This is a genomic window from Aeromicrobium sp. P5_D10, assembly GCF_054049535.1.
The window spans coordinates 55,768-286,453 of the sequence record NZ_JBFUME010000006.1 but is presented as its reverse complement, the minus strand read 5'-3'; the positions used below and the strand labels follow the sequence as shown (position 1 = coordinate 286,453).

General features: G+C 65.0%; 220 protein-coding genes, 1 pseudogene and 1 riboswitch (2 of these 222 running past the window's edge). Of the genes and pseudogenes, 55 read left to right on the top strand and 166 right to left on the bottom strand.

What is annotated here, in order from left to right; genetic code table 11:
• Both ACXJKC_RS13945 and ACXJKC_RS13940 read left to right on the top strand, forming a co-directional pair.
• On the top strand, window positions 1–221 hold the end of the coding sequence (locus ACXJKC_RS13945; RefSeq protein ID WP_456697337.1) for an ATP-binding protein. 1,213 nt of this gene lie to the left of the window's left edge; 221 of the gene's 1,434 nt are visible here — the last part of the coding sequence; its start codon lies beyond the left edge, outside the window; the stop codon is at window positions 219–221.
• Between the two features lie 87 nt (window positions 222–308).
• A complete protein-coding gene (locus ACXJKC_RS13940) occupies window positions 309–968 on the top strand; it encodes a response regulator transcription factor (RefSeq protein ID WP_456697336.1) in 660 nt (219 codons plus the stop codon).
• 10 nt (window positions 969–978) lie between these two features.
• On the opposite strand, the gene ACXJKC_RS13935 is transcribed toward ACXJKC_RS13940, so the two are convergent.
• From ACXJKC_RS13935 to rimP, 9 genes and pseudogenes are all read right to left on the bottom strand, one after another.
• Window positions 979–1,830: a serine/threonine-protein kinase gene (locus tag ACXJKC_RS13935; RefSeq protein ID WP_456697335.1), complete on the bottom strand. Its 852-nt coding sequence runs from the start codon at window positions 1,828–1,830 to the stop codon at window positions 979–981.
• The gene (locus ACXJKC_RS13930; protein WP_456697334.1) at window positions 1,830–2,183 is read right to left on the bottom strand and encodes a hypothetical protein; all 354 of its coding nucleotides are present in this window, start codon (window positions 2,181–2,183) and stop codon (window positions 1,830–1,832) included. Before ACXJKC_RS13930 ends, ACXJKC_RS13935 begins: the two co-directional genes overlap by 1 nt.
• A 112-nt stretch (window positions 2,184–2,295) precedes the next feature.
• Entirely contained in the window at window positions 2,296–3,540 is a 1,245-nt protein-coding gene (locus tag ACXJKC_RS13925; RefSeq protein ID WP_456697333.1) for a phospholipase D-like domain-containing protein, read from the bottom strand.
• A 10-nt stretch (window positions 3,541–3,550) separates the two neighbouring features.
• Window positions 3,551–4,429, bottom strand: a complete 879-nt coding sequence (truB, locus tag ACXJKC_RS13920; RefSeq protein ID WP_456697332.1) for a tRNA pseudouridine(55) synthase TruB — start codon at window positions 4,427–4,429, stop codon at window positions 3,551–3,553.
• A pseudogene (rbfA, locus tag ACXJKC_RS13915) lies at window positions 4,426–4,791 on the bottom strand (30S ribosome-binding factor RbfA); the annotation flags it as partial. The pseudogene rbfA and the gene truB, both read right to left, overlap by 4 nt.
• Window positions 4,792–4,831: 40 nt before the next feature.
• Entirely contained in the window at window positions 4,832–7,642 is a 2,811-nt protein-coding gene (infB, locus tag ACXJKC_RS13910; protein WP_456697331.1) for a translation initiation factor IF-2, read from the bottom strand.
• Between the two features lie 174 nt (window positions 7,643–7,816).
• Entirely contained in the window at window positions 7,817–8,122 is a 306-nt protein-coding gene (locus tag ACXJKC_RS13905) for a YlxR family protein (RefSeq protein WP_456697330.1), read from the bottom strand.
• Window positions 8,123–8,125: 3 nt separating this feature from the next.
• Complete coding sequence (nusA, locus tag ACXJKC_RS13900; RefSeq protein WP_456697329.1) at window positions 8,126–9,178, bottom strand: transcription termination factor NusA; 1,053 nt, start codon at window positions 9,176–9,178, stop codon at window positions 8,126–8,128.
• Window positions 9,178–9,630, bottom strand: coding sequence for a ribosome maturation factor RimP (gene rimP / locus ACXJKC_RS13895; protein WP_456697328.1), 453 nt, complete (start codon window positions 9,628–9,630; stop codon window positions 9,178–9,180). Before rimP ends, nusA begins: the two co-directional genes overlap by 1 nt.
• Before the next feature lie 109 nt (window positions 9,631–9,739).
• Here rimP and ACXJKC_RS13890 point away from each other — a divergent pair, with 109 nt between their 5' ends.
• Entirely contained in the window at window positions 9,740–10,210 is a 471-nt protein-coding gene (locus ACXJKC_RS13890; protein WP_456697327.1) for a hypothetical protein, read from the top strand.
• Complete coding sequence (locus ACXJKC_RS13885; protein WP_456697326.1) at window positions 10,207–10,608, top strand: DUF4439 domain-containing protein; 402 nt, start codon at window positions 10,207–10,209, stop codon at window positions 10,606–10,608. Before ACXJKC_RS13890 ends, ACXJKC_RS13885 begins: the two co-directional genes overlap by 4 nt.
• Here ACXJKC_RS13885 and ACXJKC_RS13880 read toward each other — a convergent pair.
• The 9 genes from ACXJKC_RS13880 to ACXJKC_RS13840 all read right to left on the bottom strand — a co-directional run bounded on the left by ACXJKC_RS13880 (window position 10,605) and on the right by ACXJKC_RS13840 (window position 20,270).
• Complete coding sequence (locus ACXJKC_RS13880) at window positions 10,605–12,350, bottom strand: proline--tRNA ligase (protein ID WP_456697325.1); 1,746 nt, start codon at window positions 12,348–12,350, stop codon at window positions 10,605–10,607. The two genes, ACXJKC_RS13885 and ACXJKC_RS13880, sit on opposite strands and share 4 nt — an antisense overlap.
• Before the next feature lie 30 nt (window positions 12,351–12,380).
• Window positions 12,381–12,743, bottom strand: coding sequence for a DoxX family protein (locus ACXJKC_RS13875; RefSeq protein WP_456697324.1), 363 nt, complete (start codon window positions 12,741–12,743; stop codon window positions 12,381–12,383).
• On the bottom strand, window positions 12,740–13,837 hold the full coding sequence (locus ACXJKC_RS13870; protein ID WP_456697323.1) for a polysaccharide deacetylase family protein: 1,098 nt from the start codon (window positions 13,835–13,837) through the stop codon (window positions 12,740–12,742). The genes ACXJKC_RS13875 and ACXJKC_RS13870 overlap by 4 nt, the downstream gene beginning before the upstream one ends.
• 29 nt (window positions 13,838–13,866) lie before the next feature.
• Complete coding sequence (locus ACXJKC_RS13865; protein WP_456697322.1) at window positions 13,867–14,709, bottom strand: GNAT family N-acetyltransferase; 843 nt, start codon at window positions 14,707–14,709, stop codon at window positions 13,867–13,869.
• Between the two features lie 90 nt (window positions 14,710–14,799).
• The gene (ispG, locus tag ACXJKC_RS13860; protein WP_456697321.1) at window positions 14,800–15,945 is read right to left on the bottom strand and encodes a flavodoxin-dependent (E)-4-hydroxy-3-methylbut-2-enyl-diphosphate synthase; all 1,146 of its coding nucleotides are present in this window, start codon (window positions 15,943–15,945) and stop codon (window positions 14,800–14,802) included.
• The gene (locus ACXJKC_RS13855) at window positions 15,942–17,240 is read right to left on the bottom strand and encodes a M50 family metallopeptidase (protein WP_456697320.1); all 1,299 of its coding nucleotides are present in this window, start codon (window positions 17,238–17,240) and stop codon (window positions 15,942–15,944) included. The genes ispG and ACXJKC_RS13855 overlap by 4 nt, the downstream gene beginning before the upstream one ends.
• On the bottom strand, window positions 17,237–18,439 hold the full coding sequence (gene dxr / locus ACXJKC_RS13850) for a 1-deoxy-D-xylulose-5-phosphate reductoisomerase (protein ID WP_456697319.1): 1,203 nt from the start codon (window positions 18,437–18,439) through the stop codon (window positions 17,237–17,239). Before dxr ends, ACXJKC_RS13855 begins: the two co-directional genes overlap by 4 nt.
• 134 nt (window positions 18,440–18,573) lie before the next feature.
• On the bottom strand, window positions 18,574–19,359 hold the full coding sequence (locus ACXJKC_RS13845; protein ID WP_456697318.1) for an ABC transporter permease: 786 nt from the start codon (window positions 19,357–19,359) through the stop codon (window positions 18,574–18,576).
• Window positions 19,356–20,270, bottom strand: coding sequence for an ABC transporter ATP-binding protein (locus ACXJKC_RS13840; protein WP_456697317.1), 915 nt, complete (start codon window positions 20,268–20,270; stop codon window positions 19,356–19,358). Before ACXJKC_RS13840 ends, ACXJKC_RS13845 begins: the two co-directional genes overlap by 4 nt.
• A gap of 132 nt (window positions 20,271–20,402) precedes the next feature.
• Here ACXJKC_RS13840 and ACXJKC_RS13835 point away from each other — a divergent pair, with 132 nt between their 5' ends.
• Together ACXJKC_RS13835 and ACXJKC_RS13830 are read left to right on the top strand one after the other, a co-directional pair.
• Entirely contained in the window at window positions 20,403–21,560 is a 1,158-nt protein-coding gene (locus tag ACXJKC_RS13835; RefSeq protein WP_456697316.1) for a sensor histidine kinase, read from the top strand.
• Window positions 21,557–22,210, top strand: a complete 654-nt coding sequence (locus ACXJKC_RS13830) for a response regulator transcription factor (RefSeq protein WP_456697315.1) — start codon at window positions 21,557–21,559, stop codon at window positions 22,208–22,210. The genes ACXJKC_RS13835 and ACXJKC_RS13830 overlap by 4 nt, the downstream gene beginning before the upstream one ends.
• On the opposite strand, the gene ACXJKC_RS13825 is transcribed toward ACXJKC_RS13830, so the two are convergent.
• Window positions 22,207–22,512: a transcriptional regulator gene (locus tag ACXJKC_RS13825; protein WP_456697314.1), complete on the bottom strand. Its 306-nt coding sequence runs from the start codon at window positions 22,510–22,512 to the stop codon at window positions 22,207–22,209. The genes ACXJKC_RS13830 and ACXJKC_RS13825 overlap by 4 nt on opposite strands.
• Window positions 22,509–22,994 carry a hypothetical protein gene (locus ACXJKC_RS13820; protein WP_456697313.1) on the bottom strand — a complete coding sequence of 162 codons (486 nt, stop codon included), beginning with the start codon at window positions 22,992–22,994 and terminating at the stop codon, window positions 22,509–22,511. Before ACXJKC_RS13820 ends, ACXJKC_RS13825 begins: the two co-directional genes overlap by 4 nt.
• Window positions 22,995–23,074: 80 nt before the next feature.
• On the opposite strand from ACXJKC_RS13820, the gene ACXJKC_RS13815 reads away from it, so the two are divergent.
• Window positions 23,075–23,905 (top strand): class I SAM-dependent methyltransferase, encoded by an 831-nt coding sequence (locus ACXJKC_RS13815; RefSeq protein WP_456697312.1) that lies wholly within the window; start codon window positions 23,075–23,077, stop codon window positions 23,903–23,905.
• Here ACXJKC_RS13815 and ACXJKC_RS13810 read toward each other — a convergent pair.
• Window positions 23,892–25,124 (bottom strand): saccharopine dehydrogenase family protein, encoded by a 1,233-nt coding sequence (locus ACXJKC_RS13810; protein WP_456697311.1) that lies wholly within the window; start codon window positions 25,122–25,124, stop codon window positions 23,892–23,894. The two genes, ACXJKC_RS13815 and ACXJKC_RS13810, sit on opposite strands and share 14 nt — an antisense overlap.
• A 111-nt stretch (window positions 25,125–25,235) precedes the next feature.
• Here ACXJKC_RS13810 and ACXJKC_RS13805 point away from each other — a divergent pair, with 111 nt between their 5' ends.
• Complete coding sequence (locus ACXJKC_RS13805) at window positions 25,236–26,615, top strand: aspartate aminotransferase family protein (protein WP_456697310.1); 1,380 nt, start codon at window positions 25,236–25,238, stop codon at window positions 26,613–26,615.
• Window positions 26,616–26,679: 64 nt separating this feature from the next.
• On the opposite strand, the gene ACXJKC_RS13800 is transcribed toward ACXJKC_RS13805, so the two are convergent.
• From ACXJKC_RS13800 to ACXJKC_RS13785, 4 genes are read right to left on the bottom strand one after another with little or no spacing between them, the layout of a single operon-like run.
• Window positions 26,680–27,504 carry an ABC transporter permease gene (locus ACXJKC_RS13800; protein ID WP_456697309.1) on the bottom strand — a complete coding sequence of 275 codons (825 nt, stop codon included), beginning with the start codon at window positions 27,502–27,504 and terminating at the stop codon, window positions 26,680–26,682.
• The gene (locus ACXJKC_RS13795; RefSeq protein ID WP_456697308.1) at window positions 27,501–28,370 is read right to left on the bottom strand and encodes an ABC transporter permease; all 870 of its coding nucleotides are present in this window, start codon (window positions 28,368–28,370) and stop codon (window positions 27,501–27,503) included. The genes ACXJKC_RS13800 and ACXJKC_RS13795 overlap by 4 nt, the downstream gene beginning before the upstream one ends.
• Window positions 28,370–29,545: an ABC transporter ATP-binding protein gene (locus ACXJKC_RS13790; RefSeq protein WP_456697307.1), complete on the bottom strand. Its 1,176-nt coding sequence runs from the start codon at window positions 29,543–29,545 to the stop codon at window positions 28,370–28,372. Before ACXJKC_RS13790 ends, ACXJKC_RS13795 begins: the two co-directional genes overlap by 1 nt.
• Entirely contained in the window at window positions 29,529–30,689 is a 1,161-nt protein-coding gene (locus ACXJKC_RS13785; RefSeq protein WP_456697306.1) for an ABC transporter substrate-binding protein, read from the bottom strand. The genes ACXJKC_RS13790 and ACXJKC_RS13785 overlap by 17 nt, the downstream gene beginning before the upstream one ends.
• A 160-nt stretch (window positions 30,690–30,849) precedes the next feature.
• Here ACXJKC_RS13785 and ACXJKC_RS13780 point away from each other — a divergent pair, with 160 nt between their 5' ends.
• Window positions 30,850–31,329 carry an Lrp/AsnC family transcriptional regulator gene (locus tag ACXJKC_RS13780; protein ID WP_456697305.1) on the top strand — a complete coding sequence of 160 codons (480 nt, stop codon included), beginning with the start codon at window positions 30,850–30,852 and terminating at the stop codon, window positions 31,327–31,329.
• Here ACXJKC_RS13780 and ACXJKC_RS13775 read toward each other — a convergent pair.
• A complete protein-coding gene (locus ACXJKC_RS13775; RefSeq protein WP_456697304.1) occupies window positions 31,326–31,775 on the bottom strand; it encodes an AMP-binding protein in 450 nt (149 codons plus the stop codon). The two genes, ACXJKC_RS13780 and ACXJKC_RS13775, sit on opposite strands and share 4 nt — an antisense overlap.
• Window positions 31,775–32,488, bottom strand: coding sequence for an enoyl-CoA hydratase (locus ACXJKC_RS13770; RefSeq protein WP_456697303.1), 714 nt, complete (start codon window positions 32,486–32,488; stop codon window positions 31,775–31,777). The genes ACXJKC_RS13775 and ACXJKC_RS13770 overlap by 1 nt, the downstream gene beginning before the upstream one ends.
• Window positions 32,489–32,593: 105 nt before the next feature.
• Here ACXJKC_RS13770 and ACXJKC_RS13765 point away from each other — a divergent pair, with 105 nt between their 5' ends.
• The gene (locus tag ACXJKC_RS13765) at window positions 32,594–34,309 is read left to right on the top strand and encodes a TIGR03767 family metallophosphoesterase (RefSeq protein WP_456697302.1); all 1,716 of its coding nucleotides are present in this window, start codon (window positions 32,594–32,596) and stop codon (window positions 34,307–34,309) included.
• A 38-nt stretch (window positions 34,310–34,347) separates the two neighbouring features.
• Here ACXJKC_RS13765 and ACXJKC_RS13760 read toward each other — a convergent pair whose 3' ends face one another.
• The 9 genes from ACXJKC_RS13760 to rpsB form a co-directional block, all read right to left on the bottom strand.
• A complete protein-coding gene (locus ACXJKC_RS13760) occupies window positions 34,348–34,728 on the bottom strand; it encodes a hypothetical protein (protein WP_456697301.1) in 381 nt (126 codons plus the stop codon).
• Between the two features lie 184 nt (window positions 34,729–34,912).
• Window positions 34,913–36,040 carry a 23S rRNA (adenine(2503)-C(2))-methyltransferase RlmN gene (gene rlmN / locus ACXJKC_RS13755; RefSeq protein ID WP_456697300.1) on the bottom strand — a complete coding sequence of 376 codons (1,128 nt, stop codon included), beginning with the start codon at window positions 36,038–36,040 and terminating at the stop codon, window positions 34,913–34,915.
• A 12-nt stretch (window positions 36,041–36,052) separates the two neighbouring features.
• A complete protein-coding gene (locus tag ACXJKC_RS13750) occupies window positions 36,053–36,952 on the bottom strand; it encodes a transglutaminase family protein (protein WP_456697299.1) in 900 nt (299 codons plus the stop codon).
• Complete coding sequence (locus ACXJKC_RS13745; protein ID WP_456697298.1) at window positions 36,949–39,405, bottom strand: circularly permuted type 2 ATP-grasp protein; 2,457 nt, start codon at window positions 39,403–39,405, stop codon at window positions 36,949–36,951. Before ACXJKC_RS13745 ends, ACXJKC_RS13750 begins: the two co-directional genes overlap by 4 nt.
• Window positions 39,406–39,433: 28 nt before the next feature.
• Window positions 39,434–40,303, bottom strand: coding sequence for a phosphatidate cytidylyltransferase (locus ACXJKC_RS13740; RefSeq protein WP_456697297.1), 870 nt, complete (start codon window positions 40,301–40,303; stop codon window positions 39,434–39,436).
• Window positions 40,293–40,847 (bottom strand): ribosome recycling factor, encoded by a 555-nt coding sequence (gene frr / locus ACXJKC_RS13735; RefSeq protein WP_456697498.1) that lies wholly within the window; start codon window positions 40,845–40,847, stop codon window positions 40,293–40,295. Before frr ends, ACXJKC_RS13740 begins: the two co-directional genes overlap by 11 nt.
• Before the next feature lie 59 nt (window positions 40,848–40,906).
• Window positions 40,907–41,656, bottom strand: a complete 750-nt coding sequence (pyrH, locus tag ACXJKC_RS13730; RefSeq protein ID WP_456697296.1) for a UMP kinase — start codon at window positions 41,654–41,656, stop codon at window positions 40,907–40,909.
• Between the two features lie 45 nt (window positions 41,657–41,701).
• Complete coding sequence (gene tsf / locus ACXJKC_RS13725) at window positions 41,702–42,517, bottom strand: translation elongation factor Ts (protein WP_456697295.1); 816 nt, start codon at window positions 42,515–42,517, stop codon at window positions 41,702–41,704.
• Between the two features lie 49 nt (window positions 42,518–42,566).
• A complete protein-coding gene (gene rpsB / locus ACXJKC_RS13720) occupies window positions 42,567–43,697 on the bottom strand; it encodes a 30S ribosomal protein S2 (protein WP_456697294.1) in 1,131 nt (376 codons plus the stop codon).
• A 309-nt stretch (window positions 43,698–44,006) separates the two neighbouring features.
• On the opposite strand from rpsB, the gene ACXJKC_RS13715 reads away from it, so the two are divergent.
• A complete protein-coding gene (locus tag ACXJKC_RS13715; protein WP_456697293.1) occupies window positions 44,007–44,891 on the top strand; it encodes a peptidoglycan DD-metalloendopeptidase family protein in 885 nt (294 codons plus the stop codon).
• Window positions 44,892–44,895: 4 nt separating this feature from the next.
• Here the strand turns inward: ACXJKC_RS13715 and ACXJKC_RS13710 are convergent, their stop codons facing one another.
• The 14 genes from ACXJKC_RS13710 to ACXJKC_RS13645 all read right to left on the bottom strand — a co-directional run bounded on the left by ACXJKC_RS13710 (window position 44,896) and on the right by ACXJKC_RS13645 (window position 55,415).
• On the bottom strand, window positions 44,896–45,831 hold the full coding sequence (locus tag ACXJKC_RS13710) for a tyrosine recombinase XerC (RefSeq protein WP_456697292.1): 936 nt from the start codon (window positions 45,829–45,831) through the stop codon (window positions 44,896–44,898).
• Between the two features lie 27 nt (window positions 45,832–45,858).
• On the bottom strand, window positions 45,859–46,995 hold the full coding sequence (dprA, locus tag ACXJKC_RS13705) for a DNA-processing protein DprA (RefSeq protein ID WP_456697291.1): 1,137 nt from the start codon (window positions 46,993–46,995) through the stop codon (window positions 45,859–45,861).
• Window positions 46,992–48,572 carry a YifB family Mg chelatase-like AAA ATPase gene (locus tag ACXJKC_RS13700; RefSeq protein ID WP_456697290.1) on the bottom strand — a complete coding sequence of 527 codons (1,581 nt, stop codon included), beginning with the start codon at window positions 48,570–48,572 and terminating at the stop codon, window positions 46,992–46,994. The genes dprA and ACXJKC_RS13700 overlap by 4 nt, the downstream gene beginning before the upstream one ends.
• A complete protein-coding gene (locus ACXJKC_RS13695; RefSeq protein ID WP_456697289.1) occupies window positions 48,572–48,934 on the bottom strand; it encodes a YraN family protein in 363 nt (120 codons plus the stop codon). The genes ACXJKC_RS13700 and ACXJKC_RS13695 overlap by 1 nt, the downstream gene beginning before the upstream one ends.
• A gap of 97 nt (window positions 48,935–49,031) precedes the next feature.
• Window positions 49,032–49,343, bottom strand: coding sequence for a DUF2469 domain-containing protein (locus ACXJKC_RS13690; protein WP_456697288.1), 312 nt, complete (start codon window positions 49,341–49,343; stop codon window positions 49,032–49,034).
• Window positions 49,333–50,040: a ribonuclease HII gene (locus tag ACXJKC_RS13685; RefSeq protein ID WP_456697287.1), complete on the bottom strand. Its 708-nt coding sequence runs from the start codon at window positions 50,038–50,040 to the stop codon at window positions 49,333–49,335. The genes ACXJKC_RS13690 and ACXJKC_RS13685 overlap by 11 nt, the downstream gene beginning before the upstream one ends.
• A 46-nt stretch (window positions 50,041–50,086) precedes the next feature.
• Complete coding sequence (lepB, locus tag ACXJKC_RS13680; protein ID WP_456697286.1) at window positions 50,087–50,746, bottom strand: signal peptidase I; 660 nt, start codon at window positions 50,744–50,746, stop codon at window positions 50,087–50,089.
• A gap of 154 nt (window positions 50,747–50,900) precedes the next feature.
• Window positions 50,901–51,251: a 50S ribosomal protein L19 gene (gene rplS, locus ACXJKC_RS13675; protein ID WP_456697285.1), complete on the bottom strand. Its 351-nt coding sequence runs from the start codon at window positions 51,249–51,251 to the stop codon at window positions 50,901–50,903.
• A gap of 164 nt (window positions 51,252–51,415) precedes the next feature.
• The gene (locus ACXJKC_RS13670) at window positions 51,416–52,636 is read right to left on the bottom strand and encodes an ammonium transporter (RefSeq protein ID WP_456697284.1); all 1,221 of its coding nucleotides are present in this window, start codon (window positions 52,634–52,636) and stop codon (window positions 51,416–51,418) included.
• A 233-nt stretch (window positions 52,637–52,869) separates the two neighbouring features.
• A complete protein-coding gene (trmD, locus tag ACXJKC_RS13665; protein ID WP_456697283.1) occupies window positions 52,870–53,550 on the bottom strand; it encodes a tRNA (guanosine(37)-N1)-methyltransferase TrmD in 681 nt (226 codons plus the stop codon).
• A 1-nt stretch (window position 53,551) separates the two neighbouring features.
• Entirely contained in the window at window positions 53,552–54,085 is a 534-nt protein-coding gene (rimM, locus tag ACXJKC_RS13660) for a ribosome maturation factor RimM (RefSeq protein WP_456697282.1), read from the bottom strand.
• A gap of 2 nt (window positions 54,086–54,087) precedes the next feature.
• A complete protein-coding gene (locus ACXJKC_RS13655; RefSeq protein WP_456697281.1) occupies window positions 54,088–54,339 on the bottom strand; it encodes an RNA-binding protein in 252 nt (83 codons plus the stop codon).
• 2 nt (window positions 54,340–54,341) lie between these two features.
• Window positions 54,342–54,815 (bottom strand): 30S ribosomal protein S16, encoded by a 474-nt coding sequence (gene rpsP / locus ACXJKC_RS13650; RefSeq protein ID WP_456697280.1) that lies wholly within the window; start codon window positions 54,813–54,815, stop codon window positions 54,342–54,344.
• A 180-nt stretch (window positions 54,816–54,995) separates the two neighbouring features.
• Window positions 54,996–55,415, bottom strand: coding sequence for a VOC family protein (locus tag ACXJKC_RS13645; RefSeq protein WP_456697279.1), 420 nt, complete (start codon window positions 55,413–55,415; stop codon window positions 54,996–54,998).
• 74 nt (window positions 55,416–55,489) lie between these two features.
• Here ACXJKC_RS13645 and ACXJKC_RS13640 point away from each other — a divergent pair, with 74 nt between their 5' ends.
• Window positions 55,490–55,831 (top strand): zinc ribbon domain-containing protein YjdM, encoded by a 342-nt coding sequence (locus tag ACXJKC_RS13640; protein ID WP_456697278.1) that lies wholly within the window; start codon window positions 55,490–55,492, stop codon window positions 55,829–55,831.
• On the opposite strand, the gene ACXJKC_RS13635 is transcribed toward ACXJKC_RS13640, so the two are convergent.
• Window positions 55,818–56,711 carry a sterol desaturase family protein gene (locus ACXJKC_RS13635; RefSeq protein WP_456697277.1) on the bottom strand — a complete coding sequence of 298 codons (894 nt, stop codon included), beginning with the start codon at window positions 56,709–56,711 and terminating at the stop codon, window positions 55,818–55,820. The genes ACXJKC_RS13640 and ACXJKC_RS13635 overlap by 14 nt on opposite strands.
• Window positions 56,712–56,758: 47 nt before the next feature.
• Here ACXJKC_RS13635 and ACXJKC_RS13630 point away from each other — a divergent pair, with 47 nt between their 5' ends.
• Window positions 56,759–57,115: an arsenate reductase family protein gene (locus ACXJKC_RS13630; RefSeq protein ID WP_456697276.1), complete on the top strand. Its 357-nt coding sequence runs from the start codon at window positions 56,759–56,761 to the stop codon at window positions 57,113–57,115.
• A gap of 82 nt (window positions 57,116–57,197) precedes the next feature.
• Here ACXJKC_RS13630 and ACXJKC_RS13625 read toward each other — a convergent pair whose 3' ends face one another.
• From ACXJKC_RS13625 to ACXJKC_RS13545, 17 genes are all read right to left on the bottom strand, one after another.
• Window positions 57,198–57,716, bottom strand: a complete 519-nt coding sequence (locus tag ACXJKC_RS13625) for a hypothetical protein (protein ID WP_456697275.1) — start codon at window positions 57,714–57,716, stop codon at window positions 57,198–57,200.
• Between the two features lie 70 nt (window positions 57,717–57,786).
• On the bottom strand, window positions 57,787–59,721 hold the full coding sequence (locus ACXJKC_RS13620; protein ID WP_456697274.1) for an ABC transporter ATP-binding protein: 1,935 nt from the start codon (window positions 59,719–59,721) through the stop codon (window positions 57,787–57,789).
• Complete coding sequence (locus ACXJKC_RS13615; RefSeq protein WP_456697273.1) at window positions 59,718–61,454, bottom strand: ABC transporter ATP-binding protein; 1,737 nt, start codon at window positions 61,452–61,454, stop codon at window positions 59,718–59,720. Before ACXJKC_RS13615 ends, ACXJKC_RS13620 begins: the two co-directional genes overlap by 4 nt.
• Before the next feature lie 64 nt (window positions 61,455–61,518).
• Window positions 61,519–62,718 carry an ABC transporter permease gene (locus ACXJKC_RS13610; RefSeq protein WP_456697272.1) on the bottom strand — a complete coding sequence of 400 codons (1,200 nt, stop codon included), beginning with the start codon at window positions 62,716–62,718 and terminating at the stop codon, window positions 61,519–61,521.
• The gene (locus ACXJKC_RS13605; protein ID WP_456697271.1) at window positions 62,715–63,413 is read right to left on the bottom strand and encodes an ABC transporter ATP-binding protein; all 699 of its coding nucleotides are present in this window, start codon (window positions 63,411–63,413) and stop codon (window positions 62,715–62,717) included. The genes ACXJKC_RS13610 and ACXJKC_RS13605 overlap by 4 nt, the downstream gene beginning before the upstream one ends.
• Complete coding sequence (locus tag ACXJKC_RS13600; RefSeq protein WP_456697270.1) at window positions 63,410–64,438, bottom strand: hypothetical protein; 1,029 nt, start codon at window positions 64,436–64,438, stop codon at window positions 63,410–63,412. Before ACXJKC_RS13600 ends, ACXJKC_RS13605 begins: the two co-directional genes overlap by 4 nt.
• A 79-nt stretch (window positions 64,439–64,517) precedes the next feature.
• Window positions 64,518–65,897: a GntT/GntP/DsdX family permease gene (locus tag ACXJKC_RS13595; RefSeq protein ID WP_456697269.1), complete on the bottom strand. Its 1,380-nt coding sequence runs from the start codon at window positions 65,895–65,897 to the stop codon at window positions 64,518–64,520.
• Window positions 65,894–66,409, bottom strand: a complete 516-nt coding sequence (locus ACXJKC_RS13590) for a gluconokinase (protein WP_456697268.1) — start codon at window positions 66,407–66,409, stop codon at window positions 65,894–65,896. Before ACXJKC_RS13590 ends, ACXJKC_RS13595 begins: the two co-directional genes overlap by 4 nt.
• Before the next feature lie 58 nt (window positions 66,410–66,467).
• Window positions 66,468–68,006 (bottom strand): signal recognition particle protein, encoded by a 1,539-nt coding sequence (gene ffh / locus ACXJKC_RS13585; RefSeq protein WP_456697267.1) that lies wholly within the window; start codon window positions 68,004–68,006, stop codon window positions 66,468–66,470.
• Between the two features lie 86 nt (window positions 68,007–68,092).
• Window positions 68,093–70,366, bottom strand: coding sequence for a [protein-PII] uridylyltransferase (locus ACXJKC_RS13580; protein WP_456697266.1), 2,274 nt, complete (start codon window positions 70,364–70,366; stop codon window positions 68,093–68,095).
• Window positions 70,367–70,378: 12 nt separating this feature from the next.
• Window positions 70,379–70,717, bottom strand: a complete 339-nt coding sequence (locus ACXJKC_RS13575; RefSeq protein ID WP_456697265.1) for a P-II family nitrogen regulator — start codon at window positions 70,715–70,717, stop codon at window positions 70,379–70,381.
• Window positions 70,718–70,719: 2 nt separating this feature from the next.
• Window positions 70,720–71,970, bottom strand: a complete 1,251-nt coding sequence (locus tag ACXJKC_RS13570) for an ammonium transporter (protein WP_456697264.1) — start codon at window positions 71,968–71,970, stop codon at window positions 70,720–70,722.
• A gap of 240 nt (window positions 71,971–72,210) precedes the next feature.
• Complete coding sequence (ftsY, locus tag ACXJKC_RS13565; protein ID WP_456697263.1) at window positions 72,211–73,365, bottom strand: signal recognition particle-docking protein FtsY; 1,155 nt, start codon at window positions 73,363–73,365, stop codon at window positions 72,211–72,213.
• Complete coding sequence (cydC, locus tag ACXJKC_RS13560; protein WP_456697262.1) at window positions 73,362–74,975, bottom strand: thiol reductant ABC exporter subunit CydC; 1,614 nt, start codon at window positions 74,973–74,975, stop codon at window positions 73,362–73,364. Before cydC ends, ftsY begins: the two co-directional genes overlap by 4 nt.
• Window positions 74,972–76,588, bottom strand: a complete 1,617-nt coding sequence (gene cydD / locus ACXJKC_RS13555; RefSeq protein ID WP_456697261.1) for a thiol reductant ABC exporter subunit CydD — start codon at window positions 76,586–76,588, stop codon at window positions 74,972–74,974. The genes cydC and cydD overlap by 4 nt, the downstream gene beginning before the upstream one ends.
• A 5-nt stretch (window positions 76,589–76,593) precedes the next feature.
• The gene (gene cydB / locus ACXJKC_RS13550) at window positions 76,594–77,631 is read right to left on the bottom strand and encodes a cytochrome d ubiquinol oxidase subunit II (RefSeq protein ID WP_456697260.1); all 1,038 of its coding nucleotides are present in this window, start codon (window positions 77,629–77,631) and stop codon (window positions 76,594–76,596) included.
• A 26-nt stretch (window positions 77,632–77,657) separates the two neighbouring features.
• Window positions 77,658–79,055 (bottom strand): cytochrome ubiquinol oxidase subunit I, encoded by a 1,398-nt coding sequence (locus ACXJKC_RS13545; protein ID WP_456697259.1) that lies wholly within the window; start codon window positions 79,053–79,055, stop codon window positions 77,658–77,660.
• A 109-nt stretch (window positions 79,056–79,164) separates the two neighbouring features.
• On the opposite strand from ACXJKC_RS13545, the gene ACXJKC_RS13540 reads away from it, so the two are divergent.
• Both ACXJKC_RS13540 and ACXJKC_RS13535 read left to right on the top strand, forming a co-directional pair.
• Entirely contained in the window at window positions 79,165–79,533 is a 369-nt protein-coding gene (locus ACXJKC_RS13540) for a BlaI/MecI/CopY family transcriptional regulator (RefSeq protein ID WP_456697258.1), read from the top strand.
• Window positions 79,530–80,393, top strand: a complete 864-nt coding sequence (locus tag ACXJKC_RS13535; RefSeq protein ID WP_456697257.1) for a M56 family metallopeptidase — start codon at window positions 79,530–79,532, stop codon at window positions 80,391–80,393. Before ACXJKC_RS13540 ends, ACXJKC_RS13535 begins: the two co-directional genes overlap by 4 nt.
• On the opposite strand, the gene ACXJKC_RS13530 is transcribed toward ACXJKC_RS13535, so the two are convergent.
• The 3 genes from ACXJKC_RS13530 to ACXJKC_RS13520 are packed head-to-tail and all read right to left on the bottom strand — an operon-like array spanning window position 80,321 to window position 84,536.
• Window positions 80,321–80,734 carry an acyl-CoA thioesterase gene (locus ACXJKC_RS13530; RefSeq protein WP_456697256.1) on the bottom strand — a complete coding sequence of 138 codons (414 nt, stop codon included), beginning with the start codon at window positions 80,732–80,734 and terminating at the stop codon, window positions 80,321–80,323. The genes ACXJKC_RS13535 and ACXJKC_RS13530 overlap by 73 nt on opposite strands.
• A complete protein-coding gene (smc, locus tag ACXJKC_RS13525) occupies window positions 80,731–84,282 on the bottom strand; it encodes a chromosome segregation protein SMC (RefSeq protein WP_456697255.1) in 3,552 nt (1,183 codons plus the stop codon). The genes ACXJKC_RS13530 and smc overlap by 4 nt, the downstream gene beginning before the upstream one ends.
• A 53-nt stretch (window positions 84,283–84,335) precedes the next feature.
• Window positions 84,336–84,536, bottom strand: coding sequence for a hypothetical protein (locus tag ACXJKC_RS13520; RefSeq protein WP_456697254.1), 201 nt, complete (start codon window positions 84,534–84,536; stop codon window positions 84,336–84,338).
• Between the two features lie 130 nt (window positions 84,537–84,666).
• Here ACXJKC_RS13520 and ACXJKC_RS13515 point away from each other — a divergent pair, with 130 nt between their 5' ends.
• Complete coding sequence (locus ACXJKC_RS13515) at window positions 84,667–85,158, top strand: PH domain-containing protein (RefSeq protein ID WP_456697253.1); 492 nt, start codon at window positions 84,667–84,669, stop codon at window positions 85,156–85,158.
• Complete coding sequence (locus ACXJKC_RS13510) at window positions 85,145–86,470, top strand: PH domain-containing protein (protein WP_456697252.1); 1,326 nt, start codon at window positions 85,145–85,147, stop codon at window positions 86,468–86,470. The genes ACXJKC_RS13515 and ACXJKC_RS13510 overlap by 14 nt, the downstream gene beginning before the upstream one ends.
• 3 nt (window positions 86,471–86,473) lie before the next feature.
• Here ACXJKC_RS13510 and ACXJKC_RS13505 read toward each other — a convergent pair whose 3' ends face one another.
• The 4 genes from ACXJKC_RS13505 to dusB form a co-directional block, all read right to left on the bottom strand.
• Entirely contained in the window at window positions 86,474–87,733 is a 1,260-nt protein-coding gene (locus tag ACXJKC_RS13505; protein WP_456697251.1) for a uracil-xanthine permease family protein, read from the bottom strand.
• 99 nt (window positions 87,734–87,832) lie between these two features.
• Complete coding sequence (locus tag ACXJKC_RS13500; RefSeq protein WP_456697250.1) at window positions 87,833–88,396, bottom strand: TetR/AcrR family transcriptional regulator; 564 nt, start codon at window positions 88,394–88,396, stop codon at window positions 87,833–87,835.
• Between the two features lie 99 nt (window positions 88,397–88,495).
• Window positions 88,496–90,424 carry an ELWxxDGT repeat protein gene (locus tag ACXJKC_RS13495; RefSeq protein ID WP_456697249.1) on the bottom strand — a complete coding sequence of 643 codons (1,929 nt, stop codon included), beginning with the start codon at window positions 90,422–90,424 and terminating at the stop codon, window positions 88,496–88,498.
• 106 nt (window positions 90,425–90,530) lie between these two features.
• On the bottom strand, window positions 90,531–91,673 hold the full coding sequence (gene dusB, locus ACXJKC_RS13490) for a tRNA dihydrouridine synthase DusB (RefSeq protein WP_456697248.1): 1,143 nt from the start codon (window positions 91,671–91,673) through the stop codon (window positions 90,531–90,533).
• A 158-nt stretch (window positions 91,674–91,831) separates the two neighbouring features.
• Here dusB and ACXJKC_RS13485 point away from each other — a divergent pair, with 158 nt between their 5' ends.
• Window positions 91,832–92,032: a DUF6458 family protein gene (locus tag ACXJKC_RS13485; protein WP_456697247.1), complete on the top strand. Its 201-nt coding sequence runs from the start codon at window positions 91,832–91,834 to the stop codon at window positions 92,030–92,032.
• A 15-nt stretch (window positions 92,033–92,047) separates the two neighbouring features.
• Here the strand turns inward: ACXJKC_RS13485 and ACXJKC_RS13480 are convergent, their stop codons facing one another.
• Both ACXJKC_RS13480 and ACXJKC_RS13475 read right to left on the bottom strand, forming a co-directional pair.
• A complete protein-coding gene (locus tag ACXJKC_RS13480) occupies window positions 92,048–92,635 on the bottom strand; it encodes a hypothetical protein (protein WP_456697246.1) in 588 nt (195 codons plus the stop codon).
• Between the two features lie 25 nt (window positions 92,636–92,660).
• Window positions 92,661–94,046: a glycine--tRNA ligase gene (locus ACXJKC_RS13475; protein ID WP_456697245.1), complete on the bottom strand. Its 1,386-nt coding sequence runs from the start codon at window positions 94,044–94,046 to the stop codon at window positions 92,661–92,663.
• A gap of 160 nt (window positions 94,047–94,206) precedes the next feature.
• Here ACXJKC_RS13475 and ACXJKC_RS13470 point away from each other — a divergent pair, with 160 nt between their 5' ends.
• From ACXJKC_RS13470 to ACXJKC_RS13445, 6 genes are read left to right on the top strand one after another with little or no spacing between them, the layout of a single operon-like run.
• Complete coding sequence (locus ACXJKC_RS13470; RefSeq protein WP_456697244.1) at window positions 94,207–95,154, top strand: metal ABC transporter substrate-binding protein; 948 nt, start codon at window positions 94,207–94,209, stop codon at window positions 95,152–95,154.
• Complete coding sequence (locus tag ACXJKC_RS13465; RefSeq protein WP_456697243.1) at window positions 95,151–95,930, top strand: metal ABC transporter ATP-binding protein; 780 nt, start codon at window positions 95,151–95,153, stop codon at window positions 95,928–95,930. The genes ACXJKC_RS13470 and ACXJKC_RS13465 overlap by 4 nt, the downstream gene beginning before the upstream one ends.
• Window positions 95,927–96,766 carry a metal ABC transporter permease gene (locus ACXJKC_RS13460; RefSeq protein WP_456697242.1) on the top strand — a complete coding sequence of 280 codons (840 nt, stop codon included), beginning with the start codon at window positions 95,927–95,929 and terminating at the stop codon, window positions 96,764–96,766. Before ACXJKC_RS13465 ends, ACXJKC_RS13460 begins: the two co-directional genes overlap by 4 nt.
• A gap of 9 nt (window positions 96,767–96,775) precedes the next feature.
• Window positions 96,776–97,162 carry a Fur family transcriptional regulator gene (locus tag ACXJKC_RS13455; RefSeq protein WP_456697241.1) on the top strand — a complete coding sequence of 129 codons (387 nt, stop codon included), beginning with the start codon at window positions 96,776–96,778 and terminating at the stop codon, window positions 97,160–97,162.
• Window positions 97,159–97,485 carry a GNAT family N-acetyltransferase gene (locus tag ACXJKC_RS13450; protein ID WP_456697240.1) on the top strand — a complete coding sequence of 109 codons (327 nt, stop codon included), beginning with the start codon at window positions 97,159–97,161 and terminating at the stop codon, window positions 97,483–97,485. Before ACXJKC_RS13455 ends, ACXJKC_RS13450 begins: the two co-directional genes overlap by 4 nt.
• 6 nt (window positions 97,486–97,491) lie before the next feature.
• On the top strand, window positions 97,492–97,596 hold the full coding sequence (locus tag ACXJKC_RS13445; protein ID WP_456697239.1) for a GNAT family N-acetyltransferase: 105 nt from the start codon (window positions 97,492–97,494) through the stop codon (window positions 97,594–97,596).
• Here ACXJKC_RS13445 and ACXJKC_RS13440 read toward each other — a convergent pair.
• The 3 genes from ACXJKC_RS13440 to cimA all read right to left on the bottom strand — a co-directional run bounded on the left by ACXJKC_RS13440 (window position 97,593) and on the right by cimA (window position 100,987).
• Window positions 97,593–98,444, bottom strand: a complete 852-nt coding sequence (locus tag ACXJKC_RS13440; protein ID WP_456697238.1) for a hypothetical protein — start codon at window positions 98,442–98,444, stop codon at window positions 97,593–97,595. The genes ACXJKC_RS13445 and ACXJKC_RS13440 overlap by 4 nt on opposite strands.
• 117 nt (window positions 98,445–98,561) lie before the next feature.
• Complete coding sequence (locus ACXJKC_RS13435) at window positions 98,562–99,320, bottom strand: hypothetical protein (protein ID WP_456697237.1); 759 nt, start codon at window positions 99,318–99,320, stop codon at window positions 98,562–98,564.
• Window positions 99,321–99,364: 44 nt separating this feature from the next.
• Window positions 99,365–100,987 (bottom strand): citramalate synthase, encoded by a 1,623-nt coding sequence (cimA, locus tag ACXJKC_RS13430; protein ID WP_456697236.1) that lies wholly within the window; start codon window positions 100,985–100,987, stop codon window positions 99,365–99,367.
• Between the two features lie 158 nt (window positions 100,988–101,145).
• Between cimA and ACXJKC_RS13425 the strand changes: the two genes are divergently transcribed.
• The gene (locus ACXJKC_RS13425) at window positions 101,146–101,838 is read left to right on the top strand and encodes a hypothetical protein (RefSeq protein ID WP_456697235.1); all 693 of its coding nucleotides are present in this window, start codon (window positions 101,146–101,148) and stop codon (window positions 101,836–101,838) included.
• Window positions 101,839–101,855: 17 nt separating this feature from the next.
• On the opposite strand, the gene ACXJKC_RS13420 is transcribed toward ACXJKC_RS13425, so the two are convergent.
• From ACXJKC_RS13420 to ACXJKC_RS13410, 3 genes are all read right to left on the bottom strand, one after another.
• A complete protein-coding gene (locus tag ACXJKC_RS13420) occupies window positions 101,856–103,280 on the bottom strand; it encodes an aspartate ammonia-lyase (protein ID WP_456697234.1) in 1,425 nt (474 codons plus the stop codon).
• Window positions 103,281–103,411: 131 nt separating this feature from the next.
• Window positions 103,412–104,509: a branched-chain amino acid aminotransferase gene (locus tag ACXJKC_RS13415; RefSeq protein ID WP_456697233.1), complete on the bottom strand. Its 1,098-nt coding sequence runs from the start codon at window positions 104,507–104,509 to the stop codon at window positions 103,412–103,414.
• 44 nt (window positions 104,510–104,553) lie between these two features.
• Window positions 104,554–105,633 (bottom strand): 3-isopropylmalate dehydrogenase, encoded by a 1,080-nt coding sequence (locus tag ACXJKC_RS13410; protein ID WP_456697232.1) that lies wholly within the window; start codon window positions 105,631–105,633, stop codon window positions 104,554–104,556.
• 506 nt (window positions 105,634–106,139) lie between these two features.
• Here ACXJKC_RS13410 and ACXJKC_RS13405 point away from each other — a divergent pair.
• Window positions 106,140–106,703, top strand: a complete 564-nt coding sequence (locus ACXJKC_RS13405; RefSeq protein ID WP_456697231.1) for an O-methyltransferase — start codon at window positions 106,140–106,142, stop codon at window positions 106,701–106,703.
• On the opposite strand, the gene yczE is transcribed toward ACXJKC_RS13405, so the two are convergent.
• A complete protein-coding gene (gene yczE / locus ACXJKC_RS13400) occupies window positions 106,684–107,295 on the bottom strand; it encodes a membrane protein YczE (protein ID WP_456697230.1) in 612 nt (203 codons plus the stop codon). The genes ACXJKC_RS13405 and yczE overlap by 20 nt on opposite strands.
• Window positions 107,292–107,450: a hypothetical protein gene (locus ACXJKC_RS13395; RefSeq protein WP_456697229.1), complete on the bottom strand. Its 159-nt coding sequence runs from the start codon at window positions 107,448–107,450 to the stop codon at window positions 107,292–107,294. The genes yczE and ACXJKC_RS13395 overlap by 4 nt, the downstream gene beginning before the upstream one ends.
• A 60-nt stretch (window positions 107,451–107,510) precedes the next feature.
• On the opposite strand from ACXJKC_RS13395, the gene yczR reads away from it, so the two are divergent.
• Window positions 107,511–108,980 (top strand): MocR-like transcription factor YczR, encoded by a 1,470-nt coding sequence (gene yczR / locus ACXJKC_RS13390; protein ID WP_456697228.1) that lies wholly within the window; start codon window positions 107,511–107,513, stop codon window positions 108,978–108,980.
• Between the two features lie 75 nt (window positions 108,981–109,055).
• Here the strand turns inward: yczR and ACXJKC_RS13385 are convergent, their stop codons facing one another.
• The 7 genes from ACXJKC_RS13385 to ACXJKC_RS13355 all read right to left on the bottom strand — a co-directional run bounded on the left by ACXJKC_RS13385 (window position 109,056) and on the right by ACXJKC_RS13355 (window position 115,677).
• Window positions 109,056–109,733: a TenA family protein gene (locus ACXJKC_RS13385; RefSeq protein ID WP_456697227.1), complete on the bottom strand. Its 678-nt coding sequence runs from the start codon at window positions 109,731–109,733 to the stop codon at window positions 109,056–109,058.
• Window positions 109,730–110,527, bottom strand: a complete 798-nt coding sequence (gene thiD, locus ACXJKC_RS13380; RefSeq protein WP_456697226.1) for a bifunctional hydroxymethylpyrimidine kinase/phosphomethylpyrimidine kinase — start codon at window positions 110,525–110,527, stop codon at window positions 109,730–109,732. The genes ACXJKC_RS13385 and thiD overlap by 4 nt, the downstream gene beginning before the upstream one ends.
• Window positions 110,524–111,165, bottom strand: coding sequence for a thiamine phosphate synthase (gene thiE / locus ACXJKC_RS13375; protein ID WP_456697225.1), 642 nt, complete (start codon window positions 111,163–111,165; stop codon window positions 110,524–110,526). Before thiE ends, thiD begins: the two co-directional genes overlap by 4 nt.
• Complete coding sequence (gene thiM / locus ACXJKC_RS13370) at window positions 111,162–111,956, bottom strand: hydroxyethylthiazole kinase (protein ID WP_456697224.1); 795 nt, start codon at window positions 111,954–111,956, stop codon at window positions 111,162–111,164. Before thiM ends, thiE begins: the two co-directional genes overlap by 4 nt.
• Window positions 111,947–112,041: riboswitch (TPP riboswitch) on the bottom strand. It overlaps the preceding gene by 10 nt.
• Before the next feature lie 191 nt (window positions 112,042–112,232).
• Window positions 112,233–113,258: a ketol-acid reductoisomerase gene (gene ilvC / locus ACXJKC_RS13365; RefSeq protein ID WP_456697223.1), complete on the bottom strand. Its 1,026-nt coding sequence runs from the start codon at window positions 113,256–113,258 to the stop codon at window positions 112,233–112,235.
• A gap of 47 nt (window positions 113,259–113,305) precedes the next feature.
• Window positions 113,306–113,836 carry an acetolactate synthase small subunit gene (gene ilvN, locus ACXJKC_RS13360; protein ID WP_456697222.1) on the bottom strand — a complete coding sequence of 177 codons (531 nt, stop codon included), beginning with the start codon at window positions 113,834–113,836 and terminating at the stop codon, window positions 113,306–113,308.
• A gap of 62 nt (window positions 113,837–113,898) precedes the next feature.
• Window positions 113,899–115,677: an acetolactate synthase large subunit gene (locus ACXJKC_RS13355; RefSeq protein WP_456697221.1), complete on the bottom strand. Its 1,779-nt coding sequence runs from the start codon at window positions 115,675–115,677 to the stop codon at window positions 113,899–113,901.
• A gap of 341 nt (window positions 115,678–116,018) precedes the next feature.
• On the opposite strand from ACXJKC_RS13355, the gene ACXJKC_RS13350 reads away from it, so the two are divergent.
• Window positions 116,019–116,330 carry a hypothetical protein gene (locus tag ACXJKC_RS13350; RefSeq protein WP_456697220.1) on the top strand — a complete coding sequence of 104 codons (312 nt, stop codon included), beginning with the start codon at window positions 116,019–116,021 and terminating at the stop codon, window positions 116,328–116,330.
• A 149-nt stretch (window positions 116,331–116,479) separates the two neighbouring features.
• Complete coding sequence (locus tag ACXJKC_RS13345; RefSeq protein ID WP_456697219.1) at window positions 116,480–116,794, top strand: hypothetical protein; 315 nt, start codon at window positions 116,480–116,482, stop codon at window positions 116,792–116,794.
• Window positions 116,795–116,811: 17 nt separating this feature from the next.
• Here the strand turns inward: ACXJKC_RS13345 and ACXJKC_RS13340 are convergent, their stop codons facing one another.
• Genes ACXJKC_RS13340 through ACXJKC_RS13325 form a run of 4 tightly spaced genes read right to left on the bottom strand, consistent with a single transcriptional unit; the run spans window position 116,812 to window position 121,299 of the window.
• A complete protein-coding gene (locus ACXJKC_RS13340) occupies window positions 116,812–118,254 on the bottom strand; it encodes an SDR family NAD(P)-dependent oxidoreductase (RefSeq protein WP_456697218.1) in 1,443 nt (480 codons plus the stop codon).
• A gap of 20 nt (window positions 118,255–118,274) precedes the next feature.
• Complete coding sequence (locus ACXJKC_RS13335) at window positions 118,275–118,943, bottom strand: hypothetical protein (protein ID WP_456697217.1); 669 nt, start codon at window positions 118,941–118,943, stop codon at window positions 118,275–118,277.
• A 32-nt stretch (window positions 118,944–118,975) separates the two neighbouring features.
• Window positions 118,976–120,658: a dihydroxy-acid dehydratase gene (gene ilvD, locus ACXJKC_RS13330; RefSeq protein ID WP_456697216.1), complete on the bottom strand. Its 1,683-nt coding sequence runs from the start codon at window positions 120,656–120,658 to the stop codon at window positions 118,976–118,978.
• A gap of 47 nt (window positions 120,659–120,705) precedes the next feature.
• Window positions 120,706–121,299: a hypothetical protein gene (locus ACXJKC_RS13325; protein WP_456697215.1), complete on the bottom strand. Its 594-nt coding sequence runs from the start codon at window positions 121,297–121,299 to the stop codon at window positions 120,706–120,708.
• 152 nt (window positions 121,300–121,451) lie between these two features.
• Between ACXJKC_RS13325 and ACXJKC_RS13320 the strand changes: the two genes are divergently transcribed.
• Window positions 121,452–121,949, top strand: coding sequence for a Pycsar system effector family protein (locus ACXJKC_RS13320; protein ID WP_456697214.1), 498 nt, complete (start codon window positions 121,452–121,454; stop codon window positions 121,947–121,949).
• Here the strand turns inward: ACXJKC_RS13320 and ACXJKC_RS13315 are convergent.
• Complete coding sequence (locus ACXJKC_RS13315; protein ID WP_456697213.1) at window positions 121,899–122,591, bottom strand: SatD family protein; 693 nt, start codon at window positions 122,589–122,591, stop codon at window positions 121,899–121,901. The genes ACXJKC_RS13320 and ACXJKC_RS13315 overlap by 51 nt on opposite strands.
• 76 nt (window positions 122,592–122,667) lie before the next feature.
• Here ACXJKC_RS13315 and ACXJKC_RS13310 point away from each other — a divergent pair, with 76 nt between their 5' ends.
• Both ACXJKC_RS13310 and ACXJKC_RS13305 read left to right on the top strand, forming a co-directional pair.
• Window positions 122,668–123,504, top strand: a complete 837-nt coding sequence (locus tag ACXJKC_RS13310; RefSeq protein ID WP_456697212.1) for an ATP-grasp domain-containing protein — start codon at window positions 122,668–122,670, stop codon at window positions 123,502–123,504.
• Window positions 123,505–123,525: 21 nt separating this feature from the next.
• Complete coding sequence (locus tag ACXJKC_RS13305) at window positions 123,526–124,419, top strand: alpha/beta fold hydrolase (RefSeq protein ID WP_456697211.1); 894 nt, start codon at window positions 123,526–123,528, stop codon at window positions 124,417–124,419.
• Here ACXJKC_RS13305 and ACXJKC_RS13300 read toward each other — a convergent pair.
• The 4 genes from ACXJKC_RS13300 to gatC all read right to left on the bottom strand — a co-directional run bounded on the left by ACXJKC_RS13300 (window position 124,403) and on the right by gatC (window position 128,889).
• A complete protein-coding gene (locus ACXJKC_RS13300) occupies window positions 124,403–125,398 on the bottom strand; it encodes a GGDEF domain-containing protein (protein ID WP_456697210.1) in 996 nt (331 codons plus the stop codon). The two genes, ACXJKC_RS13305 and ACXJKC_RS13300, sit on opposite strands and share 17 nt — an antisense overlap.
• Before the next feature lie 95 nt (window positions 125,399–125,493).
• A complete protein-coding gene (gene gatB, locus ACXJKC_RS13295) occupies window positions 125,494–126,990 on the bottom strand; it encodes an Asp-tRNA(Asn)/Glu-tRNA(Gln) amidotransferase subunit GatB (protein ID WP_456697209.1) in 1,497 nt (498 codons plus the stop codon).
• Window positions 126,987–128,504, bottom strand: coding sequence for an Asp-tRNA(Asn)/Glu-tRNA(Gln) amidotransferase subunit GatA (gene gatA, locus ACXJKC_RS13290; RefSeq protein WP_456697208.1), 1,518 nt, complete (start codon window positions 128,502–128,504; stop codon window positions 126,987–126,989). The genes gatB and gatA overlap by 4 nt, the downstream gene beginning before the upstream one ends.
• A gap of 76 nt (window positions 128,505–128,580) precedes the next feature.
• Window positions 128,581–128,889 carry an Asp-tRNA(Asn)/Glu-tRNA(Gln) amidotransferase subunit GatC gene (gene gatC / locus ACXJKC_RS13285; protein ID WP_456697207.1) on the bottom strand — a complete coding sequence of 103 codons (309 nt, stop codon included), beginning with the start codon at window positions 128,887–128,889 and terminating at the stop codon, window positions 128,581–128,583.
• 145 nt (window positions 128,890–129,034) lie between these two features.
• Between gatC and ACXJKC_RS13280 the strand changes: the two genes are divergently transcribed.
• A complete protein-coding gene (locus tag ACXJKC_RS13280; protein WP_456697206.1) occupies window positions 129,035–129,874 on the top strand; it encodes an alpha/beta fold hydrolase in 840 nt (279 codons plus the stop codon).
• A gap of 85 nt (window positions 129,875–129,959) precedes the next feature.
• On the opposite strand, the gene ACXJKC_RS13275 is transcribed toward ACXJKC_RS13280, so the two are convergent.
• Window positions 129,960–131,621 (bottom strand): FAD-dependent oxidoreductase, encoded by a 1,662-nt coding sequence (locus ACXJKC_RS13275; protein WP_456697205.1) that lies wholly within the window; start codon window positions 131,619–131,621, stop codon window positions 129,960–129,962.
• Between the two features lie 32 nt (window positions 131,622–131,653).
• On the opposite strand from ACXJKC_RS13275, the gene ACXJKC_RS13270 reads away from it, so the two are divergent.
• Complete coding sequence (locus ACXJKC_RS13270; protein ID WP_456697204.1) at window positions 131,654–132,010, top strand: DUF2568 domain-containing protein; 357 nt, start codon at window positions 131,654–131,656, stop codon at window positions 132,008–132,010.
• 3 nt (window positions 132,011–132,013) lie between these two features.
• Here the strand turns inward: ACXJKC_RS13270 and ACXJKC_RS13265 are convergent, their stop codons facing one another.
• From ACXJKC_RS13265 to ACXJKC_RS13170, 20 genes are all read right to left on the bottom strand, one after another.
• Complete coding sequence (locus tag ACXJKC_RS13265) at window positions 132,014–132,835, bottom strand: pseudouridine synthase (RefSeq protein ID WP_456697497.1); 822 nt, start codon at window positions 132,833–132,835, stop codon at window positions 132,014–132,016.
• 108 nt (window positions 132,836–132,943) lie between these two features.
• The gene (ligA, locus tag ACXJKC_RS13260; protein WP_456697203.1) at window positions 132,944–135,034 is read right to left on the bottom strand and encodes an NAD-dependent DNA ligase LigA; all 2,091 of its coding nucleotides are present in this window, start codon (window positions 135,032–135,034) and stop codon (window positions 132,944–132,946) included.
• 46 nt (window positions 135,035–135,080) lie between these two features.
• Entirely contained in the window at window positions 135,081–135,503 is a 423-nt protein-coding gene (locus tag ACXJKC_RS13255; protein WP_456697202.1) for a type II toxin-antitoxin system VapC family toxin, read from the bottom strand.
• A complete protein-coding gene (locus tag ACXJKC_RS13250; protein WP_456697201.1) occupies window positions 135,503–135,757 on the bottom strand; it encodes a type II toxin-antitoxin system Phd/YefM family antitoxin in 255 nt (84 codons plus the stop codon). The genes ACXJKC_RS13255 and ACXJKC_RS13250 overlap by 1 nt, the downstream gene beginning before the upstream one ends.
• Before the next feature lie 64 nt (window positions 135,758–135,821).
• The gene (locus ACXJKC_RS13245; protein ID WP_456697200.1) at window positions 135,822–136,796 is read right to left on the bottom strand and encodes a methionine synthase; all 975 of its coding nucleotides are present in this window, start codon (window positions 136,794–136,796) and stop codon (window positions 135,822–135,824) included.
• 47 nt (window positions 136,797–136,843) lie between these two features.
• Window positions 136,844–137,473, bottom strand: a complete 630-nt coding sequence (locus ACXJKC_RS13240; RefSeq protein ID WP_456697199.1) for an enoyl-CoA hydratase/isomerase family protein — start codon at window positions 137,471–137,473, stop codon at window positions 136,844–136,846.
• Window positions 137,474–137,485: 12 nt separating this feature from the next.
• Complete coding sequence (locus ACXJKC_RS13235; protein ID WP_456697198.1) at window positions 137,486–138,685, bottom strand: MFS transporter; 1,200 nt, start codon at window positions 138,683–138,685, stop codon at window positions 137,486–137,488.
• Complete coding sequence (locus ACXJKC_RS13230; protein WP_456697197.1) at window positions 138,667–139,755, bottom strand: MBL fold metallo-hydrolase; 1,089 nt, start codon at window positions 139,753–139,755, stop codon at window positions 138,667–138,669. Before ACXJKC_RS13230 ends, ACXJKC_RS13235 begins: the two co-directional genes overlap by 19 nt.
• Before the next feature lie 9 nt (window positions 139,756–139,764).
• Window positions 139,765–140,571, bottom strand: coding sequence for an enoyl-CoA hydratase/isomerase family protein (locus ACXJKC_RS13225; protein ID WP_456697196.1), 807 nt, complete (start codon window positions 140,569–140,571; stop codon window positions 139,765–139,767).
• Between the two features lie 23 nt (window positions 140,572–140,594).
• Window positions 140,595–141,362, bottom strand: a complete 768-nt coding sequence (locus tag ACXJKC_RS13220) for an enoyl-CoA hydratase/isomerase family protein (RefSeq protein WP_456697195.1) — start codon at window positions 141,360–141,362, stop codon at window positions 140,595–140,597.
• Window positions 141,359–142,525, bottom strand: a complete 1,167-nt coding sequence (locus ACXJKC_RS13215; RefSeq protein ID WP_456697194.1) for an acetyl-CoA acetyltransferase — start codon at window positions 142,523–142,525, stop codon at window positions 141,359–141,361. Before ACXJKC_RS13215 ends, ACXJKC_RS13220 begins: the two co-directional genes overlap by 4 nt.
• A complete protein-coding gene (locus ACXJKC_RS13210) occupies window positions 142,525–142,920 on the bottom strand; it encodes a Zn-ribbon domain-containing OB-fold protein (protein ID WP_456697193.1) in 396 nt (131 codons plus the stop codon). Before ACXJKC_RS13210 ends, ACXJKC_RS13215 begins: the two co-directional genes overlap by 1 nt.
• Complete coding sequence (locus tag ACXJKC_RS13205) at window positions 142,917–143,369, bottom strand: MaoC/PaaZ C-terminal domain-containing protein (RefSeq protein WP_456697192.1); 453 nt, start codon at window positions 143,367–143,369, stop codon at window positions 142,917–142,919. Before ACXJKC_RS13205 ends, ACXJKC_RS13210 begins: the two co-directional genes overlap by 4 nt.
• Window positions 143,366–143,836 (bottom strand): FAS1-like dehydratase domain-containing protein, encoded by a 471-nt coding sequence (locus tag ACXJKC_RS13200; RefSeq protein ID WP_456697191.1) that lies wholly within the window; start codon window positions 143,834–143,836, stop codon window positions 143,366–143,368. Before ACXJKC_RS13200 ends, ACXJKC_RS13205 begins: the two co-directional genes overlap by 4 nt.
• Window positions 143,833–145,956: an acetate--CoA ligase family protein gene (locus ACXJKC_RS13195; RefSeq protein WP_456697190.1), complete on the bottom strand. Its 2,124-nt coding sequence runs from the start codon at window positions 145,954–145,956 to the stop codon at window positions 143,833–143,835. Before ACXJKC_RS13195 ends, ACXJKC_RS13200 begins: the two co-directional genes overlap by 4 nt.
• Before the next feature lie 44 nt (window positions 145,957–146,000).
• Window positions 146,001–146,747: an SDR family NAD(P)-dependent oxidoreductase gene (locus tag ACXJKC_RS13190; RefSeq protein WP_456697189.1), complete on the bottom strand. Its 747-nt coding sequence runs from the start codon at window positions 146,745–146,747 to the stop codon at window positions 146,001–146,003.
• 7 nt (window positions 146,748–146,754) lie between these two features.
• Window positions 146,755–147,525 (bottom strand): ABC transporter ATP-binding protein, encoded by a 771-nt coding sequence (locus tag ACXJKC_RS13185; protein WP_456697188.1) that lies wholly within the window; start codon window positions 147,523–147,525, stop codon window positions 146,755–146,757.
• A 2-nt stretch (window positions 147,526–147,527) separates the two neighbouring features.
• Entirely contained in the window at window positions 147,528–149,429 is a 1,902-nt protein-coding gene (locus ACXJKC_RS13180; protein WP_456697187.1) for a branched-chain amino acid ABC transporter ATP-binding protein/permease, read from the bottom strand.
• Window positions 149,426–150,295, bottom strand: coding sequence for a branched-chain amino acid ABC transporter permease (locus tag ACXJKC_RS13175; RefSeq protein WP_456697186.1), 870 nt, complete (start codon window positions 150,293–150,295; stop codon window positions 149,426–149,428). The genes ACXJKC_RS13180 and ACXJKC_RS13175 overlap by 4 nt, the downstream gene beginning before the upstream one ends.
• 30 nt (window positions 150,296–150,325) lie before the next feature.
• Window positions 150,326–151,561: an ABC transporter substrate-binding protein gene (locus ACXJKC_RS13170; protein ID WP_456697185.1), complete on the bottom strand. Its 1,236-nt coding sequence runs from the start codon at window positions 151,559–151,561 to the stop codon at window positions 150,326–150,328.
• 335 nt (window positions 151,562–151,896) lie between these two features.
• On the opposite strand from ACXJKC_RS13170, the gene ACXJKC_RS13165 reads away from it, so the two are divergent.
• From ACXJKC_RS13165 to ACXJKC_RS13155, 3 genes are all read left to right on the top strand, one after another.
• A complete protein-coding gene (locus ACXJKC_RS13165; RefSeq protein WP_456697184.1) occupies window positions 151,897–152,934 on the top strand; it encodes an acyl-CoA dehydrogenase family protein in 1,038 nt (345 codons plus the stop codon).
• A gap of 1 nt (window position 152,935) precedes the next feature.
• The gene (locus ACXJKC_RS13160; protein ID WP_456697183.1) at window positions 152,936–154,072 is read left to right on the top strand and encodes an acyl-CoA dehydrogenase family protein; all 1,137 of its coding nucleotides are present in this window, start codon (window positions 152,936–152,938) and stop codon (window positions 154,070–154,072) included.
• A 66-nt stretch (window positions 154,073–154,138) separates the two neighbouring features.
• Window positions 154,139–154,741, top strand: a complete 603-nt coding sequence (locus ACXJKC_RS13155) for a TetR/AcrR family transcriptional regulator (RefSeq protein ID WP_456697182.1) — start codon at window positions 154,139–154,141, stop codon at window positions 154,739–154,741.
• A 109-nt stretch (window positions 154,742–154,850) separates the two neighbouring features.
• On the opposite strand, the gene mnmA is transcribed toward ACXJKC_RS13155, so the two are convergent.
• Both mnmA and ACXJKC_RS13145 read right to left on the bottom strand, forming a co-directional pair.
• Complete coding sequence (mnmA, locus tag ACXJKC_RS13150) at window positions 154,851–155,939, bottom strand: tRNA 2-thiouridine(34) synthase MnmA (RefSeq protein ID WP_456697181.1); 1,089 nt, start codon at window positions 155,937–155,939, stop codon at window positions 154,851–154,853.
• On the bottom strand, window positions 155,936–157,141 hold the full coding sequence (locus tag ACXJKC_RS13145) for a cysteine desulfurase family protein (RefSeq protein ID WP_456697180.1): 1,206 nt from the start codon (window positions 157,139–157,141) through the stop codon (window positions 155,936–155,938). Before ACXJKC_RS13145 ends, mnmA begins: the two co-directional genes overlap by 4 nt.
• A gap of 95 nt (window positions 157,142–157,236) precedes the next feature.
• On the opposite strand from ACXJKC_RS13145, the gene ACXJKC_RS13140 reads away from it, so the two are divergent.
• A complete protein-coding gene (locus ACXJKC_RS13140) occupies window positions 157,237–157,671 on the top strand; it encodes a hypothetical protein (RefSeq protein WP_456697179.1) in 435 nt (144 codons plus the stop codon).
• Between the two features lie 19 nt (window positions 157,672–157,690).
• Here ACXJKC_RS13140 and ACXJKC_RS13135 read toward each other — a convergent pair whose 3' ends face one another.
• The 7 genes from ACXJKC_RS13135 to ACXJKC_RS13105 form a co-directional block, all read right to left on the bottom strand.
• The gene (locus ACXJKC_RS13135; protein ID WP_456697178.1) at window positions 157,691–158,707 is read right to left on the bottom strand and encodes a TIGR03842 family LLM class F420-dependent oxidoreductase; all 1,017 of its coding nucleotides are present in this window, start codon (window positions 158,705–158,707) and stop codon (window positions 157,691–157,693) included.
• Between the two features lie 12 nt (window positions 158,708–158,719).
• On the bottom strand, window positions 158,720–160,162 hold the full coding sequence (hydA, locus tag ACXJKC_RS13130) for a dihydropyrimidinase (RefSeq protein WP_456697177.1): 1,443 nt from the start codon (window positions 160,160–160,162) through the stop codon (window positions 158,720–158,722).
• A gap of 8 nt (window positions 160,163–160,170) precedes the next feature.
• Window positions 160,171–161,019 (bottom strand): nitrilase-related carbon-nitrogen hydrolase, encoded by an 849-nt coding sequence (locus ACXJKC_RS13125; protein WP_456697176.1) that lies wholly within the window; start codon window positions 161,017–161,019, stop codon window positions 160,171–160,173.
• Window positions 161,020–161,204: 185 nt separating this feature from the next.
• The gene (locus ACXJKC_RS13120) at window positions 161,205–163,682 is read right to left on the bottom strand and encodes an ATP-binding cassette domain-containing protein (RefSeq protein WP_456697175.1); all 2,478 of its coding nucleotides are present in this window, start codon (window positions 163,680–163,682) and stop codon (window positions 161,205–161,207) included.
• Window positions 163,683–163,745: 63 nt separating this feature from the next.
• A complete protein-coding gene (locus tag ACXJKC_RS13115) occupies window positions 163,746–164,900 on the bottom strand; it encodes a substrate-binding domain-containing protein (RefSeq protein WP_456697174.1) in 1,155 nt (384 codons plus the stop codon).
• Between the two features lie 32 nt (window positions 164,901–164,932).
• Window positions 164,933–165,940: an ABC transporter permease gene (locus tag ACXJKC_RS13110; RefSeq protein WP_456697173.1), complete on the bottom strand. Its 1,008-nt coding sequence runs from the start codon at window positions 165,938–165,940 to the stop codon at window positions 164,933–164,935.
• A 64-nt stretch (window positions 165,941–166,004) separates the two neighbouring features.
• Window positions 166,005–166,757, bottom strand: coding sequence for an SDR family NAD(P)-dependent oxidoreductase (locus ACXJKC_RS13105; protein ID WP_456697172.1), 753 nt, complete (start codon window positions 166,755–166,757; stop codon window positions 166,005–166,007).
• 143 nt (window positions 166,758–166,900) lie between these two features.
• Between ACXJKC_RS13105 and ACXJKC_RS13100 the strand changes: the two genes are divergently transcribed.
• The 4 genes from ACXJKC_RS13100 to ACXJKC_RS13085 all read left to right on the top strand — a co-directional run bounded on the left by ACXJKC_RS13100 (window position 166,901) and on the right by ACXJKC_RS13085 (window position 171,300).
• Entirely contained in the window at window positions 166,901–167,758 is an 858-nt protein-coding gene (locus ACXJKC_RS13100; protein WP_456697171.1) for a carbon-nitrogen hydrolase family protein, read from the top strand.
• Between the two features lie 29 nt (window positions 167,759–167,787).
• Entirely contained in the window at window positions 167,788–168,759 is a 972-nt protein-coding gene (locus ACXJKC_RS13095; RefSeq protein WP_456697170.1) for a cyclase family protein, read from the top strand.
• Window positions 168,760–168,805: 46 nt separating this feature from the next.
• Window positions 168,806–170,497, top strand: coding sequence for a dihydroxy-acid dehydratase (locus ACXJKC_RS13090; protein WP_456697169.1), 1,692 nt, complete (start codon window positions 168,806–168,808; stop codon window positions 170,495–170,497).
• A gap of 92 nt (window positions 170,498–170,589) precedes the next feature.
• Window positions 170,590–171,300, top strand: coding sequence for a GntR family transcriptional regulator (locus tag ACXJKC_RS13085; protein WP_456697168.1), 711 nt, complete (start codon window positions 170,590–170,592; stop codon window positions 171,298–171,300).
• Between the two features lie 3 nt (window positions 171,301–171,303).
• Here ACXJKC_RS13085 and ACXJKC_RS13080 read toward each other — a convergent pair whose 3' ends face one another.
• The 8 genes from ACXJKC_RS13080 to ACXJKC_RS13045 all read right to left on the bottom strand — a co-directional run bounded on the left by ACXJKC_RS13080 (window position 171,304) and on the right by ACXJKC_RS13045 (window position 179,724).
• Window positions 171,304–172,437 (bottom strand): cysteine desulfurase family protein, encoded by a 1,134-nt coding sequence (locus ACXJKC_RS13080; protein WP_456697167.1) that lies wholly within the window; start codon window positions 172,435–172,437, stop codon window positions 171,304–171,306.
• Window positions 172,434–173,276 (bottom strand): carboxylating nicotinate-nucleotide diphosphorylase, encoded by an 843-nt coding sequence (nadC, locus tag ACXJKC_RS13075; RefSeq protein ID WP_456697166.1) that lies wholly within the window; start codon window positions 173,274–173,276, stop codon window positions 172,434–172,436. The genes ACXJKC_RS13080 and nadC overlap by 4 nt, the downstream gene beginning before the upstream one ends.
• Before the next feature lie 123 nt (window positions 173,277–173,399).
• Window positions 173,400–174,929 carry an L-aspartate oxidase gene (gene nadB, locus ACXJKC_RS13070; protein WP_456697165.1) on the bottom strand — a complete coding sequence of 510 codons (1,530 nt, stop codon included), beginning with the start codon at window positions 174,927–174,929 and terminating at the stop codon, window positions 173,400–173,402.
• Window positions 174,930–174,956: 27 nt separating this feature from the next.
• Complete coding sequence (gene nadA, locus ACXJKC_RS13065; protein ID WP_456697164.1) at window positions 174,957–176,213, bottom strand: quinolinate synthase NadA; 1,257 nt, start codon at window positions 176,211–176,213, stop codon at window positions 174,957–174,959.
• Window positions 176,210–176,896 carry an NUDIX hydrolase gene (locus ACXJKC_RS13060; RefSeq protein WP_456697496.1) on the bottom strand — a complete coding sequence of 229 codons (687 nt, stop codon included), beginning with the start codon at window positions 176,894–176,896 and terminating at the stop codon, window positions 176,210–176,212. Before ACXJKC_RS13060 ends, nadA begins: the two co-directional genes overlap by 4 nt.
• A gap of 194 nt (window positions 176,897–177,090) precedes the next feature.
• The gene (locus tag ACXJKC_RS13055; protein WP_456697163.1) at window positions 177,091–177,609 is read right to left on the bottom strand and encodes a hypothetical protein; all 519 of its coding nucleotides are present in this window, start codon (window positions 177,607–177,609) and stop codon (window positions 177,091–177,093) included.
• Between the two features lie 73 nt (window positions 177,610–177,682).
• Complete coding sequence (locus ACXJKC_RS13050; RefSeq protein ID WP_456697162.1) at window positions 177,683–179,164, bottom strand: potassium/proton antiporter; 1,482 nt, start codon at window positions 179,162–179,164, stop codon at window positions 177,683–177,685.
• Entirely contained in the window at window positions 179,161–179,724 is a 564-nt protein-coding gene (locus tag ACXJKC_RS13045) for an SPFH domain-containing protein (protein ID WP_456697161.1), read from the bottom strand. The genes ACXJKC_RS13050 and ACXJKC_RS13045 overlap by 4 nt, the downstream gene beginning before the upstream one ends.
• Window positions 179,725–179,859: 135 nt before the next feature.
• On the opposite strand from ACXJKC_RS13045, the gene ACXJKC_RS13040 reads away from it, so the two are divergent.
• Window positions 179,860–180,831: a HAMP domain-containing sensor histidine kinase gene (locus ACXJKC_RS13040; RefSeq protein WP_456697160.1), complete on the top strand. Its 972-nt coding sequence runs from the start codon at window positions 179,860–179,862 to the stop codon at window positions 180,829–180,831.
• Entirely contained in the window at window positions 180,828–181,487 is a 660-nt protein-coding gene (locus tag ACXJKC_RS13035) for a response regulator (RefSeq protein ID WP_456697159.1), read from the top strand. Before ACXJKC_RS13040 ends, ACXJKC_RS13035 begins: the two co-directional genes overlap by 4 nt.
• Before the next feature lie 25 nt (window positions 181,488–181,512).
• Here the strand turns inward: ACXJKC_RS13035 and ACXJKC_RS13030 are convergent, their stop codons facing one another.
• The 13 genes from ACXJKC_RS13030 to ACXJKC_RS12970 form a co-directional block, all read right to left on the bottom strand.
• Complete coding sequence (locus tag ACXJKC_RS13030; protein ID WP_456697158.1) at window positions 181,513–182,799, bottom strand: SLC13 family permease; 1,287 nt, start codon at window positions 182,797–182,799, stop codon at window positions 181,513–181,515.
• Window positions 182,800–182,871: 72 nt separating this feature from the next.
• A complete protein-coding gene (locus ACXJKC_RS13025; protein WP_456697157.1) occupies window positions 182,872–186,300 on the bottom strand; it encodes an error-prone DNA polymerase in 3,429 nt (1,142 codons plus the stop codon).
• Between the two features lie 98 nt (window positions 186,301–186,398).
• Window positions 186,399–187,904: a DNA polymerase Y family protein gene (locus ACXJKC_RS13020; protein ID WP_456697156.1), complete on the bottom strand. Its 1,506-nt coding sequence runs from the start codon at window positions 187,902–187,904 to the stop codon at window positions 186,399–186,401.
• On the bottom strand, window positions 187,904–188,554 hold the full coding sequence (locus ACXJKC_RS13015; protein ID WP_456697155.1) for a hypothetical protein: 651 nt from the start codon (window positions 188,552–188,554) through the stop codon (window positions 187,904–187,906). Before ACXJKC_RS13015 ends, ACXJKC_RS13020 begins: the two co-directional genes overlap by 1 nt.
• Window positions 188,555–188,678: 124 nt before the next feature.
• Entirely contained in the window at window positions 188,679–190,418 is a 1,740-nt protein-coding gene (locus ACXJKC_RS13010) for a dipeptide ABC transporter ATP-binding protein (RefSeq protein WP_456697154.1), read from the bottom strand.
• Window positions 190,415–191,386: an ABC transporter permease gene (locus tag ACXJKC_RS13005; protein ID WP_456697153.1), complete on the bottom strand. Its 972-nt coding sequence runs from the start codon at window positions 191,384–191,386 to the stop codon at window positions 190,415–190,417. Before ACXJKC_RS13005 ends, ACXJKC_RS13010 begins: the two co-directional genes overlap by 4 nt.
• A complete protein-coding gene (locus ACXJKC_RS13000; protein WP_456697152.1) occupies window positions 191,379–192,308 on the bottom strand; it encodes an ABC transporter permease in 930 nt (309 codons plus the stop codon). The genes ACXJKC_RS13005 and ACXJKC_RS13000 overlap by 8 nt, the downstream gene beginning before the upstream one ends.
• A gap of 136 nt (window positions 192,309–192,444) precedes the next feature.
• Window positions 192,445–194,100 carry a peptide ABC transporter substrate-binding protein gene (locus ACXJKC_RS12995; RefSeq protein WP_456697151.1) on the bottom strand — a complete coding sequence of 552 codons (1,656 nt, stop codon included), beginning with the start codon at window positions 194,098–194,100 and terminating at the stop codon, window positions 192,445–192,447.
• A 253-nt stretch (window positions 194,101–194,353) separates the two neighbouring features.
• Window positions 194,354–195,301 carry an electron transfer flavoprotein subunit alpha/FixB family protein gene (locus ACXJKC_RS12990; protein ID WP_456697150.1) on the bottom strand — a complete coding sequence of 316 codons (948 nt, stop codon included), beginning with the start codon at window positions 195,299–195,301 and terminating at the stop codon, window positions 194,354–194,356.
• A gap of 13 nt (window positions 195,302–195,314) precedes the next feature.
• Window positions 195,315–196,094 carry an electron transfer flavoprotein subunit beta/FixA family protein gene (locus tag ACXJKC_RS12985; protein ID WP_456697149.1) on the bottom strand — a complete coding sequence of 260 codons (780 nt, stop codon included), beginning with the start codon at window positions 196,092–196,094 and terminating at the stop codon, window positions 195,315–195,317.
• Between the two features lie 208 nt (window positions 196,095–196,302).
• The gene (locus ACXJKC_RS12980) at window positions 196,303–196,437 is read right to left on the bottom strand and encodes a hypothetical protein (protein WP_456697148.1); all 135 of its coding nucleotides are present in this window, start codon (window positions 196,435–196,437) and stop codon (window positions 196,303–196,305) included.
• A gap of 103 nt (window positions 196,438–196,540) precedes the next feature.
• Window positions 196,541–197,239 carry a hypothetical protein gene (locus ACXJKC_RS12975; protein WP_456697147.1) on the bottom strand — a complete coding sequence of 233 codons (699 nt, stop codon included), beginning with the start codon at window positions 197,237–197,239 and terminating at the stop codon, window positions 196,541–196,543.
• Window positions 197,240–197,276: 37 nt separating this feature from the next.
• Window positions 197,277–200,087 (bottom strand): hypothetical protein, encoded by a 2,811-nt coding sequence (locus tag ACXJKC_RS12970; RefSeq protein WP_456697146.1) that lies wholly within the window; start codon window positions 200,085–200,087, stop codon window positions 197,277–197,279.
• A gap of 247 nt (window positions 200,088–200,334) precedes the next feature.
• On the opposite strand from ACXJKC_RS12970, the gene ACXJKC_RS12965 reads away from it, so the two are divergent.
• From ACXJKC_RS12965 to ACXJKC_RS12945, 5 genes are all read left to right on the top strand, one after another.
• Window positions 200,335–201,588 carry a glycosyltransferase family 4 protein gene (locus ACXJKC_RS12965; protein WP_456697145.1) on the top strand — a complete coding sequence of 418 codons (1,254 nt, stop codon included), beginning with the start codon at window positions 200,335–200,337 and terminating at the stop codon, window positions 201,586–201,588.
• The gene (locus tag ACXJKC_RS12960) at window positions 201,575–202,288 is read left to right on the top strand and encodes a class I SAM-dependent methyltransferase (RefSeq protein WP_456697144.1); all 714 of its coding nucleotides are present in this window, start codon (window positions 201,575–201,577) and stop codon (window positions 202,286–202,288) included. Before ACXJKC_RS12965 ends, ACXJKC_RS12960 begins: the two co-directional genes overlap by 14 nt.
• A gap of 17 nt (window positions 202,289–202,305) precedes the next feature.
• On the top strand, window positions 202,306–203,346 hold the full coding sequence (locus ACXJKC_RS12955; RefSeq protein WP_456697143.1) for a prenyltransferase: 1,041 nt from the start codon (window positions 202,306–202,308) through the stop codon (window positions 203,344–203,346).
• On the top strand, window positions 203,328–203,999 hold the full coding sequence (locus tag ACXJKC_RS12950; protein ID WP_456697142.1) for a class I SAM-dependent methyltransferase: 672 nt from the start codon (window positions 203,328–203,330) through the stop codon (window positions 203,997–203,999). Before ACXJKC_RS12955 ends, ACXJKC_RS12950 begins: the two co-directional genes overlap by 19 nt.
• A 193-nt stretch (window positions 204,000–204,192) precedes the next feature.
• Window positions 204,193–210,339 carry a family 78 glycoside hydrolase catalytic domain gene (locus tag ACXJKC_RS12945; protein ID WP_456697141.1) on the top strand — a complete coding sequence of 2,049 codons (6,147 nt, stop codon included), beginning with the start codon at window positions 204,193–204,195 and terminating at the stop codon, window positions 210,337–210,339.
• Window positions 210,340–210,354: 15 nt separating this feature from the next.
• Here ACXJKC_RS12945 and ACXJKC_RS12940 read toward each other — a convergent pair whose 3' ends face one another.
• The 7 genes from ACXJKC_RS12940 to ACXJKC_RS12910 form a co-directional block, all read right to left on the bottom strand.
• Complete coding sequence (locus ACXJKC_RS12940) at window positions 210,355–211,152, bottom strand: enoyl-CoA hydratase/isomerase family protein (protein WP_456697140.1); 798 nt, start codon at window positions 211,150–211,152, stop codon at window positions 210,355–210,357.
• A 62-nt stretch (window positions 211,153–211,214) separates the two neighbouring features.
• The gene (locus tag ACXJKC_RS12935) at window positions 211,215–212,459 is read right to left on the bottom strand and encodes an MFS transporter (RefSeq protein WP_456697139.1); all 1,245 of its coding nucleotides are present in this window, start codon (window positions 212,457–212,459) and stop codon (window positions 211,215–211,217) included.
• Window positions 212,459–212,986 (bottom strand): helix-turn-helix domain-containing protein, encoded by a 528-nt coding sequence (locus ACXJKC_RS12930; protein ID WP_456697138.1) that lies wholly within the window; start codon window positions 212,984–212,986, stop codon window positions 212,459–212,461. Before ACXJKC_RS12930 ends, ACXJKC_RS12935 begins: the two co-directional genes overlap by 1 nt.
• A gap of 82 nt (window positions 212,987–213,068) precedes the next feature.
• The gene (locus tag ACXJKC_RS12925) at window positions 213,069–214,760 is read right to left on the bottom strand and encodes a hypothetical protein (RefSeq protein WP_456697137.1); all 1,692 of its coding nucleotides are present in this window, start codon (window positions 214,758–214,760) and stop codon (window positions 213,069–213,071) included.
• Complete coding sequence (locus ACXJKC_RS12920; RefSeq protein ID WP_456697136.1) at window positions 214,757–215,461, bottom strand: hypothetical protein; 705 nt, start codon at window positions 215,459–215,461, stop codon at window positions 214,757–214,759. Before ACXJKC_RS12920 ends, ACXJKC_RS12925 begins: the two co-directional genes overlap by 4 nt.
• 107 nt (window positions 215,462–215,568) lie before the next feature.
• Complete coding sequence (locus ACXJKC_RS12915; RefSeq protein WP_456697135.1) at window positions 215,569–216,237, bottom strand: response regulator; 669 nt, start codon at window positions 216,235–216,237, stop codon at window positions 215,569–215,571.
• Window positions 216,234–218,339 (bottom strand): GAF domain-containing sensor histidine kinase, encoded by a 2,106-nt coding sequence (locus ACXJKC_RS12910; protein ID WP_456697134.1) that lies wholly within the window; start codon window positions 218,337–218,339, stop codon window positions 216,234–216,236. The genes ACXJKC_RS12915 and ACXJKC_RS12910 overlap by 4 nt, the downstream gene beginning before the upstream one ends.
• A gap of 59 nt (window positions 218,340–218,398) precedes the next feature.
• On the opposite strand from ACXJKC_RS12910, the gene ACXJKC_RS12905 reads away from it, so the two are divergent.
• Entirely contained in the window at window positions 218,399–219,259 is an 861-nt protein-coding gene (locus ACXJKC_RS12905; protein ID WP_456697133.1) for an NUDIX hydrolase, read from the top strand.
• 5 nt (window positions 219,260–219,264) lie between these two features.
• Here ACXJKC_RS12905 and cobU read toward each other — a convergent pair whose 3' ends face one another.
• Both cobU and ACXJKC_RS12895 read right to left on the bottom strand, forming a co-directional pair.
• On the bottom strand, window positions 219,265–219,792 hold the full coding sequence (gene cobU / locus ACXJKC_RS12900) for a bifunctional adenosylcobinamide kinase/adenosylcobinamide-phosphate guanylyltransferase (RefSeq protein WP_456697132.1): 528 nt from the start codon (window positions 219,790–219,792) through the stop codon (window positions 219,265–219,267).
• Entirely contained in the window at window positions 219,789–220,385 is a 597-nt protein-coding gene (locus ACXJKC_RS12895) for a 2'-5' RNA ligase family protein (protein WP_456697131.1), read from the bottom strand. The genes cobU and ACXJKC_RS12895 overlap by 4 nt, the downstream gene beginning before the upstream one ends.
• 95 nt (window positions 220,386–220,480) lie before the next feature.
• Here ACXJKC_RS12895 and ACXJKC_RS12890 point away from each other — a divergent pair, with 95 nt between their 5' ends.
• The 3 genes from ACXJKC_RS12890 to ACXJKC_RS12880 all read left to right on the top strand — a co-directional run bounded on the left by ACXJKC_RS12890 (window position 220,481) and on the right by ACXJKC_RS12880 (window position 223,841).
• Window positions 220,481–222,175 carry a GAF domain-containing protein gene (locus tag ACXJKC_RS12890; RefSeq protein ID WP_456697130.1) on the top strand — a complete coding sequence of 565 codons (1,695 nt, stop codon included), beginning with the start codon at window positions 220,481–220,483 and terminating at the stop codon, window positions 222,173–222,175.
• A 49-nt stretch (window positions 222,176–222,224) separates the two neighbouring features.
• Window positions 222,225–223,295: a carboxylate-amine ligase gene (locus tag ACXJKC_RS12885; RefSeq protein ID WP_456697129.1), complete on the top strand. Its 1,071-nt coding sequence runs from the start codon at window positions 222,225–222,227 to the stop codon at window positions 223,293–223,295.
• A 66-nt stretch (window positions 223,296–223,361) separates the two neighbouring features.
• Window positions 223,362–223,841: a hypothetical protein gene (locus ACXJKC_RS12880; RefSeq protein WP_456697128.1), complete on the top strand. Its 480-nt coding sequence runs from the start codon at window positions 223,362–223,364 to the stop codon at window positions 223,839–223,841.
• Here the strand turns inward: ACXJKC_RS12880 and ACXJKC_RS12875 are convergent.
• The 3 genes from ACXJKC_RS12875 to ACXJKC_RS12865 are packed head-to-tail and all read right to left on the bottom strand — an operon-like array spanning window position 223,828 to window position 227,750.
• A complete protein-coding gene (locus ACXJKC_RS12875; RefSeq protein ID WP_456697127.1) occupies window positions 223,828–226,182 on the bottom strand; it encodes an ATP-dependent DNA ligase in 2,355 nt (784 codons plus the stop codon). The two genes, ACXJKC_RS12880 and ACXJKC_RS12875, sit on opposite strands and share 14 nt — an antisense overlap.
• A 14-nt stretch (window positions 226,183–226,196) precedes the next feature.
• Complete coding sequence (ku, locus tag ACXJKC_RS12870) at window positions 226,197–227,024, bottom strand: non-homologous end joining protein Ku (protein WP_456697126.1); 828 nt, start codon at window positions 227,022–227,024, stop codon at window positions 226,197–226,199.
• A gap of 3 nt (window positions 227,025–227,027) precedes the next feature.
• On the bottom strand, window positions 227,028–227,750 hold the full coding sequence (locus tag ACXJKC_RS12865) for a winged helix-turn-helix transcriptional regulator (RefSeq protein ID WP_456697125.1): 723 nt from the start codon (window positions 227,748–227,750) through the stop codon (window positions 227,028–227,030).
• Window positions 227,751–227,893: 143 nt separating this feature from the next.
• Between ACXJKC_RS12865 and ACXJKC_RS12860 the strand changes: the two genes are divergently transcribed.
• Complete coding sequence (locus ACXJKC_RS12860) at window positions 227,894–228,718, top strand: class I SAM-dependent methyltransferase (protein WP_456697124.1); 825 nt, start codon at window positions 227,894–227,896, stop codon at window positions 228,716–228,718.
• Window positions 228,719–228,773: 55 nt separating this feature from the next.
• Window positions 228,774–229,409: a TetR/AcrR family transcriptional regulator gene (locus ACXJKC_RS12855; protein WP_456697123.1), complete on the top strand. Its 636-nt coding sequence runs from the start codon at window positions 228,774–228,776 to the stop codon at window positions 229,407–229,409.
• On the opposite strand, the gene ACXJKC_RS12850 is transcribed toward ACXJKC_RS12855, so the two are convergent.
• Window positions 229,410–229,910, bottom strand: a complete 501-nt coding sequence (locus ACXJKC_RS12850) for a hypothetical protein (protein ID WP_456697122.1) — start codon at window positions 229,908–229,910, stop codon at window positions 229,410–229,412.
• A gap of 182 nt (window positions 229,911–230,092) precedes the next feature.
• Window positions 230,093–230,686, bottom strand: partial view of a DUF222 domain-containing protein gene (locus ACXJKC_RS12845; RefSeq protein WP_456697121.1) — the 3' portion only. The gene runs 78 nt beyond the window's last position; only the last 594 of its 672 coding nucleotides appear in the window; its start codon lies beyond the right edge, outside the window; its stop codon occupies window positions 230,093–230,095.

The window sequence follows — 230,686 nt, the reverse complement described above, 5'->3', positions numbered from 1 at the left end:
AGTTCTGGGTTCGCGGCMCCSGCGCCGGTGTCGACCCGGAGATCGCCTCCGACATCTTCGACCGGTTCTCACAAGCCGATGGCGCCCAAGAAGGTTTCGGCCTGGGACTGTCGATCGTCAGTGCGATCGCCGACGCGCATGGTGGCACGATCGTCCTTGACACTCGATCGACAGACGAGCGCGGAGCGACGTTCCGCCTGCAACTTCCACTGGGGGCATAGACCGATGAACGAGCGCCAGCGAGTGAACGACAAGCGCACTTCATGCGGGCTCCGCCGTACCCTGACTCTCCCATCGAAGGTGACCGCATGAATAGGATCCTGATCGTCGAGGACGAGGACCGCATCTCCTCATTCGTCGCCAAGGGACTCAGGGCCGAGGGATTCACCCCGACGGTCGTGGCAGACGGGATCACCGGGCTCGACTACGCCCTGACCGGCGAGTTCGATCTCATGGTGCTCGATATCGGCCTGCCCGGCATGGACGGTTTCCGCGTGCTCGAGCGGGTGTCGCTCGAACGTCCGGCTTTGCCGGTCATCGTCTTGACGGCACGCGATTCGGTCACCGACACGATCGCCGCCCTCGAGGGTGGGGCCGCCGACTACATGTCGAAGCCGTTCCGGTTCGGCGAACTGCTGGCCAGAGTGCGGCTCAGGCTGAGGCCGCCCGGCGAAGCGGCACCAGATGACGAGGTCGAGGCCGGCGATGTGCGCCTCGACCTGCGGCACCGCCGCGCGTTCGTGGCCGACAAGGAAGTCGAACTGTCGGCGCGCGAGTTCGCTCTGGCCGAGGTGCTGATGCGCAACCGCGGTCTCGTCCTGTCGCGTGAGCAGCTCTTGTCGCAGGTCTGGGGCTACGATTTCGATCCCGGCTCGAACGTCGTCGACGTCTATGTCGGCTATCTGCGAAAGAAGCTGGGTGCCGACCTCGTCACGACAGCACGAGGTCTCGGCTACCGCGTCGACTGACCGCTGCCGGTCACAGGCTGATCTTGAAGCCCGACAGTCTGGCTTGAGGAAGACGGGCCATCATGGGCTCCAGCGCCTCGGCCACCTCGATGGGCGTCGGACGGGCGGTGGGATCTTTCACCAGACACGACGTGATCAGCTCCCCCAGCTCTGCGGGCACGAAGTGCGGCAGATCGTGTGGAGCGTCAGTCAATTGCGCCCAACGGGGTTCGCGGTCGAAAGCACGGTAGCCCGCTGCGGCGCGGAACATCGTCGCGCCGAAGGCCCACATATCGCTGGCGTGTCCGACCTGTCCCAGATCGCCCGGGCGGCACTGCTCCGGGGCCATGTACTCATCGCTGCCGAGCGGGTGATCCAGATCGGCGGCCTGTTTGACGTCCATCGCGATGCTCAGGTCGATGAGCTTGGCGGGCGCGCCCATGATGACGTTGCTCGGCTTGACGTCGAGGTGGCAGATGCCCGTGCCCCGCAGATAGTGCAGGGCCGAACACAGCTCCAGGCCAAGCGGCAGTAACTGGTGCAGCGGCAGGTAGCCGTGCTTGGAGATCAACGAAGACAGATTGGGCCCGTCGATGTTCTCGAGCACCAGATACGGCCGTGCGGCCTCGTCGTCGTACGCGAACAGCCGCACGACGCCAGGATGACTCAGCCGTGAGAGCATCTCCACCTCACGCAGCAGGCCGGTGCGGGAACTGCCGATGTCGACATGTCCGGGCCGCATGACCTTGACGATGACCGGAGCATAGAGCCTTTCATCGAAGGCGAGCCAAGCCTCGAAGACCTCGCCGCCGCCGACCGGTTTGACGGCCGTGAGGCCGGGGGCGATCTGGTCGCCCCCGGCCAGCCCCCAGGTGTCGGACATCAGTCCGTGTTCGTGGTGGGGGCGGTGTTCTTGGTCGGAACACTGTTGACGGTCTTGACCGTGTTCTTGGTCGGAACGCTGTTCTTGGTGTTGACCGTGTTCTTGGTCGGTGCAGTGTTCTTGGTCGGCGCCGTGTTGACCGTGTTGACGGTGTTGACCGTCGGCGAGTCGTCGTAACGATCGTTGTCGTCGTTCAGATCATCGTCGACATCGGTTGTCTGGGTCCACGACGTCGAGGTGTCTTCGCGTTTGGCGACCGGATCGGCATTCGCGCCGGTCACGACGAATCCGATGCCGCCGAGCGCAACGGCCCCTGCGACAGCCACGATGCCTGTGCGTGCGTACTTGTCCATGATTGCTCCTCAGTCGGTTATTGCTACTGAAGACAGCCTCGCGGCCGCAAGTAAGTCCTGGATGAGCCCAACATGAGACCCCTCTCATGCACCCCCAACGCTGAAGAGGGAGTTAGAGGAGGGGCGCCAGGGGACGCAGGATCGCCTCGTAGAGGCGGTTGATGAAGGGACGCGATTCCCACTCGTGAAGGTCGAGGCGGTCGGCCTTAGACAGATCCGCGGTGAAGATCTCGTACATGCCCTGCGCGAGGCCGGTGTCGAGAATCTCTAGGTTGATCTCATAATTGCCGGTCAGACTGAGCCGGTCGATATTGGCCGTGCCGATCGTGGTCCACTGACCGTCGATCGTGGCGGTCTTGGCGTGGACCATGTGATCGGTGTACCGGTGGATCTCGACGCCACCGCGCAACAGGCGTCCGTAGAAGCCGCGCGACAACCAGTCGGTCAGCACGTGATTGGAGACCTTGGGCACCAGGATGCGCACCCGTACCCCGCGACGACTCGCCTCCAGCAGCGCGCCCAAGATATCGCGGTCGGGAATGAAGTACGCCGCGGTGATGTCGATCGTGTGGTGGGCCCGATCGATCGCCTCGAGGTACATCCCGCGGATCGGGAACATCAACTGTCGCGGCACATTGCGGTGCGCTCGGATCTGCGGCGACCAATCGGCCACTGACAGTGGCGCGAGCTCTCGCTGGCCGGCTGTGCGCTGGATGTTCCAGAAGTCGACGAATGCATTGTCGAGATCCCACACCGCAGGACCTTCCAACCTCAGGTGTGTGTCGCGCCACTGCGTCGCATAGAGATCGCCGATGTTGTAGCCGCCGATGAAGCCCACCGTATCGTCGACGACGAGGATCTTGCGGTGATCCCGGCCATAACGCCGCGGATTGAAGACCTGCCAACCGGTACTCCAGACCGGATACTTGATCACCTGGATCGGGTCGGGGAAACGGAAGAACTTGCGGCCCACGACGATATTGGCGAATCCGTCGTAGATCACGTGGACGGCGACGCCGCGCGCCGCAGCATCGATCAACGCCTGTTTGAAGCGCAGTCCCATCGCGTCGCCCTTGATGATGTACGACTCCAGCAGGATGCGTTTGCGCGCGCCGGCGATCGCATCGAGCATGTCCTCGAACAGCACGGCGCCGTAGGTGTAGGTCGAGGCGGCGCTGCCGTCGCCGATCTCATGGCGCGAGGCATCGGCCGGCGGCAGCGGGGCGACATTTCGTCCGCGCAGCATCTTGCGCACCTTGGTGCCGCCCATCAACGACGCCACAGCGGCGATCTGCACCAGCAAAGCACCGATGAGCCCCCGCCGCAGGATCCGGCGGGTCGACGCACGAAGACTCATGGATCGAACCCTAGACGAATACAGCGACAGGTTTGGCGACCTGCCCGCGTTGTTCGTAAAGCGCCAAGAACTCGCCTGCCGGGTCGAATACCGCAACCGCGCGCGGAGCCCCCAGATCGATTCCGGTCAGCGCGCGACCGAAACGCACGTCGTTGGCCTCCCGCTCGGTCAGATCGTACGAGTCGAAGCTCGCCCGGGCGACGTCGTCGAGGCCGATGACCATCAGTTCCTTCTCCAACTCCTCCACGGTGCGCGCGAGGCGCAGGGGGAATCCACCGACCCGGGTGCGACGCAGCATCGTCAGGTGCCCCCCGACGCCCAGCTCGGCGCCGATGTCTCGGGCCAATGCACGGATATAGGTCCCGCTCGAGCACACGACGCGCACGTCGACGTCGACCACATCGCCCTCATGGCGAAGATCCCCCAAGACAAACTCCGAAACCGTCACGGGACGGGCCTTGAGCGTGACTTCTTCGCCGCTGCGCACCTTGGCGTACGACCGCACACCGTCGACCTTGATTGCCGACACCGACGACGGGATCTGCGAGATTTCGCCGGTGTAGGAGGGCAGGACCGCCGCGACGGCAGCCGCGTCGATGTGCGAGGCGGTGGTGGACGAGGTCATCTCCCCCTCGGCGTCGTCGGTCACCGTCGACTGACCCAGCCTGATCGTGGCCAGGTACTCCTTGTCGGACGCTGTGAGGTAGCCGAGCAACCGCGTGGCCCGGTTGATTCCGAGCACCAGGACGCCGGTCGCCATCGGATCGAGCGTTCCTGCGTGGCCGACCTTCTTGGTGCCCGCCAGGCGTCGCATCTTGCCCACAACGTCATGAGAGGTCCAGCCAGAGGGCTTGTCGACAATGACAAGCCCCGATTGAAGCTCAGTCACTCGTCGTCTTCCTCATCTGACACAGGCTTCTTGTACGGATCAGCGTCACCCGCGTACTCGGCACCTGCCGAGCGCGCCGCAACTTCGTCATCGGACGCTTTGACCTTGGCCAGCAGATCCTCGATCTCCTTGGCCGTCTCGGGCACCGCGTCGAGGTAGAACGTGATCGACGGGGTGATGCGGGTGCCGAGCTGTTTGCCGACCTCTGACCTGATGAGTCCCGTGGCACTCTTGAGCGCGGCGGCGGTGTCGGCGCGCTGCGCTTCATCGCCCATCACGGTGTAGAACACCGATGCCTGCTGACCGTCACCGGTCATGCGCACGTCGGTGATCGTCAGGAAGCCCAATCGCGGATCCTGTACGTGGTCGTGAGGCCACGTACGAGATGACGTCCCGGTGTGACTAGTCCCGCTTCTTTTCGCGGAGTTCGAACGTCTCAACGACGTCGCCGAGCTTGATGTCGTTGAAGCCCTTGAGCACGAGACCGCACTCGAAGCCTTCGCGGACCTCGGACACATCGTCCTTCTCACGTCGCAAGCTCGAGAAGTCGAGGTTGTCGGCGATGACAGAACCATCGCGCAACAGACGTGCCTTGGCATTGCGCTTGATCGTGCCGCTGGTGACCATGCAACCGGCGATGTTGCCGATCTTGCTGGAGCGGAAGATATCGCGGATCTCGGCGGTACCGAGTTGCGCCTCTTCGAACTCCGGCTTGAGCAGACCCTTGAGCGATGCCTCGATCTCTTCGATCGCGTTGTAGATGATCGAGTAGTACTTGATCTCGACACCTTCGCGGTCGGCCAGCTCCGTCGCCTTGCCCTGCGGGCGGACGTTGAAGCCGATGATCACGGCGTTGGACGCCGCAGCCAGCATGACGTTGGTCTCGGTGATCGCACCGACACCGCGGTCGATGACGCGCAGAGCAACCTCGTCGCCGACATCGATCTGGGCCAGTGCGTCTTCGAGCGCCTCGACCGAACCGGAACCATCACCCTTGAGGATGAGGAGCAGCTCGTCGGTCTCGCCCTTCTCCATCGAGGACATGAAGTCTTCGAGGGTGCGGCGGCCGCTGCGCTGAGCCAGCAGAGCGTTGCGCTCACGGGCCTCACGCTTCTCGGCGATCTGGCGAGCCAGACGGTCGTCTGCGACAACCATGAAGTTGTCACCGGCGCCGGGCACCGCCGTCAGACCCAGCACCAAGGCCGGACGTGACGGAGTCGCCTCTTCGATGTTGTTGCCGTGCTCGTCGAGCATCGCGCGAACGCGACCGAACGCCGGACCGGCGACAAGAGAGTCGCCGACCTTGAGCGTTCCACGGTGCACGAGGACAGTGGCGACCGGACCGCGACCACGGTCGAGGTGCGCCTCGATGACGAGACCCTCGGCGTTCTGGTCGGGGTTGGCGCGCAGGTCGAGCGAAGCATCAGCCGTGAGGATGATGGCCTCGAGCAGCGCGTCGAGCCCGGTGCCGGCCTTGGCCGACACGTCGACGAACATCGTGTCTCCGCCGTACTCCTCGGGCACGAGACCGTACTCGGTGAGCTGGCCACGGGCCTTGGTCGGATCGGCGTCGGGCTTGTCGATCTTGTTGACCGCGACGACGATCGGGACGCCGGCGGCCTTGGCGTGGTTGAGCGCCTCGACCGTCTGCGGCATGACACCGTCGTCAGCTGCGACCACGAGGATCGCGATGTCGGTCGCCTGCGCACCACGGGCACGCATGGCGGTGAACGCCTCGTGACCCGGAGTATCGATCAAGGTGATGCGACGCTCGTTGCCGTCGACCTCCGTCGCGACCTGGTAAGCACCGATGGTCTGCGTGATGCCGCCGGCTTCCTTGTCGACGACGTTGCTGCTGCGCAGTGCGTCGAGGAGCTTGGTCTTGCCGTGGTCGACGTGACCCATGACCGTGACGACCGGCGGGCGGGGGGCGAGATCTTCCTCGTTGCCCTCGTCCTCACCGAACTCGATGTCGAACGACTCGAGCAGCTCTCGGTCCTCGTCCTCGGGCGAGATGACCTCGACGTTGTAGTTGAGCTCTTCGCCCAGCAGCAACAGGGTCTCGTCATTGGCCGACTGGGTGGCCGTGACGATCTCACCGAGGTGAAAGAGCACCTCCACGAGTGACGCAGAGTCTGCGCCGATCTTGTCGGCGAAGTCAGCCAGCGAGGATCCGCGGGTCAGACGAACCAGCTCGCCATTGCCCTTGCGGACGCGGACGCCGCCGATGGCGGGCGCCTGCATCTGGTCGAATTCCTGACGCTTCGCGCGCTTGCTCTTGCGTCCACGACGCACGGGTCCACCGGCGCGACCGAACGCACCCTGGGTTCCGCCACGCGTGTTGCGACCTGCGGGGCCACCAGTACGCGGGGGTCCGCTGAAGCCGCCGCCACCGGGACGACCGGGAGCGCCACCGCCACCGGGTGCGCCACCGCCGCCGGGGCGACCGGCGAAGCCACCGCCACCGCCGCCACCGGGACGACCGCCGCCACCGGCACCGCCGGGACGACCGGGTGCGCCACCGGGGCGACCGTTACGAGCGGTCGGACCGGCGAGACCGGACTGACGCGGCATCATGGCCGGGTTCGGACGGGGCATTCCACTCGGCGCGGCCGGGGCGGCGCCGCCTTCACGTGCTGCGGGGGGACGCGGAGCGCTGCTCTGCATGCCCTGCTTCGACGAGAACGGGTTGTTGCCGGGACGTGCACCGGGAGCCTTGGGGGCCGGAGCCTTGGGGCCGGGGCGAGGTCCCGGAGTCGGGCCACCGGGCTTGGGGGCTGCTGCAGCCGGAGCGGCAGGAGCTGCCGGTGCTGGTGCAGCGGGTGCCGGAGCGGCCGCAGCTGCGGGAGCCTCTGGCGCCGGTGCCGGGGTGGGCTCAGGTGCCTTACGAGGACCCGGAACCGGGCCGGGGGTACGGGCCGGCTTGGCCTGAGCGGCAGCGTCCGTTGCGGGAGCAGCCGGCGCCGGGGCAGCAGGTGCTGCCGACGCGGGTGCGGACGGGGTAGGTGCTGGCGCGGCGGCCTTGTTGCCGGACTTCTTGGCGCCCTGGGCGCGCAGCGCTTCGCCGTGCACCTCGTTGAGGCGACGGACGACGGGGGCTTCTACGGTCGAAGAAGCCGACTTCACGTACTCACCCATGTCTTTCAGGGTGTTGAGGACGACTTTGCTTTCGACACCGAACTCTTTGGCGAGCTCGTGGACTCTTACAGCCACTTTTCTCCTTCAGGGGGGTCCGACCCCGAAGGAGGATCAGACCACTAGTTGACGAACGTACTCATTGCGCAGTACTCATCGCGCAGTACTCATCGCGCAGAACTCACATGCATAGTCATGAGTGTTGCTCCGATTTCTTGGGTCTTGGAGCACAGGGTTTGCGCTCCATCGTGATCAATCTTGCGGGTCTTGCTGGGCGATGCTGTCGACCAGCGCGCTCAGGTCAAGCGGCCCCTCGGTTCGAAGTGCCCGGCCGAACGCCTTACGGCGTGTCGCCAGTTCAAGGCACCGGTTCGTGGGGTGCAGGTGCGCCCCTCGCCCCGGTAACGTTCCGTCCAGATCGGGTGTGACGACAGTTGCCGCCTGTTCCCGCACTGCCACGATTCTCACCAGAGTGGCCTTGTCCGCACGCTGCCTACAACCGATGCAGGTACGAACAACCTTGGACAGTCTACCCGTTTGCCGAACCGATTGCGCCATTGGTCATTGGCCTTCGGTACGGGGCGCCTCGGTGTCGGAGCGGATGTCGATACGCCAGCCGGTCAGTTTTGCTGCGAGACGGGCATTCTGGCCCTCCTTGCCGATCGCCAGCGAGAGCTGGAAATCAGGCACCACGACCCGAGCCGAGCGAGTCGCCTCGTCGACGATCGTGACGCTCTTAACCTGTGAGGGCGACAGCGCATGCGCGATGAACCTGGCCGGATCGTCCGAGTAGTCGACGATATCGATTTTCTCGCCGTGTAGTTCGTGCATCACATTGCGCACGCGCGATCCCATCGGCCCGATGCAGGCGCCCTTGGCGTTGATCCCCGACTGGTTGGCCCGCACAGCGATCTTGGTGCGGTGGCCGGCTTCGCGGGCGATCGCCACGATCTCGACCGATCCGTCGGCGATCTCGGGTGCCTCGAGCGCGAACAGCAGCTTGACCAGGTTGGGGTGGGTACGCGAGACCTTGACCCGTGGGCCGCGCATGCCTTTCTCGACCTCGTAGACATATGCCTTGAGACGCTCACCGTGGGCGTACTTCTCTTCTGGGACGCGCTCGGTGCCCGTCAACACGGCTTCGAGGCGACCGATGTCGAGCATGACGTCGGAAGGATTGCGACCCTGCTGGATGACGCCGGAGACGATATCGCCGACTTTCCCTGAGAATTCGCCGTACTTGGATTCGTCTTCGGCGTCGCGGATCCGCTGCATGATGAGCTGACGCGCGATCGTCGCGGCGAACCGTCCGAAGTCATCGGGGGTGTCGTCGAATTCCTCGCTGAACGACGGAGCGACCCGAACGGGCTCCTCGCCCTCCTCTGATGCCGCATCCGGCTCGGGTTCGGGCGCAGGCGGGGTCTCCAGGCGTTCCTTGGCCCACACCGTGATGTGGCCGGTCTTGCGGTCGAGCTCGACCCGCGCGTGCGGGTGGGAGCTTCCGGTCTTGTGATAGGCCGAGAGCAGGGCAGTCTCGATGGCCTCGCAGACCACCTCGAACGGGATGTCCTTCTCGTGCTCGAGGGCGCGCAGTGCGGCCATGTCGATGTCCATCAGGCGTCCTTCCTGTTGAGCTCGATTTGCACGAGCGCTGAGTTGATCTGGTCGTACGTGTATCGCGTCGTCGTCCGTCCGACGATGTCGACGCCGCTGTCGTCGCTGGCACCGATGCGGCCGTCGACGGATGCGTCGTCGTCGGTCAGTCGCAGGCGCACGAGGCGTCCTTCGTTCCGGCGCCAGTGACGCGGCAAGGTCAGCGGTCGGTCCACGCCGCGCGACGTGACCTCGAGCGTGTAGGGCTGCTCACCCATGACGTCGGACGAGTCGAGCACCTCCGAGAGGGCGCGGGTCGCATCGGTCATGTGGTCGATGCCCACACCGCCATCTCGATCCAGAGCGATGAGCAGGACTCGTTTGTTTCCGGCCGGCGTGAGCTCAAGTGCTTCAAGATCGAAGCCGAGCGCCGTCACGGTGGCCTCGACGAGGGCCTCCAGACTTTCTGTCATGGCTCGTCCTCCGTCTTCTGTTGTGGGCGCATCTCATGGGGATCGGTGCTCAGCACCGAGTGAAGTATCCGGACCACCCTACCGAACTTCGAGAGGCTAACCTGCCACCATGATGACCCGTCGCGTCCTGCTCGGAACAGGTGCCGTTGTTGCAGGGGGCGCAGCCGTACTCGGTGCGGCACAGATCACTCACCGCCTCGACGACGCAGCGCGTCTGGTCGGCCTCGAACCCAAGCCCGAACCGGACCCGCGCGATGACGAGATCGTGCGAGCAGCCTCGAAAGACCAGGCTGTCGTGACAGCCACGGTTGCCATCATGCACGAGGAAGATCCATCGCTCGGCCTCGCGCCGATCGCCGCGATTTGTCAGGAACAGCTCACTGCGGTCGGCGGCAACACCGCAACCACCGATCTCGCGAGTGTGCCGAGGTCAACATCGGCCCTGGTGGCGATGCTGGACGGGGCGTCCAAGGACCGAGCTCGCGCGGCCGGTGAGGCCTTCTCCCCCGAACTCGTGCGGGTGCTCGCATCGATGTCGGCCGGTCTCGCCCAGTGCGCCAGGAAGGCGGCTTCGCTATGAGTGCAGCAGATGCCCTGAACGGCTGGCTCGCTGTGGAGCACGAGGCGGTGTGGCTCTACCCCGTGATCGGCGCCCGGTTCGCAGATTTGCGTCCGCGGGCCACCCGCTCGTTCGAAATGCACCGCGATACCCGCGACGCGCTGCTGGGACGACTACAGCTGCTGGGAGTCGATCCCGTCTCGACTGAGTTGTCGTACGAGACCGGTCCGCTCACGAACGAAAACCAAGCCAGGAAGGCCGCTCAGGCCGTCGAGGCCCGAATCTGCGCAGCCTGCCTGCAGTTGGCCGGCGAAGCCACCTCAGACCTGCGAACGTCCGCCGTCAAGAACCTGAAAAAGGCTGCCCTGGCAGAGCAGACCTGGGGTGCGTCCCCGAAAGCCTTCCCTGGCCTCCCCTAGCTGCGGAGGTACGACATCAAATCAGCCAGCGCGACGTCTTCTCTTTCGCCTGTTGCACGGTCCTTCACTTCGACATTGCCGTCGACGAGACCCTTACCGACCACGACGATAGTCGGGACGCCGATCAGCTCAGCATCCTTGAACTTCACGCCGGGTGAGACCTTGCCAAGGCGGTCGTCGAACAGGACGTCGAAGCCCTCACCCGTCAGATCCGCGTAGACCTGCTCCGCACCGGCAACAATGGTCTCGTCCTTGCCCGCGACGATCAGGTGGATGTCGAACGGCGCCAATTCCTTAGGCCATACGAGTCCTGCCTCGTCATGCGCATACTCGGCCACCGCCGCCACAGCGCGCGAGACGCCCACACCGTATGAGCCCATCGTGACCGTGACGAGTTTGCCGTTCTCGTCGAGCACCTTGAGGTCGAGCGCTTCAGCGTACTTGCGACCGAGCTGGAAGATATGTCCCATCTCGATACCGCGAGCCAATTCGAGCGGACCAGAACCATCAGGCGCAGGATCACCCGCCCGCACCTCAGCAGCTTCGATCGTGCCGTCGGCGGTGAAGTCACGACCCGCGACGAGATCGATGACGTGTGAGCCCTTGATGTTGGCACCAGTCACCCAGCTCGTACCGTCCACCACGCGGGGGTCGACGAGATAACGGATTCCGGTCTCGCTCTCGGCGCCCAGCGCTGCGGGTCCGATGTAGCCCTTGACCAGGCCGGGATGTGCAGCGAAGTCCTTCTCCTCGAAGGCTTCGATCTCGGCCGGCGAGACCTGCGCCTCGAGGCGTTTCGCGTCGACCTCCCGATCGCCGGGCAGACCGATCGCCAGGGGCTCGCGGGTACCGTCGGGATGGCGAAGGATCACCAGGACGTTCTTCAGCGTGTCAGACGCCTGCCACGGGCGGTCGTCGCGGGCGAAGGCCTCGTTGAGGTGATCGACGAGGGTTTCGATCGTCGGAGTGTCGGGCGTCTGCTCAGCGTGGGCTGCGGGCAGCCCGTCGAACGGAATCGAATCAGGCACGACAGTCGTCACGGCTTCGACATTGGCGGCATACCCGGCAGGCGACCGCACGAACGTGTCCTCACCCGTCTCGGAGACGGCCAGGAACTCCTCGCTGGCCGAACCGCCCATCGCACCTGAGGTTGCGCGCACGACGACGTACTCAAAACCGAGCCGATCGAAGATTCGCACGTACGCCTCGCGGTGCGCCTGGTAAGACGCCTCCAGCCCGGCGTCGTCGATGTCGAACGAGTACGAGTCCTTCATGATGAACTCGCGGCCTCGCAGGATGCCGGCGCGCGGGCGTGCTTCGTCGCGATACTTCGTCTGGATCTGGAACAGGCTCAGCGGCAGGTCCTTGTAGGACGAGTAGAGGTCCTTGACCACGAGGGTGAAGAGCTCCTCGTGCGTCGGGCCGAGCAGCATGTCATTGCCCTTGCGATCCTTGAGCCGGAACAAAAGAGGTCCGTACTCCTCCCACCGGCCGGAGGCCTCATAGGGGTCACGCGGCAGCAGCGCAGGAAAACGTACCTCCTGCGAACCGATCTCTTCCATCTCTTCGCGAACGATCCGCTCCACCTTGGCCAGCACCTTCAGCCCCAACGGGAGCCAGGAGTAGATGCCAGGAGCAACCCGTCGGACATAGCCGGCACGTACCAGGAGCTTGTGGCTCGGCACCTCGGCATCGGCAGGATCGTCACGGAGGGTGCGGAGGAAGAGCCGGGACATACGCATGGGCCCGAGCCTATCGGGCTGAGATGCGGCCTATGACTTGGCGGCCTTCAGGGCAATGCGGATCATCGGTGCTTGCAAGGGAAGTCGCGCGACGACACCGGCCTTGTACCAAGACGGCGCCCGCTTGCTGCGCACTCCGTCCGCGGCCATCTGCACATTCGCCGGGAACACCGCTGCCAGCAGTCCCGCCGCGGTCAGGCCCCCCAGGCGCCGAGTCCGCGGGTTGAGCAGCATGGCCCCTGCCGCGATCTCGACGAGGCCTGAGGCGTACACGAGCTCCTTCTTGTACGGCAGCGGCTTCGGCACGATCTTCTCGAACGGTTCGGGACGGGCGAAATGCAGCACCCCCGCCCCGACGAACAGGCCGGCCAGGAACTTGATGTCACGGTTCATGACTGGACCCTAGACGGTCCGCCGAGTATCGGCGCGATCAATTCGCCGACGGCCTGACGCCACGCGCCGTCGTCCTGGATCGTGACCGTCACCTCGGCGGTCGCTATCTGCAGGCTTCGAGCTCGATCCAGACGGAGTCTCAGACGCTTGTCGACGTCGGGCATCGAGTCGCCGAAGACGCGCAGGCCGATACTCAACGACCGATCGCCCCGCCGCACCCTGACGATTCGATCTATCCGCTGGTAGTCGACCCCCGCGTGGGCAGATGCGTCGGCCGACCGGACCCGGAACGAGCCATTGCGTTGCGCGGGACCGTCAAGCCGGAACTTGACCCGCACCACCTTGGAGGCTTCCGGTCCCTCGACGAACGTCTGAGACTTGCCGCTCACGGACCCGAGCGGCATCATCGCCTCGAGCGGGACGAGGCAATAGCCCTTCTTGCGCAGACCCTTGACGATGCCCGGGACGGCTTTGATCGTCTGCGGCGAGTTGCCGACAGCATCGTGCATCAAGATGACGTTCTCGCGATGCTTGCGCAATCCCCGCAACGCGCTCTTCCTGATCTGCTTGCTCGATCCACCACGCCAGTCGTTCGTGTCGATCGTCCACATCACTTCCCGAAGGTTGTACCGCTTGGCGATCTTCCGTACTCGGCGGTCCGTGGCGCCGTACGGCGGCCGGTAGAACCGCGGATTGATGCCGATCGCCCGGCGGATGGCGCGCTTGGTGAGGTAGAGCTGCCGTTTGACGCTGCGATTCGGCCTCGACGTGAGCTTGGGGTGGTCCCACGAATGCACCTCGACGGCATGGCCGTCACGCACCATCTCACGCAACAGCCGAGGGTGACGTGTGGCGTTGATTCCCGTGACGAAGAACGTCGACTGGGCGCGGTGTTTGCGCAGTAGCTTGAGCAGCCGCGGCGTGTTGACCTTGTGCGGGCCGTCGTCGAATGTCATCGCGACTTTGCCACTGCGGCACTTGGTGTCAGGCGCGATCAGTTCTGCCGCGCCGGCCGGCGCAGTAGTCAATCCGATCGTCACACCGGTCGCCAGCAACATCGCCGACATGAGCGCAGACAGGCAACGGCGGAGCACGCAAGAAGTGTAGGGGGTCCAGATCCTGATCAGAGCAGGATTGAGGCAAACGTCGTCGTATGGCGAAATCCCACCCGCTCGTACGCACGGCGAGCCGCGGTGTTGTGGTCATTGACGTACAACGTGACGATCGGCGCGATGCTCTGACGCACCAGGCGTACGACTGCCGCGATGGCCGGAACCGCGATCCCCCGGCCGCGCAGGTCCGGATGCACGTAGACCCCCTGGAGCTGACAGCCGTACTGCGTGGCCGAGCCGACCTCGGTCTTGAAGATGACCTGGTCGTTCTCGATGATCGCGAACGACCAGCCCTGGGTGATGAGCTGAGCGACCCGGGCCCGGTAGCCGCTGCGATTTCCAGCTTCGGGGTCGACGCCGACTTCCTCGGTGAACATCGCGACACATGCGGGATACAACGTGTCGAATTCGTCCATCAGTACGGGCCGGACCCTCGGGTCAGGGGTCACCCGGCTATCGGTTTCCATGACCATGAACGGCTGGTCGAGACGTGGAGAGCGCGCCGGTCCCCACTGCGGCTCCAGCAGGTTCCACATCGGCAGCACCGAGTCCCGAGGGCCCACGATCGAGGATGGACGCACCCGATCGGCGATCAACTGTTCGACGAAGGCCGGGATCGATCGACGGTTCGCCTGCACCGGGACGATGTTGTTGCCCGCATGGCAGGCCGAAACAAGTGCGCCGTCTTCGAAGTAGCCCAGGATCTGGCCACCCAGCCACCTGGTCTGCAATTTGGTCGCGTCGACCCGATTGCGCACGAATAGGTTCACAAGAGGATCCCGATCGAGCAGAGCGTGCAGCTCGGGCAGGTCATCGGGTGACAGCGGACGGAGCTGATTCGTCGTCTTGAGCACTGGGCCTCCCCCACTGAAGTTGGCTACACACTACGTGGGTGTCCGGTCGAGGTCGCCGAGAGACCCGGCTCGCACCTGAAGCCGGGCCGATCAGCTGACGCTGACTTCTGCCGCCCCACCCTCGACCGGCTCCATGTCTTCGGCGAGGCGCATGGCCTCCTCGATCAGGGTCTCGACGATCTTGGACTCGGGCACGGTCTTGATGACCTCGCCCTTGACGAAGATCTGTCCCTTGCCATTGCCCGACGCGACGCCGAGATCGGCCTCGCGCGCCTCACCGGGTCCGTTGACGACACAGCCCATTACCGCGACGCGGAGCGGGACCTCGAGCCCGTCGAGACCTGCGGTGACCTGCTCGGCCAAGGTGTAGACGTCGACCTGCGCGCGACCGCACGACGGGCAGGAGACGATCTCGAGCTTGCGTTCGCGCAGGTTCAACGACTGCAGGATCTGCAGACCCACTTTGACCTCTTCGACAGGCGGCGCCGACAGTGAGACGCGGATCGTGTCGCCGATACCCCTGCTGAGCAGCGAGCCGAAGGCGACAGCGCTCTTGATGGTCCCCTGGAACGCCGGACCGGCCTCGGTCACGCCGAGGTGCAAGGGCCAATCGCCCCTCTCGGAGAGCATCTCGTAGGCCTGCACCATGACAACCGGGTCGTTGTGCTTGACCGAGATCTTGAAGTCGTGGAAATCATGTTCCTCGAACAACGACGCTTCCCAGACGGCCGACTCCACAAGCGCCTCGGGCGTCGCCTTGCCGTACTTGTCGTAGATCCGCTTGTCGAGCGAACCGGCGTTGACGCCGATCCGGATCGACACACCGGCGTCCTTGGCCGCACGGGCGATCGCGCCGACCTGATCGTCGAATTTGCGGATATTGCCGGGATTGACCCGTACCGCCGCACAACCGGCGTCGATCGCCGCGAACACGTACTTGGGCTGGAAGTGAATGTCGGCGATGACCGGGATCTGCGAGTGCTGAGCGATCTCGGGAAGCGCGTCGGCATCGTCCTGGCTCGGGCAGGCGACCCGGACAATATCGCAGCCGGCAGCCGTGAGTTCGGCGATCTGCTGCAAGGTCGTGTTGACGTCCGACGTCAACGTCGTTGTCATCGACTGCACCGAGATAGGGGCGTCACCGCCGACGTCGACGCTGCCAACCTTGATCTTGCGGGTTTTGCGCCGCGGGGTGAGCACCGGCGGCGGCATGGCCGGGAGGCCGAGATCAGTCATGAGAGGCTCACAGGGTTGACGATGTCGGCGTAAATCAAGATCACACTCATCAGCATAAGGAGGGCACCCACGCCGTAGGCGACTGGCAGCATCTTGGCCACGTCGACGTAGCCAGGGTCGGGCTTTCCGCGCAGCTTGGCGATTCCGCGGCGAACCGCCTCCCACAGCGCACCGGCGATATGGCCGCCGTCCAGCGGGAGCAATGGAATGAAGTTGAACATCGCGAGGAATAGGTTGAGGCCGGCCAGCAAGATGATGACGCGCTGCGCCCGCTCCGACCAGCTCGGATCGTCGATCGTGAACGACTCCCCCGCGACCCGGCTCGCGCCCACCACGCTGATCGGCCCATCCGCCTGACGTTCGGCACCGAATGCAGCCTTCGTGACGTCGACCATGCGAGCCGGCAGATGCCAGATCGCCTTGGCCGTGCCGACGACGTAGTCGCCCATGACGTCGGCGACGTAGCCCGGCCCCTGACGCTCCATCTGCTGTGTCGGTGACACACCGAGGAATCCGACGTCGACGGTCTTGTCGGGATCGTCCAGGTCTGTCCGGGCGAGCACCGAGGTCGCGACCGTGGCGCGTTTTGTCTGACCGTCGCGGACGAACTCGATCGTCGCCTCTTGTGAACCGTTCGCGCGGATCTTGCGGGTGAGGGAATCCCACGACGCGATCTCGACACCGTTGAACGACGTGATTCGGTCTCCGGGCTTGAGCCCGGCCTTGCTGGCCGGCGTCTCCGGATCATCTGGCGTGCAGGTGCGTCCTGCCTCCGCATCGGTGATCGCGCAGTCCGAGACCTGCTGGACTGTCGTCGTGGGGGTCATCGCGCCGAAGCCCATGAACACCACCGCGAACAAGAAGATCGCGATGACCACGTTGACCATCGGACCACCCGCCATGACGATGAGCTTTTGCCACCACGGCTTGCGATAGAACAGCCGGTCCAGGTCCTTGTCCTCGACATGCTCGTACTCCGCGTCACGGGCATCCGAGATCAGTTGGGTGAACATGCCGGTGTTGCTCTTGCGCACGGCGTGCGGATCGGCACCTTTGGCCGGCGGCAGCATCCCAACAAGCTTGACGTACCCGCCGAGCGGGATCGACTTGAAGCCGTATTCGGTCTCGCCGCGTTTGGTCGACCAGATCGTATTGCCGAATCCGACGAAGTACTGCGTGACCTTGATGCCGAACTTCTTGGCGGGATACATATGCCCCACCTCGTGCAGCGCAATCGACACCACCACGCCGATCACGAAGATCACGACGCCCAACGTGTAGATCAAGGCGTTCATCTTTTGTCCACCAGCTCCGCCGCTCGGTCTCGGGCCCAGGTGTCAGCGCCGAGCACGCCGTCGAGGGTCATCTCCTGGCGGGCGACGTCCGGATCAGACAGATGCTGGTCGAGAACGACGCCCACGGTGTCAACGATGCCCAGGAAGTCCAAGTTCCCGTTGACGAACGCGTCGACGCAGACCTCATTGGCCGCGTTGAACACCGCCGGGCCGGTACGTCCGAAGGCGCCTGCCTTCCGAGCCAACGAAACCGCCGGGAACGCAACGTCGTCAAGCGGGAAGAAGTCCCAGCTCGCCGGCTGCGTCCAGTCACAGCCGGCGGCTGCATCGGGCACCCGCTCGGGCCAGGCGAGCCCCAGCGCGATCGGCAGCTTCATATCGGGCGGCGAGGCCTGCACCATCGTGGCCCCGTCGACGAACTCGATCATCGAATGCACGACCGATGTCGGGTGCACCACGACGTCGATCCGATCGAATCCGATGTCGAACAGCAGATTGGCCTCGATGACCTCCAGCCCTTTATTGACCAAGGTCGCGGAGTTGATCGTGATGACCGGACCCATGTCCCAGGTGGGATGGGCGGCGGCCTGCTCGGGCGTGACGTCGGCCAATTCAGCCCGGGTACGCCCGCGGAACGGGCCGCCGCTGGCCGTCACGATGAGCCGGCGCACATCGCTTGGACGTTCACCGCGCATCGCCTGCGCGAGAGCCGAATGCTCGGAATCGACCGGCACCAGCTGGCCGGGCTTGGCGGCACCCGTGACGAGCTCACCGCCGATGATGAGCGACTCCTTGTTGGCCAGCGCCAAAGTCGTGCCGGTTTCGAGCGCTGCGAGGGTCGGTAGCAATCCGACGGCCCCGGTCATCCCGTTGAGCACGACATCGCACGGCGTGCGAGCAACCTCGACCGCCGCGTCCGGGCCGGCTAAGAGCCGTGGCACCCGGTGATCTCCTTGGGCGTAGCCGTGCCGTTGTGCCTCGGCGTAGAGCGCCAATTGCACGTCCTCTGCAGCGCTCCCCCGTGCCACGGCGACCAGCGGGACGTTGAACGCAATCGCCTGTTCTGCCAGCAGCCGCGGACTGCCCCCACCAGCGGCAAGGGCGACGACCTCGAACCGTTCGGGGTTGGCGGCGATGACCTCGAGGGCCTGGGTTCCGATGGAGCCGGTCGAGCCGAGAATGGCGACACGCTTACGCATGCCGCCATTCTCGCACCCGCCCATCAGGGCGGTGAACGACAACGGCGACTCGCCCCTGGTACGAGTCGCCGCCGTCTGTCTCCGGGCCACGGATTCCGCGATGTCCTGTCGCCGTCTCCGTGACCCGGAAGTCTTTACTTGACCTCGGACTTCATGACCGCGAGGACTCCGAGCGTCAACGGGATGACCATCCAGATGATCCCCGAGACGCCGATCTGGGCCCATTCCTCGCCGGTGACCGGCGAATCGAACAACCGCGACTGAGCGAAGTTGAAGTCGACCCAGGCCTGGATCTTCTCGAACCAGTCCTGCGTCGCAGCCAAGACGCCGAAGATCGACGGGACCACGAACGAGTAGACGAAGTACGCGACGATCGCGCCGGCGGAATTGCGAATCAGCACGCCCAACATGAAACCGATCATCAGACCCAGCACATTGGCCAGGATGATCAAAAGCATGTCGGTGATCTTGAAGTCCCACACGATGTCGGCACCGACAATCGATGACCCGACAATATTGCCGATGGCTCCGATCGCGAAGGCCAGAATCATGCTGACGACGCCGATGAAGATCGCCGCGATGGCTTTGGCGCCGATGACGCTGCCACGATGCGGTGCCAGGGTGAACGTGATCAGACCAGTGCGCTGACTCCACTCACTCGTCACCGACAAGATTGCGACGATCGGCAACAAAATGGCCATCGGGAATCCGACAGCGGAGCCGAAGACCTCGTAACTCAGGTCTTCACCATCGATGAACAGGATGCACCCGATGGTCGCGAGCAAGGCGATGATGCCGATACTCGCCATGAGCCAGAAGCCGGACCGGGTGTTGAACATCTTGCGGAGCTCGACCTTGACCAGCCGGCCCATGGGTACCCCTGGACGGCTCGTGTCGACACTTGCTACTGCGGTGCTCATGAGGTGGCTCCTTCGGGAGTGATGGCTTCACGCTGGGTGTTGGCCGTCAGCTGGAGGAACATCTCCTCAAGCCCGGCGCCGTCGGCCGGACGCAACTCGATGAGTGCGACGCCAGCAGCGGCCGCGGCCTTGCCGACCGTTGCGGGATCGGCTTCGGTGCGCATGCCACCGTCGCCCGAAGGACCGGCGGAGATGCCGGCGCTGGTGAGCGCATTGGCAAGAGCCGAGGCGTCACCTGCCTTGACGAACGTTCCGGCTGTCTGGAGAAGCTCTGCCTTGGTACCTTCGGCGACGATCTTGCCGTTGCCGATCACGATGATCTCGTCGGCGATGACTTCGATCTCGTGCAACAGGTGCGACGACAGCAACACGGTGCCGCCACGGTTGGCGTACTCGCGAAGCAGTCCGCGCATCCAGTGGATACCGGCCGGGTCGAGGCCGTTGGCGGGCTCATCGAGCATCAGGATCTTGGGATCGCCCATCAAAGCGTTGGCGATACCGAGACGCTGGCGCATGCCGAGCGAGTAGTTCTTGACCCGGCGCTTGGACTCGGCCGGAGTGAGGCTGACGAGCTTGAGCATCTCGTCGACCCGCGACATCGGCAGGCCCATCGTGATGGCGCTGATCGTGAGGATCTCGCGTCCGGTTCGGCCGGCGTGCTGAGCAGAGGCATCCAGCAGGACGCCGATCTGGGTGCCGGGATTGGGGATGTCGGCGTATTTGACGCCGCTGACGAGTGCGGTGCCGGACGAAGCTGGGGTCAAACCGGCGATGATACGCATCGTGGTGGACTTGCCCGCACCGTTCGGGCCGAGAAAGCCAGTGACGGCACCGGGGCGGCATTCGAACGAGACATCGTCCACTGCCCGGAAGCCACCATAGGTCCTGGTGAGTCGGTCAACTGTGATCATGACCCTTACTCTGGCGTACTCCACCGACAAGTGTCATCCGCCATGGGGCCGTAGTTGAATAGCCAAAAGTATGACAACGCCGCAGACGATGGGCGGTCGTAGTGCGGGCCCGGCACCCCTAGCCTTGTAGACGTGCCCCCAGTGACCTACCAGCCCGAGCTGAAATGGTGGAGTCACGTCTGGCGATACGCCTTGGTGCTCGGCATCTCGGTAGCGGCGTGGAGTCAGCTCGCCGACTGGCAATGGGACAACCGGAAGCTCTGGTTCTGGAGCGACTTCGCGCTAGGGGTCGCGGCGTTTTGCCTTTTGCCGTTGCGCCGCCGCTACCCGGTCACGGTTGCTGTCATCACCAACTCCCTGACAGCCGTTTCGGCCTCGGCCGGTGGCCCCGGTGCCCTGGCCCTCGTGTCATTGGCCACGCATCGCCGGTGGCGGCACATCATTCCGGTGGGACTGCTGACGTTCGTGGCCGGCATGGTGTTCATGTTCCTCGATCCCGTCGGCGAAGAACCTTGGACGTTCACGGTTCCTTTCCTCTTGTCGTTCCTCGCGGTGACGGTGGGGTGGGGCATGTACATCGGCTCGCGACGCGAGCTGCTGGCCACATTGCGCGACCGCGCCGAGACGGCAGAAGCCGAGCAGGCGTCGCGAGTCACTCAGGCCAGAACCGCGGAACGCTCGAGAATCGCGCGCGAGATGCACGATGTCCTCGCGCACCGAATCTCACTCGTGACGATGCACGCGGGCGCGCTGACGTATCGCAGAGACCTTTCGGCCGACCAGATGCGGGCAACCGCCGAGATCATCCAGGACAACGCCCATGAGGCCATGGTCGAGCTCCGAGAGGTCCTGGGAATACTGCGCGACGGCCCCGGAGACGCAGCTCCTGAACTCCCCCAGCCGTCAGCAGTTGACCTTCCGCACCTGCTCGCCGAAGCCCGCAGGTCGGGAATGCGGATCGAGGACAGTCAGAACATCGAACTGGAACTGATTCCCGAGACACTCGGTCGAACCGCCTACAGAGTCATCCAAGAGGGCCTGACCAACGCCCGCAAACACGCAGCCGACACACTGGTGACCGTGGAGCTCAACGGAAGCCCGGACGCCGGGCTGACAGTCGTGGTGCGCAATCCGCTCCGGATCGGATCGACGCACTCCCAGGCGCCGGAGTCAGGACTAGGACTCGTCGGGCTGAGCGAGCGCAGTGTCCTGGCAGGCGGCCATCTGACCCACCACATCTCCGCACGCCAGGACTTCGTCCTCCAGGCGTGGCTGCCGTGGCCGACATGACGATTCGCGTACTGCTCGCCGACGACGACCCGCTCGTCCGCGCCGGGCTCACGATGATCCTCGGAGGCTCGCCGTCACTGGAGATCGTCGGCGAAGTCGGCGATGGCAAGGAGGCCGTCGAAGCGGTGCGCGCCGGCGGAATCGACATCGTACTAATGGACATCCGCATGCCGGTGCTCGACGGGATCGCCGCCACGACAGCCGTGCTCGCGCTGCCGAACCCGCCGAAGGTCATCGTGCTGACGACCTTCGACGCCGATGAGTACGTCGTGCGCGCCCTGGCGGCCGGCGCCAACGGGTTCTTGCTGAAGGACACCGCTCCGGCCGACATCGTCGATGCGATCGTCCGGGTCGCCGACGGTGAGCCCATGCTGTCGCCGGCGATAACCCAGCAGCTGATCCGCCAGGTCACCGACGCGGCCCCGGACAACAAGGCCAACCACGCCCTCGATCGCATCGCCTGCCTGACCGACCGTGAGCGCGAGGTGGCCATCTCGGTGGGGCGCGGGTCCTCGAACGCCGAAATCGCCGCAGAACTCCACATGAGCGTGGCGACCGTCAAGGCGCACATCTCGCACCTGTTCACCAAGCTCGGTGCCACCAACCGGGTCCAGGTCGCGATCACGATGCACGAGGCCGGCCTGCTCTAACGCTCCGCCTCGGCTACGGTCGACATGTCGATCACTGCCTGCAGCGCCGCGACGTGTGATGAGAAGGCCTTGCGCCCCTTCGCAGTCAGGGCGAGCCACGTCGCACGGCGTCCATCGAAGGACCCTTTGCGCACCGAAACGTAGTGGGACTCAGCGAGGGCCGACACGTGCTTGGACAGGACCGAGTCGCTCACATCCAGTCGCTCTCGCAGTGTCGCGAACTGAGCTTCGTCGACCACTGAGAGCATCGCGCAAAGACGGAGCCGCGCCGGGGCATGGATCACCGGATCGAGGTCGCTCAAACGCCATGCTCCTCGCGGTAGATCCTCATCCAGCGTCGGCTGACGAGTACGAAAACGATGACCTGTACAGGTGCCAAAATCAGCCCGAGCCACCACCAGCCTGCGGCGACGGCAGCCATAGCCGCAGCGAACCCGAGGATCATCTGCACACCGCCGCCGACGGCAGACGTGCGAAAAGTGCGACCCTTCCGCGAACCGGATACCCAGGCGCCGTTGGCGTCACGGAAACGACGCATCGACCAACCGAGCGCCGCCATCGCGGCGGCGAACAGAGCGACGCCCAGGATTACCCGCCACGCCGGGGATCCACCGAATATCAGCCCAACAGCGGCGACGTTCAGCCCGGTAGCCGTTCCGGAGGTGAGGTCATACCACTTCGGCACCACGAGACTGCCTGCGAAACCGCGTCGCGCCTCGTCGATCGATGCGAGATCCCGCGCGGCCATCTCGCCGCCCTCATCGACCTGCTTCGAAGTTTCCATATTGGAAAGTTATTTCCTGCTTTCCATTTTGGCAAGTACGGCGCTCCAGTGGCGACCCCCTGTGCCCTAGGTTGGTCGATGTGACTGACAGCTACCAAGACATCAATCGCGCGGCCTGGAACGAACGGGCGGCTGCCCATGCGCAGTCCCCCGACTACAGATTCGATGAGTTCCGCAGCGATCCGGAGTACATCTCCGACGTGGTCCGTTTCGATCTGCCCCGGCTGGGTTCGGTCGACGGACTTCGCGGCGTGCACCTGCAATGCCATATCGGGACCGACACGATCTCGCTCGCGCGTCTCGGCGCCCGGATGACCGGGCTCGACTTCAGCGGAGCATCCCTGGCAGAAGGCCGCAGGCTCGCCGCCGAGCTGGGCCACGAGATCGACTTCGTCGAGGCCGATCTGTACGCAGCACCAGAGGTTTTGCCCGGAGGTGCCTTCGATCTGGTGTTCACCGGAATCGGCGCTCTCGGCTGGTTACCTGACATCCGCCGCTGGGCCGATGTCGTCGCACGTCTCCTGGCGCCGGGTGGCCGTTTGTTCCTGCGTGAAGGCCATCCTGTGCTGTTCTCCCTGGCCGATCCGCGTCCCGACAAGCTGATCACGATCGAGCACCCGTACTTCGAGCACGAGGAACCCAGCACTTGGGACGAGCCCGGCACGTACGTCGCCACGGACGTCGAGTTCGAGCACACGATGTCGCACGAATGGAACCACGGCATGGGTGAGATCGTCACGGCATTGCTCGATGCAGGCTTGACCATCACAGGGCTCGAAGATCACGACAGCGCTCCGTGGAACGCTCTCGAGGGCTATACCGAGCTGCTACCGAACGGCGAGTACCGACTCATCGATCGCCCCGGGCGCCTTCCGATGACCTACACGCTGCAGGCGGTCAAGCCTCGATAGTCTGCTCGCGCTGACCCCAAGGGGAGCCGTAGCCGTCGCGCAACAACTCCAGGAACGGGACGGCGTCGAACGCCTCGGGGCCGAGCACGCCTGAGCCTGACCAGGTGCCGTCGGCCAGCAATTCCAATGCGACGACCGGATTGACTGCGGTCTGCCAGACGACGCACTGATGGCCGTATTCGCGCATCGACCAGTCATTGTCGACGACGTGATACAGGTACGTGGATCTCGGCTGCCCGGACTTGTCCTTGCCCGTGACCCACAGCCCCGCACACGTCTTGCCGTGCATCTTGTCGCCGAGCGTTGCCGGATCGGGCAGGCAAGCCGCGACAACATCGCGAGGCGAGACTTCGACCCCGCCGACGGTGATCTTCTGGGTGGAGTCAAGGCCGAGCTTGTGCAATGTGCGCAGCACCTCGATGAACTCGTTACCGAGCCCGTATTTGAATGTCGCCCGTTTGGTGTCGACCCACCGCGGCATCAACAGCACTTCCTCGTGCTCGACGTTGACGCACTCGACAGGACCTATGCCCTCGGGGAAATCGAAGATCTCCGGTTCGCTGAACGGTTCGGTCGTGAACCAGTGGCCCTGTCCCTCGTCATTCACGGCCCAGATGACCGGCGGGTTGAGGCACTCTTCGATCGTGGTCCAGATCGAGAACGACGGAGCGAAGTCATAGCCGTCCACCGTGAGATTCGCACCGTCACGGGTTCCGAGTTCGTCGATCTCGCTGAACAAATGGTCGGCGGCATAGCGGGCGAAGACATCGGAGAGTCCCGGTTCGACCCCCATCCCGCAAAGCGCCAAGCGGCCGGCCGCCTCCCACTCGGTCGCCACGGCGAACTGCTCATCGCCGAGCTTGACCCCGGCCTGTGAATACGGCTGCTCGGGGTGGGGCTTCGACAAGCTCATCGCCATGTCGAGATAGTCCGCGCCCGCCGCGAAGGCTCCGTCGAATATCGGCATGACGAAACGGGGGTCGACGGCGTTCATGACATGCGTCGCGCCGACCTGCCGGGCCAACTGTTCGATCGATGCCGCATCGGATGCATCGACGCGGGCCGCCGTGAACCGCGGATCGTCGAGCGACTCGACCGCCCGTTGGGCCCGGTCGAGGGCATAGTCGGCGACCACCACCGATTCGAAGAAGTCGCGACGGGTCGCAATCGCACAGAACGCTGAACCGACGCCACCGGCACCCACAAGGAGGATCTTCATGCTCTCATCCAACCGTATCCGGATCCGGTGATCAACGAAATCCATCGACAAAACTCGATCCGACGACGAATTCGCTTGTCTTTCTATCGGATCATTCGTGATACTGGTGTCATGAGCAGCGAACTCGACTTCGACCATCTCCAAAAGGCCGGCAAACGCCACCTGTGGATGCACTTCTCTCGGCACGGCGCATACGACGATGCGCATGACATCCCGATCATCACCAAGGGCGATGGGATGTACATCTGGGACTCGAACGGCCGCAAGTACCTCGACGGACTTGCCGGGCTGTTCGTCGTCCAGGCGGGCCACGGTCGCGAAGAGCTCGCCGAGGCAGCGGCCAAGCAGGCCAAGGAGCTGCCGTTCTTCCCGATCTGGACGTTCGCTCACCCCAATGCGATCATGCTGGCCGAACGCATCGCGTCCTACGCGCCGGGAGACCTCAACCGGGTGTTCTTCACGACCGGGGGCGGCGAAGCTGTCGAGACAGCCTGGAAGGCGGCCAAGCAGTACTTCAAACTGACCGGCAAGCCGCTCAAGACCAAGGTCATCAGCCGCCAGATCGCCTATCACGGCACTCCGCACGGGGCCTTGTCGATCACGGGTATTCCGGCACTGAAGCAGATGTTCGAACCGCTCGTGCCGTCGACCGTCCACGTGCCCAACACCAATTTCTACCGAGCACCCGAGCATGGCGACAACCTCGAGGACTTCGGCCGGTGGGCCGCCGACCGGATCGAGGAAGCGATCCTCGCCGAGGGCCCCGACACCGTCGCGGCCGTCTTCTTGGAACCCGTGCAGAACGCCGGCGGCTGCTTTCCGCCCCCGCCCGGATACTTCCAGCGGGTTCGTGAGATCTGCGACCGGCACGACGTCCTCCTCGTCTCCGACGAAGTCATCTGCGCATTCGGCCGTCTCGGTGAGATGTTCGGCGCGACCAAATTCGGCTACCAGCCGGACATCATCACGTGCGCCAAGGGGCTGACGTCCGGATATTCGCCGATGGGCGCGATGATCGCCTCCGACAGGATCATGGAGCCGTTCCTCGAGGGCAACAACTCCTTCGCGCACGGCTACACATTCGGCGGCCACCCGGTCTCGGCGGCGGTCGCAATGGCGAACCTCGACATCTTCGAACGTGAGGATCTCAACGGCCATGTGCGCCGCAACGAAGGCGCATTCCGTGGGACGCTCGAGAAGCTGCTCGACCTCGACATCGTCGGAGACGTGCGTGGCGACGGCTTCTTCTACGGGATCGAGCTGGTCAAGGACAAGACGACCAAGGAGACCTTCGACGACGACGAGTCGGAGCGTCTGCTGCGCGGATTCTTGTCGAAGGCCTTGTTCGACAACGGCTTGTACTGCCGCGCCGACGATCGCGGCGATCCGGTCATCCAGCTGTCCCCGCCGCTGATCGCCGATCAGAGCCATTTCGACGAGATGGAGCAGATCCTGCGCTCCGTCCTTACCGAAGCCCAGAACCTGCTCTGATCACAGACACGAGGGCCCTTGATCAACTCGATCAAGGGCCCTCGTGCTTTGTCCGGGTGACGGGTTAGGTAGCCAGGGACTTCTGCTGGCGACGACGGGCGAACTCACCCGCGACGACGATCGAGATCGCGATGATGAACATCGCGGTACCGATCACATTGACCTCCATAGGCACACCGCGCTGCGACGATCCGTAGACGAACATCGGGAACGTCACCGACTGGCCCGAATTGAGATTCGTGATGATGAAATCGTCGAACGACAGCGAGAAGCTCAATAGCGCCGCAGAGATGATGCCCGGCAGCACCAGCGGGAAGGTGACCCGCCAGAACGTCTGGTTCTCGGTGGCGTACAGGTCCATCGCAGCCTGTTCCAAGTTGTCGTCGAGCCCGCTGAGCCGGGCCTTGACCGTCACAATCACGAACGACAGACAGAACATCACGTGCGCGATCAGAATCGTCACGAAGCCCAGCTTGCCGCCGAAACCGCTCGACACGAACAGCGCCAGCAGCGAGGAGCCCATCACGATCTCCGGCGACGCCATCGGCAAGAAGATGATCAGGTTCGCAGCAGAGCGTCCCTTGAACCGGTGTCTGACCAGCGCGAAGGCCGCCAGAGTGCCCAGGATCGTGGCGACGATCGTCGCGCAGAATGCGATCTGGATGCTCAGGATCACCGAGTCGCCCATTCCAGCGGGTTTAAACGGATGCAGCCAGTTGCTCCAGGTGAACTCCTGGAACTTGTAGACATTGCGCGACTTCGAACTGTCGTTGAAGCTCATCAACACGACGACCGCGATCGGCACGAAGGTGTAGGCCAGAACCAGTAGTCCGAGCCCCATGATCAGATGGTCGCCGATCCAGCGCTTGAGGCGAAGCAACGGGGTCATACGAGCTCCTCCGTTCCGGCAGTGCGGATATAGATCATGACCGCTCCCACGATGATGACCATCAAGGTCACCGACAGGGCACCGGCCGCAGCGAAGTCACCCTGAGTCGTGAACAGGCTCTGGATGACATTGCCGACCATTCGCTGATTCGGGCTGCCCAGGAGCTGGGCGTTGATGTAGTCACCGGCCGCCGGGATGAATGTCAGCAGCGTGCCTGCGACGACTCCGGGCATCGACAACGGGAGCGTCACCTTGAAGAAGCCCCGGAGTGGGGATGCATACAGGTCCTGGGAGGCTTCGATCAACCGGATGTCGATCTTCTCCAGGCTCGCATACAACGGCAGGACCATGAACGGCAAGAAGTTGTACGTCAACCCCGCGATGACGGCGACCGGCGTCGCCAACAGCCGATCGTCGGGACCGAGAATATGCACTGTCTGCAGCGCGTCGACGACAAAGCCGTCATCGGCCAGGATCAGTTTCCACGACAGCGTGCGCAACAGGAAGCTCGTGAAGAACGGTGCAATCACCAAGATCAGCATCAGATTCTTCCAACGCCCGGCTTTGAACGCGATCGCGTACGCCAGCACGTAGCCGATCACCAAACACAACAGCGTCGCCAGTCCGGCGTACCACAGAGAGCGCCACAGTTGGGATTTGTATTGGTCGATCGCGTCGATGAAGTTCGAGAAGTGCCATGACATCTGATAGCCCGTGAGCACCGACCCGCTCGGGTCGTACAGGCTGGTCGCGATCAGCGAGTAGAACGGGATCAGGAAGAACAGTCCCAACCAGATCGCGCCAGGGGCGATCAGCCAGTAGCCGGTGAGTTTGCGCCGCGGACGAGCGGCAACAGGCGTGGCCACTAGTCCTCCTCGATCCCGGCCATAGCGTCCTGGCTGGCGTCGAGCAGAAAGGCGAACTCGGGGCGCCACGACACATCGACCTTTGTGCCGACCGGAAGCATCGACCGCGCACCCGTGTTCTGCTCGAACGCCATCAGTTCCTGGCCCCACGGCATCATGATCATGTACTGCGTGCTGACGCCGACGAAGCTGACGTCGGTGATGTAGCCACCTTCCAGGACGCTTCCTGGCGCATCGATCGGCTGCCCGTGTTCGGCGATCAGGACCTTCTCAGGACGGATGCCGAGCCAGCCGTGGCCGGTGTCCGAATGCGCCCGATCGCCTGGCACCGAGGCGATACCGCCGGCCATCCGCACCTTGACGTGATCGCCTTCGCGGCCCTCGATCTCGGCACTGATCAGATTCGACTGGCCCAGGAAGTTCGCGACGAACGTCGTACGAGGATTCTCGTACAGCTCGCTGGGAGCTCCCATCTGCTCAATGACGCCTTGATTCATCACCGCGACCGTGTCGGCCATCGTCATGGCTTCTTCTTGATCATGGGTCACATGCACGAAGGTCAGGCCCACCTCGGTCTGGATGCGCTTGAGTTCCAGCTGCATCCCGCGTCGCAGCTTCAGGTCGAGGGCGCCCAGCGGCTCATCGAGCAGCAGCACCTCGGGCTTGTTGATCAAGGCCCTGGCCAGCGCCACGCGCTGCTGCTGCCCGCCGGACATCTGCGCCGGCTTCTTGTGCGCCTGAGAGGTCAGTTCGACGAGTTCCAGCATGTCGGAGACCTGCTGTTTGACGTCCTTGATTCCCCGACGCTTCAGGCCGAACGCCACATTGTCGGCGATGTTCAGGTGCGGAAAGAGCGCATAGTTCTGGAAGACCGTGTTGACCGGACGTTTGTACGGCTTCTCGTACGTCACCTCGGTGTCGCCGAGATGGATCGTGCCGGATGTGGGGATGTCGAGTCCGGCCACCATGCGCAAGGTCGTGGTCTTGCCGCAACCCGAAGGGCCCAGCAGAGCGAAGAACTGCCCCTGTGGGACAACCAGATCCAAGGACTTGACCGCTGTGAACGTCGCGAACTCTTTGGTCAATTTGCTGAGTCGCAAGTCCCGCGAGGTCGCTGAGGATCCGGTCGGGGAATCTTGTGCCGACGCAGTCGGCCCGTCATGCACCTGTGACATCAGCAAAATCTCCTTCGTAGGTACGCATCGTGGCCTCATCGAGGGCCATGAACTGACTCGTGCGGGACAACGTGTCCTCGGTGGGGAAGATCAACTCGTTCTCGACCTGCTCGGGATCGACCTTCTCCATCGCTTCCTGCGCACCCTTCACCGGACAGATGAAGCTGTTGTAGGCAGCGAGCTTCGCCGCGACCTCTGGCTCGTAGTAGAAATTGATCCACTCCTCGGCATTGGCCTGGTGCGTCGCGAGATTGGGCACGAGCATGTTGTCGGCCCAGATCATGATGCCTTCTTCCGGCGGCAGCCAGACGAGATTCTCGTCGCCGGCGTTGGCGATATCGCCCGACCATGCTTCGCAGGCGACGATATTGCCCGATGCAAGGTCCTGCACATACTCATTGCCGGTGAATGAGCGCACCTGGCCGTCACCGCGTGCCTTTCGAAGCAGCTCGATGGCCGCCTCCCATTGCGCCTTGGTGAAGTTCTCGGGATCGGCGCCTTCGATCATCAGCAAGAAGCCCATCGTGTCGCGCATTTCGGTCAGCAACGAGATGCGGCCCTTGAGGTCCTTGCGGGTCAACAGGTCCTTGAATGACTTGACCTCGTCGACTTTGCTCTTGTTGTACGCGATGCCGGTCAAGCCGCTTTGCCAGGGCGCCGAGAATTCTCGGCGGGGATCCCAGTCGGGCTTGGCGAGCGAGTCGATGATGTTGGCATGCAGATTGGGCACCTTGGCAGCATCGAGCTTCTGGATCCAGCCCACCTGAATCACCCGCGCTGCCATCCAGTCGGTCAACACGAAGATGTCACGCTTGGACGAACTACAGGAGCCGAGTTGATTGGAGACCTTAGCGAAGAACTCGTTGTTGTCGTTGACGTCGGCGGTGTATCGGACGTCGATGCCGGTGTCTTCTTGGAACTGGGTCAACGTCGAGATGTAGTCGCCGTCGTCCTGGTCGATGTACTCGGGCCAGTTCGAGACCACCAGATTCTTCTGGCTGGCAGACATGTCCTTGGCCGTGCACGTCGCCGGATCCTGCTTGCGATCTGGCGTGTCGAACCTGGTCAGTGCGAATCCGCTTACGCCGAGAGCGGCGGCAGTGCCGCCCAAACCCTTCAGGACGGTTCGTCGATCGACTCCCACGATGTGCTACCCCATTCCTCCGCTGATTTACGAATACTCGCAAGATCGGGGGCTCAGCACAAGGGATTCCGGCGTTACGACTCTGTTTCGCACGTGAAAGCGTCAATCCAAGCAGCAAGGTGAAGTGATTTCCGTGCGCTGATAGGGCATGATGTCCCGCATGAGCGACCGTAAGTCTGCCCCTGTCCGCGGGCAGAATCTCGACGACACCGCCAAGCGCATCATCGAACTGCTGCAAAACGATGGACGCCTTTCCTATTCGGCGATCGCCAAGGAAGTCAGTCTCTCCGAGGCCGCAGTACGTCATCGCGTCCAAAAGCTGATCGACAGCGGGGTCATGCAGGTCGTGGCGGTCACCGACCCCCTGCAGATGGGCTTCGCCCGTCAGGCCATGATCGGGATCAAGGTCAACGGCCACGTCCGCGAAGTCGCCGCGGAACTGTCCGCGATCGATGCGCTGGACTACATCGTCATCACGACTGGGCGCTTCGACATCCTGGCCGAGCTCGTGGCCGAGAGCGACGATGAGCTGCTCGATATCGTGTCACAGCAGATCAGCTCTCTAGAGCGGGTCGTGACGACCGAGACGTTCGTGTACCTGCGACTCGAGAAGCAGACCTACTCGTGGGGCGTCCGCTAAGACACCGTGCCGCCGCGCTCGAGGATCTCGAAGATGTCACCGTACGCCTGACGGAGTACGGCTTCGTATCCGTCGGGGTCGACGATCGGCGCTGCGGACGGTTCGGTGCGGCCGGCCTTGTCGAGGACATCCCACGCCACCTCGGTATGCGGCGTCACCAGACTCGGCGGCATTCCTGAGATCGTGAATTCGCTGCTCTCGACCGGCAGGGCGCCGAGCCGCGCGATCGCCAGCACGGTCGTGACCAGGTGACTGCCGGGCGCGAGGTCGATCGCCACCGGAGTACCTGCCTCGATGCCCATGTGATTCAGACCTGCGGCGATACACGCCGATTCGTGCAGAAGCTGCGCATACGACCGGCTTCCCCTGTCGTCACGGACGGCGGGCTCGTCGGCGAGACCTTTGATCACCTGGGCGTCGAGAACGCGGAAGATCAGGCTGTCCATCATCGCCCCGCAAAGATCGGAGCACGCTTCTCGAGGCGCGCCTGGGCCGCCTCCCGGACGTCTTCGCTGGCCCAGACCTCGTCGAAGCTCTTGTCGATGACATCGTCGGATGCACCGTTCAGCACGAGTTTGTTGTGGGCGATCGCCATGGGAGCCAGCGCGGCAATCTCGTGGGCCCAGGCGATCGCGTCGGACAGCGTCGCCTTCTTGTCGATCAGGCCGCAATCTGACGCTTCATCGCGGGTCAACATCTGCGCGGCCAATAGCACGCGGCGAGCGACGCCGACTCCCGCGATCTCACCGAGGGTACGGATTGTCCACGCGTCGACGGCCATACCGTTGCGGGCCACCGGCACTCCGAACAGTGCGGTCTCGTCGGCGACCCGCAGATCGCATGCCATCGCGAGCTGGGTGCCGGCACCGATCGCCGGTCCGTTGACAGCAGCGATGATGGGTACCGGCAACTTCGTCAGGCTGTGAAGCATCCCGTAGAGCGCCTCCAGGAACTCCGGACCGTAGACGCCCCCCAGATCGGCGCCGGCGCAGAAGGCCGAGCCCTTTCCGGTGATGACGATGGCCCGCGCACCCGCATCGACCGCCTCCTGGGCCGCTTCACGCAAGGCATTGCACAGCTCGAGGTTCAAGGCATTGCGCCGATCCTCGCGCTGGAGTTCGATGATGAAGACGTCTGCCTCGCGGGTCGTGCCGATCATGGATCTCCTCCGGGTCGCCTCTACGCTATCGCTGCGGACCGTGCTCCGTACCGTCCGGCACGGCCTCCGTGAGTGACGTCACAGGGATCTGCTCGTTGTGAGTGCATGACGATCTCGCGCCGTGCCCTGATCCGTTCCGGAGCCGCCGTGGGAGGCGCCGCGATTGTCGGCCTGCGTCCCGAAACCGGCTGGGCCGCGCCTGGCGTCATCGCCCCGAGGTACACGACTCTCGACAGTTGCTTCGGACGCGGTGCGGCCGGCCGAGGTGGCTACCGCAAGGTCATCGCCCGCGGCGGCGAGGCGCACACCATCAGAACGGAGCTCGGCGCCAAGGCAGGCAGCACACGCGTCCGGACGCGCCGCGCGGTGTTGAGCTTCGTGCACCTGACCGATGTGCACATCATCGATGCCCAATCGCCCGCGCGAGTCGAATACATCGATCGACTGGAGGACACCTATGAGGGCTCCCCCACGCTCGGCGGGCTGTTGTCGTCGAGCTACCGACCGCACGAGATGCTGACCCCGCAGATCGCCGACTCGATGATCCGCGCCGTCAACCGGGTCGGCCGCGGTCCCGTCACGGGGCAACCGCTCGCCTTCGCGATCCAGACGGGTGACAACTCCGACAACTGTCAGTACAACGAAGTCCGATGGAATATCGATGTGCTCGACGGCAAACGGATCACGCCTGACTCGGGCAATCTCACCAAATACGAGGGCGTCGCCGACACCACCGTCTGGGACCAGCACTACTGGCATCCCGACGGCCCGAAGAACGCCGGAGAGCCAGAGGACATCTACTCCGCGCGCTTCGGCTTCCCGCGGGTCAAGGGTCTGCTCGACGCCTCCCGGCGCGCATTCACTCCGCAGGGCCTCAAGATCCCGTGGTACTCGGTTTTCGGCAATCACGACGGACTCGTTCAGGGCAATTTCCCACACACTTTGCCGTTGTCGATTCTGGCGACCAGCCCGCTCAAGGCCAGCACTCTGCCGCCCGGACTCTCCCAGGCCGACGTCATATCCAGTCTCAAAGCCGGCAATCCGCTGGCCCTGCTGGGAGCCGTTTCGCTGAACTCCGTGACAATAGTCAGTCCCGATTCCGGGCGGCGCACGCTGACTCGTGGACAGATCGTCGATGAGCACTTCAAGACGTCGGGCACTCCTGTCGGTCATGGCTTCACTGCTGCCAACAAACGGCAACGCACCGCGTACTACTCGTTCGACAAGGGCCAGGTGCGTTGTATCGTGCTCGACAGCGTCAACCCCAATGGCTACGCCGACGGATCGATCGACGGCCCGCAGCACGTGTGGCTCAAGAAGCTGCTGGCGAGCTCGGCCGACAAGTATGTCCTGATCTTCAGCCACCACACGTCGAAATCGATGACCAATTCCCTGGTCCTGACCGGACTCGACCTGAATCCGCGTGTCCTCGGCGATGAGGTCGTCGCGACCCTGCTCGCCAGCAAGAACGTCATCGCCTGGGTCAACGGGCACACCCATCGCAACCAGATCTCGGCGCATCGCAGCGCCGATCAGAAGTCCGGCTTCTGGGAGATCAACACCGCCTCACACGTCGACTTCCCTCAGCAATCGCGCCTGATCGAACTCGCGAACAACCGCGACGGAACCGTGTCGATCTTCACCACGATGCTCGATCACGCCGGACCGTCGTCGCATGGCGGATCGCTGATCGATTCAGTCAAGATCTCGGCGTTGGCAAGAGAGCTGTCGGCCAATGACCCACAGCTGCGATCGGCTGCTCAGGAGGGCGCAGTCAGCGACCGCAACACCGAGCTGCTGGTCAAGGACCCGTTGGCCTAGAAACGCCCGCCCCCGGCCGACGGGGACGGGCGACCGGCTCACTGGTAGGGCCGGAGTCCTAGGCTGATGTTGCCGGTGGCGCCTCCGCCATACGTGCCGGTGTAGAGCGAAAGGCTCCCGGCCGGGAGCCCCGTGCACGTGAACGACTTGACGGGATCCGACGATTGCACGAACGTACTGCACTTCTTGACCCCGTTGACCCTCAGTCCGACTTCCCATGACGAGGGCGCGGTCGCCGAAGTGATGTCGACGTCGAACGAAGCCTTGCCTCCCGTGAAGTTGGGGTCGAAAACCTGGCAGGTGGCACTACTCGTGCACGATCCCGTGATGGCAGCCTCAGCAGGCACGGCGACCGACATGACCAGCGCGCCGGTGGCAGCCGCTGTCACGGCCCCCAACCGCTTCCATCGAATCCTCATTGAACAACCTCCTATATATTCGATATCTCGAAGATATTTTCGATATGTTGAGGTTTGACTATAACCATCCGATTCGAATCTGGGCAAGGGTCAGCAACGGCACGTCTGTTCTTACAGACAGACCAGGAGTCTTACGAGACCATGCGGTCCCGACAGCGGCGATGAACCGGGAGGGAGCTGCCGCCTAGCCCTCGACAGCGGCCAGCTGGCCGCAGGCGCCGTCGATATCGCTGCCACGCGTGTCGCGGACCGTCGTCGAGATGCCCTTGGCTTCGAGACGGCGGACGAATTCACGCTCATCCTCGCGACGCGATGCGGTCCACTTCGAGCCGGGTGTCGGGTTGAGCGGGATCAGGTTGACGTGGACCCACCCCCAGTCGCCGCGCGCCTGCAGCACGTCGGCCAGCAGATCAGCACGCCAGGCCTGGTCGTTGATGTCACGCATCATGGCGTACTCGATCGAGACACGACGCTTGGTCTTCTTGGCGTACTCCCACGCAGCATCGACGACCTCGTCAACCTTGAAACGGGTATTGATCGGCACCAAAGTGTCGCGCAGTTCGTCGTCGGGCGCGTGCAGCGACACCGCGAGCGTCACCGGGATGCCCTCCTCGGTCAGCTGCTTGATACGCGGCACCAGGCCGACGGTGCTGAGAGTGATGTTCCGGGCGCTCATGCCGAGCCCGTCCGGCGTCGGGGCCACCATGCGCCGGATCGCCCCGATCACGGACTTGTAATTGGCCATCGGCTCGCCCATGCCCATGAAGACGACATTCGACAGACGCCCCGGACCGCCGGCGATCTCGCCACGGGCCATCTTGCCGGCAGCGTCGACAACCTGATCGACGATCTCGGCGGTGCTCATATTGCGTTCGAGTCCGCCTTGACCCGTGGCGCAGAACGGGCACGCCATCCCGCAACCGGCCTGGCTCGACACGCAGATCGTGGCGCGGTCGGTGTAACGCATGAGGACCGATTCGACGAGCGCTCCGTCGAAGAGCCGCCACAGATTCTTGACCGTCGCACCCTTGTCGGCTTCCATCGTGCGGACCGGATTGAGCAGAGTCGGCAGAAGATCTTCGACGATGCGGTCTCGGCTGACGGCCGGAAGATCGGTCATATTGGCCGGATCGCGCTCGAGCCTGGCGTAGTAGTGGTTCGCGACCTGCTTGACCCGGAAGGCCGGCTCACCGAGTGCTTCGGCGGCAGCCGTGCGCTCCTCAGCGCTCAGATCGGCCAAATGCCGCGGAGGCTTCTTGCGTCCCCGCGGCTGCTCGAACACCAGTGGGAGGCTGCGCGGAGATTCAGACACTCCCCCATTCTCTCACCCCACCCCGTCCGGGCCGAAATCCGCGATCGGGGCGACATCCACTTCTACTTTGAGAGTCGAGTTCTTCGCCTCGGTGAAGATGACACCCTTGACCGGAGGGACATCGGAATAGTCGCGACCCCAAGCGACCGTGACGTAGCGATCCCCGACAAGCTGGTCATTTGTCGGGTCGAGCGCCAGCCAGCCGTCACCGGGAATCCAGACTGCCGCCCACGCGTGGGTCGCATCCGCACCGAAGACCCGTTCCTTGCCGGGCGGGGGCCGGGTCGCGAGGTAACCGCTCACGTACCGCACTGCCAGACCGTGCGAGCGCAGGCAGGCCAGCGTCAGGTGCGCGAAGTCCTGACAGACACCCGCACGAGCGTCGAAGATGTCGTCGACCGTCGTCGTGACGGTCGTCGCGGTCTTGTCGTAGGCGAAATCCGCGTGGATCCGCTGCATGACCTCGATGACCGCCTCCCCTAGAGGTCGTCCTGGTCGCAAGGAGCTGGCGGCATAGGCATGCGCTTCGGCCGTCTGATCGACCAACCCCGACGGCAAGGCGAAGTCCAATGCCTGCCAGGAATCCTCGACATCTGGACGGGCGGCCGGGCGAGCCCGTTCCCACGCGACGGCCAACATCTCGTCGGAGTGCACCTGCATCTCGACCTCCACATCGCTGGTCGCCGCGATATCGAGGACTTTGTGCGGTTCGGCGACCTGGAAGTACGTGGCCGTGTTGCCGTAATAGTCCACATCCTCGCTCCGGTCGAGAGGCACGGGCGCCAGGATGAGCTGTCGGCTGAGCACCTTCTGCCACGGCAACTGTCTCGGCACGAGATAGGCGATGCCCAAACTGTCGTTGACGTTCTCGTCATAGGAGTAGACCGTGCGATGGGAGACCCGGTATCTCATGGCGACACCGCCGCGAAACCGAAGGCCCGCGGGACCGGACCGGCGGAGAAGTGCAGTTCGGCGACTGCGTCCGCGAAGCGGCTCAGCTGACCGATGGATCCGTCCAGGAATCGCATCAGATGGGGTCGGCTCCCATCTTCGATCTCGGTCAGAACCGGTAGTTCGATCCGCTCCAACTCGTCGGCGAGGTCGTCGAGCAGCCGTTCGGGTCGGGTCGATCCAGTCGACTCCGGCATCGCCGCAAGCTGTTCGCGAAGCTCGGCGATGCCGAACGCCAGCGAACGAGGGTTCTCACGTTCGAGCAGCAGAAGCTCCAAAACACCGCCGACCCGCACATAGCCCCGATAGCGGCGGCGATGAGTGACAGCACTCTCGGACGCCACGAGCACCGCGTTGAGGACATCGCGGTCGACATCCATCCCGTGGCTGGCCGCAGTTGTCGCGCCGAGCAGATGGCACAATTGCAGGCTTCTCTCGAGCGCACGCCCCGTCCCGATCATCCGCCAACCCGGATCGCGGATCATATTGGCCGTGACGGCCTGCAATGACAGGACCCCGGTCAACATGTCGCCCGCACTCTCGGCGATCTGGTGGCTGTGCCGGGAGGCACTGAGCTGCGCCGAGGCACGGTCGATCGCACTGAACGCCTGCCATGTGTCTGGGGACAACTGATCGCGCACACTTGTGGCCGCATCACGCAACGCGCTGATCGACTGGGCCACCGACCCCTGGCGGTGCACATCGAGGAGTAAGGATCGCAAGTCCTCCTCCAGCTGGTCTGGAGTCTGGGGCGCGCCACCGAGCCTGCCGATCGCCGACATCAGCACGGCAAGACTCGCGCCGGCAGCGGTGTCGGACCGACTCCGGAAGTCATCGGAACTGGCATGTGCGGCCAGGATGAGACGCAGCATGTCTTCGGCCCGCTCGGCGTACCGACCGAACCAGAACATGTCCTCCAGCGCCCGAGGAACCATCCCGGACGGCACCCGGAAGTCAGTCAGAGGAGTCACGTCGACCAGGCCTTGATCGGGCTCCTCCGGACGATCCTTCAAAACCCACACATCTTTACTGGACGTCGCCGCACCGGCCTCGTAGACATTGGCCAGGCCGCCGATCAACGGCCGATATGACGATCCGTGGCGCAAAGTGAACGTCCGAAGTGTTACCGGTAGCGGATGCACACCTCGTGCATCCAGCGTCGGTGACTGCGACAGAGCAAGCGGCTCCTGACCCACATAGCGGTACGGCGCCGCCGCGATCAGTTCGCGCAGCTCTCCCGGCGGACGCACTCCGAGGTCGGTCGGACTGTCGATCGACCTGATGACGAGCGTGTCAAGGTTCTCCAGGACGTAGGCCCTGGAGCGCTCGTCGCCGGTCCAGTACGTCTGGACCGAGGGAAGCCGCAGCGGCTCGTCGAGCAGGAACTCACACATCTGCGACATGAACGGGAGCAGACCGGGATTCTCCAACACACCCGCACCGAGGCCGTTGACAACCCGCACGTTGCCGCGACGGACCGCCTCGGACAGCCCTGCCACGCCGAGCTGCGAGCCCTTGCGCAACTCCAGTGAGTCGCTCCAGTCGGCGTCGACGCGACGCAAGATGACGTCGACTTGCTCCAGGCGGCCGAACACCCGCATCCACACGGCTCCGTCACGCATGACCAGATCGCTGCCCTCGACGAGCGGGAAGCCGAGGCTGGAGGCGACGAACGACTGATCGTAGGCGGTCTCCGAATGCGTGCCCGGCGACAGCACGACCACTCGCGGATTGGGCTTCTGCCCGGGCGAGGAGGCGAGGAGAGTCGCACGCATGGCTTGGAAGAACGGGGCCATGCGATGCAAGCTCGCCTGCCGATACAGCTCCGGCAGCACCCGAGAGATGACCCGCCGGTTCTCCATGGCGTAACCGATGCCCGAGGGCGCCTGGGCACGGTCCGCGATGACGTGCCAATCCCCCGCGGAATTCCGGCCCAGGTCAGCGGCAGTAATCAGCAGTGGATGCAGATCCCGGGCCGAAGCGCGTGCGGAGACCCGCAGGAACCCTTGGTGCGCGTACACGACCGCCGGCGGCAGGACACCGCTCGACAAGAGCGTCTGCCCGCCGTACAGGTCGACCAGGATCGCGTTGAGCAGTTCGGTGCGCTGCGTCAGGCCGACTTCGAGGGGCGCCCACTCCGAGGCCTCCACGATGAGCGGGAACGGATCGAGCCGCCACGGGACGGTCTCGCGTTCTGGCGGCGTGTACGTCACACCGTCATTGGCCAGGAATCTTCTGATGTCCCCGCCGACACGACGCAGGTCCGTCTCGGTCAGTTGCACCGCGGTCTCGGCGACAGCGCGCCATCCGGCGCGCAGACTGCCATCTGGCGCGACGACCTCATCGAAGCGCGGCTCGTCACCGGTGAGCGCGGGTTGCGTGACGGTGGCCGAGTAATCGCGAATTGCCGTCACAGCAATACCCTGACACGCGGTGGCGAATCTAGGAAACCGGCACCAACAGATACAGGATCAGCCAGGCCACCGGGGCGACCGCGATAAGCGAATCGAGGCGATCCATCAGACCGCCGTGACCCGGCAGCAGGTCACCCATGTCCTTGATACCGAGATCGCGTTTGATCAACGACTCCGAAAGATCGCCCAACGTCGCGAAGACGACTCCCGCCACGCCCAGGACGATACCGACCCACCAATCGCCTTCCAACATCAAAGTAATCGTGGCGATGCCGCTCCCGATCCCGAACAGCAGGGATCCGGTGAATCCTTCCCAGGACTTCTTGGGACTGATGGTCGGCGCCATCGGATGCTTGCCGAACAGCACACCGGCGATATATCCACCGATGTCCGAGGCGATCGTGGCCACAATGAATGCCACGATGCGCTCGGGGCCGTCCGACTCGGTCAACATGAGCAGCACGAAGGCCCCCATGAGGAACAGGTACGCCAGGCTGAAGACACCCGAACTCACGTCACGGACAAAACCTTCGGCGCCTTCGGACAGTCGCCACACCATGGTTCCGATGACGGTCAGAGCCATCGCAATCGAGGCGGTCTCCATGCCCCCATAGAAGCTGCCGATCAGCATGACGGTTCCGCCCGTGGCGACAGGTAATACAGGCAGTTTGATGCCGGCTGTGGAGAACGCGCGCGCCAACTCGAACAAGCCGATGATCAAGGCCACCGCCACGACGGCGATGAACACTTCCTTGACCCAGAACAGGGACACGCCGACCATCGCGAGGAGGCCGAGGCCCACGGCTATCGAGGCCGGCAGGTTGCGACCCGCACGGCTGGTCTTGACCGGTTCGGCGTGAGCCGCCGGCGTCTCCTCCCGGGGAGACTCAGACCTCAAGGAGCTCGGCCTCTTTGTTCTTGAGCATCTCGTCGATGATGTCGACGTGCTTCTTGGTCAGTGCATCGAGCCGCTTCTCGGCACCGACGTTGTCGTCCTTGCTGATCTCAGAGTCCTTCTCTGCCTTGTCGAGGGCCTGCTTGCCGCCTCGTCGGACGCCGCGCACCGCGATGCGTCCGTCCTCTGCCTTGGACTTGGCCAGCTTGATGTACTCCTTGCGCCGGTCCTCGGTCAGCTCGGGCAGGGTCACCCGCAGCACCTTGCCGTCATCGCTTGGATTGACACCGAGATCGGACTCGCGGATGGCCTTCTCGATCGCGGGCTTGGCGCCGGCGTCGTACGGCTGGATGATGACGGTGCGCGGCTCGGGCACCTGGAATCCGGCCAGCTGGTTCAATGGCGTCTGCTGGCCGTAGTACTCGGCCGTGATCTGGGCGAACATCGCAGGATGCGCCCGGCCCGTACGGATGGCAGCGAACTCGTCGCGGGTGTGCTCGACGGCCTTGTCCATCTTGGACTCGGCCTCACGCAGCGTCTGGTCAATCACGATACTTTTCCGATCAGAGAAAGTGCTTCCACGGTCATTTCGAGTGTTGTGAGCGCCTAGGCGGCACGCACCAGCGTGCCAATCTTCTCACCGCGAAGCACACGGGCGATATTGCCCTCGCCCTCCATACCGAACACGATCATCGGCAGCTTGTTCTCCATGCACAGCGCGAATGCGGCGGCATCGACGACTTTGAGGCCCATACGCAAAGCGTCGTCGAACGTCAGCTCGTCGTACTTCTTGGCATCCGGGTTGGTCCGCGGATCATCGGAGTAGACACCGTCGACACCGCTCTTGGACATCAGAACCGCGTCGGCGTGGATCTCCAAAGCGCGCTGTGCCGAGACCGTGTCGGTGGAGAAATACGGCATTCCGGCGCCGGCACCAAAGATGACGACCCGGCCCTTTTCGAGGTGGCGGATCGCACGACGCGGGATGTACGGCTCGGCCACCTGGCCCATCGTGATAGCCGACTGCACACGGGTATCGATGCCCTGCTTCTCGCAGAAATCCTGCAATGCCAGGCAATTCATCACTGTTCCGAGCATACCGATGTAGTCGGCCCGGGACCGGTCCATTCCGCGCTGGCTCAGTTCGGCACCGCGGAAGAAATTACCGCCGCCGACCACGATGGCCACTTCGACGCCTTCGGCCACAGCCGCGGCGATCTGCTTGGCGATCGCGTTGACGACGTCGGGGTCGATGCCGATCTTGCCGCCACCGAACACCTCGCCGGACAGCTTCAACAGCACGCGTTTGAGCTGATGACCGGAGGCCGGATCCTCGACATGCTCTGCAGTGGTCACGAATCCGGCCTCTCGATCAGCGGGTTGAACGGGTGTCGCTAGGTATCAGGCTCCGACCTCGATGTGGGCGAAACGCTTGAGCGTCACGCCGGCCTCATCGAGGAGTGCCTTGACCGTCTTCTTGTTGTCCTGCACCGAAGCCTGATCGAGCAAGACCGTCTCCTTGAAGAAGCCGTTAAGGCGTCCCTCGGTGATCTTAGCGATAGCCTGCTCGGGCTTGCCCTCTTCGCGCGATGTGGCTTCGGCGATCTCGCGCTCCTTGGCAACGACATCCGCCGGGACGTCTTCGCGCGTCAGGTAGCGAGGACGCATCGCCGCGATCTGCATCGCGACTCCGCGAGCAACCTCTGCGTTGTCGCCGTCGAACTCCACCAGCACGCCGACCGCGGGCGGCAGGTCGCTGGCACGACGATGCATGTAGGTCGCAACCTGACCGTCGAAGCTGGCGACGCGACCCAGTTCGATCTTCTCGCCGATGACGACAGCGAGATCGGCAACAGCCTCGCCCACGGTCTTGCCACCCTCGAACGGAACGTTCGCGAATGCGGCGGCGTCGGCCGGCTTGGTCGAGTCTGCCACTTCGGCAAGCTTCTCGGCCAGCGTGATGAACTGTTCGTTCTTGGCGACGAAGTCGGTCTCGGAGTTGAGCTCGACGATGGCGCTTCCGTAGTTGGCGACGAGACCGGAGGTGGCCTCACGCTCGGCTCCACGCTTGGCGGCCTTCGCGGCGCCCGAAATGCGGAGCACCTCGATCGCCTTCTCGAAATCGCCGTCAGCCTCGGTGAGCGCCTTCTTGGCGTCCATCATGCCGGCGCCGGTGGCGTCGCGGAGCTTCTTGACCTCTGCGGCAGTAATAGCCATGTGCCGTCCTTAAGTGTGTGCTGTCGTTATGTACGAGTGTCGGTCAGGATCAGTTGGAGCCGGCGAGCTTGAAGCCCGCGGCTTCAGCCGACTCAGCCGAGTCGAACCAGACCTCGGCCACCGTGGCGTCGTACCACTGGCCACCCTCGAGGTGGTAGAGACCCGAGTCGGCATTGCCCTTGACCGAGTAGCCCTTCGGAGCGTTCCCGCTCTTGAGCGGAGCCTTGGAGCCGGCACCGAACGGAGCAGCGTCAGTCGCATCGGCCGGGGCCTTGACGGCGGGGGCCTTGGCCTCGGCGGCAGGAGCCTCGGCAACAGGCGCCTCAGCGGCGTCTGCAACAGGTGCTTCAGCAGCAGGTGCGTCGACGACCGGCGCGGCTGCCGCGGCGGCCTCGGCGTCCTTCTTCTCCAGCAGCTCGCGCTCCCAGTCGGCCAGGGGCTCCTCGGCGCCGAGTTCGGCTCCGGGCTCTTCCTGGCCAGTCTTGGCGCCACCGCGGGCGATCAGGCCCTCGGCAACGGCGTCGGCGATGACTCGCGTCAACAGGCCGACCGAACGGATCGCGTCGTCGTTGCCCGGGATCGGGAAGTCAACGTCGTCGGGATCGCAGTTGGTGTCGAGGATCGCGATGATCGGGATACCGAGCTTCTTGCACTCGTCGACCGCGAGGTGCTCCTTCTTGGTGTCGACGATCCAGGCAGCAGCAGGCGTGCGGCCCATATCGCGGATACCGCCGAGGGTGCGCGAAAGCTTCGCGTACTCGCGGCTCATGTAGAGCAGTTCCTTCTTCGTGCGGTTGGATCCCGCGACGTCGTCGAAGTCGATCTCTTCGAGTTCCTTCATACGCTGAAGGCGCTGGTGCATGGTCTGGAAGTTCGTGAGCATGCCGCCGAGCCAGCGCTGGTTCACGAAGGGCATGCCGACGCGCTTGGCCTGCTCTTCGATGGGCTCCTGCGCCTGGCGCTTGGTGCCGACGAACAAGATGGTTCCACCACGGGCGACGGTGTTCTTGACGAACTCGTAGCCTGCATCGATGTAGGCCAGCGACTGCTGGAGGTCGATGATGTAGATGCCGTTGCGCTCGGTGAAGATGAAACGCTTCATCTTGGGGTTCCAACGACGGGTCTGATGACCGAAGTGGACGCCGCTTTCGAGCAGCTGACGCATTGTGACGACTGCCATAGTCGTATCTCCTAGTGGCACACGTGTGCCAATCCTGGTTTGACTCATCGCCGGTTGACGATGACCTGGCGCCTGCTGCAAATGGACCACCGCCCGGCTGAGCCGAGCAGACCAGGACCATCATCTGTATTCAACTTGCGTGTCACACAGAAGCAGGCGCGCGAATTTCACTTCGAAAGAAGTGATTGACCCAAGTCTAGGGCACGGCACCCCCAGTCACGAAATCCACAAAGACACACCCCGAACTCGCCGTCCCCAGGCATGCTGCCGACGCATGTGACGACGCCCGATCAGGACTTGGCTGGGCACATGTCCCGTCGCATCGCGTACCTCGTCATCCTCTTGATGATCCTTCCCACGGCGGCCCGAGCCAGGTCGGCCGATGCGTGGTCGTGGCCCCTGGAACGACCCGAACTCGCAGGACGGTTCAGTCCGCCGGCCGATCGCTACGGTCCAGGACACCGCGGCATCGACATCGCCGGCTCCGTGGGCGATGTCGTCCGCGCCGTGGCTGCGGGGCGGGTCACGTTCGCCGGAGACGTCGCTGGGGTGCCGGTCATCACGATCGACCACGGATCCGAACGCTCGACCTATCAGCCGGTCGATCCGCGTGTCGAAGTCGGCGATGCGATCGAATCTCGTGAGGCAATCGGAACGCTGCTCGGGACGCACAGCCACTGCACGGGCGCCTGCTTGCACCTGGGACGTCGGGTCGGGCGAGACTATCTGGATCCGCTGATGCTGTTGGGCCATGGACGGTTCGTACTGATCAGTCCCGACGGTCCGCCGCCTTCGCCCCCTCTCGGTGTCGGCGGCACCTTGCGGCGTCCGGTCGGCGGGCCCGTCAGCTCGTCGTTCGGCATGCGAGTGCATCCCCTGACCGGGGTACGCAAACTGCACGACGGCACCGATTTCGCGGTCCCGTGCGGCACGCCGGTACACGCCGCTCGTTCCGGTGTCGTGACAGCCCTGGGACGCGGCGGGCCTTACGGCACGAGGATCACGATCGGCCATGCGCCGGGATTCGAGACGAGCTACAACCACCTGAGCAGTCAGGCGGTGTCCGTGGGTCAGCAGATCGCCGACGGCGAGGTCATCGGCCGGTCGGGCAACACCGGGATGTCGACCGGTTGCCACCTGCACTTCATGGTGCTGAAGAACGGGGTACCCACCGATCCGCAGTCGTCGCTCTGATCCTTCAGGCGCGTGGATGGGCCAACTTGAATGCATTGCGCAGACGCTCATTGCTGACGTGCGTGTAGATCTGAGTCGTGCCGAGTGAGGCATGGCCGAGGATCTCCTGGACACTGCGCAAATCGGCGCCCCCCTCCAGCAGGTGGGTCGCAGCAGTGTGCCGCAGGCCGTGCGGACCGATGTCAGGAGCGCCCTCGACGACGGCGAGTCGATCGTGGACGATCCTGCGGACAGTTCGTTGATCGACTCGGCCGCCCCGCACTCCCAAGAATACCGCCGCACCGCTGGCGTCGGTCGCGATATCTGGGCGTCCGCGGGACAACCACAACTCGAGAGCGTCCGATGCCGGGAGACCGTAGGGCACCGACCGCTCTTTGCGTCCTTTGCCGAAAACCCTCACGATCCGGCGTCCCCGGTCGAGATCGTCGATATCGAGACCGACCAGCTCGCCCACCCGGATTCCCGTGGCGTACAGCAGTTCGAGGATCGCGAGATCTCGCAGGCCAGAAGGTCCTTCGTCGGCCAAGGCTGCGACTGTCGTGTCGAGGAGCGCTCGCACCTCGGTCTCACTGAGGGCTACGGGAAGCTCTCGGTGAGACTTGGGATTGACCAGAAGCGCCCCGGCATCGGCGTCGGCGCGCCCGGTCCGCGCGAGCCAGGCCGTGAACACACGTGCCGAAGTCGAACGACGAGCGAGTGTCGTCCGGGCCTTGCCCATGGTCTGCAGGTTCGCCAACCAGCTACGCAAGGTCCGGATCGTCAGGGCGGACGGCGTGTCGACTCCCAGCCGGCTGGAATGCGCCGCCAGACTCTGCAGATCAGTCAGATAGGCACGTACCGAATGCGCCGACAGATCACGCTCGGCCACCAGATGCTGTTCATAGGCAGCCAGAACACCCGACCAGGCTTCGGTCAGGTCATCGGGCGTCTCGGGAGTCATCGACTCCAGTGTCGTGCGCCTAGACGATCAGGCCGTGTCGGCGCGCCGAGCCAATATCCAACCCGCCCCCTGACGAGCGGCCAATCCCTGCCGTTCGAGCAGGGCTAAGGCATCGCGCACCTCCCTGGCTTCGAGTCGGATCTCATCGGCGAGTTCCAGCAATGAACGCGTCCGACTCCAGTGGAGGCCCTCCAGCGTCGCCCGCATCATCATCGGCAACCGGTCGAACTCTGTCGTGACGACCTCAGACGGCGCTGGCGGCGCGCCCAGCCCGCTGAGTTCCTCGATGACCTGGGCGCCATGGGTCACCAGAATCGCGCGGCCTTCGCGCAGACAGGCATGCACACCGCCTGAGGCCTTGGAGGTCACCGGCCCTGGGACTCCCATCGTCACCCGCCCCATCTGATCGGCCCAGTTGAGCGTATTAAGCGAACCGCTGCGCACCGCAGCCTCGACCACCACCGTGCCGGCGGTAAGCCCGGCGATAATGCGGTTGCGCGACAAGAATCGACGTTTGTGCGGGGTGTCCCCCGGCGCGTGCTCGCTGACGACAAGTCCGTCCTCGGCGATACGTGTCAGGAGCGCCGAGTGCGAACGCGGATAGTCGACGTCGGCGCCGCAGGCCAGCACCGCGACAGTCGGTCGTCCCAAGGACATCGCCCCACGATGCGCGCAGGCGTCGATTCCGTAGGCCGCGCCACTGACCACGGTCCAACCGGCATCCGTGAGATCGGCACCGAGCTCGGATGCGCATTCGGCACCGTAGGTCGTACAGTCCCTCGCGCCGACGATCGCGACCGCCCGGTCGCACAGCGCGGCGAGGGTGCCTGCACCGCGTGCCCACAATCCGACGGGTGCGCCTGCCGAGGCCTGCAGGGGTGAGACGTGGTCGAGGTCATCGAGCTGTGTGGGCCATTCGCGATCGCCGGGGCAGATCCAGCGCAGGCCGGCAGTCTCGGCTCGGCTCAATGCGCCGTCGACCAGGTCGTCGAGCTTTGCGGCCCGCTCGAGCCACACTTCAGGCAGGCGCACGTCGGGCAGTCCGGCGCCGCCTCTCATGGCCACCACGATGCGGTCGGGTTCGTGGTTCAGCAGCAGGTCACGCAATCGGGCATCACCGGGCTCGACCACAAGACTCAGCGCCAGCCGAGCATGACGCGTCACGAGGTCTGCACCAGATCGCGCAAGGCACCGCCAAGAGGTGTGCCGCGTCGAAGCGACAACGCGGTCTCGACATCGTCGCCGGTAGGCGTGCCGTGGCCGGTGAGGTCGGCGACGCTCCACGCCAGCCGCTGAATGCGATCGACAGAGCGTGGGTTGAGCTTGTTAGTGCGCAATTGCCGGTCGAGCAGAACGCGTCCTTTCTCATCGACCGGCCAGTGCTTGCGCATCTCGACGCCCGGAACGTCGCTGTTGACCCGCCACGGTGTGCCGGCGAATCGTCGGAGTTGGCGGTCACGGGCGTCGAGCACGACTGACGCGAGGTCGGCGGTGGAACGCGATCCGGCCAACGCCGTCACCAGCTCTGGGCGGCTAAGGCCCGTCAGAGATCGGTGGATGTCGATGCGGTCACGGATCGGTCCCGAAAGCCGATCTGCATACCTGCGACGCATCAGCGGAGTGCATCGACACTGATCTGCCACGGTCGAACTGAGCCCACACGGGCAGGGATTGGCAGCAAGGATCAGTTGGAATCGAGCCGGGAAAGCCGCTGTCATCGCCGCGCGGGAAACCACGACATGACCGCTTTCCATCGGCTGCCGAAGCGCCTCGAGCACGTTGGATGCGAACTCGGGTGCCTCATCGAGGAACAACACGCCATGATGGGCCAGGCTCAGCGCGCCGGGCCTGATGAGCTTGCTGCCACCTCCCACGATCGAGACCGCACTCGCTGTGTGATGCGGGTCGAGGAACGGCGGCCGGACCAGCAATGGCGAAGTGTTAGGCAGCACACCGGCCACAGAATGCACGGCGCTGACCGCCAGTGATTGTTCATGGGTCAGATCGGGCAATAGCCCAGGCAGACGCTGGGCCAGCATCGTCTTGCCGATCCCGGGCGGTCCTGTCATCAACAGATGGTGCCCTCCTGCGGCAGCTACCAACACCGCAAGCCGGGAGTCCTCCTGACCGGCGATATCGGCCAGGTCGAGCCGCGCCAACCGGTCGGCCGAGGTCCAGGAGATCGCGGCGATATCGTCCAGCGGCGGCACCGGCGGATCATCGGGTTCCTCGGCTCCGGTCAACAGAGCCACGGTCTGCCTCAGGGAGCGAACTCCCACCACATCGATTCCGTCGACCAGCTCCGCTTCGGGGACGTTCACTTCGGGCACGAACACCCGGTCGAAGCCTGCCTCGGCCGCAGCAATCGTCGCGGGCAACACACCGCGAATCGCCCGCAATCGACCGTCGAGCGCCAGTTCGCCGAGGAACGCGGTGTCGGCGAGTGCCTCACTGGGGACCAGCTTCTTGGCGGCAAACACCGCGAGCGCGATCGCGAGGTCGTAGTGGGAACCAGATTTCGGCAACGTCGAGGGCGCCAGGTTGATCGTGACGCGCTGATCGGGCCAGGTAGTGCCGGAGTTGGACACCGCCGCGCGACAACGATCGCGCGCCTCGCTGACCATCGTGTCGGCCAGGCTCACCAACACTGTCGTGGGCAGTCCCCCGCCGATATCGGCCTCGACCTCGATGGGACGCCCACTCAGTCCGTCGAGTGTCACTGAGTGGGTCGCGGCCGCCATCAGGCCACCCCACAGATCCGCTCGACCACGGGACCACCTTGGGGCGGTACCACGACCGAGATGACGTCGATCCGCAGGCTGGGCGGCGAAATATCGTGCACTTGGAGCCATTGCGTGGCCAGGCGCCGTAGTCGCGCGGCCTTCTGACCCGTGATTGCCTCAAACGGTCCGCCGTGGCGATGTGACGTGCGCGTCTTGACCTCGCAGATCACCAATGTCGATCCGTCACGGGCGACGATATCGATCTCGCCGAATTTGCAGGTCCAGTTGGTCGCCAAGACGACCAGGCCGATGGACCTCAGGTGATCGGCGGCTACCCGCTCGCCATACCGGCCAACAGCCTTATTGCGCTCATAGGTCATACCTACGAGCTTCGTCGGACGCCGAGCCGCTCACCAGCGGCCAGTCACGTCCTGTGGACACATCCGTCGATGAGCTCGTGCTGTGGACGGACCACCGTCACTCGGCGCCGGGCACCTTGAAGTCGGAGTCCTGCAACTCCTCGACGTTGACGTCCTTGAACGTCAGGACCTTGACGTTCTTGGCGAAGCGGGCCGGTCGATAGATGTCCCACACCCAGGCATCATTCATCGACACCTCGAAGTAAGCATCACCGGTCTCCGAGCGCACCTTCACGTCAACCGCATTGCACAGGTAGAAGCGGCGATCGGTCTCGACGACGTACTTGAAGATCGACACGACATCTCGGTACTCGCGATAGAGCGCGAGCTCCATCTCCGACTCGTACCGCTCCAGATCCTCAGAACTCATGCGGCAAGGCTACAGACAGAGTTTCTGGCACTCCATGCTGCAGCTCTGTGTCGAGGCTGTTCGCATCGTCGGACGTCAGCCCCGGAAGTCGCCAACTACGACGATGCTGCTCGCACGGGCCGTGGACCCGCAACGCATCGAGGTGCGTGGAACTCGCATAGCCCTTGTTCTGGTCCCAGCCGTACTGCGGGTACTGGGTCGCCAGATCAAGCATCAGTGTGTCTCTCGCGGTCTTGGCCAGAATGCTGGCTGCGGCGACCGCAGCGCATCGTAGATCGGCCTTGACCATCGTCACGACCGGTGGGACGGCGGTCAGGACCCGAGGAGGCTCCAGCAGGGCGGTCTGATCGGGGTAGCTGAGATAGTCGTGGTTACCGTCCAGCAGCACGGTGTCGGGCACGATGTCGAGTGAGGCCAAAGCTCGATGTGCGGCAAGCCGCAGCGCGGGCACGATCCCGAACTCGTCGATCTCGGCCGGGGACGCGTGACCCACGCCCCAGGCAGCAGCCCAACGCTGGATACGCGGCACGAGGGCGTGTCGCGCCGCCGCCGAGAGCAACTTGCTGTCACGGACGCCGGCCGGTGCCGGTGAGCTGTCAGCCGTCACCACGACCATGGCGGCTGTGGCGGGCCCGCTGAGAGCGCCTCGACCCACCTCATCGCAACCGGCCAGGGCAGACAGGCCCGACCGCAACATGCGCCTCTCGATCCGAAGCGTAGGAGCAGCTGGAGTCATGCCACGATCACTTGTCGTTGACAGCTTCGAACGTCGAAGGCTTGTGGATGAAGCCTGCTCGGCCGAGGGGCCACACACGGAGCCACGCCTTGCCGACGACATCGTCGACCGAGACCTGTCCTCCACCGGGATCTCCCATGTGGGCACGCGAGTCCGAGGAGTTGCCGCGGTTGTCACCCATGACCCACAGGTAACCGTCTCGCACCTTGACCTCGAACTTGCGGTCCTCGGTGATGGCCTCGTCCTGCACATACGGCTCGTCGAGCTTGACGCCGTTGACCGTCAGCTTCCCATCGGTGCAGCACTTGACCGTGTCGCCGCCGACGCCGATGACCCGCTTGATGAGATGACCGCCGGTCGGGAAGAGGCCAACCTTCTCCAAAGCGCTCTGGACGAAGTTGCTGGCCTTTCGCGAGTCACCCTCGCCCAGCCAGCCTCCCGGATCGTCGAACACCACGACATCGCCGCGCTTGACGTCGCCGGCCCAGTACGAGACCTTCTGCACCAAGATCTTGTCGTTGACAAGCATCGTGGGTTCCATCGACTCGGACGGGATGTAGAACGCCTGGAGGAAGAATGTCTTGACGACTACTGCCATCACCAAGGCAGTGGCGACCAGAAGGATCGACTCCTGCCAGACAGGGAGTTGCCGTTTCTTGTCAGTCACCCGGTGAGCCTAGCCGTTGACCGCAACGTTGCGCGGCGCAGTCCGACGATGAACTTGATGGATCAGGATTTTTATCCCGGATCGCCGTCCGGAAATGCCCAACGCGCTCCCCGATGCCAGGCATCGAGGAGCGCGTTGAACAGGAGCGGACGACTCAGATGTCGCGCTTCTCCTTGATCTTGGCGGCCTTGCCGCGCAGGTTACGCAGGTAGTAGAGCTTCGCACGACGCACGTCGCCGCGGATCAGGACATCGATGTGGTCGATGACCGGAGTGTGCAGCGGGAACGTACGCTCCACACCCACGCCGAAGCTGACCTTGCGGACCGTGAACGTACGGCCGACACCGGATCCCTGGATCTTGATGCAGACGCCCTTGAAGACCTGGATACGCGAGCGGCTGCCCTCGATGACCTTGACGTGCACGTCGAGCGTGTCGCCCGCACGGAACGTCGGGAGGTCAGTGCGCAGCGACTCGCTGGCGATCTGATCGATGATGTTGGTCATAGTTCTACTCCTCGCTGGTGCCACAGGCCACCCACGGAATGGGAATGAATGTCTAGGGTTCTTGCGGCGATCGACGACGGCTCCCCTGTGGCAGATCCGTCCTGCGCCAAGGGTCAATGTTGCCATACGGGCTACACGCCGACGAAATCGCTCCCCCAAACAGTTCAGTCGAGCGCGTAGCCCTGCGAACCGTGCAGGACCGGATCGATGCCGGCGATCTCATCCTCCGCGGTCACCCGGAAGCCCAACAGCGCATCGATCGCCTTGGCCAGGCCATACGCGACGATGAACGAATACGCCATGACGACGCCCACCGGGACGATCTGGGTCAGCAGTTGGTCGAGGTTCCCGCCTGTGAACAGTCCCGTGTCGGTTGCGAAGAAGCCCAGATACAGGCAGCCGAGCAGGCCTGCCACGAGGTGAAGTCCGACAACGTCGAGCGAGTCGTCATAGCCGAGCTTGTACTTCAGATCGATCGCGTAGGCGCAGATGACGCCCGCGAGCAGACCCAGGACGATCGACCAACCCGGAGTCAGATTGGCACATGCCGGCGTGATGGCCACCAGCCCGGCAACAGCACCGGACGCTGCACCGACGGCCGTGGCCTTGCCGTCCTTGAAGTGCTCCATGACGATGAAGCCGAGGATTCCTGCTGCGGGAGCGGCGATCGTGTTGATGAAGATGAGGCTCCCCGTGCCGTCCTCAGTGGCCGCGCCGGCGTTGAAGCCGAACCAGCCGAACCACAAGATCGCGGCCCCGATCAGCACCAGAGGGACGTTGTGCGGGCGGTTGAGTTCCTTGCTGAAGTTGGTGCGCCGCCCCAGTACCAGAGCGACGGCCAAGGCAGCTGCGCCTGCACTGATGTGCACGACTGTTCCGCCGGCCCAGTCGATGACGGCCGCGTCGCCGAAGCCGAACTTGCCGATCCAGCCGGTCAGATTTCCATCGCCGTCGAGGCCCCAGACCCAGCCCTGTGAGGGGAAGTAGACCAACGTGGCCCACAGACCGGCGAACACCATCCACGGGACGAACCTGGCCCGGTCGGCGACCGCGCCGGAGATCAGCGCTGTCGTGATGACCGCGAACGTCGATCCGAACGCGACACCCGCGAGACCGGCCGGGTTGTTCGCGGCCATGTCGGCCAGGCCGAAGTCTGAGAACGGGTTCGCCAGCACTCCGTCGATCAGGTCATCACCGTTCGAGCCCATGTTGAATCCGAACAGGATCCACAGCACGAACACCAGGCCCATCGCGCCGAAGCTCAGCATCATCATCGAGATGACGCTCTTGGCCTTGACCAATCCGCCGTAGAAGAACGCCAGGCCTGGCGTCATGAACAGGACAAGCGCTGCGCAGAGCAGTAGCCAGATAGTTCCCGGTTCCATCATTACCTCTTCACGTGTGGAGAAACAGGTGTCATCGCAGCAGCTTTGCTGCAAGCACCTGAATCCTCGCGGAGGTTGATGTGGGGCATCTTGCCCCGAGATTGCGCGGAGGTTACGTGCCGGGCGCCGGGGTTAACTTCACGTCACGCGCCCTTCCTGCGGCGGTGCGCCAGCGTCCACGCTATGGGCGCGGGTGGACGCTAGTGCACCGCTCCAGGGTCGTTGGCGGCGGCTCAGGACAGCAGATCAGGGCGCCGCTCGCGGGTACGTTCGACGGCCTGTTCCCGTCGCCAGGCAGCGATAGCGGCGTGATTGCCCGAACGCAGGATCTCCGGAACGTCACGACCCCGCCACGTCGCGGGCTTGGTGTACACGGGGTATTCGAGCAAGCCATCGTCGCCGTGCGATTCCTCGACCAGCGAGTCGGGATTGCCCATGAACCCCGGGATGAGACGGACGACGGCCTCGATCATCGCCAACGCCGCGACCTCTCCCCCGTTCAGGACGAAGTCACCGAGCGAGAGTTCTTCGACCCGCCAGCGCGAGCCTGCCTCATCGATGACGCGCTGGTCGATGCCTTCGTAGCGCCCGCAGGCGAACAGCAGATGCGATTGGCCGCTGAGACGTTCGGCGACGCGCTGGGTGAACTGCGTGCCGGACGGGGTCGGGACGACGATCACGGTCTCATCGGCTGCCAGCGTGTCGAGCGCCTCGCCCCACGGCTCGGCCTTCATGACCATTCCCGCGCCGCCACCGTACGGCGTGTCGTCGACACTGCGGTGCTTGTCGCGGGTGAAGTCACGCAGATCATGGGCGGCTATCTCGAGAAGGCCCGATGACTGGGCCTTACCGGCCAGCGAAAGCTGCAATGCGTCGAGATAGGCCGGGAAGATCGAGACGACGTCGATCCTCATGTCACTCGTCCGCGAGGTCGGCGGCAGCGTTCTCGGCCTCCGACGGGTCGAGCAGTCCTGGCACATCGGCGACCGTGACGAAGCCGCCGCGTATGTCGACGACCGGGACGAGCTCGGTCACGAACGGGATGAACACCTCGCGCCCGTCGATCTCGACGGTCAGGGTGTCCTGATAGGGCAGGTGCACGAGTCCGGTGACGGTGCCGACGACGTCTGCACCGCTGCGGACCTGGAGTCCGACCAGCTGGTGATCGTAGAACTCATCGGGATCCTCGGGCACTTCCTCAGGATCGACGACTGCCTCGAGGACTGTGCCGTGCAGGGCTTCGGCCGCATTGCGGTCGGGTATCTCTACAAAGGAGACGACCAGGCGGCCGCTGTGATGACGGGCCTTCGCAACGGTCAGGGTGCGCGACCCACACACAACAGACGAGCCCGGAGCGAAACGCCGCTCGGGCTCGTCTGTGCGAATGTCAACGTTCAGCTCACCGCGAATCCCGTGAGCTCGGCCGATACGGCCGATGACGACATGCATCGTCAGTTGCGGCGATCGACGTCCACGAAGTCGATACGAGCGCCGCCACGTCCGGCGATCGCACCCGCGACCTTGCGGATGGCAGTGGCCGTACGACCTTGACGACCGATGACCTTGCCGAGATCTTCGGGATTGACCCGGACCTCGAACAGATCGCCTCCGCGCGTCTGCTTGGCGCGGACGTTGACATCGTCAGGATGGTCGACGATGCCGGAGACGAGATGTTCGATGACCTCGATGAGGGGGGCGGCCACGATCAGGCCTTGGCCTCGTCAGCGGCGGGCTCTTCAGCCTTGGCCTCTTCAGCAGGAGCCTCTTCGGCCTTTGCTTCTTCGGCCTTGGGCTCAACAGCAGCCTTTTCGGCCTTCTTGTCAGCCTTCTTGGTGACGGCCGCGGCCTTCGGCTCGGCGTGGAGGTCCTTCAACGCTTCCTGGAAGATCTCTTCCTTCGAGCGCTTCTCCTCGGCGAACTTCATGGTGTTCTTGCCACCGATGTCACCGGTGATCTTCAGCAGCGCGGCAACGGCCTCGGTCGGCTGTGCGCCGACTCCGAGCCAGTACTGTGCACGCTCTCCGTCGACCTTGATGATCGACGGCTCTGCCTTGGGGTTGTACGTGCCGATCTCCTCGATGACGCGTCCGTCGCGCTTGGTGCGCGAGTCGGCGACGACGATGCGGTAGAACGGGGTACGGATCTTGCCCATGCGCTTCAGGCGAATCTTGACTGCCACGAGTGTGGTGTCTCCTCAGATGTATGTGTGTGGTTGACCTGCCGGTATCGCGTGGGGACACGACCGACGAAATCTGTGGGCCGGTGGTCGTAGGGCTGAGAGGGTCCCCGCGTCTACCGGACGCAAGGGCCTATTCTGCCAGAACTCATGCGCGGGCTCCAATTCGGTCCCACTTCCAGCTCACGCGGGCGGCGATCCGGCGATATTGACCATCCAGCCCACACCGAATTGATCAGTCAGCATGCCGAAGGTGTCACCCCAGGGCGCCTGTTCCAACGGCACTCCGATTGTCGCTCCTTCGGACAATCCGTCCCAGTAGCCGCGGAGTTCGTCCTCATCGTCACCGCTGAGCGAGATCGTGATCGAGTGGCCGTCCTTGAGCTCCATTGCAGCAGGGACATCGGCGCCCATCAATGTGAATCCTGCCGGCGTCACAAGCTGGGAGTGCATGATGTTGTCGTTCTCCGCCGGATCGGTTGCGGCCTGGAACTCCGCGAATGTGTTGGAGGCCAGCTCACCGCCGAGAACCGACTGATAGAACTGCATCGCCTGACGCGCTTGGCCACGAAATGAGATGTAGGGGTTGAGTGTCGATGCCATGTCTGCTCCTCGATAGGGTCCTTTTCGCATTCTGGTCCCGGGGACTGACAAAAGCCACCAGCTAGCCTTTGCTCGTGAATCTTCCCGCCTGCCCGTCCTGCTCCAGCGCCTACACCTACGAGATGGGCGCCTTGCTGGTGTGCCCCGAGTGCGCTTTCGAATGGTCCGCGACCGACGCCGGCGAGATCGCCGCCGAGCTCGTCATCAAGGACGCGTTCGGCACCCCCTTGGCCGACGGCGACACTGTCACGGTGATCAAGGACCTCAAGGTCAAGGGGCAGTCGCAGGCGATCAAGGTCGGCACCAAGGTGCGCGGGATCCGGCTGATCGACGGCGTCGGCGATCACGACATCGACTGCAAGGTACCGGGGTTCGGGCCGATGCAACTCAAGTCGAGCGTGGTCAAGAAGGCTTAGCCTCGACCCCATTGCGCTGCTTCGGCGCCCAACCCGGCGGCCCGAAGACGTACCCGAGCTTGGTCCTGATGCGGCGGGTTCTCCGCATGTCCTGCCAGATCCTCTTGTACTCGCCGTACTGCAACGAGAAGACGTTGTACGTATCCACGGGATAGGTCAGTCCGTACGTCGGACGATGTAGCTCGGTCTGGAATGACCCGAACATCCGGTCCCAGATGATCAGCATGCCGCCGTAGTTGCGGTCGAGGTAGATCGGGTCCGACCCGTGATGGACGCGATGATGCGATGGCGTGTTGAACACGAATTCCCACCATCGCCAGAGTCGACCGACACGCTCGGTGTGCAGGTGGAACTGCCAGATCAGGTTGATCGAGAACACGAAGTAGACCATCCAGGGCGGAACGCCCAGCAGCGGCAAGGGAATCCAAATGAGAACTTCGAACCACTGATTCCACTTCTGTCGCAGCGCGGTGGAGAAGTTGAAGTAGATGCTGGAGTGATGCGCCTGATGGCCGGCCCAGCCGATCCTCACCCGGTGCGAGAAGCGGTGATACGTGTACCAGAGCAGATCCACGCCGAGCAGCACACCGACCCAGGTCCACGGATTACTCGCCGAGAGATGCCAGGGCGCCAGGTGGACGTACAGAGCTGTGTAGAGCAAGAACGCTGCCGTGCGGAAAACAGCCGAATACAGCAGCGACAACGCGAACATCGTCAGGCTCGAACGGGTGTCCTCCTTGAGGTAACCCATGCCAGTGCTCTCGCGGTCCTCCCGCTCCTCGCGCCTGACCATGGCCATTTCGAGCACCATGAAAAGCAGGAAGAAAGGGATCGCGGCGCCCGCCGGATCCTGCAGATTGTGCGAAAAGGCCTCCCACATCGGGCCATCGTCGCATGCGATGCAGGTCACAGTCCTAGGATCGGCATATGCCTGAGCTGACTGTCCTGCACAACTCCGCCTGTTCGACCTCGCGCCATGCCCTCGACGAGGCCGGCGCGGCGGGCATCGAGCCGCATATCGTCCAGTACCTCAAGAAGCCGCTGACCCGCGCGGAACTTCTGGATCTGATCGGCAAGCTTGAAGATCCGGCCGCCGACCTGGTGCGCAAGGACGGTTTCTTCAAGGGCCTTGAACTCAACCCCGACGACTACACGACACCCGAAGCGGTCGCCGATCTTCTGATCGAACATCCACGTCTGATGCAGCGTCCCGTGCTGATCCGCGGCGATCGGGCGATCATCGGCCGTCCGAAGGACCGCGTCGCAGCTTTCTTGTCCGCCTGAGCACACGTCCCGCCCGTGGGGACGAAGGAATCGGGTTCTATCTGCAACGTCGCGGACGAAACCCGATTCCTCGTCGCCACGGTCAAAGCTGAGCGGCGACGTTCCAGAAGTCGGTGTCAGGCTTGTTGACGAGCCGGTAGTCGAAGAACGAGTCATCGACGAACGTGATGCGTGCGACGGGTACGCCGCCCTGCGCCTTCTTGCCGGTATCGACGAACGACTTGATGTCCTTGCGCGCGACCGTCGCAACGTGCTCAGCCGGTAGCTGGGTGCCGGTGTAGCCGAAGTCCCACAGCGAGATCGCCTGTTCGCTGATCACGAGAACGCGCAGATCTGACTCACGCGGCAGTCCGTGAGCGATCGACCCTTCGTCTCCCCCGGTGTGCCGTGACCCCGAGACGGCGTTGGACGCCGCGTCGACGGCCTTGCTCAGCAGTTTGTTGGCGCCAGATCCAGACGCTCCGCCGCGCTCGTACGCACTCGGGATGACCTGGCAGTGAACCACATACCGGTCGCCGTCCGGCAGCACCGCGTTGATTTCGCCGGCATAGTCCGGTGGAGCCGGGGTCAGCTTCGAGACAAGCTTGTCCATGAATCCCATGTGTTCTCCTGCTGGTGAGATGAATGTGGAGTCAGCCTAGTAGGCCCTCGCGGGATGATGAGACCCACTGTCACATCGTCATGGGATTTCCGGTGGCCGGCGCTGCGAACTGAGCCGAGTACAGCCGCTCGTAGGCACCACCCGCCACGCGCAGGGAGTCGTGGGTGCCCTGCTCGACGATATGGCCGTCCTCCATGACCACGATGTGATCGGCATCGCGGATCGTGGACAGCCGGTGAGCGATGACAAAGGACGTGCGGCCGGAGCGGAGCTGCTCCATCGCCCCCTGAACCAGCGACTCGGTGCGGGTGTCGACCGAGCTCGTGGCCTCGTCGAGGACCAGGATCGACGGATCGGCCAGAAAGGCCCTGGCGATCGTCAGAAGCTGCCGCTGACCGGCACTGACGTTGGTGCCTTCGTCCTCGATCACGGTGTCGTAACCATCGGGCAGCGTTCGGACGAAGTGATCGACGAAAGCAGCCTCGGACGCCGCGATGATCTGCTCCTCGGTCGCGTCGTCGGCCCCGTAGGCGATGTTCTCGCGAATCGTCCCGCCGAACAGCCAGGTGTCCTGGAGCACGACGCCGAAGTTTCGACGCAGCAGGCCGCGATCCATGTGTGCTATATCGACACCGTCGAGCGTGATACGCCCCGATTGCACGTCGTAGAACCGCAACACGAGGTTCGTCAACGTTGTCTTGCCCGCACCTGTGGGGCCGACGATCGCGATGGTCTGGCCCGGTTCTGCCACGAGATCGAGGTGATCGATCAGCGGTTCGTCGCTCTTGTAGGAGAACGAGACGTCTTCGAACACGACTCGGCCCCGCACCGGATCGGGGAACGGCGCATTCGCCCGGTCTGGGCTTTCCTCGGGTTCATCGAGCAGCGCGAAGACCCGCTCCGCCGAGGCGACACCGGACTGGAGCACCTGGATCATCGCCGCGAGTTGCGTCAGCGGTTGGGTGAATTGACGCGAGTACTGGATGAAGGCCTGGACGTCTCCGATGCTGAGCGAGCCGGACGCGACTCGGAGACCACCGATGACAGCGACCAACACGTAGTTGATATTGCTGACGAACATCATGACGGGCTGGATGATCCCGGAGATGAACTGCGCCTTGAAGGACGCCGAGAACACATCGTCATTGCGGTCGTCGAACTCAGCTCGCGCCTCGGCCTGACGTCCGTAGACCTTCACAACCTCGTGGCCCGTGAAGACCTCTTCGATATGGCCGTTGAGACGGCCCGTGCTGGCCCACTGCTTGACGAATTCAGGCTGCGATCGCTTTGTCACGGCCTTAGTGATCATCAACGCCAAGGGAATCGTGACCAAGGCCACCAGCGACAGCAGCGGCGAGATGACGAACATCATGACCAGGGTGCCGATCACCATCAGCAGGGACGTGAGCAACTGACTCATGGTCTGCTGGAACGACTGGGCGATGTTGTCGATGTCGTTGGTCGTGCGCGACAACACCTCACCCCGCTCCGTGCGGTCGAAGTACGACAACGGCAACCGGTTGATCTTGGCCTCGACGTCATCGCGTAGATCGGCGACCGTGTGCTGGACGACTACCGTCGCAAGGCGCCCCTGGAACCACTGCAGCAGGGAGGCAAGTAGGTACAGCACCAGAACGCCACCGAGCACCCACGAGAGATTTTCGAAGTCGATGCCCGAGCCCGGCTGAAGGTCGACCGAATCGACCAACGAGGCCAATTTGTCGTCGCCGTCCGCCCGCAACTTCGCCACGACCTCGGCTTTGGTCGAACCGTCGGGGAACTTGTCGGACAAAAAGCCGGTGAAAACGATGTCGGTCGCGTGCCCCAGCACCTTGGGCCCGATGACCGACAGCGATGTGGCGATGACACCGAAGGCCAGGACACCCCACACCAACATGCGATCGCGCAGGAGTCGCTCGGCCATCCGGCGCAAGCTGCCCTTGAAGTCCTTCGCCCGCGCGGGAGGCATACCCATGCCGGCCATCGCCGGTCCCCGCCCGCTCATGCGGAGGCCTCCTCAAGGGTCAGCTGCGACAAGACGATCTGGCGGTAGACCTCGCAGGTCTCCATGAGGACGGGGTGGGTTCCGGTGCCGACGACGCGGCCCTCGTCGAGGACCACGATGCGGTCGGCCCCACGGATCGTGGAAACCCGTTGGGCCACGATCACGACCGCCGAGTGCTGAGTGACCTCTCGCAACGCTGCCCGCAGTGCGGCATCGGTTCCGTAGTCGAGAGCAGAGAACGAGTCATCGAACAAGTAGATCTGCGGCCGCTTGATGATCGCGCGGGCGATCGCGAGGCGTTGACGCTGACCACCTGAGACATTCGTGCCGCCCTGCGCGATCGGCGCATGAAGCTGCTCGGGCATCTTGGTCACGAAGTCAGTGGCCTGAGCGATCTCGAGTGCGGCCCAGACTTCCTCGTCGGTGGCATCGGGCCGGCCGTAGCGAAGATTCGAACCGACCGTGCCGGAGAACAGGAACGGTCTTTGCGGCACGAGTCCGATGGCGGCCCACACATCCTGCGGGCGCAACGTACGCACATCGTGCCCGTCGATCTCGACCGTGCCGCCGGTCGCGTCGAACAGCCGCGGGATGAGGCTCAGCAAAGTGGACTTGCCGCTGCCGGTCGAACCGATGATCGCGGTGGTCTCCCCCGGTCTCGCGATCAAGTCGATCTCGTGCAGCACGTTCTGCTCGGCGCCGGGGAAGGCGAAGCTGGCCCCCCGGATGTCGACATGCCCCCGCTGCAGGCTCACCTGGACCGCGCCATCGGGGGCGAGGACGCTCGGCTCAGTCTCCAGGACCTCCGTGATGCGTTCGGCCGAGACCTCGGCGCGCGGCCACAACATCAACATGAACGTCGCCATCATGACCGACATCAGGATCTGGACCAGATAGTTCTGAAATGCCGTCAACGTGCCGACGTCGAGATCGCCGCTGCTGATGCGGAAACCACCGAACCAGGTCGCGAGGACGACCGAGACGTTCATGATCAGCATGACGATCGGGAACATCATGGCCATGAGGCGTCCGACCGCGATCGCGACTTCCATGTTGGCGTGGTTGGCGTCGCGGAACCGCTCGGCCTCGTGATCCTCTTTGACGAAGGCGCGGATGACCCGGATACCCATGATCTGCTCGCGCATCACGCCGTTGATGCCATCGATCTTGACCTGCATCAAGCGGAACAGCGGCCGCATCTGCCGAATCACCAGTCCGATGCAGATGACGAGTGCCGGAATCACGAGCAGCAGCAGACCTGACAGCTCGACGTCTTGCCGCAGCGCCATGACGATACCGCCGAAGCACATGATCGGCGCTGTCACGAGCAATGTCAGCGCCATGAAAACGATGAGCTGGACTTGCTGGACGTCATTGGTCGAACGAGTGATCAGCGTAGGAGCACCCAGTTCGGCCATCTCGCGTGCCGCGAACGTCTCGACCTTGCCGAAGACTCCTGCGCGTAGGTCGCGGCCCAATGCCATCGCGGTGCGGGCACCGTAGTAGACCGCGACGATCGTGCAGACAACCTGCAGCACCGTGATGGCCAGCATGATGAGACCCGTGCGCACGATGAAGCCCGTGTCGCCGACGACGACGCCCTTGTCGATGATGTCGGCATTGAGCCCCGGCAGATAGAGATTGGCCAGAGTCTGCACGAGCTGGAAGAACAGAACGATGCCGATTGGCCGCTTGTAGGGCGCGAGGTAAGTCCTCAGCAGCGGAAGCAGCATTGGTCCAATGTAACCAGAGCATGTGACAGAACGTCAGCCCGGCGGGTCGACGTGCTCGGAAGCATCAGAACCGGATCGCGTCGATGATCCTGACCCGGACGGCGACAAGCGCCGGCAGCAGGCCCGCGAGGGCGCCGACCGCCAGCGACACCAGCAGACCGATGATCGCCGCGGAGATCGGGAACGCCGGGATGTCGGTGACATTGTCGAACAGCTCTTTGCGAATCAGTGAACTGTTCACGATGCCCACGGCCGCCCCGATCCCGACCAGGCCGGCGACCAAGGTTGCCACAATGCTCTCCATCATGACCGAGAAGAAGATCCGGCCCGAGGTGGCGCCGAAACTGCGTCGGATGCCGATCTCGCGAACCCGTTGCTTGATCGTGACGAGGGCGATGTTGAGCAGGCTCAGCGCGCCGAGGCCGAGGATCAATAGGCCTATTCCACCGACGACGTATTTGAACTCACGGAACTGGTCGCCACCGTACGTCGCGTAGTCCTGGCGACTGAATTCGATCTGTGCACCGCTGAATCGTGAGCTGAGTTGTTGCTCGACAGCCGCGCCCAGCGCCTTGGACCCCTTAGGCGGAACCCACATCTGGAAGCTCGCATCGCCGAGTGGCTGGCCGGCACCGAACCATCTGTTGTAGGTCTCCGGAAGCATGTAGACCGTCGGCATGTCCGAATTGGTGTCCTTGGGCAGTTGGCCGATGATCGTCGCGGTGACCGATCGATCGGCCTGCAGCTTGACCGTCGCCGGCAAAGAGTTCGGGCCGAGGCCGCGTGCCTTGAGGAACCGGGCATCCACCACGATCGCGGGACTGTAGTTGTCGGCGTCCTGACGGCTCAGCCACCGGCCCTGCACGGGCACCTTGCGGAACATGTCGGCGTATGGCGGATCGACGATCCGGACGCTGATATCTCGCCGTTTGCCCCCCAGTTTGCTCGTCAACATCGAGTCGCCGACCATCGAGAAGTAGTCGATGCCGAACTTGTCCATCGTCTCGGCGAAGACGGCGCGAGTGTTCGCGATCGGCAGCGACTCACCCGATTCGCTGTACAGATACATCGAGAATGTCGCCGGACGGCCGCTCTCCTTCTCGTACTGCTCGACCAGCCCCTGCTGCGCGATCGTGCCGACCGCCACCGCGGCGGTGAGCGAGCACACGGCGACGCCGACCCCGATCAGCGACAACAGGACTCGCAGCTTGTGGATGCGAAGTTCCTGCCAGGCCTCGACGATCGCCGCGGCGAAGCCTGTCATGCAGGCACCTCGGTGAGGTTGAGCAGCTTGCCGCCCTCGAGTCTGAATCGTTGACGGGCCATCTGCGCGATTGCCACATCGTGGGTGATCGTGATCAGCGCCGACCCCGTCTCGAGTGTGACAGCGTCGAGCATCGCCATAACTTCTTCACCGGTCTCCACATCCAGCGCACCGGTCGGTTCATCCGCGAGGACGATCTTCGGACCGCGTACGAGCGCACGCGCTATCGCGACACGTTGCTGCTCGCCTCCGGACAGACTCTCGGGCATCGAGTCGATCCGGGCACCCAGCCCGACCCGTTCGAGCATCGTGGCCGCGATCTCCCGGCGATTCCAGAACCAGCGTCCCGGCGCGTACATCAAGGGCGCCGCGACGTTCTCGAGCGCAGTGCGGCCGGGCAGCAGATTGAACTGTTGGAACACGAATCCGACGTCGCGCCCCCTGATCCGGGCGGCCTTGCGCGCCGAGAGGTGTCTCGTGTCATTGCCGGCCCATTCGATCGTCCCGGTCGTCGGACGGTCCAGAAGGCCGAGAAGGTTGAGCAGCGTCGACTTCCCGCTACCTGATCGACCGATGATCCCCACGTGATCGCCTGCCGTGATCGTCAGATCGACTCCGGTCAGGATGTGAAGATCGCTCTCGTCGCTCAACTGCACCGTCCGGGTCACATCATCGAGTTGCAACAGCACAGTCACTCGACGTACGCCTCGCTCATGGAGCCGCCTCCGCCGAACTCGGACTCTCCCTCGCCACCGGGGACGAACTCGAGGATGCTCTCGCCCTCTTTGAGGCCCTTCTTGACCTCGACGACGTCGCCGTCGCTCAGACCCAGTTCGACCTCGCGTTCGGCAGGCTCGCCGTCGTCGGTGACCCACACCGTCCCCGAGTCGACCAGACCGCGTACCGCGGACACGGGCACGACGAGAACGTCCTCCGCGGAGCCGGCATCGATCATCATGGTCATCGACAAGCCGTTGAAGACGCGGACGTCCTCGGGTACCCGGCAGCTGATGGCTTCGCCGCCTTCACCGGTGGGCCCCTCCTGGAACTCGGGCTCTTCCGCCGGATCCGCCTCACCACCTCCCGAGGTGTCAGGTGTCGATCCGTCGAGCGACAGATCGCCGCACTTGAACGGTTCTGGCCCACCCTCGATCGTGACAGTCGCGGACCGTGGCATGTCGAGCAGCCGGTACTGATCGATAGGAGAGATCGAACCTGTCGCCCGGAACGACGACCGTCTGATCGAGGCGACGGCATCGCCCTTGGTCACCTGGTCGTCGAGTTCTTTGGCGAAGCTGGCGATCTTGCCGTCCTTCGGCGCGAGGACGTTGACGTACCGCGTCCTGGGTTTGGGCGCATCCTCTTCCTCCTCGCCGTCGCCGCTTTCGGTCTGAGACTCCTCGTACTTCAGCTGGAATAGGTTGTCGCCCTTTTTGACCTTGGCGCCGACCGGGAGGAAGAAGTGGTTGACGACGCCGTCATGTGACGCCTTGGCGGACACGTCAGGATCGATCACGATCGTGCCTGGCAGCTCCAGGACGTTCTCGACCGTGCCCCGGCCGACGCTCGCGTTACTGACAGGAATCTCACCGGTCGGTTTGATTCCACTGCCTTCTGCCTTGGGCGGGCTGTCGAAAGCCATCGCGGCAAGGCTCGCGGCGATGACCGAGAAGATCGTCACCCACACAAGAGGCAGCACGACCTTGCGGAAAACTCTCACGGATGACGTTCCTTGCCTGTTGGGAGCTGACTTCGAAGACCTTACGGGGTGACAGCCTCTCACACGGGCAGGTTCATCGTCAGACCACCAGGTTCAACCCCAGCACAACGATCAATCCGCTGACCGACAAGAGCGTCTCCATGATCGACCAGCTCTTGATGGTCTGCCCTACCGAGAGCCCGAAGTACTCCTTGACGAGCCAGAAGCCGGCGTCGTTGACATGGGAGAAGAACACCGAACCGGCACCGATGGCCAACACCAGCAGAGATACTTCGGCGCTCGCAAGGTCGCCGGCGATCGGGGCCATGATGCCTGCTGCCGTGATGGTCGCCACCGTCGCCGATCCCGTCGCGAGCCGGATGACCACCGCGACGAGCCAGGCGAGCAGCAGCACCGAGACGCCGCTGTCGCGCACGAAGTCGGCGACGACCTCTGCGATGCCGGTGTCGATGAGCGTCTGCTTGAAGCCTCCGCCGGCGCCGACGATCAAGATGATGCCGGCGATGGGTGGCAGTGAGCTGCTCAGCACATCGGACACGTCGTCCTTGGTCATGCCGGTGGCGATGCCGAACGTGAAGATCGCGACGATGACCGCGATCAGCAATGCCACGAACGGCTCACCGATGAAGTCGAGGACCTTGCGGGGCAACGTGTCGTCATCAAGGGCGATATCGCCGAAGGCCTTGCCCATCATCAGCACGACCGGGAGCAGGACCGTGGCAAGAGTCGCGCCGAAGCTGGGCCGGCGCTCGCGCTTCTCGGTCGACGCGTCGAACAGATCGCCGGCCGGCACCGGCACCCACTTGTCGGCGAACCGGGCGAAGAGCGGACCCGCGACGACAATCGTGGGAATCGCGACGAGGATGCCAAGGCCCAGCGTCAGACCGAGGTTCGCGTCAACGGCGTCGATCGCGGCGAGCGGCCCGGGATGCGGCGGCACGAAGCCGTGCATCGCCGACAGACCTGCCAACGCCGGGATGCCGAGCGAGATGATCGACCGTTCGGCCCGCTTGGCAACCAAGAAGATCACCGGCATCAGCAGTACTAGGCCGATCTCGAAGAACATCGGCAGGCCGATGATCGCGCCGATCGCCGCCATCGACCACGGCAGCATACGGGGGCTCGACCGGCCGACGATCGTGTCGACGATCTGGTCGGCCCCGCCGGAGTCGGCCAGCAGCTTGCCGAACATCGCACCGAGCGCGATCAGCACGCCAACCCCGGAGACGGTGTCACCCACGCCCGTGCTGAAGCTGTCGACGACGTCGAGCATCTCGCGGCCGGCGATCGCGCCGACCGTCAGCGATCCGAGGATCAGCGCCAAGAAGGGGTGCAATTTGAAGAAGGTGATCGCCACGACGAGCACCGCGATGCCGATGAGCGCCGCCGTGATGAGCTGCCCCGTCCCTGCGACGGCCTTGACCGGATCGGGGGTGGCGTTGACCAGGTGCGCGATCATGCGTGTCCTCCAAGGGAAAGCTCGTACTGTCCGAGAAATTCGTCGACGATCTCGGCGGGGCTCGGGGTGATGTCGAATGCCCAGCCCTGCTCGTCGTCCTGCAACGGCTCGAGTGTCTCCTCCTGCGATGTCAGGAGCGAGGACGGCATGAAGTGCTCGCGGTGGTCCATGCGCGACTTGATCAGCTCGTGGTCGCCCGTCAGGTGAAGGAACACCGTGCGGGGGGCTGCTGCAGTGAGCACGTCACGATAGGCACGCTTGAGCGCGGAGCAGCTGATGACTCCGCCGGCCGCGTCGTGGGCGGCGAGCCAGGTGCCGATATCGGCGAGCCACGGCCAGCGATCGTCGTCGGTCAGCGGCGTTCCGGCCGACATCTTGGCGATATTGGCTTCGGAATGGAAGTCATCACCGTCGGCGTAGTCGAGCCCGAACCGATCGGCCAGTTCGTGGCCCACCACCGATTTGCCGACTCCCGAGATGCCCATGACAACGACCAGCGGCGATGCACTCATGGCAAGACTGTATGCCCGAGCGGCGCCCGATGCTCGTCAAGCCGAAGTTCCGCGTGGACTACATCAGATCCTTGAGCTCTTTGGGAAGCTCGAAATCTGCGGCGCCACCCTGACCAGGGAAACCGAAGGCATTGGCTCCGTCGGACGCCGGCGGAGCGGCTGAGGCCTCCGCGGCACGCTTGGCCGGATTGCCCGAGACCCGCTTGCCCTTCTTCTTCTGCTGCGGCTTCTGCTTGGCCCCGGCGCGCTTGCTGATGCCCGGCATTCCAGGCATTCCCGGCATACCTGGCACACCGCCGCCCTTGGCCATCTGCTGCATCATCTTGCGGGCCTCGAAGAACCGCTCGACGAGCTGATTGACGTCCTTGACCTGGGTGCCCGAGCCCTTGGAGATGCGCAGGCGACGCGAGCCATCGATCATCTTGGGGTTGTCACGCTCGGCCGGCGTCATCGACAAGATGATCGCCTTGATGCGGTCGACCTCGCGCTCGTCGAAGTTGGCGAGCTGCTCCTTCATGGCGCCCATGCCGGGCATCATGCCGATGAGCTTGCTCATCGAGCCCATCTTGGACAGGGCTTCCATCTGCTTGAGGAAGTCTTGCAGGGTGAACGAGCCACCCATGATCTTTTCGGCGTCCTGCGCAGCCTGATCGGCATCGAAGGCCTTTTCGGCCTGCTCGATCAGGGTCAGCATGTCGCCCATGTCGAGGATGCGGCCAGCCATGCGGTCGGGGTGGAACGCATCGAAGTCGGTGAGCTTCTCACCTGTCGACGCGAACATGATCGGTCGGCCCGTGATGGAGCGGACCGACAGCGCCGCACCGCCGCGGGCATCGCCGTCGAGCTTGGTCAGTACGACACCGGTGAAGTCGACACCTTCGAGGAACGCCTCGGCCGTGACGACGGCATCTTGGCCGATCATCGCGTCGATGACGAACAGCACTTCGTCGGGATCGACCGCAGCGCGCACGTCGGCGGCCTGCTGCATCAGCTCGGCGTCGATGCCCAGGCGTCCGGCAGTGTCGACAATCACGACGTCGTGGAGTGTGCGGCGGGCCTCGGCAACACCTGCGCGGGCGACTTCGACGGGATCGCCGACGCCGTTTCCGGGCTCGGGGGCGAAGACCGTGACACCTGCCTGCTCGCCGACAACCTGGAGCTGCGTGACGGCATTGGGCCGCTGCAGATCGCACGCCACCAGCATCGGCGACTTGCCCTGCTCCTTGAGCCACAAGCCCAGCTTTCCGGCCAGAGTCGTCTTACCCGCGCCCTGGAGGCCGGCCAGCATGATGACAGTCGGCGGGTTCTTGGCGTACTGGATGCGCCGGGTCTCGCCGCCGAGGATGCGGATCAGCTCGTCGTTGACGATCTTGATGACCTGCTGGGCGGGGTTGAGCGCTTGGCTCACCTCGGCGCCGGCGGCGCGTTCCTTGACGTTGGCGATGAACTCCCGCACGACGGGTACGGCCACATCGGCATCGAGTAGCGCGACCCGGATCTCACGGGCCACCGAGTCGATATCAGCTTCGGAGAGTCGCCCCTTGCCGCGCAGGTTCTTGAACGCTGACTGCAGGCGATCTTGCAGGGTGTCGAACATACGGCTGTCGTCATCCTCAGGCAGAAGGTTGGGGTCTGATCAACTCTATCCGAGGGGGAGAACGGCCTGACCCGCGTGGGGCTATCTCAGCCCAGTACGGCCACGAGAGACGCTCGGAGTCCTGCCGCCGCGGCGTCGTCGAGCGGCCCCCCGGCGGAGTCGACGACGTAGAACACATCGCGTGCTTCGCCGCCGTACGTCGACATATGGGCCGAACGGATGGAATGCCCCTGTGTCGCGATCTCGTGGCACACGGTCCAGACGAGTCCCCGCCGGTCATGTGCTCTGACCTCGACGACCGTCGCGGTCTCGGAGACGTGCCCCAACAGCCGAACCCGCGCATCCGGTTCGTCGGGGATCGAGGACAGCTCGAAGCGTCCGGCCAGGTCGATCTCGCCGGCCATCGCGGGGCGGAGACGGTCACGGATGCGGGCCGCATCGACGTCGGACCGGGTCACTTCCCACAAAGAGGCGGCCACATCGCCCAGCGTCACGGTGCGGGCCGAGCGGATCCCCAGTCCCGCAAGAGCGAGACCGCCGGCCAGGTCGGCCATGACGCCGGGACGGTCCGCTGTGACGATGGTCAACAACGAACCGCCGCGGTGCGACTCGACCGTCAGATCGAAATCGGCCGGGCCGGTCTTGCCTCGTTCGGGGATCTTGACGTGGCTGGGCCACCCCTCGTAGCTGTCGGCGTCAGGCGTCTTGATCGAGACGTCCAGCACCTGACGGACTTTGGCGACCAGTCCCTCGGTCAGGCCCCGACGCCATGACGTCCATGCTGTCGGGCCGGTCGACTGCGCATCCGATGCCGTCAATGCCGCGAGCAGATCGAGGAAATCCTCTGTTTCGACGATCTCGGCCACATTGGCCGCTGTCGACGGGTCCTCGATATCGCGGCGGGTCGCGATGGTCGGCAACAGCAGGTGCCAGCGAACCAACTTGCCGACCACGGCTGAGTCAGTGTCGTTGAATCCCCAGCGTCGCGCGATCCGCACGGCGATGGGTTCGCCTTCTGTCGAATGATCTCCGGCGACACCTTTGCCGATGTCGTGCAACAGGGCCGCCACAGCCAGCAGATCAGGCCTGGCGACATCACGCCTGACCCCCGCGGCACGTACGCAGGTCTCCACACTGTGCCGATCGACCGTGAAGCGGTGCACGGGTGACGATGAGCCCCGCAGCCGGATCGCCGCCCACTCGGGTACCAGCCGATCCACGACGCCGGCGAAGTCGAGTTCTTCCCACACGGGGATGAGGCCCTCACCAGCGGTCAACAAGTCGACGAGATGACGTCTCGCCGTTGCCGGCCAGGGATCGGGCAGCTCGCCCATCGTCCGGGCCAGGCGGGCCGCCGATCCGGGGCTGAGCGGCAGGCCTTTACGCGCGGCGGCAGCGGCGGCACGCAATGCCAGTTCCGGGTCGGTGGCCGGATCGGCGTCACGGGTCACGATGACTTCACGATCCAGCAAGCCGACGCCGTCGTCCAAGCTCTGCACGACGGGGCCGGTCGCGGTGATCGTGTTCTTGCGCTGAGGTGCCACGGCATCATCGATCTTGTGCCACGCCAGCGCCGCCAGGTGGGCGATCCGGCGGCCGATCTGGCGGGTGTGCAGATCGAGTTGATCCGGTTCCATGCCCAGAAACCGTGCGATATCAGGGATGACGTCATTGTCGAGACGCTCGATCCGGCGTCCGACCACTTCATGCAGCGCATCGCGCACATCGAGCAGTTCGGCTCGCAACAGCTCTGACTCGCGATGCGGGATATCGATCAGCCAGGTCGCCACGAGGGCCCGCAGCGTGACGCTGTCACGGAGTCCTCCCCCGGACTCCTTGAGGTCGGGGACCGCCGCATGCGCGATCCAGCCGGAACGCTCGATGCGGGTGAGGCGGGCCTCCCGCACCTCGGCGACCCTCGTTCTGGCATCGCGCCGCCAGTCGGCCAGAACCTGAGAGCGCAGTGCCATGACGAGCCCGGAGTCACCGGCCACCGCGCGAGCGTCCAGCATCCCCATCGCCGTGCGGTGATCGGACCGAGCTGCCGCTCGCATCTCGTTGGCGTCGCGGACCGAATGGTCGAGGGCCACCCCCTCGTTCCAGAGCGGATACCAGATCGCCTCGGCCACTTGGTGGACGACCGATTCCTCGACCGACGGATCGTGGAGCAGCACGACGTCGAGGTCGCTGAACGGCGACAGCTCGGAACGCCCATATCCGCCGACCGCCACGAGTGCGAGCCCCGATCCTTCACGGGGATCGTTGCCGTTCGGGGGAACTGCCTTGGCATAGAGCTGGCGCAGCAGCCGGTCGGCCTCGAGGGCTCGATCCTTACGCTGCTGCGCCAGTTCTTGTCTCATCACAGGCTCAGATCAGAGCGCTGCTTCGTCAGTTTCGCCCGTACGGACCCGGACGACCGAGTCGACCGGCACGACCCACACCTTGCCGTCACCGATCTTGCCGGTCTGTGCCGCAGTCGTGATCGTGGCGACCACGGTGTCGACCTCGGCGTCGTCGACCACGACTTCGAGGCGGATCTTCGGGACCAGCGACACGTCGTACTCCGCGCCGCGGTAGACCTCGGTATGACCCTTCTGCTGGCCGTATCCGCTGGCCTCGGTCACCGTCATGCCGGCCACACCTGCGGCAGCGAGCGCTTCACGGACTTCTTCCCACTTGTGCGGCTTGATGACCGCTGTCACGAGTTTCATGCTCAGAGCTCCTTCGAGAAGTGTGAACCGCCGGCGCTGCTGCCGACGTAGTCGTACGCGGTTTCCAGATGTTCGACCTGGTCGATACCGGTCACCTCGTCCTCTTCGCTGATTCGGAAGCCGATCGTCACATCGATCAACTTACCGATGATGTACGTGAGGACGAACGAGTAGGCCAGCACGACGAAGGCTGCCACAAACTGCTTCCACAGCTGGGACAGGTCGCCCCCGTAGAACAGTCCGACGTCGCCGACGGCCAGGAAGCCGATCATGATCGTGCCGACAAGACCACCGACGAGGTGGACGCCCACGACGTCCAGCGAATCGTCGTAGCCGAACTTGTACTTGAGGCTGACCGCGAGCGCACAGAGCGCACCGGCGATGAGACCGAGGATGATCGAGCCGACCGGCGAGAGCGCACCCGCAGCCGGGGTGATGGCGACCAGGCCCGCGATCGCACCCGATGCGGCGCCGAGGCTCGTGCCCTTCTTGTCGCGGAGCATCTCGATCGCGATCCAGCCGATGATGGCTGCACCGGTGGCCACGGCGGTGTTGACGAAGGCCAGCCCGGCCAGTCCGTTCGCCCCGACAGCCGATCCGGCGTTGAAACCGAACCAGCCGAACCACAGCAGTCCAGCGCCGAGCAGCACGAACGGCAGGTTGTGCGGACGCATCGGATCACGCTTCCAGCCGACCCGCTTGCCGAGCACCAGCGCGAGCGCCAGGCCCGCCGCACCGGCGTTGATGTGTACCGCGGTACCTCCGGCGAAGTCGATCGCTTCAAGCTTGGTCGCGATCCAGCCGCCGTTGTCGCCGAAGTCGAAAACCCAGTGAGCGACCGGGAAGTACACGATCGTGATCCACACGACGACGAATACGAGCCACGCCGAGAACTTGGCCCGGTCGGCGATCGCACCGCTGATGAGTGCCAAGGTGATGATCGCGAACATCAGCTGGAAGCCGACGAAGACGTACTCGGGAATCGTCCCGTACACCGTGTCGACCGAGATGTTGTCGAGTCCCAGACGCTTGAGTCCGCCGAAGAACTGATTGCCGTCCGGGCTGAACGCGATCGAGTACCCGTACAAGACCCAGAGCACCGGCACGATGGCAAGAGCCGAGAAGCTCATCATCATCATGTTGAGCACCGTCTTGGAGCGGACCATCCCGCCGTAGAAGAACGCCAGTCCTGGCGTCATGAGCAGGACAAGGGCCGAGCTGGCCAAGATCCATGCGGTATCGCCGGTATCCATGAGACCTCCGAGGTTGATTCGTGCGGGCTGGTGTCTCCCACTGCGTCTCAGCCTGGTTGCGGAGGATTTCGGTAGGCGGCCTCGGATGTTTCACGAGCGTGACGAAATCGACGACCGCGTAAACACCGTGTTACGAGCCCGCCTCCGAGTGGTGCGAAAGGCGCTCCGAGCGGTGCGTCCTGGACAGACTCGCCGTCTCAAAACGTCCAACCCGCACCACTCGCGGGTAACTCGCGTCGACTAGGACAGGAGGGCGTCGACGAACTCTTCGGCGTCGAAGGGGGCCAGATCGTCGGCGCCCTCGCCGAGACCCACGAACTTGACCGGTACGCCGAGCTCGCGCTGGACCGCGATCACGATCCCGCCCTTCGCGGTTCCGTCGAGCTTGGTCAAGACGATGCCCGTGACGTCGACGACCTCACCGAACACCCGAGCCTGGGTCAGACCGTTCTGCCCCGTCGTGGCGTCGATCACGAGGAGCACCTCGGTGACAGGCGCCTGCTTCTCGATGACGCGCTTGACCTTGCCCAGCTCGTCCATCAAGCCCGACTTGGTGTGCAGACGCCCGGCGGTGTCGACCAACACGACGTCGACGCCCTCGGCGATGCCCTTCTGAACGGCTTCGAAGCCGACGCTGGCCGGATCTCCGGCCTCGGGGCCGCGGACTGTCGGGACACCGACCCGCTCGCCCCACGTCTGCAACTGATCGGCGGCGGCGGCACGGAACGTGTCCGCGGCTCCCAGCAGCACGCTCTGCTCCCCCGCGACCAGAACGCGAGCCAGACGGCCCACGGTCGTGGTCTTGCCAGTTCCGTTGACGCCGACAACGAGGACCACACCGGGCTTGCCGTCGGAGCCGGTCGACTTGAGAGAACGATCGGCCGTGGGGTCGATCAGGCGCACGAGTTCATCTCGCAATGCCGTCTTGGCGACTTCGGGGTCCTTGATGCCTTCGACTTTGAGCTTGGTACGCAGGTTCTCGACCAATTCGTCAGTGGCCGTGACTCCGACATCGGCAGCCAGCAGGGTGTCTTCGATCTCTTCCCACGCGGCATCGTCGAGCGTCGCACGACCGAGAACTGCGAGCAGTCCCTTGCCGAGCGAACCTTGTGACTTGGCCAGACGGGCGCGCAGACGCACCAGGCGTCCCTGGGGAGCCTCTGGTCGATCGAGGGTCGAAACCGGCGCGATCGGCTCGTCAGCCTCCGGCTCGAGCACGATCTCGGGCTGTAGCTCAGGAGCCGTTTCGGTCTCGGGTTGCGAGGGCGCCTCGATCGTCGGCTTCGGACCGGCCGGTGGCAGCTGCTTGCGGTTGCGGGTCGTGACGAGCGCAGCGCCTCCTCCCAGCAGGACGAGGACAGCGACGACAATGCCGATAATCAGTTCAGGGCTCACACCGCGATCCTATGGGTGGCGGCACGCGAACCGCCAAGCGACGTGACCTGGGCGATCCGATCCAACACCGTCGCCGAATGGCTGATGACGACCAGACTGCGCTGTGGCGCCATGGCCAGCAGATCGTCCATCAGTGCCTCGGCCGCCGCGGCGTCGAGGTGCTCGGTCGGTTCGTCCACGATCAGGATCCGGTGCCCACCCAGCACGAGCCGTGCCAGACACAGCCGTTGACGTTCACCGCCGGAGAGTTTGTTGCCCCGCTCCCCCAGCACGGTGTCGAGTCCATCGGGCAGGGACGTCACGAAATCGCCGAGTCCCGCGGTGCGCAGAGCGTCGTACAACTGACCGTCCGTGGCCGCCGGATCTGCGATACGCAGATTCTCCCTGATACTCGTGTCGAACACGATCTCGTCCTGGCCGAGGTAGCCGATCGTGGCCCGCACATCGGCGGCGGCCAACGTCCGCACATTCGACCCGCCCAGCAGAATGTGGCCTGCGCGGGGTTCGATGAGCCGGGCCAAGGTCTGCGCGACGGTGCTCTTGCCCGATCCACTTGGCCCCTCGAGACCGACGACGGCTCCTTCAGGCACCTCGAAGGACACGCCCGAAACGACCGTCGACGTCCAACCAGCCGCAAGATCGCGCACGACGAGATCTACGGCGACCGGCATAGGTGCGGGTGCGGCCGGATCGTCGATCGCGGCGGCTGCGTCCTTGAGTTCGGCGAGACGGTCCTCGGCGCCCTCGATCTCCGGCCGCAGCCGTTCTGCTTCGACCAAGGCCGACAGCGGCTCGATCAATGCGAGCGGCGCAAGCACCACCACGCCGATCACCACGGGCGCCAGCCCAGCCGACAGCGCTGCGATCGATGCGACCGCGATCCCGGTCGCCACGAGCACGAATGCTTCGCCCGAACCGCTCAGCCAGGCCCCTCGACGCTGGGCCCGCGCCAACCGGCCGATACTGCGATGGGTCTTGTCCCGCAGGACGTCGGTCGCCTCATAGGCCACGAGATCAGGCGCGGCCAAGACCGCTTGCGAGACGTCTGCCGCGAGGTCACCGCGCCAGCCAGCTGTCCGGACACCGGTCGCGCGCACCGACCACGGGACCAGCACTCGGATCACGATCATCGAAATGATCGCGATATCGGCCAGGATCAGGCCTGACGTCAGATCGAGCAGCGAGATCACGACGACCGTGACCGTCGTCGAAGCCAACGCGACGATCCACGGACCGCGCAGCCGAAGCACCCGATCCTGTACCGCGTCGACATCGGACACGACCCGACTGACCAGATCACCCCGCCGATGCGCGGGCATCCCGCTCGGCGCGATCCGGTCGAGGTCCTGATAGACCGCGATCCGCGCCTCGGTCACGCGAGCGAATGCGGCGTCGTGGGTCAGCAGCCGTTCGACGTACTGCAGGGCCGCTCGTGAGAGCCCCAAGAATCTGACCGACACGATCGCGACCATGAGGTACAGCACCGGCGGCTGCTCGGCGGCTCTCACAATGAGCCACGCCGATGTCAACAGCAGACCGATGCCGGCAAGCTGCGACAGAATTCCGAAGACGCGTCCCCAGAAGAGTTTGCCCGAAGAATGTTTGCTCACGCCAGAACCAGCCTTCGGTTGAGTCGCAGTTCGCGATCGGCTACCGCGATCGTCTCCGGACGGTGCGCGACGACGATGACGGTGACCCGCAGGTCACGCAGTGTTCTCAGCACGACGGTCTCGCGCGCCGTATCGAGCCCCGCGGTCGGTTCGTCGAGCAGCACAAGGCGCGCATCGCCTCGACGCACCCGCAGCACGGCTCGAGCCACCGCGAGGCGCCGGAGCTCACCGGCCGAGATGTCGTCTCCTGTCTCGCCGACGACTCGATCCAACGCAAGATCGGCGGCACCCGCATCACGCAGCGCGTCGACGACCTCGGCACGGCTCGACCCGGCATCACCCAGGCGCACGTTGTCCTCGACCGTGCCCGCGACCAAACCCGGCACCTGTGGCACCCAGGCGATCTGTTGCCGCCAACTGGCTGGATCGACCGAAGCCAGATCGACGTCGTCGACGAGTACATAGCCTGTCGTGGGACGTTCGAAGCCCATCAGCACCGACAGCAAAGTCGACTTGCCGCAACCTGACGGCCCCGTCACCGCCACGAACTCGCCGGCCTGAACGCGGATGTGACCGATGTCGAGGCTCGGCTCGGTCCGGCCCTCATGGCGCACGACGACGCCATCGAGCACGATCTGGGCGCCGCGCAGGTCCGGCGCAGGCTCTACGCCCGAATGTCTGTCGTGATCGAGCAACGCCAGCAACTCGACCGTCGCCTCGGCGCCGGCGGTGCTGTCGTGGAAGTTCGCGCCGAGCCGCTTGATGGGAGCGAACGCTTCGGGTGCCAGCAGCAGAACGAACAACGCCGGGCCCAATGCCAGATGCCCTTCGACCACCCGGAGTCCGACGCTGACAGCCACCAATGCGACCGACAGGGTCGAGAACAGCTCCAAGACGAACGAGGAGAGAAAGGCGAGCCGCAGCGCACGGACGGTCTCGCGACGGTGGCGATCACCGACCTCGCGCAAGCCGGCCTCCTGGCGGCGTCCGAACACTTTGAGCACCGTCAGACCGTCGAGCACGTCGGCGAAGTGACGGCCCAGGCGTTGCAATGCCTGCCAGCGCCGGTCGATTCGATCCTTCGTCACGAGGCCGACGAGTACCAGGAACACGATCGACATCGGCAAGGTCACCGCGATGATGACCGCCGACATGACGTCGGCGCTGACGATCGCGACCAGCACCAGCGGTGGCACCAGCGCCGAGAGCACGACCTGGGGCAGGAATCTACCGATATAGCCGTCGAAAGCATCCAGTCCTGGGCCGAGCAGCGCCACGACGCTGGAGCTGCTCGGCCTCGGCCCCAGCCGGCGTGGGTCGAGCAGGTCATCGACGACCTCGTGCCGGAGTTCGGCCTTGACCGTTGCGGCGGCACGAGCCGACACCGCGGTGTGGAGCCAGGCGATCAGGGCCCGGACGCTCAACCCGACGATGATCGCCACCCCGAGTCCGGCGAGAGGCTGGTCGACGAACCGGCGTGCCACGACCTCGGCAACGCAATAGGCCACTGCGATGACCGTCGCAGCCGTTGCCAACCCGAGAGCGATGCTCATGACGAGGAGCCGTCGCACTCCCCGGGAACGTCGGACGAGTCGTGGATCCAGAGGCGCCATGACTGTCAGTGCCCCGCTTCAGTCGGACTCGCGTCCACAGGACTCGTATCTTCAGGAATGTGATGTACGCCGATGCGCTGGCGGAACACCCAGTACGACCAACTCTGGTAGATCACCACGATCGGGGTGAACACCACCGCGACCCACGACATGATCTTCAATGTGTAAGGCGTCGAGGCAGCGTTCGTCGTCGTCAGATCCCACGCCGGGTCCAGCGAGGACGGCATGACCGCTGGGAACAGCGATGCGAACAGCATCACGACGAGCAGGCCGATGGCCAAGGCCGTCCCGGCGAAGGCCCAGCCGTCCCGGCGGCCGACGGCAGCGGTCATGGCGAACACGAAGGACACCAGCACCGCGATACCGAGGAGCCACACCACCAGATCTCCGTCCGATGCCGCGGTCCAGACCACGAAGGCCGACGTCAGCAGCGCCGCGACGACACCGATGCGTAGACCCAGCTCGATGGCCCGTTCGCGGATCGGGCCGACGGTCTTGAGCCCGATGAAGAAGGCGCCGTGCACCAAGAACACGGACACCGTGACCGCGCCGCCCAGCAGCGCGTACGGATTGAGCAAGTCGAACAGATTGCCGACGAACTCCTTGTCGGCATCGATCGGGACACCGTGCACGATATTGGCCAAGGCGACTCCCCACAGCAGCGCCGGCACGACCGAACCGAAGATGATCGCGGCGTCGCAGCGGCCACGCCACCACGTTTCGGGGCGCTTGGAGCGGAACTCCAGACCGATGATGCGCACGATGAGCGCGATCAGGATCAGGAACAGCGGCAGGTAGAAACCGCTGAACAACGTCGCGTACCACTCGGGGAAGGCAGCGAACGTCGCACCGCCGGCCACGATGAGCCACACCTCGTTGCCGTCCCACACCGGGCCGATCGTGTTGATCAGGACTCGTCGTTCCTTGTCGCCCTTGGCCAGCAGACCTACCAGCATGCCGACGCCGAAGTCGAAGCCCTCGAGCACGAGATAGCCGACCCACAGCACCGCGATGATGATGAACCAGAACGTTGTCAGTTCCATGTCACTCTTCCTTTTCTCGGGCCGGGTCAGTACGCGTACGCGAGGGGTGCGTCGACGTCATCGGGGTCGGCGGGTGGTTCGAGCTCGGGCAGCCCCTTCTTGACGTACCCGAGCAGGAGCCTGACCTCGATGACGGCGAGGACGCCGTACAACAGCGTGAAGCCGATCAGCGAGGTCGCGACCTCGGCCACCGACGTGCTGGGCGAGACACCTGCCGAGGTCTTCATGAGGCCGAACACGACCCATGGCTGACGACCCATCTCGGTGAAGATCCAGCCGAAGGAGTTCGCTACCAAGGGCAGCAGTGGCAAGGCGATCGCACCCCGCAGGAACCACTTCGACGTCGGGATGCGGCCGCGTCTCGTCGCCCACAACATCAGTGCGCCCATCGCCATCGCGATGCCGCCGGCGGTGATCATGAGGCGGAAGGTCCAGTAGGTCACCGGGATATTGGGCGTGTAGTCGCCGGGACCGAAGCGTTCCTGGTACTCGGCCTGCAGCGAATTGATGCCGCGCACCTTGCCGTCGAACGTCCCAGTGGCCAGATACGACAGGACCTTGGGGATCTCGAGCTGGAGCAACGGTTCGGAGCCGTCGAGGGTGCCGATCGTCAGGGGCGAGAACGGTGCGGGCTGGGCGTCTTCGTACAGCGCCTCGGCGGCAGCCATCTTCATGGGCTGAACCTCGGTCATGACCTTGCCTTGGAAGTCGCCGGTGATGATCGTGCCCACTCCAGAGATCAACAGGACCACCGCCCCCATACGGAAGGCTGAGCGAAACGCACCATCTCCATCTGAATTGCGCATCATGTGCCAGAGGGCGATGCCCGCGACGAAGGCACCAGCGACCATGAAGCAGCCGAAGATCTGGTGCGGGAAGGTCACGGTGAGGACCTTGTTGGTCAAGACCGCGCCGAAGTCGGTGAGCTCAGCACGGCCCTTCTCGCCGTTGAGCGTGTAACCGACGGGATTTTGCATGAATGAGTTGGCGGCAAGGATGAAGTACGCCGAGAAGACCGTGCCGAGGGCGGCAATCCAGATGCAGGCCAGGTGCAGACCCGGCTTGAGTCGGCTCCAACCGAAGATCCACAGTCCGAGGAACGTCGATTCGAGGAAGAACGCCAGCAGGCCTTCGATCGCCAGTGGGGCGCCGAAGATATCGCCGACGAAACGCGAGTAATCGCTCCAGTTCATGCCGAACTGGAACTCCTGCACGATCCCGGTTGCGATACCCATCGCGAAGTTGATCAAGAACAGTTTGCCGAAGAATTTGGTGAGCCGGAGCCAGCGCTCGTTGCCCGTCCGCCACCAGATCGTCTGCATGATCGCGACCAGCACGGACAGACCGATCGTCAGTGGGACGAAGAAGAAGTGGTAGACGGTCGTGATGCCGAACTGCCACCGCGCGAGATCCAGGACTTCCATGCTCGACTCCCTTTTGTCTACTACTTCGCGTAGTAAGTACTACCGACTGTAGTAAGTCGCGGGGAGGTCCGCAACAGCAGGTACTACCTCTCGTAGTAGAATGGGTCACATGCCCCGATTGGGAGAGCTCGAACGCTCCGTCATGAACGTCCTGTGGGACGGCGATGCGCCGCTGACCGTGCGCGAAGTACTTGAACGCCTCGGCGACCGCGATCTGGCCTATACGACCGTCATGACCGTGTTGGACCGCCTCGGGACCAAGGAGATGGTCCGCCGTGAGCGTGATGGTCGGGCGTTCCGCTACGCCCCGGCGCTCAGCCGCGACGCCGCCACTTCTGAGCTGCTGCATGCGGCGCTCGACGAGGCAGGAGCAGATCGCACGGCGGCGCTGGTGCACTTCGCGCGCACCGTCGATCCGGCCGAGGCCCAGGCCTTGCGCGCCGCGCTCGATGAGATCGAGTCCCGGAACTCGCAGTGACCCCGCTGCTGCTGGGACTGATCGGACTGGCGCTCGCGCTGCCGGTTCCGGCGTTGTTGGCCACGATGACGTGGCCTCATCGGTCTCCGGCAGCCGGCGTCGTGCTGTGGCAGTCCCTCGCGCTGGCGGCCGTGCTGGCGATCTCCGGCGCTGCCTTGTCCACTGCCCTGTGGCTCGTGACCGATGACCAGCTCAGCTGGTGGCGAATAGGCCTGCACCTGGCGATCCTGGCGATCGGTGTCATGGTGTGGGCCCGCTTCTGGTGGGCCGCGTGGCAGGTCTGGCACGAGACGTCCGCCAGACGGCGTCGGCACCGCGAACTCGTCGATCTGCTCGGCGAACCTCACGGAGCGCTGCCAGCGGTGAGGATCCTGGCCGAAGAGACCCCCATCGCGTACTGCATCCCGCGGCGACGGGACCCGCGCGTCGTGATCTCGCAGGGAACCCTGGACGCCCTCGACGACGAGTCGTTGCAAGCCGTCCTGGAACACGAACGCGCCCACGTCCGCATTCGTCACGACCTCGTGCTCGAAGGATTCGGCGTACTGCACCGCGCATTCCCCCGGCCGCTTCGCACTGATGCGCCACTGCAGCAGAGCCAGGTCCTGGTCGAGCTGATGGCCGATGACGCCGCACGCAAGGTCGCCGGCGACAGTGCACTCGCGCGTGCGATCGTCGCCCTGGCCGGTGGGACCACGCCGGCAGGAGCATTGGGCGCCGGAGGTGAGGCGTCCAAGAACGTCGCACAGGTGGACGCCAGCGCACCGGCCCTGGGTCGGGGGCTGGTTCAGAGGACGGAAACGGCCTTCCTGATCGCGTCTGGGATCGGCGTCGGTTTCCTGGTCTCGGCGTCGACATAGACATGGACGAACTTGCCGATCGCGGCCGGTTCATCGCTTTCGCCCTGGAACAGGCCGATGCGGTACACGATGCTCGACGTCCCGAGCTTCGTGACAGCAAGACCGGCCTGGATATCGGCCGGAAACGTCAGTTCGCGCATGAACTGGCAGCCTGATTCGGCCACCAGGCCCACTGCCGAGAGCTTGCGTGTGTCGACGCCGGTCGCGTCCATCAAGTACCCGTTGACCGCAGTGTCGAAGTAGGAGTAGTAGACGACGTTGTTGACGTGGCCATACGCATCCTCGTCCTCCCAACGCGTCGTGATGGTGCGCAAGACGGCGAAGTCCGAACGTCCGCTCACGCAGACTCCTCCTCGCGGAGGCGCTGGCTGATCACGGCCGACACGCCATCGCCGCGCATCGAGACGCCGTACAGTGCGTCGGCGACCTCCATGGTCCGCTTCTGGTGCGTGATGACGATGAGCTGGGAATTGGCGCGCAGCTCTTCGTACAGCTCGAGCAGACGGCCGAGGTTCGCGTCGTCGAGTGCGGCCTCGACCTCGTCGAGGATGTAGAACGGGCTCGGCCGCGCCTTGAACAGAGCGACCAGGAACGCCACCGCGACCAGCGAACGCTCACCGCCGGACAGCAATGACAGCCGCTTGACCTTCTTGCCCGCCGGGCGTGCCTCCACGTCGATACCCGTCGTCAGCATGTTCTGCGGATCGGTCAGCAGGATGCGGCCCTCACCACCGGGGAACAGTCGAGTGAAGACGTGCTGGAATGCGCTCTCGACGTCGTACCAGGCCTCGGTGAAGACCTGTTCGACCTTCGCGTCGACCTCTTCGACGATGTCGAGCAGATCCTGGCGGGTCTTGCGCAGATCATCGAGCTGCTCGGACAGGAACTGGTGTCGTTCCTCCAGCGCCGTGAACTCCTCGAGCGCCAGCGGATTGACCTTGCCGAGCATCGCCATCGACCGTTCGGCATTGCGCAGACGTTTGACCTGCGCCTCACGTTCGTACGGAATGGCTTCGGTCGGCAGCGAATCGTCTTCGCCTTCGACAGTGATCGGCGGGACCAGCTGGTCAGGACCGTATTCGGCGACCAGCGTCTCGACCTCGATCCCGAGTTCTTCGAGCGCCCGGCTCTCCAGTCCCTCGAGCCGCAGTCGCAGCTCGGCCCGGGCCATCTCGTCCTTGTGCACCGTGTCAGTCAAGCTGTCGAGCTCGCTGCTGAGTTCACGCAACCGGCCCCGCACTGCTCGCAAAGCCTCTTCGCTGCCGGATCGGGAGGCCTCGATCTCGGTGCGCAACGCCGACGCCGTCGCGATGGAATGATCGAGTCTGGCCAGCACCTGGTCACTGGCCAGGATCACTGCTTTGGCGATCTCGGCCTCACGCAACTGACGGGCTCGACGCTCGGCCGCACGCAGTCTGGCCTCACGCTCGGCCGCCGCGGCCTCGAACAATGCTTTGACCTGCGCGGCCAGCGCGCGGGCACGTTCTTCGTTCGTACGCAACGCCAGACGCGCCTCGGTCTCGGCCTTGCGGGACGCCGAGGCTGTTTCGGCCAGCTCCTCGAGCAGGGCCGTGTCGGGCTCGTCCTCCGGTGCCGACTCCGCCTGGCTCAGACGTTCCTCAAGCTCTGCGAGTCCCGACTGGTCACCGGCCATCGACTCCTCGGCCTTGACGATCGCCGCAGACAGGCGGTCGGCCTCACCGCGCGCGGCCCGCGACGTCGCGCCGAGATGACCGAGGTTCTCGGCCACGGCTGCCATCGTGGCGTCGGATTCGTGCAACTGTCCCAGCGCCGCATCGACGCGCTCCTGCGCGGCCAGCTGAACCGCCGTCGCGGCTTCGCGCTCGAAACGCAGACGTTCCAATGTGTGCACCGCGTTCGCGAGATCCTCGTCCGCCTGGCTGATCGCGGCCTGGACCTCGATCAGACTCTGCTTGGACGTCGAACCGCCTGCGGCGAAATGTGCACCCAGCACATCGCCGTCTCGTGTCACCGCAGTGACGTCGGGCGCCAGCCGGACGACTTCCTGCGCCTGATCCAGCGTGTCGACCACCGCGACCTTGAACAGCAACCGCCGCAAAGCGCCCTGCAAAGCATCTGGACCGTCGACTACATCGATCGCATACGTCGCGAAGTCGGGCAGCCCGGGCCAGGTGGAATCGTCGACGTCTCCCCCGCCCAGCAGCATGCCGGCGCGGCCGAGATCCTCGGACTTGAGCTTCTCCATCGCGGAGATCGCGGTGTCGAGATGGTCGACGGCCACGGCATCGGCGGCTGAACCAAGTGCTGCAGCGATCGCGGTCTCACTGCCTGCACGGACGGTCAAGAGAGCCGCGACCGAGCCGAGCAGCCCGCTGATCTCATCGGTCGCCGCCAGCAACGCACCAGCACCGTCCTTGCGGGCCAGTCCCAGTTCGAGCGCTTCCTTGCGGGCCGTGAGAGCTGCCTGCTGACGCTCGGCGTCCTGCAGTTGCCCGGCCAACTCCGCGATGACCGTCGATGCCTTGCTGAGCGCTTCCTCGGCCTCTTCCAGTTCTTCGTCCAGTCCGGATTCACCGGCATTGAGACCTGCGATCTCGTTCTCCAGCGCCGTGAACTGCCGCTGCGCCTCGGCAGCCCGCGACTCGGCCTCGTCGCGTGCAACGGTCAGACGTCCGATTTCTTCGCCTGCCGCGGTCGCGCGACTCTTCAAGGCGTTGACCTGACCATGCAACCGGGCCAGACCTTCGCGCTGATCGGCGGCGGCCCGCAGCAGACCGGCGACCCGACGCTCCTCGGCGGTGTACGCCGTCTCAGCCTGATTGCGCTCGACGATGACCGCTTCCAACGCAGCCGTCGCCTCGGCGACTCCGGCACTGAGCTGCTCATGCTGTTCCTGTGCGCGACGCGCGTCGGCCTCGAACTCTTCGGGATCGCGGCCGCTTTGCCGGTCTTCGGCTTCCACCGCCGCCAGCCGCACCCTCTCATTGGCGAGACCGGCGGTCCCGCGGATCCGCTCGCGCAGACCCGACAGGCTGTACCACGTCTCCTGCGCGGCGGACAGCCGCGGCGAATCCTCACGGAGCTGGTCCTCCAGGACGATCTCCTGCTCGCGGGCCGTCGCGATCGCCTTCTCGACCTCTTGCCGTTTGGCCTTCAACGCCGACTCGTCGGCCAACTCCTCGGCGATGACGGTGCGGGCCGTCACGATGTCGTCGGCGAGGATCCGCGACCGGGCGTCGCGGACGTCGGCCTGGATGACAGCGGCCCGTCGCGCGACCTCGGCCTGGCGTCCCAGAGGCTTGAGCTGACGGCGCAGTTCGGTCAGTACGTCGTTGAGGCGAGTCAGATTGCCCTGCGTGGCATCCAGCTTGCGGATTGCCTTCTCTTTGCGTTTGCGGTGTTTCAGGACGCCTGCGGCCTCCTCGATGAAGCCGCGGCGTTCTTCCGGCGTCGCCCGCAGGACGCTGTCGAGCTGGCCCTGACCGACGATGACGTGCATCTCGCGGCCGATTCCCGAGTCGCTCAGCAACTCCTGCACGTCGAGCAGTCGGCAGGTATTGCCATTGATCGCGTACTCGGATCCGCCATTGCGGAACATCGTGCGCGAGATCGTGACCTCGGTGTACTCGATCGGCAAGGCACCGTCGGAGTTGTCGATCGTCAGGACGACTTCGGCGCGTCCCAACGGCGGACGACCTGACGTGCCGGCGAAGATGACGTCTTCCATCTTGCCGCCGCGCAAAGATTTGGCGCCCTGTTCGCCCATGACCCACGACAGCGCGTCGACGACATTGGACTTGCCGGATCCATTGGGCCCGACGACACACGTGATACCCGGTTCGAGTTGCAGGGTCGTCGAAGAGGCAAATGACTTGAACCCACGAAGAGTGAGGCTCTTGAGGTACAACTTCGGCTCCTACTGCGTACGGCGGATAGGAGCCACCCTAGTGCGAGGGTCGACTAGTGGGCGACAGGCTCGGCGAGGTCGCTTGCCGTGACCTGGTCCATACGCTCACGCAGCGCCGCGAGCAGGCCGTCGTTCTCGACCTTGAGACGCAGCACCTCGCGCTCCAGATCGGCGACGCGACGTCGCAGCACCGCGGTCTCGCGTGCCTGGTCGGCAGTGGGTCCACCGATAAATCCGACAAGTGCCTTGGCCATGACTGTTCTCCGCGAGCTGAGCTGACTGATGGGGACTGAAAGCAAGGGCAGAAATCACGTTCTGCGTCTATCAGTCTCCCACCGCAGACGGCGTCGGGTCAACTTCGCCGGGCGTGGCTACCCTGACGGGATGGATGAACTCTTCGCACCGGCCGAGGACCACTGGCAGCGGGTGTCTCCGCGACTCGCGACGGTCCGCCGCATCGTGGTCGTCGCATCCGCGACGATCACCGCTCTCGTCGGAGCCGGACTGCTCGTGTTGCTGCCGGAGCTGCGCTGGATCGGGGCCATCGTGCTCGTCCTGGCAGTCGCCGGCGCAGTCTTCGGATGGACCTGGGCGGCCCGCAACCAGCGCAGTTGGGGCTATGCCGAGAACGCCGACGATCTACTTGTCACGAGCGGGGTCATGTTCAAACGCCTCGTGGCGATCCCCTACGGCCGCATGCAATTCGTCGACGTGCAGGCCGGCCCCCTGCACCGGGCCTTCGGCATCGCGACAGTCACCCTGCATACCGCGAGCACCGAGACGGCGGCTGACATCCCAGGGCTGAACGCCCCTGAGGCGACCCGGCTGCGCAATCGGCTGACCGAGCTCGGGGAGGCACACGGTGCCGGGATCTGAAGTCGTGGCCGAAACCACGGGCTTGCGCACCCATCCCCTGACCGCCATCGTCCAGGGCGCGGTCTTCGCGGTGGCCGCGAGCGCGGGTCTGTTCGGCTCGATGATCAGCGGCGAAGGCTTGGGCAATCTTCACCCCGTCTTCGCGCTGCTCATAGCTCTGGCCGGAGGTATGGCCCTCGGTCTGGCCTTCGGCTTCGTCTCATGGCGCTTCACTCGTTACGTCATCGACGGGACCGAACTGCGGATCAACTCCGGGGTCCTCACCAAGGCCTCACGACGGATCCCGTACGAGCGGATCCAGTCAGTCGACATCGCCGAGCCGATCGTCGCCCGCGTCCTCGGACTCGCTGAGCTCCGCATCGAGATGGCAGGTGGCAAGGAATCACGCACGTCCCTGAAGTTCCTCAAGCTCGCAGATGCCCGAAACCTGCGGCAGATCCTGCTGTCACGCGCTCACGGCGAAGAACTCGCGGTGGATCGAGACGAGCAACGCAGCATCATCACGCGCGTACCCCCAGAACGCATCGTGATCGGCACCTTGCTGTCGCTGGACTTCTTGTTCGCGGCCGTCGGCACGATCGCACTCGTCACCGCCGCGATCTGGTTCAGCCAGATCGTGATCCTCCTGGGCGGCATCATTCCGCTCGCCACCTGGTTGGGGCAGATCGCGATGGGCCGTGTCGTCCAGCAATGGGACTTCACCCTCTCGCGCGGCGAGCGGGGTCTGCGCATCGAGCGCGGCCTGCTCTCACGCACCTCACAGACGATTCCGTGGGACCGCGTGCAGGGCATCGCGATCAAGGAGCCGTTCGTCTGGCGACGCTTCGGCTGGCAGCGCCTCGAGGTAGATATCGCCGGATATGCGGCCGGCGCCGAGGAGCAAGGGCAGAACTCGTCGTCGACGCTGCTGCCGATCAGCGATCCGGCGCTCGCGAATGCCATCATCGCCGAGCTGATCCCCGGCACGTCCATCGTCGATCCGGCGCACATCGATCAGGTGCGCACCCGTGCCCCGCGACGGTCCTGGCTGTTCGCGCCGATCGGCTGGCGCTACCGCTGGATCGCGGCGGACCCCGCGACGTTCATCGCCCATGAAGGCTGGATCGAACAGACCACCAGCATCGTGCCGCACCGCAAGACCCAGTCGGTCGAATTGCGGCAGGGACCGCTTCAGCGAAGGCGCAATGTCGCAACAGTCGAGGTTCACACGCCGAAGGGACCCGTGAATGCCGACGGCCGCAATCTCGACGCAGGCGATGCGCGGACGGCGATGCTCGCCCAACTGGAACGCGCGAGGGCCTCTCGTATCTGAGCGTCAGCTCGACCGCAGGCGCTCGATCGTCGACATGACGTGGAAAACGACTAGCGCCGCGATTGTGCCGAGTGCGATTCCCTCGAACGTCATGTCACCGACGACGATCGTCAGATTGCCGATCCCGATGACCAAGGCGACAGCTGCCGTGAACTGATTGACCGGCAGCGAGAAGTCGACGTTGTTGTCGATCCAGATCTTGATGCCGATGATGCCGATCAGGCCGTACAGCGCGACCGTCACGCCACCGAGCACTCCCGGCGGAACAGTGCGGATGACCTCTCCGACCTTGGGAGACAGCCCCAGCGCGATCGCGACGAAACCTGCCACCCAGTAGGCGGCCGTGGAATAGACCCGGGTCGCGGCCATGACACCGATATTCTCGCCGTAAGTGGTCGTGCCTGAACCGCCTGCGGAACCGGCCAACGTCGTCGCGATTCCGTCTGCCAGCAGGGCGCGCCCGGTCAGTTGATTGATCGAGTCGTCACCGGTCAACTGAGCGACGCTGCGGACGTGTCCGACGTTCTCGGCGATCAGCACCAGGACGACCGGGATGAACGCCGGCAGCACCGACCAGGCGACGGTCGGCGACTGGAAGTCGGGAAGGCCGATCCAGTCCGCCTTTTCGACGGCGGTGAAATCGATCGCACCTGCGGCTAGCGCGAAGAGGTAACCTGCCACGACTCCGACGAGGATCGCGAGCCGGGCCATGAGCCCGCGTGAGACGACAACGACCAGGAGCACAACGGCCAGTGTGACCAGGGCGGTCCACGGTGCTTTCGCGAAGTTGGAGGTCGCGGCGCCTGACAGATTGAAGCCGATCAGGGCGACGATCGCACCGGCAACGACCGGCGGCATCAGGACCTGGATCCAGCCCGTGCCGGTGACCAGGACGATGACTCCGACCAGCGCTAGCAGCACACCGCACGCCAACACGCCGAACAAGGCGGTGCCGATGTCGTCCCCGCCGGCCTTCGCCGCAGCAATAGGGGCAAGGAACGCGAACGAAGATCCCAAGTAGCTGGGCAGCTTGTTGCCTGTCAGCACGAGGAACAACAGCGTCCCGATGCCGGAGAAGAAGATCGTGGTCGAGGGCGGGAACCCGGTCAGGACAGGTACCAGGAACGTCGCACCGAACATCGCGATGACGTGCTGGGAGCCGAAACCGACCGTGCGTGGCCAGCTCAGCCGCTCGCTGGGGGCCACGATCTCGCCGTCGGTGATCGTGCGGCCGTCGCCGTGCAGAGTCCAGGTCAGGGGCATGGGGGTCCTCCGTGTCGAGGTGCACACGCACGCGCACCGGGCAGGACGCTATCGGCTGACATCTCACTTCCGCAATGGGGGCGGGCGAAGCCGCCCAGGTCAGCGCAGCCGCACCCCGTTGATCCACTGCTGGATGACCTGCTGGACCTCGGGCCCATCGGGGTCAAGCCGGTAAAGCAGGATCGAGAAGATGACGCTGGTGCCGAGGGCAACCTTTGCGGTCATGAAGTCGAGGTCGGGATCGACCTCGCCGCGACTGACACCTCGCTCCCAGATCTGTTGCATCAGCTCGAGCGTGGGGTGCGCCATGTTGTCGAGGAATCGCTGCGAGGACGACTCGTCGGCGATCGCCATGCCGAGCTGTGGACCTGCGACATTGCGAGGCATGGTCTTGAGCGAGGCGATGAGGCTTGCGCACACAGCCCGGATGTCATCGCCGAACGAGCCGGTGTCGATGCTGACCGCAGGCACCGAGTCGGCGATGTTCAGCGACAGGACGATCTCGTCCTTGTTGGCGTAGCGGCGGTAGATCGCCGGCTTGCTGACATTGGCTTCGACGGCGATCGCGTCCATGGTCAGGTGCTCGACACCTTCGCGCTCCAGCAGGCGCCGGGTCGCGTGCAGTATCTGCGAGTCGAGCTGGGGGTTGCGGGGACGCGCCATGGATCGAGCCTATCTTCTTGACTGTCGCGGACCGGTGCACCGCGACGGGTACGACGCGGTGGCCGTCCCGGTCTGGGGACGGCCACCGCAGGTCAGCGTCTACTTCTTCTTGATCTTCGCGGTCTTCTTCGAGGTCTTGACGACAGTCGTGTAGCCCGGCTTCTTGACCGTGACCCTGACCTGGATCCGTTTGCCCTTGTCGGCTGAGCGCAGCTTGTAGCTCGACTTCTTGGCCGCGCTGCCCTTGATGACCTTGCCGTTGCGCAACCACCGGTAGCTCTTGCTGACGCCGCTGTCGAACGAACGCTTCTTGACCTTGAGGGTCCGTCCGACCTTCTTGCTACCGGTGATGCTCGGCGTCGGACGCTTGACCTGTGTGCCTACCTTGACGGTGACTGCGGCGGAGGTCTTGGCGAGCGAGACGTTGCCGTCCTTGTGACCGGTGAGGCGGGCGCTGAGCTTGCGACCGTGATCCTTGACGGTAGCCCGATAGGTGGCACTGGTGGCGCCGGGGATCGACACCCCGTCACGCAGCCAGGTGTAGGAGAAGCTCGCGCCTGCCTCCCAGACGCCGGTGGCGGCGGTCAACGTGCGGCCCACTGCGGCCTGGCCCGAGACCGACGGAGTGCCGGCCAGGACGACCTCCAACCCGTCGGTCTGCAGGACCCACAGCTTCGACCCGCCCTGCCCGACTGTCCGGAAGATCGCGCCGCTGCCGACCGCGCCGACCGGGGCGGGGTCGCTGGTGGCAGATCCCGGCGCAAGGTCGGAGATCCGTGCGGTGCCGTCGGCGGTGCCGTTGGTGAGCCACAGTTCAACGCCTGATGAACCGTCGTCGGCGCTGAACAACGTCCGCCCGGTGTCGGGGTTGACCGAGAAGTCGCGCGGGCTGCTGCCGGCTGCTCCGGGACGGATGTCCTTGACCAGGCGGGTACCAGCAGCGGAGCCGTCGCTGGTCCACAGCTCGGCGTCGTTGCCTGTTCCGGCCGCGCGGAACACGATCGTGTCGCCGTTGGAGGTGAGCTCGTTGGGCGTCGACCCGTTGGTTCCCGGTTGGATGTCCTTGACGAGCACCGTGCCGCCGATCGTCCCGTCGGTCTTCCACAGCTCGTCGCCGTGCGCGGGGTCTTGCGCGGTGAAGAACGTCGCTCCGCCGGTCGCCGTCAGGCGCGTCGGATTGCTGTTGGCTGCTCCTGGATTGATGTCCCGCATCCGGTAGGTGCTCGGCGCGGTGCCCTTGGATCGGAAGATCTCCCGCCCCTGCGCATCGACCGCGGAGAAAATGAGGGTCGAGCCGTCGCTGACCAGCTCCGCTGGGCTGCTGCTGCCATTTCCGGGATTGACGTCGTCGACCATCACGGTGCCTCCGGTCGTGCCGTCGGTCTTCCACAGCTCGCGACCATGGGATCCGTTGTTGGCCGCGAAGTACACCTCGCCGTCATGCACCGTGAGGTTGCTGGGCGACGAGTCACCCGCGGCGTTGATGTCTTTGACCAATGTGGTGCCGGCTGGCGTGCCGTCGGAGATCCAGAGCTCGTCGCCGCCATTGGCCTCGACGTCAGCGCTGAAGACGATCTTGTCGCCGAGGGCCGCGATATCGTCGATCGCGGGTCCGCCCGTGCCCGGGACGAGGTCTTCTACCTCGACCGTTCCGCCGGACGTTCCGTTGGTCTTCCACAGCTCGCGCCCGTGCGCCGCCGTGGTGGCGACGAAGTAGGCCGTGCTTCCAGCGCGGGTGAACAACCGCGGCGCACTGCTCGGCCCGCCGACATTGATGTCCTTGACGCCCTGGGTACTGGCGACCGTCGCGCTTGTGCGCCACAGCTCGATTCCGGCGTCGGTTGATCCTGCGAACAGGAGGTAGGAACCCATGTCCGTGGCTTCGGAGTGGATCTGCAGGCCCACATTTCCGTAATTGCCGAGGTGGACGGGGGCCGGCGCGGCGGCCGAAGCCGGCGTCGCGAGGAGCAGGGACGAGGCGAGCGCGATCGACGCCGCGCCGCCGATCGTGCGGGATACAGTCTGCATGGTTGATCCTTCGGATGAGCGGCCCACAGGCCATTACGTGACGAATAATTACGTAATGAAACGTAACGTAACGTAATGGCTGATGCAAGCCCCTTTCCAAAAAAGTTCAGCCGCCCGATGTGCCGTCCTCTGCCAATGGGTCGAGCGGGGCATCGATCGTGCGGCTGTTGAGCCACCCATCAGGCACCGAGACCTTCTTGGGGGTGCCCTGCCGTCCACGTGGCGTGCCGAGCTCGCCCACCGGGTAGGCCTCAGACGGGTCGAGCCTGGCAAGCAGCTCATCGAGGTTGGCGAATGACGAGACCATTCCGAGTTGGTGACGAACATCCTTGCCGGCGGCGAATCCCTTGAGATACCAAGCAATATGTTTGCGGAACTCAATGCAGCCACGTTCCTCGCCCAGGATGCCGGCCAGAAGTTCGACGTGGCGGCGCATGATGGCCGCGACCTCACCGAGCGTCGGCAGTTCGACGACCCGCTCCCCCGCGAACGCTGCGGCCAGATCGCGGAACAGCCAGGGCCGGCCCAAACAGCCACGACCGACGACCACACCGTCGCAGCCGGTCTGTTCGACCATCCGTATCGCGTCGGCAGCCTCCCAGATGTCGCCGTTGCCGAGAACCGGGATAGCGACTGCGGACTTGAGCTCGGCGATCGAATCCCAATCGGCCCGCCCGGAGTAGTGCTGCACCGCGGTCCGGCCGTGCAATGCGATCGCGGCCGTTCCGGTGTCCTCGGCGATGCGCCCCGCGTCGAGGTAGGTCAGGTGATCGTCGTCGATACCCTTGCGCGTCTTCATCGTGACCGGCACCCCGTAAGGCGCGGCGGCCTTGACCGACGCCGTCAGGATCTGCCCCAGAAGGACGTCCTTCCAGGGCAATGCCGCTCCCCCGCCCTTGCGGGTCACCTTGGGGACGGGACAGCCGAAATTGAGATCGACGTGATCGACGCCGTGATCCGCGCACAGGATCTCGACTGCGCGGCCGATCGTCGCGGGGTCGATGCCGTACAACTGGACCGACTTGTACTTCTCATTGGGTGCGAACGTCAGCATCGACAGACTCGTGCGGTCGCCCTCGACGATGCCGCGCGATGTGATCATCTCGCAGACGTACAGTCCAGCACCTTGCTCGGCGCAGAGCTGTCGGAATGCCGCATTCGTGACTCCGGCCATCGGCGCCAGCACAACAGGCGTGTCCACCTCGATATCGCCGAGCCGAAGAGAACGAGGCAGTGCGGCGACGGACATGACTCCATTGTCCTCACCCCGTCCATGGTTGTCGAAACCGCCACCGCCCAGCGCTCGCACAGAGCCTCGGCAGTTTGGACGGGGCGACAGTGGGTACATGCCGAACATCGCTTTGCGTAAGCTCCCATGCCGCAATGCTCCCAACGAGAGGACCGACCATGTATTTCGGTGGATCGATCGCACTTCTTGCACTCGGCGCCATCTTGGCGTTCGCGGTCCAGGACCGCATCTCCGACGTCGACCTGGTTGTCGTCGGCTACATCTGCATGGCCGCAGGCGCGTTGGGTATCGTCCTCAGCCTCGTGACCAATGCCCAGCGCACCCGCAACGCCGGACGAAATGATCTTCCGCCGCGCTGACCCGCTCGCAGGCGCTCAGGGCTTCCAGGTGATGGCGTCCTTGGCCGAGCCCGTCTGGAGGTCGACGGAAACCAGGGCCCGCCCCTTCGGGACGAGATAGACCAGGCACAACGTGGCCGACGCCCCCGGCAGGAAACTCGGCGGGAGCTTCGATTTCTGGCACGGCTTGAACGTGCCGACGATGTCACTCGCCTGCAGGTTGGTGTTGCTGTCGTCGTGGGCGTAGATCGGCAGCGCGCCACCGCCGAGCCCGGCGGGCCCCTCGTTCTTGACCTCGACCGTGACGTAGAACGGCGTGGCCTTCTTGGTCGCATCGTCGAGGGAGAAGAAGGCGAAGTCTTTGATCGACCCTCTCTTGACCTCGGCGATCTTGACCGTCACGGCACTCGCGGCCTTGTCTCCGACTTGGTAGACGACGCTGGCCGACTCATCCTGCGCCAACTTCGCGCCGCCCTTGGTCAGGGTGACGCCCGCGGGCACGTCGAAGCCCCTGGGCACGTTCGGGCTGGGTGTCGTCTCGGCCTTGCCGTCCGATCCCGAGGAGCAGCCGGCCAGCGCGAGCGCCGCGATCAGCGTCATGGCAGAAATCTTCGTTGTCAGCACGAGCCGATTGTCTGCCACGACGCGATCAGCAACCCGGCAGACGCGCCGCAAGATAGGCCGTGACCTGGTCCAGCGCGATGCGCTCTTGCTGCATCGTGTCGCGCGAGCGGATCGTGACAGCTTGATCGTCGAGCGTCTCGAAATCGACCGTGATGCAAAACGGCGTGCCGATCTCGTCCTGGCGGCGGTAGCGCTTGCCGATCGCCTGCGCATCGTCGAATTCGATGTTCCAGTACCCGCGCAGCTCAGTGGCCAGAGCCCGCGCCTTGGGCGACAGCTCTTCATTGCGAGACAGCGGCAGGACGGCCGCCTTGACCGGCGCCAGACGGTGGTCGAGCTTGAGCACCGTGCGCTTGTCGGTGCCGCCCTTGGCATTGGGCACGTCCTCCTCGACGTACGCGTCGATCAAGAAGGCCATCATCGAACGGTTGACGCCTGCCGCGGGCTCGATGACGTACGGCGTCCACCGCGTGTTGTTGGCCTGATCGAAGTACTGCAGGTCCTTGCCGGAGTGCTCGCTGTGAGTCTTGAGATCGAAGTCGGTGCGGTTGGCGATGCCCTCGAGTTCGCCCCACGTCGACCCGGCGAACTCGAACTTGTACTCGATGTCGACGGTGCGCTTGGAGTAGTGCGAGAGCTTCTCGGCGGGGTGCTCGAAGAAACGCAGGTTCTCGGGGTCGATGCCAAGACTCGTATACCAGTCCATGCGGATCTGCATCCAGGTCTCTTGCCATTCCTCGTCGGTTCCCGGCTCGACGAAGAACTCCATCTCCATCTGCTCGAACTCGCGGGTGCGGAAGATGAAGTTGCCCGGGGTGATCTCGTTGCGGAAGCTCTTGCCGATCTGGCCGATGCCGAACGGCGGCTTCTTGCGCGCGGTCGTCATGACCTGCGAGAAGTTGATGAAGATGCCCTGGGCGGTCTCGGGGCGGAGGTAGTGCAGGCCCTCCTCAGACTCAACCGGGCCGAGGAACGTCTTGAGCAGACCGTTGAACATCTTCGGCTCGGTCCACTGGCCGCGCGTTCCGCACGCCGCGCAGACGATGAGGTCCATCGTGACCGAGTCGGGGTCTTCGATGCCCTTCTTCTCCGCGTAGGCCTCTTGAAGGTGATCCTGGCGGTAGCGCTTGTGGCAGTTCTGGCACTCGACCAGCGGGTCGACGAATGCGGCGAGGTGGCCGGAGGCCTTCCAGACGTCGGTCGGCAGGATCACCGAGGAGTCGAGGCCCACGACGTCGTCGCGGCTCTGCACCATCGAACGCCACCACTGACGCTTGATGTTGTCCTTGAGCTCGACGCCGAGCGGACCGTAGTCCCAAGCGGACTTGGTACCGCCGTAGATCTCGCCGCACTGGTAGACGAATCCCCTGCGCTTGCTGAGGCTGATGACGTTGTCGACTGTTGATGCCATGAGGGGATGTTCCAATCCGGCTGGGTGTCGGCGGGCCTTGGCCGGTCATCGTGATGACCGGCGCCCGAGGTGCAACTGAGGATACCGGCGAGGCATGTCACACCCGGGACCGGCCGATCTGGATTGACAATCATTCCCACATTGTTTGAGAATGATTCCCATGAAGAAGTCCTTGGCCCTGCTCGCCGTCGTTCCGCTTGTCGCTCTCCTCGCCGCCTGCGGGTCCGATGCGAAGGACGACGGGAAGATCTCCGTCGTCGCGTCGTTCTATCCCTTGGCCTTCGTCGCCGAGCAGGTCGGCGGAACACACGTCGACGTCAGCAATCTGACGACGCCGGGCGTCGAGGCCCACGATGTCGAGCTCAAGCCCAAGCAGGTCGCCTCCGTACAGGACGCCGACCTGGTGCTGTACCAGTCAGGGTTCCAGGCCGCGGTGGATGAGGCCGTCGACCAGGCAGGACGCTCTGACGACGACACACTCGACGCAGCGTCATTGGTCTCGCTCAAGCCCGCCCTGGAGAAAAATGGCGAGCACGAGGCGGATGAGGACGAGGAGCACCACGCCGACGACGGCCACGCCCATGGCGAGGAAGACCCGCACACCTGGCTCGACCCGAGCAATATGATCGCCTTCGCCAAGGACACCTCGACGCGTCTCGCCGCGGCCGATCCGGACCACGCCGCCGAGTTCGAAGCCAATGCCGATCGGCTGATCGCCGAACTCAACGAACTCGACACCGCATTCAAGACGGGTCTGGAGACCTGCCGCACCCGCACGATCGTCACAAGCCATGCAGCCTTCCAGTACCTCGCCGCACGCTATGACCTCCAGCAGGTCGCGATCGCCGGAATCGACCCCAGCAATGAGCCCTCCCCCTCCCAGCTGGCAGCTATCACCCAGCTCGTCCGCAAGGAGAAGATCACCACGATCTTCACCGAGGAACTCGTGAGCCCGGCGATCTCCGACACCATTGCGAACGAGACCGGCGCCGGGACCGCTACGCTCGATCCCATCGAAGGGCTGTCCAAGAACACCAAGGACGAGACCTATCTGACCCTGATGCGGAACAACCTCGAGGCACTGGAGAAGGCGAACACCTGCGAATGAGCGAGCTGCCCGCGGATCGACCACTTGCAGTGCGGGGCGTCACCGTGGCACTCGACGGACGCCCCGTGCTGAACCGGGTCGACCTCGATGTGACCGCCGGAGAGTTCGTCGCTCTCTTGGGGTCCAATGGCTCCGGAAAATCGACGCTCGTGCGCGCCGCCGTCGGACTCGTCGCGACCAGCGCCGGATCGGTCGAGCTGTTCGGGACCCCTCTGGCCAAGTTCCGCGACCGCCAACGGCTCGGCTATGTGCCGCAGCGCACGCGCGCAGTCGCCGGTGTGCCCGCGACGGTCCACGAGGTTGTGATGAGCGGACGCCTGGCGCGCCGCCGTTTCATCGGTTGGCGCACCAAGGAAGACCTCGCCGCCGTCGATGCGGCGATCGCCCGGGTAGGGCTCTCTGACCGGGCACGCTCATCGGTCAGCGAGATGTCGGGCGGGCAGCAACAGCGTGCCCTGATCGCTCGCGCCTTGGCCTCCCAGGCCGAGTTGCTCATCATGGACGAACCCACCGCCGGCGTCGACCACGACAATCAGGAGTCACTTGCTGAACTCTTGGCCGGCCTGGTGACCGACGGGACGTCGGTTCTGCTGGTGGCACACGAGCTCGGCCCCCTGCGTCCACTGATCGATCGCGCTGTCGTGCTGAAGTTCGGCGAAGTCTCCTACGACGGTCCCGTCGAAGCGGTCCACGACGAGGAGCACTCGCACATCCACCGGCACGGCGGCGAACCCGACCGACCGGACGGCTTCAGCGCAGAGGGAATCTGGCGATGATCGAAATGCTTGACTACGACTTCATGCGCCGTGCTCTTGTGGCGGCCATCTTCACCGGATTGGCCGCCCCCGCTATCGGCACGTTCCTGGTCCAGCGCAGGCTTGCACTGCTCGGTGACGGCCTCGGCCACGTGGCGCTGACCGGCGTCGCCCTGGGCGTACTGACCGGCGTCGCGCCCATCCTGACTGCCGTCATCGTCGCGTCGCTCGGCGCGATCGTCATCGAACTGCTGCGGATGTACGCCCGCACGAGCGCCGATGTCGCCTTGGCGATGCTGTTCTACGGCGGCATCGCCGGCGGGATCTTGTTGATGAACCTCGCCGACGAGAGTTCGAGCGGCCTCAACGCCTACCTGTTCGGAGCGATCACGACGGTGTCAGCCGGCGATCTTGTCGTGGTCGGCATCCTCGGCGTGATCGTGATCGGCCTGTCCCTGGGCCTGTCACCCCAGCTCTTCGCGGTGTGCCAGGACGAGGAACACGCCCAGGTCAGCGGTGTCCCGGTGCGGCTCTACAGCATCCTGATCGCGATCCTGGCAGCCGTCACGATCACCGTGGCGATGCGTACTGTGGGACTGTTGCTCGTGTCGGCGCTGATGGTGGTGCCGGTCGCGGCATCCCAGCAGCTGACGCGGAGCTTTCGCACGACCCATCTGGCCGCGATCCTGATCGGATTGATCGCAGCGGTCGGCGGGCTCGTGACGAGCTACCAGATCGAGACGCAACCCGGACCTACCATCGTCCTGGTGGCCCTGGTCATCTTTGCCCTCGCATCGGTCGCTGCCGCGATCCGCAGCCGTGGCAATGCACGGCGTCACCGCGTGGAAGCAACCTGAGGAGGAGTCATGGTCGAAGCCCCCCGCAACACTCGCCAACGCCGCGCCGTCGTCGCGATCCTGGAGGATCTCGACGGTTTCGCGAGTGCCCAGGAAATCCATGACATCCTCAAGAAGCGCGGCGAATCCGTCGGACTCTCCACGGTCTATCGAAGCCTGCAGGCGCTTGCCGATGCCGCAGAAGTCGATGCGCTGCGCAATGACGACGGCGAAGTGCTGTATCGGCAATGCAGCGCCGGACACCATCACCACCTGGTGTGCCGCGCATGCGGTCGTACCGTCGAGGTCGAAGGACCGACAGTTGAACGGTGGGCCGACAAGATCGCCGACGAAAACGGCTTCAGCGATGTCGCCCACACCCTTGAGATCTTCGGTACCTGCTCGCAGTGCTCATGAACGTGCGTGTCACGTCAGGAGATCTGCTCACAGCACAGGACGTCTACGACATCTGGAAGATCCGCGATGCGGTCTTCGCCTTCGAACAGCACGTCGAAGACATCGATGTGGACGGCCTGGATCTCTTGGCGAGCACAACACACCTGTGGCTCGCCGACGTCCACGGGCCCACGAGCTATCTGCGGGTCTTCATGTCTGACGGCGAGCCACATATCGGCCGTGTCTGTACCCGTAGGGAACACCGCGGCCAGGGTCTTTCAGGCCGCCTGATGGCCGAGGTGAACAGGCTCTGGGGCGCCCAGAGCCTGCACCTCAACGCATAGGCGTACTTGGAGAAGTGGTACGAATCATTCGGCTACGCGCGCACCGGCCCCGACTTCGACGAAGCCGGGATCGATCATGTGCCGATGACTCGACCGGCTTCGATCAGTTAGACCGGTCCGGTCTCGAACCACGCATCCGGGATCGCCGCCAAGGAATCGCTGTTGCAGCGGGCCCGCGGATCAGCCATCACGGCTGAAGCCAAATACGAGCCAGCAGCGACCTCGGTGTCCCCGGCTGCCATGAACATCTTGGTGTTCGCGAAGCTGATGCTCACCTTCTGGACCTGATCGCGGCTCACGATGTAGGGACCGTGCTGGCCACTGGGCTGACCTCCGAGCACATCGCTTCTCATCGCGATCAGCGACTGCGTATCAGTTTGTGCCAACTTCGAACGGTCCCGGTCCTGGAAGCCGATCGTCGTTGTGAAAGTCGTGCAGTTGGTCGCATTGAAGGCAACCATCAACTGGTCAATGCCTTGCAGCGCCCGCGCATACCGCTTTCCGCCCATGGTCACTGCTTGATTGCGCACTCCCATCGAGGACCCGAGCGAAGGAGCCGTCGTCAGGTCGATCCACTTGTAGACCGGCAATGTGCGCGCGGCGCTCGTGCCCGACTTGATCTTGCCCGACTTGCCCTTCACGACACGGAAGCTCGTGTTTCCGCCCTTGACCAGCTTGGTCGACAACGCGAACGTGCGCTTCGACGAGATCTTGACCGTCCCGATCTTCTTCCAGCCGCCGCCGACGTACTTGCGCTGGACTGTGACCTTCTTGCCCTTCAGGCTCTTGGCGCTCTGACCCGAGACTTTGCCGCTGACCTTGACCTTGGCACCGACGTCGGCTTTGGTCCTCGACACCTTGGCCGTCACGGTGAACGACTTCGGCGCTGCCTCGGCGGCCGTGATGCTCCCTGCCGCCAGCACTACTCCAAGCGCCATGGCGCCCGCGATCTTCTTCACGTGTTCTCCTAGCTCGTGTCCCCCGAGCGGTCGTGATTCTACCGTGGGTCATGCACCTTTTCGCTGCAGATTTCCGGGAGAAGGCCCAGGTCGATCTGTTTGCCCATGATCGGCCGGCTATCTCGTCACCGCAACAGCGTTGATCGCCTCGAGTAAGTCACCCTTGACCGTGGCCGCATAGTCACCGACGGCACCGGCCGCGCTGTCGAACTGGTCACCGTAGTTGAACGAGTAGTTGCGGTTCGCGTCGATACGGTCGGCCAGCAGCGTCGACTGGTCGATGACGTACTGCAACGCACCGACCACCCTGTCGGCGAGTTTGTGCTGACCCCGTGGGACGCGTGCCGCCTCGAACTCCCCGCGCGCCCGGACGAATGCCGGGATGAGCTTCTCGCGAATCGGTCGGCTACTGCTGACTCCACCGAAACCGACGTAGTCCGAGACCTTGTGTCCCAGCGCTTCGTAACACGCGGCGATGAAATCGAGCGCGAGATCGGCTCGGCGCAGTTCGCGACGCAGTTCCCGATACGGATCGAGCAGTGTCTCCTGGATCCGCTGAGCGTCGGCGTAGGCCGCCGAACGCTCGGCGCCGTCGGTAGATGCCTGTCCCAGCACTGGTCGTTTGGCGGTCGCGGCGTCGAGCACTTTGACCAATTCACCGGGGTCGTCCTCACCCGAGCCGTTGATGGCTTCGACGACGGCCGAACGGAACAAGCCCACTTCGCTGACGAACCTGTCTGCCGTGCGGTCGGCTTCGGCGATCCGATCAGTCTGCGCCTGGTTCTGGACGATGATGGCCGTGCCAATGGCAGCGGCCAATACAAGCGTGGCAAATGTCGGCAGGAACACTGCCCATCGACGCCCGCTGTGGTTCACATATTCACGTTGACACCCCGACGTTCAGCGCGCAATCGCCACGATCAGTCGTTGATGTACGGCTCGACGCCGTGCAGTCGCAGCCCATACGTCATCGCATCGACTAGCGCCTCCCAGGCGGCCTCGATGATATTGGCACCGACGCCGACCGTGACCCACACGTCCTTGCCGTCGGTCGTCTCGATCAGCACACGGGTTGTGGCATCCGTGCCATGTCCCTGATCGAGGATTCGAACCCGGAAATCGGTCAGATGGAATCGGGCGACGTCCGGGTAGACCTGTTCGATCGCCTGCCGCAGGGCGTGATCGAGCGCGTTGACCGGACCATTGCCCTCGCCGATGACGGCCAGTCGCACTCCCCCGGCCGTCAGCTTGACCGTTGCCTCGGCGACTGCGGCACCGCTACGGACTGATTCGGCCAGCACCCGCCACGACTCGACATTGAAGAAACTCGGGCGCGCACCGTCCATCTCTTCGGCGAGCAGCAGTTCGAAGGAGGCATCGGCGGCCTCGAAGGTGTAACCCGTTTGCTCCTTCTCCTTGACCAGATCGGTCAGGCGCGCGAGCCGTTCGGGCTCGGCGGCCAGGTCATAGCCGAGTTCTTTGCCCTTGAGCTCGATCGTCGCGCGACCTGCCATCTCCGAGACCAGGAGGCGCATATCGTTGCCGACGAGCGCCGGATCGATGTGCTGGTACAGGTTCGGATCGACGCGGATCGCGCTGGCGTGCAGCCCGGCCTTGTGCGCGAACGACGAGACGCCGGTGTACGGCTGACGCGCATGCGGCGGATAGTTGGTGATCTCGGAGATGGCATGCGAGATACGGGTCGCTTCGGCCAGATGACCTTCTGGAAGCACCGCTTGGCCGAGCTTGAGCTCCAGGTTCGCCACACAAGTCACCAGGTCGGCATTGCCCGTCCGCTCGCCGTAGCCGTTGATGCAACCCTGCAGATGTGTCGCACCGGCCTGGACCGCGGCGAGCGAGTTCGCCACGGCGCAGCCGGTGTCGTTGTGAGCGTGGATCCCCAACCGCGCCCCGGTAGCGGCGACGTCGGCGACAATCTCGGCCACCCAGTGCGGCAGCATTCCGCCGTTGGTGTCACACAGCACCGCGACCTCGGCACCGGCCTCAGCCGCGACCTGGACGACCTCGAGGGCGTAGTCACGATTGGCCCGGTAGCCGTCGAAGAAGTGCTCCAGGTCGACGAACACCCGTTGGCCCTCTCCACGTAGGTGAGTCACCGAGTCGCGCACCATGGCCAGGTTTTCTTCCAAGGTGGTCCGCAGGGCAAGCTCGACGTGCCGGTCATGGCTCTTGGCCACGAGCGTGACGACGGACGCACCCGAGTCTCGCAACGCGGCGACCTGTGCATCGTCGGCGGCAGCGATCCCGACCTTGCGGGTCGAGCCGAATGCCGCGAGGGTCGCGTGCCGAAGATCCAGCTCCTTGGCCGCCAGCTTGAAGAACTCGGTGTCCTTGGGATTGGAGCCGGGCCAGCCGCCCTCGATGTAGCCGACACCCAAGTCGTCCAGGTGGCGCGCGATGTGCAACTTGTCCTGCACCGAGAGGTTGAGCCCCTCCTGCTGTGCGCCGTCACGCATCGTGGTGTCGTAGACGTGGAAGTCACTGACCTGCTGCCGCCCTGAATTCACTGGGTCTGGGTTCACTGCTTCGTCCTTCGTTCTGGTGGGCATCGTCTGAGAAACAAAAAAGCCTCCCAGTGCAGTGGGAGGCAGCGCGTCGGGAAGGTGGATTCAGTTCCCGGCGCGCCTGTCGATAATCATCGCGATGCTTTGCATGGGCGCCAGTCTAGACTGATCGGGTTATGACCGCCAGACCCGTCCCCCACGCGACGGGGCCCGATGTCATGTACGCCGTCATGACCAGCACCCCGTTGGAGACCGAGGACCTCATACCTCCCCCATCGCCGGAACTGCTGCGTCACTACGGCAGTTCCGATGCCGCGCTGGGCCGGCTGCAGTCCCGGCAGCACCAGTTGCTCCTCATGCGGAGCACCAGTGTGGACACCGCGGCGTTCACGCAACGCGACACCCGGATCGAGGCGCTCCAGATCGCGGAGGAGCACGACGGTGTCGTCGTCGACTTGAGCATTCCCCGCGTGATCGAGCAGAGCTCCAGCTCGGTGTCACTCGCGCACGCGACCCAGTGGTACGTCGTCGACTACAGCTCACTGGACCGATCCGAGCTACGCACCGTCGGGCTGAAGTCGTTCGGGCTTCCAGAGATCCTGCTGACCGACGTCGACCAGGCACGCCATCCCATGTTCAGCGCGGTGCTGGCCGGGCTCGTGCACCGGCTCATCGCCGAATGGCCGGCCAACGACCCCGTGGGCGATGCCACCATCACACTGCGCGACATCGCCTACGGACTCGGTGACGCCGAAGCCCCCGAAACACCCAAGGACCGCTACATCGGCTGCGTCATCGAGTACGACGCCGCAGCCGATGTACTAGTGGTGCGGATTGACGGCGATCCGGCAACGGCCATCTTCGCCTGAGCCGCACCACACAGCGGCTACAACTGGGTTGCCACCGGGGGGCGGGGAGCCAGATTGGCCAACACCTCGGGACGCAAGATGGCCTCGAGCTGCTCGCGCGGCAGGAGCCCGCGCTCCAGCACGAGTTCGGCGACGCCGCGTCCGGACTGCAGCGCTTCCAGCGCGACCTCGGTGGCTGCGGCGTACCCGATATATGGATTCAACGCGGTCACCAAGCCGATCGAGTTCTCCACTTCGGCCCGCAACAGTTCCTCGTTGGCCGTGATGCCGTCGACACAGCGCGTCGCCAACACCAGGACGGCCTCACGAAGACGTGAGATTCCGGCCGACAGCGAATAGCAGATGACCGGTTCGAAGGCGTTGAGCTGCAACTGGCCACCCTCGGCCGCCATCGTCACGGTCATATCGTGACCGATGACCTGGAATGCGACCTGGTTGACAACCTCGGGGATCACAGGGTTGACCTTGCCCGGCATGATGCTCGATCCGGCTTGCACGGGGGGCAGGTTGATCTCGTTGAATCCGGCACGCGGCCCGGACGAGAGCAGTCGCAGATCATTGCAGATCTTCGAGAGTTTGACCGCAACGCGCTTGAGCGTTCCCGACAGCTGGACGAACGCACCGCAGTCCTGGGTTGCCTCGATCAGGTCGACAGCCGTCTCCAACGGGAGTCCGGTGAGCTCGGCGAGGTGGCCGCAGGCGATCGGAACGTAGCCACCGGGAGCGTTGAGCTGAGTGCCGATCGCGGTCGCTCCGAGGTTGATCTCATGCAGCAGCAGCACGGCCTCGCTCAGGCGTGCCCGGTCCTCGCCGATCATGAGCGAATAGGTCCGGAACTCCTGACCCAGTGTCATCGGCACGGCGTCTTGCAGCTGCGTGCGCCCCATCTTGAGCACGTCATGGAATTCATCGGCCTTACGGGCGAATGACGCCTCCAGGACTTCCATCGCCGCCAGCAGATCGTGCGTGGCCAGGATGATCGCGATCTTGATCGCGGTCGGGTAGACGTCATTGGTCGACTGGCTCAGATTGACGTGCTCATTGGGGTGGATGAAGGCGTAGTCGCCCTTCTTGTGTCCCAGAATCTCCAGTGCCCGGTTCGCGATGACCTCGTTGGCGTTCATATTGGTCGACGTGCCGGCACCGCCCTGAATCACGTCGACCACGAACTCGTCGACCAGCGCACCCCCGCGAATTTCCTCGCAAGCGGTGCGAATCGCGCCGTAGCGTTCGTCGTCAAGCAGGCCGAGCTCGTTATTGGCCGCTGCCGCTGCCTGCTTGACAGCAGCAAGCGCCGCCACCAGATAGGGGCTCGTACCGATCGGGATGCCGGTGATGGGGAAGTTTTCGAGGGCACGGAGTGTGTGGACACCCCAGTACGCGTCGAGAGGAACCTCACGGTCTCCGATCAGGTCATGCTCGGAACGTGTGGCGTCGGACATGGATTCTCCTAGGTAGGGACAGTTCTCAGGTCCAGTTCATCACAGATTGGATCCAAAGTGGTGAAGCACGTTCCGCTACCCATGAGTAACCGAGTTCGCACTTCTGCTGCCCCTTCCCAGCAGACAGTTTCCTAGGACGTGACGGGGTGCAACCAGCCGTGTCGGTCCTCAGCACGGCCGTATTGGATGTCGACCAGCGCCGCTCTGATGTCGGTGGTGACCTTGCCGGGTTCGCCATCGCCGGTGACGGCCTCGCCGCCGTCCCACTTGAGCGAACCCACGGGTGTCACGACCGCAGCCGTGCCACACGCAAACACCTCAGTGATCGAGCCGTCTTTGGCACCTTCGCGCCATTCGTCGATCGAGATCCTGCGCTCGACAACTTCGTGGCCGAGGTCGCGAGCAAGCTGCATGATCGAATCGCGTGTGATGCCCTCCAGGATCGAGCCGGACAGCTCCGGGGTGACGATCGAGCCGTCCGACCTCACGAAGTACAGATTCATCCCGCCGAGCTCTTCGATCCATTTGTGCTCGACGGAGTCGAGGAATGCCACCTGCGCACAGCCATTCGCGCTGGCCTCCTGCTGTGGGAGCAGGCTGGCTGCGTAGTTGCCGCCGCACTTGGCCGCACCCGTGCCACCGGTACCCGCACGCGAGTATTCAGACGACAGCCAGATCGAAACGGCCTGCATACCGCCGGGAAAGTACGCGCCCGCAGGCGAAGCGATGACCGAGTAGGTCACATGCTGGCTCGGTCGGACGCCGAGGAAGACCTCGGAGGCGAACATGAAGGGACGCAGGTAGAGGCTCGTCTCGCCGCCTGCGGGCACCCAGTCGCGGTCGGCCGCGATGAGGGCTTCGATCGAACCGATGAACCAGTCAGTCGACAACTCGGGCAGGGCCAGGCGGTGAGCAGAACGCTGCATGCGGGCAGCATTGGCCTCAGGCCTGAACAACCAGACTGATCCATCGGCGTGGACGTAGGCCTTCAGACCCTCGAAGATCTCCTGCGCGTAGTGCAACACTGCGGTCGCCGGATCGATCTGCAACGGCCCGTACGGGACCACCCGGCCATCGGCCCAGCCGGTCTCGGGCGTCCATTCGGCCAAGAACATGTGGTCGGTGAAGTGATTGCCGAAGCCCGGGTCGGCGAGGATCGCGGCACGCTGCTCAGCGCTCCTAGGCGCCGGGTTCTGCGTGAGTGTGGCTGCGAACGGGGTGGAGGTCATATTCGTCACGGTACAACTTTCTGGGTTCGGTGGGTAAACGGTCGTCAGGCGACCGATACGCCCGCGGCCGTACTCAGATCCGTGACGCGCTGTGTGATGGCCTCTCCCACCTCCTGCGTGGAACGAGTAGTCGTGCGCTCGGCGATGTCAGCCTCGACGGCCGCCGTGACCTGCGCTGCTGCTTCGGGGAAACCAAGGTGCTCCAGCAGCATTCCGCCGGACAGGATGGCAGCGGTCGGATCGGCCTTCGACTGGCCGGCGATATCGGGTGCCGAGCCATGGACTGGCTCGAACATGCTTGGCACTGACCGGTCGGGGTTGACGTTGCCGCTGGCGGCCAGCCCGATTCCGCCGGTGATCGCGGCAGCCAGGTCGGTCAGGATGTCGCCGAAGAGGTTGTCGGTGACGATGACGTCGAACCGGGACGGATCAGTCACCAAGAAGATCGTGGCCGCATCGACGTGCAGATAATCGACTGTGACGTCGGGGAACTCGGGCGCGATCGCATCGACGGTACGCGTCCAGAGGTGACCTGCGTGGACGAGGACATTGTTCTTGTGGACCAGCGTCAGCTTCTTGCGCGGACGTGCCTGCGCGCGAGCGAAGGCGTCACGCACGACCCGCTCGACGCCGAATGCGGTGTTGATGCTGACCTCGGTCGCGAGCTCGTGTGGTGTGCCGACCCGGATCGCACCGCCATTGCCGACGTACGGCCCCTCAGTGCCTTCGCGAACGACGACGAAGTCGATTTCGCCGGGATCGCCCAGGGGCGAGCCGACGCCCGTGAACAGCTTGGACGGTCGCAGGTTGACGTAGTGATCCAGTTCGAAGCGCAGCTTGAGCAGCAGGCCACGCTCCAAGACACCGGACGGCACACTCGGGTCGCCGATGGCGCCCAACAAGATCGCGTCGTGTCCGCGAATCTCCGCTAGCACCGAGTCGGGCAGGGTCTCGCCAGTCGCGTGGTACCGCCGTGCGCCGAGATCGTAATCGGTCGTGTGGAACGAGATTCCGTGCGATGGCGCCACCGAGTTCAGCACCTGCAAAGCCTGCGAGGTGACCTCGGGTCCGATGCCGTCACCGGCGACAACTGCGAGCGAGAAAGACTTGGTCATGGGCGTCATTCTACGGATGATGTCTCAGGATGTGAAACCCGAGTATCATCATGCGGTCAGTTGTCATCGGGACGGTCGGCCAGTTCGAGCTCGATCGGACGAGCGTCGTCGCGCAGATGCGCGGGGCCCCACTCCATCAGCTGCGGTTCCATGATGATCTCCTTTGCGAATCGGACGGTTTGTCGGCTGCGTGTCCGGCGGAGTCCCGCCGTCCAGCACGCCGCAAACGTCCCGGGATCAGCCAGGAGAGTTCAGCGAGTGTGGGATCAGATCATGATCACCTACCCTGCGGCGGAACGGCGGGCCAACGCCGAAACTCCGCGGCAGGGTGTAGCCCTAAGAGGCCCTGCCGCGGCAAGCGATTACTACAAGCTGCTTCCGCATGGTAGGGATAACCATAACGTCTCCCCCGGTTTCTGTAAGTACCTACCGCGCGTGTCTCACCCTGTGGTCATCTCTTCGCCGACGAGACGTCGCGGGCGGGGAACGTGCGCGACTCGTGACAGACTGGCCACGTGAGTGCACCAGCTGAAGTCCCCGATCTCGTCGCCAGCGCTCTGAACCTCTCGCGTCAGCGTGGCTTCATCACCTCGATCCGCAATGAGACCGGTCGCCTGCTCGCATCGCTCGCCGCCTCGCGCACCGGAACCCTGGCCGAGCTCGGCACCGGCTGCGGCGTCGGCTCGGCGTGGCTGTCGAGCGGCGCTCCCAAGTCAGCTCACGTCGTGAGCGCCGAGCTCGATCCGGCGCTGGCCGGCGACGTGCAGAGGATCTTCGCCGACACTCCCAATATCGACGTGATCGCCGGCGACTGGTCGACGCTCGAGCAATATGCACCGTTCTCGATGCTGTTCGTCGATGTTCGCGAAGTCATGGAGAGTATCGATGTGCTGGCCGATCTGATGGAGCCCGGCGGCATCGTGATCCTCGATGACTTCGTCCCGTCGGACTACTGGCCACCCATCGTCGAGGGCCGTGTCGACACGGTACGAGAGCAGTGGCTGACCGATGAGCGGTTCGCCGCGGTGGAGATGCTGATCGACGTCCACGCGTCGTTGATCATCGCGACGCGGCGCTGACCTTCTCGGGCACCTTGGCCGCAGTCAGCGGCAAGAACACCTGGACCAGGGGCCCGATCGCAAGCGCGTACAGAACCGTTCCGACCCCCACGGTGCCGCCCAGAACGAAACCGACCGCCAACACGGTCACCTCGATGACGGTGCGCCACAAACGCACGCTTCGACCCGTGCGCCGCACAAGGCCGAGCCACAGACCATCGCGTGGCCCGGGGCCGAGCGCGGCGCCGATGTAGAGCGCACCGGCGAAGGCGTTCCCCACGACTCCCCCGACCAGGAGCAGAATCCGCAACCACATCTCGTCGGGCTGAGCGATGACCGCGATACCGAAGTCGGCTGCGAGCCCGATGACCACGACATTGAGCACGGTTCCGACGCCGGGCATCTGACGTAAAGGGATCCAGAGCAGGAGGACGACGGCACCTGTCGCGATGACAACCTGCCCGAACGTCAGGGACACGTGATTCGTGATGCCCTCGTGGAAGACGTCCCAAGGGTCCAGACCCAATGTCGACTCGACCAACATCGCCATCGTGAAGCCATAGAGGAACAATCCGACATTGAGCTGGATCAACCGCGCGACGAGACTCCTCATCGTTGAAGTTCGCGGTCGACCCACGTGCCGAGCTCCTCGCGATGGCTGCGCGGCGGGGATGTGAATCCATAGCCGTCACTCGCCACGAGGCGCCACAGATGCACGACCAGGACAACCAACGCGATCAACGCGACTCCTGCAACTAACACGCTCATAGAACCAGAGTGCCTGCAATTGGCCCTTGATAAAATAGCCAATTGTGAAACACTGGCCTCGTGTCAGTGACTCTTTCCGCCCATCGGCTCTCGACTCTCCTGGGCGACCTCGACGGATCCGGACCGACCTATCGGCTGATCGCCGAACGTATCCGCCTGCTCGTCGTCGACGGACGAGTGGCAGACGGGAGCAGGCTCCCGTCCGAGCGCGAACTCGCGACAGCCCTCGGTGTGAGCCGGACGACGACCACCCGCGTATACGCCGAGCTTCGCGACACCGGGATCCTGCATTCCCGACAAGGCTCAGGCAGCATCATCCAAGTCCCGCTCGCGGCCTCGAGTGCCAGCAGCATGATCATCACTCCCGACGACGCGGATACCATCGCACTGACGTACTCGGCGCCCATCGGACCGCCCGGCCTCGCTCGCGCCTTCGAGTCCGCCGCCGCCAAGTTGCCCGGGCTGCTGTCGACGACGGGCTATCTGCCCGACGGGCTGCCTGTTCTTCGCGAACTCCTGGCGCAGCGGTACACCGATGGCGGTCTGCCCACCGATCCGGAGCAGATCATCGTCACCAGTGGGGCGATGGGCGCGATTTCGCTGCTGGCACGGGCACTCATCGCGCCCGGGGAACGGATCGTCGTCGAGGGCACGAGCTATCCGCACGCACACGACTCTTTCGAGTCGGTCGGTGGGCGGCTCTCAGCACTGCCGGTGCGCAGCTCGCCCTGGGATATCGAGTCGCTGACCGCGATGTTGGCTGGAGGATCGCACCGAGCGGCCTACTTCATCCCCGATTTCCACAATCCGACCGCCGCCGTCATGTCCCACGAGGAACGATCCGTCTGGGCCCGCGAGTTACGACGTCACGATGTGATCCCGATCGTCGACGAGTCGCTGCGCGAGATCAACCTCGACGGCGTCGAGCTGCCGCCGGTTTTCGCGACCTACGATCCGCGTGCGGTCCTGATGGGATCGTCGTCGAAGTCGTACTGGGGCGGATTGCGGGTCGGTTGGCTCCGCGCACCGCATGATCTGGTCATGCCGCTGGTCCAAGCCAGGATGATGGACGATCTCGGCACCTCGGCCTTCGACCAACTCGTCGTCGCCGAACTGCTCGCCGAAGGCGGCCAGACCGCTGCGGCGGGTCGGGCTCGACTCAGATCGGCCCGCGACCATCTTCTCGCCGAGCTCGCGAGGCAGCTGCCCGATATCGAGGCGCCCTGCCCCACCGGCGGGTTGAACCTGTGGGTCACTCTTCCTGAACGTATGTCGTCCAGGCTCACAGTCGCCGCGTCACGTCACGGCCTGCTGTTGACACCTGGACCGCGATTCTTCTCCCACGTCGGCTCGGCCGGCGAGCGCCATCTGCGCATCCCTTACACGCAGTCACACGAGGCCCTGACCGAAGCCGTCGGCCGGCTCCAGCTGGCCTACCAGGACGTCCTCGGCCCCACGCGCCACAGCACCAGTCGTCATCACCAGCAGTCCAGCAGCGGCGCCAAAGAAACCCTCGACATGATCGCCTAACCCCACGCTGAGGAGGGGGTTACCGCCCTGCGGCGAGAGAGTTGCCGCACCGTCATGGGAACGACAAGTACCTCGTCATGGGGCGACAAGTACCTCCTCAACGGGGGTGGGCCAGGTTTGACCTTGCCAGGCCGCGTCCCAGAACATCCACTCGAAACGGGTCGCGCGCTGGTAGGCCTCCAGCAGCGGGGCGGTGTCACCGGCGACCTTGTCGAGATAAGCCTCTGCACGGCGGACCGCGGCATCGAACTCGGGGGCGGCATATGTGTCGATCCAGGCAGCGTACGGATGCTCCCCCGCCGCGCGTCGCGACAAGATGTGCCTGCCCACCTCGGCGTAGACCCGGAAGCACGGCAGCACCGCCGCGATGCCGACATCGAACGCCTGAGTCGCCGCTGCGGACTCCAGGAATCCGGTGTATGCGACACAGGTCGGGGTGGCCTCGGGCACCGTATCGACATCGGGATCGAGTCCCCGCGGCGCCAAGAATTCACGATGCAGCTCGCGTTCGGCCGAGATCGCGCCGACCGCTGAGGCGGCGAGCATCTCGGCACCCTCGGCATCGTCGGCCCGCACCGCGAGTTGGGCCAGAACGCGCGCGTAACGGTCGAGATAGTGCGCATCGTCGACCAGGTAGCGGACAAATACCGACTCGGGCAGGGTGCCGTCGATCAGTCCCAACAAGAAGGGATGGTCACAGATCGCCGAGAACCAGTCATCGACCGACTCCCAAAGCTGCTCGGAAACACTCATGCTGGCACCCCATGATCGACTGGTCCATTGCCGTGACCGACCTCGCGATCCGCACCCGCGACGATTGCTCGCGTCAGGTACGCCTTGGCCGAGGCCACTGCGTCCGCCATGGATTCGCCTCGGACCAGGTACGCCGCGATCGCCGATGACAGCGTGCAGCCTGTTCCATGTGTGTTCCGGGTCTGGACACGAGGTGCCGACAGTCGGCGCACCCCAGAATCCGACACCAGGACGTCGACGCTGTCCGCGCCCGCGAGATGGCCGCCCTTCGCGAGTACATATTGCGGCCCCAGCTCCAGGAGCGCCCGACCGGCGGCCTCCAGTTCGTCCAATGACGCCACTGTTCGTCCTGTCAGTACCTCGGCCTCCGGTGCATTGGGCGTCACGACCGTGGCCAGCGGGAGCAACAGATCGCGGATCGCGGCGACCGCTTCCTCGGAAACGAGCCTGTCGCCGGAAGTCGCCACCATGACCGGATCGAGCACGACGGCCGGAACCGGTCGTTCACGAAGCATCTTCGCGACGGTCTGGACGACTTCGACGCTACCCAGCATGCCGATCTTGACGGCCAGGACGTCGAGGTCATCGACCACGGATCGATACTGCGCGGCGATGAAATCTGCCGGCACCGCATGGATCCCGGTCACGCCCTGGGTGTTCTGCACGGTCAACGCGGTGATGACCGTCGCTCCGTACACGCCGAGCGCACTGGCGGTCTTGAGATCGGCCTGGATTCCGGCGCCGCCGGACGGATCGGATCCGGCAACGGTCAGCATCACGGGTGTGCGGCTCATCTGATCGCACCTCTTTCTTGCAGTCCTTGGTCGACGGCCGCCAACAGAGCCCTCGCGGCGGCTGCCGGGTCCTCGGCAGCGCAGATCGCGCTGACCACGGCAATCCCGTCGGCGCCGGCCGCGACGACATCGCGCGCATTGTTGACGTCGATGCTCCCGATCGCGATGAGTGGCAACCTCCCAGCTAGCCGCGAGGCGATCTCGCGGACTCCCCCGAGTCCGAACGGGGCTGTCGTATCGGTCTTGGTCGGCGTCGCCCAGACGGGACTGGCCGCAACGTAGTCACACGCCGCCAGTTGACGCTCGTCATCGAGTTGGTCCAGGTCATTGACCGACCAGCCGATCACCGCGCCGTCGCCCAGCGCAGCTCGTGCGGTGACAGGATCTGTGTCGGAGACGCCCACATGGACTCCATCGCCCCACCCGGCCGCCTCGAGGTCGTCGTTGGCGAGCACAGCCACCGATTTCGGCAACGCCGAGCGCAGACGTGACACCGTCGCGAGACGATCGGCCGATGTGCCCGACTTGTCACGTACTTGGACGCACGTCACACCTCCCGACACTGCGGCCGCGACGATCGCGTCGAGACCGTCGTAGCCGGGGTCGGTGACCAGATACAAGCGGAGATCGAGAGTCATGACAGGTCGATGCGCGCAGCATCGAGCCAGGACGGGTCCAAGCTCGCGAGTTCGTCCAGCAACCGCACCCGGAACGATCCAGGACCGACGGCGTCCCGTCCGGCCCGCTGCCCTGCGACCGCGAGGATCGCCATCGCGGCCACTGAGGCATCGAAAGGGTCCTCAGTGACTGAGCAGCACGCGGCGACGAGCGCCGTCGCCGAACAGCCCAGGGCAGTCACCATCGGCATGAACGCATGTCCGCCGTGGACCACCGCGGTGCGGCTCCCGTCGGTGATGACGTCTTGGACACCCGTCACGACAACGACCGAAGACAACTCCCCCGCGAGTTTCCGCGCACCCGCGAGCGCATCGAGCGATGCGGCCTGGCTGTCGACGCCCCGCCCGCCTGCCTGCGATGTGGCAATGGCCAAGATCTCGCTGGCATTGCCGCGGATAACCGTAGGCGCGTGCTGCAACAGGTCTGCGACGATAGTGCGCCGGTAGGACGTCGCACCGACTGCGACGGGGTCGAGCACCCACGGAGTACCCGACTCACGTGCGGCCTCGGCCGCGGCCGTCATGCCATCGACCCAGGAAGGTGACGGCGTGCCGATGTTTATGCCGACGGCAGAGGCAATCCGTGCGAACTCGCCGGCCTCGTGCGGATCGTGCACCATCGCCGGCGACGCCCCCACGGCGTTGAGGACATTGGCAGCAATGTCCATCGATACGTAGTTGGTGATGTATTGCACCAATGGCGACTGCTCGCGGACCGCGGTGGCAATCGTGGACGTGACATGATTCGTCATGGCAGGCTCCCTCGCGCCGGTGTTAACCGGATCAGGTTCGGCGGGTCTCATCTCAGCCCCTGGTGGGGCACCCCGGCCTTGCACCTCGAACCTATCGCAGACGTCGCGCTCTCCGCTGAGGAGGTACTTGTCGCCGCATGAGGAGTTACTTGACGCCCGCCGTGGGGGCGACGACCACCTCCTCGAGGGGCGACATCCACCTCCTCAGCCTGAGGGTGCGGGGATGGGAACGCCCCGCCTAGAACCTAGGCGGGGCGTTCGTGGTGCGACTGGTGACTAGCGAGCGGCCTGGCCGTCGATGTAGTCGGCGTCCTGCTGCTGCCACGAGAAGTGCGAGCGCAAGACCTTGCCGGTCTTCTCGATCGGGTGTCCGGCTTCCTTCTCACGAAGCTCCAGGAACTCCTTGGCGCCATTGTCCTGGTCGTCGATGAAGCGTTTGGCGAACGTGCCGTCCTGGATATCGGCCAGGATGCCCTGCATGCGCTCCTTCGTACCGGCGTCGACGACGCGCGGTCCGGAGACGTAGTCGCCGTACTCAGCGGTGTCGGAGATGCTCCAACGCTGCTTGGCGATGCCGCCCTCCCACATGAGGTCGACGATGAGCTTGAGTTCGTGCAACACCTCGAAGTAGGCGATCTCGGGCTGGTAACCGGCCTCGGTCAAGGTCTCGAACCCGGCCTGGACCAGGTGCGACATACCGCCGCACAGCACGGCCTGCTCGCCGAAGAGGTCGGTCTCGGTCTCTTCGGTGAACGTCGTCTTGATGACGCCCGCGCGGGTTCCACCGATGGCCTTGGCGTACGACAGCGCGATGTCCCAGCCCTTGCCGGTCGCGTCCTGCTCGACCGCGATGATGTCGGGAATGCCACGGCCGTCGACGAATTCACGACGCACGGTGTGACCCGGCGCCTTGGGTGCGACCAGGAGGACGTCGACACCGGCCGGCGGCGCGATGTAGCCGTAGCGGATGTTGAAGCCGTGTCCGAAGACGAGGGCATCGCCGTCGACCAGATTGGGCTCGATCGACTCGGCGTACACATGACGCTGCACCTGGTCGGGGGTGAGGATGACGATGACATCGGCTTCCTCAACGGCCTCGGCGACGTTCAGGACACGCAGGCCCTCGGCCTCGGCCTTGGCCCGGCTCTTGGAGCCCTCGGCCAGACCGACGCGCACGTCGACACCGGAGTCACGCAGGTTGAGCGCGTGGGCGTGGCCCTGGCTGCCATAGCCAATAACCGCCACATTGCGTCCCTGGATGATGCTCAGGTCTGCGTCGTCGTCGTAAAAGAGTTCAGCCACGGGGTACTTCTCCTTGGGACAGTGCTGGTTGGGAAATCTTGATGGATTCAGCTGACCTTCGTGCCGGGGACGGCCCGAAGAGTGCGGTCTGTGATGGAGCGGGACCCGCGGCCGATGGCCACACGTCCGGACTGGGCGATCTCGCGGATACCGAACGGCTCGAGGACATTCAGCATCGCGGTGAGCTTGCCCGCGTCTCCGGTCGCCTCGATCGTCACGGCATCGGTGGCAACGTCGACCACTTTAGCCCTGAACAGATTGACCGTCTCCAGCACCTGCCCACGGGTCTGTGGTTCGGTCTTGACCTTGATCAGCATGAGTTCGCGCTCGACCGCATTCGTGGAGTCGAGCTCGACGATCTTGAGGACGTTGACAAGCTTGTTGAGCTGCTTGGTGACCTGCTCGAGCGGCAGTTCGTCGACGTTGACCACGATCGTCATCCGCGAGATCTCGGCGATCTCGGTCGGACCAACGGCCAGCGAATCGATGTTGAAGCCACGTCGCATGAACAGGCTGGAGACCCGTGCGAGCACACCTGGGGTGTTCTCAACCAACACGGACAAAGTATGTGAGGTCACGGTGAAACTTCCTGCTCGGAGTGACGGTCGCCCACATGCGACCGGGTGATCGGACGGCGCATTTAGAGATCTTCCTCGTCCCACGAAGGAGCCAAGTCCCGCGCGATCTGGATGTCGTCGTTGCTGGCACCGCCGTGGACCATGGGCCAGACCATGGCATCGCGTTCGACCACGAAGTCGATCACGACCGGGCGGTCGGTGATCGCCATGGCCTTCTCGATCGTCGCGTCGAGGTCGGCTTCGTTGTCGCAGCGCAGTCCGACGCAGCCATACGCGTCGGCGAGTTTGACGAAGTCGGGAATGCGGCGCGCACCGATCGACTCGGGACCGGTGTTGAGGTCGGTGTTGGAGTAGCGCTCGTTGTACAGCAGTGTCTGCCACTGCCGGACCATGCCGAGCGAGGAGTTGTTGATGACGGCGACCTTGATCGGAATGCCTTCGATCGCACACGTTGCAAGCTCTTGGTTCGTCATCTGGAAGCAGCCGTCGCCGTCGATGGCCCACACGACCGATCCGGGCAGACCGACCTGGGCGCCCATCGCCGCCGGCACCGAGTAGCCCATCGTCCCGGCTCCACCGGAGTTGAGCCACTGGCGCGGACGTTCGTAATCGACGTAGTGCGCCGCCCACATCTGGTGCTGGCCGACGCCTGCCACATATGTGGCCTCGGGTCCGGCGATAGCGCTGAGCCGCTCGATGACGGTCTGCGGCGCCAATCCTTCGGCGGGCTTGTCATAACCGACGGGGAACTTGGCCTTCGCGGCGAGCATCTGATTCTTCCAGGCGCTGTAGTCGCCCATGACGCTGTCGTCGTCAGCCTGCTTCTGCAGAACCGTGATCAGATCGGCGATGACCTCGCGGCAGTCGCCGACGATCGGCACGTCGGCCGTGCGGTTCTTGGAGATCTCGGCCGGGTCGATGTCGGCGTGGATGACCTTGGCCAGGGGCGCGAACGTCGACAGCAGACCCGTCACCCGGTCGTCGAAACGTGCCCCGAGCGAAATCAGCAGATCGCTCTTCTGCAGCGCCATGACCGCTGCGACGGTGCCGTGCATCCCGGGCATCCCGAGGTGCAACTCGTGCGAGTCGGGGAACGCGCCGCGAGCCATGAGGGTCGTGACGACCGGAATCTGGGTCAACTCGGCGAGTACCTTCAGCTCGGCGGCAGCATCGGCCTTGATGACTCCGCCGCCGACGTAGAGCACGGGCCGCTTCGCGGTGGCCATCAGACGCGCTGCCTCACGCACCTGCTTACCGTGCGGGCGGGTCGTCGGACGGTAACCCGGCAGGGCCAGCTCGCTGGGCCACTGGAACGTCGTCTGCGCCTGCAGGGCGTCCTTGGCGATGTCGACGAGTACTGGTCCCGGACGTCCGGAACCCGCGATGTGGAAAGCCTCAGCGATAACCCGGGGAATGTCGGCCGGGTCCGTGACGAGGTAGCTGTGTTTGGTGATCGGCAGCGTGATGCCGCGGATATCGGCCTCTTGGAATCCGTCGGTGCCGATTAGGTGGGTTGCCACCTGTCCGGTGATCGCGACGATCGGAACCGAATCCATGTAGGCGTCCGCGATCGCCGTGACGAGGTTGGTGGCGCCAGGACCCGATGTCGCCATGCAGACGCCGACTTTGCCGGTGACCATGGCATAACCCTGAGCCGCGTGCCCTGCACCCTGCTCGTGGCGTACCAGGATGTGCCGGATCTTCTCGGAGTCGAACAGGGGGTCGTACGCCGGAAGGATCGCGCCGCCGGGGATTCCGAAGATCGTGTCCACGTCGGCGTGCTCCAGCGCTCGCACGAGACTCTGGGCCCCGGTGAGCTGCTCAGCGATCTGCTCGGTCATGTGTTCTGGTACCTCACTGTTTGTTCCATCGTATGCCGGTCTCTGCCAGAGGAGTTTGCATAAAAAAATCCCTCGGCCCGAAGGCAATCGAGGGAGACGCGTGACCCTGGTGAGGTCTGTCGCGTCACATGGTTACTACAAGAATCTGGATCTTCACCCCCTCATTGTGGTGCGCCTCGCGGCGATGGTCAAGCCGTGAGACAACTCGTACCACGATGTGGACATTTAGCCGGGTGTGACGGGCGTGACAGCGAGTCCCTGTCATGCCGGCTCCGTACTACTGGCAACATGCTGATGTTGGTCCGCACCCTTTGACGCGGGCCCGAACATAAGGGGGACCCGTGAAGAAAACACTCAGCGCCGCCATCGTGGCAGCCGCACTGACCTTGACCGCCGCATGTGGCGGAGGTGGCGGCGACCGCCCCACCACCGACGAGATCTCCAAGGCACTGACCGGCAAGAACAGCGTCTTCGGTACTGCCGTGCCCAAGAAGACCGCCGACTGCATCGCCAAGGTTTTCGAAGAGTCTGAACTGTCCGACAAGACGCTCAACGCGATCGTCGAAGGCAAGAAGGATTACGAGAACAAGGACGACGAGAAGAAGCTCGCCGGCCTGAGCAAGGACCTTACGAAGTGCGCCTCCGCTGCCTGATCTCGCAGTGAGTTCTCGACCCGGACGGCAGTACGATCGTCCGGGTCGAGTGCATTGAGACGACAGAATGTCTGACAGGATCACAGACAACTGGCACCATTGCTGGGTCAAGAACACCGCATCCCTGTCACCCTCCACTAAGGAACCCGATGAACACGAACCTGACCGCCAAGAAGATCCTCAGCTCCACAGTCGTCGTGATGGCGCTGGCTGTGACCTCGGCATGTGGCGGCGGGGACGACCGGCCCAGCGCGGACGAGATCTCCAAGGGCCTCACCAAGGCCTCGAAAGGCGCGATCACCGAGAAGCAGGCCGACTGCGCGGCCAAGATCATCTCGAAGTCGGACCTGTCCGACAAGTCCGTTCAGGCCCTCGCCGACGGCGACAGCAAGTACAAGCCGACCAAGGACGACACGGCCAAGCAGGCCAAGCTGGCCGAAAAGCTCACGGGCTGCCTGAAGTAGCCGCCCGGGGGGCACGATCACCACGGCGACGGCGAGTAGTCCTTCAGGAACACTCCGTGGACGTCTTCCCCGGCCTCGCCGCGGATGATCGGGTCATAGACCCTGGCAGCGCCGTCAACCAGGTCGAGCGGCGCCTTGAAGCCTTCTTCGGCCAATCGCATCTTGGTCGGATGCGGTCGCTCGTCGGTGATCCAGCCGGTGTCGACCGCGGTCATCAAGATGCCGTCCTGCTCGAGCATCTCCCCCGCGCTCGTGCGGGTCAGCATGTTGAGGGCCGCCTTGGCCATATTGGTGTGCGGGTGCCCAGGACCTTTGTAGCGACGGCTGAACTGTCCCTCCATCGCCGAGACGTTGACGACGTAGGTGCGCTTGGCGTCGGCGGCCGCCATCGAGGGCCGTAGACGGCTGACCAGGATGAACGGCGCTGTCGTGTTGCACAGCTGGACCTCCAGCAGTTCGAGTGCGTCGACCTCGTGCACCCGCTGGGTCCAGCTGTTGATGTCGACCGTGTCGGGCACCAGCCCGCCCGCGTCGATGCGCTCGAGATCGGCTGAGCCGGCCGTCATCGCGAGCGAGGTGAGCTCTTCGGCGGTGTGCGAGTCACCGGCCAGCACCGGGTGCGCCGACACCGATCCGACAAGGGCGGCCGGATGGGCGTCGCTGGTGTGCCCGAAGGTCAGCAGCTCGGGCAAGGGCCCCGCGGGCAGCGGTGCCGACTCGGCCTCAGCCAGCGGTGCGTAGGCACCCGGTGTGCGGCGCACGGTCTGGGCCGCATTGTTGATCAAGATGTCGAGCGGCCCCTGCTCGGCCACGGAGTCGGCCAGGCCCACGACCTGGGCCGGATCGCGCAGGTCGATCCCGACGATGCGCAGCCGGTGGATCCACTCGGCGCTGTCGTCCATCGCGGTGAAACGGCGCACCGCGTCGTGCGGGAACCGGGTCGTGATGGTCGTATGCGCGCCGTCGCGCAGCAAGCGCAGCGCGATGTACATGCCGATCTTGGCCCGGCCGCCGGTCAGCAGCGCCCGTCGTCCGGTCAGGTCGGTGCGGGCGTCGCGCTTGGCCCGGTTGAGCACCGCGCACTCGGGACACAACTGGTGGTAGAACGCGTCGACGACGGTGTACTTCTGCTTGCAGATATAGCACGGCCGGGCGACCATCAGAGTGCCTGCTGTGGCTCCGGCGGCATTCGACACCAGCGGGATGCCTTCGGTCTCGTCGTCGATGCGCGTGGGCGAACCCGTGGCCGTGGTGGCCACGACCTCGCGGTCCGCAGCAGCTATCTGAGCTCGTTTGTCGAGTCGACGCTGTTTCTTGACGTCCTTGTAAAACTTGCCGCACGCCCGACGCAGGGCGATATAGGCCTCGTCCTCTTCGGCAAGGAACTGCGCCTCGCTCAAGACCTTGAGGGCAATCGCGAGTTCGTTGTCGTCGAAGTCTGCTGAACGCGAAGAGGCCATCTGACCATTGTCCCCGACGCTCAGCGACGCCATGGCCTGGGCCGCTTGCGCCGGTAGATCACGAACCCGTCGGGCAGCGCCGCTCGGATCTCCGCCGGCACTTCGTGCCAGCCGAGGACGTTGACGGTCTTCACGCCGACGTCAGCAGGTCTCCTCCCGACCACCTCGACGGCCGCAGAAACGAGGTCAGGATCGTCCTGATCACCGACAAAGGTGAAGGCCAGACACCCGAGAGCAGGACTCTCGTCGATCGTGTAGACAAAGGCCCTGACCTCGCTGACCGTCTGGCTGGCGGCCGCGGCCCCCACGATGCTGTCGAGAGGCCCGCCTGTCAGCTCGTCCCACGACGAGACCCGCAAGGCCGCTTCAGGCGGAAACGGTGCGGTGAGCATCTTGAGCTGCGCGACCTGGGTCGCGCTGGCCGTCATACCGGAAGGACGCTCCGGATCGACCACCACGCCGATGCCCGCAGGCACCAGCGCGAGCAGCTCGCGCACCGGGATCCATGTGAGCTCCCACGACTCGATGTGCAGCGCGTCGGTCGCCAACGTCTCGCTGCTCCAGACACACACCATCTGCTGCCCCGGCGCGGGTTCTGAACCCGACCAGACACCTGAGGACCGGTCGATGCCGACCAGCACCCGGGCGAACAAGAAGTCCCACTTCGTCGCGAATACCTGATCGCTCACATCACGACCGCTTGCCCGTTGCTCAGTGCCACTCAGCCGGTGATGGCGCCGTGGGCGGCCGAGCTGACCAATTTGCGGTACTTGGCCAGGACGCCGGTCGTGTACTTGGGCGGCAGCGGCTCCCAACCGACCTTGCGCGCTTCGAGCTCCTCGGCGTCGACCGCGACGTCGAGGCGCTTGTTGGCGACATCGAGCGTGATCTGATCGCCGTCCTTGATGAACGCGATGGGGCCCCCGTCGACGGCTTCGGGAGCGACGTGACCGACGCACAGGCCGGTCGTTCCGCCGGAGAACCGGCCATCGGTCATCAGCAGCACATCCTTGCCGAGGCCTGCGCCCTTGATGGCGCCGGTGATCGCGAGCATCTCGCGCATCCCGGGGCCGCCCTTGGGACCTTCGTAACGGATGACCACGACATCGCCCGCGACGATCGTGCCGTTCTCGAGCGCGTCCATGGCCTTGCGCTCCCCATCGAACACTCGTGCTGTGCCGGTGAAGACGTCGGAGTCGAAGCCTGCGCTCTTGACGACGGCACCTTCGGGGGCCAGCGTGCCGTGCAAGATCGTGAGCCCGCCGGTCTTGTGGATCGGCTTGTCGAGGTCGCGGATGACATCGCCGTCGAGCTTGAGCTCGATGTGTGCGAGGTTCTCGGCCATCGTCTTGCCCGTGACGGTCAGGCAGTCGCCGTGCATCAGACCGGCATCGAGCAGCGCCTTCATGATGACCGGGATGCCACCGACCTTGTCGACATCGTTCATGACATAACGGCCGAACGGCTTGAGGTCGCCCAGGTGGGGCACTTTGTCGCCGATGCGGCTGAAGTCTTCGAGCGTCAGGTCGACCTCGGCCTCGCGGGCGATGGCCAGCAGGTGCAGGACGGCGTTGGTCGATCCGCCGAGTGCCATGACGACCGTGATGGCGTTCTCGAACGCCTCCTTGGTCAGGATCTGGCGGGCCGTGATGCCCTGGCGAAGCAGCTCGACGACGGCCTCGCCCGACGCGATGGCGTAGTCGTCGCGGCGGCTGTCGATGGCCGGCGGAGCCGACGATCCGGGCAGGCTCATGCCGAGAGCTTCGGCGGCCGAGGCCATGGTGTTGGCGGTGTACATGCCGCCGCAGGCTCCTTCGCCGGGGCAGATCGCGCGTTCGATCTTGTCGACCTGCTCGCGCGACATCTTGCCGGCGAGGCACGCGCCGACCGCTTCGAAGGCGTCGATGATCGTGACGTCCTTGCCGTCGACGTTGCCCGGCATGATCGAACCGGCGTAGACGAAGACACTGGCGAGGTCGAGTCGTGCGGCCGCCATGAGCATGCCGGGAAGGCTCTTGTCGCAGCCTGCGAGCAGCACCGAGCCGTCGAGCCGTTCGGCCATCATGACGGTCTCGACCGAGTCGGCGATGACCTCACGGCTGACCAGCGAGAAGTGCATGCCCTCGTGGCCCATCGAAATGCCGTCGGAGACCGAGATCGTGCCGAACTCCAGCGGATATCCGCCGCCGGCGTGGACGCCTTCCTTGGCGCGCTTGGCCAAGCGGTCGAGCGACAGATTGCAAGGAGTGATCTCGTTCCAGCTGGACGCCACGCCGATCTGAGGCTTGACCCAGTCATCGTCGCCCATGCCTACCGCGCGAAGCATGCCTCGCGATGCGGTGGCCTCGAGGCCATCGGTGACGGTGCGGCTGCGCGGCTTGATGTCGATTTCGTTCTCGGGCATGGTCCAAGATTACGGCTCGTCCCACGAGTGCGATCGGTAGGTCAGGCTTAGTCGCCGTTCTCGACTGCGGTCTGCGTCTGCCTTTCGACTTGGGCCATCAGATGAACAGCCAGTTCGCGCATTCTCTGCTCGTCGGCCCAGCGCGCCACCCGCAACCGGCTACTGATGGCCTGGGCCGAGATCCCGAGGAGCTGAGCGGCTTGTCTTTGACTCGTGCTGCGTTGTAGCGCGGCGACAGCCTGATGCCCTTCCGGGCTGCGTTCGGCAATGATTCCTGCGAGAGCCTGGACGGCGGTTTCTGCGTACACGACATCGTCCCCACTCACCGCGACACCGGAGGAGGACTTGGGTGCCCGCTCGACTGCTGCGCGAGCGAAGACGAGCGCGGGACCTCGGCTCTCGCGTACAGACCGAGGAATCGGGGTCTCCACTTCCCCGATTCCGATGCCCACCCACCAACTGCCCCTACTCGCGACAGCAGCAACCAGATCGACCGCGACGCCCGGGTCGTCGATGAGCCCTTGCACCTCGTCACCGGCCGTACGTTCGAACCGTCTGACCAACCGATGGGTGTTGAGCGCGTCCAGCAGCTCCGGGACTGCATCTGGATTGTCCCGGCTACGCCGTTGGTCAATCGTCATCGCGAACATGAAATCAATATATACGGGTTGATTCTAGGTAATCAATGCAAGAGGGTTGATTTAGACATATCAATAGTGCGAGATTGACGCATTGCTCGCTCAACCCGGATTGCTATATTGCGGACTCATCACGATGCGCAGAGGATGTCGGTGTGTCCCACGGAACTCCCAGCGAGGTCGAACTCGCCATGCTGGCCGAGGCCCGCAATGAAGTAGGCGCTGCCGATCACAAGGCTTCCATGGTGCTTGCAGTGTTGGGAATCGGCTTCGGCGCGATCCTCGGTGGCTTGATCGCGCGCGACTGGACCCCGACCGATCTCAATCTCGCTGGGGGCCTGCTGTGGTGGGCCGGCGCACTGGCTGCTGCGGCCTCGGTCGGCAGCGCAGCAGCAGCCGTCTGGCCACGGTTCACCCTGCCGCCCAAGTCCCGCGACGTCTTCTACTGGGGGCACGTCGCGACCTATCAGGATCTCGAGGAACTCGACTCGGCACTCGACAAACACCCTCCTCGACTTGAGGACCGGACTCGGCACCAGCTGTTCGAGTTGTCGCGGATCGTGGCCCGCAAATACAGCTGTGTCCGCGCCGCCATGCGTCTCTCAGCGGTGGCCGCGCCGCTGTTCCTGATCGCCGGTTTGGTCGGCTATTAGGAGCTCGTGTGCACTCAGCACCGCGGCGGCGCCGCTGCGCCGCAAGCTCTGTGAGACCGCCGACTGGGTGACCCCCTCATCGGCTGCCATCTCGGCCTGAGACTTGCTCAACATCAGCCCCAGCATCAATCGACGCGAGCGCGGTGACATATGCGTGACAACCTCATCGCGGACCAGCAAGAAGGCGTTGATCAACGCGGGAGACGCGTAGCCGGAGGTCACGAACCCTGGCTGATCGGCGAGGGCATACCACGTACGCAGCGTCGGATTGCGAGCCACTTCTCTGGCCTTCGCCTCGACGATCGCATCGCGTGCAGCCCACCACGCCGGCCCATCCTGGATGGGTCCGTAAGCACCTACGTCCAGATCTTCGACCGCACCGATGCCGATACCGGCACGACAATCCATGCCCTCGGGCAGCGCCAGCCTGAGCATCAACGTGGCACGCAATGCGTCGTCGAGCGTCATGAACCGCCCTTGGGACTCATCTCCGAAGGTCGCCTCGAGCGGATGGTCGAACTCCACCAGTCCGTTGACCCTCTGCATCGCCGAGCGCATGGACTGATGCACCCACTTGCGGTCGGAGTGACGGCGCGAGCCCACGAGATCGATGATCACCGCCACCCGCACCAGTCCGGTCACGATATAAGCATAGGCATACTCATAAGACATATTGTGATGTGCGCAGTGGCAAGATAGCGGCGTGACCCTAGCTTTCGTGACCACTTCCACCCACCGTCCGCTCGATCCCGATCTCCCCCTCCTGACAGCCGCGGCCGCCGATCGCGGGACGTCCGCCGAGATCGTCGTCTGGGATGATCCGGCGATCGATTGGGACGGCTACGACGCGGTTGTCGTGCGGTCGTGCTGGGACTACACAACACGCCGCGAGGAGTTCTTGGGTTGGGCCGCCTCGGTCCCGCGTTTGCATAACTCACACGACATCTTGAGGTGGAACACCGACAAGGTCTATCTGCGGCAGCTCGAGGCCGCAGGGGTACCGATCATCCCCACACAATGGGATGTGGCACCTGGCGACAACATCGGCGACCACGCCGAATGGGTCGTCAAGCCGACGATCTCGGCGGGGTCGAAGGACACCGCCCGTTGGGGCAGTCGTGAGGACGTCTGGGCGCACAGCGCGGACCTCGTCGCAGCCGGTCGGACCTCGATGACCCAGCCGTACATCTCGTCGGTCGACGACGAAGGCGAGACCGCGATGTTGCACTTCAGCGGCACCTTCTCGCATGCGATCCGCAAGGGCCCCCTGCTGACGGCAGGCGAGGGCATCCGCCAAGACCGTGACAGCCGTGAGGCCATCACGTCGCGCACGCCGACCGCCGCGCAACGTGAGCTTTCCGACCACGTCCTCGACGTCGCCACCTCGCTTCTGGGTCTTCAGACCCCGCCGTTGTATGCGCGGGTAGACCTGCTCACGGCGGCGGACGGCTCGCCGGTGCTGATCGAGCTGGAGCTGGCAGAACCGAGCCTGTTCCTGCCCCAGTCCGGCGGCGGTGCGGAACGCCTGGTCGACGCGGTGCTTGCGCTCACCTGAGCAGGCATGAACAATCAGCGCGTGACGACGACCAGTCCCGGTTTCGTGCGCTATCACGACGTGACCAGCGCCGATGGCACCCGTCTGCGTGCCTGGACCAACGGTGCCACCGGACCCACCGTGCTGCTGTCGAATGGACTCGGCACCAATCCACACGCGTGGCCGTCCCTCCTGCAACCCGACTGCGGCGTGCACATCATCTCGTGGAACCACCGCGGTGTCGGCGGATCGGAGCGCCCCGCAGACGATCGGGTCGACCTCGACGCATTCGTCGAGGATGCGATAGCCGTCATGGACGATGCCGGAGTCGAATCGTGTGTCGTCGCCAGCTGGTCGGCCGGGGTCACGATCGCCTTCGAGCTGGCCGCCAGACATCCCGAGCGGGTCACCGGAATCCTCGCCGTCGCCGGTGTCCCCGGCAACACCTTCGGAACCATGCTCACACCATTGAAGATGCCAACCGCGCTCGCCAGGCAGCTGATGGTCGCCTTCACCCGGGCCGCCGGCCTGTCAGGTTCGATCCTGGCGCCCGCGACCAGACGCATACCCTGGACCACCCCGACGGCCAACCTCGTCCGACGTTCACGCATCGTCAACCCCGCCGCTGATCCAGCTCACCTGAACGCGTTGATGAAGGAGTTCTGCACGACGCATCCGACCTGGTACGCCAAACTCGCGATCGGAGTCTCCGAGCAGCCACGGATCTCATTGTCGGCGATCGACGTGCCCGTCACCTTCATCGCCGGCAAGTGGGACGTCTTCACCGGCGCACGACACATGCTGAGCGCCGCACAGCGAGTCAGAGGTTCGCGCTACCGCGAGCTCGAGGCGACCCATTTCATCCCGCTGGAATTTCCAGCGCTCGTGCTCGACGAACTGCTCGACCTGCTCAGGCGGGTCAAGAACCCGAGCTGACCGGCCGTCCGGCGTCGTCGGAGTCGACCACGACGCGATTGCGTCCCTCAGCTTTGGCCCGGTACAGGAGCGCATCGGCCGCGCGGACCGCGCCGATACCTCCGTGCGTCACCCCGGCGCTGAACGTCAGACCGGACGGATGCTCGGCCCATGACGCGGCGATACGCGCCAGCACACCTGTCGCCTCGTCGACCGTCGTGTCGACGAGAACGATCACGAACTCCTCACCGCCGTAACGGAACACCTTATCGGTGGGACGTGTACCGTCATGCATCTCAGATGCGAAGTCCATCAGAGCCACGTCACCGGCCACATGACCGAACTTGTCGTTGAACTGCTTGAAGTGGTCGAGATCGATGATCGCGACTGCACCCGTGGCACCGGCCCGTTCGAGCTGGACGTCGAGGCCCGAACGGTTGAGCAGCCCGGTCAGACTGTCGGTTGTCGCAAGCAGCTCAAGCGCTCGCTGCTTCTCGCGCAGCTCTTTGATGAGCTTGGCCGGAACCTCCGCGCAGATGATCCACACCAGCGCGGAAATCGGCAGCCGGACCGCGGCCGCCTTCGGTTCGAGGTCTTGCACCTGCAGGAACAGCAGCGCTGCCGGCGGCACGAACCACAGACCGCGGCGCGGCGGCTGACTCAATCCGATGAACAGGAACGACAGCACGACCAGTCCCATGACAAGTCCCGCAGCCTGATGGGCCACCAGGTCGAGCACCGAGATCCCCGCGCACAGTGCGAGCGGCCACATCATGAGCGACCAACGCCGATGGATCTGGTGCGTGGCCACGAGCAGACCGAACAACACGCCGGCGCCCGCCACCACCGCGGCCAGCATCAGCCATGCGGCCGGGCTGGATGGATCGGTGACCGCGGTCGCCAACGCCAGGACGACGAAGCAGCCGCCAAAGCGGATCAGGCCGCGGCGATGCCACAGCCAGACCGCATCGGGATCGTCTTGATCCGTCTCATGTCGCATGGGTCTCCCTCCCCTGGACGTGTCGAAAAGCCTAGACGCCGGCTCGCAGCCCCGCCTGACGAATCGACATCAGCGGCACTGCGGACCGGCGCAGGTTACGACAGCTTCTCGAGGATGAGCTCGCGGACGCGACCCGCGTCGGCCTTGCCGCGCATCTCTTTCATGACCGCACCGATCAGCGCCCCGGCCACACCGAGGTTGCCGCCACGGATCTTGTCGGCGGCGTCCGGATCGGCCTCGATCGCCCGGTCGACGGCGGCGCCGAGCGCGCCATCGTCGGAGACAACCTCAAGTCCTCGACCCACGACGACCTCTTCTGCCGTTCCCTCGCCGGCGATGACGCCGTCGAAGACCTCGCGGGCGAGCTTGTCGTTGATGCGGCCCGCGTCGATGAGGCCCTGGATCTCGGCGACCTGCTGCGGCGAGATGCCCAGCGTGTCGATGTCCTGGCCCGTCTCGTTGGCCCGCCGGGCCATCTCGCCGAGCCACCACTTCTTCGCCGTCTGGGGCGTCGTGCCGGCCTCGACCGTGGCCACGATCAGGTCGAGCGCTCCCGCGCCGATCGTGTCACGCATGTCGAGATCGGAGAAGTCCCACTCGGCCTGCAACCGCGCGCGACGGATCGCGGGGGGTTCGGGCAACGTCGCCCGCAGCTCTTCGACCCACTCACGCGACGGCGACACCGGAGCGAGATCGGGTTCGGGGAAGTACCGGTAGTCGTCGGCGTCGGACTTCTCGCGGCCCGACAACGTCGAGCCGGTGTCCTCCTGGAAGTGTCGGGTCTCCTGGACGACCTTGCCGCCCTCGTCGAGGATTCCGGCGTGGCGCGAGATCTCGAAGCGCACAGCCCGTTCGACCGAACGGAACGAGTTGACGTTCTTGGTCTCCGAACGGGTGCCGAGCACCGTGGAGCCCTTCGGCTTGAGCGAGAGATTGACGTCGGCGCGCAGCGAACCTTGATCCATGCGGACGTCGGAGACCCCGAGCCCGCCGATCAGGTCCCGCACGTGCGAGACGTACGCGCGGGCGACGGCCGGAGCCTTCTCGGCGGGGACCTCGATCGTGCGGGTCACGATCTCGATCAGCGGGATGCCCGCACGGTTGTAGTCGACCAGTGAGAAGTCAGCACCGTGGATGCGTCCGGTGGAGCCGCCGACGTGCAGGGCCTTTCCGGTGTCCTCTTCCATGTGGGCACGCTCGATCTCGATCCGGAACGTCTCGCCGTCGACCTCGACGTCGACGTAGCCGTCGAAGGCGATGGGCTCGTCGTACTGCGAGGTCTGGAAGTTCTTCGGCATATCGGGATAGAAGTAGTTCTTGCGCGCGAATCGGCACCACTCGGCAATTTCGCAGTTGAGTGCCAGGCCCATCCGGATCGCGGACTCGACGGCCTTCGCGTTGACGACCGGCAGTGCGCCGGGCAGCGCCAGACATACGGGGCAGACCTGCGTGTTGGGTTCTGCACCGAACTCGGTGGGGCAACCGCAGAACATCTTGGTGGCGGTGTTGAGCTCGATGTGGATCTCGAGCCCCATGACGGGGTCGTACCGGCTGATGGCCTCGTCGAACGGAACCAATGTCTCAACGCTCATCGTGCGACCTCCAGCTCAGGAGCCTTGGACAGCAGCGTGCCGCCCCACTTGTCTTCGAGCAGCCGCTCCAGCGCCGCCGCAGCGTTGTACAGCCGGTCATCGGCCTTCTGCGGAGCCAGGAACTGCAGGCCGACAGGCAGATCGTCCTCGTCGGCCAGACCGACCGGCAGGGACAGACCGGGGATACCGATCAGATTGGCCGGGATCGTGGCGACATCGCCGAGGTACATCGCCAACGGATCGTCGAGCTTGTCACCCAACGGGTAGGCCGTGGTCGGCGATGTCGGCGAGACCAGCACGTCGACGCCTGCGAAAGCAGCCGCGAAGTCGCGTGCCAGAACCGTGCGCACCTTCTGTGCCGAGCCGTAGTACGCGTCGTAGTAGCCGCTCGACAGGGCGTACGTTCCCAAAATGATGCGGCGCTTGACCTCGTCGCCGAAGCCGGCGTCGCGGCTCGAGGCCATGACCTGCTCGGCGCTCGGATCATCGACCCCTGCAGGAGGGACGCGGACGCCGTAGCGCATCGCGTCGAACTTGGCCAGGTTGCTGCTGGCTTCGCTCGGCATGACCAGGTAGTAGGCACCCAGGGCGTATTTCAGGCTCGGGATCGACACCTCGACGACCTCGGCTCCGGCCGAAGTCAGAAGCTCGACGGCATCGTTGAAACGCGCCTCGACGCCAGGCTGGAAGCCTTCGCCGCTGAGCTCCTTGACGATGCCGATCTTCAGACCCTTGACGTCGGCTCGACGCGCGGCCGCGACAACTGCCGGTACCGCGTCGGGAATGCTGGTCGAGTCCATCGGATCGTGGCCCGCGATCAGCTCGTGCAGCAGCGCCGCATCGAGAACCGTCCGCGTGACAGGTCCGGCCTGGTCGAGGCTGCTCGCCATCGCGACCAGGCCGTAGCGGCTGATGCCGCCGTAGGTGGGCTTGACGCCCACGGTGCCGGTCAGGGCGCCGGGCTGACGGATCGATCCGCCTGTGTCGGTGCCCACTGCCAGCGGAGCTTGGAAGGCCGCGACCGCGGCCGCCGAACCACCGCCTGATCCTCCGGGGACTCGGCTCGTGTCCCAGGGATTGTGCGTCGGACCGTACGCGGAGTGCTCAGTCGTCGACCCCATCGCGAACTCGTCCATATTGGTCTTGCCGAGGATCGGCAGGCCGGCGGCCTTGATCTTGGCCGTCACAGTCGCGTCGTAGGGCGGGATCCATCCGTCGAGAATCTTGGAGCCACACGTCGTGGGCATGCCGATCGTCGCGAAGACGTCCTTGACCGCGATCGGCACGCCTGCGAGGTACGACAGCGGTTCGTCCTTGACACGGCGGTCGTCGATCTCGAGCGCCGTCGCCAAAGCGCCTTCGGCGTCGACATGCAAGAACGCGTGGATCTCGCCGTCAACAGCCTCGATCCGGTCGACCATCGCCTGGGTCACCTCGACGGAGGAGACTTCCTTGTCAGCCAACATATGCGCCAGATCGTCGGCGCTGAAGCGAGTCAGATCGCTATCCGTCATGCTGACGCCTCCTCGAAGAAGCAACGGTAAAGAGGCATCAGCATGAATGTCTCAATGTTCGCTCGCTGGCGCTCACTCATGATTCCCCCAAGATCTTCGGCACGAGGAACCGCTGTTGGTCGGACGCCGGCGCAGCGGCCAGTGCGGCTTCGGGCAAGAGGCTAGGACGCACGACGTCCTCGCGGAACACGTTGTCGACCGGAACCGGATGGCTCATCGCCGGGATATCGTCACCGGCCGCCTCCTGGACGCTTGCGACGTGCTCGAGAATGGCGGGAAGTTCAGCAGCGAGGTGATCGAGTTCAGCGTCGCTGAGGTCGATGCGGGCAAGGCCGGCCAGATGGACGACATCATCGCGCGAAATACCCTTTGAGGGCTCAGACATGCAGCTTCCTTGAGGTGGTTGGTCTTGCAGGCCGATGGGGGTTGCAAGATTCCATCGTAGTGACGTCGTGGTTCCCCGGTCGCCGGGCATCGCACCGGCGGCAAACCCTATCCAGATAATCGTGTTCTCTGACAGGATGTAGGTCATGTCAGACTCCCGAATCTCGCAGATCCGACACGACGGATTCACCTTCGACGTCATCGACACCGGCCCGATCGACGGCACTCCCGTCGTACTGCTGCACGGATTCCCGCAGCGGGCGACATCATGGGCCGCCGTGTCGGAGCGATTGCACACCGAGGGGATGCGTACCTATGCCCTCGATCAGCGGGGCTACTCCCCCGGCGCCCGTCCGAAGTCACGATTCGCCTACCGGATCACGGGTCTGGTCGGCGACGTCAAGGCGCTGATCGACGAGATCGGTCAACCCGTGCACCTGGTCGGTCACGATTGGGGTTCGGCCGTCGCGTGGGGCGTCGCGGCGAATCACCCCGATTCTCTGCGGACACTGACGGCTGTTTCGGTCGCGCATCCCGGAGCGTTCTTGAAGTCGATGTTCAGCAGTTCGCAGATCCTCAAGTCGTACTACATGATGCTGTTCCAGATCCCGTTCCTGCCCGAGTTGATGCTCAGCAAGCCGGGCGGTTTCGGCGAGAAGATGCTGCGGGGCGCCGGTATGGACTCCCACATGATCGGAACCTTCCGTCGCGAGATCGTCGCTGACGGAGCGCTGCGCGGTGGGCTCGGCTACTACCGCTCGATGTTCCTGGCGCCTGGTGAGTTCGGCCGGCGCGTCCACGTCCCGACGACGTACGTCTGGAGTGACCGCGACACGGCTCTCGTGCGACGCGGCGCGGAGTTGACACCGCAGTACGTCTCGGCGCCCTATGAATTCGAAGTCGTCGAAGGCGCCACGCACTGGCTGCCCGACCAGAACCCGGACGAACTCTCCGCGAGCATCATCAAACGGGTCCGCTCCGTCTGATCCCGCAGCTCTGGGTAGGTGCGTTAGCGTCCACCCCCTGGGGTGGGCGGTGCGATGGCGTCCACACTGGCACCTGAAGTGGACGCTAACGCACCGCCGCGGCGAGGTGGGCGTGGACCTGTGAGACGGCACCGGCTCCTTCGCCGCTGGCCGAGGCGACCCGCTTCATCGAGCCGGATCGGATATCGCCTGCGGCGAAGATTCCCGGCACCGACGTCTCGAGCGGTGCCGGCGGCATACCGTCACGCCACAACTCCTTGGGCACATCTCGCCCGGTCAGGATGAAGCCGTCCTCATCGCGACTCACCGAGTCCGGCAACCAGTCACACCCTGGCTCAGCACCCAGCAGGAGAAAGAGCCCGTCGGCTGCCAATCGCCGGCTCTCGCCGTTGCAGTCCAGATCGATCCATTGCAGACGTCCCTCACCTCCGCCGTCCGTGACCTGGGACGCCGTACAGACTGTGATCCTGCTCTGGCCCTCGATCTCGTCGATCAGATAAGCCGACATCGTCTCGGCCAGACTCGGCCGGCGGATCACGATCGTGACCGAGCGGGCGAACCTGGCCAGATGGATCGCGGCCTGACCGGCAGAGTTCCCGCCGCCGACGATGAACACGTCCCGACCCTCCATATCGCGCGCGAAGCTGGTGGCCGCTCCGTAGTGGACACCCAATCCGGCCAGGGCCTCCAGACCCGGCACGCCGAGTCTGCGGTAGCGGACACCACACGCGATCAGCAGCGCACGCGATCGGACCGTCCCGCCGTTGTAGGTGATCTCATGCAGCTCACCTATTTTCAGACCATCGGCCGAGCGACCTGTGAAGATCCGGGCCCCGAACCGAGTCGCCTGGAGGCGGGCCCGAAACGCCAATCGCATACCCGAGACGCCCCGCGGGAAACCGAGGTAATTGCGGATCATCGAGCTGGTGCCGGCCTGCCCACCGACTGCTTCAGAATCGAGGACGACGGTGCCCAGCCCCTCCGATGCGCCGTACACGGCTGCCGCCAGGCCGGCAGGTCCCGCACCGACGATGAGCAGATCCGCGACGTAGTCGTCACCCAGGTCGGCAGGCGTGCCGTAGAACGTGGAAGCCACCATCTGATGGGTCGCTCCAGACAACGGCGGACGGCCGAATGCCGCGACGATCGGCAGCTCGGCTCCACCGTCCAATCCGGCGATCAACTCGCGACCGACCGGGCTGTCGGGTCGGTATCGGGTCCACGCCACGCCCATGCGATCGAGGAAGTCGCGGATTCCAGCGACCTCGACCTGGCGGCCATCGTCGACGATCTGCACTCCGACGATCTCGGGCGTCGCCGACGACGACGCCCAGTCAGAGAGATATTCGGCGATCGCGGTGTGGAATTCTTCGTCACGCGGTGCCTGTGGGATCAGCAGATAGGTGTCGAGACGGCCCATGCCGAGCGCGGGCCGCAAGATCTCGAGGGCGGGCTGGAACTGCCCGAACCGGATCAGGACGACTCGCCGGCTCCCCGGGGACAAGCCACGAAGCGCGTCCATCAGATCCAGCGGATCACCTTCGACTTCGAAATCGATGCCGATCAGGGCAATCTGTCGACTGTCGGTGACCAGCTCGCGGGTGAGGTCGACTGCTCGGACGCCAGATGTCGTGCGGATGTCGTAGTCGCGGGCGTAGCGGTTCGCGAATTCGTCGGCCAGTACCTCCCGATTGGCATCGCTTCCCACGAGCAGGATCACCGGACTGGGGCGGGGCGACTCGGTCATGTCGCGAAAGTAGCACTGTCTAGGCTGAGTGCATGCCTCCACAGAAGCCGACCGACGTGGGTCCGCTCGATTCGCTTGCCTTGATATGCGAAACCGCGATGGTCGTGCTGCTTGTGTTCGCCGGTCACGGCTTCGACGACGGCTGGCGTGGTTGGGCGATCGGCGGATTCCTGGCATTCGTCGCGCTCGGAATCTGGGTGCAGTGGATGAGCCCGAACTCGGCACGCCGCCTCGACAATCCGACCCGCCTCATCGTGCAGATCATGTTGTTCCTGACCGTTGCGCTCTACGCCGCCGCAGGCGGGCTCTGGTTGTGGGGCATCGGCTTCGCAGCGGCATCGATCGTGGTGTTCGTCGCGCTCGCGATCTCGGAGCTACCTGAAGCCTGAGGCTCAGTTCCCGGTCAGTGGAAGTTGACGCACGCTGCTGAAAGTTCGCTCGGTGCCGTCGATCGGGTCGATGAATGCCAGTTCGGCTGCCAGCAGCTGCAGCGGATGGTCGAAATCGTCCAGCGCGATGTCCTCTACCGTCGGATACAACGGGTCATCGATGATGGGGATGCCTAGCCCGTTGAGGTGGACGCGCAGCTGATGCGTGCGTCCCGTGCGCGGGGTGAGGCGGTAGATGCCCCGGCCGTCGACCTCGCGCTCCAGCTCGATCAATGTCTCGGCGTTGATCGCCGCTTCGGGCACGATGTCGACCTGCCAGGAGCCGCGGCGCTTGACGAGATGATTCCTGACCGTGATCGGCAATTCGAGGTTCGGATCGATCGGCGCCAATGCGCGATAGGTCTTGGTGACTCGGTCGTCCTGGAACAGCGTTTGGTACGCGCCGCGCCAGCGTCGTTCGGTCGCGAGCATCAGCAATCCCGACGTGATCCGGTCGAGCCGGTGCATCGGCGTCAGTTCAGGGAGGCCCAACTCGTCGCGCAGCCGAACCACGACGCTTTGGCGTACGTGTTTGCCGCGCGGAATCGACGAGAGGAATGCCGGTTTGTCGATCACGACGAGCCGTTCGTCGCGGTGGACGATGTGGATCTCGCCGGGCACATCGGCTTCGACCGGTAGATCACGATGGAACCAGATGAACGTGTGCGGCGTGTAGGGATCATGCTCGGCGACGGGGCGCAGATCGTCGTAGACGAACCGTTGTTCGGTCAGCAAAGCGTCGATGTCGACCCGTTCGGGCAGCCGGTGCCGCAGCCAGTCGCCCATCGTCGGCCACGGGGTCGGTCGTGGCTTGTCGCGATCAGGCGTCCGCAGCCATGCCGCCCCCAATCCGTGACGGGGTGGAAGAGGGGAACGGGGCGGCACCTCTCGATGCTAGGCCTCCAGGCCGTCGGGCCCTTCGGCGAGGAGCTGTTCGAACTGCTCCTCGGTGAGAATCTTCAGTCCGAGCTCTTCGGCCTTGTCGGCCTTCGAGCCGGCGCTCTCGCCGACGACCACATAGTCGGTCTTCTTCGAAACCGAACCCGATGCCTTGCCGCCATGGACGATGATCGCCTCCTTGACCGAGTCGCGAGTAAAGCGCTGAAGTGAGCCGGTGACCACGACGGTCAGTCCTTCGAGGGTCCGGACGATGGACTCATCGCGCTCGTCGTGCATACGCACGCCTGCTTCGGCCCAGGCTTCGACGATCGCCACGTGCCAGTCGACCCCGAACCAGTCGACGACCGCCTCGGCGATCGTCGGACCGACGCCTTCGACCGCTGACAGCTCTTCGACCGTCGCGGCCCGGATCGCCTCCATCGTCGCGAAGTGCGTTGCGAGGGCTCGCGCCGCCGTCGGACCGACGTGCCGGATCGACAGTGCGACCAGGACTCGCCACAGCGGTTGCTGTTTGGCCTTCTCAAGATTGTCGATCAGCGCGAGACCGTTGGCACTGAGTACTTTGCCGTCGACGGCCTGATCGACCTCGGTCTTCTTCGCCGCGCGGGTGTACAGGTCGGTCTTCATCAGATCGGCAGCAGTCAACGAGAACAACTTGCCCTCGTCGGTCAGCACGCCGGCCTCGAGCAAGGCCGTCGCGCCCTCCCAGCCGAACACCTCGATATCGAATGCCCCGCGTCCGCCGACGTGAGTCAGTCGTTCGCGCAGCTGCGAGGGGCAGGATCGGGTGTTGGGGCAGCGGAAGTCCTTCTCCCCCTCACGCGAGGGCGCGAGCGGCGTACCGCACGACGGGCACTCCGTGGGCATGACGAACTCACGCTCCGTCCCGTCACGTAGCGCCACAACCGGTCCGACGATCTCTGGAATGACATCCCCGGCCTTGCGCAGGACGACCATGTCACCGATCAGCACGCCTTTGCGTTTGACCTCGAACTGGTTGTGCAGCGTCGCCATTTCGACGGTCGAACCCGCGACCCGGATCGGCTCCATGACGCCGTAGGGCGTCACCCGACCGGTGCGGCCGACATTGACCCTGATGTCGAGCAGCCGGGTGTTGACCTCTTCGGGCGGATACTTCCAAGCAATGGCCCAGCGCGGCGCGCGCGACGTCGAGCCGAGGCGGCGTTGCCGGTCGACCTGGTCGACCTTGACGACGACACCGTCGATCTCGTGGACGACATCGTGCCGGTGTTCGCCGTAGTAGGCGATGAACTCTTCGACCGCGGCCAAGTCAGGCAGCACCTTCGCGCGGTCACTCGTCGGCAGACCCCAGGCCTTGAGTGCCAGGTATGCCTCGCTCTGGCGATCGGGATTGAAGCCGTCGCGGTAGCCCAGTCCGTGACACACCATCGACAACGGACGTGAAGCGGTGACCGAAGCGTCCTTCATGCGAAGCGTTCCGGCCGCGGCATTGCGCGGATTGGAGAATGGCGTTTTGCCCGATTCGGCCCACGCGGTGTTGAAGTCCTCGAACTCCTTGGTCGGGAAGAACACCTCACCACGAATTTCGACATAGGCCGGAACCGGGTAGTCGTCGGTTGCGGTAAGCCGGTGCGGGATCGCTTTGATCGTCCGGACGTTCTCGGTGACGTCTTCGCCGACCCGGCCGTCGCCACGCGTCACACCTCGGGTGAGCCGGCCGTTCTCGTAGGTCAGCGAGATGGCCAGACCGTCGACCTTGAGTTCGCAGAGGAACTCCGCATCGTCGACGCCTTCGCGGATGAGTCTGCCGTACCACGCGGCGAGTTCCTCGCTGGAGAATGCGTTGTCGAGGCTCAGCAGACGCTCGCGATGCTGGTAGGCCTCGAAGGACGACGAGATCGCACCGCCGACCTGCTGCGTGGGCGAGTCGGGGGTGCGGAGTTCGGGAAGCTGTTCTTCCAGCGCCTCGAGCTCGCGCATCAGCTGGTCGTACTCACCGTCGGAGATCGTCGGCGCGTCGTCGCGGTGATAACGCTGACGGTGCTCGTCGATCGTCTCGCTCAGTTGCTTGTGCTGCTGACGCAGCTCGTCGTCAGTCACCATGACCCGACTTTATCGCCGCAGCCCGTAGTTGGCCCGTCAGCATCCCTCACTCCATCTCCTCAACGATCGAGACTCCGAAAGCACGGGCCGCATCGCGCATGCGGCGATCGAACGTCACCAGGGCGCAGTCATGACGTCGAGCCCCAGCGAGGTGCACGGCATCGGCAACCCGTACCCCGACGTCCCAGCGATCAACCATCTGCGCCGCAGCCGTCACATCCACATCGCCCAACGCAACGCGAGTGAAGCTCTGCACCAACCGACCGATCGCCGCAAGCGCGAACTCATGTTGCTCAAACGAAAGCTCTCCCAGGCGGGTTCGGCGCGCGTAGACGTTCGACAACTCAGCCACCGTCCAACTGGAGATGACACACTCGGCGCTGTTGGCCGCGAGCCAACGGACTGCGACTGGTGACAGCTGCTCCTTGCCCATCGCTGCGACGATGACGCTCGTTTCGACGTACAGCATCAGTAGCGGCTGTCGTCACGACTCAGGCGAACTTGCTCGACAGCGTCGACATCAGAGGCGGGCAGCTCGGCTGCCACGCTGGCCAACCAAGCCACGTCGATCGGAGGCAGCGGCGCCTTGAGCGGAGTCAGGTCTGCAATCGGCTTGCCCCGTCTGGTGATCTGCACCCGTTCCCCCTTCTCCACCGCATCGAGCAGCTCGCTCAGGTGCGCCTTCGCCTCGGCGACGCTGACCGAGCGTCCAGGCTCGTACATGAGAACCTCCAGATGACCAAGTAGATAGTCATCTTAGTAGGCGGCATCGCCGCACACAATCAATCTAGTGCCGGCCACTGACAGTGCGCGCGAGCGTGAGCGCGCTGCGCGCCCACTGCGGAGAAGCGCCGGCCAGCCCGCACGTCGGAGTCACGACCAACCGCTCGGCGTACGCCTCTTCATCGAAGCCGAACCGGCCGAAGAACGTGTCGATCCGGTCGGCCAAAGCTTTCTCGGCGGTTTCGACATGCTCAACCGACGAGGACGGCACCACCCCGAACCACAGGTCGACACCCCTCTCGAACGTCTCGGCCCAGATGTCATCGGGCCTGGCCAGCGACAGGTCGAACGAGATCGCGGCGAAACCCGCACCGGCCAGCAGTTCGACCGGGACATCAGGAGCACATGAATGGACGACGGCCCGCGCTCCCGCATCGGTGATCGCTTCGACGACATTGCGCAACAACTGATCGGCCTCCGGCGGATGGACGCTGCGGTGACGCGACCAGCCGCTCGCCGTCGGGATGCCTCCGGTCAGCACCGCCGTGATCGCGGGCTCGTCGACCTGCACGACGACATCGGCCTGATCGAAACGACGCCGTACGTCCGACACATGTGTGCGGAGCCCCTCCGCCAATGACTGACTGATCTCTCGGCGAGCGCCGTGATCGGCCAGCATCTTGTCGCCTCTGGGACGCTCGACCGTCGCGGCGAGAGTCAGTGGTCCAGTGACCTGGATCTTGATCGGCCCCTGGTACCCCTGCGTGAGTTCCTCGGCCATATCGAGGTCCTGGCCGAGCAGCGAACGCGCACGGCGAACGTCTGATCCCTCCCCCACCCCGATGCGCCAGCCGTCGGGTTGCAGATCGGCCTCCAGCCCGTCCAACAGTGCGAGCGTCCGACCGATCATGCCGGCGTGAACGCCACGGTCCGGCAGTTCGGGGACGTAGGCGAAATCGCCGACCTCCCCCAGGACGATCCGCATGGATTCAGCGAAGTCCGTGCCGGGCATCGAGCCGATGCCGGTGGCGAGAGCCATGGAGGTCCTGTTCTGTCGGTGCTGCCTGATGTGCGCTCCCCATGGTCTCAGACGGGCAGCGTCCTGCTCCTGATCTGCTGCTTGTTGGCAGCGAGCACCTCCGGATCCAGCGAGGCCAGCCGATCGACGATCTTCGCCAACTCCCCTGCGAGGCTGCCTTCCGCCGCGACCCGGTTGACGATCCCCATCCGGAGCGCATCCTCGACGCCGAAGATCTCACCCAGAAGCAGCACCTCGCTGGCGTGGCGCGGCGCCAGGACGCGCGAGGTGATCGGAATGGGCGGTGCCCAGCCGTGCTGGATCTCGACCTCGCCGAACTGGGCGCCTGCCTCGGCCACAACCAGATCACAGCTCAGGACGAGCTCGAAGGCCTGCCCCAAGCAGTAACCGTGGACCGAGGCGACGACGGGCATCGACAGGCCCTCCAGTGCAGCAGCAAGATCGGCCGGATCACCGACGTCCTGCCCGGCCGCGACGGCGCGTAGATCGCCGCCTGCTGAGAACGCCCTACCGCGTCCCTGTAGCACCACGACCCGGACGCCCGGATCCGCCTGTGCTCGGGCGCATGACGCGACCAGGCCGTCGTGCACGCTCCTGTCGATCGCATTGAGGGAGCCGGGACGGTTCAAGGTCACGGTCGCCACGCCCCCTGCAGTCTCATACTCGACGTCCGACATCGTCACTCCATTTCATGTTGCGTTACCGGTTTGCTTGGGGCGTAGGAACGCACTCATGACGAACCCCAGGACCAAGACGCCGGTCGTCACGCCCAGCGCGACGTTGTAGCCGTAGGCCTCGGCGAGCACTCCGACGACAAGCGGACCGATCACCATGCCGGCATCGGAACCGCTCTGATACACCGCGACCACGACCCCGCCCTTGGAACCGACGATTCCGGCGACGACTTTCGAGCCTCCCGTCGTGACGAATGCCGTTCCGAGGCCCAACAGGGCCAGCCCGAGCAGATAGCCCGGCAAGGTCGCCCCGATGAGGATCGACAGAAAGCCGAGGATCACGATGCCCTCTCCGACAAGCAGCGATCGGCGGGCATTCCACACGTCTGCGCGTCGCCCGGCGATGGGCAGTGCGATGGCCTGCACAATGGCACAGACCGACAGACCCACCCCGATCCACACGGCCGTCTCACCGACGACGTTGAGCAGGAACAGCGGGATGACCGAGACACGTACTCCGAAGACCGCCCAGCCGATCGTGAAGTTGGTGAAGACGACCGTGCGATAGGAATGCAACCGCACCGCATCAGCCAGACGCGACGGCGTGACTTCGGTCGACGAAGTCGCCCGACGCGACTGCGACAGCTTGCGCAGGAAGATCACGCCGACGCAGCCGCCCAGACCCATCGCGATGCCGTAGGCGAAGAACGGGATGCGCGGCGAGAAGCCCGACATGAGTCCGCCGATCGCAGGGCCGATGATCGTGCCGAGGTAGAACGCACCTTGGAACTTGCCGACGGCTCGGCCGGTCTGATGCGAAGGGGTGACGCTGAAGAGCAGATTCATCGCCGCGACGGTGTACAGCGCCGAGCCGATCCCACCGGCACCTCGCATGATCAGCAGCTGGGTGAAATTGACGGCAAGGCCGGCAATGACGCTCGTGACGGCCAGGAGGAACATCCCGGATATCAGCACCCGAGTCTCGCCGAGCTGGTTGACGAATCTGCCACCTACCGGGCCAGAGACCAGTCGCATCAGGGCGAACGCCGAGATGAGGGCGCCGACGGCGGCACTGCCGACCCCCAGATGTTCGGCGAACACTGGGATCGCCGGCGACTGCACGCCGAATCCGACCGCGACGATGAAGGCCATGACAGCCAGCACGTTGACCTCGCGGGGCAGCGGCTCACCGGCCTTCATACGACGACCGACCACGTGATGACGGGGCCGGACGAACGCTCCACCCGTCCCATGCGCTCCATCAGGACGAGGTGGGCCAGCGCTTCGCCGTTGGCAGAACGTCTGGCATAGGGCTCCATGTGCTCCCACGGCCGTGACCAGCGCAGCCCCTCAGCCACCTGCCATGAGGTCGCGGCGCCAGATACGTCCAGCAGCTCGGACGCCTCGTCCAGACGGGCCTCGTGGTGCGACTGGAGTTCGTCGAGCCGCGCGTCCAGGTCGTCGAACCGGTACTCATGCCCCGGTAAGACCTGACTCACCCGTCGCTGTCTAAGCAAAGCCAGCGACCCCAGGTAATCGCCCAAAGGATCGTTGTCGCCAAGGTCGTATGACGACACGTTGGGACTGATCCGCGGCAGGATGTGATCGCCGCTGAGCAACAGTTCTTCATGGGGAACGTAGAAGCATGCGTGCCCCTTGGTGTGGCCGGGCGTGTGCAATACCTCGATACGCACCCCGTCGGCGTCCACGACGGCATCGGCCGCCAAGGATTCGTCCGGCCCCGGAGTACCTCGAAGTCCGTCGATGATCCCGCGCTCGAGGCCCAATGCGTCGATCTCGTCGCGGGGAGCACCCGTCGCGATCAGGAACTGTGCGATCGAACGGATACGTTCGTCGGTGCTCTGCGCCACGGCATCGAACACGCCGGCATCGGACGCGTGCATCGCGATCCGCGCGCCCGACACCTGGCTGAGCCACGGCGCGGCCCCATAGTGATCGGCATGGAAGTGGGTGACCAGGATGTGCGAAACGTCCCCCAGCCCGGCGCCCAACCGGGCCAGGCCCCGTTGGAGCGCCTCCCGTCCAGCGGGAAAGTCCCAACCCGGATCCACGACGGTCAATCCGGTCGTCCCCACGAAGACGTAACAGTTGACGTAGCCCATGGGATTTCCCGGCGGCAACGGGATCGACAGCGACCAGATGCCCTCACGCACCTGCTCATCGGGCGGTACCTCGTACGCCGCCCAGGACGAGAACTGTTGCGGCGAGGCGGCCCGCGGAAGTCGTAGCCGTTGACTGGCCCGGTCACGTCTGACGTCGGTCACCCGCTCCCCCTAGCGGTTTCGAAACAGCGGTGACCGCTTCTCGACGAATGCCGTGGCCGCCTCACGATGATCGTCGGACAAGAACGTCGCCGCCTCGTAGAACAGGCCGTAGTCGATGACCAGGTTCATCCGCTCGCGCACGATCAGGTTCAGCGTCGCCTTGGTGCCGGCGACCGCCATGGGCGCCAGCGCGGTCATCTGCCGTGCGAGACGGACCGCCTCGGCGTCCAGCTCCTCGTCGGGCACGGCTTTCAGGACGAGACCGAGCCGCTCGGCGTCCGTTCCGCTGAGCCGTTCGCCGGTCAGCAGGTGGTACTTGGCCTGCGCCATCGACATCAGCAGCGGCCAGGCGACCGCCCCACCGTCGCCTGCGACCAGCCCGACTTTGACGTGGGTGTCGCCGAATCTGGCGTTCTCGGCTGCGACGACAATATCGCCGAACAGCGCGATCGTGGCTCCCAGCCCGAGTGCGTAGCCTCTGACGGCACACACCATGGGCTGTTTGACCGCCATGATCGTCTCGAGCAGCTCACGACCGTGGGTCATCGAGATGACCTGCTGACCGCCCGACATCGCCTCGCCAGGCTCCCCGTCGGCGAAGGACTCGACGTCGCCGCCCGAACAGAACGACTTGCCCGCGCCCCGCAACAGGATCGCCCGGATCGACGGGTCGCTTCCAGCGCTGCGAAGCGCCGCGGTCAGTCCCTCCAGCAATGCCCCGTTGACCGCATTGTGCCGCTCGGGGCGATTCAGCGTCACCGTCATCAATCCGTCCTCGACCGCGACGAGCACAGCTTCTTCGCTGACTTGGTTCATGGCTTCTCCTCTTACGACGTGTTTCACTGTGAGTTCTTGAGGCGCTCGACCATCAGCGCTCTGGCTTCGGCCCGTCCGGGGGCGTCCACGGCCAGGGGCTGGAGTTCGACTTCGAGTTCGAGCTGTTGCATCAGGTGATTGCGGCTCGCATAGGTCAGGGCTCGTTTGGTCAGGCCCACGCCGAGTCCGGGCATTGCGGCGAGCCGGTGTGCCCGCGCAAGCGCCTCCTCCATCAGGAGGTCGGCGGCGATCACGGCGTTGAGCAGTCCCCACTCGAGCGCCTCGTCGGCCAGGAGCGGCCGACCGCTGCTGAGCCAGTCGAACGACCGCGAGTAACCCAGCAACCGGGGCAGGAAGTACGTGACCCCTGAATCAGGCACGAGTCCGATCGGCACGAATGCGGGCACGAACTTGGTCTGTGGTGTCCCGATCCGGATGTCGGCCGCGAAGGCGAGCCCCATTCCGGCTCCGGCGACGGCTCCGTTGATCGCGGCGATGACCGGCTTCTCCAGCTCTGACAGCGCCATGATGTGCGGGTTGTACGTGTGCCTGAGGCCGCTGGTTGCCGGGCTGAGGCCCTCTCTGGACGCCTTCAGATCCGCGCCCGCGCAAAAACCCCGGCCGGCGCCCGTCACGACGACGGCGCGCACCGATGGATCAGCCGCCTCGGCCCAGGCGTCGGTCAGGCTGTGCAGCATCTGTGGCGTCAAAGCGTTGTAGACCTCTGGACGGTTGAGCGTCACGATCAGCACATCGCCGTCGCGATCGGTCAGCACAGTCTTGTCGTTCACAGCGTCGCCGCCGATCCGAGGATCGCCGTGACCTGGCTCGACAGCTGGCCACCGTTGCCGTGTGCGAGAGCGATGTCGACCTGACCTTGCTGACGCTCTCCGCACTCCCCTCTGATCTGCCGGACGGCCTCGATCAGCGTGAAGATCCCGTACATGCCCGGATGGCAATATGACAGACCGCCACCGTTGGTGTTGACCGCAAGCTCCCCGCCTGGCGCGATCCGGCCGTTCGCCACGAACTCGCCGCCCGTGCCCTTGGGGCAGAAGCCGAGGTCTTCAAGGAACAGGATCGGATTGATCGTGAACGCGTCGTAGAGTTCGACGACGTCGACATCGCTCGGCCCGACACCCGCCATCTCGTAGGCCCGTGCTGACGACTCCTTGGCCGCCGTCACCGTGAGGTCCGGCATCTGGGAGATCGAGCGGTGCGAGTGCGCCTCCCCCGCACCCAGCACGTACACCGGTGGCCGGGGCAGGTCGGTCGCGCGATCCGCGCGGGTCATCACGATCGCTCCGCCGCCGTCGGTGACGAGGCAGCAGTCGAGGGTCGTGAACGGTGACGCCACTGGCCGGGCCGAGAGCACGTCGTCGATCGTCAGCGGACTGCGTTTGAACGCCTTGGGGTTGAGCATCGCCCACTGTCGAGCCGCGACGGCGACCTCTGCGAGCTGTTCACGGGTCGTGCCGTACTCGTGCATATGACGTGCCGCTGCCAGAGAGTAGCCCGTGATCGGATGACGCGGCCCGTAGGCCGCCTCGTAGGACGGCAGTTCGGCCGGATATCCACCCCGCACCGGACGTCTCATGTCGGTGCGCTGGGTGCTGCCGTACGCGATCAGCGCGACATCACATGCGCCCTGGCTGAGCGCGAGCGCCGCGTGGTGCACATGAGACACAAACGAGCTGCCGCCGATCATCGTGCCGTCGGTGTATCTCGGACGTATGCCGAGATACTCGCCGGCGTCGAGATTGGACATCCCGCGCCCGGCAATCGCCGTGAACAGGCCGTCGACCTCGTTCTTGGCGATCCCCGCATCGGCCAGTGCCCCGGCGACCGCCTCACCCATGAGGTCAAGTGGATAACGTCCCTGCCCGACCTCGCCGAGCTCTGATTCGGCGACGCCGCAGATGATCGCTTGACCGCGCAGGTCCTGTGCGCCCATCACTCGGCGACCTTGTCGAACACGACCCGGGCCGCCGATTCGTCAGCCGAGGCCTCGATCCGGCCCAGTACGCGGTCCCCGATCTGCACCTCATCGGCCGGAACCCCCAGCACATTGCTCATCATGCGAAATCCTTCCTCCAGATCGACCAGACAGAGTGCATAGTTCGGACCATCGCGCTGCGGAACGGACGTCGTCGAATAGATGACGCCGGCACCCGATGCGGCCTCCCAGCGCAGTTCAACTCCTCCGCAGTCAGGGCACAGAACTCGCGGAAAGAAGAACGCGTTCTGGCACGTCTCGCACCGTTGGTAGGGAATCTGTCCTTCGCCCAGCAACCGCACGTACGTTTCGTGCGGTGCTGGTTCAGTGACGGTGATATCGGCCGGCGTCATGACACTCCTTCTGTGCTCGCGCCGAAGACGGCTTCGGCGGCACCGCGCAGGACGAGCCGGCCCTCCTCGCCCTCGCGACCGGCGCTGACCGACAACCCGCACGCGATCAGCAGACCGTCCTCGGCGCCCTTGACCGATTCCACGACTCCGCTCACGGTCAGTACCTCGTCGGGCCAGACCTGATCGACGTAGCGGACGCTGAATCGACGGAGCCTGTCCTGGCCCAGCCAATCGGCCACGAACGTCGACAGCACCCCGGCCGTCAACAGACCGTGTCCGAAGACCGAGGGGTATCCGGCCCGGGTCGCGAAGGACTCGTCGTGGTGGATGGGGTTGAAGTCGCCGCCGGCGCCCGCGTACCGCACGAAGTGACTCCGGGTCAGCGGACCGAACGTCCTGGTCGGTGCGGTCTCGCCTATCTGCGGCGCGAGTTCGATCGTGTCGGTCATGATGTTCCCCCCGGTTCGGCTGGTGCTGCGTCAAGCTCGATGACCGTGCTGCTCACCGTCATCGCCAGGACCCCGTCCTGTTTGACGAAGTCGTTGGCACGCGTGATGAGCGTCATCCCGCCCCGCCGCCCGGTCTTGTGCTCGACCGAGACGACCCGACCCGAGACGGTCAGGACGTCGCCCGCCACGACCGGACAGAAGTACTCCCACTCCGCCCCCGCCGCGAGGACACGTCGCAGATCGAGGTCGAGTTCGTCCCCCGCGGCCGGATCGTGCCAATGAGCGGACGCCGCGCTGAACGTCGGCGGTGCGAGCGTGCCCGGATAGCCGCGCACGGCGGCCTCATCGGTCGAGTAGTGGACCGGGTTGTCGGCCAGCACGGCATGCGCGAACTCGGCGATCTTGCCCTGTTCGACAACGAACTCGTAGCTCGCGAACCGATGACCGATCAGGTCTGCATGACTCATGCATCGGTCCCGTCGGCCTCGAAGACGATCAGCGCATCGGCGGCTATCGCCTGCCCGTCGCTGACCCTGACGGGGTTGACGTCGATCTCGGCGATCTCCGGGAAATCGCAGGCGAGCTGGCCCACCTGGACCATGAGGGTGGCCAGCGCCTCGACCTCCGACGAGGAAAGCCCCCGCGCGGCCGAGACGAGCCGGCCGTCGAGCATCCCCGAGATCGTCCGGATCGCGGTCTCGCGGCTGAACGGTACGTGCAGCAGTGCCGCGGCCGCCATGATCTCGATCGTCACACCGCCAAGACCCACTGCGATGACCGGCCCGAACACGGCGTCGCGCTGCATTCCACACGTCATCTCGAGCCGGGCGGGCACCATCTCCTGCACCAGTACGCTCTCGATCACGGCGTGCGGGGCCTTCTGCGCGACCTCGTCGAGCATGCTCTGGTAGCCCTCGCGTACCTGTGCGGCGTCGTTGAGTCCTAGCCGGATCGCTCCGACGTCGGACTTGTGCGGAAGCTGATACGACATGACCTTGAGCGCGACGGCGCAGCCCATAGCTTCGGCAGCGGCGACGGCTTCGTCGGCGCTGGCGACGGTGGTCTCCCTCGTCGTCGCCACCCCGTATTCGGCCAGTACGGCCTTGCCGTCGGACTCGAGCATGACCCGCTGGCCACGGGCAAGATCCAGCAGCTTGGAGACCGGATGCGCATGGTCGACGCCGGTGGTTCCCTCAGGACGTGGATCGAGCTCGGGACGGGCCGAATACCGTGAAAGAGCTGCGAGCGCATGGATTGCACGCCTCGGATCCAGATATGTCGGGACCCCGACCTCCTGGAACTCGGGCAGGAAGCCCGTCGACAGCACCGCGAACGGTTTGGACGTGTTCTGGTACGCCGTGACGATCGCGTCATTCGACGGCCCAGGGCTGGCCCACGTCACGGTCGTGAACAGATCGAGCTCGGGAACATCGAGCAGGGCATTCAGGACGAGTTCGTACGCACCGGGCGCCGAGACGAGCTGCGCCGTCGTGTCGACCGGATTGGCGAGACTGCCGTAGAACGGCTGAGGCATGAGCGCCTCGATCGCCTGCGCCGAGTCGTCCGGGATCAACGGGACCCCTAGTCCTTCGGCCGCCGCGCAATCGGCCAGTAGGACGCCCGCGCCGCCCGACGTCGTCATGATGCCCAGCTGGTCGCCGCTGGCCCGGCGGCCGTCCTGGAAGATGAGTCCCAGGTCGAGCAGCTCCTCCATCGTGTCGACGACGATGACGCCGTACTGCCGGCACACCGCATCGAGCACATCGGCCGAGCCGACGATCGAGGCGGTGTGACTCATCGCCGCACGGGCTGCCTCGTCGCTGCGCCCGGCCTTGAGCAAGATGATGGGTTTGTCGAGCTCGTGGGCTCTCCTGGCCGCATCGATGAAGACGTCGGGATCGCGCAGGGTCTCGCTGAACATCAGCAGCACCTTGACCTCGTCGCGCTCGACCATGTGCGCCAAGACGCCGGCGATGTTGACGTCGACCTCATTGCCGGTGCTGACGAACCAGCCGAGTTTGAGCCCGGCCAGAAGCGACTTGGTGGTGATGTACGAGCCGAAGCCGCCGCTCTGTGAGATCAGGGCGACCGGTCCGGCAGGCGGCAGCTCGACGCTCGCGGGGATCGCGAAGTTGGCCATGACGCCGTCGTGCAGATTCATGTAGCCGATGCAGTTGGGGCCGATGATCCGCACTCCCGTGCGATTCGCGACATCGGCCAGTGTGTCCTGCAGTGCCACGCCTTCAGGACCCGATTCGGAGAAGCCCGAGGTCAGGAGCGTGACTCCGGCGATACCCCGTTCGGCGCATTGTTCGACGGTCGCGACGACGTGGCCGGCCGGGACCATCAGCACCGCCATGTCGACGCCGTACGGCAGCTCCGAAACCGCTGTAACGGCGTCGAAGCCGCTGATCCTCCCACCGCGCGGGTTGACCGGGTAGAGGTCGCCTGAGAAGGCCCGGATGATGTTGTCGAAGACCTGTGTGCCGATCCGATTCGGTTTGTCGGATGCTCCGACGACCGCGATGGAACGCGGTGACAGCAGCCGATCCATGGCGGATCGCTCGGAGGTGACGATGTCAGACATGTGGCAGAACTCCCTTTGCAGATAACAGTCGGTAAATGGTCTGGCTAGCGGACGAGCATCCCGCCGCCGTCGACCGAGAGCACCTGTCCGGTGACAAAGCTCGACGCCTCGCTCGCAAGATAGAGGTACGCGGGTGCGATCTCGTCCGGCTCGGCCCACCGGCGCAGCGTCGTCTTCTCGACGCTGCCGGCAAAGCGCGGATCGGTGCGGACCGTCTCGGTCATCTCGGTTGCCGCCGCGGGAGCGATCGCGTTGACCAAGATCCCGTACCGGCCGAGCTCTCGCGCCGCCGAGCGCATGAGTCCCAGAATCCCGGCTTTCGCGGCGGCGTAGTTGACCTGCCCGATCGAGCCGTTCTGCGCCGTCGACGACGATGAGTAGATGATCCGGCCGTGGCCCATCTCGACCATGTCCTCGACCACCGCCTGCAACCAGTAGAACGATGCATCCAGATGCACCGACATGACGTCCTGCCACTGCGGCTCTGACATCTTGCGGATCATGGCCGGGCGGGTGATGCCGGCATTGCTCACCAATACCTCGATGGGACCCCAGGCAGCCTTGATCTCTGCCGCGGCGCGGTCGACCTCCTCTCGCGAGCCCACATCGCATTGCACGGCCAACGCGATGCCGCCCTTGGCCACGATCGCGTCGACAACTTCCTGGGCCTTGTCGCGTTGGACGTCCACGACTGCCACCTTGGCACCTTCCGCGGCGAAAGCTTCGGCGATCGAACGACCGATGCCTTGTGCCGCACCCGTGACGGCTACTACCTGATCCACAAATCGCATGTTCATCTCATTCCCTCGAGTTCGTGACTGCTGTGCTGGCTGGGTCGAGCTCGATCGAGTCATTGCCCAGGTAGATCTCGCGGACGACCGCGTTGTCGCTGAAGTTCTCGATCGGTCCGGACGCGACGGCCCGACCGCTTTCGAGGACCACGACGTCGTCCGCGATGGCCATGGCTTCGTCGACAACCTGCTCGACCAGCAGGATGCTGAGCTGCTGATCGCGCATCTGCGAGATCAGTCCGAACACCTCGGCGACGATCGACGGCGCCAGACCGGCCGACGGCTCGTCCAGCATCAGGAGCTTGGGGTCTGGCATGAGTGCCTGGCCGATCGCCAGCATCTGCTGTTGACCGCCGGACAGCCCTCCGGCCAGGTGATTGCGACGCTCCGCGAGCACCGGGAACCGCGAGTACGCCTTGTCGAGGGCTTCCTTGCGTTGCTGGCTGCGCAGACCGCGTCCGGGCAGTGTGTAACCGCCGATCAGCAGATTGTCTTCGACCGACCTTCGTTTGAAGACCTGCTTGTTCTGCTGCACGTAGGCCAATCCGGCCCGGATGCGCTTGGGTGTCGCGGTCGTGGTGATGTCATGTCCCTCCAGCGACACCGACCCGGACGATACGACAGGCAGCAGGCCTGCGATCGCATCCAGCAGCGATGTCTTCCCGGCACCGTTGCGACCCAGCACTGCGGTGAGCTTGCCGGTGCGAACCGTCAGATCGACCCCCCACAGGGCGCGGATGTCCCCGTAGCCGCCTTCCAGTCCTTTCACGTCCAACATGCTCAGACCTCGCTCTCTGTGTCGTGGCCGGCGATGGCCATCTCCGGCTCGATGTCGCCGACGGACTTGCCGGCATTCGAGCCCGTGTATTCGTCGAGGACCTGTGCGTTGTTCTGGATCTCCTCGGGGGTGCCCGAAGCCAGCAGTGCTCCGCGGCTCAGGACGTGAATCGTGTCGGAGACCTTGAGCACCAGCGGGAAGTTGTGCTCCACCAGCACGACGGTTCCGCCCGCGTCCCGGATCGCGAGGATCGCCCGTTCCAGGTTCTCCAGATCGGCCGGATCGAGTCCCGACGCGACCTCGTCGAACAAGAACAGCTGCGGGCGGGCCGCCAGCGCACGCGCGACCTCGGCCAACCGTCGGGTTCCCAACGGCAGCTCGGAGACCTCGGTCTCGGCCACTTCGGCGATCCCCATGAGCTGGAGCAACCGCAGCGCCTCATGATCGTCGGCTCGACGGCCGCGCCAAAAGGCTGGGAGTCGCAGGACCGAAGCACCCATCGAGACCGTTCCGTCGGTGTAACGGCCCGAAATGACGAACTCACGAGTCGTCATACCGCGGGCCACCATGGGCGTCTGGAACGTCCGCGACACCCCTGCCCTGGCGACCTTGAACGGTTTGAGGCCGGAGATCTGACGGCTGCCGAGTGTGATGTCACCCTGGCTGGGGGCGTAGAAGCCGCACATCAGGTTGAGCAGCGTCGTCTTGCCCGAGCCGTTCGGACCGATCAGTGCCGTGATCTCCCCCGGCTTGGCCGTCAACGTGACATCGGCGAGCGCCTGGTTGCCACCGAAGTTCTTGGAGATGTCGCGGCACGCCAGTACCTGCCCGTCGATCGGGTCGAGCCGGAGTTCGGCGTCGTCGACCAACGCATGCTGGATCACGGTCGCTCTGGGCAGGATGCCCCGCCTGACCAGCGTCGCGACCAGGCTTCGGAACGCCCCGGTCAGGCCATTGCGGAACACCAGCGCCGCGATCAGCAAGAAGGCGCCATAGATCACGAGTTCCCACTCGGCGAAGACGTCGAGTGACTGCTGCCCGTACTGCAGGAGGAATGCACCGACGATCGCGCCGTAGATCGAGGTCGCACCACCGAACATCGACGCGGCCAAGACGCTGAGCGCGAGGGCGAACGTGAAGGTGTCGGGAGCGATGAAACCGTCCATCCAGGCGAACAGCGCACCGGCGAAAGCACAGGGAATCGCTGCGATGACGTAGACGACGAGTTTGATCCGGAAGACCGAGATGCCCATGCTCTCGGCCAGGATCGGGCTCTGCCGCAGCACCAGGAAGGCATTGCCGTGGGTGGACAGGATCAGATTGCGTGCCAGGGCGAACCAGAGCACGACAGTGCACACGATCAGGACGTATACGCCGTTGTCGGTCAGTTCCTGGCCGAACATCGTCGCGGCCGGCGTCGACAGGCCCAGCGATCCGCCCGTGAACTTCTCGAGGACCTGCACGACGTTCGGAATGATGATGACCATGAAGAACGCGACCATCGCAAGTGACCAGCCGCCGAGTCGCAGACCCGGAATGCCGCTGACGAGTCCGATCGCGACTGCCGCGACGGCGACGATCGCGAAGACCAGGAAGACATCGGTGATGCCGTGGGTCGCCCCGAGGTAACCGGCGACATACGCCCCCACCGCGTACAGGAACACCTGGTTGACCGCGAGCTCTCCTGCATAGCCCGAGACGATGTTGAGGCCGCTGGTCAGCAGGCTCAGGATTCCGACCAACATGACGGTACGTGCCATGTAGGCGCTCATGCCGAGGAACGGTGCGAGGATCACCAGGACGGCAGCCGCTGCGAGCAGCGCGATCTTGTACTTCGACAACTGCCGGACCACGGCTGCGACGGCGGACTCTGCTGCCGGCGCCGAATTCTTGTGGACACTCATATTGCACGCTCCAGATTGCGGCTGAACAGACCATGCGGACGAACCAGCAGGAGCAGCAAGAAGGCCAGGAAGACGGCGATCTGCGGGTACTCCGCACCGAGATAGCGAGCGCTGAACGAATAGATCAGCCCGACTGTGAAGCCGCCGAACAGACCGCCGAGCTGGCTGCCTGCACCACCGATCGCGATCGCGACGAAGCCGAACATCGCCAGACCATCGCCGAGGGAGGCCACGGCGTACGTCCGGGTGCCGACGAAGATTCCGACGACACCGGCTATCGCACCGGCCAGGGCGAAGGCGGCGATCCCGAGTGCTCGGGTGTCGATCCCCCGCAGCATCGCGGCGTTGCGGTTCTCGGCCGACGACAGCGAGGCCAGGCCGTGACGGGTCGTGTGCGACCACCAGTTGAGGCCGAGGCCGATCGCCAGCACGAGTCCGATCAGGATCAGGTCATTGGGCTGGATCGTCCCCCCGAGGATCGTCAGCGGGTCACTCGAAGTCGTCTCCTTGATCTGCCGGGGATCGGTCCCCCAGATCTGCTTGACGAGCCCGGCCAGCAGGACCCCGAAGCCGATCGTCGTGATGAGCGTCCCGTGGCCGTCCCCTCCCTTGCTCAGCAACGGACGAATCGCGATCCGCTCGAGCAGCATCGCCACGAGTGCGCACAGGCCGGCCCCGAGGAGCATGGCTGCCGGAAGCGGCAGTCCCATCTGGTTCAGGCCGAGGTACGCCCCGAACGTCCCTAACATCACGAGTTGGGCGTTCGCGAAGTTGAACACCCCTGAGGTCAACAAGACCACGTTGTATCCGATCGCCACGAGGCTGTACAGCGCCCCGGTGGCAAGTCCTGCCCAGATCGTCGTCATATCCGTGTCCTTCCTGTGCGCACGGCGGCTCTACCGCTTTCCGGGTTCGTAGAGTCCGTCGGCGTTGTAGCTGCCCGGCGCGACGAAGACGATGAGCCCGTCGCCGGCCGTGGGGAAGTGATTGGTCTTGCTGTAGTCGAACAAGATCGCGTCGCCGGACTTGCCGCCGGACACCCAGGGCACGTCACCGTCGACCGTCAGGTCTTCCAACGCGCTGTTGACTTTCGTCATATCGGTCGACTTGGCCTGTTCGGCGGCGAAGTTGATCAGTTCGAGAATGTCGTAGCCGGTCGCGAACAAGCCGTAGCCGGTCGTCTCCAGTGAGGCCGCGTTCTCCCCCGCCTTGATCTCCTCGACGAGTCCGGCCACCAGATCGGACTGGTTGCCGTCGACCACGCCGGTCGACGAGGTCACGATCTTGACGTTCTCCAGCTCGGAGGCCTTCAGATTCTTGACGAGGGGGAAGCTGCTGGACAGCTGATCGCCGTACGTCGGGATGTTCCAACCGATCTGCGCCCGACCGCGGAACGCGTACAGCGCGGCGGTGCCGTAGCCGTTGATCACCAGAGCATCGGGATCCTTGCCCTTGAGCTGCTGCAGTTGAGACGTCATGTCGAGGGCTGTCGCGTCGTAGCCTGCCGAGACGAGCTCGATGCCGGCGTCCTCGAAGGCCTCTTTGTAGAGCTTCAAGGTGCTCTGCCCGGTCGCGTCGTTGGAGAACAGCATCGCGATCTTCTTGTAGCCCTGGGCGACCGCTTCGGCGGCCTGCGCCGGTGCGTACGCGCTGCCCGGTGCCGAGACGCTGAAGTGGTACGGGTACTTCTTCGGATCATTCAGGACATTGCTGACCGTGCCCGACATCGACACGATCTTGTTGCGGCTCAGCACCGGCAACAGCGAAAGTGTCACTGAGCTCGACCCGCCGGCGTAGACCAGGTCGGGCTCGTCCCCCGATGACATCTGCTTCTGCAGCAGGCTGACGGCCTTGGTCGGGTTGTTCTGGTCGTCGGCCTTCTCGATCTCGACCTTGCGGCCCTGAATGCCGCCGGCCTTGTTGATCTTTGCCGCCGCGATCTCCAGGCCGTCGACGATCGGGACCGAGTACGTCTTGGTCGCGCCCGACAGATCGATCGACACGTAGACCTTGAACGGCGACGAGGCGTCGTCCTTCGAACCGTTGGAACCTCCGCAGGCAGCCAGGCTGGCGACGGCGGTGGCTGCGGCAAGAACCGCCGTGCAGCCTCGTTTCATGGAGCGGGGTTTCATGGATGACCTCCGACTTAGCAATCTGAATGACGTTCATTTGAACGATGTTCGCCACATCTAAGCCCAGGTGGATCGACGCCGTCAAGGGGTCGATCGAACTAAGTTCATCGACCGCGTCAAGATCACTCGGACATGACCTCACTCACACCGAGTAGTCTAAATTCCTGTTATCTCAGTATGTCCAGTGGATATGCGAACCGTCGACCTGCATCGCTGGCCAGCGCAGATCCGATTCATTGACAGTGACAGAAGCTGACTGATATCAATTGAATATCATTCAGATTTGGTCCACTCACCTCGCTTGCTCAGAGCGAATGTTTCAGGAGGCAACTGCGATGCACGCACTACTCAACGAGGACCAGGAGGACCTGAAGCGCATAGTCGAGTCGCTCGCGACATCGATCGGAGTCGCCAATCCGACCGATGCCGCCGAACGCGATTTCGCGACGGGTTGGACGGCGTTGCGCGGAGCAGGCCTCCTGGAACTTCGCGGACGGATCGGCGATGAGCCCGTCGCCAGCGGAGTCGAGGTCATGGTCGCGGCCGAGGCGCTCGCCGCCGAGCTGGTGCCCCTGCCGTTCGTTCCCAGTGCGGTCCTCGCCACCGAGCTCATGGCGCTGGCCTCCGCCCCCCAGGAATGGAGTGACGAGCTCGAGGCAGGTACCTCGGCCTACGGGATCCTGCTCGACGCCGACCTCTCGGACGTCGCCACGGCTTCTGATTCCGACACGACGCTGATATGGGGCGGGCCCGCCACCTCGCATGTGCTGCGTCTCGAGCCGCAGGACGATCAATTCAGACTCGTCCGGCTGACCTTGCGCGCCGACGTCGCAGACAATCAGTCGATCGACCTCACACAAGGCGCCTGGAAGCTTCCCGAGCACACTTCCGAGACCGCGGACGGCCTCATCACGGCCGATCAGTTGGATACCTGGCGGGCGCTCGCCCTCGCCGCAGTGTGCGCCGACACCGTCGGCCTCATGCGAGCGGCGTTGTCCGGCGCCGTCGAATACTCGAAGTCACGTATCGCCTACGGCGTTCCGATCGGATCGTTCCAGGCGATCCAGCACATCGCGGCCGACACTCTCGTGGCGATCGAGGCAGCCTACGGCGCGACGTGTTACGCGGCATGGTGCATCGACGCCGTCGAGCCGGCCACTGCACTGCTGGCCGCGCGCACCGCGAAGGCACACTGCGCACACGTTGCCCGCACGGCAACCGAGAACGTCATGCAGATCTACGGCGGAGTCGGACAGACATGGGAGCACATCGCCCACTTCTACACCCGCCGAGCCCTGCTCAACACCGAACTGCTCGGCAACGAGAACGTGCAGCTCGGCCACATCGCCGATGCACGACTGGAAGGGATCTGACATGGACTACCGCGACTCAGCCGAAGAAGCCGAATACCGCTCGGGGCTGCGCGCCTGGTTGGCGGCCAACGTGCCCGCGCCGGCAAGCGGCCCGACGACTCCCGACGAGGATGCGGCGATCAGGTTGGCATGGCACAAGAAGCTGTTCCTCGGTGGCTACATCGGTCAGTCCTGGCCGGTCGAATGGGGCGGCAAGGGTCTGAGCCCCGCCATGGATGCGATCCTCAACGAGGAGACGGGCAACTTCAACGCTCCGCCGCTGCCGGGAACCGCGGGCTACATCGGCCGGGCGCTGCAGATGTACGGCACCGACGAGCAGCGCAAACAGTTCCTGCCTTCCACGATCAGCGGCGACATCCAGTGGTGTCAAGGCTTCAGCGAACCGAGTGCAGGATCGGACTTGGCGGCGCTGCGCACCAAGGCCGTCCGTGAAGGCGATGAGTATGTCGTCAACGGCCACAAAATGTGGACGTCGTCGGGCCAGTACAGCGACTGGTGCCTGCTGCTGGCACGCACTGATTCGGAGGCTCCCAAGCACAAAGGGATCTCCGCCTTCCTCGTCGACATGAAGTCTCCCGGCATCACGGTCAGTCCCATCGTCCTGGCCGACGGCTCACCCGAGACGACTGAGGTGTTCTGGGACGATGTCAGGATTCCGGCCGCGCAAAGACTCGGCGAAGAGGGCGAGGGCTGGCGCATCGCCATGACGACGGTGTCGTACGAACGCGGTCCCTCCGACATCGGCTTCATCTCGACGTACCGCAAGAACCTCAGCGCGCTCGAGGACCGGGCGCGGGAGGCTGGACTGACCGACTCGCCGCAGGTCCGTGCCGATCTGGCCCGTGCCTATGTCCGTGGCGAGGTGCTGCGACTCAACGTCCTGCAACAGCTCAGCATGCGGGTCTCGGGGCGACCGCCGGGCGAAGAAGGTTCAATCAGTAAAATGCTGTGGACCGAGTCCGAGCAGGAGCTGCAGCATCTGGCGCTCAAACTGTTCGGTCCCGAGGTTGTCACAGGTCGCCGGAACGACTACCTGCACCGGTACTTCAACTCGCGCCCCATCAGCGTGTACGGAGGTTCGGCGCAGATCCAGCGGAACATCATCGCGCAGCGACTTTTGGGAATGCCCAGAAAATGACGCAACATCGACTAGCCTCTCGATTCTTCGAGGAAATCAAGAACCGGCAGGCGAACAGGGGGTCCGATGGCAAGGAAGAAGGCTGAAGTGGCCGACGGAGCACCTACCGTCGCGGAGTCCCTGCTGAATGCTGCCCGGGAGCTGTTCACCAAGAATGGCTACGAAGGCACCAGCGTCGCCCAGATCACGCAACGTGCAGGTTTGAGCGTCGGAACGCTCTACTACCACTTCGGCGGCAAGGCCGAGATCTTCACGGCCCTGCACGAGGGGTACTTCCAACGCCAAGATGCCCGCGTCCGTGAGGCGATCACGATCGTCAAGCGAGCCGGCATCACTGACAGGCATCAGCTGTTCCTGGCCGGGACGCGCGCCTATCTGTCGGGCGTGTGGACCGACCGGGATGTCAGCCGGGTCATCGCCAACTCCCAGGCTCCTGCGGGCTTCGAGGACACCTGGCGCAGCTCCAGTGAGGCCTGGACGACTCGCAACACGGTCCTGCTCGCGGAAGGCGAATCGGATCTGACGCTCAAGGCGATCGTCTCGGCGGTCACAGGCTCGGTCGGCGCATGGGCCAGGGATATCGTCGAGTTCGAGGACGAGGACACCGCCGACGCCTACATCGAGAAGGCCGTGACGATCGTCTCGAGGGCCCTCAGCGTCACCCCCTGACCCCGTGGGCGGTGCGCTGGCGTCCACCGCCTCGGCCGGGCGGTGCGCTGGCGTCCACGCGCGCGCCTGAAGTGGACGCCAACGCACCGCCCACGCGACAGGGTGGACGCTAACGCACCGCCGCGCGGGAGGTGGCCGAGATCGTGGCCGAACCGACGACGCGGGTGCCGTCGTAGATCACGCAGGCCTGCCCCGGCGCGATGCCGCTGGCGGGATCGAGCAATTCGACCGAGACCGAGTCGCCCGAGACGGTGACACGTGCCCGGTGCTCGTCCCCGTGCGCGCGAAGCTGCACCGTGCAGTCGAGCACCTCGTCCGGCGCCGCACCGCACCACAGCGGCTTGATCGCATCGAGCCCGTCGACCAGCAACTCTTCGCGTGATCCCACTGTGACCGTGCCGCTGACCGGTTCGATGTCGAGCACGAACCTGGGCTTACCGTCGTCGGCAGGCACACCGAGCCGCAGGCCCCGTCGCTGACCGATCGTGAACGCGTATGCACCGTCGTGGTCGCGCAGCACGGTGCCGTCGGTGTCGACGATCGTGCCGGGTTTGGGCCCGAGCTTCTCCCCCAGCCAGCCCGCGTTGTCACCGTCGGGGATGAAGCAGATGTCGTGGCTGTCGGGCTTCTTCGCGACCTGGATGCCACGGTCGGCAGCCTCGATGCGCACGATGTCCTTGGTCGTGTCGCCGAGCGGGAACAACGAGTGCGCCAACTGTTCCTGGGTCAGTACACCGAGCACGTACGACTGGTCCTTGCCCATGTCGATCGCCCGATGCATCTCGATCGTGCCGTCATCCGCGGTGCGCAGCTGTGCATAGTGCCCCGTCGCGACGGCATCGAAGCCCAGCGCCAGGGCACGGTCGAGCACCGCCGCGAACTTGATCTTCTCATTGCAACGCAGGCATGGATTGGGGGTGCGGCCGGCGGTGTACTCGGCGATGAAGTCTTCGACGACATTGTCGGCGAACTCCTCGCTCATGTCCCACACGTAGAAGGGGATGCCGAGCTCGTCGGCGGCCCGGCGCGCGTCATTGGCGTCCTCGATCGAGCAGCAGCCGCGGGCACCCGACCGGTACGACCGGGGATTGCGGCTCAGCGCCAGATGGACGCCGGTCACATCGTGCCCGGCGTCGACGGCCCGCGCAGCCGCCACGGCGGAATCGACGCCACCTGACATCGCGGCGACGACTCTCATGACGAACTCCGCACGAGGGAGGCGCGCTGGGCGCGCTGATGGACGGCGGGCAGCGCCTCGATGAGTCGATCGACGTCTGCCTCAGTCGAGGTGTGCCCGAGGCTGAACCGCAGCGAACCGCGCGCAGCGACATCGTCATAGCCCATCGCGAGCAGCACGTGGCTGGGCTGCGGCACACCGGCAGCGCACGCCGAGCCGGTCGAGCACTCGATCCCCTGGGCATCGAGCAGCATCAACATCGCATCGCCCTCACAGCCCGGAAAGGTCACGTGGGCGATATTGGGCAGCCGATGCTCCGGGCCGACCTCGGGATCGCCGTTGATGATCGCGTCGGGGACGACCCGCACGATTCCGTCCACGAGCCGCTGGCGCAGCGCTTCGATACGGGTCACGGTCTCGGCCTGGCGTCCCACCGTGACATCGACGGCTGCGGCGAAGGCGGCGATCAAGGCGACGCTGACCGTCCCGGAGCGCAGATCTCGTTCCTGGCCACCGCCATGCATCAAGGGAGTCGCCTCGATCTCGCGGCCGATCATCAATGCGCCGACGCCGACCGGGCCGCCGAGCTTGTGCGCCGTGAGCGTCATGGCATCGAGCCCACTGGCCCCGAAGTCGAGCGGCAGGTATCCGGCGGCCTGAACCGCATCGCTGTGCACCGGGATGTCGAACTGGCGGGCGATCTCGACGACTTCGGCGATCGGCTGCACTGTGCCCATCTCGTTATTGGCCCACATCGTCGTGATGGCCGAAATGCTCGACGGGTCACTGACGACTGCCGCGCGCAGATCGTCGATCAGGATCCTGCCCTGTTTGTCGACCGGCGTCATCGCGACCTCGGCACCCTCATGCTTGGCGAGCCAGGTGACCGGGTCCAGCAGCGCATGGTGCTCGATCGAACTGAAGACGATGCGATGACGTGCCGAGTCCTGCGCGAGCCGCGACCAATAGAGACCTTTGATGGCCAAGTTGTTGGCCTCGGTTCCACCGGAGCAGAACACGATCTCACTGGGACGGGCGCCGAAACGTTCGGCAATGAGTTCTCGGGCCTCTTCGACGGTTCGGCGTGCGGCTCGACCCGAAGCGTGCAGCGAAGAGGCGTTGCCCGTCACCGCCATCTGCTCGGCCATCGCGGCAATTGCCTCAGGGACCATGGGCGTGGTGGCCGCATGATCGAGGTAGACCGAACTCTCCCTGTCATTCATCGCTCGTCAATCCTACGCGTACAGCTTCAATCCACCCCGCAGTCATCCGGCATTGCTACTGTGTCCGCAGTTTGACAACTCTCTTAGGGGAAATCATGGGATTGTTCGGCAAGAAGAAGAGCAATGAAGAACGCACTGCGGACGCTATGCGGACCGCAGAGAACATGGTCGCCGGCAAGGGGCTCACGGGTCGTCTCGGCAAGAGCTTCATGGGCGCGGAGAATGCGGCCCTGCTCGGCCAGGGACTCGACAGCGCCCGCAACGCGCAAGAAGCCGCAGCGCTGGCCGCCGCGGGCATTCCGGGCGTACCCGCAACCGTGACCAACATCAGCGACACCGGTCAGCTCATCAACTTCGATCCGGTCGTCGTGCTGACCGCGACCCTGGCCGACGGTCAGGTCGTCACGCTGCAGACTCTGGTGTCGAAGATCCAGGTTCCCCGCATCGGCGACACCGTCTCGTTGATCCAGAATCCGGCCCAGCCCGGCACATACGTGTACGGCGGGCTGACGTTGCCGCCGTCGGTCTAGCCGAGCTGGCGGCGGCGCCTCACGCCTTGGCCGTGATGTGCTCGCGGATCTGCGGAATGATCGACTCACCGTAGACCCGGAGCGTCTCCTCCTTGTTGTCGTGCTGCAGATAGCCGGCAAACTGGGTCACGCCGACTTCCTGCAGGGCCTTGAGTTTGGCGACGTGATCCTCGACGGTTCCGAGCAGGCAGAACCGGTCGACGATCTCGTCCGGAACGAATTCTGCGTGGGTATTGCCCGCGCGACCGTGCTCGTTGTAGTCATAGCCCTCACGCCCTGCGATGTAGTCGCTCAATGCCTGTGGGATCGCGCCGGTCTGTCCGTATTTGGTAACGATGTCGGCGACGTGATTGCCGACCATCCCACCGAACCAGCGGCATTGCTCACGCATGTGCGCCCAGTCGTCCCCGACGTACATCGGTGCGGCGATGCAGAACGACAGTGCCTCAGGGTCACGCCCCACCGCTGTGGCGGCGTCCTTGACGGTCTGGATCATCCAGCGGGTGATGTCGACGTCGGCGAGCTGCAGGATGAAGCCATCGCCCACCTCTCCCGCGGCCTTGAGCGCCATGGGCCCGTACGCCGCGACCCACACCTCCAATGACGTGTTGGTCGTCCACGGGAACCGCAGAGTGGAGCCTTTGTAGTCGACCGAGCGCCCGTTGGCGAGTTCACGGATCACATGGGTCGCGTCCCGCACCTCCTTGAGCGTCGACGGCTTGCCGTTGGTGACGCGCACGGCTGAGTCGCCGCGACCGATTCCGCAGACTGTGCGATTGCCGTACATCTCGTTGAGGGTCGCGAACACCGATGCCGTGACGGTCCAGTCACGGGTCGCCGGGTTGGTGACCATCGGTCCGACGGTGATCCGGTGCGTCTGAGCCAGGATCGCGCTGTAGATGACATACGGTTCCTGCCACAGCAGGTGGCTGTCGAACGTCCACACGTAGTCGAAGCCGTGCTCCTCCGAAAGCTTGGCGAGCTGAACCGTACGCCAAGCGGGCGGATTGGTCTGTAGAACTACTCCGAAGTCCATGGTTCTCCCTGGCTAGACGAGGTACTGCGAAAGACCGCGTTTGACGAATTGACCGTGTCCCTTGCGGCCGACGTACTGACCGCTGTCGACGACGACGGTCCCGCGCGACATCACGGTGTCGACGTGACCGTCGATCTCGAAGCCTTCCCAGGCGGAGTAGTCCATGTTCATGTGGTGCGTCCGGCCCTCGCCGATCCCCAGCGAGGTATGACCGTCAGGGTCGTAGATCACGACGTCGGCATCCGCGCCGGGAGCGATCACGCCCTTCTTGCCGTACAGACCGAACATCCGCGCTGGTGTCGTGGACGTGATCTCGACCCAGCGTTCGAGCGAGATCTCGCCGTTCACGACGCCCTGGTACATCAGATCCATGCGGTGCTCGACCGATCCGATGCCGTTGGGGATTTTGGAGAAATCGCCCAGGCCGAGGTCTTTTTGGCCCTTCATGCAGAACGGGCAATGGTCGGTCGAGACCATCTGGATGTCATTGGTCCGCAGCGATTGCCACATATGGTTCTGGTGGCCTTCGGCCCGGGCGCGCAGCGGTGTCGAGCAGACCCATTTGGCACCTTCGAACGAGCCCCATTCCTTGCCCTGCGCGGCGAGCTGCTCTTCCAACGACAGGTAGAGATACTGCGGGCAGGTCTCGCCGAACACGTTCTGTCCGACGTCGCGGGCTGCCGCGAGCTGCTCGACGGCCTGCTTGGCGCTGACGTGCACGACGTACAACGGCGCACCGGTCAGGTTCGCCAGCATGATCGCGCGGTGCGTGGCCTCCTCCTCCAGCTGCCAGGCGCGGGCTACGCCGTGGAAGTACGGATCCGACTTACCCTGGGCCAGCAGTTGCTCGACCAGGACGTCGATCGCGGGGCCGTTCTCGGCATGCATCATCGTGACCATGCCGGTGCTGGCCGATTTCTGCATCGCGCGCAGGATCTGCGCATCGTCGGAGTAGAAGACGCCCGGGTAGGCCATGAACAGCTTGAAGCTCGTGATGCCCTCGTCGACGAGCCCGTCCATCGCCTGCAACGAGTCGTCGTTGACATCGCCGATGATCTGGTGGAAGGCGTAGTCGATCGCGCAGTTGCCCTCGGCCTTGGCGTGCCAGGCCGCCAGACCGTCCATGAGCCGTTGCCCGTAGGTCTGCACCGCGAAGTCGATGATCGTGGTGGTCCCGCCCCAGGCGGCGGCCCGGGTGCCGGTCTCGAAGGTGTCGGACGCCGCGGTGCCGCCGAAGGGCAGCTCCATGTGGGTGTGCGCGTCGATCCCGCCAGGGATGACGTACTTGCCCGTCGCGTCGATGACATGGTCGACTGTCTGCGACAGGTCAGATCCCAGCAGCACGGAGCCCGGTGCCAGGACCCCGACGATGATCTCGCCGTCGATCAGGACGTCGGCAGCCGAGCGACCCGTCGCGGTGATGACGGTGCCGCCGGTGATGAGCGTGGTTGCCATGACTCCCCCTACGGCTGCGCGATCAGGGTGTAGGAGTCAGGCCGGCGGTCTCGGTAGAACTGCCAGTCATCGCGCATCTGCTTGACGAGTTCGAGATCCAGATCGCGTACCAGGATCTCCTCAGTCGTCTCGGATCCCCGGTCGCCCACGAAGTTGCCGCGTGGGTCGATGACCTGGCTCGTGCCGTAGAAGTCCACGGCCAGCTCGCCGTATTCATTGTCTTCACGACCGACCCGGTTGGGCTGGAGGACGAAGTAGCCGTTCGCGACCGCAGCGCACGGGCCCTCGACCTCCCACAACCGGTTCGACAGCCCAGGCTTGGTCGCATTGGGGTTGAACACGATGTGGGCGCCGCCCAGCCCCAGTTCGCGCCAGCCTTCGGGGAAGTGCCGGTCGTAACAGATGTAGACCCCGATCGGACCGACCGCGGTCTGGAACACCGGGTAGCCCAGGTTGCCCGGACGGAAATAGAACTTCTCCCAGAATCGGTCGAGGTGCGGCAGATGATGTTTGCGGTACTTGCCGAGGATCGTTCCGTCGGCGTCGACCACGACCGCGGTGTTGTAGTAGACGCCGGTCATGTGCTCTTCATAGATCGGCAGCACCATGACCATCGAGAGTTCCGCGGCAAGTGCGGCGAACCGCTGCACGATCGGCCCGTCCGCGGCTTCGGCGTAGGCGTAGTACTTCTTGTCTTCGGTGATGCCGAAGTAGGGACCGTAGAAGAGCTCCTGGAAACAGATGACCTGTGCGCCGTCGGCCGAGGCATCGCGTGCGAACTGCTCGTGTTTGTCGAGCATGGACTCTTTGTCGCCGGTCCACGTGGTCTGAGTGATCGCTGCCCTGATGACTGTCAACGTCGTCCCTCTCCGTCCGGACAGGTCAGACGACCTGTGCCGTCATTGAATGGCAACGCGGTTTTGAGCTCCTGTCAACAGATGACGGCCTCACGCAGCACAAACGCAACCTGCCCCCGCCGGGGGTCTCGGGTCCCCGGCAGGGGCAGTCACAGTGATTTGCCGGCTCAGCACCGACCACTTGTTCAGGAGGTGCGGCGTTGCGCCTGCGCGAACAGCGCGCACGCACCGAGTGCCATCAGACCCGGCAGCCAGTACTGCCACGCTTGGGACAGCCCGATGAAGGTTGCGGTCGTCTGCGTGACCTGCACGAGGAACACACCGAACAGGACGCCGATGAAGCTGCCTCGGCCACCGAACACGGAGGCGCCGCCGAGGACGACCGCCGTGACGCTCACGAGCGTGTACGACGTGCCGGCCGTCGGGTCGCCGACACCGATCTGCGCCATCAGCATCAAGGCACCCAGGAATGTGAACAGCGAGCAGCCGATATAGGCCATCAGGAACACTCGCGTCACCGGGATGCCGCGCTTGTGCGCCGAGACGTCGTCCGAACCTGCAGCGCGCAGACGCAGTCCGATACGGGTGCGACGGGAGGCGAGCTCCAGGCCGACCAGCAGCAGCGCGCCGACGATGACCGCCCAGGGAACCGGGCCGATCTTGGCGTTGAGCGCCGAGGTGACCGGCTCGGCGATGGTTCCGCCAGGGGTGTCGCGCATGACGAGCGAGAGCCCTTGAAGTGCCGTCATCGTCACGAGCGTCGCGACGACGGGGCTGACGTTGGCGAACCGGACGAGCGAGCCGTTCACGATGCCCACGAGCACCGCGAACAGGGCCATCAGCACCAGGCCGAGCGCCCACCATCCGCCGCCGAGATCGGCCGTCACGTAGAACGAGGCAATCACCACCAGAGTGCCGGCCAGCGGCCCCACCGACAGATCGATGCCGCCGGTCATGACGACCATTAGCTGGCCCGCGGCCAAGAAGAGTAGCGGCGCCAGCAAGGCCAGCGAGCTGGAGATGTTGAAGCTCGACAGGAAGCGGTCGCTGTCCATCGCACCGACAACGATCAACGCGAGGGTGGCCGCGATGAGAAAGGCACTGGGACCCTGCTCGCTGCCCAGCATGCGGGTCAGCCAGCCGCTTTTACGGCGGATCTCGTCGGACTGGATCGCGTGATCCTCGCCGCCCGCGGTCAGAGAAGCTTCGGTGATCGCGTGATCGGTGATCTGGTCCCCCACCAGCTCGGCGACGACCCGGCCGCGGGAGAACACGAGGACCCGGTCGCACAGTCCGGCCAGCTCGACATTGTCAGAGCTCAGCACCACGACCGGCACGCCGTTCTCGGCATTGGAGCGCAACCGGTGGTAGATGTCCGAACGCACCCCGACATCGATGCCCTGTGTCGGTTCGTCGCACAGCAGCACCGTCGGCTCGGACAGCAGGGCACGACCCAGTGAGACCTTCTGCTGATTGCCGCCGGACAACGTCGACACCGCGACATCGGGCGACGCGGTCTTGATGCCGAGATCGGCGATCTCGGTGACGACCAGACGATTCTCGGAACGTCGATTGATGATGCCTGCGCTGGCCGTCTTGCCCGTGGCGGCGACCGTCAGGTTCTCGCGCACCGAATGCACCGTCGCGACGCCTTCGATGTGACGCTCCTGCGGCATCAGCACGATGCCGGCCGCCCGGGCCTTGCCGGGACTCGAGAGATCGGCGGACCGGCCTTCGACCGTGACGGTCCCAGTACTGGAGACGGCTCCGCCCAGGACGCGGATGAACTCGCGCTGGCCGTTGCCCTCGACGCCGGCCAGACCGATGACCTCGTGGCGGCAGACGTCGAGGCGGATCTCGTCCAGGTCACGCGACCGCACGTCGACGCTCAGGACCGTCTCCCCGAGATCGCCGGCCTTGTCGGGGAACAACGCCTCGACCTTGCGTCCTGCGACCGCGGTGATGATGTCCTGCTCGGTGACCTCACCTGACAGGAAACGTCCACGCACCTCGCCGTCGCGCAACACCGTGAACCGGTCGGCCAGCGCCATGACGTCGGGCAGACGATGGCTGATGTAGATGACGGCGACACCGAGGGCAGCGAGCTTGCGGATCTGCTCGAACAGACGCTGGGTCTCGTCGATCATGAAGGCTTCAGTGGGCTCGTCGAAGATCACGACGTCCGGATCACAGGCCAGCGCACCGCAGATCTCGATCGCCTGCTTCTCCGCCAGTGACAGCGAACCGACTCGCGCTGTGGGCGAGATCGGCATACCCATGGGTTCCAGCTTCTGCCGGGCCCAGGCTTGCAGCTCGCCGAACGACGGCCGCTTGCTCTCGGGCACCGACAGCGCGAGGTTCTCCGCGACGGTCAAGTCGGGCAGCAGCGCAGGATGCTGAAACGCGATCGCGAGCCCCTGATCGCGGGCCGCGACCGGCGAGATTCGCGCCAACTGCTCGCCGTTGATCTCGATAGCTCCCTCATCGGGGGTGATCGCGCCGGAAGCCACCGCCATGAGCGTGGACTTGCCGGCGCCGTTGCCGCCGACCAGGGCGTGAACTTCGCCTGCGAACGCCTCGAAGCTCACGCCATCGAGTGCGACGACGCCGGGATAGCGCTTGGTGACGCCCTTCATCGAGAGGCGGACTTGGGTCGAATTCACGATTGGCTCCTAGGTCATGGGTGGGGGTCGTGGCCACCTGATGGCGACCACGACCCCGTCACATCAGTTGAACAGCTTCTTGAGCTGGTCCGAGTCGAGCTCGGCCGACGAGATCGCGCTGCTCGGGAGCGCCGGATCGCACTTGGGCTGCTTCGAGTCGTCCAGGCTGTCCTCGTAGATCGGGATGTTGATAATCTCGGGCTCGTCGTTCTTGATGCCCTGCTTCTCGGCGACGGCCTTGCGGAGCGCCAGACGGATGATCCAGGTACGGCTCGACACCGTCATGACATTGAAGGTGTCCTGCTTGGCGCTCTCCTGCTCGTAGGCGCAGGCGAAGCCGTTGAGGTCATTGGCCGTCCACAGAGGCAGCTCGCGCTTGGCCGACTTGAAGGCCCGGATCCCGCCCAGCGAGGCGTCACCCGAGTCGGTGATCACGGCATCGATCTTCGGGTACTTCGTCAGCAGACCCGAGACGACCTTCTGGGTCTGCGCGGGGTTCCAGTTGGTGTCGATCGGCTTGCCAGGGCTGTTCAGCAGCTTGACGTTGGCGCAAGCTGCGTTGTCCTTGAGCTCGGCCTCGATGCCCGTGAGCTCGGTGATGCTCTGAGTGTTGCCCGGCGTGCCGCCCAGGAACAGGACGTTTCCGCCCTTGTCGCCGAGATGCTCACACGTCCACTTGGTCCAGGTCTTGCCGTCGTTGACGGTGTTGTGGCCCACGAACGTCGTGTAGTCCGTACCGGGTTTGCCGCCCGGGTTGGCGGTCCACGGCACGACGGCGACACCGGCCTTGGTGGCTTCGCGCAAGGTCGGCAGCAAGGCCTCACCGGCGTCGGGGAACACGACGATCGCGTCGGCGCCCTTGGCGACGAGTCCCTTGATGTCGCTGATGGCCTTCTGCGGGTTGTTCTGCGCGTCGGCGTACGGCAGAAGAGTCAGGTTCGAGCACTTGGCGGCCTCGTCCTCGAACTCCGCACGTGCGGTCTTGCGGAAGGCGTTGTCGCCGGTTCCGTCGGCGAGCGCGACCTTCAGCGGCTTGTCGCCGCAGAAGTCCTTCATGTCACGCAGCTGCGAGACATCGCCGGTGCGCGCCTCGTCGGAGTAGACCTTCTCGACGCCACCGGAGGAATCGCTCTCGGTGGACGCGCAGGCGGACAGGACGAGCAGTCCGGCCACGACGGATGCGCTGAGCGCATACCCGCGGGGGTGCTTGGTGAACATCGACATTCTCCTTGTGGTGGGGGAAACGGGGGTCATGAGGTGCGGCGTCGCAGGAGCCGCTTGATCGGCATCCGGGTCAGCACGACGGCGAGGGCCAGGACGATGGCCTGCACGAGCAGTTGCATCGAGGTCGCCGCGCCGGCGGCGAGGACGACCTGATTGAGCTGGGTCAGGAACAGCGCTGCCACGGCGGTTGCGGCGGCGCTGCTGACACCGCCGGTCAGCAGGCTGCCGCCGAGGACGACCGCGGCGATCGTCGAGAGCTGGTACGGGTTGCCGAGCAGGATGTCGGGAGTGCGCAGATAGCCGGCAAGCAGCAGCCCGGCCAAGGCGTAGAACAGTCCCGCCACGGCGTAGGCACCGACCTGGTGGGCCTTCGACCGGATACCCAGCAGGTGGGCGGCCGGTGCGCTGGCGCCCACCGCCATGAACCGGCGGCCCACGACGGTGCGGCTGCGCATCAATGCGATCAGCACGACACACAGCACCGCGATGACGACGAGGTGCTGCACGCCCAGGAACGAGCCGACGGCGAAGTCGGAGAAAGACGCGTCGGCCGAGCCCGGGAATCCGTCCGACACGTGCAACACGACGCCGATCAGAATCGAGTTCATCGCCAGCGATGCCACGAACGCCGCTATCCCGAATCTGACGACGACCAGGCCGATGACGAGCCCGCCGAGCAGTCCGGCCGCGAGCCCCAGCAGGACGGCCAGCCACAACGGGATCCCAGTCTGCTCGGGGATCTTGGTCACGAACACTGCGGCCAGCGCCATCGCGCCGGGCACCGACAGATCGATGCCGCCCTGCGTGATGACGAGGGTCTGGCCCAACGAGGCGATCACAAGCACCGCCGCGAACGGCAGCATCGAGTCGAGCGAGGACGCGGAGAGGCTTCCGGGCGCGAGCAACGGGCTGACGGCGAACAGCACCACGGCCATGCCCCACACCGGGACGAACGGCCCTCGGGGGAGGTAGCGCGCGAGTGGCCGGGACCCGGCGTGGCCGGAGGCCGACGGCGCGCGAAGTTCGGTGGTCACGAGAGATGCCTTTCTGGCGTTGCTGACTTGGCTGACTTGGCTGGCGTTTGCGAGGAAGGAGAGATCAGACCGCGGTGAAGCCGCCGTCGACGGGCAGATCGGCGCCCGTGACGAAGCTCGCCTCCGAGCTGAGGAGGAAGGCGATCGTCGTGGAGATCTCCGACGCTGCGGCGATCCGCTTGACCGGGTGTCCGTCGACGAGTGCTTTCTCGGCGGCGACCGGATCGCTCTGCGCGGCCAGGTAGCCCCGCAACTGGTCCGTCTCGACCGAGCCGGGACTCACCACATTGCAGCGGATGCCTTGCTGCGCGTACTCGGCGGCGATCTGCCGAGTCAGCTGCACGACGGCTCCTTTCGAGGCACAGTACGCGGGCTGGTTGGGCAGGCCCACCCAGCCGGAGATCGACGACAAGTTGACGATCGATCCCGCCGTGCCGGTCATGACGAAGGATCTGATGACGTGTTTGCACGTCAAGAACGTGCCGGTCGCATTGACCGCCATGACCCGGTTCCAGTCGTCCAGAGCGGTCTCGGTGATCGGGCCGGTCGTCATGGTGGCTGCGCAGTTGACCAGGCCGGTGACCGAGCCGAGCTCGCGCGTCGCCTGCTGCACAGCCGCCTCGACCGCGGTCTCGTCGACGACATCGAGGACGACCGATATCGCCTGGCCGCCAGCGGCCCTGATGTCGGCTGCGACATCGTGCACGGACGGCTTCGCGTCGAGCAGCGCGACGGCGTGGCCACGAGACGCAAGAAGGCGGCCGGTTTCGGCTCCGATACCTCCGCCGGCACCGGTCACCATCGTGATTTCTGTCATGTTCAGATCCCTTCGAACTCGGTTGACAATGTCATGCTGCATGCAGCATGTCAACACGATTTCGACACAATTTATATAATTGACATGCTGCATGCAGCATGTCAGGATCAAGGCATCAGCCACGTCACCGAGAGGCGATAGAAATGTCGATCCAGGCCCAGATGCCAGCACAGATCGCGGTAGCCCAGCTGTCGGGGACCTTGGCCGATGTCTCCGCCAACACACAGCGAGCGGTCGATGAAATCACCCTCGCCGGACAGCGCGGCGAGGACCTCATCGTGTTCCCGGAGACGTATCTCAACGGCTACATGTTCAGCTCGTCCGACGACGTCGAACGCTCGGCCCTCACCCTCGGCGACCCAGCGCTGGCAGCCGTCGCCGACGCCAGCGCGGCTCACGGCGTGCACACTGTCATGGGCTTCCTCGAGCGCGACGGCGACGAGGTCTACAACTCCGCCGCGATATTCGGCCCCGGCGGGCTGCTCGGCAAGTACCGCAAGCAGCATCTGCCCTTCCTCGGCGCCGACCGCTACGTCACGCCGGGTCACGATCGCGCACCCCGAGTCGTCTCGACCGCCTTCGGCAACGTCGGCATCATGATCTGCTTCGATCTGAGGTTCCCCGAGTCGGCCCGAGAGCTCGCCCTGCAAGGCGCCGACGTCATCGCGATGCCGACGGCCTGGCCCATGCACGCGACCTTCCTCGCCGACCACGTCACGCGAGTGCGCGCCTTGGAGAATCTCGTCTACCTCGCGGTCGCCGACCGCGCAGACGAGGAGGCCGGCACCCAGTATCTCGGCCGCAGCCAGATCATCGGTCCGGACGGCGGCGTCGTGCTCGACGCCCTCGATGAGGCCGGGACGTTCTCGGCGGCGGTCGATCTGTCGGCCGCCCGCCGCAAACGGCTGGTCTTCTCGGCCGGCGAATATGAGCTGGATGTGTTCGATGCCCGCCAACCCGATCAGTACGGCGAGCTCGTGCGCACCGACGACGAACGCTGACCTGTCCCACGACCTGGAGGAGCACCACCGTGTGTGGACCCGAATTCATCACCGAAGAGACCCGCAACAAGATCGCCGCGCACGCCGCACAGTTCAGGCAGGTCACCCGAAGCCCGTTCGGTCCCGACGACGAGATCGGCATGCTCAATCTGCTCTCGGCCACGGCCGCCCGCGATGTCATGCGGCGCGCCGACGGCGGTGCCGCAATCGACCTGTCTGTCGACATGTTCATGGGGATGCCCTCGTGGGTCAAGGCCGGCGACCCTGCCTTTCAGCAGTGGATGACCCACACACCACGGGGCACGGTTCTCGACGACCTGACCGGCGCGGGAGAACAGAACCAGCTGGTCGGCTACTCCGGTGACGCGGTGTCGATGTACACGCACACCGGAACCCACATCGACACGCTCAACCACTTCGGCTACAACGGCGAGATCTGGAACGGCTTCAACGAGCGGCAGCACCTCAGCTCACGCCACTGGACCAAATGCGGTGCCGACAAGATCCCGCCGATCATCGGCCGGGGCGTCCTGTTCGACGTCGCCGCGCTGCACGGCGTCGACATGCTGCCCGACAATTACGGCATAAGCGGCGCCGACCTGCAGGCCGCGCTCGACCGCCAGGGCGTCACGTTCCGTCCCGGTGACATCGCCCTGGTCAACACCGGACGCATGTCGCAGTGGCCCGATCCGTCGGCCTACATCGACAACAGCCCCGGACTCAACCTCGACGGCGCACAGTTCCTCGCCCGCGCGGGCGCCTCGGTCATCGGTGCCGACAATTCGGCGCTGGAGCAGATGCCGGCGCAGGACGACGAGAACTGGCAGGTCGTCCATACCTATCTCCTCGGCGAGGCGGGCGTCCCGATCATGGAACTCGTCGACTGTCAGCAGCTCGCCGCCGACAAGCTCTACGAGTTCGCCTTCGTCGGCGCCTGTCTGAAGATCCGCGGCGCGACCGGTGCACCGATGCGCCCACTTGCGATGCCGTTGATCGGCTGACCCCCGTCTCCTCTGACCTTCCCCACTGAACAAAGGCACATCCACGATGTCTGACGAAGAATTCACCTCGGCGATCGACCGCAGCCGCACCAACTATGGTGACGACGGTTTCAGCCGGTTCCTGCGCCGCGCGTTCCTCGCGTCGAGCGGCTACGACGACGTCGACCTCGATCGGCCCATCATCGGCATCGCGGTGACCTCATCGCACTACAACACATGCCACCGAGACATGCCCGCACTGCTCGAAGCCGTGCGCCGTGGGGTGCTCGAAGCCGGCGGACTGCCGATGGACTTCCCGACGATCTCCCTCGGCGAGATCCTCACGTCGCCGACAACGATGCTCTACCGCAACCTGATGGCGATGGACACCGAGGAGATGGTGCGCGGCCTCCCCATGGACGCAGCGATCCTGCTCGGCGGCTGCGACAAGACCGTGCCCGCACAGCTCATGGCCGCCGCATCGTCGGACAAGCCGGTGATCCTCGAAGTCGTGGGGCCCATGATGACCGGCAGCTGGCGCGGTGAGCGTCTCGGCGCGTGCACCGACTGCCGTCGCCTGTGGGGCAACCACCGTGGCGGCGACTTGTCGACCGACCAGATCACCGAGGCCCGCAGCGAGCTCGTGACGACCGCCGGCACCTGCGCCGTCATGGGCACTGCGTCGACGATGGCGTGCATGACCGAGGCGCTCGGCATGATGCTGCCGGGAGGTGCGACTCCCCCGGCGTCGACCGGCGAACGACTGCGCCACGGTGCCGCGACGGGTCGCCGTGCCGTCGAGCTGGCCCGTAGCGGCAAGCTGCCGCGCGAGATCATGACCCGCGAGGCCTTCGACAACGCGATCAAGGTACTCGCCGCGCTCGGCGGTTCGACCAACGCCTTGATCCACATGGTCGCGATCGCCCGCCGCGCCGGAGTCGACGTCAAGCTCAGCGACTTCGACACCGTCGCCAAGGACGTGCCGCTGCTGGTCGACCTCAAGCCGTCCGGCAAGCTCTACATGGAGGATCTGCACCGTTCAGGCGGTCTGCCGTCGGTGCTCAAGGAGCTGAGCCCGCACCTCGACACCAAGACCGTCGGCGTGACCGGTAGGACCCTCGCCGACCAGCTCGACCAGATGGATCCGCTCGAGGACTGGCAGCACGCGATCACGCCGCTGTCGGACCCGCTCGGCAAGCCCGGAGCACTCGCCGTGGTCCGCGGCACGCTCGCGCCCAATGGAGCCGTCATCAAGACGTCCGCAGCCGATCCGCGCCTCATGCAGCACACCGGTCCGGCTTTCGTCGTCGACGCCGGTGAGAACATCGCCGAGATCCTCGACGATCCCGATCTCGACGTCACCCCCGATCACGTCCTGGTGCTGAGGTTCGCCGGACCGATCGCGGCCGGTATGCCCGAGGCCGGAGCGCTGCCCATCCCGGCCAAACTGGCCCGGCAAGGCGTCCGCGACATGGTCCGGGTCTCCGATGCGCGGATGAGCGGTACGTCGTACGGAACCGTGGTCCTGCATTGTGATCCCGAAGCCGCCGCGGGTGGCCCGCTGGCAATCGTCCAAAACGGCGACATGATCACGCTCGACGTCGAAGGTCGCAGACTCGACCTCTTGGTCAGCGAAGAAGAGATCGCCGACCGGCTGTCGCGGCTGGAGGCGCCCGCGCTGCCTGAACGCGGATGGCGCAGGCTCTACGCCGAGACTGTCATGCCGGCCAGCCAAGGTGCCGACCTGTCGTTCTTGTGACGACATGCTGTATCAATAATCCCCATATGCATGCAACATGTAGCGGACAGCCCTATTGTTCGGTCTGACCCCGAAATCAGAAAGGTAGGCCCGTGAAAGCAGTCGTCGACGAGTCCTCGCTGACCGAACGCGTCTACGAGGAGTTGCGTACCGCCATCTTGTCGGGCGAGCTCGCGCCCGGATCCCTGCATTCGGTCGTCGAGATCGCCAGTCAGCTTGGCGTATCCCGCACGCCGGTGCGAGAAGCACTCCTCCAGTTCGCGACCGACGGCGTCGTCCGATTCGAGCGAAGCCGGGGTGTGCGCATCCTCGAGCTCTCGACCAAGGACATCGAGGACATCTACTCCCTGCGGCTCCTGCTCGAAGTTCCCGCGGCCTACCGCGCCGCGACGCACATGTCCGAAGCCGATCGCAAGGTCATGCGCAAAGCCTTCGCGAGCATGCGCAAGGCCCGCGAGCTGCAGGACGAGCCGCTCTTCCAGCGGCATGACCTGACGTTCCACGAAGCAGTCCTGCGTGGCGCGGGCAACGAGCGGATCGTCGAGGCGGTCGCAAAAACCCGCTCGCAGATGCACGCACGCGGACTCTCGACCACCGCGACCCGCACCCTCGACGATATCTTCGCCGTGCACGAGCGGATATTCGACGCGATCGAGGCCGAAGACCCTCACGCGTCGGCTCGGGCCGTCCACGATCATCTGGTCGGCACATTGCGGCTGCTCGTTCAGCAAGCTGCGGGCGAAGAGATCGAGTACGACCCGCCGATCACCCCGTGGCTCGACGTCTCGAATCTGCTGGGCTGAGTCTCAGCGGTCGGCGATGCGCACGAGCTCGTCAGCGACTGAGTCGAGCTCGGCATCGGTCGTCGAGCGGCCGAACGTGAACCGCACGGCAGTCTGAGCTACTTCGGCACTGATACCCATCGCCGTCAGGACGTGTGACGGTTCGTCGCTGCCAGCGGCACACGCCGACCCGCTGGAGCAGACGATCCCGCGGGCCTCGAGATCGAGCAGGATCGACTCGCCGCTCGTTCCCGGAAACACGAACGATGCGCTACCCGGGAGCCGGTGGGCCGCCTGGCCGGTGAGGATCGCTCCAGGCATCCGTTCCAGAACCTGTGCGATGAACCGGTCGCGGCGTCCCGTCACCTCGTCGTTATTGCCCGTGGTTGCTGAGCCTGTCGAAGTACCGGCCAGTCGCAACGCTGTTGCCATCCCCACCGCCGCAGCGACATTCTCGGTGCCCGAGCGTCGTCCGCCCTCCTGGCCCCCGCCATGGATGAGCGGCTCGAACGGCACCCGGCGCTGCACGTACAAGACACCGATGCCTTTCGGCGCCCCGATCTTGTGGCCCGAGATGCTCAATGCCTGCACGCCCAGACGCGTGATGTCGAGGTCGAGCCAGCCCGCGGCCTGCACCGCATCGGTGTGGAATGGCACGCCACGATCGGCGGCCAGTCGCGCGAGCGTCTCGATCTGCTGGATCGTGCCGACCTCGTTATTGGCGTACTGGATGCTGACCAGCGTCGTGTCGGCACGCAATGCGGCAGCGAGGGTCTCAGGCTGCACCATGGCGTCGTCATCAACCGGGAGGACCGTGATCTCGAAGCCGAATCGTTCCAAGAACTCGGCCGACTCCAGGACCGCGGGGTGCTCGACCGCCGAGACGATGACGTGGCGGCCACGCGGAGCGGCCAAGGCGATGCCCTTGATCGCGGCATTGTCGGACTCCGTGCCACCCGATGTGAACGTGATCTCCGATGGTCGAGCGCCGAGCGCCTGGGCGACGTCCGCGCGGGCCTGGTCGAGGGCACGCGCCGCGACGTCCCCGACCTCGTGGTGACTCGAAGGATTGCCGAAATGCGGACCGAGATAGGGCCACATCGCCTCCATGACCTCCCGCTTCACGGGGGTCGTGGCCGCCTCATCGAGGTAGATCATGTGACCGTGATGTCGAGTCCGAGGTCGAGCGCCCGCACGCTGTGGGTCAAGGCGCCGACCGAAATGACGTCGACGCCGGTCTTGGCCACCTCCGCGATGGTGTCGAGCGTGATACCGCCGCTGGCCTCGACGAGTGCGCGTCCGTCGACCTTGGCGATTCCCGCACGGAGGTCGTCGGGGCTGAAGTTGTCGAGCATGATCGTGCGCACGACACCTGATGCGAGCACCGCGTCGATCTGTGCGATCCGGTCGACCTCGACCTCGATGTGCGTCGTGTGCGGCAGCAGATCGGCTGCGCTCACCAGAGCCGCGGTGATGTCGTCGATGACGGCAAGATGGTTGTCCTTGGCCATCACGGCGTCAGACAGCGAGTAGCGGTGGTTGTGCCCGCCCCCGCAGCGCACCGCGTGCCGTTCGAGCGCCCGGAGGCCAGGTGTTGTCTTGCGGGTGTCGACGACACGTGCCTTCGTACCGGCAACCGCCTCGACGTACGTCGCGGTCAGCGTCGCGATCCCGCTCATGCGCTGCACGAGGTTGAGCCCGACGCGTTCGGCCTGCAGCACTGCCCGAGCCGGGCCGGTGACTGTCGCAAGCGTGTCGCCCTTGTCGAATCGGTCGCCGTCTTGTGCCAGCAGCACAACCTCAACTGAAGGGTCGAGCGTCGTCATCGCGATCGCGAACACCTCCGCACCGGCGAACACGCCGGGCTCACGTGCCACGAGCTCAGCCCAGGCGACGGCCGTCGCGGGCACCAGGGTCTGCGAGGTCAGGTCTCCGAATGGGGCATCCTCATCGAGGGCCATGTCGACGACCCGCTGAATCTGCCGCCGCTCAAGCATCCCAACCCCCCACCGCTCGCGAGTCACTGAATAACACGTCCCGAGTCACTGAATTACCGGCCGCGAGAACACAGGTGACTCGCGAGACGTAACTCAGTGACTCATCACCGGTAACTACGTGACTCATGAGCGTCCGATCGAGGAGTGTTTGGCCATGGTTGGGTTGGTTTTTGGGAAATCAAGGCGGTAGTGGCCGCCTCTTGATTCCTGACGGGCCAGAGCGCTCGCCACGACGGCGCGCGCGACGACCAGCAGATTGGCGTCCTCGGCGGCCTTGGCATCGGTGACGTCGGGCGTCTTCCAACGCTGGAGTTCGACGATGGCCTGGGCCAGGTCGGCGCCGTTGCGGGCCAGCCCGGCAGCATCCCACATGAGCTGCTGCAGATCGCTGCGGCTCACGTCCTCGGCATCGGGATCATCGGTCAGATCCAGGTCGATCGGCGCGAGCCAATCATCGTCGAACGCCACGATGGGTTGCGGCTCGATCAGGCCTTCCACGACGCGCGAGCCGTAGACCGCGCCTTCGAGCAGCGAATTGGACGCCAGACGATTCGCGCCGTGCAGGCCGTTGCAGGCAGCCTCGCCGACCGCGTACAGACCCGGCAATGATGTGCGTCCCCACTCGTCGGTGCGGATCCCGCCCATGTAGTAGTGGGCAGCAGGTGTCACCGGAATCGGCACAGTCCCCCAGTCATAGCCCTGCGCGCGGCAGGCCGCGTCGATATTGGGGAAGCGCTTGGCCAAGAACTCAGAGCCCAGCGCCGTGGCATCCAGCCGCACCGGGATACCGGGTTGTTTGGCCATCTGTTGGGCGATACCGCGAGCGACGACATCGCGCGGGGCGAGCTCGGCATCGGGGTGCACATCGAGCATGAACCGTTTACCGTCGGCGTCGATCAGCACCGCACCCTCACCGCGGACGGCTTCGGAGACCAGGAAGTTGCCCGGAGCGTCGAGGGAAGTCGGGTGGAACTGGTAGAACTCCAGGTCGGCCGCGATCACTCCGGCACGCAGCGCCATGCCGAGTCCGTCGGCCGTCGCGACCTCAGGATTGGTCGTGTACGGGAACAGCTGACCTGCTCCCCCGGTCGCCAGGATCACAGCGTCAGCCCGGAGCATTGATCCGTCAAGCAGTCTGACCCCGACACAAGCACCGGACTCGACGACCAAGTCGACCACAGTTGTCCGTTCACAGATCACGACGTCGCTCTCGCGCAGCCGCTCGATCAAGGCGTACGCGATGCTGGCGCCGGTCGCATCGCCGCCAGCGTGCAGGATCCGCGGATAGGCGTGCGCGGCCTCCAGACCGTGCGACAGGGCACCGTCGTGCCGGTCGAACTGGACGCCGCGGGCGATCAGATCGTCCATGGCCCCTGGACCCTCGGCGCACAGGATCGAAACCGTCTCTTCGTCGCTGATTCCGGCACCGGCCACGAGCGTGTCGCTGACATGCGACGCGATCGTGTCACCGAGCTTCGGAGCACCGGGGTCGGTCATCTCGTCGAGGACGACCGCCACTCCACCCTGTGCGTAACGGGTGTTGCTCTGCGCCAGATCGGCCTTGGTCAGCAGCGTGACCTCATACGTTCCCACGGCATCGAGCGCCGCGGTCATGCCTGCGACGCCACTGCCGACCACGATGATGCTGGACATCTGTCCGCCCTTCATGAGTACTGGGCCCTACTTCGGCAACGCCGCGAGCATGCGCTCGAGCGCGATCTTGGCATGCGTGGCGATCTCGTCGGGGACGACGATCTCGTTGTTGACCTCACCTGCCACAAGACCGTCGAGCGTCCAGGCGAGGTAGCCGGGATGGATGCGATACATCGTCGAGCACGGGCACACGACCGGATCGAGGCAGAAGATCGTCCGGTCGGGGAACTCAGCGGTCAACCGGTTGACCATGTTGATCTCGGTGCCGATCGCGATCGTGTCGCCCGGCTCAGACGCGATGACGAACTTGCGGATCGCATCGGTCGAACCGGCCGCATCGGCCGCGTCGACGACCGGCATAGGGCTCTCGGGGTGAACGATGACCTTGACGCCGGGGTGCTCGGCCCGTGCCTTGTCGATCTGCGCGACGCTGAACCGCTTGTGGACCGAGCAGAAACCGTGCCACAAGATGACCTTGGCATCGGCGAGCTCGTCGGCGGTGTTGCCACCGAGCGGCTTGCGCGGATTCCACATCGGCATCTGCTCCAGCGGGACGCCCATGGCCTTCGCGGTATTGCGGCCGAGGTGCTGGTCGGGGAAGAACAGCACCCGCTGACCCCGCTCGAACGCCCATTCCAGCACCGTCGCGGCGTTGGACGACGTGCACACGATGCCACCGTTGCGTCCACAGAACGCCTTGAGCGCCGCCGAGGAATTCATGTAGGTCACCGGGATGACCGGCTGACGGCCATCGGCATCGGGCTCGGTCCCGTACAGCGCGAGCAGATCTTCCCAGCACGCATCGACGGAGTCCTCGTCGGCCATATCGGCCATGGAGCAGCCGGCGGCAAGGTTGGGCAGGATGACCTTCTGCTCGGGACGGGCCAAGATGTCGGCGGTCTCGGCCATGAAGTGCACTCCGCAGAACACGATCGTGTCGGCGTCGGGTTTGGTCAGGGCGGCGTTCGCGAGCTGGAACGAGTCACCGACGAAATCGGCGTACTGGATGACCTCGTCGCGCTGGTAGAAGTGACCCAGGATCACGAGCTTGTCGCCGAGGGCCTCCTTGGCGGCCTTGATGCGAGCATGCAGCTCGTCTTCGCTCATGCGCTGGTACGCCGCCGGCAGCTGCCCGGGACGGACGACCGGCTCAGGGATGACGTCATCCTCCGACGCGCCTGGCCCATATCCGGGGAACGTGTCGAATTCCCACGGCCCCTTCGCGAGTTCAACGTCGCAACTGGCGGCCGGCTGCTCGACGATCTGGGTGTTGACTGAACTCATCGCTGCTCCTCGGGGGCGGCTGAGGGGGCGCTGGCCTCGAAGCGGAACAGCGCAGGTGGTCGATGGCTGGTGCCCTGCAGGCACGTGCCGGTGGGGGTCAAGGTCTTGCTGGCCAGCGCCTGGCGGCGGAAGTTGGCCGGATCGAGTGTCGTGCGCAACACGGCCTCGTGGACGGCTCGCAGCTCGGCGAGCGTGAACTCCGGCGGCAAGAAGGCGTGTGCGATAGGCGTATAGGTGATCTTGGCGCGCAGCCGGGCAAGGGCGTAATCGACGATCTCGGCGTGATCGAAGGCCAACGGCGGCAGCTCGTCGGCCACGAACCACTCGACGTTCTCGCCGTCGACGGCTCGGGCGACCTCATCCTGCCGCACCAGCGCCCAGTAGACGATCGAGACGACCCGGTCATCGGGCGAACGGTCGACGTTGCCGAACGCGTACAACTGCTCCAGGTAGTTCGGAGCGAGCCCAGTCGTTCGTTCGAGCGTGTGCTGCGCGCTGGTGGCCAGATCTTCATCGGCCTCCAGCGGCCCGCCGGGCAACGCCCACTGTCCCTCATAGGGCTCGCGGATACGGCGCACGAGCGGCAGCCACAGCGTCATCAAGCCCGTCACAGGATGCGGACGCAACGCGAAGATCACGGTCGAGACCGCCAGCGACACTCGCTGATCGATCGACGGCGACATCGTCACGACCACACCTCCTGACTTAGGGTCACAACGACTCTAAGGCCGACTTAAAGTCATGTCAACTCTAAGTCGGCGAGGAATTCCTCACGTCCTCGAGTGCACTGAGATAACGCCGTGTCACGTGCCGCTGCCCGAGTCGGGCGAGAGGGCCAGCCAGCCACACCCATCGATTGGCGGGCTTTGAGATCACATCAGCGAGTGCACCCGTTGCCATCTGCCTTCGTCAACTCCTCGAAGCTTGCCGCTACGACGTTGACATTCCGGATCTCGTCGGTGTCATCGTCTACGGTCTCCTGGGTCGTGTAGAGCCACTGACCGGGCTTCAAAGTTTTCAGCTCAGCGGCCGAGAACTCGACCGAACGCGTCCCACCTGCGTCGTCCTCGGACTGGAACCCGCGAGCCGAGAAACGGTCGATCGTCGGATCCAGCACCGTCAACGGTTGAATGATGTCCCACTCGTCGCCGGGACTCGCCGGATTGAAGATCGTCTTGCGAGGTAGCACGTCGGCATGCGCCCACTGACCGAGCACCTGTGCTGATCCATCACGATTGTCAGCTCCGTCCACCCGGATGCCGACATTTTCCGGCCCGTCCTTACATCCGAGCACAGCGATGATCAGTTGGCCGTCGACGACCGAAACAGCCGTCCTACCGCTCTCATGAGGAGCGCAACCGGTCAGGAGGAGCGACAGGAGGCCTACTCCAACCATCGCTCGAAGGCTCACTCGGCGATGCTCCCACAGCCACGGGTCAACACCGGGGATGACGTCCGCGCGACGGCGATCAGTCGCTCCACCCGGCCAGACGACCAGCCCTACTCACGGCGCGGAGCCTGTCCTCTGCCGCCTGACGCCCTCGGTCGGACGCCGCCAGGAGGAGGACGTCCTCAGTGCGCAGGATCGTGTGCTGATCCGGCACGAATATCTCCCCCTCGCGCACGATGAGGGTGATCGCCGCATCGCCGGGCAGCCGAAGATCCAAGACGTAGACACCGGCGAGCTTCGAACCCGGCGAGATCGTGAGTTGCAGCAGCGATGCGTCGATCTCTTCCAGCGGTGCCGAGTCGATCGACACGTCGGTGGCCGACTCCGTCTCCCCCACTCCGAGCTTCCTCGCCGCCCAGGGCAATGTCGGCCCCTGGATGATCGTGAACACCACGACCAGGAGGAACACGACATCGAAGATCCGGTGCGCCGATGGCAGTCCCTGCGTGATGGGGATCGTCGCGAGCACGATCGGCACCGCACCGCGCAGGCCGGCCCACGACATGAAGACCTGTTCGCGCCACGGTATCCGGTACGGAGTCGCACAGACCGCGATCGAGAGTGGTCGAGCCACGAACAGCAAGGCACTGCCGACCACGAGCGCCGGAAGCAGCGCGTCGTACAGCCGACTGGGACTCGCCAGCAGGCCCAGCATGATGAACAAGCCGATCTGGGCAATCCAGGCCAGGCCCTCCGCGAAGCCGGCCGTGGCACTTCGGTGTGGCAGTTTGGTGTTGCCCAGCCACATGCCGGCGACGTACACGGCCAGGAACGGGCTGCCACCGGCGATACCCGCCAGGGAGAATGCCAAGAACAAGATCGCGACCGTCGCCAACGGATACAGACCCGCCGACGGCAAGGCGCTGTTTCGCAGCACCCATTGGCCGACCCACGCCACGGCCAGGCCGACGACGGCGCCCACGACGAGCTGTTGCAGCATCAGACCGCCGATCGCGAGCGGCCCAGAACTGTTCCACGCATCAGAGGTGATGACGGTGACCAGGATGATGACCGGCGGATCGTTGAAGCCCGACTCTGCCTCCAGCGTCGCCCGCAGCCGGCGGTTGATCGGCATCTGCCGAAGCACCGAGAACACTGCCGCGGCATCCGTCGACGAGACGACCGCGCCCAACAGCAGCGCAGTGCGGACGTCCACGTCGAGGATCAAGTAGGTCAGCCCGCCGGTGATCGCGACACTGATACCGACGCCGACCGTGGCGAGTACTACCGACATCGCCGCGACGGGGCGAGTGACGTCCCACTGGGTTGTGAAGCCTCCTTCGGCCAGGATCACTGCGAGGGCGACCGACCCCAGGATCATCGCCAGGTCGACATCCTCGAATCCCAGCCCGAGACCCGACTCGCCGATGACCAGCCCGATGGCCAGGTACAGCAGCAGACCCGGCAACCCCGACTTGGTCGCGATGCGTACCGCGACGACGCCGACCAACAACGCGGCCGAAACCGCCAGAATCGTGATGTTGAGGTCTTCGGCGTTCACTCAGCGCCCAGATCGTGACGCAGGCTGTTCATCAGGTCGGCGGTCATCTGGACCTCGATGTCACCAATGACCAGCGAGATCACTTCGACGCCCCATGCCGAGGTGGCGCCCGACACGAGCGATGGCAGATCCGTTTCGAAGCGGTGACGGGCGGCCAACAGATCCGCGAAACGCGTCGAGGTCACTTCGTGCGCGAGGTGGGTCTCCAGTTCGCCGAATGTCTCCGCGATCGGATCCGCGGCGACGATGACCGATCGCACCGGATCCGTCACGTGGCATTGAGCGACCGCACGCAGGTGCAATGCCACCCCGTCCTGCGTCGTGGCAGAGACACCGAGCGGCTGGTGACTCGGCCGCAGTGACACGTCATTCCAGCGTTCGAGTCCGGGCAGCCGCCACACGAGACCCGGACCGGCGACGCGTGCGACCCGACCGAGACGGGTCACGACGATCCGCTGGTGCTCGGGCACGATCCGCATCGACCTGCCGATCAGCGCGACCAGCAACACCAAGCCGACCAGAGCCCACGCTGCGGGGCTGTGCGGAAGTGAATCGGTCATCGGCGGACCCTTTCGTGGGGGTACTTCCACCTTCTCCGGCCAAGGGCGCGAAAACCATCGGTGCCACCACCCATGTTTGACCCGACGCGCCGCCCCACGTGGACAGGCACGGACGTGATGCGTGAGGCTGGCGCTATGACGGCGCTGACCCGGCTCCCGCTGTACTGGCGGATCTGCCTCATCAACGGGCTTGTGTTCGTGATCGGCACGATCGCCCTCGCAGCGTCTCCGGCCACCGTCTCAACCCGGGTCGTGGTGTCGGAGGCGATAGTCCTGACAACCGGACTTCTGGTGATCCTGACCGCGAACGCATTGCTCATCAGATCGACCCTGGCACCCCTCGAACGCCTCACTTCCGTGACCGAGAGTGTCGACCTGCAATCGCCCGGACAACGTCTGAAGACCGAGGGCCGCGGCACGGTCGCCCGCCTGATCGGCAGCTTCAACTCGATGCTCGACCGGCTCGAAGCAGAACGCAGCAGCAGCGATGCCAAAGCGCTCGCCGCCCAGGAGACCGAACGCCATCGCATCGCCCAGGAACTGCATGACGAAGTCGGTCAGGGACTCACCGCGGTCCTCCTCGGACTCAAGCGCGCCGCCGACCGGGCGCCTGACGATATCGCCGAGGAATTGCGGACGGTCGCCGAGATCGCCCGATCGAGTCTCGACGAGGTCCGTGACGTGGCCCGCCGGCTGCGGCCCGGAGTCCTGGACGACCTCGGACTGCTCAGCGCCCTGGCCGCAGCATGCACGGATTTCACCACCCACAGCGGAATCCACGTTCGCCGCGGCTTCGCTCCCGGATTGCCGGCATTGACCACCGACAAGGAACTCGTGGTCTACCGCGTCGCTCAGGAAGCGCTGACCAACGTCGCCCGCCATGCGCGCGCCACGACCGTCACGGTCTCTTTGTCGACACAAGGCGAGGCCGTCGTCCTCCTCGTGGCCGATGACGGCGGTGGGCTCGGGTCTCACCGCGAAGGCACAGGTATCCGCGGTATGCGCGAACGCGCTCTGATGGTCGGCGGCAGCCTCGTCCTGCGCACCCGGGTGGGCGGCGGCACCGAGGTGCGACTCGTCGTTCCGACGGCGGGGATCACGTCATGAAGCACGGCGCTGACATCCGCATCCTGCTCGCCGACGATCATGCCCTGGTGCGCCGTGGCGTGCGCCTGATCCTCGACGGCGAACCCGGGTTGACGGTTGTGGCCGAGGCCGGTGACGGCGCCGAAGCCGTCGAGCTCGTGCGGACCCACGAGATCGACCTGGCGATCCTCGACGTGTCGATGCCGCGGATGACCGGGCTGCAGGCGGCGCGCGAGATATCTCGGCGACGCGACGCCCCGCACATCCTGATGCTGTCGATGCACGACAACGAGCAATACTTCTTCGAGTCACTCAAATGCGGGGCATCGGGGTATGTCCTGAAGTCGGTGGCCGATCAGGATCTCGTCGGTGCGTGCCGCGCGGCGGTGCGCGGCGAGTCATTCCTGTATCCGGGTGTCATGAGCGCGCTCGTACGCAACTACCTCGAGCGCAGCCGCCGCGGCGAGAAGGTCTCGACCAGGGTTCTGACGCCCCGCGAGGACGAAGTGCTCAAGCTCATCGCCGAGGGCACCACGTCACGGGAGATCGCCGACGCGCTCACGATCAGTCTCAAGACCGTCGAACGTCATCGCTCCAACATCCTGGCCAAGCTCGGCATGCGCGACCGTACGGATCTGACCAGATACGCGATTCGCGCCGGCCTGGTCGAGCCCTGATCCCTGTCCGGCAGGTCCTGTCCGGTCAGGCGAGTGCGAAGTAGCGCAGCCAGACGTACAGCCACGCCATGATCAGGGTGTACGCCGTGACGATCAGCCCGTACTTCGTGAAATGCCAGAAGCTGATCGGATGGCCGTGTCGAGCCGCGATACCGATCACGACGACGTTGGCGCCGGCGGCGACAGCCGTCGCATTGCCACTGAAGTCTGCGCCGAGGGCGAACGCCCACCACAGCGATTCCGAACCAGCCCCGCCTGCGTTGACCAGGTCGCCGACTATCGGCGCCATCGCGGCGGTGTAGGGGATGTTGTCGACGAGTGCACCCAGCACCCCGGAGCCGAAGATGAGGCCTGAGGCCGCCAGCAGATTGCGCCCGTCCGCCAGTTCGATCGCCTCACGGCCGAGATCGGCGATCACGCCGGCCTCGACAAGACCGCCGACCAACACGAACAGCGCCATGAAGAAGGCCAGGGTCGGCCACTCGACCTCCTCGAGGAATTGCGCCGGGGTCGCCTGTGAGACCGCGATGATCGCGCCGGCACCCATCAGCGCGATGAGGGACGGTTCGACATGTAACGCCGAGTGCAGCGAGAAGCCGATCATGACCGCGACCAGCACGACCAGACACCGCCAGAGGAGACGGGTATCGGGGATCGAGTCTCGCGGACGCAGATCCATGACGACCTGGGCTCGGTCGGGGTTGTACCGCAGCTGACGGCGGAACATCAGCCAGCTCAGGGCGATGAAGCCGATCATGATCAGTACGACGATCGGCGCCATATGGATCAGGAAGTCGTTGAACGTCAGACCCGACCGGCTCGCGATGATGATGTTGGGCGGATCGCCGATCAACGTCGCGGCTCCGCCGATATTGGACGCGAACACCAAGGTCAGCAGGTACGGAATGGGATCGATGTCGAGTTTGCTGCAGATCATCAGCGCGACCGGGGCGACCAGCAGCACCGTCGTGACGTTGTCGAGGAAGGCCGACGCGACAGCCGTGATGAGGATCAGCAGCACCATGAGCCGGAACGGTCGGCCTTGTGACTTCTGGGCAGCCCAAATCGCGAGGTAGTCGAACAGACCGGTCTGCTTGAGCACTCCGACGATGATCATCATCGCGAACAGCAAGAAGATGACGTTCCAGTCGATACCGGCTTCGGCGGAGTAGAACGCGGTCTCGGTGTCGACGATCCCGACCAGCACCATGGCCACGACGCCACCGATCGCCGCCGTCACGCGATGTACCTTCTCGGTCGCGATGAGGGCGTAGGTGATGGCGAAGATGGCACAGGCGAGGACAGCGGTCACGATTCAACCCTGTCGATTCGAGCCTTTCAGAGATATCCGTGCCACCACCCAGTTTTTCGGGTCCGACTTTCCTCATTGGAAGTCGCGGCCGCGGTGCTTGGCCGGTATCGCACTGGCTGCCTGCGGGTAGACCTCCTCGATGCGCATGAGCTTGTCGGCGACCAGGTTGACGACTCCTTCGGGGCTGCGTTCGAGCATCCCGCGGATGATCATCCCGGCAGCATTGCGGCCCACGACCCGGTAACGCTTCCACAGCGCCTCGGAGCACACGACGTTGAGCATTCCGGTCTCGTCCTCGATGTTGAGGAACGTGACGCCTGCGGCTGTGGCCGGACGTTGTCGGTGGGTGATCAGACCGGCGACCTTGACTCGGCGCTTGGCTTCGGCCACCGCGGTATCGGCGACCGACAAGATCCCTTCGCGAGCCAACAGCGTCCGCAGATGTTCGATCGGGTGGGTGTCGGGTGAGATCCGGGTCGCCCACAGATCGGCCAAGGTGACCTCGACATCGCTCATACCCGGCAACATCGGCGGCGTCGCCTGTACCGAGGTGCCCTCTAGCTGGTCGGCGCTTTCGGCGTAGCCGGCATTCCACAATGCCTGCCGCCGTGACAGGCCGAAGGAGTCGAACGCCCCGGCCGTGGCCAGCGATTCCATCTGCGCGACCGTGAGTCCCGCCCGACGCGAGACATCGGCCATATCGGCATATGGCCGTCGTTCCCGCTCGGCCACGATCCGCTGCGCGACGTCCTTGCCGATGCCCTGCACCTCGTCGAAACCCAGCCGCACCGCGAAGGCAGCGTCTCTCCGGTGCTCGGGCGTCGGATCGGGGGTGTCAGGGACGAACTCGGGTACCGGCGGCTGATCGCGCTCGAGACAGCTGTCGCGCCCCGTTGCTCCCCCGTGGTCGGCATCGATCAGCTCCAGATCCGCCAGCGCACGCGAACGCATGATGTCGGGACGCAGGACTTTGACGCCGTGGCGCCTGGCGTCGGCGGTCAGCGACTGCGGCGAGTAGAAGCCCATCGGCTGATTGCGCAGCAGCGCCGCGAGGAACGCCCCCGGATAGTGCAGTTTGAGCCACGAGCTCGCGTACACCAGCAACGAGAAGCTCAGCGCGTGGCTCTCGGCGAAACCGAAGTTGGCGAATGACTTGATCTTCAGATAGATCGCATCGGACTCCTCAGGGCTCAGACCGTGTCTGGCCATGCCGGCGAACAGTTTGTCCTCCAGCGACTCGATGCGCTCGATGCCGCGCTTGGAACCCATGGCCCGGCGAAGCAGGTCGGCTTCATCGCCGGTGCAGTCGCCGATCGCGATCGCCATCTGCATCAGCTGCTCCTGGAACAGCGGCACCCCCAACGTCCGCTCGAGCACAGGTTCGAGGACGGGGTGCGGATACGTGACGGCCTCCTTGCCGGTCTTGCGTCGGATGTAGGGGTGCACGGCCCCGCCCTGGATCGGTCCGGGACGGATCAGGGCGATCTCGATCGTCAGGTCGTACGCACTACGGGGCTTGAGCCGCGGCAGTGTGCCGATCTGGGCCCGGCTCTCGACCTGGAAGACGCCGATCGAGTCGGCCCGGCACAGCATGTCGTACACCCCGGCCTCCTCCTTGGGGATCTTGTCGAGATCCCAGTGTTCGTCGAGGTGCTCAGCGACTATTCGCATCGTGTGGTCGAGCGCCCCGAGCATGCCGAGCCCCAGGAGGTCGAACTTGACCAATCCCATGAACTCGCACGCGTCCTTGTCCCACTGCAACACTGTGCGTTTGTCCATCCGGCCCCGTTCGATCGGGCACACCTCGCCGATAGGGCGTTCGGTCAGGATCATCCCGCCCGAATGGATGCCCAGATGACGTGGCGCGGTCATCATCTGCCGGGCCAGCCCCACAACCTGATCGGGCACGCCCTGCACGTCGTCAGTGCCGATCGCACCCCAGGCATCGATCTGTTTGGACCAGGCATCCTGCTGGCCGACCGAGTGCCCCAGCGCTTTGGCCGCATCGCGGACCGCCGACCGGGGCCGATAGCTGATGACATTGGCGACCTGTGCAGCGTTGTGCCGGCCGTAGGTGTCATAGACCCACTGGATGACTTCTTCACGCCGGTCGGAGTCGAAGTCGACATCGATGTCGGGCTCTTCCTCGCGGGTCGTGGCCAGAAAGCGTTCGAATGGCAGGTTGAACTTGATCGAGTCGATCGCGGTGATCTTGAGTGCGTAGCAGAGCGCCGAGTTGGCCGATGACCCTCTGCCTTGGCACAGGATGCCTTCTTCGCGGGCGAACTTCACGATGTCGTGGACGATCAGGAAATAGCCCGGAAAGTCCTTCTCCTCGATGACCTTCAGCTCACGCTCGATGCGTTCCCGGGCCGCGGACTCGTTGTGGGCGTACCGCTCGCGGATGCCCTTCTCGGCGAGGTCTCGGAGGTGCTGCATCGCGGTCTTGCCCTCGGGGATTCCCCTCTTGGGCAACTGCGGCGTCGCGGCCCGCAGATCGAAGGCCAGTTCGTCGGCCAAGGGCACCGTGCGCGCGACGGCTCCGGGGTAGCGGCGGAACAACTGCTCCATCTCGGCGCCTGATCGCAGGTGTGCTGCCCCCGTCGCGGGCAGCCAGCCGTCCATGTCGGCCAGACTGCGCCGCGCTCGTACCGCTGCCATCGACGCGGCCAGACGTCCGCCCGACGGTCTGGCGAAGTGGACGTTATTGCTCGCGACCGTCGCCACCCCATGATCGCGGGCCAGGTCGGCCAATGCGTCATTGACGGTGCTGTCGGTCGGAAAGCCATGATCGATCAGCTCGACCCGCACCCCGTCATGGCCGAACAGTGCGGTCAGCCGGTCGAGTTCGGACGCGGCGGCGCTCCGTCCGCCATGTATCAGGGCCTCACGCACATGCCCCTTACGGCAACCGGTCAGGACAACCCAGTGGTCACGCCCTCGCGCCGCCAGCTCGTCGAGGTCGTAAAGAGGCCGCCCCTTCTCGTCGCCGCGTAATTGCCCATCTGTGATCGCGGCGGCCAGACGGTGATAGCCCTCGACACCGCGTGCCAGCACCAGCAGATGATTGCCCTCGGGGTCGGCGACCCCGTTCTGCGGAGTACGCAGACCCAATGACAGTTCGGCGCCGTAGACCGTTTGCAGGGCAAGGCCCTGACCGGCATATTTGGCGGCCTCTTCGGCAAACCGCGGTGCACCGTAGAAGCCGTCGTGGTCGGTGATGGCGATACCGCGCAGACCCAACAGGATCGCCTCTTCGACGAGGGCATCGGGGCCGCTCGCACCGTCGAGGAAACTGAAATGGGTATGGCAATGCAGTTCGGTGTACGGGATCACCGGCCCTTCGGGCGGGCTGATCTCGCGCGGGGCGGTCTTGGGACGTTTACGCGACCACCCAGGAGCGTCCCCGCCGTCGGGCTGTGTTCGACCAGGAGCTGATGGCCGCCCCGAGATGCGCCGCTCGAGCTCAGCCCAGGAAACATCCGGGTTGTTCCACCCCATCTCAGCCCCCACCCCCGCGAGTGGTGCAGATTGGACGTTCTGGGACGGCGTGTCTGGCCAATGCGCACCACTCGCGACCCGGAATGCACCACTCGCGGCTAGTCATACTCCGCTTCCGTCCACCAGTGACCGCCTTCGACGATCATCAAGAAGGCGCTTCCGTCGACGCCGACAACCTGGAAACGAGCGATGCGGCGCGCGGCTGCTTCGTCCCACCACTGCTCGTCGACCGGCCACGGACCGGCCCAGGACGCCACCGGCTGCCAGTCCTGTCCGGCTGCCGCCCTGAATCTGGCAGGTTCCCCCGACACGACTCCGCGGCCGTTGACCCCGATGGGCTGGCCCTCGGCACCCACGACCATGGCCTGTTGCGGCTCCGCATAGATCGTGGCCGGCGCCGGTGGGGGCAGGCTGCCGGGCCATGGGAGCCCCACCGGACGCGCGCCCACCGGTCGTTCGCCCCACGGCGTGAGCAGATGCCGTTGGCCGGGGCCGCGTCCGCCCTGCACCTCCACCTGCACGACCGACTCGTGCCCCACGATGCTCTGCACCCGTGCGACACCGCGTTCGACCCGCTCATCGGGTCCACCGCCGAACAGACTGTCGGCGTGATCGCCCAGCGGTTCGGTGACCTCGGGGATCAGCCGCACCGCATCTACCGGCGCCTTGATCACGCCTTCGACAGACAACTGCCAGCGCAGCCGGTCGACCAGATCGGTCGGTCCGAACCAGCGCGGATGCATCCAGCGCCGCGACGACGCCAACGAGCCATCGGCGTCGACCTCGATCAACACGGTGGTGCACACCAGACCATGACCCGCCAGATCGGTCACGAAGGCCTCGGCGGTCCTGCGCAGGCTGAAGGCAATCGGTTCGACCAGATCAAGTGGCGGTTCCAGCAGCAAGGTCGCATCGAACTCCACCGGAACCTGGCGACGGCTGATGGGACGAGGATCCTGGCCTCGCGCCAGCCGGTGCAACAACGCCCCGTGCGTACCGAACCGGGTGTGGACGTCGGACGGGGGCAGCGAGGCGAAGTCACCCAGCGTCCACAGGCCCATACGGCGCAGCAAGCCGACCAGTTCGGCATCGCCCAGGGTGTCGATCGGCAGATCGCGCAGGAATGGAGCCGACTCCCCCGACGGGACGACGAGACTGTCCTGGGCCAGTGCCCTGCGTGCAGCCTGCTCGGCGGCGAACAGCCCGTCGGCGACTCCGGCCCGTACATCCCACACCCCCAGTTCGACAAGGCGTTCGGCGATGACCGCAGCCGCCTCGGCCTCTCCCCCGTAGAACCTGGACGGCACCGCCAGGGCGCACAGTCCCGGGCGCAGGGGCGCGACTCCGGGGCTGAGTTCCTCGATCGCGGTCAGCACCGTCTCGAAGGCCCGCGCATCGGCATCGGGGTTGTAATCGCGCAGCACGAGTCCGGGCGACCTCGACTGGGCGTCCCTGCGCCGCATGCCACGACGGACGCCTTCGGCCCGCGCCGTCTGCGAACAGGCCAGCACCTGCCCCTTGTCGAGCACTGCCACCGGCACCGAGGGCGACGCCTCGACTGCGACGATCGGCCAGTCAGGTGCCCACAACACCATGGTGCGCATCAGGACACGCTCCGCAGCCGGACGGGGGTTTGGTCGACCCGGCGGATGACCTGGGACGCATCTGGCAACCACAACCGTCCCTGCTGTGCCGGAGCCGTGCCCCGTTGGACCTCGATCGTGACCTGCCGGGCCTGCAGATAACCATGACCGTGGCCGACCCCGACCCATTCGACATCGCGCATCGACACTTGTGCCTCGCTGCGGGGCCAGTCTCCGCAGACAATCAGGATGCCGCCACGCTGTCGCAGTCTGGCGCTGATCCGGCTGACGTCCTTGGCGCTCACATAGGACGGGGCCCTCAGCAGCACGACACCCAGAACGTCGATCAGCGCTGCGGTGACCTCGAGCCAGGCCTCCCCCGGATCAGGAACCAGGATCGTGCGCCGTAGTTCGACCCCCATCGCCGCAGCGGCTTCCAGCCCCAATTCGGCCGTGCCGACGACCGCGCACCAGGCGCCATCTGCCGACGGCCCGGCCATCAGAGCCAGGGCAAGGCTCATGGAACTGGCCGAGTAGCTCGATCCGGCCTGTAATTGCAGCAGTCCGGCGAAGACCGGATGGGTCGCGACCGGCTGAGCGGCCGGCCGACCCTGCATCTTCTGCACCCGTTCGCGCAGTTCAGTCAGGGTCGGCGCAGCAGCAACACTCATTCACCCATGATCGAACATATGTTCGAACGAGTCAATCCGGTCGCGAGTGGTGCAAACCGACCCCCGAGTGGTGCGTCCTGGACAGACACACCGTCTCAAAAAGACCAGTCCGCACCACTCGCGGTTAGGCGCCGAGGGAGATGCTTCCTCCGGGGATGGCGTCGAGCAGACGGCGCGTGTACTCCTCGGACGGATTGTCGAAGACCTGCGAGACCGTCGCGGCCTCGACGACCCTGCCGTTCTGCATGACCAGGACGTCATCGGCGATCTGCCGCACCACCGCGAGATCGTGCGTGATGAACAGATAGCTCAGCCCCAACTGGGCTTGCAGGTCGTTGAGCAGTTCGAGGATCTGCGCCTGGACCAACACGTCGAGCGCCGAGACGGCCTCGTCGCAGATCACGACCTCGGGATCGAGGGCAAGCGCACGTGCGATCGCCACGCGCTGACGCTGACCACCCGAGAGCTCACCCGGATAGCGCGACATCACGGTGGTCGGCAACGAGACCTTGTCGAGCAGATCGCGGACCTTGGCCTCACGTTCCTTCTTGGTGCCGATGTCGTGCGTGCGCAACGGCTCCTCGATCGACTGATAGATCGAGTAGAGCGGATCCAGCGAGGCATACGGATTCTGGAACACCGGCTGCATCTGGCGACGCAGCTTCAACCTCTCGGTGTTCGACTTCAGATCCCGCAGGTTCTTGCCATCGAACTCGACGCTGCCAGAAGTCGGCGGCAGCAGATCGAGGACCATCCGCGCAACGGTCGACTTACCCGAGCCGGACTCCCCCACGATCGCCGTCGTCGTGCCACGACGCAGCCGGAAAGACACATCGTCGACGGCGGCGAAGTCGATCTTCTCCCACGGCTTGGCGCCACGCAGCTTGAAGATCTTGGTGAGGTTCTCCACGACCAGGATGTCGTCACGCCCCTCGCCCAGCGCCTGAGCGCTCTCGGCGATCTCTGCCGCGATCTCGGCTGCCGTCTGCACCGCCTGCGCACGTACCTCGGCACGCGCCTGGACCGATGACAACCGCTGCGAAGCGATCGACGGCGCCTTGGACACCAGCCGCTTGGTGTACGGGTGCTGCGGATCCTGCAGGATCTCCAGCGCGGGACCCGACTCGACGATCTTGCCGCGATACATCACAACCAGGTGATCGGCCCGCTCAGCAGCCAAGCCGAGGTCGTGGGTGATCAACATGACCGCGACCCCGAGAGTGTCGGTCAAGACGTCGAGATGGTCGAGGATCTGCTTTTGCACCGTCACATCGAGCGCCGATGTCGGCTCGTCGGCGATCAGCAGTTTCGGCCTGGCAGCCAGTCCCATCGCGATCAGGGCGCGCTGCCGCATTCCTCCGGAGAATTCATGCGGATACTGGCGGGCACGGGTCTCCGCATCCGGCAGACCGGCCTCCTCCAGAAGCTCGACGACCCGCTTGTCGGCCGCCGCCCCCTTGGCAACGTCATTGGCGACCAGGGCTTCCTTGATCTGGCGCCCGACCTTCCACAAGGGATTGAGGTTCGACATGGGATCTTGCGGCACCAAACCGATGGACGAACCACGCAAAGCCTGGATCTCGTCCTTCTTGGCCTGCGAGATGTCTTTGCCCTCGAACAAGATCTCACCGCCGTTGACATGACCGTTGCCGGGCAACAGCCCGATCACCGCATGGGCCAACGTCGACTTGCCCGAACCGGACTCACCGACGATCGCAATGGTCTGGCCGGGATAGATCGTCAGGCTCGCACCGTCGACAGCGGTCAGGAGCTCCTTGCCGGCGCGGAAGCCGACTTCCAGATCCTTGATCTGAAGCAGAGGTGCAGCGTTCGTAGGATTGTGACCTACAGGATGGGGGCTCACTTCTTCCTCGCCTTCGGATCAAGGGCTTCGCGGACGGCCTCACCCAACAGGACGAAACCGAGCACCGTCACAGCCAACGCCGTGGCCGGAACCCACATCACCACGAGGTGCTGCCCAGAACGCACGAGGTTCTGCGCATCGGACAGGTCATTGCCCCACGAGACCATGGTCTGCGGCAGGCCGATACCCAGGAACGACAGTGCCGACTCCGAAACGATGAACACGCCGAGCATGATCGTGGCGGTCACGATGACCGGCGACAAGGCATTGGGGACGATGTGGCGGCGCAGATTGGTCAGCTTGGACGCACCGATCGCTGTGGCGGCATCGACGAACTCCAGGTTCTTGACCTCCAACACCGCACCACGCATCTGACGTGTGACCTGAGGCCAGGCGAACAGCGCGAGCGCCATCACCACAACCATGACCGCCGCCCAGAAACCACGATCGGGATACAGATTGTTGATCACCGAGATGACCACGATGCAGGCCAGCAGCAGCGGAATCGAGAAGAAGATATCGCTGAGTCGCGAGATGATGGTATCGACCCAGCCGCCGTAGAATCCGGCCACAGCACCGCTCACGATGCCCAGCAGAACCGTGACAACGGTTGCCAGCACACCGACGGCCACCGAAGCCCGTGCACCGTAGACCGTGCGGGCCCAGATGTCGGCTCCCTGGAAGTTGTATCCGAACGGGTGGCCTTCGCCGGCCGGCGCGAACTGCTTGTCGAGCGAGGCCTGGTTGGGGTCGGCGCTCGTGAACAGATTCGGGAAGGCGATCATGACCGCCACCACGAGGATAATCAGCGAGGCGAGCCAGAACAGCGGCGAGCTTCGCAGGCGCTTCCAGGCCTCACGCCACTGGCTTTCGGGAACTGCTTCGACATCGACAGCGTCGATGGCACGCAGCGGGGTCTCATCAAGGGGGGCCACAAAACGTTCTTGGCCCGGACGGGTCTCAGGCATAACGAATCCTCGGGTCGAGAACGGCATACAGCAGGTCGACGATCAGGCTCATGAACACGTAGATCATCACCATGACCGCGACAACTGCCACCGTGACGGGTGCATCTCCGCGGTTGACCGATTGGAAGGCCAAGTTGCCGATGCCCTGGACGTTGAAAATGCCCTCAGTGATGATGGCACCGGCCATCAGCGATCCGAGGTTGATGCCGATATAGGTCACGACCGGGACGAGCGAGTTGCGCAGCACGTGATTGCGGATCACCAATCCCTCCGACAGGCCCTTGGCTCGGGCAGTGCGCACATGGTCGGCGGTCAGGTTGTTGGCCACGGCAGTTCGGGTCAACCGGGTCGTGGTCGCGATATTGGCGATCGCCAGCACGAATGCCGGCAAGATCAGCTTGCCGATCGTCCAGTCACCACCGACAGTCGGCGGGAAGACATCGAACTTGACGCCGAAGAGGAACTGCAGCACGAAGCCGACCACGAAGATCGGAATCGACAGCAAGATCAGCGAGAGAACCAGTGTCACCGAGTCGAACACGCCATTGCGGCGCAGTCCGGCGATCGTGCCGACGACGATGCCGATGACCGCATCCATCGCCAAGGCCATGAGCGCCAGGGTCGCTGTGACGGGCAGGGCGTTCTTGATCTTCTCGAAAACCGGCTGTCCGTCGAGGCCGACGAAATCAGGATTGAACGTGATGACGTCCTTGAGGAAGTGCAGCCACTGCACCAGGAAGAAATCATTGAGGTGGTACTGGTCGCGGATGGCCTGCCGGACCTCGTCTGAAATCGGCTTGTTGCCGATCAGACCGTTGATGGGATCACCTGGGCGCAGGAACACCAGCGCGTAGATGATCAGCGTCGCCCCGAGAAATACCGGGATGGTTTGGAGCAGCCGCTTGGCGACATACCACCACACGAGGCCTCCTAGATGTCAGAAGTTGGAGCCGGCGCACTGCCCTTGGTCCAAAGGCCATAGTGCACCGAGATCGGACGCGGCGCACGGGGGCAGCCCCTGGTGAGAGCTGCCCCCGTGACCGATGTTGCCGGTCGAACTACTTCGTCAGAGCGTAGTAGTCGGGCTTCTGCTTCCAGTTGAACACGAAGTCCTTGAGGTCAGTCGTGGTCACTGCCGTGGCGTTCTGGTACCACAGCGGGAGGGCCGGAAGGTCGGCGAGAAGGATCGACTGGGCCTCGGTGATCAGCTTGTAGCGGTCATCGCCCTGTGCGGACGCGGCCTGGCTGATCAGCTTGTCGAACTCCTTGTTGCTGTAGTCACCGTCGTTGGATCCGGCGCCCGTGGCGTAGATCGGTCCGAGGTAGTTGAGCATCGACGGGTAATCCGCCTGCCAACCGGTACGGAACGGCGACTTGATGCTGCGGTCGGTGACGACCGTACGCAGCTCATCGAAGGTCGGGTAGGCCTTGGGTGCGGCCTCGATACCCAGCGTGTTCTTGATCTGGTTGGCCATCGCCTCGGAGAACTCCTTGTTGCCTGCTCCGTCGTTGTTGTAGGCGAGTTCGAACTTGCCGCTCCACTTGCTGATCTTGTCGGCCTCGGCCCACTTGGCCTTGGCCTCTTCAGCGTTGAACTCGAGCACCTCGTTGCCGGGCACGTCCTTGGTCCAGCCATCGAGCACCGGCGACGTGAAGTCGCTGGCGGGCGTACGCGTGTTGTTGAAGATCTTCTCGGTGATCTCGGCACGGTTGGTCGCCATGGAGATGGCCGCACGACGCAGCTTGCCCTCTTCGTCATTGCCGAAGTGGTCGAGACGCTCGGGGATCGTGAACGAGGAGAAGTTCGAGCCCGGCTCGTTGAACGCCTTGACCGACGAATCGGTCTCGAACGTCGTCAGAGCGCTCGGCGGAACCTGGTCGAGCACATCGAGGTTACCGGCCTGGACATCGGTGTAGGCGGCATCGGTCGAGTTGTAGAACTTGAAGACCAGTCCACCGTTCTTCGGCTTGTGGATTCCGTCATAGTCCGGGTTGGGCTCCAGCGAGATCTGCTTGTTCTTCTCCCAGCCGCTCTTGGTCAACTTGTAGGGACCATTGCCGATCGGGGCGTTGCCGTATTCCTTGGTGATCTTGCCATCGGAACCATAGGCGACATCAGGAACCGGGAAGTACGCCGAGTAACCAAGACGCAACGGGAAGTCGGACTCCGGCTCCTTCAGCGTGATGGTGAACGAGCTGTCGTCGACAACCTTGAGGCCGGAAACGGTCTCGGCGCCCTCTTCGGTGTTACCGACGTCGTCGGTTCCCGCGATCGGGTAGAAGAAGTAGTTGTTGAGCTGCTTGTTGGCGGGGTTCGCACCGTAGTTCCACGCCTTGACGAAGGAATCGGCCGTGACAGCCGAACCGTCGGTGAACTTCTTGCCGCTCTTGAGCTTGACGGTCCAGACTGTGCTGTCCTCGTTGGGCTCGATCGACTCCGCGACGTCGTTGCTCACCGATCCATCGGTGTTGTACGCGACAAGTCCGGAGAAGAGGTTGTCGAGGGGATCGCCACCGCCGACCTCATTCGTCGCGGTCGGGATCAGCGGGTTCTGAGGGTTCGTGCCGTAGACCGAGATGACTGCATCGGTCGCTTCGCCTCCGCCACCCTCACTCTTCTTGTCGTCGCTGCCACCACCACAAGCAGCCAGCACCAGGCTGCCTGCCGCGATCAACGCCACACTCGCGAGGCGAGTACGCCGAGAGAGTCGCATGGATTCCTCCTGTATTTGTCCGGTGCACGCTGACGCGCGCTTCTCATAACTATCACTGTGATGTCCCACCCGGACAGCGCATTCGGGCTGCTTAACCACATTGTCATCAAACCTCAAGGTGACAATCTGATGACTTTGTCAATAGGCAGAATGAGTCATTCGTCACGTGTGCCGAACTATGCCCTGTTATCCGTACAAGAACACCTGGCCGACCCSCACAATGTGCGGGCCGGCCAGGTGTCAGTTGTCGAGATCAGCTCTTGCGCTTGGCGACTTCTTCGGTCGCCTGCGGAAGAACTGCCTTGAGGTCTCCCACGACGCCGAAATCGACGAGTTCGAAGATCGGCGCCTCGTCGTCCTTGTTGACCGCGACGATCGTCTTGGACGTCTGCATGCCGGCGCGGTGCTGGATCGCACCTGAGATGCCGTTCGCGACGTACAGCTGCGGTGAGACCGTCTTGCCGGTCTGCCCGACCTGGAACGAGTGCGGGTACCAACCCGAGTCGACTGCGGCCCGCGAAGCGCCTACGGCAGCCCCGAGGCTGTCGGCGAATGCCTCGACCTGGGAGAAGTCGCCCGAGGTGCCACGCCCGCCTGAGACCACGATCGCGGCCTCGGTCAGTTCGGGACGGCCCGAAGCGGCCTTCTCCTTGGACGAGGTGATCTTGGCGCCCTTGGCAGCGTCGGAGATCGTGACGGAAACCGCCTCGACCGCTCCTGCACCGGCGACGGCCTCGGGAGCTGCCGAGTTGGGCTTGACGGCGATGACCGGCGCACCCTTGGTGACGGCGGCCTGGACCGTGAAGTTGCCGGCGAAGACCGACTGCGTCGTGGTGATGGATCCGCCATCGGCCTGGACGTCGACCGCGTCGGTGATCAGACCCGACTCGGACTTGAGCGCGACGCGAGCGGCGATCTCCTTGCCCTCGGTCGAGGATCCGACCAGCACGGCGGCCGGCGACTTGTCGGCGACGAGCTGGGCGAGGGCCTCGGCCTTGGGGCCGACGAGGAATCCCTCGTATGCGGCATCGTCGAGCGTGTAGATCTTCTCTGCGCCGTACTCGGCGAGAACGCCGTTGTCGGCTGCGCCGAAGACGACTGCGGACGGCTCGCCGATGCGGCGGGCGATCGTGAGCAGTTCGAGCGAGGGCTTGGTGACCTTGCCGTCGGGGGCGTCGATCAGTACGAGAACTTCAGTCATATTCAGTGCCCTCTCAGACGAACTTCTTGGAGGCGAGGAACTCGACGAGCTTGACGCCGCCGTCTCCCTCATCGGTCACGATCTCGCCGGCCGTGCGCGGCGGGCGAGGCGTGAAGGACTCGACCTTGGTCCATGCGTTGTCGCCACCGACAGCAGCGGCGTCGATGCCGAGGTCGGAAAGCGTCCACTCCTGGACGTCCTTCTTCTTGGCGGCCATGATGCCCTTGAACGAGGGGTAACGGGCCTCACCGGTCTGATCGGTGACCGACAGCACGAGCTTGCCCGTGGCCTCGATCTCCTGCGTCGCGACATCGCCGTCACGCACGATCTTGACCGTGTCACCGTCGACCGTGATCTCGTTGGCGAATGTGACGGCCGGCAGACCCAGGCGCTCGGCGACGAGGGTCGGGACGACACCCATGCCGGCATCGGTCGATGCCATACCGAACACGACGAGGTCGTACTCGAGCTTCTCCAGGGCCTTGGCGAGGATCAGCGAGGTCGCGAAGGCGTCGGATCCGTGGATCGCATCGTCCTGCACGTGCACACCGGCGTCGGCGCCCATCTGCAGGGCCTTGCGGACCGCATCGGAGGCCTGCTCGGGTCCGACGGTCAGGACCGTGACGTCTCCATCGCCGGCCTCGACGATCTGGAGCGCCTGTTCCACCGCGTACTCGTCGAGCTCTGAAAGCAGACCGTCAACGCCAACACGATCGACGGTGTTATCGGCGCTGAAGGTCCGGTCAGCCGTGGCATCCGGGACGTACTTCACAGCGACAACGATTTTGGTCACGAGGACCCTCCTGTGAATCTGGGACACGACGACCAAGCGGACGCCGCGGCAGTCGGGGGACTGTGCAGGAGCCACTTTCCCACGCCGAGTGCAGGCTTGGTTAGGTGGCCCTACTTCACCTGAATGTTACCTACGCGTAGCAAGCACGGCGAGCTGTTGTGGGCATGGGTTAGGTCACACCGGCCCGGTTTCTCTCTGGCGTACCCGGCTACTTGCGGGGCAGAACCAGGTCCATCGCAGGCTTGTCGACCAAGGCAGCCGCCCGATCGATGCTGATCAGGACGACTGACCCGATGACCGTCACGAATGTCATGGCCAGGGCGATGGTGACGAGGAGGAACATGTCAGGTCCGTTCGAGTTGCAGGTGGAGCCGGTCACCTATGAAGACTCCCCAGACATGACTTCATGACGCGCAAACGCCGATCATTCGCAAACTGTCGTCTTGTCAGTCGTCGTCGAACCGGGCCCGCAGGAAGGACTGCACGAATATCCCGACCAGTAGGTAGCCGATCGATCCGGCTCCCCACGCCACCAGCGACTCCTTGTTACGGGCGTTGGCCCCGGTGAACGAGAAGACGTCACGCAGCGGTCCCACCAAGACATCGCATATCGACGACGTGAGGTCGTAGGCCGAGTTGCCCTCCGTGGCACCCAGCGCGACGAGCAATGCGCCGAGCGCCAGGATGACCGAACAGACCAGCCCGACAGCGCCGAGCAGTCCGGCCAGGAACAGTCCGAAGCGCTTGCCGCCGCGCCCCGATGTCTTGGCGTCCCGCTCCCCCGCGATGACTCGGGCCTCCTGTTTGGCCTGGACCCGCTCGGCCTTGGCCTGACGCCGTCTGTCGGCCCGGTCGAGCTTGGGCTCACGCGGAGGCTCGACGATGTGGTCGTCGTCGACCTCACGCCGGGACGTCTTGCCCCGCCGTGCCGGTCGATCGTCCGCCAGCCGCGCTTCGGCCTTGGCCCGTGCCTGCTCGTCGCGAGCGCGCCGACGTTCCGATCGGGCACTCTGCTTGGCCTGCTGCTTCGCTTCGGCCTCGGCCGTCCGTTGCTGCTTCGCGGCGTCTTTGGCGGCCTGCCGTTCCTGACGGGCCGCCGCCTTGAGGCCTCGGGGATCCGGCTCGACCCCAGCCGCCTCGGCCACGGTGACGGGTTCGGGTTCTACTGCCGGAGCAGGTGCCTCACTTGCGTCGCACGACTCTTTTTTTGATCTTGGGGGCGAGTGCCTCGGAGTCGTCGTTCACCTCCGCAGGCTGTCTGTCTTCGTACTGTGCCGTGGACGCTGACGTCGTACTGGCGAAGTCGTCGACGTACTCGTCGATGAGCGGGGCCGGAGCGGCCAACGGCGTCGACGCCGACGCGTGATTGGCCATCACGATGTGCTCTTGGGCAACCCGCTCGGCTTCGGCCTCGGCTGCCGCGACCCACTCGAGAGCAGTTCGCTCGGCCTCCTGCAGCTTCTCCTCGGCTGCCGAACGGGCAGCCGCGACGGCCTGGCTGAGTCGTTCTTGGGCATCGCGCTTCGACTGCAGGGTGACCCGTTCGGCCTCGGCCTGAGCGGCCATGATGCGCTCACGCGCATCCTCCTGCGACTTTTCGGCGACTCGCTGCGCCTCGGTCTGCGCTGCGGCGATGCGCTGGGCCGCATCCGTCTCGGCCTGGGCGACCTTGCGCTCGGCATCGATCCGCGCAGCTTCGACGTCGCTGGCGAGCTTTCGCTCCGCCTCGGCGCGGGCCTCCGAGGCGATCCGGGCGGATTCAGCGGCATCCGCGGCCACCCGCTCGGCCTCGGCCTGTGCCGCACGGATCTTCTCGGCCGACACCCGCTCGGCCTCGGCCAGTTTGGCGGCGGCCTCGGCACGTTCTGCCTCGGCCTCCTTGGCCAGCTTCTCGGCCTCTTGGTTGGCGCGGTCGACGAGTGCCTTGGCATCATCGCGTTCATGGGCCAGCTGCGCGGCAGCTTCTTCATGCCGTCGTGCCGCTTCCTCGGCCAGACGATCTGCCTGGACCTTGGCGGCGACGAGCTTCTCCTCGGCGGCGCGTTCGGCATCGGCGACCCGCACCGCGATCGCGACACGTTCCGCGGCAGTCTCCTGCGCGTACTTCTCGGCCTCGGCCTTGGCCGCGGCGACATGGCTCGCGGCCGATGTCTCGGCTTCGGCAACGGTACGTTCGGCCTCGGCCTTGACCTCGGCCAGACGCGCGTCTGCTTCTTCGCGCTCCTTGGCCAGCTGGACCAAGGCAGCTTCGCGATCGGACGCGGCCTGGGTCGCGACCCTTTCGGCCTCGGCTTTGGCAGCCGCGATGTGACCGGCCGACGCCTTCTCGGCTTCGGCGACGGTGCGCTCGGCCTCTGCCTTGACCTCGGCCAGACGTGCATCGGCTTCTTCGCGTTCCTTGGCCAACTGCGCCAGGGCAGCCTCGCGCCCCTTCGCGGCTTGCGCCGCGACCTGTTCGGCCTCCGCCCGGGCAGCTTCGATCCGGCGCTGGGCATCTTGTTCGGCGGCTTCGAGTCGACGCTGGGCGGCTTCCTCCGCGGCCTTCTCGGCTTCGGCGAGTCGTCGCTCGGCGGTGACCTTGGCCTCGACCTCGGCCTCTTCGGCGAGTCGTTTGGCCTCGGCCTCGGCTTCGGCGATGCGCTGCTGCGCTTCCTGCTCGGCTTTGGCCTTCGCCGCGGCCACACGTTCATCCGCGGCCTTCTGCAACTCGGCGATCTTGGCGGCGGCGGCTTCGCGCTCACGTTCGATGTCAGCCGAGACCCGGTCGGCTTCCTGCTGGGCGGCACTGACCCGTTCTGCCGCGGCCTGCTCGGCGGCCTTGAGCTTGGCGGCGGCGACCTCGCGCTGGGCAGCCTCGTCGGCACTCAGCCTGGCGGTGGCCTCGGCACGTTCGCGGGCGGCTTCCTCCATCAGGCGAGCGGCCTCGGCGCGTGCGGCTGCCACTCGCTGCTGGGCAGCAGCGCTGGCTGCCGCCAACTTCTCGGCGAAAGTCACCGGCGGGACGGGCGCGGTCGGCGATTCGAAGGTCGGGACGTCCGGCGTTTTCGCGACGGCCTCGGGCTCCGGCTCAGGTTCTGCCTCGGACTCTGCGACCGGCTCTTCGACCTCGGCGGTCTCGGGCTCGGACTTGCTCTCCGGTTCGGGCTCGGGTTCCTTCTCGGCCTCTTTCTCAGGCGTGGGTTCTGCCTCTGCGACCGGCTCGTCGATCGCGTCGGGCTTCTCGTCAGGCTCGATGACCGCTTCAGGCTCTTTTGCGGGCTCGGTCTCGGGCTCCGGCTCGGCAGCTTTGTCCGGCTCGGGCTCGACATCCTCGGCCGAGAACTCGGCGGCTGTGGGCGGTCCCCCGAATCGGGAGAACGGCGACGCAGCGGGAGTGACAGTCGACTGATCCGACAATGCCTCCTCGACGGCATCCTGCTCGGGTGTCGGTCGGCTCTCGGGCTCTGCGAGCGTCTCGACCGGCGACTGTCCGCGAATCGGGTCGAACGTCTGGGTGTCGTCGAGTTGGAGCTCGGGTCCGGTCTCTGGTTCGGTCGCGGGGTCGGGCTCCGGCTCGCGGCGATCGGGAGGTGTGGCTACGGCTTCGCGCGCTGCGTCGAGCTTCTCGGCCAAGGTCTTCTCCGCGGGCGCGGCCTCGGCTGTCTGGGAATCGTCGCTACGCGTATCGCGACGCCTCGAGGTCGCTCTGGCGGCCAGACGATCGGCCTTGCGCTTTTCTGCTGCGGCCTGACGCAAGGCACGGGCGGCAGCCCTGCGTGCACGCGGGCTGTCATCGTGAGAATCGGTATCAGCAGCCGTACCCGCGGAGTCGTCGATGCTTGCAGCGGCACGGTCGAGGGCGTCTCCGGCGCCTGCGTGGGGAGTGCTGCTCGCTGGGGATCTGACTGGTTGGGGGGCACCTGTCCCCTCGGTCTGCGCGAGCATGTCGGCAGCGATCTGCAATGGATCGGCCCTGCGACGCTCGACCGGCTGGTTGGACTCTGAGTCGGTCATGACTCCCTTTCATGTACGCACTGACGGCACGTGAGGTTCAGTATGCCTCATCAGACTCATCTGTCACGCTGGTTTCGGTGCGTCGTGAGCGCCTGTCAAGCAGACCCAAGACACCACAACACATCAAAGTTCTCAACGACTGACTACGCCTGAGGTTCCGCGTGAACCCCTGTCCACTACCGCTGGTGCGGCAGTTGTCGGGACGCGGCATGATGGACCTCTACTGACGAGTAACCAAGGAGGCCGGGTGCGGATCGCATTGCTGTCGTACCGAAGCAAGGAGCATTGCGGTGGCCAGGGTGTCTACGTCCGCTACCTGAGCCAAGGTCTGGCCGAGCTCGGCCATGACGTCGAGGTCTTCTCCGGACAGCCTTATCCCGAGGATCTCGACCCTCGGGTCAAGCTGACCAAGGTCCCCTCACTCGACCTGTATCGCGAGCCCGATCCATTCCGCACCCCCAAACTTCGCGAGTTCCGTGGCTTGACCGATGTGCTGGAGTACCTGGTCATGATCACGGGGGGATTCCCCGAACCGTTGACGTTCAGTCTGCGCGCCAATCGGCTGCTCAAACGTCGAGCCGGCGACTTCGACGTCGTCCACGACAACCAGACATTGGGCTACGGCCTGCTGCCGATCAAACGCCGTCGGACTCCCCTGGTCGCCACCGTCCACCATCCCATCAGCCGTGACCGGTCGGTCGACCTCGCCGCGGCGACCTCGTGGCGACGCAAGCTTTCGCTCCTGCGCTGGTACGGCTTCGTGCCGATGCAGGCACGGGTCGCGCGGCGCATGCCGCTGGTCCTCGCGGTAGCCGGAGCTTCGGCAGCTGATTCGGTGGCCGACTTCGAACTCGACCCCGACCGGATGCGGGTCGTTCCCCTGGGAGTCGACACCGAGGTCTTCGCTCCGGCAGACGACCGGGTGCCCGGCCGCATCGTGGCGATCGCCAGTGCCGACCGCCCCTTGAAGGGCGTCGTGCATCTGCTGGAAGCAGTTGCCAAGCTGCGCACCGAGCACGATGTCGAACTTCAACTCGTGTCGAATCTCGAGGCCGGCGGACCGACCGAGCGACGCATCGCCGAACTCGGTCTCGGCGATGTCGTGCATGTCGTCAACGGCATCAGCGACGAGGCGCTCGCGGCCCTGCTGGCATCGGCCGAGATCATGTGCGTGCCCTCGCTCTATGAAGGCTTCTCCTTGCCGACAGTCGAGGCGATGTCGTGCGGCACACCCGTCGTGGCGAGCCGTGCAGGAGCCCTGCCCGAAGTCGTGGGCGAAGATGGCCGATGCGCGATCCTGGTCGAGCCGGGCGACGCCGAGGCCCTGGCGGCCGCCGTGCGTGAGCTGCTCGAATCGCCCGAGAAACGTGCGCGCCTCGGGGCCGCCGGACGCCAGCGTGCACTCCAGCGCTTCAGCTGGAAATCGGTCGCCGAGGCCACGACCGCCGTCTATTCAGAAGCCATAGCCCGGACCCAGAGGAATCACGATGCTGACCGTTGACTTCGATCGCCTCCGGGTAGGTCGCCGCACCCGTTTCATCGACGTCGGGGCAGGCGCCGGCCGCCATTCATATGAGGCGCTGCGGCGCGGTGCCGACGTCATCGCCTACGACATGGACGAGATCGAGCTCAAAGGCGTCGACGACATGTTCGGCGCGATGCAGGAAGTCGGCGAGGTCCCGCCAGGCGGAACCGCCAGCGTCCAGGTCGGCGACATCGGCGACATGCCGTACGCCGACGGTGCCTTCGACGTCGTTCTGGCATCGGAGATCCTCGAGCACGTGCCCGCGATCGAGCAAGCCATTGCCGAGCTCGTCCGCATCACGGCTCCCGGCGGAATCCTGGCGATCACGGTGCCGCGCTGGCTGCCCGAACGGATCTGCTGGGCACTGTCGGACGAGTATCACGCCAACGAGGGCGGACACATCCGTATCTTCAAGGCCGACGCTCTCCAGGCACAGGTCGAGGCCCACGGGCTCACCATGACGCACCGCGATCACGCACATGCCTTGCACTCGCCGTTCTGGTGGCTCAAGTGCGCGGTCGGCGTCAACCGCGATCAGCATCCACTCGTGCGGACGTATCACAAGCTCCTGGTCTGGGACATGATGAAAGCCCCTGCCGCCACTCGCCTGACTGAACGCGCGCTCAACCCCCTCATCGGCAAGAGCGTCGCCCTCTACTTCGCCAAGCCGTTCTGACCATGCAGGTGCCCGCAGTGCCAGGCGTCCTGACGACCGATCAGATCGCCCAGACGGCCGACTCGATCGTGGCGGCTCAGTTGCCGTCCGGTGCGATCCCCTGGCACATCGGCGGTCACACCGATCCGTGGGACCACGTGCAGGCCGCCATGGGTCTGATGGCTGCCGGCCGGGTCGCCGAAGCCGAACGCGCCTACGCCTGGTCACGCGATAGCCAGCGCGCCGACGGCTCGTGGGCCATCAAGTACCGCGACCAGGTCATCGAAGATGCGAACACCGACTCCAACTTCTGTGCGTACATCGCGACCGGCGTGTGGCACCACTGGCTCGTCACGGGAGATCGCGAGTTCGTCCAGATGATGTGGCCGACGGTCGAACGAGCCCTTGATGCTGCGCTGACGATGCAGCGTCCGGACGGCGCGATCGACTGGGCCTCAGCCGGTGGCGTGTCACTGCCTGAGGCGCTCGTCACGGGCAACGCCAGCATCCACTTCAGCCTGCGGTGCGGGCTGGGGCTCGCGAACATCCTCGACGAGAATCGAGCCGACTGGGAACTCGCTGCCGCCCGCCTACGCCATGCGGTCGATCACCACCCCGAGCTGTACACCCCTAAACCCGCGCACGCGATGGACTGGTACTACCCCGTTCTCGGCGGGGCGCTTGACGTCGATGCGGCGGCGGCGCTCATCGACGCCCGGTGGGACGACTTCATCGTCGAAGGGATCGGCTGCCGGTGTGTCTCGACCAATCCGTGGGTCACCGGCGCTGAGACATGCGAACTGGTGCTGGCGCTCGACGTGGTGGGACGCGATGGGGCCGGACGGAATCAGCTCGCCGCGATGCAGCACCTGCGCGAACAGGACGGTTCTTACTGGACCGGGCTGGTCTACGACGACAATGTCCGTTGGCCGGTCGAACGCACGACCTGGACCGGCGCGACCGTGATCCTGGCCGCCGATGCGCTGTCACGTACAACCCCCGGCAATGGACTGTTCCGCGGTGAGGGACTGCCCCGCTGCGACTGGAAGGTGGACGACGAATGCCCCGCACTGCTGTGAGCCGTACTGCTGTGAATCGTGCCCTGCCGGTCGACCTGGCCGAGCTCATCGAGGCGACCAAGGGGTTCATGCCTACGGACGAGGGGTTGGCGTTACACGCCGCCGCTTTGGACTATCTCAGCGGCGGAGTCGCGGTCGAGATCGGCACATATTGCGGCAAATCCACGATCTACCTCGGCCATGCGGCATCCGTCCGCGAGTCATCGGTCGTGACGATCGACCACCACCGTGGATCCGAGGAGCAGCAGCCGGGTTGGGAGTACCACGACGCCAGTCTCGTCGACCCTAAAGTGGGGTTGATCGACACCTTGCCGTTCGCGCGACAGGCGATCGCCCGAGCCGGCCTGGAGAGCACCGTGACGGCCTTCGTCGGACGTTCGACCGAGATCGCGTCGTGGTGGCGTCAGCCGCTCGATCTGGTGTTCGTCGACGGCGGCCACACCGAAGAGGCGGCCCAAGGCGATTTCCACGGTTGGTCGCCGTGGGTCAGGGTCGGCGGTGCGCTCGTGATCCACGATGTCTTCCCCGATCCGAACGACGGCGGTCAGGCGCCGTACCGGATATATCGCGAGGCCCTCGACAGCGGCGAGTTCGCCGAGGTGTCGGTGACCGGATCGCTGCGAGTCCTGGAGCGGCTCAGACCAACTGCCTGAGCAGGGACTCCGTCCGGCAGCAGGCCGCTTCCAGGCCCCGCCCGGCCAGTGGTCCTCTCATTGAGACATGGTGTGGCCGATTGCGGACACATCGTTGCCAGCGCACTCGGCCGTCACTAACGTGACATGGCACACAGGCGGTTGTATCGATTCACCCGTCCTCACCGCCTTCGGGCCGCGCTCAGGAGAACCCGTGAAGACCCTACGCTTCCCATGGACAGATCGTCGCGATGTCAGCAGCGTCCGTCGCCCGCGGCGCGTCGCTGCTGTCTTCTTGACCGTCACGGCACTTTCGGTCGGCGGGCTGCAGCTGTCGCCGGTCGGCGCGGCTTCGGTTGACACGCGTGCCGAGAGCGACGGTCCGACGGTGTCAGGTCTTTCGGTGGAGCACCTCGTCGAGCCTGTCGGAATCGGAACAGACACCCCGCGCTTCAGCTGGCAGGCGACCTCGTCAGCCCGTGGCCAGACGCAGAAGCACTACGAGATCGAGGTGTCGCCGGGCACCGACGGATTCGATGACACGCCGGTCTGGGACACCGGACGTGTCACGAGCGACGAGCAGCTGCTCGTGGCTTACGACGGTGACCAGCTCGCCTCGAGCGAGGCTTACCAGTGGCGGGTCCGCATCTGGGACCAAGACGGTCGCGTGTCGGATTGGAGTGAGCCGGCCACGTTCGCGACAGGCCTGCTGAAGGCAGCGGACTGGCAGGCGTCCTGGATCAGCCCCGCCTCGGACGCGGCCGGCGGATCGTACGTGCGCGGAGAGTTCTCGCTGCCGTCCACGCCGCGCCGGGCCATGCTCTACGTTGCGGGCCGCGGCAACTACGAGCGCGGCGCCGACGGCAATGGCATCTGCTGCGAGCAAGACTTCGGCCTGGCCCGCGGCATCTACCTGCCCTTCGTCAATGGCGCGCGGATCGGCGACGCCGAGTATGAGAGCCAGCCCGTCGACAGTCGCAAGCGGGCGTACTACCGCGCGTACGATGTGACGTCCGAGCTCTCTGCAGGCGACAACGTCATCGGCCTGTCGATTGGCGAGGACTCCGACCTGATCGCGCAGCTTGTGGTGGAGAACGCCGACGGCTCCCGGCAAGTTATCGCCTCGGGTGCAGGCTGGAAGAGCGTCGCCGGCCCCACCACCCGCGCCGCCCGCTACAACGGCGAGACGTATGACACCCGTCGTGAGCGTGCCGACTGGTCCTCCCCCGGCAACGCCGGTGCCGGATGGGAGCCCGTGCGCGTGCCCACCGGTGGACGCGGGACCGTCGACGCAGCACCCAACGAACCGATGCGCGTCGTCAAGACGATCGATCCGGTCAAGGTGACCGAGCCGACCGCGGGCGTGTACGTCCTCGACTTCGGGCAGAACATCAGCGGTCGCACTCGGATCAAGACCACGATCGGCGACGGCAAGACAGTGACGATCAAGCACGGCGAGCGCCTTGCCAACGGCCGCGTGGACAACAACCTGATCATGGCGCAGCAGACGTCGAAGATCACCGGCAATGGTTCGTCGGTGAACTTCGCGCCCAGCTACACCTACGCAGGATTCCGTTGGGCCGAGGTGACAGGACTGTCCCAGGCCCCTACTGCTGGCACCATCGTCGCCGAGGAGATTCACAACGACGTCGAGGTCGCGGGCAGTTTCTCGGCCGCCAACGATCTTCTCAACCGTCTGCACACCGCCGACGTCCAGACGCAGGTCAACGGCATGCACGGCATTCCCGAAGACACCCCGACCCGCGAGAAGCGCGGCTGGACGGCCGATGCCCATATCGCCGCCGAGGCCACCATGAACAACAAGGACATGGCGGCGTTCTACACCAAGTGGATCACCGACATCCGTGACGCCACCGGCAGCGACGGCTGGGTTCCCGACATCGTGCCGACTGAGCTTGGCGCAGGCTGGACCACGCGGTCCGACCCGGCCTGGGCCTCGGCAACCGCGCTGATGCCCTACTACGCCTGGAAGCAGTACGGGGATCGCGACATCGTCGAAGACCACTACGAGTCGGTCGCCAAATGGGTCGACTACGTCGGCACCAAGACCACGGACAACCTGGTGACCCACCCGACTGGTGCTTGGGGCAATGACTGGCTCTCGATCGAGACCACCGACGGCAAGTTGTTCCGCACCGGCTATTACTACTGGGGCGCCAAGATCATGTCGGAGTTCGCCGCTGAGCTTGGTCGCGACGCCGACGTGGCGCGTTACGACGCGCTCGCCGCCGACATCGCGAAGGCGATCAACAGCGCGTACTTCGACGGTCGCAGCTCCTACGGCTCGAGCCAGTTCGCGAACGCGTTCCCGCTCGTCCTCGGCATCGTGCCGGACGGCAAGGACGTCGCCGTCGCGAAGAACCTGGCCAAGAATGTCGTCGAGAAGCGCAAGAACCACTTCACCGGTGGCCTGCCCGGCATCAAGTACATCCCTGAGGCGCTGGAGAAATACGGCTACAACGATGTTGTGCTCGACGTCGTGACGCAGACGGAGTACCCGAGCTGGGGCTACATGCTGGAGAACGGGCCGGGCACGATCTGGGAGGACTGGCACAACGGCGCCAGCTCACTGAACCATCCGATGTTCACATCGATCGACAACTGGCTCTACACCGCAGTGGCCGGCATCCGCCAGGCCGAAGGATCGGAGGGCTATCGCGAGCTGCTGTTCGAACCCCGCGTCACAGCCGATCTGCCGTCGGCATCCGGCGAACGGGCGACGCCGTACGGCACGGCCAGCATCGACTGGAAGCAGGTCGGAAACTCGATCGACGCATCGATCGAAGTGCCGTTCAACTCCACCGCGACGATCGTGCTTCCCGGCGCCCGCGCTGCTGAGGTCGTCGAGTCGGGCCGCCCTGTTGCTGAAGCTGACGGGGTCACCTCGGTCAAGCAGACCCCCGACGGTGTCCAGATCAAGGTCGGCTCGGGTGGGTACGATTTCTCCTCCGACAACCGTTTGGGGCTGCTGGTCGACGCCCGCGACAACATCGCCGCTGCGGGTGCCGCGATCGACGAGCTCACGCTGAACGAGTCGGATCGCGCGGCACTTGTCGCCGAAGTCGCCGCCGCCACGACCGCCGTCGAGTCGGCTGTGCAGGCACATCTGTCAGGTGACACGGACACGCGAAACAAGGCGATCGCCGCACTCGACGCCGCACGTCAGATCGCCCAGCGAGCAGCGCCATTGCCTGCCGAGGCGAACGAGCTGCGCAGCGCGGCTGCCGCGGCGGTCGACGCGCTGAGCCGCTACCTGAGTGCTGATCTGGCGGTCGCGGTGGTTGCCACGACGCCCGAGCGCATCATCGAGCCCGGCGACACCGTGCCCCTGACGATCCGAGCGACCAGCACGGGCACCGGCTCGATCACGAAATTGACCGAGACCGTCCAGGCACCGCAGGGGTGGACAGCCAAAAAGACCCGTGCATTCACCACCCCGGTGGCTCCCGGTGCCGAGGCGACCGCCGAATACACGATCGGTACGCCGGAGCAGATCGGCGAGCGAAACGGGAAGGTCACGGTGCAGGTCGATTTCACCGTCGACGGCATCGACCTGACACAGCTCGTGACTGTCGACCTGCAAGTCGAATCGGCGGTCGAGGTCGGTGACGTCTCGGTCGATCCGGTCGTCGTCGACGCCGGTGGACACGCGTACGTCCGCGCCGATCTTGGCAACCGTCTCGGGTCCGCGACGACCAACGCGAAGCTCGCCATCAAGGACCTGCCACAGGGTTGGACCGCGGCCGACACCTCCGCAGTGACGATCGCTCCGTCGGGACGCCGCGTCGTCAACCTGCGCCTCGACACCACGGACGCCGCCCTCAGCGGCGTCTCCACTGTCGAGATCAACGACCAGAACGGTGAGATCATCTCGACCGTCGAGGTCGACCTGCTGGTTCGTGGTTCCGACAACTGCGATATCGACGAGACGGGGGCGGCCTGTTTGCCCGCGTCGACGGTGCTGCTATCCAGCTTCGAGGCGGGTGCCGAGGGTTGGGTCGCCGGCGAGAACAGCTCGACGGTCGAGGCCGTCACGAGCTTCGCCAACGGCCCCGGTGTCGCCAGCCTCGGCAAGCGAGCCCTCGAGATCCAGCCGGCCGGCAGTCCCGCAGCCGACGCATGGCGCAGCGCGAAGGTGACGCTGGCCGATCCAGTGACAACAGGCTCGGCGCACTCATTGCTCGTCGACGTCAACGGGTACGGCGGCGGTGGTGCAACGCACAGCGCGAGGATCGTCGTGACCGGCGCCGACGGGGCCGTGGCACAGACTGAGCAGAGCGTCACGCCTGATTCCTGGAATCTCGTGCGGGTGCCGCTGGATTCTCTGTCCGGTCAGGCCGTCAAGGGGGTCGAGGTCTCGTTCCGCGGCTCTAGCAGTGCAGGGTGGCCGGCACGTTTCCAGATCGACGGGGTGCGGCTGGACAGCGCTCCGCTGCAGGGCGACAACCTCGCTCGTGGCAGGACCGTCACGGCCAGCAACCCACTGGGCTGCTGCAACTGGAACGAAGATCGTCTGACGGACGGCCTGCGCCGCAGCACCGATTCGTCCAGCGGCTACTCCAGCGCGACGGCTCACGCCACTCCGGACAATGTGGAGTGGGTACGGATCGATCTGGGTGAGAAGAAGGACGTCGGACGAGTGCTGCTCTTCCCGCGCACGGCGCGCAGTGGTGAAGCCGCCGAGCTCACCGGACGCAATTTCCCGTCGAGTTTCCAGATCCAGGTGTCCGACAACGGCACGGACTGGACATCGGTCGGCTCGTTCACAGGTCAGCAGGCCTCGAACGGCACAGCTCGCACGTACATCACGGATGAGGGAGCCGAGGGTAGGTACGTGCGGGTCTACGTGACAAAACTCGGTCTGGGTGCACCCGATGAGCAGGGCGAGGCCTCAGGCGGCCACCGGCTGCAGATGGCCGAGGTCGAGGTGTACGCACCGTACGAGACCGACGCGCAGATCATCAGCCAGCCCAGCGACGTCACGACAGCCGCCGGAAGCGAGGCGCGCTTCACGATCGGCATAACCGGCGAGCCGCTTCCGCGCGTGACGTGGCAGCGCAGCACCGACGGCGGCGCCTTCGAGGACCTGCCGAACTCCGTGGGCACGACGCTGTTGCTGCCCGCCGTGGCCAAGACGGACGACGCCAGCATCTTCCGTGCGGTGGTCGACGACGGCGCGGGCGAGCCGCTGATCTCCGAACCGGTCACCTTGTCAGTCGACTACTCACCGCTGAAGATCTCGGCCCAGCCGAAGGACGTTTCGCTGCCCATGGGCGCGACCACCGCGCGCTTCACGGCGACGGTCACCGGCGACGGCGCGCGTCGACAGTGGCAGCGCAGCCGCGACGGGGTCGCCTGGCGACCCGTGAAGGGCCAGACCGGCGAGACGCTCGAGCTGGTCCTCGGTGACGGAGTAGCCGACGGCGACCGTGTCCGCCTGGTCGGGTGGAACGCCCTGGGTGAGTTCGTGACGAGCGAGGCGGCGCGCCTGACCGTGCAGTCGAAGCCGGTCATCTCAGGTCTGCCCGAACGCGTCTCAGTGCTGCTCGGCAAGGACATCGAGCTGTCGGCCACTGTGGCCGGCTCTCCGGAACCGAGCGTGCAGTGGCTGCGTCGTGCGGCCGGTGTGGGTCAATGGACCGACATCACCGGCGAGACGTCCTCTCGTCTCTCCCTGCGGCCGACGATGGCTCTCAACGGTGGCCAGATCGGCCTGCGGGCCACGAGCCCGGCCGGCGAGACGTTGGCCGTCGTGGCGGTCACCGTCATCGACCCGGACGCCCCCAAGCCCGCGCCTCAGGCGTTGACCGCTCCGACGGTCCGCGGTAGGGCTGTCGTCGGCAGTACACTGACCGCGTCACCCGGACGATGGAATATCGAGGGTCTGCGTTACGGATACCAGTGGCTCAGGGACGGCGCGGCCATCAAGGGCGCGACCCGCGCGAGCTATCGACTGACCCCGTCCGATCAGGCACACCGCTTGAGAGTTCGTGTCACCGCCGCCAAGGTTGGACACCAGTCCGGCACGGCCACGTCGGGGACGACTGCGCGTATCGCCAGCGCGAGCAGCAAGATAGCCATCAAGCCGAGTCGTACGTCGCTGAAGTCGCGGCAGAGATTGAAGGTCGGGGTGACGGTCACCGCGCCTTCGCTCACACCCACCGGCAAGGTCGACTTCTACTACCGTGGCAAGAAAGTCCGAACCCTGCGACTCAAGAACGGCAAGGTGTCCACGACGTTCCGTCCGTCGGTCAAGGGCAGGTTCTCGCTCAAGGTCGTGTACCGCGGCGCGAAGGGGGTCAAGAGCAGCTCGTCGTCCGTGAGAATCCGGGTGCGCTGAGCGCTGCGGCCGGGATCAGGAACCGCTGAACGTCGCCTTGCCCGGGCCGTTCTCGACGAAGGAGTCCATCCCGGCCGTGCGGTCTGCCGTCGCGAACAGACCCGCGAACTCGACGCGCTCGATCTCCAGGCCGGTCTGCAAGTCGACCTCGATACCGCGGTCGACGGCGCTCTTGGCCGCTCGCAGCGCCAGCGCCGGTCCGCCCACGAACTGGGCGGCCCATTCAACGGCCTTGGAGTAGACCTCGTCGGCCGGGTGCACCTCGTCGACCAGGCCGATCTCCAACGCCTCCTGGGCCGTGATGAAGCGACCCGTGTAGATCAGGTTCTTGGCCTTGGCCGGGCCGACCAGACGAGCCAGTCGCTGCGTGCCGCCCGCACCGGGAATGATGCCGAGCAGGATCTCGGGCTGACCCAGCTTGGCATTGTCTGCCGCGAACCTGATGTCGGTCGCCATCGCGAGCTCGCATCCGCCGCCGAGGGCGAATCCGGTGATGGCCGAGACGGTGGGCTTGCCGATCGATGCGATATCGCGGGTGAACGCCTGCAGCAGATGGGCGCGCTTGACCATCTCGCCGTGGCTCATGATCGCCATTTCCTTGACATCGGCTCCAGCCGCGAAGACTCGCTCACCGCCGTAGACGACGACTGCTGCGACATCGTCGCGGGCGTCGGCTTCGCGGGCGACCTCGGTCAGCTCGGCCTGGACCTGGGAGTCGATGGCATTCATCTTCGGCCGATCCAGCCGAATCGTTCCGACGCCGTCACTGACTTCGAGTCGCACGAACTCGCCCACACTGTTCTCAAGACCCACTGTGTCCTCCAAAGCTCGTCGGCGACCGCTGTCGCCGTCCGCATTCGAGCATAGGCGGGCGCTCAGGCCGCAGGCTCGGCAGGCACTCGCTCCCGCACCAGGAACAAGGGCGCCGCCAAGGCCAGGACGATTCCGCCCACGATGATCGCCGCACCGGTCGAAGCCCCGGTCGCGATCGCACCGAGCACGATCGCACCGATGGATCCGCCCGGCTGCATCAGCATCGAGGCGAGCGACAGCACAGTGGCCCGATGCTCGTTGTCGACCTGCTCGTGCAGCAAGGTCTCATAGATCGCGCCAGAGGCCGAATGCAGGGCATAGGTCGCAAGCAGCCCGGCGACCAGACCGATCGGCCCCAGCGCGACGCCCATCGCGACGACGGTCGCCCCTTGCAGCAAGCGCAATGCGACCGACACCTGCACGAGGGTCCACCGGCGCAACAGCAGCGGCACCAAGGCAGCACCGAGTGCCGAGACTCCCCATGCTCCGGCGGTCACCGGCCCCATCAGCGCGGCCGCATCGTCGCGACTGCCGACGAATTCGGCCAGCCGGATCGGCATCATGGTCTCGAAGGCGATCATGCCGAATCCCCAGAACAGCTCGACCGCGACGAGCGCCAACAGGACTCGCGACCGGGTCAGCAACCGACCACCGGCCAGGATCACCGCCGGGGTCGCGGCGAGGGAGTCGCGCAATCCGCCGGATCGAGATGTCCGGTCCTCGTTCATGAGGGCCACAACCGCCAGAACCTGCAGAAGTGCGAGTCCCACGGCGATCCAATACGGCACCGCGAGCGACTCGGTGCGTCCGAACGGCGACCAGGCGATGATCCCCGCCGACAGCACCGCACCTGTCGCGATCGAGAGCCCCACGACCGTGGCAAAACGCGAGAGACCGCGGGCGACGGCACCTGCCCGGTTGTTCACAGTCGGGTCGTCGTGGACCGAATCGACGAACCAGGCGTTGAGCGGACCGCTGTCTAGTGCCCGAAATGCTCCGGCCAATGCTGTCGCGACCACGAATCCCGCCAGACTGTGCGCCAGAGCGAACACCGCATAGCTGGTGGCCGCGACCAGGCCCGCCACGATCAGGACCGGCTTTCGCCCCAGAGCATCGGAGAATCCGCCGGTCGGCAGCTCGAGACACAGCACGACGATCCCCTGCACCGCGAACGCGGTCCCCAACTCCGCGACACTCAGGCCGCGCTCGAGGGGAAGCAACGCGACGACCGGGATGATCAGCCCCGTGGGCAGCCAGCGCAGTGTCGCGAGCAGCAGAAACCGGGTCTGCACGGATGCCGAGGACATCACAGTGCGGTCTGCGGCAGGGTCAGGAGGTGCAACGCGATGTGCTCGGTGCCGGTGCGTGCCGAATAGCTCGCGACAACGGCATCCAGATCCTCCACGAGCTGTTCGATGTCATGGGGATCGAGTCGCAGATCGTAGTCACTGTGTCCCAGCCCCCGACGCGGCTCGGTCCAGGCCTCCAGCCCACGCCGTAAGTGCTGTTCTTGTCGTTGCCGCACGACATCGACATACTCACGTCCGCCGTCGAGGTCGGCCAATGACGACGGGAACGATGTGACGTCGTGCAATGCCTGCCAACGCCGTTCGCGGCCCGACGGCTGCTCCGGCGCATCGCCGATGAAGCCGAAACGTTCGAGCTGACGCAGGTGGTACGACGTCGACCCGCTCGACTCCCCCAACGCGCGCCCCAGCTCGGACGCCGTCGCGGGTCCCGAGGTGCGCAGCTGGGCCAAGAGCGACAGACGCAGTGGGTGCGAGATCGCCTTGAGCGTTTCGAGGTCCTCGACGACCTTCCGAGTCAATGCCATATGCCCGAGCATAAACCGCAAAGAGTTCTTTGCATACCTGGGGCCTGGGCGGCGGAACGTCGTCCCGCCGCCCAGGCCCAGCTCAGCGCACTCGGATCTTGGCCGTACGGACCGTCTTCGCAGCCACCGTCGATGAGCCCGCGTACACGATCTTGTAGCTGACCTTCTTACGCGGTTGGCGGGTCAGATTGACTGTGACCCGGCCGCTCTTCAGTGACTTGTTACGGGCCACGACTTTCGAACCGCGCCATATCGTGACCTTCCCGGTCGGCGCGACGCCGTAGGCACCGACCTTGACCGAGATCCGCACCCTGGCCTTGCCCCGGGCCTTCACGGAGGTCGAAACCACTGCAGCGGCCTTGGCGACACGCGAGGTCGGCGCCGAACGCGACTCCGTGTCGGGCCGGCGTGCCGACTGCGCCACGACCCGCAGGCTGATCTGGCGGCCGAGGTCGGCTGCGCCGAGACGGTACGACGTCGATGTCGCACCGGCGATCGGAGCCCCGTCGCGCAGCCACATATAGACCACGCGGTCGACCTGGCCCGAGAACAGGGGCGCGTCGGATGTGAGGGTCCGGCCGATCACCGCGGGGCCGCGTATCGACGCCGCACGCTCGACCGTCAGGGGCGCCAGGACCTTGTCGGTCGGACCCGTGAACGGCCGTACCGGCTCATGCGCCGTCCGCTCGAAGACGACACCGGCCGACAAAGTCGCATTCACATCACTCGTCGTCACGGTGTACGTCGAACCCGTGGCACCGTTGATCGCCCCGCCGTTGCGGTACCACTGGTACGTCGTCGTGGTCGGTGCTGGGCTCAGCGCCGGCAGGCTCAGCGAGAGCCGCTGCCCGACCACCGCGTCACCACCGACCGCCAAGGAACCCGTCACGTCGAAGAGTCGACGCTGCACGGCCGCAGTCGCCAGCGAAGTCTGCTCGGCGTCGCGGAAGAACTCCCGCTTGCCAGTGACCTGCACGGTCATGGCGTGCCCGATGTCGTCGTCGGTCAGGACATACGAGGTTCCCGTGCCGACCGGCGTCCCGCTCCGGAACCACCGAGCCGTCACAGTGGCGGCAGGGGTGAACGTGCCGCCCGACAACGTCAGAGTCGAACCTGCTCTCACGGTTCCGGCGATACGCGGCAGCTCTGCTGCGCGCAGCGGCTCGGCCACCGTGAAATTCAGCTTCCTGGAGCTGACGTTGCCGACCATGTCCTCTGCCCGGACCGTCGCACTGAAATCCCCCAGCGACGAGGTCGGCAGAGGCTGCCCCGCCGCGATCGGCGAGGTGCAGAACCGCACTCTTGTCAGTTGGTCCGAACAGGAGAAGTCGAACGGGACGACAGCTCCTTGGCCGACGACGATATGGGTGGACGGCAGCGCGCCCAGCAGGATATTCGGCGCGTCGGGATCGATGCCGACGCCGTACTTCTTCTCGGTCACGCTGCCGAACATGTCCATCGCCCGGAACGTGAAGTCGGTGACGCCGCGTTCGTCGACGGGGAATCCGGTCCCTTGGGGATCGAATGTTCCCTCGTCGATCACACCGTCAGGTCGCTTGCGTTCCCACGTCGCGATGGCCAAGGGAAAAGTCGAACTGACATTGGCCTGGATGTTGACACCTCTGCGATACCAGCCTTCCCAGGCTCCGTCAGGCGCATGCACCGTGATGACAGGTTCGTCGGCGGCTTGATCTTCGACCCCCTGCGCGGGCGAGAACGTCAAGAAGGGCAACAACAGCAGGGGTGCTGCGGCCGTCCACCGGAAGGCCCTCATCGTTCGTCCTGGGTGATGGCGCTGCGACCGACGGCCAGCCAGATCCCGGCGATCAGGATGCCGAGCGCGATCATGAACGGCAGCCCGGGCACACCCGTGACCGCAACGGCCAGAATCAGTCCGGCGGCCATCAGACCCGCACCAGCGCCGAGCACCTTGGACACGAGCCGCTCGCGAAATGCCATGTAGGCCAGACCGAAAGCCGACGCCAACGCCGGAACCCAGGCGAAGTACGGCCCGAAGTCGTGAATCATGTACAGGACGTAGAGGCCTTGGTCGTCGTAGGTGTTGGCCTCACCCGCACCATGCAGATAGTTGCCCAAAGCGCCCTTCCAGCCGTAGACCAGCGCCAAGGCGGCGGCCGCCGAGATGATGCCGAAGGTCACGACGCTCGCGCCGACCGACCACGGATACCGTCGCTCGACCCGGTGGCGCCACACTGCGGCAGCCACGATCAGGACGATGACGGTGAGATAGCCCGTCAGACCGCCGATGCGAAATGGCAGGTAGTCGAGCGCCTTGATCGCGTCGGCCGTGACGGGATACGCGTAGTCGCTGCTCGCGTCGATCCGCTCGTCGGTGCCGAGGGTCGAAATCAGCCCCAACAGTCCGGCGGCGGCTATCCACAGCGGCCAGGCGGTGAAACGACGTCCGCGTTCGGATGCGGACAGATTGCTGATGACGTCTGAACTCGCAGACATGGCAGAACAACTTTCTCTCGGAGTGCGGCATGACGCCGCCTGACCGTGACGGTCAGCACCGACGAGAATCTGCGACCCGGCGGCCCGGCCACCAGAGTGAGATGTCCTCAATCCCCCGGCTGATCGGCGCCCAGGCCCTCTTGCCGGGCACGGATCACGAGGTGCGGTCGGCCCTCCACATCGAGTTTGGTGGCAATCCCGTAGACGTAGTTGCGTACCGTCTTGCTGCTGAGCACCAGTCGGCGCGCGATCGTCGAGTTGTCGAATCCGCGTGCCACCAGGTCGAGAACCTCGCGTTCGCGATCGGTCAGCTCCGGGAACGGTCGCACGCCCTTGGTCCGCGAGCCCGACAGGTAGGTTGCCGCCCGTTGAGCGACCTGCTGACCGAGCAGCACCTCGCCATTGGCCACAGCACGCACCGCCCGCTCGATCTCTGCCGGGCTCGAGCCTTTGAGCAGATAGCCGCGGGCGCCCGCCCGGATCGATGCGAACAAGGAGTCGTCATCACCCAGCATCGTCACGACCAGGATGCCCACGCGCGGGTGTGCACGCAGGATGTCACGGGTCGCCTCGACACCAGATGTGGCACCCAGGTCGAGGTCCATCAAGACGACGTCGGGCATCTGTTCGTCCACGACCCTGACCGCCTCAGCCAGATTCTCGGCGTGGCCGACCACCTCGATACTGTCGAGGGAGGCCAGCAACGCGGCCATCCCGATCCGGAACACCGGATGGTCGTCGACCACCACGACCCGTATCACCGAATCCACAGTCATGGCAGCACCACCTTGATCGTCGTTCCGTCCCCGCTGTCCGAAATCGTCAGATCGCCGCCCAGCTCGGCGGCACGTTCGCGCATCGACGTCATGCCGATTCCCGGCTGATCGCGCTTGCGCAGGCCTTGGCCGTCATCGCTGACTTCGAGGGTGACCACGCCGGTCGGACGATGGTCGACATGCACGATGCATACCTGCGCCCGAGCGTGGCGAAATGCGTTGAACACCGCCTCGGCCGCGATGTGATACACCGCGATCTGTCGCCGGGTGTCGATGTCGTCGGCGCCGGTCGCATCGATCCGCACACCCAGTCTGGTGTCACCGAAGATCTTGGCCAGGACGTCGAGCGCATCGACCAGACGACCGTCGTCGAGAGCCGGCGGAAGGATCGCGCGGGCTATGCCGCGCAGATCGCTCGATCGTCGTGACAACTCCTCTTGGAGCTGGTGCATGAGCTCGGCGTCCTGGGGGCGGATTCCTGGATTGTTGTTGCCGATCGCGGCGAGTGCCAGGCTCGTTCCGGCAAGGGCCGGCCCGAGCCCGTCGTGCAGTTCACGGCGCAGCAGCCGTCGCTCTTCGTGCCGGACGTCGAGGATCCGCGTGCGCGCCGCGGCCAACTGCTCGTTGACCTGCGCGAGCTCGAGCGCAATCGCCACCAGGCCCGAAAGCTGCTCCAGGACCCGGAGCGTGCGGGGATCGAGACGTTCGCCGTGGTGCGGCGAAACCTCCATCAAGCCCACCTGCCGTCCTTGGATCAGCAACGGAATCTCAACGACCACCGCACCACGATCGCCCGCCGAGGCCGCCACGGCTTCCGGGGCGGGGCCCGACTCGACCCCGACGAAGGCTAGACGCATGCTGTGCCGCAATCCTTCGGCGATGCTGCCCAGACTCGAGCGCCCGAGTCCATCTCGGCTCAGATCGGATCCGAGGCGGGCGAGAAGCACCTCCGGATCGGTCGCCGAGCCGTAGATCAGCCGGTCGACGAGTCCTTGCATCCAGCGGCGAACCGGGGTGACGGCCAGCGCGAGCAGCGCCGCGACGACAACGCCCAGCTCGTCTCGTCTCAGCGGAAGCACCTGACCGGCCAACCAGACCAGTGCCAGGTATGCGGCGACGACCGATGCCGTCAGCAAACCCCACACCGTGGCGCGAGACACGGCCACGTCCATGCCCCAGCGCGGTTGACGCACGACCAGGACGAGGACCGCCGCAGCCAGCATGACCTGGGCGGCCAGCAAAGCCGCCGACGCGATGCTCAACACCGGGCCGTCCACACTGAGCCCGGTCTCGAACGCCATGTACGACACCGCCACGAGCGCGACGCTGACGATGACCCAGGCAAGACCCAGGCGATCTTCGGCGTCGGCACGTCGGTAGCGGACCAGCAGGTAGGCCGCACCGGCCAGGGCGTACATGAAGTAGAACGGGATGATCCAGCTATCGGCGTCGTACGCCCACTGCGAGACCTGCGACGAGGGCGGGAGCGGATTGACGGGCGCGCCGGGCGTCTGCACCAGCATCCGGGTCACGAACGCGAAGACCGTCAACGCCACACCGCCTGCCGCGGCCAGCCGGACCATGGGCCCATGCGGCGGGCGGTCGAGTATCCACGGCAGCACCAGCAACGCCGCGAGCGCACCGACGACCCACGACGAAGCGGTCAACTGCACCACGAGTGCATAGCCTGGAAGATCATCGCGGCTCACACCGAGGTACAGATACTGGATGCCCCACGCGCTCACCCCGAAACCCAAGGCGACGGCTGCCAGGATCCAGCCGACCGGATGCCGGCTCCGCTTCAGAACGAATGCGCTGACCGGCCCGTAGATCGCCGCGATCAGGGCATCGGGCCAGAAGAACGCCCGGTAGATCTGGAACGTCGCATCATCCTCATTTCCTGAGGCCAGCATTCCGCACATCAGCCCGCCGGCGACCAGGCACCACGAGCCTATCCACACCGCAGGCGCCATGATTCGGCCGGTTCGCCCGACCGCGACCGCCTGCCGGGTCCCGTCCACCGCTGCCTCCGCCTGCCACGACCTGCCCGAGTCTTGTTGACTGAGTATCGCGCAGGATGCGTCCCGATTGGGCGGGTTCATTGTCCTTTCTCCTTGGGCAGCCGACACGGGGACATATGACCCCCCGATAGCCTGACAACATGACGGTCACCCTCCGCGACGACGAACTCACGCTCGAGTCGACATCAGGCTCAGATGAGTTCACCGGCTTCGCGATCGTGCTCGCCGACGAGCGGGTGGGCACCGTGGCGCTGAGGCGTGAAGACTCCGCGACAGCGTCGATCCGCTGGAATTCACGATTGGATCAGCCGTTCGTCCTCGCCCGTGCCCTGCGCTTGGCGATCGATCACGCCTTCGCGGAACTGGGCGTCGGACGTGTCGAGGTGCGCCTGTCGGTCGACGAGACCTCAGACATCCGGGCGGCCTCAGTCGGAGGACTACGACGTGAAGGCGTGTTGAGGATGCCGGTCGGCTCCCCCGATCAGGTGCTCATGGCGCGATTGGCCGGCGACGCCCCTGCCAACAGCCGCGAGGGGTTCATCTCGATCCTCAATGCCGGTCTGCCGACCAAACGGGTCATCAGCCAGGGACTGCTACGAGACGAGCACGGACGCGTCCTGCTTTGCGAGCTGACCTACAAGCGGGAATGGGATCTGCCCGGCGGCGTCGTCGAGGTCGGTGAGCCCCCCGCCCTGGGGCTGGTTCGCGAGTTGCAGGAGGAACTCGGCATCACGGTCGAGGTGCGCGGTCTCATCACGGTCAACTGGCTCCCCGCCTGGCGCGGGTGGGACGATGCCTGCATCTTCTTGTTCGATCTCGGGGTCGTCGAGAGTCAGGTCACCGATTCGATGACGTTGCAGGCGACGGAGATCAAATCGGTCAACTGGTGCGATCCGACAGCGGTCCGTGATCGTGCCGCCGCTGCCGCGATCGAATTGCTCGAAGCCGTCGATGCCGGCGAACTTCCCGCCTATCGCGAGGCCCCCAAAGCAGCCGAGTAGCGGCCTCAGAGCACCAGGACCCGGCCGGCGATCACGAGGTGCACGTCATCGCATGCCGCCGCGACCTGCCGATTGACGGTGCCCAACAGATCGCGGAACAATCTGCCGGATCGGTGGGACGGAACCACCCCGAGTCCTACCTCGTTGGTGACCAGCACGACCGGCGATGCGCGGTCGAGCGCTTCGACCAAGCGCACGGTGGCCGTCCCGATCATGTCCGAGACATGGTCCATCGGGGCTTCCCACAGGTCATCTTGATCGATCAGACGGGTCAACCAGGTGCCGAGACAGTCGACGAGGACCGCATCGTCGGTGGCATGGATAGCTTCGGCCAGGTCGATCGACTCCACAGTGCGCCAGGTCTCAGGCCGACGTTCGCGATGTCCGGCCAGACGCAGCGCCCAGTCGGGGTCGGGCTCGTCGGCCTCCGTCGGACCGGCAGCCACATACGTGACGGCGGCGACGTCGGCGAGTAGCTGCTCGGCATGATGGGATTTGCCCGAGCGCACGCCTCCGGTCACAAGTGTCCTCATCGACTGCTGCCTTCCCCTGATCGGACTTTCTCCGGTCGGACTTCCTCTGACCGGACCCCAAACCGCCACGAGCGCTGCACATGACAGGCACCAGCCTGCCACCATTGCAGCTGCACCTCCTCGGCGCGGCAGCGCGCAGGCACCAGCCCAGTCAGAGATTCGCGGACCGAGTCGATGCCGACTCCCGGTCCGACGGCATCGAGTGTCAGGTGCGGCACGACATCGGGCGATCTGCCCTCATACGGCTGATGGTCCGGAAACAGCTCGACGAGTTCAGCGGTCATGGCCGCGAACCGTTCTTCGGGATCGGTCAGCAGGTGGATGATCCCGTCGGGGAAGACGGCCACATCGGCCAACGAGAACTCGAATGGCTCGGCCCGTCTGGCGAAGTCGGAGACCAGGTCGATATCGGCTGCTGACGGCGCACGCCTCCACGGTCCGAGCAAGGTGATGTGTGCTTGGCCGAACTCCGGATCGGCTGCCTCATAGGCCGCATCGTAATGCCGCGTACGTGCCCGCACATATGCGTCGAGCTCCGGCACCGGCACAGCGAGAACTGTGTGGCCCGGATCGAGGTATTCGGCAGATCGCACGGACCTACCCTGCCATCTGCCGAGATCGTTGGTTTCGGGACCGTCGACCCTCGATCTCGCTATCCTCGCTGAGGGGGTTGATCAGAAAGAGACTGATGGAGCAGCAGGACAATGCCTCGACCGCGGGTCCCCGTCTCGCATTCGAATCACTCTTGGCCCAGCTCGTGGACCGCGCCGACGAGGTCATGGCCTCACACGACCGACTCAGGGAACTCATCCGGGTCACCAACGATCTGACCAGCAATCTCGATCTGCCGACCGTGCTTCGCCGGATCGTCGAGATCGCGGTCGACCTGGTGCATGCCAAATACGGTGCGCTGGGGGTGCTGGGGCCCGACCGCCGGCTCGAACAGTTCATCCATGTCGGCACCGAGGACGGACTCGCCCAGCACATCGGCCTGCTGCCCCAAGGCAAAGGACTGCTCGGCGTCCTCAACGACGGTCCACATGCCGTGCGACGGGACGCGATCTCCGAAGACGATCGTTCGATCGGCTTTCCCCGCAACCACCCGGCCATGAGCAGCTTTCTGGGCGTGCCGATCCGGGTACGCGGTGAGCTGTTCGGCAATCTCTACCTGACCGAGCATCGTTCCGGTTCGTTCTCGGCCGATGACGAGGCATTGGCCAGTGCGCTGGCCGCGACCGCCGGCATCGCGATCGAGAATGCCCGGCTGTTCGAGGACGCGGTGTACCGCGAACGGTGGTCGACCGCCCTGGCCGCCACAGCCCGCCAACTGGTCAATGACGACACCGAACCCCACCTCGACCACTTGGTCGAGCAGGTCCGCACTCTTGCCGATGCAGATCTGGTCACGATCGCCCATGTCACACTCGACCGCGACGCGCTCAGCGTGGATCACGCGGCGGGGATCGGTGCCGAATCGGTCATCGGCTCGTCATTTCCGATCAAGGGCACCGTGACAGCTCAGGCCCTGCGCTCGGGCGAGCCGATGATTTTCACCGGCTCGGCAGAACCGGACGCCCACAGCTTCGACGAGGAGGCGCTCCTGCGTCACGCGATGGTCATCCCGTTCACGTTCAACAGCTCGACCGCCGGAATGCTGAGCGTGGCCCGGTGCCCCGAACGGGATCCCTTCAGCGCACGTGACCTCGAACTGGGCCGGTCCTTCGCCAGCCACATCAGCGTCTCCTTGGCCCGCGCCGACGCGCGGGACGCGCATCGCAAGATCGCGTTGATGGAGGACCGGACCCGTATCGCCCGCGACCTGCACGATCACGTGATCCAACGGCTTTTCGCGACGGCACTCACCTTGCAGGCCGCTACCTCGACCGTCGACCCCGACACGACACCCCAGTTGCTGACCGCGCAGATCGCTGAGATCGACGGCGCGATAACGCAGATCCGGCAGAGCATCTTCTCGCTCCAACAAGACGTCGGATCGGTCGGCACGGGCGTCAGGGCACGCATCCTCGAGATCGTCGACCGACTCCAGGACCAGCTGACGTCACGTCCACGAGTCACCTTCCACGGCCCCGTCGACCTGATGGCCGAATCCGATGTCGCCGACGACATGATCGCCGTCGTCAACGAGGCGTTGTCGAATGTCGTGCGCCACGCGAAGGCGTCATCAGTCGACATCTCGGTCTCAGCGGCAGGAGGTCAGGTCAGCATCCTCATCGTCGATGACGGTATCGGACCCGGCGAGTCGCCGCGTCTGAGCGGATTGCGCAATATGCGCTCGCGGGCCGAGGCCAGAGGGGGCCGGTTCGAGATCGAGCCCGTGCCCGCAGGTGGCACCCGCGTCGACTGGACCGTGCCCTCTGCATGACCGATGTGTGCTTGACCGACGTGCTGCGGGGTACCTCACGCGAGTGAGCATGCGCCAAGTAGGGGTTGAGGAGGAGATGCTCCTGTTGGATCCTCTGACTCGCCGTCTCAGACCCGCCTCCGAGGACGTCGTCGACCACCGTGGCAGCACCGAGCACGAGCTTTTCTTGGAACAGGTCGAAACCCAATCGGAGCCCCACGTCGATCTGCAGGACGTGCGGCGCGATCTGGCCCGCGCCAGGTCGGACGCGGCCGCCTCCGCACGCGCCGCCGGGGCGAGGCTCGCCGCGGTACCGCTTCCGGTACTGCCCGATCACGACGGACAAGTCACTCCCAAGGAACGGTACCGGCTGATGTTGGCCGAGTTCGCTGAGATCGGTCGCGACGCGATTGCCTGCGGCACCCACGTCCACGTCGAGATCAGTGACGACGACGAAGGCGTCGCCGTCATCGACCGGCTTCGTGCGTGGTTGCCGTTGGTGCTCGCTCTGTCGGCCAACTCGCCGTACTTCCGGGGCACCGACACGGGTCATGCCAGCTGGCGAGCCCAAGTGTGGGACACCTGGCCCTCGGCCGGACCGATCGAACCGTTCGGCGGAGCATTCGAATATCGTGCCGCCGTAGCGGATCTGGTCGCATCAGGGGCCGCGATCGACGAAGCCATGGTCTACTTCGATGCTCGGCTCGCACGTTCATATCCCACCGTCGAGATCCGGGTCGCCGATGTCTGCACTGATCTCGACGACACACTCGTGGTGGCGGCGATCGTCCGTGGCCTCGTCGAGACACAATCTGCGATGTGGCGCCGTCTTACGCCGGTTCCGAGGTGGCGAGTCGATCTCCTGCGCGCGGCCCGCTGGCAAGCGCGACGCAATGGCCTCGACGGACAGCTGATTGATCCCACGACAGGAAAACTCGTGACCGCCGCCAGGGCTCTCGCGACGCTGATGCAGTCGATCGAGCCGGCGCTGCGGGACGCGGGCGATTTCGATCTGGTCCGCGAGGGCGTCGAGCGACTGTTGCGCGATGGCACCGGTGCGGCGCGGCAGCGTGCCGTGGCCGGTTCGCAGTTCGATCTGGTGGCCGTAGTCGACGATGTGATCGCGCGAACCGCGCACTAGGACGTGTATCACGGCGGCGATCGGGTACGGGACGAACGCTCACGACCAACCGACGAAGGACGACATATGACCGCGCTGGCCGCTTATCTGCAGACACATCTGGCCGGATCGCGAGCCGGGATCGACCTGTTCGCCCGGAGCGCGAAAGGACAACTAGACCCCGAAATCGGCAAGGAACTCAGAGATATCCGCCGCGAAGTCATCGAGGAGCGTGATCAGCTGCAACAGATCATGCAGGCACTCGACGTCGACGAGAACCTCGTGCGCTCGACGGCCGCCCGGATCGGCGAGCGGGTCGCCCGGCTCAAGCCGAACGGCAGCCTGCTGCACCGCACGCGGTTGACCGATCTGGTCGAGACCGAGGCACTGCGCATTGCGGTATCGGGCAAGCAGGCCGGGTGGGAGGCACTGTTGACGATCAGCGATCTGGTGCCCGAACTCGACCGCGAACAGCTCGAGCGGCTCGTCAGCCAGGGTAAGGATCAACTGGAGCGGCTCGGTGAGCTCCATGCCATCGTCGCTCGGAGGGCGCTCACTCCTGAGTGACGTCGTCGGGTGATTTATCGGGCCGCAGGCCGCGCCAGCTCGGCTGTCGGAGGATCTGGCTGTCGGTCCACTCCGCGAACGTCACTTCGCCGACCAAACGCGGTGTGACCCACCGGGCATCGCGGACGACCTCGGCCGGAACATCGTCGAACGGGCTGGTCTTGCGGCCCGAGGATTCGAGTTCGCGCTTGAGCCGTTCGAGCGTGCGCTGGTCGAAACCGGTGCCGACCCTCCCGACGTACCTCAGCCCGGATCCGTCGGGGATGCCGACGAGCAGGGAGCCGATCGTATCGGCGCGCGCGCCGTTTCCGGGACGCCAGCCGCCGATGACGACCTCCTGCATCCGCTGATGTTTGATCTTGATCCAGGACGACGAGCGTTTCCCCGGTTGGTACCGACTGTTGCATCGCTTCGCGAGGACGCCCTCGAGGCCCAGATCCTGGCTGACGCTCACGGCCTCGTCGAGTGTGCCGACGAAAGCCTCCGGCACACGGACGCTGCCGTCGTCGAGTGCCAATGCGAGCAGGGCCGAACGCCGGTCGGTGTACCCCGCTGACAGCAGGGATTTGCCGTGTGAGCGCAGCACGTCGAAAGCCAGATAGTGGGTGGCGACACGTCGACGGGCCTTGGCGACGTCCGCAGGAGAGGTCAGACCCATCCGTTGCTGGAGTCGACCGAAATTCGGTCTGCCGGACTTCTCGAACGCGACGATCTCGCCGTCGAGGACCGTGTCCTCCAACCCCGTGGCCGCGAGCGCTTCGACCACTTCGGGATATGTCACGGTCACGTCGATGCCGTTGCGGGTGAACAGCCCGACATCGGTGCCGTCGATCACCGCGACCGCACGGATACCGTCCCACTTCATCTCGTACGCCCAGTCGCCGTCCCGCTTGACCGCACGCGGCTCGCCCACCGTCGCAAGCATGGGTTTAATGAAGACGTCCTTCATCGGCCGCTTGATCGTCTCGATCTCGTCCTCGATCCTCATCCGGTGGATCAGCCAGTTCTCGCCGGTGCGGATCAGGGCATATTTGCGGCTTCCTCCCAGTCCGCCGTCGGCACGGCCCGTCAGGGTCGCGATGACCTCCTTGCCTTCTCGCCACTTGTGCAGTTCGTAGGTTCCCGCGTCCCAGATCGTGACTTCTCCCCCGCCGTACTCGCCCTTGGGGATCGTGCCCTCGAACGTTCCGTATTCCAGCGGATGATCCTCGGTCTGCACCGCGAGGTGATTCTTGGCCGGGTCCTCCGGCACCCCTTTCGGCAACGCCCACGACACCAAGACGCCGTCGCGTTCCAGACGGAAATCCCAATGAAGTCGTCGCGCATGGTGTTCCTGGATCACGAACGAGTTGCCGTCAGTGGCTTCCGGCGGATGCTGTGGCACGGGTTCGGGAGTCTTCTTGGCATCGCGCATCGAACGATAGCTCGCGAGTCGGTCATCTGCCGGCTTCTCGGCGGCCAGATCTGCCATGGGATCCTTACGGCGCTTCATCCTCGCGATGACCTGGTCGAGAGTCAGTTGTTGCAGATCGTCATCCATCTCCCGCCACGTGCGCGGCGTGGCCACGCGCGGTTCGAACGTCCCGCGCAGCGAATACGGCGCGACGGTCGTCTTGCTCGCATTGTTCTGGCTCCAGTCGACCAGGACCTTGTCGCCTCTCACGCTCTTGCTCATCGACGAGACGACCAGATCAGGCAACTCCGACTCCAGCGCCTGCGCCAGCTGCTTGGCGAACTTGTTGATGTAGTCCGCGTCGTATGTACCGTCCAGACCCGCGTACAGGTGGATACCTTTGCTGCCGCTGGTCACCGGATATGCCGTGAGGTCGAGCTCTCGCAACATCGCGCGTGCCCGTTTGGCCACCTCCACGCATTCGGGCAGACCGGCTCCGGGCCCAGGATCCAGGTCGAGCACCAGACGGTCGGGATTCTGCTGCGTGCCCTGCCGGTTGACCCGCCACTGGGGCACGTGCAGTTCCAACGCGCCGACCTGGCCGGCCCACGCCAGAGCGGCCGCATCGGCGAAGACCGGGTAGACGTTGGTGTGGGTCTTGTGCTGGATCTGCACCCGCCTGATCCAGTTCGGGGCGGAGTCCGGCAGATTCTTCTCGAAGAACACATCGCCGGGACGGTCCGGGGTGCCGACGCCGTCGACCCAGCGTTTCCGGGTGACGATCCGCCCGGCCACATGCGGCAACATGAACGGCGCGATCTGCATGTAGTAGGCCAAGACATCGGCCTTCGTCGTCCCCGTCGCGGGATACAGCACCTTGTGCGGATGCGTCAGCCGAAGTCGATGACCTTCGACCGACACGGTCTGCGAGTCACTTTTGCCCGCCACGTTCGCACCTGGGCTCAAGCGCGCTTACGCGCGGTCTTCTTGGCCTTGGGCGCCGACTTCTTGGCCTTCTGATCGACACTCCGCTTGAGCGCCTCCATGAGATCCAGGACATCGGCCTCCTCGTCGTCGGGCGCTTTGCCAAACGTCGCTGCGGTGTCGAGGTCTTCGCCCTTCTCCAATTTGGCTTCGATCAGGGTACGCAGTTGTTCTTGGTACTCATCGGTGAAGGCGGCACTGTCGAAGTCCGTCGCAAGGGAGTCGACGAGCTGTCCGGCCATGTCACGCTCCTTGGCGCTGATGCGCGGTGTGTTCGCCAGCACATCGAACGAGGGAGCACGCACCTCGTCGTCCCACAGCAGCGTCTGCAACAACAAGACATTGTCGCGGACCCGCATCGCGGCGAGCCGGGTCTTTTGGCGGAGCGCGAACCGGACGACCGCGGTGCGGTCGGTGTCCTCGAGGACCCGACGCAGCAAGGTGTACGGCTTCAGCGCCTTCTCGTCGGGTTCGAGATAGTAGCTGCGATCGAGACGCAGCACGTCGATCTGGTCGGCCGGGACGAATTCGACGACCTCGATCTCGTGACTGCGCTCGGCCGGCAATGACTCGAGATCCTCCTCGGTGAGCACGACTGTGCGTTCACCATCGTCGTATGCCTTGTCGATATCGGCGTATGCCACCACTTCGCTGCACACATCGCAGCGACGTTGATAGTGGATTCGGCCGCCGTCGGCAGCGTGCACCTGATGCAGTTTGACGTCGTGGCTCTCCGTGGCGCTGTATACCTTGACCGGCACACTCACCAGGCCGAAGCTGATATTTCCCTTCCAGATCGCGCGCATGCCTCATCCAATCCCAGACGCCGCGACAGCGCCACCGGAACGCTGTTTCCGTGCCGGCCGAGCGATGGCGGCCAGCTCCATCTGCCCGAGCCACACCGGAATATTCCGGGTCACCTGCGGCGGACCGGTGAGCACCACTTGACCTTTTTGCATGGCCGTCATCCATCGGCGATCACCGCGCCAGATCTCGATCATGGTGCGGAGACTGGTCGAGACCGTTGCCGCGATCTCGAATCCCGGGTCGTAGTCGCAGACATCGGCCTCGGCGTCGCTGACGCAAAGCCACCACCGGGCGGCGTGCGGCGCGATGTCGTCGAAGCTGAACTCGAGGACCGTCCGCCCGGGTGGCCAGGTGCCGACGGGCACGGTGCGGCGAATATCCCACATCAGCAGGTGGGGATCGAGATCCTCGGTGCCGAGTTCGCCGATCCAGCGCACTCCCCACGCACCGAGGGACTCCACGATCGGACGCAGCTCCTGCCCACACTGCGTCAGCCGATAGCTCGTACGTCCTGCCGCGTCACCCGTGCGAGTCACGACCCCGACCCGTTCCAGCGTACGGAGGCGCTTGGACAGCAAAGCCGGCGACATTCTCGGATTGCCTCGGCGCAGCTCGTTGAAATGGGTGCTTCCGGCCAGCAGCTCCCGGATCACGAGCAGCGTCCATCGCTCATCGAGGACTTCCATGGCTTTGGCCACCGGACAGAACTGGCCGTAGGACGTCATGTCGGCTCCCTGCGTTCGTTGGGGTTGGCCTCCCTGACCTCCCAGTACACCCCCGATCGGGCGACTAGTACAGATCTGGCACTGGCGCGATTGCCGTCTTCGAGCGACTTTGGAGACGTCCCGTCAATCACCTAGGAGTCAGCATGGACGAACAGGCAACTGCCCCTCCCGATCTGAAAGTCAGGCACCGCGCGATGTGGGCGCTGGGCAACTATCCCTCTGTCGCAACCGATGTCATCGCCGATCTCGGCGAGACTCTCGTGGCTGCGACTGGCATCTCGGCTGATGACCGGGTACTCGACATCGCGGCCGGCTCCGGAAATGCCTCGATCCCGGCAGCCCGTACCGGCGCCGAGGTCACCGCCAGCGATCTGACCCCCGAACTTCTCGAGTGTGGAAAACGTGAGGCGACGGCACAAGGACTCGAGTTGACCTGGGAGGTCGCCGATGCCGAGGACCTGCCCTACCGTGATGGCGAATTCGACGTCGTCATCTCATGTGTCGGCATCATGTTCGCGCCCTTCCATCACCGCAGTGCCGACGAAATGCTGCGGGTTGTGCGCCCCGATGGCCGGATCGGCCTGATCTCGTGGACCCCTGAGGGCTTCATCGGCCAGATGTTCGCCGCCATGAAGCCCTTTGCCCCGGCTCCGCCGCCCGGCGCAACGCCACCGCCTCGTTGGGGCGATGAGACGCATGTGCGTGAGCTGCTCGGTGACCGCGTCCACGATGTGCGGGCTCACCGCGAGAACCTCTTGGTCGACGCCTTCGCCACGCCGGAGGGATATCGCGACTTCTTCAAGGAACGCTACGGGCCGACAATCGCGGTCTACCGAGCGATCGCCGACCAGCCGGAGCGTGTCGCCGAACTCGATGAAGCCCTTGCCGAGCTCGGACGGCGTCACCACAGGCCAGACGGCACGATGCTCTGGGAGTACTTGCTGTTGACTGCTCACCGATCGGGTTGAGGCCACTCGGGAGGTTGAATCCGTCCGTCAGGTCGGAGGTGGCAAGGTGGATCGCGTGACTTCGCCGAAATCTGCCGTCCAGCAATCCACCTCCGACGCCCCCGGACGCCTCAGGGCTGTCGCGGCGGAGGTGTTCGCCGAGTTCGGCTGGCGCGACTCCACGATCGACCATCTCTGCGCACGCGCCGGTGTACCGGCCAGCACGTTCTACGACGTGTACGAGACCGTCGACGATCTGTTCGTCGAGATGTACCGCGAACGAGGCGACGAGCTGCTGGAACTGACCCGCCTTGCGCTTGCTCCGATGGCCTCTGCCGCCGGCGGCGCGGTCGACAGTGCGATCGAGACGGTTGCCACGGCGATCGCGACGACTGCCGGTGATCGCACCTGGTGGATCCTGACCACGGAGTACATGCTGCGGGCCGTGCGTCACCCCGACGCCGCACGCACGTACCTGGATCTGCGGCGATCCTCGCGGACCGCCATGGTCGCGGTGGTCGAGGACGCCTTCCGGTCTGCAGGCGTCGACCGTCCCGCCGACGCCACGACGTTGGTCGATGCCATGACAGCGATTCACCGCGGCGCCGTCACGCACCACTTCCTCGACCCTGAGACGCATCCGGCCGAGGAGATGGATCGGCTCGTCTGGCCTGCTCTCGTGCAGACCTTCACCCAGCCGACGAGCCCGTAATCAGGGTCGCCAGCGGTGGTTGCGTTGCCACAGCGTTGATCCGGGTGGCCGGTATTCGATGTGGCCGGCGGTGCTGAGTCTGATCGACCACGGTTCGGAATGGATGAGTCGGTGGTGGTGGGGGCAGATGAGCAGCCCGTCGTCGAGGGTGGTGGTGGCGCCTTTGGCCCAGTCCATCCGCCAGTGATGGCCTTCGGTCTGTTCCGGTGGCCGATCGCATCCCGGGAACGTGCACCCGTGATCACGGGCAGCCAGAGCCTGTTTTTGAGCCTTGGTGAACAGCCGTTGTTCATGCCCATGATCCAACGGCAGCGATTTGCCACCGAAAACTTGCGGAATGATCCCGTACTGACAGGCCATCAGCCTCGCCTGGGCTGCTGAGATCCTAGTTCCGGTCGACAACGTCGCAGCTTTGATCCCACGAATCAGAGTGTCGAGGTCGAGCCGCACCATCAACGTCGCACCCAGGCCACTACGCCCGGGCAGAAGATGGCCGGGCAACCTGGAGCAGAGTTCGGCAAACCCCACACCCATCCGGGTCCGGCCCTTCGAGACGCTCGCTTCGCTCGCTCCTCAGGGACCCGTTCATGTCCCTGGCGGTGGTTGAGGAGCTGTTGGGGGCACCTCCCGCGAGCGTAGCGAGTGGGGGCGGGACGAGCAGCGTCTCGAAACCAGCAGCCAGATCAACCTGATTCGGCCTGCGCATCGGGCAGTTTGAACCCACCGCTGGTGGTGCCGTCACCGTTGGGTTTCATCCAAAACTCCGAAGCCTTCCAGGCCCGCTTCTCCTGGGCCTCGAGGTTCTCGTTCTCGTCCTTATCGACCTCAGGCTCTGGTTTGAACCGGTCAGTGATCCGCTTGGAACGCGACTTCAAGTCTTTGAGGTTGTACTTCGACGCATCACCGATCAGCGCCTCTTCACACGCCTTCTTCTGCTCCTCAGTGGTGCCATCGGGTAGATCGCCGATCGCACCGGCAATGATCCCGGCCTGCTTCTCACCGATCTGCCCATCCGCCAAGGCTTCTTCTGTCGACGGTGCGTCTTCGAGCGCTTGGCCCTGTTTGACCATCGCCTCAGCAGAACGTCGGTCGCCACCAAAAGAACCGGCCAACATCGCACCCGTCGACGTGGCACCTGACTTCTTCGCCAAACCAGACGCCTCCAAGGCCCGCGCCGCAGCCAACTGGTGCGCCTTGACCCGCGCCTCAGCCCGCATCAGACGTTCAGCCAGACCACGCACCAACTCCGGTTCCAACCCCGCCCACGCGGCGATCGG

Coding starts and splice junctions, on each gene's coding strand:
- ACXJKC_RS12930 (WP_456697138.1), bottom strand. CDS start 212,986: ATGGCATTGACTCGGAAGGTCGTCGAGGACCTCGAAACGCTCAAGGCG.
- ACXJKC_RS13500 (WP_456697250.1), bottom strand. CDS start 88,396: ATGGCGCGTCCCCGCAACCCCCAGCTCGACTCGCAGATACTGCACGCG.
- ACXJKC_RS13395 (WP_456697229.1), bottom strand. CDS start 107,450: ATGAGCGTGTTAGTTGCAGGAGTCGCGTTGATCGCGTTGGTTGTCCTG.
- ACXJKC_RS12925 (WP_456697137.1), bottom strand. CDS start 214,760: ATGAGGGCCTTCCGGTGGACGGCCGCAGCACCCCTGCTGTTGTTGCCC.
- ACXJKC_RS13200 (WP_456697191.1), bottom strand. CDS start 143,836: ATGAGTCATGCAGACCTGATCGGTCATCGGTTCGCGAGCTACGAGTTC.
- thiE (WP_456697225.1), bottom strand. CDS start 111,165: ATGACTCTCGATCTCCGCTTGTATCTGGTCACCGACCCCGGCTACGAC.
- ACXJKC_RS13780 (WP_456697305.1), top strand. CDS start 30,850: ATGAGCGACCGTAAGTCTGCCCCTGTCCGCGGGCAGAATCTCGACGAC.
- ACXJKC_RS13715 (WP_456697293.1), top strand. CDS start 44,007: ATGTCCCGTCGCATCGCGTACCTCGTCATCCTCTTGATGATCCTTCCC.
- ACXJKC_RS13355 (WP_456697221.1), bottom strand. CDS start 115,677: ATGACCGAGCAGATCGCTGAGCAGCTCACCGGGGCCCAGAGTCTCGTG.
- gatC (WP_456697207.1), bottom strand. CDS start 128,889: ATGTCTGAGCCCTCAAAGGGTATTTCGCGCGATGATGTCGTCCATCTG.
- ACXJKC_RS13245 (WP_456697200.1), bottom strand. CDS start 136,796: ATGGCTCTCGCCACCGGCATCGGCTCGATGCCCGGCACGGACTTCGCT.
- ACXJKC_RS13215 (WP_456697194.1), bottom strand. CDS start 142,525: ATGGGCGCACAGGACCTGCGCGGTCAAGCGATCATCTGCGGCGTCGCC.
- ACXJKC_RS13210 (WP_456697193.1), bottom strand. CDS start 142,920: ATGACGCCGGCCGATATCACCGTCACTGAACCAGCACCGCACGAAACG.
- ACXJKC_RS13690 (WP_456697288.1), bottom strand. CDS start 49,343: ATGAGTTCTGAGGATCTGGAGCGGTACGAGTCGGAGATGGAGCTCGCG.
- ACXJKC_RS13595 (WP_456697269.1), bottom strand. CDS start 65,897: ATGATCGCGCACCTGGTCAACGCCACCCCCGATCCGGTCAAGGCCGTC.
- ACXJKC_RS12935 (WP_456697139.1), bottom strand. CDS start 212,459: ATGTCCTCGGCATCCGTGCAGACCCGGTTTCTGCTGCTCGCGACACTG.
- nadA (WP_456697164.1), bottom strand. CDS start 176,213: ATGAGTTCAGTCAACACCCAGATCGTCGAGCAGCCGGCCGCCAGTTGC.
- ACXJKC_RS13645 (WP_456697279.1), bottom strand. CDS start 55,415: ATGGCATCGACACTCAACCCCTACATCTCATTTCGTGGCCAAGCGCGT.
- ACXJKC_RS13270 (WP_456697204.1), top strand. CDS start 131,654: ATGCCTCCACAGAAGCCGACCGACGTGGGTCCGCTCGATTCGCTTGCC.
- ACXJKC_RS13100 (WP_456697171.1), top strand. CDS start 166,901: ATGTCGATCCAGGCCCAGATGCCAGCACAGATCGCGGTAGCCCAGCTG.
- ACXJKC_RS13455 (WP_456697241.1), top strand. CDS start 96,776: ATGGTCGAAGCCCCCCGCAACACTCGCCAACGCCGCGCCGTCGTCGCG.
- ACXJKC_RS13190 (WP_456697189.1), bottom strand. CDS start 146,747: ATGCGATTTGTGGATCAGGTAGTAGCCGTCACGGGTGCGGCACAAGGC.
- ACXJKC_RS13905 (WP_456697330.1), bottom strand. CDS start 8,122: ATGGCGCAATCGGTTCGGCAAACGGGTAGACTGTCCAAGGTTGTTCGT.
- gatA (WP_456697208.1), bottom strand. CDS start 128,504: ATGACGGATAGCGATCTGACTCGCTTCAGCGCCGACGATCTGGCGCAT.
- ACXJKC_RS13930 (WP_456697334.1), bottom strand. CDS start 2,183: ATGGACAAGTACGCACGCACAGGCATCGTGGCTGTCGCAGGGGCCGTT.
- ACXJKC_RS13115 (WP_456697174.1), bottom strand. CDS start 164,900: ATGTTCACCAAGCACCCCCGCGGGTATGCGCTCAGCGCATCCGTCGTG.
- nusA (WP_456697329.1), bottom strand. CDS start 9,178: ATGGACATCGACATGGCCGCACTGCGCGCCCTCGAGCACGAGAAGGAC.
- ACXJKC_RS13545 (WP_456697259.1), bottom strand. CDS start 79,055: ATGGAAGTCCTGGATCTCGCGCGGTGGCAGTTCGGCATCACGACCGTC.
- dusB (WP_456697248.1), bottom strand. CDS start 91,673: ATGTCCGTCGCCGCACTGCCTCGTTCTCTTCGGCTCGGCGATATCGAG.
- ACXJKC_RS13800 (WP_456697309.1), bottom strand. CDS start 27,504: ATGACCCCGTTGCTTCGCCTCAAGCGCTGGATCGGCGACCATCTGATC.
- ACXJKC_RS13140 (WP_456697179.1), top strand. CDS start 157,237: ATGGGATTGTTCGGCAAGAAGAAGAGCAATGAAGAACGCACTGCGGAC.
- ACXJKC_RS13040 (WP_456697160.1), top strand. CDS start 179,860: ATGACGGCGCTGACCCGGCTCCCGCTGTACTGGCGGATCTGCCTCATC.
- nadB (WP_456697165.1), bottom strand. CDS start 174,929: ATGTCCAGCATCATCGTGGTCGGCAGTGGCGTCGCAGGCATGACCGCG.
- ACXJKC_RS13300 (WP_456697210.1), bottom strand. CDS start 125,398: ATGCGACATGAGACGGATCAAGACGATCCCGATGCGGTCTGGCTGTGG.
- ACXJKC_RS13175 (WP_456697186.1), bottom strand. CDS start 150,295: ATGACGACGATCTGGGCAGGACTTGCCACCGGGGCGCTGTACAGCCTC.
- ACXJKC_RS13685 (WP_456697287.1), bottom strand. CDS start 50,040: ATGTTGCGGTCGGGCCTGTCTGCCCTGGCCGGTTGCGATGAGGTGGGT.
- ACXJKC_RS13765 (WP_456697302.1), top strand. CDS start 32,594: ATGACGATCTCGCGCCGTGCCCTGATCCGTTCCGGAGCCGCCGTGGGA.
- ACXJKC_RS13635 (WP_456697277.1), bottom strand. CDS start 56,711: ATGTGGGAGGCCTTTTCGCACAATCTGCAGGATCCGGCGGGCGCCGCG.
- ACXJKC_RS13045 (WP_456697161.1), bottom strand. CDS start 179,724: ATGACCGATTCACTTCCGCACAGCCCCGCAGCGTGGGCTCTGGTCGGC.
- gatB (WP_456697209.1), bottom strand. CDS start 126,990: ATGAGCGTTGAGACATTGGTTCCGTTCGACGAGGCCATCAGCCGGTAC.
- ACXJKC_RS13610 (WP_456697272.1), bottom strand. CDS start 62,718: ATGACAGGCTTCGCCGCGGCGATCGTCGAGGCCTGGCAGGAACTTCGC.
- ACXJKC_RS13420 (WP_456697234.1), bottom strand. CDS start 103,280: ATGTCCGACGCCACACGTTCCGAGCATGACCTGATCGGAGACCGTGAG.
- ACXJKC_RS12920 (WP_456697136.1), bottom strand. CDS start 215,461: ATGTCTGCGAGTTCAGACGTCATCAGCAATCTGTCCGCATCCGAACGC.
- yczE (WP_456697230.1), bottom strand. CDS start 107,295: ATGAGGAGTCTCGTCGCGCGGTTGATCCAGCTCAATGTCGGATTGTTC.
- ACXJKC_RS13025 (WP_456697157.1), bottom strand. CDS start 186,300: ATGGGGTGGAACAACCCGGATGTTTCCTGGGCTGAGCTCGAGCGGCGC.
- ACXJKC_RS13090 (WP_456697169.1), top strand. CDS start 168,806: ATGTCTGACGAAGAATTCACCTCGGCGATCGACCGCAGCCGCACCAAC.
- ispG (WP_456697321.1), bottom strand. CDS start 15,945: ATGACTGATCTCGGCCTCCCGGCCATGCCGCCGCCGGTGCTCACCCCG.
- ACXJKC_RS13770 (WP_456697303.1), bottom strand. CDS start 32,488: ATGATCGGCACGACCCGCGAGGCAGACGTCTTCATCATCGAACTCCAG.
- ACXJKC_RS13425 (WP_456697235.1), top strand. CDS start 101,146: ATGACCGCCAGACCCGTCCCCCACGCGACGGGGCCCGATGTCATGTAC.
- ACXJKC_RS13520 (WP_456697254.1), bottom strand. CDS start 84,536: ATGGCCAAGGCACTTGTCGGATTTATCGGTGGACCCACTGCCGACCAG.
- ACXJKC_RS13925 (WP_456697333.1), bottom strand. CDS start 3,540: ATGAGTCTTCGTGCGTCGACCCGCCGGATCCTGCGGCGGGGGCTCATC.
- ACXJKC_RS13760 (WP_456697301.1), bottom strand. CDS start 34,728: ATGAGGATTCGATGGAAGCGGTTGGGGGCCGTGACAGCGGCTGCCACC.
- ACXJKC_RS13855 (WP_456697320.1), bottom strand. CDS start 17,240: ATGAACGCCTTGATCTACACGTTGGGCGTCGTGATCTTCGTGATCGGC.
- ACXJKC_RS13180 (WP_456697187.1), bottom strand. CDS start 149,429: ATGAGTGTCCACAAGAATTCGGCGCCGGCAGCAGAGTCCGCCGTCGCA.
- ACXJKC_RS13670 (WP_456697284.1), bottom strand. CDS start 52,636: ATGGAACCGGGAACTATCTGGCTACTGCTCTGCGCAGCGCTTGTCCTG.
- ACXJKC_RS13625 (WP_456697275.1), bottom strand. CDS start 57,716: ATGGGATTCATGGACAAGCTTGTCTCGAAGCTGACCCCGGCTCCACCG.
- ACXJKC_RS13830 (WP_456697315.1), top strand. CDS start 21,557: ATGACGATTCGCGTACTGCTCGCCGACGACGACCCGCTCGTCCGCGCC.
- ACXJKC_RS13885 (WP_456697326.1), top strand. CDS start 10,207: ATGAGTGCAGCAGATGCCCTGAACGGCTGGCTCGCTGTGGAGCACGAG.
- ACXJKC_RS13505 (WP_456697251.1), bottom strand. CDS start 87,733: ATGCCCCTGACCTGGACTCTGCACGGCGACGGCCGCACGATCACCGAC.
- ACXJKC_RS13145 (WP_456697180.1), bottom strand. CDS start 157,141: ATGAATGACAGGGAGAGTTCGGTCTACCTCGATCATGCGGCCACCACG.
- cydB (WP_456697260.1), bottom strand. CDS start 77,631: ATGGAACTGACAACGTTCTGGTTCATCATCATCGCGGTGCTGTGGGTC.
- cydD (WP_456697261.1), bottom strand. CDS start 76,588: ATGGCGCCTCTGGATCCACGACTCGTCCGACGTTCCCGGGGAGTGCGA.
- rimM (WP_456697282.1), bottom strand. CDS start 54,085: ATGCATGTCGTCATCGGCCGTATCGGCCGAGCTCACGGGATTCGCGGT.
- ACXJKC_RS13345 (WP_456697219.1), top strand. CDS start 116,480: ATGAACACGAACCTGACCGCCAAGAAGATCCTCAGCTCCACAGTCGTC.
- ACXJKC_RS13840 (WP_456697317.1), bottom strand. CDS start 20,270: ATGATCACAGTTGACCGACTCACCAGGACCTATGGTGGCTTCCGGGCA.
- ACXJKC_RS13165 (WP_456697184.1), top strand. CDS start 151,897: ATGCACGCACTACTCAACGAGGACCAGGAGGACCTGAAGCGCATAGTC.
- tsf (WP_456697295.1), bottom strand. CDS start 42,517: ATGGCTATTACTGCCGCAGAGGTCAAGAAGCTCCGCGACGCCACCGGC.
- ACXJKC_RS13875 (WP_456697324.1), bottom strand. CDS start 12,743: ATGAACCGTGACATCAAGTTCCTGGCCGGCCTGTTCGTCGGGGCGGGG.
- ACXJKC_RS13060 (WP_456697496.1), bottom strand. CDS start 176,896: ATGTCGCCGTCGATCGATCAGCGAGTGTCGCTGGCGGTCTCGACCGTG.
- ACXJKC_RS13935 (WP_456697335.1), bottom strand. CDS start 1,830: ATGTCCGACACCTGGGGGCTGGCCGGGGGCGACCAGATCGCCCCCGGC.
- ACXJKC_RS13580 (WP_456697266.1), bottom strand. CDS start 70,366: ATGAGACAAGAACTGGCGCAGCAGCGTAAGGATCGAGCCCTCGAGGCC.
- ACXJKC_RS13940 (WP_456697336.1), top strand. CDS start 309: ATGAATAGGATCCTGATCGTCGAGGACGAGGACCGCATCTCCTCATTC.
- ACXJKC_RS13460 (WP_456697242.1), top strand. CDS start 95,927: ATGATCGAAATGCTTGACTACGACTTCATGCGCCGTGCTCTTGTGGCG.
- ACXJKC_RS13570 (WP_456697264.1), bottom strand. CDS start 71,970: ATGGATACCGGCGATACCGCATGGATCTTGGCCAGCTCGGCCCTTGTC.
- ACXJKC_RS13185 (WP_456697188.1), bottom strand. CDS start 147,525: ATGTTGGACGTGAAAGGACTGGAAGGCGGCTACGGGGACATCCGCGCC.
- trmD (WP_456697283.1), bottom strand. CDS start 53,550: ATGAGGATCGACGTCGTCTCGATCTTCCCGGCCTATCTCGACGCATTG.
- ACXJKC_RS13450 (WP_456697240.1), top strand. CDS start 97,159: ATGAACGTGCGTGTCACGTCAGGAGATCTGCTCACAGCACAGGACGTC.
- thiM (WP_456697224.1), bottom strand. CDS start 111,956: ATGACGAATCATGTCACGTCCACGATTGCCACCGCGGTCCGCGAGCAG.
- ACXJKC_RS13055 (WP_456697163.1), bottom strand. CDS start 177,609: ATGGTTGGAGTAGGCCTCCTGTCGCTCCTCCTGACCGGTTGCGCTCCT.
- ACXJKC_RS12885 (WP_456697129.1), top strand. CDS start 222,225: ATGCGCCAAGTAGGGGTTGAGGAGGAGATGCTCCTGTTGGATCCTCTG.
- ACXJKC_RS12860 (WP_456697124.1), top strand. CDS start 227,894: ATGGACGAACAGGCAACTGCCCCTCCCGATCTGAAAGTCAGGCACCGC.
- ACXJKC_RS13810 (WP_456697311.1), bottom strand. CDS start 25,124: ATGAAGATCCTCCTTGTGGGTGCCGGTGGCGTCGGTTCAGCGTTCTGT.
- ACXJKC_RS13695 (WP_456697289.1), bottom strand. CDS start 48,934: ATGACCTATGAGCGCAATAAGGCTGTTGGCCGGTATGGCGAGCGGGTA.
- ACXJKC_RS13340 (WP_456697218.1), bottom strand. CDS start 118,254: ATGGCCTCTTCGCGTTCAGCAGACTTCGACGACAACGAACTCGCGATT.
- ACXJKC_RS13135 (WP_456697178.1), bottom strand. CDS start 158,707: ATGGACTTCGGAGTAGTTCTACAGACCAATCCGCCCGCTTGGCGTACG.
- ACXJKC_RS13250 (WP_456697201.1), bottom strand. CDS start 135,757: ATGTACGAGCCTGGACGCTCGGTCAGCGTCGCCGAGGCGAAGGCGCAC.
- ACXJKC_RS13475 (WP_456697245.1), bottom strand. CDS start 94,046: ATGGCATCAACAGTCGACAACGTCATCAGCCTCAGCAAGCGCAGGGGA.
- ACXJKC_RS13470 (WP_456697244.1), top strand. CDS start 94,207: ATGAAGAAGTCCTTGGCCCTGCTCGCCGTCGTTCCGCTTGTCGCTCTC.
- thiD (WP_456697226.1), bottom strand. CDS start 110,527: ATGAGCCGCACACCCGTGATGCTGACCGTTGCCGGATCCGATCCGTCC.
- ACXJKC_RS12905 (WP_456697133.1), top strand. CDS start 218,399: ATGACGGTCACCCTCCGCGACGACGAACTCACGCTCGAGTCGACATCA.
- ACXJKC_RS13515 (WP_456697253.1), top strand. CDS start 84,667: ATGGATGAACTCTTCGCACCGGCCGAGGACCACTGGCAGCGGGTGTCT.
- ACXJKC_RS12990 (WP_456697150.1), bottom strand. CDS start 195,301: ATGACTGAAGTTCTCGTACTGATCGACGCCCCCGACGGCAAGGTCACC.
- ACXJKC_RS12995 (WP_456697151.1), bottom strand. CDS start 194,100: ATGCGACTCTCTCGGCGTACTCGCCTCGCGAGTGTGGCGTTGATCGCG.
- ACXJKC_RS12960 (WP_456697144.1), top strand. CDS start 201,575: ATGCTGACCGTTGACTTCGATCGCCTCCGGGTAGGTCGCCGCACCCGT.
- ACXJKC_RS13015 (WP_456697155.1), bottom strand. CDS start 188,554: ATGAGTGTTGCTGCTGCGCCGACCCTGACTGAACTGCGCGAACGGGTG.
- ACXJKC_RS13020 (WP_456697156.1), bottom strand. CDS start 187,904: ATGCGCACCATGGTGTTGTGGGCACCTGACTGGCCGATCGTCGCAGTC.
- ACXJKC_RS13700 (WP_456697290.1), bottom strand. CDS start 48,572: ATGGCGGCCGCGACCCACTCAGTGACACTCGACGGACTGAGTGGGCGT.
- ACXJKC_RS12910 (WP_456697134.1), bottom strand. CDS start 218,339: ATGAACCCGCCCAATCGGGACGCATCCTGCGCGATACTCAGTCAACAA.
- ACXJKC_RS13205 (WP_456697192.1), bottom strand. CDS start 143,369: ATGACCGACACGATCGAACTCGCGCCGCAGATAGGCGAGACCGCACCG.
- ACXJKC_RS13240 (WP_456697199.1), bottom strand. CDS start 137,473: ATGTCGGACGTCGAGTATGAGACTGCAGGGGGCGTGGCGACCGTGACC.
- ACXJKC_RS13820 (WP_456697313.1), bottom strand. CDS start 22,994: ATGGAAACTTCGAAGCAGGTCGATGAGGGCGGCGAGATGGCCGCGCGG.
- ACXJKC_RS13005 (WP_456697153.1), bottom strand. CDS start 191,386: ATGCCTGAGACCCGTCCGGGCCAAGAACGTTTTGTGGCCCCCCTTGAT.
- ACXJKC_RS12890 (WP_456697130.1), top strand. CDS start 220,481: ATGGAGCAGCAGGACAATGCCTCGACCGCGGGTCCCCGTCTCGCATTC.
- ACXJKC_RS13225 (WP_456697196.1), bottom strand. CDS start 140,571: ATGAACCAAGTCAGCGAAGAAGCTGTGCTCGTCGCGGTCGAGGACGGA.
- ffh (WP_456697267.1), bottom strand. CDS start 68,006: ATGTTCGACACCCTGCAAGATCGCCTGCAGTCAGCGTTCAAGAACCTG.
- ACXJKC_RS13575 (WP_456697265.1), bottom strand. CDS start 70,717: ATGAAACTCGTGACAGCGGTCATCAAGCCGCACAAGTGGGAAGAAGTC.
- ACXJKC_RS13540 (WP_456697258.1), top strand. CDS start 79,165: ATGCCCCGATTGGGAGAGCTCGAACGCTCCGTCATGAACGTCCTGTGG.
- ACXJKC_RS12915 (WP_456697135.1), bottom strand. CDS start 216,237: ATGACTGTGGATTCGGTGATACGGGTCGTGGTGGTCGACGACCATCCG.
- hydA (WP_456697177.1), bottom strand. CDS start 160,162: ATGGCAACCACGCTCATCACCGGCGGCACCGTCATCACCGCGACGGGT.
- ACXJKC_RS13790 (WP_456697307.1), bottom strand. CDS start 29,545: ATGTCACAGGTGCATGACGGGCCGACTGCGTCGGCACAAGATTCCCCG.
- ACXJKC_RS12880 (WP_456697128.1), top strand. CDS start 223,362: ATGACCGCGCTGGCCGCTTATCTGCAGACACATCTGGCCGGATCGCGA.
- ACXJKC_RS13080 (WP_456697167.1), bottom strand. CDS start 172,437: ATGATCTACCTCGATGAGGCGGCCACGACCCCCGTGAAGCGGGAGGTC.
- rpsB (WP_456697294.1), bottom strand. CDS start 43,697: ATGGCAGTCGTCACAATGCGTCAGCTGCTCGAAAGCGGCGTCCACTTC.
- rplS (WP_456697285.1), bottom strand. CDS start 51,251: ATGACCAACATCATCGATCAGATCGCCAGCGAGTCGCTGCGCACTGAC.
- ACXJKC_RS13805 (WP_456697310.1), top strand. CDS start 25,236: ATGAGCAGCGAACTCGACTTCGACCATCTCCAAAAGGCCGGCAAACGC.
- ACXJKC_RS13710 (WP_456697292.1), bottom strand. CDS start 45,831: ATGACTCCCGAGACGCCCGATGACCTGACCGAAGCCTGGTCGGGTGTT.
- ACXJKC_RS13410 (WP_456697232.1), bottom strand. CDS start 105,633: ATGACGCCCATGACCAAGTCTTTCTCGCTCGCAGTTGTCGCCGGTGAC.
- ku (WP_456697126.1), bottom strand. CDS start 227,024: ATGCGCGCGATCTGGAAGGGAAATATCAGCTTCGGCCTGGTGAGTGTG.
- ACXJKC_RS13750 (WP_456697299.1), bottom strand. CDS start 36,952: ATGAGATACCGGGTCTCCCATCGCACGGTCTACTCCTATGACGAGAAC.
- dxr (WP_456697319.1), bottom strand. CDS start 18,439: ATGCGTAAGCGTGTCGCCATTCTCGGCTCGACCGGCTCCATCGGAACC.
- ACXJKC_RS13385 (WP_456697227.1), bottom strand. CDS start 109,733: ATGAGTGTTTCCGAGCAGCTTTGGGAGTCGGTCGATGACTGGTTCTCG.
- ACXJKC_RS12970 (WP_456697146.1), bottom strand. CDS start 200,087: ATGACCGACTCAGAGTCCAACCAGCCGGTCGAGCGTCGCAGGGCCGAT.
- ACXJKC_RS13845 (WP_456697318.1), bottom strand. CDS start 19,359: ATGAGCACCGCAGTAGCAAGTGTCGACACGAGCCGTCCAGGGGTACCC.
- ACXJKC_RS12950 (WP_456697142.1), top strand. CDS start 203,328: ATGCCCCGCACTGCTGTGAGCCGTACTGCTGTGAATCGTGCCCTGCCG.
- ACXJKC_RS13775 (WP_456697304.1), bottom strand. CDS start 31,775: ATGGACAGCCTGATCTTCCGCGTTCTCGACGCCCAGGTGATCAAAGGT.
- ACXJKC_RS13630 (WP_456697276.1), top strand. CDS start 56,759: ATGCCTGAGCTGACTGTCCTGCACAACTCCGCCTGTTCGACCTCGCGC.
- ACXJKC_RS13265 (WP_456697497.1), bottom strand. CDS start 132,835: ATGGGCGACTGGCTGCGGCACCGGCTGCCCGAACGGGTCGACATCGAC.
- ACXJKC_RS13255 (WP_456697202.1), bottom strand. CDS start 135,503: ATGCTGTACGTCGAAACGAGCGTCATCGTCGCAGCGATGGGCAAGGAG.
- ligA (WP_456697203.1), bottom strand. CDS start 135,034: ATGGTGACTGACGACGAGCTGCGTCAGCAGCACAAGCAACTGAGCGAG.
- mnmA (WP_456697181.1), bottom strand. CDS start 155,939: ATGAGAGTCGTCGCCGCGATGTCAGGTGGCGTCGATTCCGCCGTGGCG.
- ACXJKC_RS13620 (WP_456697274.1), bottom strand. CDS start 59,721: ATGAGCGGGCGGGGACCGGCGATGGCCGGCATGGGTATGCCTCCCGCG.
- ACXJKC_RS13155 (WP_456697182.1), top strand. CDS start 154,139: ATGGCAAGGAAGAAGGCTGAAGTGGCCGACGGAGCACCTACCGTCGCG.
- cobU (WP_456697132.1), bottom strand. CDS start 219,792: ATGAGGACACTTGTGACCGGAGGCGTGCGCTCGGGCAAATCCCATCAT.
- ACXJKC_RS12865 (WP_456697125.1), bottom strand. CDS start 227,750: ATGACGTCCTACGGCCAGTTCTGTCCGGTGGCCAAAGCCATGGAAGTC.
- ACXJKC_RS13275 (WP_456697205.1), bottom strand. CDS start 131,621: ATGACCGAGTCGCCCCGCCCCAGTCCGGTGATCCTGCTCGTGGGAAGC.
- nadC (WP_456697166.1), bottom strand. CDS start 173,276: ATGCTTGAGCGGCGGCAGATTCAGCGGGTCGTCGACATGGCCCTCGAT.
- ACXJKC_RS13880 (WP_456697325.1), bottom strand. CDS start 12,350: ATGCGTATGTCCCGGCTCTTCCTCCGCACCCTCCGTGACGATCCTGCC.
- rimP (WP_456697328.1), bottom strand. CDS start 9,630: ATGACAGAAAGTCTGGAGGCCCTCGTCGAGGCCACCGTGACGGCGCTC.
- ACXJKC_RS13280 (WP_456697206.1), top strand. CDS start 129,035: ATGTCAGACTCCCGAATCTCGCAGATCCGACACGACGGATTCACCTTC.
- ACXJKC_RS13465 (WP_456697243.1), top strand. CDS start 95,151: ATGAGCGAGCTGCCCGCGGATCGACCACTTGCAGTGCGGGGCGTCACC.
- ACXJKC_RS13325 (WP_456697215.1), bottom strand. CDS start 121,299: ATGACGATTGACCAACGGCGTAGCCGGGACAATCCAGATGCAGTCCCG.
- ACXJKC_RS13615 (WP_456697273.1), bottom strand. CDS start 61,454: ATGCTGCTTCCGCTGCTGAGGACTTACCTCGCGCCCTACAAGCGGCCA.
- ACXJKC_RS13170 (WP_456697185.1), bottom strand. CDS start 151,561: ATGAAACCCCGCTCCATGAAACGAGGCTGCACGGCGGTTCTTGCCGCA.
- ACXJKC_RS13495 (WP_456697249.1), bottom strand. CDS start 90,424: ATGCAGACTGTATCCCGCACGATCGGCGGCGCGGCGTCGATCGCGCTC.
- ACXJKC_RS13105 (WP_456697172.1), bottom strand. CDS start 166,757: ATGACAGAAATCACGATGGTGACCGGTGCCGGCGGAGGTATCGGAGCC.
- ACXJKC_RS13415 (WP_456697233.1), bottom strand. CDS start 104,509: ATGACCTCCACCCCGTTCGCAGCCACACTCACGCAGAACCCGGCGCCT.
- ACXJKC_RS13035 (WP_456697159.1), top strand. CDS start 180,828: ATGAAGCACGGCGCTGACATCCGCATCCTGCTCGCCGACGATCATGCC.
- ACXJKC_RS13195 (WP_456697190.1), bottom strand. CDS start 145,956: ATGTCTGACATCGTCACCTCCGAGCGATCCGCCATGGATCGGCTGCTG.
- ACXJKC_RS13485 (WP_456697247.1), top strand. CDS start 91,832: ATGTATTTCGGTGGATCGATCGCACTTCTTGCACTCGGCGCCATCTTG.
- ACXJKC_RS13890 (WP_456697327.1), top strand. CDS start 9,740: ATGATGACCCGTCGCGTCCTGCTCGGAACAGGTGCCGTTGTTGCAGGG.
- ACXJKC_RS12980 (WP_456697148.1), bottom strand. CDS start 196,437: ATGTTCCTCCTCGTCACCATCGCCCTGGCCATGACATTCGTGACGGTC.
- ACXJKC_RS13160 (WP_456697183.1), top strand. CDS start 152,936: ATGGACTACCGCGACTCAGCCGAAGAAGCCGAATACCGCTCGGGGCTG.
- ilvD (WP_456697216.1), bottom strand. CDS start 120,658: ATGCCCGAGAACGAAATCGACATCAAGCCGCGCAGCCGCACCGTCACC.
- ACXJKC_RS13590 (WP_456697268.1), bottom strand. CDS start 66,409: ATGAGTGCATCGCCGCTGGTCGTTGTCATGGGCATCTCGGGAGTCGGC.